This is a genomic window from Candidatus Berkelbacteria bacterium (assembly GCA_016432625.1).
Taxonomy (GTDB): Bacteria; Patescibacteriota; UBA1384; order 2-12-FULL-50-11; family 2-12-FULL-50-11.
Genome location: CP066697.1, coordinates 502422 through 733107 on the forward strand (window position 1 = coordinate 502422; position 230686 = coordinate 733107).

Annotated in this window: 207 protein-coding genes, 5 tRNA genes, 3 rRNA genes and 1 other RNA gene (2 of these 216 only partly in view); 70 read left to right on the forward strand and 146 right to left on the reverse strand. The window is 51.6% G+C overall.

The window, feature by feature from the left end:
• The 9 genes from HY845_02915 to mraZ form a co-directional block, all read right to left on the reverse strand.
• Nucleotides 1-404 carry the 5' portion of a UDP-N-acetylglucosamine--N-acetylmuramyl-(pentapeptide) pyrophosphoryl-undecaprenol N-acetylglucosamine transferase gene (locus HY845_02915; protein QQG51488.1) on the reverse strand. The gene continues 712 nt to the left of window position 1, outside the view, so 404 of the gene's 1116 nt are visible here — the first part of the coding sequence; the start codon lies at nt 402-404; the stop codon falls past the left edge of the window.
• 47 nt (nt 405-451) lie between these two features.
• Nucleotides 452-1567: a putative lipid II flippase FtsW gene (gene ftsW, locus HY845_02920; GenBank protein QQG51489.1), complete on the reverse strand. Its 1116-nt coding sequence runs from the start codon at nt 1565-1567 to the stop codon at nt 452-454.
• A gap of 115 nt (nt 1568-1682) precedes the next feature.
• Nucleotides 1683-3056 (reverse strand): UDP-N-acetylmuramoyl-L-alanine--D-glutamate ligase, encoded by a 1374-nt coding sequence (murD, locus tag HY845_02925; protein ID QQG51490.1) that lies wholly within the window; start codon nt 3054-3056, stop codon nt 1683-1685.
• 42 nt (nt 3057-3098) lie between these two features.
• Nucleotides 3099-4121 carry a phospho-N-acetylmuramoyl-pentapeptide-transferase gene (gene mraY, locus HY845_02930; GenBank protein ID QQG51491.1) on the reverse strand — a complete coding sequence of 341 codons (1023 nt, stop codon included), beginning with the start codon at nt 4119-4121 and terminating at the stop codon, nt 3099-3101.
• 3 nt (nt 4122-4124) lie between these two features.
• On the reverse strand, nt 4125-5174 hold the full coding sequence (locus HY845_02935; GenBank protein QQG51492.1) for a hypothetical protein: 1050 nt from the start codon (nt 5172-5174) through the stop codon (nt 4125-4127).
• A 50-nt stretch (nt 5175-5224) separates the two neighbouring features.
• Entirely contained in the window at nt 5225-6934 is a 1710-nt protein-coding gene (locus tag HY845_02940; protein QQG51493.1) for a penicillin-binding protein 2, read from the reverse strand.
• Between the two features lie 2 nt (nt 6935-6936).
• Nucleotides 6937-7263, reverse strand: a complete 327-nt coding sequence (locus tag HY845_02945; protein ID QQG51494.1) for a hypothetical protein — start codon at nt 7261-7263, stop codon at nt 6937-6939.
• A 16-nt stretch (nt 7264-7279) separates the two neighbouring features.
• On the reverse strand, nt 7280-8131 hold the full coding sequence (gene rsmH / locus HY845_02950) for a 16S rRNA (cytosine(1402)-N(4))-methyltransferase RsmH (GenBank protein QQG51495.1): 852 nt from the start codon (nt 8129-8131) through the stop codon (nt 7280-7282).
• 266 nt (nt 8132-8397) lie between these two features.
• A complete protein-coding gene (gene mraZ, locus HY845_02955) occupies nt 8398-8829 on the reverse strand; it encodes a division/cell wall cluster transcriptional repressor MraZ (GenBank protein QQG51496.1) in 432 nt (143 codons plus the stop codon).
• A 261-nt stretch (nt 8830-9090) separates the two neighbouring features.
• On the opposite strand from mraZ, the gene HY845_02960 reads away from it, so the two are divergent.
• Nucleotides 9091-9438 carry a 4a-hydroxytetrahydrobiopterin dehydratase gene (locus HY845_02960; GenBank protein QQG51497.1) on the forward strand — a complete coding sequence of 116 codons (348 nt, stop codon included), beginning with the start codon at nt 9091-9093 and terminating at the stop codon, nt 9436-9438.
• Between the two features lie 64 nt (nt 9439-9502).
• Here HY845_02960 and HY845_02965 read toward each other — a convergent pair whose 3' ends face one another.
• From HY845_02965 to HY845_03005, 9 genes are all read right to left on the reverse strand, one after another.
• Entirely contained in the window at nt 9503-10288 is a 786-nt protein-coding gene (locus tag HY845_02965) for a hypothetical protein (protein ID QQG51498.1), read from the reverse strand.
• A gap of 83 nt (nt 10289-10371) precedes the next feature.
• The gene (locus HY845_02970; protein ID QQG52156.1) at nt 10372-11643 is read right to left on the reverse strand and encodes a glycine--tRNA ligase; all 1272 of its coding nucleotides are present in this window, start codon (nt 11641-11643) and stop codon (nt 10372-10374) included.
• 42 nt (nt 11644-11685) lie between these two features.
• A complete protein-coding gene (locus tag HY845_02975; protein QQG51499.1) occupies nt 11686-12729 on the reverse strand; it encodes a hypothetical protein in 1044 nt (347 codons plus the stop codon).
• A gap of 20 nt (nt 12730-12749) precedes the next feature.
• Nucleotides 12750-13847: an alanine racemase gene (alr, locus tag HY845_02980; GenBank protein QQG51500.1), complete on the reverse strand. Its 1098-nt coding sequence runs from the start codon at nt 13845-13847 to the stop codon at nt 12750-12752.
• On the reverse strand, nt 13831-14556 hold the full coding sequence (gene recO, locus HY845_02985) for a DNA repair protein RecO (GenBank protein ID QQG51501.1): 726 nt from the start codon (nt 14554-14556) through the stop codon (nt 13831-13833). Before recO ends, alr begins: the two co-directional genes overlap by 17 nt.
• A gap of 15 nt (nt 14557-14571) precedes the next feature.
• A complete protein-coding gene (locus tag HY845_02990; protein ID QQG51502.1) occupies nt 14572-14772 on the reverse strand; it encodes a hypothetical protein in 201 nt (66 codons plus the stop codon).
• A 91-nt stretch (nt 14773-14863) separates the two neighbouring features.
• Nucleotides 14864-14981 (reverse strand): 5S ribosomal RNA (gene rrf / locus HY845_02995).
• Nucleotides 14982-15201: 220 nt separating this feature from the next.
• A 23S ribosomal RNA gene (locus tag HY845_03000) occupies nt 15202-18572 on the reverse strand.
• Nucleotides 18573-18858: 286 nt separating this feature from the next.
• Nucleotides 18859-19296, reverse strand: coding sequence for a dUTP diphosphatase (locus HY845_03005; GenBank protein QQG51503.1), 438 nt, complete (start codon nt 19294-19296; stop codon nt 18859-18861).
• Between the two features lie 167 nt (nt 19297-19463).
• Between HY845_03005 and HY845_03010 the strand changes: the two genes are divergently transcribed.
• The 3 genes from HY845_03010 to mutM all read left to right on the forward strand — a co-directional run bounded on the left by HY845_03010 (nt 19464) and on the right by mutM (nt 21403).
• Nucleotides 19464-19943 carry a hypothetical protein gene (locus HY845_03010; protein QQG51504.1) on the forward strand — a complete coding sequence of 160 codons (480 nt, stop codon included), beginning with the start codon at nt 19464-19466 and terminating at the stop codon, nt 19941-19943.
• A gap of 133 nt (nt 19944-20076) precedes the next feature.
• A complete protein-coding gene (locus tag HY845_03015) occupies nt 20077-20469 on the forward strand; it encodes a hypothetical protein (GenBank protein QQG51505.1) in 393 nt (130 codons plus the stop codon).
• 82 nt (nt 20470-20551) lie between these two features.
• The gene (mutM, locus tag HY845_03020; GenBank protein QQG51506.1) at nt 20552-21403 is read left to right on the forward strand and encodes a bifunctional DNA-formamidopyrimidine glycosylase/DNA-(apurinic or apyrimidinic site) lyase; all 852 of its coding nucleotides are present in this window, start codon (nt 20552-20554) and stop codon (nt 21401-21403) included.
• Nucleotides 21404-21539: 136 nt separating this feature from the next.
• Here the strand turns inward: mutM and HY845_03025 are convergent, their stop codons facing one another.
• Nucleotides 21540-21902 carry an NUDIX domain-containing protein gene (locus HY845_03025; protein QQG51507.1) on the reverse strand — a complete coding sequence of 121 codons (363 nt, stop codon included), beginning with the start codon at nt 21900-21902 and terminating at the stop codon, nt 21540-21542.
• Between the two features lie 522 nt (nt 21903-22424).
• On the opposite strand from HY845_03025, the gene HY845_03030 reads away from it, so the two are divergent.
• Nucleotides 22425-22817 (forward strand): hypothetical protein, encoded by a 393-nt coding sequence (locus HY845_03030; GenBank protein ID QQG51508.1) that lies wholly within the window; start codon nt 22425-22427, stop codon nt 22815-22817.
• A 129-nt stretch (nt 22818-22946) separates the two neighbouring features.
• Here the strand turns inward: HY845_03030 and purL are convergent, their stop codons facing one another.
• The 8 genes from purL to HY845_03070 form a co-directional block, all read right to left on the reverse strand.
• Nucleotides 22947-26888, reverse strand: a complete 3942-nt coding sequence (purL, locus tag HY845_03035; protein ID QQG51509.1) for a phosphoribosylformylglycinamidine synthase — start codon at nt 26886-26888, stop codon at nt 22947-22949.
• A 251-nt stretch (nt 26889-27139) separates the two neighbouring features.
• Nucleotides 27140-27212, reverse strand: a tRNA-Ala gene (locus HY845_03040).
• Between the two features lie 45 nt (nt 27213-27257).
• Nucleotides 27258-27500: a hypothetical protein gene (locus HY845_03045; protein QQG51510.1), complete on the reverse strand. Its 243-nt coding sequence runs from the start codon at nt 27498-27500 to the stop codon at nt 27258-27260.
• Nucleotides 27501-27589: 89 nt separating this feature from the next.
• On the reverse strand, nt 27590-27790 hold the full coding sequence (locus HY845_03050; protein QQG51511.1) for a hypothetical protein: 201 nt from the start codon (nt 27788-27790) through the stop codon (nt 27590-27592).
• A 1-nt stretch (nt 27791) separates the two neighbouring features.
• On the reverse strand, nt 27792-28307 hold the full coding sequence (locus HY845_03055) for a hypothetical protein (GenBank protein ID QQG51512.1): 516 nt from the start codon (nt 28305-28307) through the stop codon (nt 27792-27794).
• Between the two features lie 61 nt (nt 28308-28368).
• On the reverse strand, nt 28369-28791 hold the full coding sequence (locus tag HY845_03060) for a L,D-transpeptidase (protein QQG51513.1): 423 nt from the start codon (nt 28789-28791) through the stop codon (nt 28369-28371).
• 82 nt (nt 28792-28873) lie between these two features.
• On the reverse strand, nt 28874-29812 hold the full coding sequence (murB, locus tag HY845_03065; protein QQG51514.1) for a UDP-N-acetylmuramate dehydrogenase: 939 nt from the start codon (nt 29810-29812) through the stop codon (nt 28874-28876).
• Between the two features lie 9 nt (nt 29813-29821).
• Nucleotides 29822-30412, reverse strand: a complete 591-nt coding sequence (locus tag HY845_03070; protein ID QQG51515.1) for a VTT domain-containing protein — start codon at nt 30410-30412, stop codon at nt 29822-29824.
• Nucleotides 30413-30497: 85 nt separating this feature from the next.
• On the opposite strand from HY845_03070, the gene HY845_03075 reads away from it, so the two are divergent.
• The gene (locus tag HY845_03075) at nt 30498-31895 is read left to right on the forward strand and encodes a phosphodiester glycosidase family protein (GenBank protein QQG51516.1); all 1398 of its coding nucleotides are present in this window, start codon (nt 30498-30500) and stop codon (nt 31893-31895) included.
• A gap of 377 nt (nt 31896-32272) precedes the next feature.
• Here the strand turns inward: HY845_03075 and HY845_03080 are convergent.
• The 4 genes from HY845_03080 to clpP all read right to left on the reverse strand — a co-directional run bounded on the left by HY845_03080 (nt 32273) and on the right by clpP (nt 37715).
• Nucleotides 32273-32346: transfer RNA gene (locus HY845_03080), tRNA-Ile, on the reverse strand.
• Between the two features lie 273 nt (nt 32347-32619).
• A 16S ribosomal RNA gene (locus HY845_03085) occupies nt 32620-34075 on the reverse strand.
• Between the two features lie 438 nt (nt 34076-34513).
• Nucleotides 34514-37036, reverse strand: coding sequence for a right-handed parallel beta-helix repeat-containing protein (locus HY845_03090; GenBank protein QQG51517.1), 2523 nt, complete (start codon nt 37034-37036; stop codon nt 34514-34516).
• Between the two features lie 85 nt (nt 37037-37121).
• Nucleotides 37122-37715, reverse strand: coding sequence for an ATP-dependent Clp endopeptidase proteolytic subunit ClpP (gene clpP, locus HY845_03095; protein QQG51518.1), 594 nt, complete (start codon nt 37713-37715; stop codon nt 37122-37124).
• Between the two features lie 110 nt (nt 37716-37825).
• Between clpP and HY845_03100 the strand changes: the two genes are divergently transcribed.
• Nucleotides 37826-38587 carry a nucleotidyltransferase family protein gene (locus HY845_03100; GenBank protein ID QQG51519.1) on the forward strand — a complete coding sequence of 254 codons (762 nt, stop codon included), beginning with the start codon at nt 37826-37828 and terminating at the stop codon, nt 38585-38587.
• A gap of 70 nt (nt 38588-38657) precedes the next feature.
• On the opposite strand, the gene HY845_03105 is transcribed toward HY845_03100, so the two are convergent.
• Together HY845_03105 and tig are read right to left on the reverse strand one after the other, a co-directional pair.
• Nucleotides 38658-39032, reverse strand: a complete 375-nt coding sequence (locus tag HY845_03105; GenBank protein QQG51520.1) for a YggT family protein — start codon at nt 39030-39032, stop codon at nt 38658-38660.
• 121 nt (nt 39033-39153) lie between these two features.
• Nucleotides 39154-40326: a trigger factor gene (tig, locus tag HY845_03110; GenBank protein ID QQG51521.1), complete on the reverse strand. Its 1173-nt coding sequence runs from the start codon at nt 40324-40326 to the stop codon at nt 39154-39156.
• A 127-nt stretch (nt 40327-40453) separates the two neighbouring features.
• Between tig and HY845_03115 the strand changes: the two genes are divergently transcribed.
• The 15 genes from HY845_03115 (at nt 40454) to HY845_03185 (ending at nt 72462) form a co-directional block, all read left to right on the forward strand.
• Nucleotides 40454-50296: a hypothetical protein gene (locus HY845_03115; GenBank protein QQG51522.1), complete on the forward strand. Its 9843-nt coding sequence runs from the start codon at nt 40454-40456 to the stop codon at nt 50294-50296.
• Nucleotide 50297: 1 nt separating this feature from the next.
• Nucleotides 50298-51410 carry a hypothetical protein gene (locus HY845_03120; protein ID QQG51523.1) on the forward strand — a complete coding sequence of 371 codons (1113 nt, stop codon included), beginning with the start codon at nt 50298-50300 and terminating at the stop codon, nt 51408-51410.
• Between the two features lie 40 nt (nt 51411-51450).
• On the forward strand, nt 51451-52554 hold the full coding sequence (locus tag HY845_03125; protein ID QQG51524.1) for a hypothetical protein: 1104 nt from the start codon (nt 51451-51453) through the stop codon (nt 52552-52554).
• 38 nt (nt 52555-52592) lie between these two features.
• A complete protein-coding gene (locus HY845_03130) occupies nt 52593-53720 on the forward strand; it encodes a hypothetical protein (protein QQG51525.1) in 1128 nt (375 codons plus the stop codon).
• A 3-nt stretch (nt 53721-53723) separates the two neighbouring features.
• Entirely contained in the window at nt 53724-54713 is a 990-nt protein-coding gene (locus HY845_03135) for a hypothetical protein (protein ID QQG51526.1), read from the forward strand.
• A gap of 28 nt (nt 54714-54741) precedes the next feature.
• Nucleotides 54742-55722 carry an Ig-like domain-containing protein gene (locus HY845_03140; protein ID QQG51527.1) on the forward strand — a complete coding sequence of 327 codons (981 nt, stop codon included), beginning with the start codon at nt 54742-54744 and terminating at the stop codon, nt 55720-55722.
• 22 nt (nt 55723-55744) lie between these two features.
• Nucleotides 55745-56716 (forward strand): serine hydrolase, encoded by a 972-nt coding sequence (locus tag HY845_03145; GenBank protein QQG51528.1) that lies wholly within the window; start codon nt 55745-55747, stop codon nt 56714-56716.
• 14 nt (nt 56717-56730) lie between these two features.
• Nucleotides 56731-57678, forward strand: coding sequence for a serine hydrolase (locus HY845_03150; GenBank protein QQG51529.1), 948 nt, complete (start codon nt 56731-56733; stop codon nt 57676-57678).
• 71 nt (nt 57679-57749) lie between these two features.
• Complete coding sequence (locus tag HY845_03155) at nt 57750-65795, forward strand: hypothetical protein (GenBank protein ID QQG51530.1); 8046 nt, start codon at nt 57750-57752, stop codon at nt 65793-65795.
• Nucleotides 65795-66757 carry a hypothetical protein gene (locus tag HY845_03160; GenBank protein QQG51531.1) on the forward strand — a complete coding sequence of 321 codons (963 nt, stop codon included), beginning with the start codon at nt 65795-65797 and terminating at the stop codon, nt 66755-66757. Before HY845_03155 ends, HY845_03160 begins: the two co-directional genes overlap by 1 nt.
• A gap of 60 nt (nt 66758-66817) precedes the next feature.
• Nucleotides 66818-67948: a hypothetical protein gene (locus HY845_03165; GenBank protein QQG51532.1), complete on the forward strand. Its 1131-nt coding sequence runs from the start codon at nt 66818-66820 to the stop codon at nt 67946-67948.
• 37 nt (nt 67949-67985) lie between these two features.
• Entirely contained in the window at nt 67986-68999 is a 1014-nt protein-coding gene (locus HY845_03170) for a DUF916 domain-containing protein (GenBank protein ID QQG51533.1), read from the forward strand.
• 77 nt (nt 69000-69076) lie between these two features.
• A complete protein-coding gene (locus tag HY845_03175; protein QQG51534.1) occupies nt 69077-70231 on the forward strand; it encodes a hypothetical protein in 1155 nt (384 codons plus the stop codon).
• Between the two features lie 64 nt (nt 70232-70295).
• Nucleotides 70296-70787 (forward strand): hypothetical protein, encoded by a 492-nt coding sequence (locus HY845_03180; protein QQG51535.1) that lies wholly within the window; start codon nt 70296-70298, stop codon nt 70785-70787.
• 1 nt (nt 70788) lies between these two features.
• The gene (locus HY845_03185; protein QQG51536.1) at nt 70789-72462 is read left to right on the forward strand and encodes a hypothetical protein; all 1674 of its coding nucleotides are present in this window, start codon (nt 70789-70791) and stop codon (nt 72460-72462) included.
• Here HY845_03185 and HY845_03190 read toward each other — a convergent pair.
• Nucleotides 72459-73580, reverse strand: a complete 1122-nt coding sequence (locus HY845_03190; GenBank protein QQG51537.1) for a phosphoglycerate kinase — start codon at nt 73578-73580, stop codon at nt 72459-72461. The two genes, HY845_03185 and HY845_03190, sit on opposite strands and share 4 nt — an antisense overlap.
• Nucleotides 73581-73649: 69 nt before the next feature.
• Between HY845_03190 and HY845_03195 the strand changes: the two genes are divergently transcribed.
• Nucleotides 73650-74612 (forward strand): hypothetical protein, encoded by a 963-nt coding sequence (locus HY845_03195; GenBank protein QQG51538.1) that lies wholly within the window; start codon nt 73650-73652, stop codon nt 74610-74612.
• Here HY845_03195 and HY845_03200 read toward each other — a convergent pair.
• From HY845_03200 to rpmE, 10 genes are all read right to left on the reverse strand, one after another.
• On the reverse strand, nt 74592-75536 hold the full coding sequence (locus HY845_03200; protein ID QQG51539.1) for a hypothetical protein: 945 nt from the start codon (nt 75534-75536) through the stop codon (nt 74592-74594). The genes HY845_03195 and HY845_03200 overlap by 21 nt on opposite strands.
• Complete coding sequence (locus HY845_03205; protein ID QQG51540.1) at nt 75533-76513, reverse strand: carbohydrate kinase family protein; 981 nt, start codon at nt 76511-76513, stop codon at nt 75533-75535. Before HY845_03205 ends, HY845_03200 begins: the two co-directional genes overlap by 4 nt.
• Complete coding sequence (gene tpiA / locus HY845_03210; protein ID QQG51541.1) at nt 76510-77298, reverse strand: triose-phosphate isomerase; 789 nt, start codon at nt 77296-77298, stop codon at nt 76510-76512. Before tpiA ends, HY845_03205 begins: the two co-directional genes overlap by 4 nt.
• An 87-nt stretch (nt 77299-77385) precedes the next feature.
• Nucleotides 77386-77562: a hypothetical protein gene (locus HY845_03215; protein ID QQG51542.1), complete on the reverse strand. Its 177-nt coding sequence runs from the start codon at nt 77560-77562 to the stop codon at nt 77386-77388.
• A 161-nt stretch (nt 77563-77723) separates the two neighbouring features.
• Nucleotides 77724-78953, reverse strand: a complete 1230-nt coding sequence (locus HY845_03220) for a prolyl-tRNA synthetase (protein ID QQG51543.1) — start codon at nt 78951-78953, stop codon at nt 77724-77726.
• Nucleotides 78953-80044: a site-2 protease family protein gene (locus HY845_03225; protein QQG51544.1), complete on the reverse strand. Its 1092-nt coding sequence runs from the start codon at nt 80042-80044 to the stop codon at nt 78953-78955. The genes HY845_03220 and HY845_03225 overlap by 1 nt, the downstream gene beginning before the upstream one ends.
• Nucleotides 80045-80596 (reverse strand): ribosome recycling factor, encoded by a 552-nt coding sequence (gene frr, locus HY845_03230; protein QQG51545.1) that lies wholly within the window; start codon nt 80594-80596, stop codon nt 80045-80047.
• Between the two features lie 46 nt (nt 80597-80642).
• A complete protein-coding gene (gene tsf / locus HY845_03235; GenBank protein QQG51546.1) occupies nt 80643-81101 on the reverse strand; it encodes a translation elongation factor Ts in 459 nt (152 codons plus the stop codon).
• A gap of 70 nt (nt 81102-81171) precedes the next feature.
• The gene (rpsB, locus tag HY845_03240; protein QQG51547.1) at nt 81172-81963 is read right to left on the reverse strand and encodes a 30S ribosomal protein S2; all 792 of its coding nucleotides are present in this window, start codon (nt 81961-81963) and stop codon (nt 81172-81174) included.
• Nucleotides 81963-82193 (reverse strand): 50S ribosomal protein L31, encoded by a 231-nt coding sequence (gene rpmE / locus HY845_03245; protein ID QQG51548.1) that lies wholly within the window; start codon nt 82191-82193, stop codon nt 81963-81965. The genes rpsB and rpmE overlap by 1 nt, the downstream gene beginning before the upstream one ends.
• Before the next feature lie 94 nt (nt 82194-82287).
• On the opposite strand from rpmE, the gene prfA reads away from it, so the two are divergent.
• Both prfA and prmC read left to right on the forward strand, forming a co-directional pair.
• Nucleotides 82288-83172 carry a peptide chain release factor 1 gene (gene prfA, locus HY845_03250; GenBank protein QQG51549.1) on the forward strand — a complete coding sequence of 295 codons (885 nt, stop codon included), beginning with the start codon at nt 82288-82290 and terminating at the stop codon, nt 83170-83172.
• Nucleotides 83159-84007, forward strand: a complete 849-nt coding sequence (gene prmC / locus HY845_03255; GenBank protein ID QQG51550.1) for a peptide chain release factor N(5)-glutamine methyltransferase — start codon at nt 83159-83161, stop codon at nt 84005-84007. The genes prfA and prmC overlap by 14 nt, the downstream gene beginning before the upstream one ends.
• On the opposite strand, the gene HY845_03260 is transcribed toward prmC, so the two are convergent.
• The 26 genes from HY845_03260 to dnaX all read right to left on the reverse strand — a co-directional run bounded on the left by HY845_03260 (nt 84004) and on the right by dnaX (nt 109468).
• Nucleotides 84004-85161, reverse strand: coding sequence for a trypsin-like peptidase domain-containing protein (locus HY845_03260; GenBank protein QQG51551.1), 1158 nt, complete (start codon nt 85159-85161; stop codon nt 84004-84006). The two genes, prmC and HY845_03260, sit on opposite strands and share 4 nt — an antisense overlap.
• 2 nt (nt 85162-85163) lie before the next feature.
• Nucleotides 85164-85424, reverse strand: a complete 261-nt coding sequence (locus HY845_03265) for a hypothetical protein (GenBank protein ID QQG51552.1) — start codon at nt 85422-85424, stop codon at nt 85164-85166.
• Between the two features lie 9 nt (nt 85425-85433).
• The gene (locus HY845_03270) at nt 85434-85955 is read right to left on the reverse strand and encodes a mechanosensitive ion channel (GenBank protein QQG51553.1); all 522 of its coding nucleotides are present in this window, start codon (nt 85953-85955) and stop codon (nt 85434-85436) included.
• Nucleotides 85956-85973: 18 nt separating this feature from the next.
• The gene (gene gatB, locus HY845_03275) at nt 85974-87362 is read right to left on the reverse strand and encodes an Asp-tRNA(Asn)/Glu-tRNA(Gln) amidotransferase subunit GatB (protein ID QQG51554.1); all 1389 of its coding nucleotides are present in this window, start codon (nt 87360-87362) and stop codon (nt 85974-85976) included.
• Nucleotides 87359-87742 carry a hypothetical protein gene (locus HY845_03280; GenBank protein QQG51555.1) on the reverse strand — a complete coding sequence of 128 codons (384 nt, stop codon included), beginning with the start codon at nt 87740-87742 and terminating at the stop codon, nt 87359-87361. The genes gatB and HY845_03280 overlap by 4 nt, the downstream gene beginning before the upstream one ends.
• Before the next feature lie 2 nt (nt 87743-87744).
• Nucleotides 87745-87966: a hypothetical protein gene (locus HY845_03285; protein ID QQG51556.1), complete on the reverse strand. Its 222-nt coding sequence runs from the start codon at nt 87964-87966 to the stop codon at nt 87745-87747.
• Between the two features lie 3 nt (nt 87967-87969).
• The gene (gatA, locus tag HY845_03290; protein ID QQG51557.1) at nt 87970-89319 is read right to left on the reverse strand and encodes an Asp-tRNA(Asn)/Glu-tRNA(Gln) amidotransferase subunit GatA; all 1350 of its coding nucleotides are present in this window, start codon (nt 89317-89319) and stop codon (nt 87970-87972) included.
• Entirely contained in the window at nt 89312-89614 is a 303-nt protein-coding gene (gatC, locus tag HY845_03295) for an Asp-tRNA(Asn)/Glu-tRNA(Gln) amidotransferase subunit GatC (protein QQG51558.1), read from the reverse strand. The genes gatA and gatC overlap by 8 nt, the downstream gene beginning before the upstream one ends.
• A gap of 28 nt (nt 89615-89642) precedes the next feature.
• On the reverse strand, nt 89643-91628 hold the full coding sequence (ligA, locus tag HY845_03300; protein QQG51559.1) for an NAD-dependent DNA ligase LigA: 1986 nt from the start codon (nt 91626-91628) through the stop codon (nt 89643-89645).
• On the reverse strand, nt 91628-92515 hold the full coding sequence (locus HY845_03305) for a M48 family metalloprotease (protein ID QQG51560.1): 888 nt from the start codon (nt 92513-92515) through the stop codon (nt 91628-91630). The genes ligA and HY845_03305 overlap by 1 nt, the downstream gene beginning before the upstream one ends.
• 45 nt (nt 92516-92560) lie before the next feature.
• Entirely contained in the window at nt 92561-94285 is a 1725-nt protein-coding gene (locus tag HY845_03310) for a DUF2207 domain-containing protein (GenBank protein QQG51561.1), read from the reverse strand.
• A gap of 32 nt (nt 94286-94317) precedes the next feature.
• Nucleotides 94318-94872, reverse strand: a complete 555-nt coding sequence (locus HY845_03315) for a LemA family protein (protein ID QQG51562.1) — start codon at nt 94870-94872, stop codon at nt 94318-94320.
• Nucleotides 94873-94886: 14 nt separating this feature from the next.
• Nucleotides 94887-95123 carry a hypothetical protein gene (locus HY845_03320; protein ID QQG51563.1) on the reverse strand — a complete coding sequence of 79 codons (237 nt, stop codon included), beginning with the start codon at nt 95121-95123 and terminating at the stop codon, nt 94887-94889.
• A gap of 67 nt (nt 95124-95190) precedes the next feature.
• The gene (locus tag HY845_03325; protein QQG51564.1) at nt 95191-96342 is read right to left on the reverse strand and encodes a S41 family peptidase; all 1152 of its coding nucleotides are present in this window, start codon (nt 96340-96342) and stop codon (nt 95191-95193) included.
• Complete coding sequence (gene mnmA, locus HY845_03330) at nt 96302-97429, reverse strand: tRNA 2-thiouridine(34) synthase MnmA (GenBank protein QQG51565.1); 1128 nt, start codon at nt 97427-97429, stop codon at nt 96302-96304. The genes HY845_03325 and mnmA overlap by 41 nt, the downstream gene beginning before the upstream one ends.
• Before the next feature lie 92 nt (nt 97430-97521).
• Nucleotides 97522-98496, reverse strand: coding sequence for a CvpA family protein (locus HY845_03335; GenBank protein QQG51566.1), 975 nt, complete (start codon nt 98494-98496; stop codon nt 97522-97524).
• Nucleotides 98493-99269 carry a TatD family hydrolase gene (locus HY845_03340; protein ID QQG51567.1) on the reverse strand — a complete coding sequence of 259 codons (777 nt, stop codon included), beginning with the start codon at nt 99267-99269 and terminating at the stop codon, nt 98493-98495. Before HY845_03340 ends, HY845_03335 begins: the two co-directional genes overlap by 4 nt.
• The gene (locus HY845_03345) at nt 99270-100115 is read right to left on the reverse strand and encodes a DMT family transporter (protein ID QQG51568.1); all 846 of its coding nucleotides are present in this window, start codon (nt 100113-100115) and stop codon (nt 99270-99272) included.
• A gap of 37 nt (nt 100116-100152) precedes the next feature.
• Nucleotides 100153-101526, reverse strand: coding sequence for a methionine--tRNA ligase (locus tag HY845_03350; GenBank protein QQG51569.1), 1374 nt, complete (start codon nt 101524-101526; stop codon nt 100153-100155).
• Nucleotides 101527-101678: 152 nt separating this feature from the next.
• Nucleotides 101679-102326 (reverse strand): 16S rRNA (cytidine(1402)-2'-O)-methyltransferase, encoded by a 648-nt coding sequence (gene rsmI / locus HY845_03355; GenBank protein QQG51570.1) that lies wholly within the window; start codon nt 102324-102326, stop codon nt 101679-101681.
• A gap of 1 nt (nt 102327) precedes the next feature.
• Nucleotides 102328-103128 carry a ribosomal RNA small subunit methyltransferase A gene (gene rsmA / locus HY845_03360; GenBank protein ID QQG51571.1) on the reverse strand — a complete coding sequence of 267 codons (801 nt, stop codon included), beginning with the start codon at nt 103126-103128 and terminating at the stop codon, nt 102328-102330.
• A gap of 41 nt (nt 103129-103169) precedes the next feature.
• Nucleotides 103170-104129: a G5 domain-containing protein gene (locus HY845_03365; protein ID QQG51572.1), complete on the reverse strand. Its 960-nt coding sequence runs from the start codon at nt 104127-104129 to the stop codon at nt 103170-103172.
• A gap of 46 nt (nt 104130-104175) precedes the next feature.
• Nucleotides 104176-104655: a hypothetical protein gene (locus HY845_03370; protein QQG51573.1), complete on the reverse strand. Its 480-nt coding sequence runs from the start codon at nt 104653-104655 to the stop codon at nt 104176-104178.
• Between the two features lie 96 nt (nt 104656-104751).
• Nucleotides 104752-106629 (reverse strand): UvrD-helicase domain-containing protein, encoded by a 1878-nt coding sequence (locus tag HY845_03375; GenBank protein ID QQG51574.1) that lies wholly within the window; start codon nt 106627-106629, stop codon nt 104752-104754.
• Nucleotides 106629-107993 (reverse strand): replicative DNA helicase, encoded by a 1365-nt coding sequence (gene dnaB / locus HY845_03380; protein QQG51575.1) that lies wholly within the window; start codon nt 107991-107993, stop codon nt 106629-106631. The genes HY845_03375 and dnaB overlap by 1 nt, the downstream gene beginning before the upstream one ends.
• A 2-nt stretch (nt 107994-107995) precedes the next feature.
• On the reverse strand, nt 107996-109468 hold the full coding sequence (gene dnaX, locus HY845_03385; GenBank protein ID QQG51576.1) for a DNA polymerase III subunit gamma/tau: 1473 nt from the start codon (nt 109466-109468) through the stop codon (nt 107996-107998).
• A gap of 117 nt (nt 109469-109585) precedes the next feature.
• Here dnaX and tadA point away from each other — a divergent pair, with 117 nt between their 5' ends.
• The 8 genes from tadA (at nt 109586) to HY845_03425 (ending at nt 118546) form a co-directional block, all read left to right on the forward strand.
• Nucleotides 109586-111475: a Flp pilus assembly complex ATPase component TadA gene (tadA, locus tag HY845_03390; GenBank protein QQG51577.1), complete on the forward strand. Its 1890-nt coding sequence runs from the start codon at nt 109586-109588 to the stop codon at nt 111473-111475.
• Nucleotide 111476: 1 nt separating this feature from the next.
• Nucleotides 111477-112682, forward strand: coding sequence for a type II secretion system F family protein (locus tag HY845_03395; GenBank protein ID QQG51578.1), 1206 nt, complete (start codon nt 111477-111479; stop codon nt 112680-112682).
• 62 nt (nt 112683-112744) lie between these two features.
• Nucleotides 112745-113782 carry a pilus assembly protein PilM gene (gene pilM, locus HY845_03400; GenBank protein ID QQG51579.1) on the forward strand — a complete coding sequence of 346 codons (1038 nt, stop codon included), beginning with the start codon at nt 112745-112747 and terminating at the stop codon, nt 113780-113782.
• Nucleotides 113775-114329 (forward strand): PilN domain-containing protein, encoded by a 555-nt coding sequence (locus HY845_03405; protein ID QQG51580.1) that lies wholly within the window; start codon nt 113775-113777, stop codon nt 114327-114329. The genes pilM and HY845_03405 overlap by 8 nt, the downstream gene beginning before the upstream one ends.
• The gene (locus tag HY845_03410) at nt 114330-115076 is read left to right on the forward strand and encodes a hypothetical protein (protein QQG51581.1); all 747 of its coding nucleotides are present in this window, start codon (nt 114330-114332) and stop codon (nt 115074-115076) included.
• Nucleotides 115077-115163: 87 nt separating this feature from the next.
• Nucleotides 115164-116546, forward strand: a complete 1383-nt coding sequence (locus HY845_03415; GenBank protein QQG51582.1) for a hypothetical protein — start codon at nt 115164-115166, stop codon at nt 116544-116546.
• Entirely contained in the window at nt 116543-117130 is a 588-nt protein-coding gene (locus HY845_03420) for a type II secretion system protein (protein ID QQG51583.1), read from the forward strand. The genes HY845_03415 and HY845_03420 overlap by 4 nt, the downstream gene beginning before the upstream one ends.
• Nucleotides 117131-118546 (forward strand): hypothetical protein, encoded by a 1416-nt coding sequence (locus HY845_03425; GenBank protein QQG51584.1) that lies wholly within the window; start codon nt 117131-117133, stop codon nt 118544-118546.
• 3 nt (nt 118547-118549) lie between these two features.
• Here the strand turns inward: HY845_03425 and murA are convergent, their stop codons facing one another.
• The 5 genes from murA to HY845_03450 all read right to left on the reverse strand — a co-directional run bounded on the left by murA (nt 118550) and on the right by HY845_03450 (nt 124068).
• Entirely contained in the window at nt 118550-119872 is a 1323-nt protein-coding gene (murA, locus tag HY845_03430; GenBank protein ID QQG51585.1) for a UDP-N-acetylglucosamine 1-carboxyvinyltransferase, read from the reverse strand.
• Nucleotides 119873-119952: 80 nt separating this feature from the next.
• On the reverse strand, nt 119953-120384 hold the full coding sequence (locus tag HY845_03435) for a response regulator (GenBank protein ID QQG51586.1): 432 nt from the start codon (nt 120382-120384) through the stop codon (nt 119953-119955).
• Nucleotides 120385-120435: 51 nt separating this feature from the next.
• The gene (locus HY845_03440) at nt 120436-122724 is read right to left on the reverse strand and encodes a GAF domain-containing protein (GenBank protein ID QQG51587.1); all 2289 of its coding nucleotides are present in this window, start codon (nt 122722-122724) and stop codon (nt 120436-120438) included.
• On the reverse strand, nt 122724-123506 hold the full coding sequence (locus HY845_03445; protein ID QQG51588.1) for a ThiF family adenylyltransferase: 783 nt from the start codon (nt 123504-123506) through the stop codon (nt 122724-122726). The genes HY845_03440 and HY845_03445 overlap by 1 nt, the downstream gene beginning before the upstream one ends.
• A gap of 16 nt (nt 123507-123522) precedes the next feature.
• Nucleotides 123523-124068 (reverse strand): GNAT family N-acetyltransferase, encoded by a 546-nt coding sequence (locus HY845_03450; protein ID QQG51589.1) that lies wholly within the window; start codon nt 124066-124068, stop codon nt 123523-123525.
• A 300-nt stretch (nt 124069-124368) separates the two neighbouring features.
• On the opposite strand from HY845_03450, the gene trpS (HY845_03455) reads away from it, so the two are divergent.
• The 5 genes from trpS (HY845_03455) to HY845_03475 all read left to right on the forward strand — a co-directional run bounded on the left by trpS (HY845_03455) (nt 124369) and on the right by HY845_03475 (nt 129364).
• The gene (gene trpS / locus HY845_03455) at nt 124369-125385 is read left to right on the forward strand and encodes a tryptophan--tRNA ligase (protein QQG51590.1); all 1017 of its coding nucleotides are present in this window, start codon (nt 124369-124371) and stop codon (nt 125383-125385) included.
• Nucleotides 125386-125396: 11 nt separating this feature from the next.
• Nucleotides 125397-126479, forward strand: coding sequence for a phosphotransferase (locus HY845_03460; GenBank protein QQG51591.1), 1083 nt, complete (start codon nt 125397-125399; stop codon nt 126477-126479).
• A gap of 11 nt (nt 126480-126490) precedes the next feature.
• A complete protein-coding gene (locus tag HY845_03465) occupies nt 126491-127336 on the forward strand; it encodes a nucleotidyltransferase domain-containing protein (protein ID QQG51592.1) in 846 nt (281 codons plus the stop codon).
• Nucleotides 127326-128360, forward strand: a complete 1035-nt coding sequence (locus HY845_03470; GenBank protein QQG51593.1) for a hypothetical protein — start codon at nt 127326-127328, stop codon at nt 128358-128360. The genes HY845_03465 and HY845_03470 overlap by 11 nt, the downstream gene beginning before the upstream one ends.
• Nucleotides 128361-128608: 248 nt before the next feature.
• On the forward strand, nt 128609-129364 hold the full coding sequence (locus HY845_03475; GenBank protein ID QQG51594.1) for a hypothetical protein: 756 nt from the start codon (nt 128609-128611) through the stop codon (nt 129362-129364).
• Between the two features lie 26 nt (nt 129365-129390).
• Here the strand turns inward: HY845_03475 and HY845_03480 are convergent, their stop codons facing one another.
• Entirely contained in the window at nt 129391-130212 is an 822-nt protein-coding gene (locus HY845_03480) for a succinylglutamate desuccinylase/aspartoacylase family protein (protein ID QQG51595.1), read from the reverse strand.
• Between the two features lie 145 nt (nt 130213-130357).
• Between HY845_03480 and HY845_03485 the strand changes: the two genes are divergently transcribed.
• From HY845_03485 to HY845_03495, 3 genes are all read left to right on the forward strand, one after another.
• Nucleotides 130358-130429 (forward strand) — tRNA-Trp (locus HY845_03485).
• A gap of 254 nt (nt 130430-130683) precedes the next feature.
• Nucleotides 130684-131964, forward strand: a complete 1281-nt coding sequence (locus tag HY845_03490; GenBank protein QQG51596.1) for a hypothetical protein — start codon at nt 130684-130686, stop codon at nt 131962-131964.
• 47 nt (nt 131965-132011) lie between these two features.
• Nucleotides 132012-132215 carry a hypothetical protein gene (locus HY845_03495; GenBank protein QQG51597.1) on the forward strand — a complete coding sequence of 68 codons (204 nt, stop codon included), beginning with the start codon at nt 132012-132014 and terminating at the stop codon, nt 132213-132215.
• A 66-nt stretch (nt 132216-132281) separates the two neighbouring features.
• Here the strand turns inward: HY845_03495 and HY845_03500 are convergent, their stop codons facing one another.
• From HY845_03500 to HY845_03525, 6 genes are all read right to left on the reverse strand, one after another.
• Nucleotides 132282-132932, reverse strand: coding sequence for a 1-acyl-sn-glycerol-3-phosphate acyltransferase (locus tag HY845_03500; GenBank protein QQG51598.1), 651 nt, complete (start codon nt 132930-132932; stop codon nt 132282-132284).
• 374 nt (nt 132933-133306) lie between these two features.
• The gene (locus HY845_03505; protein ID QQG51599.1) at nt 133307-136180 is read right to left on the reverse strand and encodes an isoleucine--tRNA ligase; all 2874 of its coding nucleotides are present in this window, start codon (nt 136178-136180) and stop codon (nt 133307-133309) included.
• Entirely contained in the window at nt 136170-137405 is a 1236-nt protein-coding gene (gene hisS, locus HY845_03510; protein ID QQG51600.1) for a histidine--tRNA ligase, read from the reverse strand. The genes HY845_03505 and hisS overlap by 11 nt, the downstream gene beginning before the upstream one ends.
• 43 nt (nt 137406-137448) lie before the next feature.
• Nucleotides 137449-138396 (reverse strand): hypothetical protein, encoded by a 948-nt coding sequence (locus HY845_03515; GenBank protein ID QQG51601.1) that lies wholly within the window; start codon nt 138394-138396, stop codon nt 137449-137451.
• Between the two features lie 16 nt (nt 138397-138412).
• Entirely contained in the window at nt 138413-139558 is a 1146-nt protein-coding gene (locus HY845_03520; protein ID QQG51602.1) for a PQQ-dependent sugar dehydrogenase, read from the reverse strand.
• A gap of 97 nt (nt 139559-139655) precedes the next feature.
• Nucleotides 139656-140753: a shikimate dehydrogenase gene (locus HY845_03525; GenBank protein QQG51603.1), complete on the reverse strand. Its 1098-nt coding sequence runs from the start codon at nt 140751-140753 to the stop codon at nt 139656-139658.
• Nucleotides 140754-140941: 188 nt separating this feature from the next.
• On the opposite strand from HY845_03525, the gene HY845_03530 reads away from it, so the two are divergent.
• Both HY845_03530 and HY845_03535 read left to right on the forward strand, forming a co-directional pair.
• Nucleotides 140942-141015, forward strand: a tRNA-Glu gene (locus HY845_03530).
• A gap of 166 nt (nt 141016-141181) precedes the next feature.
• The gene (locus HY845_03535; GenBank protein ID QQG51604.1) at nt 141182-141721 is read left to right on the forward strand and encodes a hypothetical protein; all 540 of its coding nucleotides are present in this window, start codon (nt 141182-141184) and stop codon (nt 141719-141721) included.
• 214 nt (nt 141722-141935) lie between these two features.
• On the opposite strand, the gene HY845_03540 is transcribed toward HY845_03535, so the two are convergent.
• The 4 genes from HY845_03540 to HY845_03555 all read right to left on the reverse strand — a co-directional run bounded on the left by HY845_03540 (nt 141936) and on the right by HY845_03555 (nt 146048).
• On the reverse strand, nt 141936-142127 hold the full coding sequence (locus HY845_03540) for a hypothetical protein (protein ID QQG51605.1): 192 nt from the start codon (nt 142125-142127) through the stop codon (nt 141936-141938).
• A 171-nt stretch (nt 142128-142298) separates the two neighbouring features.
• Nucleotides 142299-142931, reverse strand: coding sequence for a thymidine kinase (locus tag HY845_03545; protein QQG51606.1), 633 nt, complete (start codon nt 142929-142931; stop codon nt 142299-142301).
• Between the two features lie 38 nt (nt 142932-142969).
• Nucleotides 142970-143344 (reverse strand): response regulator, encoded by a 375-nt coding sequence (locus HY845_03550; GenBank protein QQG51607.1) that lies wholly within the window; start codon nt 143342-143344, stop codon nt 142970-142972.
• Between the two features lie 16 nt (nt 143345-143360).
• Complete coding sequence (locus HY845_03555; GenBank protein QQG51608.1) at nt 143361-146048, reverse strand: HAD-IC family P-type ATPase; 2688 nt, start codon at nt 146046-146048, stop codon at nt 143361-143363.
• A 121-nt stretch (nt 146049-146169) separates the two neighbouring features.
• On the opposite strand from HY845_03555, the gene HY845_03560 reads away from it, so the two are divergent.
• Together HY845_03560 and HY845_03565 are read left to right on the forward strand one after the other, a co-directional pair.
• Nucleotides 146170-147177, forward strand: a complete 1008-nt coding sequence (locus HY845_03560) for a CHAP domain-containing protein (protein QQG51609.1) — start codon at nt 146170-146172, stop codon at nt 147175-147177.
• Between the two features lie 186 nt (nt 147178-147363).
• Entirely contained in the window at nt 147364-147555 is a 192-nt protein-coding gene (locus HY845_03565; protein ID QQG51610.1) for a stress-induced protein, read from the forward strand.
• A gap of 57 nt (nt 147556-147612) precedes the next feature.
• Here HY845_03565 and HY845_03570 read toward each other — a convergent pair whose 3' ends face one another.
• The 3 genes from HY845_03570 to HY845_03580 form a co-directional block, all read right to left on the reverse strand.
• Nucleotides 147613-147918 (reverse strand): RNA-binding protein, encoded by a 306-nt coding sequence (locus HY845_03570; protein ID QQG51611.1) that lies wholly within the window; start codon nt 147916-147918, stop codon nt 147613-147615.
• A gap of 134 nt (nt 147919-148052) precedes the next feature.
• Entirely contained in the window at nt 148053-148424 is a 372-nt protein-coding gene (locus HY845_03575) for a ribonuclease G (protein ID QQG52157.1), read from the reverse strand.
• 88 nt (nt 148425-148512) lie between these two features.
• Nucleotides 148513-149514: a hypothetical protein gene (locus tag HY845_03580; protein ID QQG51612.1), complete on the reverse strand. Its 1002-nt coding sequence runs from the start codon at nt 149512-149514 to the stop codon at nt 148513-148515.
• A 17-nt stretch (nt 149515-149531) separates the two neighbouring features.
• On the opposite strand from HY845_03580, the gene HY845_03585 reads away from it, so the two are divergent.
• Entirely contained in the window at nt 149532-151229 is a 1698-nt protein-coding gene (locus HY845_03585) for a hypothetical protein (GenBank protein QQG51613.1), read from the forward strand.
• A gap of 5 nt (nt 151230-151234) precedes the next feature.
• Here HY845_03585 and HY845_03590 read toward each other — a convergent pair.
• The 5 genes from HY845_03590 to rpmA form a co-directional block, all read right to left on the reverse strand.
• Nucleotides 151235-151306, reverse strand: a tRNA-Gln gene (locus HY845_03590).
• 29 nt (nt 151307-151335) lie between these two features.
• On the reverse strand, nt 151336-152817 hold the full coding sequence (locus HY845_03595) for a glutamate--tRNA ligase (protein QQG51614.1): 1482 nt from the start codon (nt 152815-152817) through the stop codon (nt 151336-151338).
• Between the two features lie 59 nt (nt 152818-152876).
• Entirely contained in the window at nt 152877-153239 is a 363-nt protein-coding gene (locus HY845_03600) for a YraN family protein (GenBank protein ID QQG51615.1), read from the reverse strand.
• Nucleotides 153136-153729 carry a 50S ribosomal protein L19 gene (rplS, locus tag HY845_03605; GenBank protein ID QQG51616.1) on the reverse strand — a complete coding sequence of 198 codons (594 nt, stop codon included), beginning with the start codon at nt 153727-153729 and terminating at the stop codon, nt 153136-153138. Before rplS ends, HY845_03600 begins: the two co-directional genes overlap by 104 nt.
• A 4-nt stretch (nt 153730-153733) precedes the next feature.
• Complete coding sequence (gene rpmA, locus HY845_03610) at nt 153734-154006, reverse strand: 50S ribosomal protein L27 (protein QQG51617.1); 273 nt, start codon at nt 154004-154006, stop codon at nt 153734-153736.
• 93 nt (nt 154007-154099) lie between these two features.
• On the opposite strand from rpmA, the gene HY845_03615 reads away from it, so the two are divergent.
• Nucleotides 154100-157615, forward strand: a complete 3516-nt coding sequence (locus HY845_03615; GenBank protein QQG51618.1) for a DNA polymerase III subunit alpha — start codon at nt 154100-154102, stop codon at nt 157613-157615.
• A 14-nt stretch (nt 157616-157629) separates the two neighbouring features.
• On the opposite strand, the gene HY845_03620 is transcribed toward HY845_03615, so the two are convergent.
• The 8 genes from HY845_03620 to HY845_03655 form a co-directional block, all read right to left on the reverse strand.
• On the reverse strand, nt 157630-158151 hold the full coding sequence (locus HY845_03620) for a PH domain-containing protein (GenBank protein ID QQG51619.1): 522 nt from the start codon (nt 158149-158151) through the stop codon (nt 157630-157632).
• Nucleotides 158132-159202, reverse strand: a complete 1071-nt coding sequence (locus tag HY845_03625; GenBank protein QQG51620.1) for an undecaprenyl/decaprenyl-phosphate alpha-N-acetylglucosaminyl 1-phosphate transferase — start codon at nt 159200-159202, stop codon at nt 158132-158134. The genes HY845_03620 and HY845_03625 overlap by 20 nt, the downstream gene beginning before the upstream one ends.
• Before the next feature lie 2 nt (nt 159203-159204).
• Entirely contained in the window at nt 159205-159723 is a 519-nt protein-coding gene (locus tag HY845_03630; protein ID QQG51621.1) for a nucleoside-diphosphate kinase, read from the reverse strand.
• A gap of 12 nt (nt 159724-159735) precedes the next feature.
• On the reverse strand, nt 159736-161019 hold the full coding sequence (locus HY845_03635; protein QQG51622.1) for an insulinase family protein: 1284 nt from the start codon (nt 161017-161019) through the stop codon (nt 159736-159738).
• A 247-nt stretch (nt 161020-161266) separates the two neighbouring features.
• The gene (locus HY845_03640; protein ID QQG51623.1) at nt 161267-161575 is read right to left on the reverse strand and encodes a hypothetical protein; all 309 of its coding nucleotides are present in this window, start codon (nt 161573-161575) and stop codon (nt 161267-161269) included.
• Between the two features lie 3 nt (nt 161576-161578).
• On the reverse strand, nt 161579-161941 hold the full coding sequence (locus HY845_03645) for a hypothetical protein (protein QQG51624.1): 363 nt from the start codon (nt 161939-161941) through the stop codon (nt 161579-161581).
• A gap of 186 nt (nt 161942-162127) precedes the next feature.
• Nucleotides 162128-162751 (reverse strand): phosphatase PAP2 family protein, encoded by a 624-nt coding sequence (locus HY845_03650; protein ID QQG51625.1) that lies wholly within the window; start codon nt 162749-162751, stop codon nt 162128-162130.
• Nucleotides 162732-163307: a phosphatase PAP2 family protein gene (locus tag HY845_03655; protein QQG51626.1), complete on the reverse strand. Its 576-nt coding sequence runs from the start codon at nt 163305-163307 to the stop codon at nt 162732-162734. The genes HY845_03650 and HY845_03655 overlap by 20 nt, the downstream gene beginning before the upstream one ends.
• A gap of 83 nt (nt 163308-163390) precedes the next feature.
• Here HY845_03655 and HY845_03660 point away from each other — a divergent pair, with 83 nt between their 5' ends.
• Genes HY845_03660 through efp form a run of 5 tightly spaced genes read left to right on the forward strand, consistent with a single transcriptional unit; the run spans nt 163391 to nt 165964 of the window.
• On the forward strand, nt 163391-164314 hold the full coding sequence (locus tag HY845_03660) for a tyrosine-type recombinase/integrase (protein QQG51627.1): 924 nt from the start codon (nt 163391-163393) through the stop codon (nt 164312-164314).
• A gap of 48 nt (nt 164315-164362) precedes the next feature.
• Nucleotides 164363-164728 carry a 30S ribosomal protein S6 gene (locus HY845_03665; protein ID QQG51628.1) on the forward strand — a complete coding sequence of 122 codons (366 nt, stop codon included), beginning with the start codon at nt 164363-164365 and terminating at the stop codon, nt 164726-164728.
• The gene (locus HY845_03670; protein ID QQG51629.1) at nt 164721-165188 is read left to right on the forward strand and encodes a single-stranded DNA-binding protein; all 468 of its coding nucleotides are present in this window, start codon (nt 164721-164723) and stop codon (nt 165186-165188) included. The genes HY845_03665 and HY845_03670 overlap by 8 nt, the downstream gene beginning before the upstream one ends.
• A gap of 6 nt (nt 165189-165194) precedes the next feature.
• The gene (locus HY845_03675) at nt 165195-165404 is read left to right on the forward strand and encodes a 30S ribosomal protein S18 (GenBank protein ID QQG51630.1); all 210 of its coding nucleotides are present in this window, start codon (nt 165195-165197) and stop codon (nt 165402-165404) included.
• 8 nt (nt 165405-165412) lie between these two features.
• Complete coding sequence (gene efp / locus HY845_03680) at nt 165413-165964, forward strand: elongation factor P (protein QQG51631.1); 552 nt, start codon at nt 165413-165415, stop codon at nt 165962-165964.
• A gap of 50 nt (nt 165965-166014) precedes the next feature.
• Here efp and HY845_03685 read toward each other — a convergent pair whose 3' ends face one another.
• Nucleotides 166015-166602: a hypothetical protein gene (locus HY845_03685; GenBank protein ID QQG51632.1), complete on the reverse strand. Its 588-nt coding sequence runs from the start codon at nt 166600-166602 to the stop codon at nt 166015-166017.
• An 80-nt stretch (nt 166603-166682) separates the two neighbouring features.
• On the opposite strand from HY845_03685, the gene HY845_03690 reads away from it, so the two are divergent.
• Entirely contained in the window at nt 166683-167123 is a 441-nt protein-coding gene (locus tag HY845_03690) for a hypothetical protein (GenBank protein QQG51633.1), read from the forward strand.
• A 94-nt stretch (nt 167124-167217) separates the two neighbouring features.
• On the opposite strand, the gene HY845_03695 is transcribed toward HY845_03690, so the two are convergent.
• The 10 genes from HY845_03695 to HY845_03740 form a co-directional block, all read right to left on the reverse strand.
• Entirely contained in the window at nt 167218-167595 is a 378-nt protein-coding gene (locus tag HY845_03695; GenBank protein ID QQG51634.1) for a hypothetical protein, read from the reverse strand.
• Nucleotides 167596-167683: 88 nt separating this feature from the next.
• On the reverse strand, nt 167684-168001 hold the full coding sequence (locus HY845_03700) for a hypothetical protein (GenBank protein ID QQG51635.1): 318 nt from the start codon (nt 167999-168001) through the stop codon (nt 167684-167686).
• Between the two features lie 655 nt (nt 168002-168656).
• Nucleotides 168657-168795: a transfer-messenger RNA gene (gene ssrA, locus HY845_03705) on the reverse strand.
• Between the two features lie 1006 nt (nt 168796-169801).
• On the reverse strand, nt 169802-170581 hold the full coding sequence (locus HY845_03710) for a hypothetical protein (GenBank protein ID QQG51636.1): 780 nt from the start codon (nt 170579-170581) through the stop codon (nt 169802-169804).
• A gap of 55 nt (nt 170582-170636) precedes the next feature.
• Nucleotides 170637-175730 carry a hypothetical protein gene (locus HY845_03715; GenBank protein QQG51637.1) on the reverse strand — a complete coding sequence of 1698 codons (5094 nt, stop codon included), beginning with the start codon at nt 175728-175730 and terminating at the stop codon, nt 170637-170639.
• Nucleotides 175731-175733: 3 nt separating this feature from the next.
• A complete protein-coding gene (locus HY845_03720; protein ID QQG51638.1) occupies nt 175734-176774 on the reverse strand; it encodes a hypothetical protein in 1041 nt (346 codons plus the stop codon).
• A gap of 3 nt (nt 176775-176777) precedes the next feature.
• Nucleotides 176778-177242 (reverse strand): hypothetical protein, encoded by a 465-nt coding sequence (locus HY845_03725; GenBank protein QQG51639.1) that lies wholly within the window; start codon nt 177240-177242, stop codon nt 176778-176780.
• Entirely contained in the window at nt 177227-178612 is a 1386-nt protein-coding gene (locus HY845_03730) for a type II secretion system protein (protein ID QQG51640.1), read from the reverse strand. Before HY845_03730 ends, HY845_03725 begins: the two co-directional genes overlap by 16 nt.
• Nucleotides 178575-179561 (reverse strand): type II secretion system protein, encoded by a 987-nt coding sequence (locus HY845_03735; protein QQG51641.1) that lies wholly within the window; start codon nt 179559-179561, stop codon nt 178575-178577. Before HY845_03735 ends, HY845_03730 begins: the two co-directional genes overlap by 38 nt.
• Before the next feature lie 7 nt (nt 179562-179568).
• Nucleotides 179569-180702: a type II secretion system F family protein gene (locus tag HY845_03740; protein QQG51642.1), complete on the reverse strand. Its 1134-nt coding sequence runs from the start codon at nt 180700-180702 to the stop codon at nt 179569-179571.
• A gap of 179 nt (nt 180703-180881) precedes the next feature.
• Here HY845_03740 and HY845_03745 point away from each other — a divergent pair, with 179 nt between their 5' ends.
• From HY845_03745 to HY845_03755, 3 genes are all read left to right on the forward strand, one after another.
• Complete coding sequence (locus HY845_03745) at nt 180882-181391, forward strand: hypothetical protein (GenBank protein QQG51643.1); 510 nt, start codon at nt 180882-180884, stop codon at nt 181389-181391.
• Nucleotides 181391-181717, forward strand: a complete 327-nt coding sequence (locus tag HY845_03750; protein ID QQG51644.1) for a hypothetical protein — start codon at nt 181391-181393, stop codon at nt 181715-181717. The genes HY845_03745 and HY845_03750 overlap by 1 nt, the downstream gene beginning before the upstream one ends.
• A gap of 80 nt (nt 181718-181797) precedes the next feature.
• The gene (locus HY845_03755) at nt 181798-182049 is read left to right on the forward strand and encodes a hypothetical protein (protein ID QQG51645.1); all 252 of its coding nucleotides are present in this window, start codon (nt 181798-181800) and stop codon (nt 182047-182049) included.
• 325 nt (nt 182050-182374) lie between these two features.
• On the opposite strand, the gene HY845_03760 is transcribed toward HY845_03755, so the two are convergent.
• The 4 genes from HY845_03760 to HY845_03775 all read right to left on the reverse strand — a co-directional run bounded on the left by HY845_03760 (nt 182375) and on the right by HY845_03775 (nt 184551).
• A complete protein-coding gene (locus HY845_03760) occupies nt 182375-182602 on the reverse strand; it encodes a hypothetical protein (protein ID QQG51646.1) in 228 nt (75 codons plus the stop codon).
• Between the two features lie 192 nt (nt 182603-182794).
• Nucleotides 182795-183148, reverse strand: coding sequence for a hypothetical protein (locus HY845_03765; protein QQG51647.1), 354 nt, complete (start codon nt 183146-183148; stop codon nt 182795-182797).
• A 91-nt stretch (nt 183149-183239) separates the two neighbouring features.
• Entirely contained in the window at nt 183240-184061 is an 822-nt protein-coding gene (locus HY845_03770; protein ID QQG51648.1) for a hypothetical protein, read from the reverse strand.
• Nucleotides 184062-184161: 100 nt separating this feature from the next.
• Nucleotides 184162-184551: an ASCH domain-containing protein gene (locus tag HY845_03775; GenBank protein QQG51649.1), complete on the reverse strand. Its 390-nt coding sequence runs from the start codon at nt 184549-184551 to the stop codon at nt 184162-184164.
• Between the two features lie 85 nt (nt 184552-184636).
• On the opposite strand from HY845_03775, the gene HY845_03780 reads away from it, so the two are divergent.
• A complete protein-coding gene (locus tag HY845_03780) occupies nt 184637-185134 on the forward strand; it encodes a hypothetical protein (GenBank protein QQG51650.1) in 498 nt (165 codons plus the stop codon).
• A 242-nt stretch (nt 185135-185376) separates the two neighbouring features.
• On the opposite strand, the gene groL is transcribed toward HY845_03780, so the two are convergent.
• From groL to HY845_03805, 5 genes are all read right to left on the reverse strand, one after another.
• On the reverse strand, nt 185377-187008 hold the full coding sequence (gene groL, locus HY845_03785) for a chaperonin GroEL (protein QQG51651.1): 1632 nt from the start codon (nt 187006-187008) through the stop codon (nt 185377-185379).
• 2 nt (nt 187009-187010) lie between these two features.
• Nucleotides 187011-187304: a co-chaperone GroES gene (locus HY845_03790; protein QQG51652.1), complete on the reverse strand. Its 294-nt coding sequence runs from the start codon at nt 187302-187304 to the stop codon at nt 187011-187013.
• Nucleotides 187305-187432: 128 nt separating this feature from the next.
• Complete coding sequence (locus tag HY845_03795) at nt 187433-187657, reverse strand: hypothetical protein (protein QQG51653.1); 225 nt, start codon at nt 187655-187657, stop codon at nt 187433-187435.
• 83 nt (nt 187658-187740) lie between these two features.
• Nucleotides 187741-188385 carry a hypothetical protein gene (locus HY845_03800; protein ID QQG51654.1) on the reverse strand — a complete coding sequence of 215 codons (645 nt, stop codon included), beginning with the start codon at nt 188383-188385 and terminating at the stop codon, nt 187741-187743.
• 83 nt (nt 188386-188468) lie between these two features.
• Nucleotides 188469-189029 carry a hypothetical protein gene (locus tag HY845_03805; GenBank protein QQG51655.1) on the reverse strand — a complete coding sequence of 187 codons (561 nt, stop codon included), beginning with the start codon at nt 189027-189029 and terminating at the stop codon, nt 188469-188471.
• Between the two features lie 182 nt (nt 189030-189211).
• Between HY845_03805 and trpS (HY845_03810) the strand changes: the two genes are divergently transcribed.
• Together trpS (HY845_03810) and HY845_03815 are read left to right on the forward strand one after the other, a co-directional pair.
• Nucleotides 189212-190192: a tryptophan--tRNA ligase gene (gene trpS, locus HY845_03810; GenBank protein QQG51656.1), complete on the forward strand. Its 981-nt coding sequence runs from the start codon at nt 189212-189214 to the stop codon at nt 190190-190192.
• A 26-nt stretch (nt 190193-190218) separates the two neighbouring features.
• Nucleotides 190219-190596 carry a hypothetical protein gene (locus HY845_03815; GenBank protein ID QQG51657.1) on the forward strand — a complete coding sequence of 126 codons (378 nt, stop codon included), beginning with the start codon at nt 190219-190221 and terminating at the stop codon, nt 190594-190596.
• Between the two features lie 59 nt (nt 190597-190655).
• Here the strand turns inward: HY845_03815 and HY845_03820 are convergent, their stop codons facing one another.
• Nucleotides 190656-192026 carry a phosphomannomutase/phosphoglucomutase gene (locus HY845_03820; protein QQG51658.1) on the reverse strand — a complete coding sequence of 457 codons (1371 nt, stop codon included), beginning with the start codon at nt 192024-192026 and terminating at the stop codon, nt 190656-190658.
• Nucleotides 192027-192116: 90 nt separating this feature from the next.
• Nucleotides 192117-192728, reverse strand: a complete 612-nt coding sequence (locus HY845_03825; protein ID QQG51659.1) for a hypothetical protein — start codon at nt 192726-192728, stop codon at nt 192117-192119.
• 143 nt (nt 192729-192871) lie between these two features.
• Between HY845_03825 and HY845_03830 the strand changes: the two genes are divergently transcribed.
• The gene (locus HY845_03830) at nt 192872-194563 is read left to right on the forward strand and encodes a CTP synthase (GenBank protein QQG51660.1); all 1692 of its coding nucleotides are present in this window, start codon (nt 192872-192874) and stop codon (nt 194561-194563) included.
• Here the strand turns inward: HY845_03830 and HY845_03835 are convergent.
• The 5 genes from HY845_03835 to HY845_03855 all read right to left on the reverse strand — a co-directional run bounded on the left by HY845_03835 (nt 194554) and on the right by HY845_03855 (nt 199707).
• The gene (locus tag HY845_03835) at nt 194554-196413 is read right to left on the reverse strand and encodes a VanW family protein (GenBank protein QQG51661.1); all 1860 of its coding nucleotides are present in this window, start codon (nt 196411-196413) and stop codon (nt 194554-194556) included. The genes HY845_03830 and HY845_03835 overlap by 10 nt on opposite strands.
• Nucleotides 196414-196428: 15 nt before the next feature.
• A complete protein-coding gene (locus HY845_03840) occupies nt 196429-196653 on the reverse strand; it encodes a DUF3006 domain-containing protein (protein ID QQG51662.1) in 225 nt (74 codons plus the stop codon).
• Between the two features lie 105 nt (nt 196654-196758).
• Nucleotides 196759-198759, reverse strand: a complete 2001-nt coding sequence (locus tag HY845_03845) for a sodium-translocating pyrophosphatase (GenBank protein QQG51663.1) — start codon at nt 198757-198759, stop codon at nt 196759-196761.
• 184 nt (nt 198760-198943) lie between these two features.
• Complete coding sequence (locus tag HY845_03850) at nt 198944-199216, reverse strand: hypothetical protein (protein QQG51664.1); 273 nt, start codon at nt 199214-199216, stop codon at nt 198944-198946.
• Nucleotides 199213-199707, reverse strand: a complete 495-nt coding sequence (locus HY845_03855) for a hypothetical protein (protein ID QQG51665.1) — start codon at nt 199705-199707, stop codon at nt 199213-199215. The genes HY845_03850 and HY845_03855 overlap by 4 nt, the downstream gene beginning before the upstream one ends.
• Before the next feature lie 133 nt (nt 199708-199840).
• Between HY845_03855 and HY845_03860 the strand changes: the two genes are divergently transcribed.
• Nucleotides 199841-200395 (forward strand): hypothetical protein, encoded by a 555-nt coding sequence (locus HY845_03860; GenBank protein ID QQG51666.1) that lies wholly within the window; start codon nt 199841-199843, stop codon nt 200393-200395.
• Between the two features lie 52 nt (nt 200396-200447).
• Here the strand turns inward: HY845_03860 and HY845_03865 are convergent, their stop codons facing one another.
• Genes HY845_03865 through HY845_03885 form a run of 5 tightly spaced genes read right to left on the reverse strand, consistent with a single transcriptional unit; the run spans nt 200448 to nt 205590 of the window.
• Nucleotides 200448-201566: a glycosyltransferase family 4 protein gene (locus HY845_03865; GenBank protein QQG51667.1), complete on the reverse strand. Its 1119-nt coding sequence runs from the start codon at nt 201564-201566 to the stop codon at nt 200448-200450.
• Between the two features lie 3 nt (nt 201567-201569).
• The gene (locus HY845_03870) at nt 201570-202760 is read right to left on the reverse strand and encodes a hypothetical protein (GenBank protein ID QQG51668.1); all 1191 of its coding nucleotides are present in this window, start codon (nt 202758-202760) and stop codon (nt 201570-201572) included.
• Nucleotides 202761-202769: 9 nt separating this feature from the next.
• Entirely contained in the window at nt 202770-203327 is a 558-nt protein-coding gene (locus tag HY845_03875) for an NUDIX hydrolase (GenBank protein QQG51669.1), read from the reverse strand.
• Nucleotides 203327-204505: a glycosyltransferase family 4 protein gene (locus HY845_03880; GenBank protein ID QQG51670.1), complete on the reverse strand. Its 1179-nt coding sequence runs from the start codon at nt 204503-204505 to the stop codon at nt 203327-203329. Before HY845_03880 ends, HY845_03875 begins: the two co-directional genes overlap by 1 nt.
• Entirely contained in the window at nt 204502-205590 is a 1089-nt protein-coding gene (locus HY845_03885; GenBank protein ID QQG51671.1) for a glycosyltransferase family 2 protein, read from the reverse strand. The genes HY845_03880 and HY845_03885 overlap by 4 nt, the downstream gene beginning before the upstream one ends.
• A 135-nt stretch (nt 205591-205725) precedes the next feature.
• Here HY845_03885 and HY845_03890 point away from each other — a divergent pair, with 135 nt between their 5' ends.
• Complete coding sequence (locus HY845_03890; GenBank protein ID QQG51672.1) at nt 205726-206298, forward strand: hypothetical protein; 573 nt, start codon at nt 205726-205728, stop codon at nt 206296-206298.
• Nucleotides 206295-208346, forward strand: a complete 2052-nt coding sequence (locus HY845_03895; GenBank protein QQG51673.1) for a hypothetical protein — start codon at nt 206295-206297, stop codon at nt 208344-208346. Before HY845_03890 ends, HY845_03895 begins: the two co-directional genes overlap by 4 nt.
• Here HY845_03895 and asnB (HY845_03900) read toward each other — a convergent pair.
• The 5 genes from asnB (HY845_03900) to HY845_03920 are packed head-to-tail and all read right to left on the reverse strand — an operon-like array spanning nt 208326 to nt 214834.
• Nucleotides 208326-210191: an asparagine synthase (glutamine-hydrolyzing) gene (gene asnB, locus HY845_03900; GenBank protein ID QQG51674.1), complete on the reverse strand. Its 1866-nt coding sequence runs from the start codon at nt 210189-210191 to the stop codon at nt 208326-208328. The two genes, HY845_03895 and asnB (HY845_03900), sit on opposite strands and share 21 nt — an antisense overlap.
• Nucleotides 210192-211217, reverse strand: coding sequence for a glycosyltransferase (locus tag HY845_03905; protein QQG51675.1), 1026 nt, complete (start codon nt 211215-211217; stop codon nt 210192-210194).
• On the reverse strand, nt 211217-212704 hold the full coding sequence (locus tag HY845_03910) for a flippase (GenBank protein ID QQG51676.1): 1488 nt from the start codon (nt 212702-212704) through the stop codon (nt 211217-211219). The genes HY845_03905 and HY845_03910 overlap by 1 nt, the downstream gene beginning before the upstream one ends.
• The gene (locus tag HY845_03915; GenBank protein QQG51677.1) at nt 212685-213605 is read right to left on the reverse strand and encodes a methyltransferase domain-containing protein; all 921 of its coding nucleotides are present in this window, start codon (nt 213603-213605) and stop codon (nt 212685-212687) included. Before HY845_03915 ends, HY845_03910 begins: the two co-directional genes overlap by 20 nt.
• Nucleotides 213606-213616: 11 nt before the next feature.
• Entirely contained in the window at nt 213617-214834 is a 1218-nt protein-coding gene (locus tag HY845_03920; protein QQG51678.1) for a glycosyltransferase family 4 protein, read from the reverse strand.
• Nucleotides 214835-214975: 141 nt separating this feature from the next.
• Here HY845_03920 and HY845_03925 point away from each other — a divergent pair, with 141 nt between their 5' ends.
• A complete protein-coding gene (locus tag HY845_03925) occupies nt 214976-216007 on the forward strand; it encodes an SDR family NAD(P)-dependent oxidoreductase (protein QQG51679.1) in 1032 nt (343 codons plus the stop codon).
• Nucleotides 216008-216016: 9 nt separating this feature from the next.
• Nucleotides 216017-217858 carry an asparagine synthase (glutamine-hydrolyzing) gene (gene asnB, locus HY845_03930; GenBank protein ID QQG51680.1) on the forward strand — a complete coding sequence of 614 codons (1842 nt, stop codon included), beginning with the start codon at nt 216017-216019 and terminating at the stop codon, nt 217856-217858.
• Nucleotides 217859-217879: 21 nt separating this feature from the next.
• Here asnB (HY845_03930) and HY845_03935 read toward each other — a convergent pair whose 3' ends face one another.
• The 6 genes from HY845_03935 to HY845_03960 form a co-directional block, all read right to left on the reverse strand.
• A complete protein-coding gene (locus HY845_03935; GenBank protein QQG51681.1) occupies nt 217880-218980 on the reverse strand; it encodes a DegT/DnrJ/EryC1/StrS family aminotransferase in 1101 nt (366 codons plus the stop codon).
• A 57-nt stretch (nt 218981-219037) separates the two neighbouring features.
• Complete coding sequence (locus HY845_03940) at nt 219038-219706, reverse strand: N-acetyltransferase (GenBank protein QQG51682.1); 669 nt, start codon at nt 219704-219706, stop codon at nt 219038-219040.
• On the reverse strand, nt 219703-220641 hold the full coding sequence (locus HY845_03945; protein QQG51683.1) for a Gfo/Idh/MocA family oxidoreductase: 939 nt from the start codon (nt 220639-220641) through the stop codon (nt 219703-219705). Before HY845_03945 ends, HY845_03940 begins: the two co-directional genes overlap by 4 nt.
• Nucleotides 220642-220826: 185 nt before the next feature.
• Nucleotides 220827-222161 (reverse strand): nucleotide sugar dehydrogenase, encoded by a 1335-nt coding sequence (locus HY845_03950; GenBank protein QQG51684.1) that lies wholly within the window; start codon nt 222159-222161, stop codon nt 220827-220829.
• Between the two features lie 35 nt (nt 222162-222196).
• Nucleotides 222197-222553: a DUF2304 family protein gene (locus HY845_03955; protein ID QQG51685.1), complete on the reverse strand. Its 357-nt coding sequence runs from the start codon at nt 222551-222553 to the stop codon at nt 222197-222199.
• Nucleotides 222550-223251 carry a glycosyltransferase family 2 protein gene (locus HY845_03960; GenBank protein QQG51686.1) on the reverse strand — a complete coding sequence of 234 codons (702 nt, stop codon included), beginning with the start codon at nt 223249-223251 and terminating at the stop codon, nt 222550-222552. The genes HY845_03955 and HY845_03960 overlap by 4 nt, the downstream gene beginning before the upstream one ends.
• A 90-nt stretch (nt 223252-223341) precedes the next feature.
• On the opposite strand from HY845_03960, the gene HY845_03965 reads away from it, so the two are divergent.
• The 5 genes from HY845_03965 to HY845_03985 are packed head-to-tail and all read left to right on the forward strand — an operon-like array spanning nt 223342 to nt 229629.
• Complete coding sequence (locus HY845_03965) at nt 223342-224832, forward strand: hypothetical protein (GenBank protein ID QQG51687.1); 1491 nt, start codon at nt 223342-223344, stop codon at nt 224830-224832.
• Nucleotides 224833-224875: 43 nt separating this feature from the next.
• The gene (locus tag HY845_03970) at nt 224876-225916 is read left to right on the forward strand and encodes a hypothetical protein (GenBank protein QQG51688.1); all 1041 of its coding nucleotides are present in this window, start codon (nt 224876-224878) and stop codon (nt 225914-225916) included.
• Nucleotides 225917-225962: 46 nt separating this feature from the next.
• Entirely contained in the window at nt 225963-227447 is a 1485-nt protein-coding gene (locus tag HY845_03975; protein QQG51689.1) for a flippase, read from the forward strand.
• A complete protein-coding gene (locus HY845_03980; protein ID QQG51690.1) occupies nt 227447-228523 on the forward strand; it encodes a glycosyltransferase family 4 protein in 1077 nt (358 codons plus the stop codon). Before HY845_03975 ends, HY845_03980 begins: the two co-directional genes overlap by 1 nt.
• Nucleotides 228520-229629: a glycosyltransferase family 4 protein gene (locus tag HY845_03985; GenBank protein QQG51691.1), complete on the forward strand. Its 1110-nt coding sequence runs from the start codon at nt 228520-228522 to the stop codon at nt 229627-229629. Before HY845_03980 ends, HY845_03985 begins: the two co-directional genes overlap by 4 nt.
• Here the strand turns inward: HY845_03985 and HY845_03990 are convergent.
• Nucleotides 229589-230686: the 3' portion of an O-antigen ligase family protein gene (locus HY845_03990; protein ID QQG51692.1), read on the reverse strand. 93 nt of this gene lie beyond the right edge of the window; 1098 of the gene's 1191 nt are visible here — the last part of the coding sequence; its start codon lies off the right edge, out of view; its stop codon occupies nt 229589-229591. The two genes, HY845_03985 and HY845_03990, sit on opposite strands and share 41 nt — an antisense overlap.

The following is a 230686-nucleotide window of genomic DNA, read 5'->3' on the forward strand; positions in this document are numbered from 1 at the left end:
ACCGAGTCTGATTCGTGGATAAATACTGGTTTTCGCAGTACCCAGGCTGCGTAAACCATCGGCAAAGCAACGTAGCCGCCCTTACTCATGACCGCTGTTGCCCCAGTTTTAATCAATAAACGTAAGGCCTGAAAAAAGCCCTCAATTGTTCGAAAAGCGCTAATCAAATTGGCTAGCGTGGTCCCAAGCGTCAGTTGTCGCCGCATTTTACCAGCAGCTATTGGCTGAAATTGCCAACCCAGTTCTTTAACGATAGCCTCTTCCCGCCCGCCTTTCTCACCAACGAAGACAAATGGCTTCGACTGAGCCGCCAGCTCCTCGCCAATCGCAACAAGCGGAAAAATATGACCGCCAGTGCCACCTCCCACAAGAATTATTGGTTTTGGTTGCTTTGATAAATTCACGTCGCTTCAAGAGCGAATATACCTTTAACCTTACGGATTGGCAAACCTTAACCTTCGAGTCTTTCGCGAGAAACGTTTGTCAGTAATCCAAGAGCGGCTAGCGAAATTATTAATGACGAACCGCCGTAGCTGATGAACGGCAATGGTACCCCTGTCAGGGGCAGCACGCTCAAAATCCCAGCGATATTTACTAGAGCCTGAGCAATAAAAGCAGTTGAGATCCCAGCCGCCAGGAGTTGGGCAAACTTACTATTGGCGTGCAACGCCACCAGAAAACCGCGCCACGCTAGATATAAATATGCCAGTAGTACTAGGCTTGTTCGCACGAAACCCAGCTCTTCGGCAATCACGGCGAATATTGAGTCGGTGTGTGCTTGAGGCAAGTAGGCGTACTTACTCGTTCCTTGCCCGAAACCTACGCCCCACAACCCCCCGCTGCCAACAGCAATTAAGGCTTGATGGGTATGATAGGCTTCGCCGAGGGTATCGGCCGTGTTATTGATCTTGTTCAAATATGAAGTAAGTCGCTGCATGCGGTACGGCGCGGCAAAGATTAAACCCATTAACAGAACAGCGCCGGCGACGCAGAGGGCAAGAAACTGCAGCAGCTGAGCCTTGGCGGCAAAAAAGATCGTCATTGCGGTGATCAATATAACGAACGTCGTACCAAGATCTGGCTCCGCCATCACAAGCAGGGTAATCACTCCCGCTACGACGATAAACGGCACCAGGACTTTGGTCGGCTCCCCCATCTTATTAGCTTTGGCAGCAAAAAATCCCGCAAAGAAAATAATCATCAGTAGCTTGGCAAGTTCAGCCGGTTGAAATTGAAAAAATCCCAGATCGATCCATCTATGCACTCCGGCAATTCTGGGACCGATAATCGGTACAAAGACAAGTAGTAATGTGACGACAGTTATCCAGAGAAGCCTTGTCCGGTTCTCGTAAAGCGTATCAAGCGGAATTTTTAGGAAATATAAGAACCCGCCAACTCCTATCAACCACGCAACCAGCTGCCTGATGAAGAAATAATAGGAATTATCGTAACGGTCGGCGGCAAGAATTTGTGAGGAGGATAAGATCATCACTAGGCCAAATAGTGAAAGGGCGAAACCCACAATCGGGATAGTCGTATCGGCCTTACGGCGAAGCTTGAAGTTCATCGTTCAGAATTCTCGCAATTAACAAAATTGCTCGAAAGCATCACTAGGCCAAATAGTGAAAGGGCGAAACCCACAATCGGGATAGTCGTATCGGCCTTACGGCGTAACTTGAAATTCATGAACGGACCAAACTCTTGAAAATATCTCCGCGCTCCGCGGCGTTTTTGAACATATCTTTGCTGGCACAGCCAGGTGAGAGTAGTATAACGTCCCCCTCACTTGACAGCTGTCGCGCCTTTTCAACTGCTTCGTCCAGGCTCTTCCCACCATCTAGTATTTTGGTTTGCGCCGCGTGGATCTTGAGAGCAGCGGCAATCTTCGGCGCTTCTTGACCGATTAACACCACTCCTTTTACCGCTGAAGACGCTACTGCTTTGGCGAACTCATCAAAACTTGCCCCTTTCGTCGAGCCACCTGCAATCAACACCACTGGCTCTGTAAAAGCGGTTAGCGCAGCGATCGTTGCTTCAGGGGCAGTGGCGTAAGAGTCGTCCACATAACGACGGCCTTGCGCTACTCCAACATCTTCTAGGCGATGTGGGAGTGGTTTGAAGTGACGTAGGCCCTTTTCAATTGCCGAGATCTTAACGCCGAAGGTTTCACAAACAGCAATCGCCATAGTCGCGTTCAAAAAAACATGTTGTCCACGCAGATTTAGTTTTGCTAAAGCAGTAAATTTTTCACCGTTACGGTACACCACGCCTTGCGGATCAACGTTCCAGTGTGTTTGATACGCCGCCTGTGAAACAGCGATTTTTTTGGCCTTAGAGACGCTAGCAATGGCTGTCGACTCGGCGTTGTCGGCAGCAAAGACCAGCCAATCATCCTGACTTTGGTGGAGGGTGATATGAGCCTTGGCAGCGACGTAGTCATTCATGGTTTGGTGATAGTTAGGACTCGCTACGCTCAAGGGCTTAAGATGGTCCTCTGTGATCGGCAGAACAACGGCGACGTGTGGGCTATTCTTAAGGTCCTCCAGTTGGAAGCTCGACAGCTCCAGGACAACGATCGACGACTGTGTCAGCTCATCGAAAACAGAAAAAATTGGCTTGCCGATATTGCCCGCGACAACAACCGACTTGCCGGCGGCTTGCAGTATCTCCCCAATCATCGTCGAAGTAGTGCCTTTGCCCTTCGTGCCCGTAACCCCAACCACAACCGATTTCGTCATCGCCAGGAATAAGTCAGTGGCGCTGGTTATAACCGGCCGATCTTTAACCTTTCTCAATGACGCCTCGACGCGTTCAATAGGTAAGCCGGGCGAGCGGAAGACGTAGTCATACCGGCCCAGATCTTCTAAATGCTTATCTCCGGTAACGATTTTAACGTCTGGGAAATGGTAACTAAAATCCTTGGGCAGGGCGTCGGGATTTTGCTCGCAAAGAAATACGGTCGCTTTAACTTTAACCAGGTGTGGAACGAGACTTAGGTTCTCCAATCCAGCGCCCAATAACCCAACCTGTTTGTAGCGAAAATCTTCCCACCCCATCACCTGGTAGTATCTCAAAGAATACCTGTTGTGAGAACCCGCTTAGCGGCTAACTACTTCGACAAAAAGTCCGATCATTGCCATGACAGCGGAGATAATCCAAAAACGCATCGTGACACGCGGCTCCGGCCAACCGATTGCCTGGAAATGGTGGTGTATCGGCGCCGAGAGAAATATTTTCTTTCCTTGCCGAAGCTTCTTCGACAAAATCTGAATAATCGCCGAGAGTCCTTCCGCCCAGAGTACAAAAGCGATAATTGGCAGAATAAACACCGTGTCGGTCAAAAACGCTATTACCCCTAAAGTCATCCCTAACGCCATAGCGCCAGTATCCCCCATGAAGAACCTTGCCGGATAAACGTTGAACCAGAGGAAGGCGAGCAAGGCGCCTAGTATTGTGCCGCAGAACGCCGCTAGCTCTGTTTTGTCTTGCAGCAAGGCAATAATGCCGTAGGCAGCAAAACAGCTCGCCATCACTCCGCCCGCCAACCCATCTAAGCCGTCGGTTTCGTTGGCAGAGAAGGTGGTGAAAACTAAAACAGCGATGAAAATAGGGATGTACCAGATACCGATTTCAATTTGTCCCAGCCAAGGAACGGAAATAATACTGAATTCGAGCTTGAAGAAGAACCACCAGGCGCCAACTAAGGCAATTAGCGTGTAAAGCAAAAGTTTCCAGCGAAATCGTAGGCCGCCACGATTCGGTCCGACTCCAAAGATATTCATCAGATCATCGGCAGCACCGACAAAGCCGGTACTCACGAGAGTGAATAACGGCAGCCAAGTCTGGCCCCGGTTAAGATTCATTAATAAGGTAATAACAGCGGCCGTAATCCAAATCAGCAAGCCGCCCATCGTGGGCGTATTTTCCTTGTGCTTATGTAACGAGTAAAAAATTGGCGCGTTTTTTTCGTCAAAACCTGTTTGGCGAATCCGTTTGCCTAGTCGATTTTTGTAAAGGAAGTCAGTAAAAAGCGGCGTCCATAGTATCGCCACGAGAAAGGAGAGGGTCGCGAGCCAGAATGTCTTGGCAAGTGCGAAGTTGCCACCGTCTAAGAAGTCCATTGTTTAATGTAACGCCTCCACAATATGGTCTGTTCTAATCCCGTGGGATCCTTTGACTAGTATGCTAGCAGCTTCTGGTAACTCCGCAACTACCTTATCGGCAGCTTCAGCGCTAGTTGGGTACCACTTGTCTGGTTTATAGTGCTTCGCTAGTTCGCCAACACCGATGACTTTATCTGCCAGTTGATGTGCCATTATGCCAACTTCCTCATGGAACTTAACTTCCTGCGAACCAAGTTCAAGCATTGAGCCCAGGATAGCAACGCGGGGCTTAGGCATTTTTGAGAGTTCTTCCAAGGCGGCTCGCATCGATACGGGCGAGGCGTTATAGGAGTCATCAATCACCTTGTACCGACCGGAGATGTGTTGCAATCGCCCAGCCGGACGCCAATCGCCTAGTAGCGCCTCACCGATAGTTTTAGGGTCGATTTTCAAGTGCTTGCCGACAAGCTCAGCAACGCGGTGAGCGATCTCGGCGGTAGGGCACTCAAACTCAACTACCTGGGCGCGTGATCGTTTTAAGTGCGTTTTGAAAAATGGGTCGTTCCGGTTAAGCAGTACCAGCCCGCTAGGTTTAGTAGCTTGGGCTAAATTGCCTTTTTCCTCGCCCAGCTGTTCGGAAGACTCGTAATTCATGAGGTGAGCCTCGCCGACCAAAGTAATGATGCCGATATCGGGTGTTATATGCTCGAGGAGCTCCGCCAAGTCACCGGGCTTATCGGCTCCCATTTCAATGACTAGATATTTTGGCAGCTTATTGGTGAACGAGCGCCATATCGCTGCGAGCAGAATGAACGGCCACTGCCAGCTAATTTTTTGTTTATAGAAATCCACCTTAAAGCCTAGGATTGCCATGGGTAGTCCTAAGTAAGTGTTGAGGTTCCCGTAGCCAACCCTAACTTGGCTCTCTCCATACGCCCGCTTTAAGACCGCACCGACTGCTTCTTTAGTGCTAGTTTTGGCAATCGACCCGGTAATAGCAATAATAAACGGCTTATCGTTTGCGAGTCGGCTGTTGGCAGACAACCATAGTAAGAACGCCCTTAAATCCATAAACAAATCTTAACGACTAGGAGCCCTTGGGGCAATCGTCTAGTGCGGGACTAACTGCGTAGCTGCAAATAGTTGACGATCCAATTGGCAATCTCACCGAACGTCGGGGCAGCTGAGGATTCGGCAAACTCAACAGTTTTTGGGTTGTCTAAACGGACCACCATTACTACCTTAGGATTCTCAGCTGGGAAAAATCCGGCGAATGTACCGATGTGTCGATCCGTGTAATAGCCCCCGTGCGGATCCGGAACTTCGGCCGTACCAGTTTTACCGCCGACGCTAACGCCCTCTACTTTAGCTCGTTTACCGTGCCCATTTTCAACGACGCTAACCATCATCTGGCGAATTTTAGCTGAAGTTTCGGCGCTGATTACTTGCCCGCGAGTTTCATGCTTCAAGTTTTCCGCCTTCTCGTTTAAAACACTTTTCTCAACTAAATGGGGCGTTACCAGATTACCTTTGTTGACTAGGGCGCTATAGGCAGCAGCAAGCTGTACCGTTGTTACCGAAACGCCTTGACCAAACGCCGCCGTTGAACGCAGAACGTCATTCCATTCCTTTTTTTCCGGTAAACGTCCGGACTGTTCACCGACCAGGTCAACACCACTTTTGGTACCGAAGCCAAACTTCTCAAAGTACTCCCTCTCCTTATCTGCGCCTAAGAGACTAGAGATCCAGACCATAGCTACGTTATCGGAGTTTTCCAGTACTTGAGTCATTGTTTCCTTACCGTAAACTTTGTTTTCGGCGTTAAATATTTCACGATCTTTTACGACAACTGACTTCCCGAAAGTGTTGGTTGTCTCTGGCTCAACTAACTTTGCGTCTATCGCCGAGGCCATCGTCAGCGGTTTAAAAACCGAGCCCGGCTCGTATATATTGCTGGCTGCTGGCGTTAAGAATTTATATTGCTCGTCGCCTTTGAGAGTCGAGAAAGCGTTAGGATCGTAACTCGGAGAGCCGGCGATAGCCATAATCCCCCCGTCAACTGGGTTCATAACGATAACCGATCCGCCGTCAGCTTTATATTTATCGAGCGCCTCGCGCAGTTTCGTTTCGACGATAAATTGCAAATTGTAGTCAATTGTAAGTACAAGGTCGCGACCTGCCTCAGATTTCTCAGTGCTAAGAATATCTATAAGGCGCCCGAGTGAGTCGCGCTTGGCCTTAGTGCTACCGCCACGACCGCGTAGCAAGTCGTCGTGAACTGCCTCAATGCCATACTTGCCGCTACCGTCGGCGCCAACAAAACCTAAAGCCTGCGGCGCGATTTTGTCCCCTTCAGGATAGACTCGCGCTAACACTGGCTTAACAAAAACACCTTTATAATTCTGCTTGGTAATCGATTGTGCCTTGATCTCATCTAATCCCTTAATCAACGCTGGAACATAGAGCTTGTCGTTATTAATCTTTGAGAATATATCCTCTTCTTTGAGCTCGGGCAGATCCTTAGCCAAGAGCGCGGCCAGTGTTTGCTTGTCTTTAACCTGGCGGGGCGAAACTTCCAACAGATATTGCCACTGGCTGATTGCTAACGGGTAAAGCTGTCCGTCTTTGTCCTTCGCGTATATCTTCCCCCGCGGAGCTGTTATCGCCGTTGTCGCTGTCGATTGGGTCTCGGCAGCCTTAACAAAATCATCATGCTCTATAACCTGTTTTTCAAACAACCGAAAGATAATGCTTCCCGTTAAGAAGAAAATCAGTCCGAAGATGACTATCAATCGGCCGTTGGAACCCGAGGAGGCGTTTAGCGACGCCATCGTTACGGAGTAACGTTCAAGGTTTCTGGATTACCACCAGCCGGTACAAGCCCTTGCTTGTTGGCGGCGTCGGTCAGGTTTTGTAGCGAACGGGTGCGACGCTCCTGAATAACTAGAGTATCGAACACTCGGTCCGCTTCTGTGACTTGCTTTTGGGCGTCTCGCAGCTGAATGGCCGTATCGGAACCCTGTGCAGACTGAACCAAGTAGAGTAGCGAGAGAACCGCCAAGATAACCAAGATCAGATATCGCGATGCGGTTGGGCCGACGCTGAAAACATTGCCCGTCTTGTAAACTCGGCGTCGCTGGATTCTTGAGATTTGGTTCATTTGGATTTTTGGCTTTCTAGTTTGTTGATTTAATTGCAGACCGTAACTTGGCGCTCCGACTTCTTGGGTTAGAGCGTTGCTCTTCTAACGATGGGATAACTGGCTTCTTTGTTACGACGGTCATATTTTCGCGCATGAATTCCTTAACAATTCGATCTTCTAATGAATGGAAGCTAATGACGACCAGCCTACCCCCGTCTTTTAAAGCCGCTGCGGCTTTCTCTAAACCAATTTTCAGGGTGTGTAACTCGTCATTAACTTCAATTCGGAGCGCTTGAAACAAGGGCGCTAGAACACTGGGTTGTGTGGTGCCGACAATCCGCATGAAGTCATTGGTGGTACGAATCGGTTCGCGGCGCCTAGCATCGACAATCTTTCTTACCAGTGAGCGGTATTGCCGGTCTTCGGCCAAATCACGAAAGATGCGTTCCAGTCGCTCGGCTCCCGTCTGCATTAGCAGCTGCGAGGCATTTTGACCGCTTCGCTCATCAAACCGCATATCGAGCGGCTCATTGCGGCTAAAGCTGAACCCACGTCCCGAGGCTTCCAATTGGTCAGAAGATATCCCGAGATCAAACAGAATGCCGTCAAATTTCGCGTCTAGCTCATCTAGTCGATCATAAGCTAAGTTGAAAAGTTTCAGCCGATCAGGAAACTCGCGAGACAGCTCTTCGGCAAATGGCGCAACTGTACCGTCCCGGTCTAGAGCGTACACATGTCCGTCGGGTTCGATACGACGCAGAATCTCTCTTGAATGCCCCCCTCCGCCAAACGTGCAGTCAAGATAAGTTCCTCCATTTCCCAACTGAAGATAGCCGAGCGTCTCCTGTACTAGGACAGGGATGTGTTTTGAAGTTTTATCCATCATTTGTTAGGTGCTTTTCTCTTACACTTACATTGTCTCGTTGTAACCACGGCCAGTTGCAGGGGTCAGAAGACGGTCATAGCCACCGGGGATAGGTTCCTCCCTAATAGTAAGGGCAGGAAAAGACCCGATAGCGAGTCTCTTTCCTTACGGAGAGAGCCTCTTCGTCAAATGATTATATGAAATACAAACCTGACGTTGAGGAACCGACTTACTAGTTCCCCCGCCACTGGTCATCAAAAAGTTGGTGTGGGTCAACAACATGGTCATCAGAGTTCCCATTCGGTCAGCTTTTCAGCATTGCTTTCGTTATCAACGGCAGCCTGTTTGCTGTATGCGTCCCATGTTTGCTTGTCCCAAATTTCAGCACGGTTAAACACCCCCGTAACCATTACTGGTCCCTTGATACCAGCGTAATCACGCAAGTACCCAGGTAGTAGCGCCCTCCCCTGCTTATCAATTTCCACTTCCATCGCTCCTGAGAGCATCATCCGAGCAAACGCCCGGGCGTTGGAACTGGAGATTGGCAAGTTGGCGAGTCTAGTTGCCATCGTTTCCCATTCCGCTTTCGGATACAAAAACAAACACTTGTCGAGTCCTCGGGTGACGATCGCCGATGACCCTAACTCGGACCGGAACTTGGCCGGCACTGAGAGGCGCCCCTTGGCGTCCAGATTGTGTGTGAATTCTCCTATTAACATCAACTTCGTTGCTGTTACTCCTCGCACTTTTCAAGCGCTCGTAGTTAACATTTACCTTTCTCTTTAAATTCATATGGTCTTGCTTGTGGAAAAGTTTGGATGAAGCCTCCTCCTGATGGGTAATGGACTTTTCCACTTTTCCCCACTCCATCCCACTTTTTTCCACGTGCTGCGATTTACAGTATGGCTTTGCGAAATGGTTGTCAAGTGTTTGTCAGAAATAACACTGTTGAGCTTCGTCAGATAGGATAAAATGCAGCTATGAACGAATTAGCCAAGCAAAAATGCGTCCCGTGTGAAGGCGGGGTTCCGCCACTCAAGGGCAAGGCCTTAGAGAAATTGAAAAGTCAGCTCGACAGTGAAGCGCCGGGCTGGAATTTGCGCGATGCCAAACACCTTGAAAAAACCTATAAATTTCCGGATTTCCAAAGTGCCTTGGAGTTTGTTAATGGGGTCGGCGAAATCGCCGAGTCTGAGGGCCACCATCCGAACATCGAATTCGGCTGGGGTTTTGTGCGAATTATTATTTGGACCCACAAAATCGACGGATTATCGGAAAGTGACTTCGTTCTCTCAGCGAAGATCGAGGACTTGAACGCGCGTTCTTAAAACAGAAGCGTTGGGTAAAGAAACGGGCCGGCATACGCCGGCCCTAAAGGACCCAGTACTGAAGCTACCCGGAGTCACGGATTACGTACTCGCGCCCCTTGCCGTCTTTCGCGGACCAAGGCAGGTTAACCGCGCCGTTCCATACCTTCGTGTAACTTTTCAAGAGCGCCCCACTGCGAAGATCCAACTCATAAAAAGTATGCTTGCTATCAGCTTGGAACGGGTACGTCAGTACCAGTCTGCCACCCTTGACAGCGAAGAAGGCGTAAAAGTTCTCGTCCGCGTCCGCGGATGCTGCCTCGTCGTCAGAGATCTTCGGTGCCTTCAGCTCCTTATGCCATTGGGCAACGCCTTTGGCGTCGAGATGAGTGACAAAAAGCTCACCGGATTTGGTGTGGCCGGAGACGAAGCAGTTGCCGCCACCGTCGTCGGTGACGTATTCAGCATCACGAAACCTTTCCAGTTTGGCTTTCCAAACAATCCGTCCGCTTTTGCCAAGCTGAAATGCTACCGGAAACTTGTCCTTGCCCCGGTAGTTCCTTGTGCAGGCAACGTAAACACCACCTAATGATGCCTTGAGAGCGGTGATTTCGTCCTCAGCCGTCCCGACCACTGTTTTCCAGATCATTTTGCCTTGGCCATCACACTTGATGACCGTACCGCCACCCCCAGCAAAGAACGCTCCGCCACTTTCGACTGCTAGAGCGCTAGCCCTACGCGAAGTGTACGCGGAGAAGCTTGCGAGCTTGGTTGGACGCCCGTTGACCATCACGGCGATTGTCGACTCGTCAGCCCTTACCACTGATGTGGCCCAGACCGATACAACGAAAAGCGACAATAATTGACGCATTGATTCATACCTCCAAAGAACTCAGCCAAGTTGCCCTGACCTGTCGGCGCAATAATAGCAGTTAGCTGGGTCGAATTGTAGAGTTAGGGCGTGGTTCGTTCTTGTTTCATCGTGTCGCGGTCGCGAGCGGTAACCGTGCCCTTGGTCTTACCTTCAACTGACTCAAAATCGACAGTGTAACAAACCGGGGTGCCGATCTCGTCTTGGCGACGATAGCGCCGGCCGATCGAGCCGGATTCGTCGTAAAAAACATTCTTTCCCTCAGCGCGTAATTTAGTCACGAGTTCGGCCGCAAATTTTAACAACGGTTCCTTTTTAACAAGTGGCAAAACAGCCGCATCGTACGCAGCAAGGTTTTGGTTAATTGATAATACTGTCTCCAACTCGCCAGCATCGTTACGGCCTTTTTCAAAGTTCTGCCAAGCGTCAAGCAAAACCACAAGCAATGCCCGATCCAACCCGGCGGCTGGTTCGATCACCCAGGGGATGAATTTTTCTTTTGTCTCTTCATCGAAAACCGACATGTCTTTACCGGAATGTTTCTGGTGCGCAGTTAAATCGTAGTCGCCGCGATTGGCGATTCCTTCTAGCTCGCCCCAACCCCAGGGGTACTTATACTCAATGTCTGTTGTGGCTTTTGAATAGTGCGATAACGCCGATTTTGGGTGTTTATATAGTCGCAAGTTTTCCTTGCTGACACCGAGCTCAACATACCACTGCAGCCGCGCATAAACCCATTTATCAAACCATTCCTCGGCCTCGTCTTCACGGACAAAAAACTCCATCTCCATCTGCTCGAACTCCCGAGTGCGGTACGTAAAATTACCCGGTGTAATTTCGTTACGGAAGCTTTTGCCGATTTGCGCGATCCCAAAGGGTATTTTTTTTCGAGAGGCTTCTAGAACTTGTTTGAAATTGATAAAAATGCCCTGGCAAGTTTCAGGCCGTAAGTAGGCGACGGATGCTTCCTCCTCTACCGGGCCGATTGAGGTTTTAAACATTAAATTAAACTGGCGTGGCTCACTAACTGGATTACCCTCCGGGCTTTTGGACGGATCTTCTAGGTGGTCGGCTCGATATCGTTTATGGGTTACTAGATCTTCGACGAGCGGGTCAGTAAAGTTCTCCGTATGCCCAGCCGCTTCCCAGACTTGGGGGTTAAGGATTATCGGTGAATCAATACCGACAATATCATCGCGTTCGGCAACCATTGTGCGCCACCAAAAATTACGCAGCTTATTTTTCATCTCAACACCGACTGGGCCGTAGTCATAGGAATTCGACAGGCCGCCGTATATTTCGCTCGAAGGCCAAATGACGCCCCGGCGTTTAGCCCAGGCCACAAATTCCTGCATTTGTTCAGGTTTAACCATCGCCCTAATTCTAACTGAAGTTTTCTACTTGTAGAAGGAAGCAATCGGGTCAAGGAAGCTGGCGAGCGGCCCAAGCATGGAAGTGTAGTCGAAGACTGAGAGTAGCATCACCGCCGAAATAAGCAGCATCACGAAGGCAAATATTTTGAACATTGCCCGCCCTTTGTTGAACAGGAAGAGAATGAAACCTAGGCCAAGACTGATTGTCGCTGTTGGCCAGCCGATTGATTTAATCGCGTCCCAGTTACTACCCAGTGTGGATTTCAGAAATGGCGAGGCGAGGAGGCCGAGTAAGGCGATGAGGCCAAATACTATTAAGACCTCACCGATCGTACCGATGCCGCTAGTTCCTTCTTCTATTGTCGCTTCGTCGTTTAAGTCCTTGTGATCGGCCGGCGGGGTCTGACCCTGCGGACCGCTAAGGATTTTGGTGTAGATATCATTTACTGGCTTAGCAGACTGGCTGGTGTTGCTCTTCGGTATCGCAGCAGCAGTGGGCGCAGCGGCCGGCGGCGGCGTAACTGGAATTGGCTCCTGTACTTTTGCCTCTTCTGGCTTTGGTTGCTCAGGCGCGGGTTGCTCCACGGGTGGTGGCGGCACTTCAGCAGGCTTAACTTCCTCGCTTTTTGGAGCCTCAGTCGGGGGCGTAGAGAGCACGGTTTCACCGTCTTTCTTCGTGACTGGTGGTTCGGCAGCACTTTCGCCAACGCCGCTAGTTAATTTTTCAATCTTGGACTCGAGAGCTTGTACCTCTCCGGTTAGAACCTCGATTTGTTCCCCGAGTGATTCGTGCGGATCGTTCTCTTTTTGTGCCGCAGCGATATCAGCCTCACTAACAATTACTGGCGTTTCTGGGGCTGGGGTGGCCTGGGATGGTGCGGGCACAGTCGCTTCTTCTGTTTTAGCGGCTTCTGGAGCAGCGGTAGATGGACCCGTATCTGGTTGCTTAGGAGTCTCTGGCGCCTGATTTATCGCCAAAGAGCCATCATTTGCAGTAGTAGTCTCAGCACCGTTGATAGCGGTGTTTTTTGGTTCTTCGGTTTTAGCTTGTTGCTTATCTTCAGCCATATCCCCTCCCAATATTAACGCTACTCGCCCAAATACTTCCGTGGGACGGCGGTGCCGATTCGAGTAACAATTTCATGATGACGAAGGCCTGAGGACTTGGCAAGTTCTGTCACGTTGATTGTTTCAGTCTGACCCGTTGCGTTCTTCTGAGAGCCAATTAAAACCACCTCATCACTTCGTTTAATTGGCAACCCTGTAACATCGGCTACGCAGAGGTTCATAGCGATCTTACCGATAATCGGCACGCGATAGCCGTTGATTAGTGCCTCTGCCTTGCCGGTCAGAGCCTGAGTGAAGCCTTCGGCGTACCCCGCGGACAAGACGGCAATATCTGAGTCACGTTTCGCTACCCAAAGGTGGTTGTAACTGACGCCCTCGCCCTCATCAATCGATTTAACTTGCGCCACCACCGTCTTGTAAGTAAGGCAAGGCTCGAGACCATCTATCACACCGTCTGTGCCATAAAACGCTAGCCCAACTCGTACGGCATCGAGATATCCCTCCTGAAAATTATCGAGGGCATAACTTGAGACGAGGTGAAACGGTAAAATCTCAATTTTATCCTGGGTCCGCAAAATCACGTCCTGAAGACGCCGCAGCTGCTCGAGGTTTAGCTGATAGTCGGTCGCGTCAGCTAGATGCGAGAAAACTGCCTCGACACTAATGTGTGGGAAGTGTCGTTGGCTTATTAAAAAATCGACGGCGTCTTCAATCGCTACCCCTAGTCGATTGAGTCCGGTTTCAACCTTCAGGTGAACCTTGGCTTGACGTCCGAGCCGTTGCGCTGCTCGTTCAATTTGCGGGATCATCTCTTTGTCGTAAAGCGTCAAAGCAAAGCCGTGCTCGATAGCCTCGGACGTTTCTTGGCTGTTGAGGTAATTCAGAATCAGAACCGGTTTGCGACTATTCCGCTTAACCTTCAAGGCTTCCTCGAGTGAAATTACCGCAAACATATCGACGCCCGACGCGTTTAAGGTTTTAGTGATCGTCTCAATTCCGTGGCCGTATGCGTCAGCTTTAACGACGGCGATTACGCCGACGTTCGAACCAATTTTCTTCTTAAGAATCGCGGTGTTTCGACGCACAACGTCGAGGTCAATCTCAAGCCAAGCCCGCATATGTGCTCCAAGGTTTGTTAAACCACTGGGTAATTTCCCGTAGTAATAGTTCTTCGATTTGCTTGGCGACTGAGTCTGGAATTTTGATTGTGTGAATTGACATAAAACTGCTCTTTCTTAAAAGCACCAGCAATTTTACTGAGTTTTTCTCTAGTTGAATACTATCGGCGATTTCCGGCGTACATGTCTCGCAGACCAGACGTCGCTCATCGTACAGCCAGGTCGCTGCTTCAGATAATTTTTTACCGCATTTTTGGCAAGCAAAGTCATTCGGGCCCAAGCCGAGTTCGTTAACGAGTTCGTTCAAAAAATAAAGCCATATCGGCGGCCATTGCCAACCCTGACTAAGTCGGGCAAACGCGTCTAAAGTAAGCTGAAATATCGCCCGCTGGCTTACATCCTCAAGAGTTACCCTTTCGACAATTTTGGAGATATGAAATGCTTTTTGCGTTAGCTCCAGCGAGTCTCGGATTGGTTCAAATGGCTCCGCGAGGACGGCGCTAGTTACACGGGGCAATTCGTCGTGATCGGTCAGCATTAATTGCGAGAGCATGAAGGTATCGAGGTGTCCCGCAAGTTTACTTGTTGGCCGACGGACGGCTTTCACGACAACTCGCTTCTTGCCTAAATCAGGCGAGAAGATCGTCAAAATGCGATCGGTCTCGCCGATATTCTGCTTTTTCAATACTAAGCCCAGGGTTTTACGCATACTGCCTAACGAAGGTTACTCTGCCGAGGCTGAGATGAACAGCAAAGCGCTAACACCGAGCGCGCCAGCGCCACCCCAAACGAGGTATTTAGTTAGGTCAAAGCTAGATTCGGCAATTCCAGCAGCGTTGAGTGATGGGTTAAATCCGCCGGCTAATATCGCCACCCCAACAACAGCTAGCGCGGTGGCACTTATAACTCGAGTTCTCTTGTTCATATACGACGATTGTAAGGCTTTTATGGCCAAAAGAAAAACCGCAATAATCTTGCGGTTCTTCTTTTGGATAATGTAGAGCTTGTGTGCTCTGTGTTGGCGCTGGTCTACTTTCCCGACGGCTGTTAGCCGCAAGTATCATCGATGCTGAGACGCTTAACTACTCTGTTCGGAATGGGAAGAGGTGTACCCATCTCGCTTTAAGCACCAACACACAACACACAAATTCTTGTCCGAAACTCCCCACTCTTAAGTGAGGAACTTATGTGAGGACCGTCGCGCAGGCGCAGCGGGCATGGTCTGACGAAGTCAGCCGCAAGCCGAGCGGGAGCGCTGCGAATCGCTGGATTCGCAGATAGCGTGTCCGAACATAATGTTCCGAACGTTTTCCAAACCAAAGTTGAAGATATTTCTCACCTCAAAACCAGGTTGAGTGTAAATTCAATTCACCTATTAGTACGCCTTGGCTCAATGCGTTACCGCACTTACACCTAGCGCCTATCAACCGGGTAGTCTACCCGGGGTGTCAACGAAGATTAATCTTGAGGCCTGCTTCCCGCTTAGATGCTTTCAGCGGTTATCAGTTCCGAACGTAGCTACTCGACATTGCCCTTGGCAGGACAGCCGATACACCAGAGGTTCGTCCGCTCCGGTCTTCTCATACTAGGAGCCGCTCCTCTCAATCTTCCACGCCTACAGCAGATTAGGACCGAACTGTCTCGCGACGTTCTGAACCCAGCTCGCGTACCCTTTTAATTGGCGAACAGCCAAACCCTTGGGACCTTCTTCAGCCCCAGGATAGGATGAGCCGACATCGTGTAATACTCCATGATTACGCATGGTACTGACTATATCTTTTTCCTATGCCTGCAGAGGAAAAAGATACGAGCTACCAAAGGTAGCGACATATCTTGTTCTTGCATTTAGAACTTAGGCAGAATCTGCCATATTCATTTGTTTAACATAGGACGTGGCGTATTATTATGGTTCGTTTAAAAACCACAATCTCGTCTTTCGACTCAGTCGATACAGGGTCAATCCGCCATCCTGGCGGACGACTTCCCACGGTATTACCCTTCACTGCATTCATTTACCACTCGCAATGAGTCGGGCTTCACCGTTATACAATGCCGTGTAACGGCATTGTAAGCCTCATCCCCACTCTACAAAAGTAGAGTCGCAATGAGACTTTTAGCCACATTTTTGTTGGTACAAGATTACTCTTGTAGCACCCCAATGTTTCAAGGTGCCAAACTGCGCCGTCTCTGTGGACGATTGGGCGCAATCAGCCTGTTATCCCCGGGGTAGCTTTTATCCGTTGAGCGCCGGCCGTCTCGTTCTGAAACCGGCTGGATCACTAACGCCTGCTTTCGCACCTGCTCGGCTTGTAGGCCTTGCAGTTAAGCTCGCTTATGGGTTTGCCCTATCGGTACGATTTCCATCCGTACCTAGCGAACCTTTGCACGCCTCCGTTACTCTTTAGGAGGCGACCGCCCCAGTCAAACTACCCACCTGACACTGTCTTAGATTTTTCATCCAGTAAGACTCAAAACAAGCAAAGGGTGGTGTTTCATTGTCGATCCGAAGATCTCCCACCTACGCTACACAACACAAGTTCTGAATCAATGCCAAGCTGTAGTAAAGCTCCACGGGGTCTTTCCGTCTTGCTGCAGGTAACCGGCATCTTCACCGGTAGTGTAATTTCACCGAGTCCCTCTTTGAGACAGTTTTCAAGTCGTTATGCCATTCGTGCGGGTCGGAACTTACCCGACAAGGAATTTCGCTACCATAGAACGGTTATAGTTACCGCTGCCGTTCACTCGGGCTTAGATTCAAGCCTCATCAATGGATAAATCCACCGGATCAACTCTCCTCGTAACCTACGAGCACTGGGCAGGCATCAGCCCCTATACATCCCCATGAGGGTTAGCAGAGACCTAAGTTTTTGTTAAACAGTCGCTTGAAAGTCATTTGTTGCAGCCACCATTGCTGATGGCGAGGCATATCCCTAAGTTACGCCTGCTTTTTTGCCGAGTTCCTTAAAGAGGGTTCACTCGACCACCTGAGTCTACTCGACTCACCCACCTGTGTCGGTTTGCGGTACGGATACCTTACATAGTGATCTTGACGCTTTTCTTGCCAGACGTTCAGCCTACGGAGCATAACCAACAGCTCTTTCAACCTACAGTCCGTGTCGCGCCAAGGTAGTTATAAGGTAGTCACGGAATATTAACCGTGTGTCCATCGAGGTCTTACCCCTTAGGACCGACTAACCCACAGACGATCGTCGTTGCTGTGGAAACCTCGGGTTTGCGGCGGGGAAGGTTCTCACTTCCCTTTCGTTACTCATGCCAGCATTCTCACTTCGTAGCCGTCCACGGTTGCTCACGCTCCCGCTTCACCCAACTACGAACGCTCCTCTACCATTGTGCCTTGCGGCACAATCCTAAACTTCGGTACCGAGCTTAGCCCCGTTGAATTTTCCGCGCAAAAAGGCCTAGAGGTTCCCGACGCCGCCGGTCCGTTAGGACCAACATTGCCTGGAACGTAGAATCGACCAGTGAGCTATTACGCTTTCTTTAAATGATGGCTGCTTCTAAGCCAACATCCTGGTTGTCTACGCCTTTCCACTTCGTTTTCCACTGAGCTCGGATTTAGGGACCTTAGTTGTAGGTCTGGGCTCTTTCCCTTTTGACCATGCAGCTTAGCCCGCACAGTCTGACTCTGATACCCGAACGGTGCGTATTCGGAGTTTGATAGGTGGTGAGAACTTGCGTCCCCAAACACCTTTCAGTGCTCTACCCCACACCATGTAGTATCAGGCTATACCTAAATATATTTCGAGGAGAACCAGCTATCTCCGGGTTCGATTGGAATTTTACCGCTAACCACAAGTCATCCCCCATATTTGCCACTATGGTGGGTTCGGGCCTCCCCACTCGATTTCTCGAGGGTTCACCCTGCTCATGGCTAGATCACCCGGTTTCGGGTCTACTCCCTGCCCCTAAATCGCCCTATTAAGACTCGCTTTCGCTTCGCGTCCGGACCAAAGGCCCTTACACTTGGGACAAAGATGTAACTCGCTGGCTCATTCTTCAAAAGGCACGCCGTCACATCTTGCGATGCTCCGACTCCTTGTAAGCACATAGTTTCAGGAACTATTTCACTCCCATACTCTGGGTACTTTTCACCTTTCCCTCACGGTACTTGTTCGCTATCGATGAGATTTAGTATTTAGCCTTCGGGCACGATCACCCGACCTTCCGACTGGATTGCTCGTGTCCAGTCGTACTCAGGAAAAATAACGCGGTACTTGAAGAAATTTTAAAATACGGGACTATCACCCTCTGTGGTGGTCTTTTCCAAGATCCTTCTTATAATCTCTTCACGCACCTCACTATTAAAAGTGAGTTATTTCCCTATAACCCTCGCTCACTGAATCCCGGACGCAAGCAGAAACAAATTTTCTAAGGCTCAACCCACATATTTTAAGGGGCCGCCTGTTTCCTACTTACGCCCAAGATTCAGCGAACGAGTTTAGGCTGTTCCCTTTTCGCTCGCCGCTACTGGGGGAATCGCTACTGCTTTCTTTTCCTCCGGGTACTTAGATGTTTCAGTTCCCCGGGTGCCTTCCACTGTACTTAAGTACAGGGTGCGTGAGGTTTACTCACGCGGGTTTCCCCATTCGGAAATCGTCGGTTCATAGCTTGTTGCCAGCTCCCCGACGCTTATCGCAGGCTACCACGTCCTTCATCAGCTAAATCTCTCAAGGCATCCTCTATGTGCTCTTTCGTGAATTTACACTTTTTGGTTCTACGAATAGAACCGCGTTGCCTATCTGCACTTAGGTGCTTCCTGGCAACGTTACCTGTTTCAAAGTTGAAGAAATACCTTCAACTTTGGCTTGGAACCAATTTGTTAAATGTAAAACGCAGGGTCGAAAAAAACCGCTTATGGCGGCTCGGGCGCAGTCGGAAAAAATATCCGCTTATCTAGCCTTGGCCTCCTTGTAGTTTTTTCACCATGTACTTTTCGGTTTTACCACAGCTTAATATGGAGTGTCAACACCTTAATCACCAACCCAAGCCGTTACTTCTTTCCGGTCGAGCCGAAACCGCCCCGCGATTTTTGGCCGAGCGCGTCGCGCGAGATTTCCTTCCATTCAATCTTCGGTAACGGCGCAATATAGCCTTGAGCCATTCTTTGATGCTTTTCAATCGAAATTGGCGTGTCGGTAAAGTTCCTGACCTGAAGAAATAGCTCATCATCCGGACCCGAGTAGTCAGAGTCAACAATGCCCACGCCGTGCGGCATATGATAGCCATGACGCGGTGAGCTGGAGCGTGGCTGTAAGATCAGAACGTAGCCCGACGGAACGCGCATAACCAGACCAGTCCTTAGATTGGCAATCTCTCCTGGGGCTAAAGTTTTCTCCTCGATTGTTTCGAGGTCAAAACAAGCAGCGCCGGCGGTTTTATACTCGGGTAGGTGTGCCTCTGGATCAATCCGACAAATTTCAACTTCCATTCCCTCATTTATACTGTCTTTTGCCGAAATCCCAAATAGCCTTGGGAGCTAATAATTACCCTTTAGGGCCAAGAAATTATCTAGGCTAGTAGTGTTGACTTCGAACCATATAAATGGTAAGCTTCCTCGACACGTCAGGATCATTCCGAAACGTGGGGAAATCGAACATGAAATCAACGAAGCTTACACTCGTCATGGCCTTTTTGGCCCTCGTCCTTATGCTCGCTGGTTGTGCCGGCGAAGGCGTCGCGGCGACCTCTAACCAGTTCTCCGGCCGCTTCAGCGGCGACATCGTCTTTGAAGCCGGTGGTCGCGGTGGCGGTCCGTCGCTGCAGCTTTACCCTTTCACCATCAGCGACGACGGCACGCTTGCAGGAACGGCGACGTTCCAAGACGAGCAGGGCTCTCACCAAGGACCGATCACCGGGACTCTCACGCCTAGCGGCAAATTCGACCTTTCCACCAAGATGGAGGGCCTCGAGTTCACCGCCAGCGGCCAAGGCCTGCGCTGGGTCGTCGAATCGCAGACGCGCGGTGGTGGACCGTCGCAATACGTGCTCGGCACCGTCACGGTGACGCAACGCAAAAACGACAGCCCCTACGGCCAGGTCTGGGCCAACTCCAGAGTCATGTTCTGGCAGGAGTAGCTACCCCGTCCGCACCCGAGCAGGGCGGCCCAAATTGGGCCGCCCGCTTTTTATATAGAAAATACCCCTCAAAACCATTGACTCCAAACCATATAAATGGTAGAATTCGCCTACCCAATTTGGGGTGCACACCATGAAAAAAATCTGGACGCTTGTTGTTCTCTCGGCCCTGCTCCTTACCGGATGCGGTGGCAACACCACCAAAGCCCAGCGGAGTTCGTGGGAAGGGAGCTGGTCAAACGGCGACGCCGACACCGGAACCATTTCCTTCAACATCCGCGACAACCAGCGGGTCGAAGGCTCTGCCTACTGCGACTTCCTGAGCCAGTACGGTCAGGTTGTCGGAACGACCAACGCACAGGGCGACCTTGATCTCCGGATTACGTTCCCATCGCTCTCGGTCCACGTCTTCGGGCGTGTCGAGAGGTACAACGGAACGGCCAGGGGCACGGTCAACGCAAACTGGAGCAATCAGCAGAACACCATCTGGCTGCTCGAGCTCACCATGGTCGACTACGACTACTGAAAAGGGACCCGTTCAAGGGGGCGGCACGCACACTGCGTGACCGCCCCTTTTTCTTTCCCCCCGTTTTTGCCACAATCTGCTCATGCCGGAACTACCAGAAGTCGAAACAGTTAAACGCAGTCTAGACAAGGCGATTAAAGGCCAAACTATCAAAGATATCGAAGTTCGTGACTACAAGATTTTTCGCGGCAAACGTCACGATGTAATCGGTGCGAAAATCAACGAGATCGAGCGGCGGGCTAAGACGCTTATTTGGCGCCTTTCTAACGGTAAATTCCTACTTTTTCATCTAAAAATGACGGGCCAGATGCTTTACGATTCTGATGATCACAAACAAATTGCCGGCGGGGGCCACCCAGATGCAGAATATTTACAGAAACCGCCGCATAAACACACCTATATTATCTTCACGCTCGATAAGGGTCACCTCTACTTTAACGACCTGCGGAAATTCGGCTGGATCAAGGTATTAGACGACGACACCTTAAAACAAGAGGTCGCAAAATATGGCCCGGAAGTTGATTGGCCCGAATTTAGCTTTCAATTTTTCACAGAAAAATTGAAGTTGAGGCCGAGAATGAAGATAAAAACCATGCTCATGGACCAGTCGTTTATTTCCGGCATCGGCAATATCTATTCTGACGAGATACTTTTTAAAGCGAAAATCCTCCCGACCCGACCGGTAAAAGACCTGTCCGAGCCAGAGTTACGAGCTATTTACGATCATATTAAACCAGTGCTCGAGTTAGCGATTGAGCACGGCGGCACCACGCTAAAAGATTACCGAAAGCTCGACGGGTCTATCGGCGACTTTTTGCAGCACGCTAACGTCTACCACCGGCACGGGCAGCCTTGCAAAGTTTGTAGCACAAAAATCGAACGCATAGTTGTCAACGGCCGTTCCGCGCATTTCTGCCCAAATTGCCAGAAATAGTTACGGCCAGGTTTTCTTGTTTTCCCAAAGGGCTTTTTCGCCCATTCTGCGACGTTCAACTTGGACTAATTCCTGAAAAATACCGTCAATCAAATCATACTTCTTCGCCTCTTCGATCGTTACCCAGGCGAACTCGTCAGACTCTTCTTTTTTGTAACTCGATTTCTCCGGAAACGTAAGTAGCCACGCAGCTTAGGACGATTGACGGCGAACCGTCCTCATGAACGCGCGCTAAACTAGTCAGGTACTCTACTTCACTGATTTCGATACCAACCTCCTCTTTGACCTCGCGGGCTAACGTGCGCTCCAAGACGTTGTACCAATAAGCCTCCGTATCTCTGGGTAGTGCGAGGTAATCTTTAGCTTCGAGCCGTCCACCGGGCACCGTCCACATTCCTGGAAAACGTTTCTTATTTTTTGAGCGTCGGAGGATCAGATATCTATCATCACGAATAATAATGGCTGTTATGGCGACTTCGTGCAGAAATTTATTCTCCATGAGGCCATTAAACTCGGGTGTACAATGAATGCAAAGAAATGGAATTGAATTCAACAATAATCATCGGCGCGCTGGTACTGCTCTTAGTAGTGGCGATCCTAAAGAAGCTACTGAAATTCGCTTTGTTTTTAGTGATTGTCGGCGCGATCTACTGGTTTTTCTTTAGGTAGTTGAACGGCTCCGACCTAAAGAGGTGGGAGCCGATCGGTCGGGCCGCTATTGATGGCGGCGGTTGCGTCGTCTGCCCAGTTTCTTGGGCTTTCCCCCGTTGCGCTCGTCTCGCTTCTGCTTCTTAGCGCGAATGCTTGCTTGACAACTTCGTGACACTATCTTTTCATTCCTCCGTCAGTGTCCCAAAAGGGCCCCATAAGCATACACATCAACTCAACAATTCGGAACTTGTTCGCTCGTTGACTACGGAGTGCCAAAAAATTACAATACAAATCTCTGCCAAAGAGGTGGCTGGGCTTGGCCTAGTCGGGAGGAAACAATGCACTTCTCAGTTCAACACAGGGGGGATGAATGAACGTCAGAGTTTTGAGCGGCGTCGTCAAAGACGACTTGGGTCTTGGGCGATTTCCGGTGACGTTTCTCTGCGTCAGCGACATCGATTCGTCGATGAGCGTCGAAGAATGCCGTCATGCATTCGAGGTCACGAAAGCTTTCTGTAGCCTCTACGGTGACCAGACTATCTTCATCCAGGCTACGACCGATCAGCCGATCGACAACGCGCCACGCCAGCACTGCCTAGCAATCGCAAACGCCTTGGCCGATCGGGCGGAAGGACAGCGAACAATCGGCCTCTATAGAAGCCCCACCGAAAACAACCCCGCCGATTTTGAGCTCGTCAAGCCTGGAACGGCTTTCGCGGGACGACACACCATCCCCTTTTCGTCATTCTCCTTCGTCTACTAGGCGAGGGAGACCAGTGGCGCGACCTTCCGAGGTCGCGCCACTCTGCTATATTAGCGAGCAATATGCAAGAAAGATTGAGCAACGCACGTAAACAGAACGCCCTGGTCCAGAGAGGACCAGGGCGCATATTCAGTTGTTGTCGCACCAGTTACGGGCGTTTTGGAATAACTCAAGCCAAGGGCCTTCCCTAGACACGAGGTCGGAAGGCAACCAGGGCCAATTCCACCATTCCAACGTCCGCTCAGGGTGCGGCATGATCGCCAAGTGGCGACCATTTGGTGAGCATAGCGCGGCGATACCGGCAGGGCTTCCATTCGGGTTGAATGGGTAACTTTCCACCGAACCATCCGCGATGCCCCCTTGAGGGTAGGAGAACCTGACGGGTGCCAGATTCTCATCGAGGATTCGCTGGAGCGTTTCCTCTTGAGGAACGTGTAATCGTCCCTCTCCATGGGCAACCCAGATTCCTAGCCTGGAACCCTCCATGTCTTTCAACATAATGGCCGGACTGGGCAGGATCTTCACCGTCGAGAACCGACTCTCGAACTGCCTACTCGCACCCGCCGAAGCGTTGTGGATGAACCTCGGCTGTGCGTCTTCGGTGAGACCGAAGCTTGGACCAGGGACCCAGCCCAAAAGTGCCATCAACTGGCAGCCGTTACATACTCCTAGCGAGAAAGTGTCTGGCTGCTCATAGAACCTCTGAAACTCCTCGGCAAGCCGGGAGTTAAAGCGAATCACTCCAGCCCATCCCTTTCCGGCGTCAAGAACGTCGCCGAAGGAGAATCCCCCGACGAACGCCACACCCCGGAAATCTCGAAGCGAAATGCGACCTGCAAGCAGATCGTTCATCGTCACGTCGAAGGGGGTGAAACCGCCTTTGAAGAAGGCCGCGGCCATTTCACGATCGCTGTTACTTCCCTGCTCGCGTAGAATAGCCACTCGCGGTTCGGTGCCAGTCCTTGCCTTAATCCGGAATTGCTTCCAAGGATCAAAGGTTAGGTGGTAAGCCGGTATAGCCACTTGAGTGGCCAGAACCCTATGCTCAGCTTCCGCGTGAGCCGGGTCAGCTTGTAGCTTCTCCAGCTCAGTGCTCGTTCGTTCCCACTGCCCCCTAAGGGTCAGCATCTCGCTAGTTAGCACCGTGTCGTTGTTGACCTGAATCTGAACAGAAAGGTCAGACGTCGCCTTGCCAATTTCTCGGAAAGGCACGTCCTCAGTCCACAACCGCCTCCTTACGCTCACTACTTTTTCCTTGGAGCAGCCGAGGATGAGGCCTGGCTCCTCACTAAAGAGTAGCGACAGGGGGTCTGCGTCACTCCGCAGCGAAATGTCCAGGCCGGTACAACCGGCGAAGGCCATCTCGAGCAAAGTTACGATCAGTCCGCCATCACTCCGGTCGTGTACCGAGTTCACCGCTCCTTTTCGAACGAGTGTCTGAACCACGGTGAACGTCTTCTTGAGTAACTCCAGGTCATCTACGTCCGGCGATTCGTCACCCACCTGACCATAGACTTGAGCGAGGGCCGAACCGCCGAGGCGATTCTTTCCTTTACCAAGGTCAATGTAGATGAGCTCTGAACCTTCAGGAACCGCGGCGTTTACTTTGCGCGTGACGTCAGACGTCGGCGCGTAGTTTGCTACTACGAGTTCGCCTGGCGCCTTAACCACGTGCTCGGAGCCATCCTGGGCTTTCATCTTGGCGGCCATAGACAGACTGTCCTTGCCGCCATCGATAGCCATTCCGCATTCGACAAGGATGTCGCGAAGGGCTTGCGCTGCTTCGAGAAGCCACGCGCCTTCACCTATGAGCTTGGGAGCCCACATCCAGTTCGCCGAACAGCGAATGTCCTGCATTTTCGTGATCGGCACGCCGACCATGTTTAGCAAGGCTTCCGCTACCGTTAGGCGCGCCATGGCCGCCGGAGAGATTAGCCCTTTCATGGGCTGTTCCCCGAGGCTCAGAACGACACCGCTGGTTTCGAAATGACTTTGCGCCATCACGGCGCAGTCGGCGAGCGTGACATGCATTGGCCCGATGCATTGCTGCTGAGCCACTAAACCCGTCACGCACCGATCTACTTTAGTCGTGAGGAACCGCTTCGAGGCCACTGCTGGGAGCAGTAGCACTCGCACCAGCGCCTCTTCCACAGTCAGGTTGTCCGGGAGCCGAAGTGGCTCACGAACGGCTTTGACTCGTGTGAGGTTGAAGGTTTTCTGGGGGAGCTTCTCCAGGACGAGGTCCAAAGGCAGAGCTACCGGCGTGGTGCCGTCGCTCTCATCGTGCAGGATCAACAAACCGTCGCCGGTCACTTGCCCCACAATCGCCATAGGAACGCCTTCGCGTTCACAGATTACTTGGAGGGCCGTCAGACCATCTTCTGTAGCCAGTAACGCTTCACGCTCTTGGCTCTCGTTCGCCCAGATCTCTGCCACCGAAAGGCTTGTGTCGCCTATTGGAAGGTGCCGCAGCTCAATCCGTGCACCCGCCGGAACTACCAGCTCCGGGAGAGCATTGCAGTCACCGCCAGCACCTAGGTCGTGAATTGACACGATCGGATTCTTTTCGCCAAGCTCGCTACAGGTCTGTACGACCCGCCACATTCGCTGCTCCATTTCGGGGTTACCGCGCTGAACAGCGTTAAAATCGAGCTCCGCACGATTCTCGCCTTGGATCATGGAGCTTGCTGCTCCACCACCAAGACCGATCCGATACGCCGGGCCACCGAGCTGCACAAGGAACATTCCCTTTTGGGGGATTCCCTTTTCGACGTGACGCTCGTCAATCTGACCAGCACCAACGGTGTACATCACCGGCTTTGTCCAGCTCCGCCACTCTCCGCCAACTTCCAACCCCGCCGTTCGTGTAAACCCGTAGATCACGGGTTCGCCGAAACAGTTTCCGTAGTCGGATGCACCGTCGCTTGCCCGAATGAGGATGTCGAGCGGTGAAGCCCACTCATCCGGATGCGCCCAGCTCCCCATTTCCCACGGCTGTTCAAAGCCAGGGATTTGGAGATTGCCTACGCAGTATGCAGCACCAGCTACGCCCATTATTCCGGCCCTGCCAACGGATAGGTTGTCACGAATGCGACCACCTGTTCCGGTAGCTGCCCCGGGGTACGGAGCTTTGCCAGACGGCATATTGTGCGTTTCAGCGGTAAGCGTTGGATGCAGGTTGCGGTGAGTGGTGTCGAAAGCCACCGGCTCCCCCGGACGAGTGGACACAAGGGTCCATACTCCCGAGGAAACCTTGATAGCCGAACTGTCATCGTGAAAGGCGATGAGCGAATTGCCCGGAGAGCGTATCCATGGAGTTCTAACGATCTCCATCAGACTCTCTGGCTGCTCCACATCATCTACCACTAACCGACCCTTGAAGAACCAGTGACGGCAGTGCTCAGAGTTCGCTTGCGCGATCTGCATAAGCTCCACGTTTGTTGGATCGCGCTCTAGCACCTCTACGAAAAGGTTCAAACAGAGCGCCAAATCTTGGTCGTCGTCCATCCCAAGCCCAAGCTGCTTGTTCTCGTACCGCAGTACATCTATTCCACCCTGTAGAAGGGGGATGACGCGCATTGGTTCAGGAAGCATATCGTGCTCCAGGCTGTCGAGCGGCACCTCATAGCGCTGCTCCGTCATGCGATCGTGGAGGGATCCAGCGAGAGTCTCCCATTGCTGAGAGGTTAGCCGATATCCGGTGGCTATGAGCGGTTGATAGCGGCGCGAGCGTTCAAGCCGCACCACCTGATTCAATCCGCACTTGTGACAAATCTCCACGGCCGACGACGAAAAAGGCGTTTCGAAGTTCAGCCGAGGCCCAACTTCGATAATCCCATCACGCTCATCGAGAAACGTTTTCTGCCCAAACTGATCGGGCTCGAACGTCTCACCGAGAAGCCAGACAAGGCGTGCCTCTTGTTGAGGCGAGAGCGGCGCGCTCAGCTTGACGTAATAGCAGTACTCCGTGTGAATGCTGTTGATGTTGAGTCCAAGCTGTCTGCGCGCACGGTCGACGAGGGTTTCAGTTCCTTGCGCTGTCAGCGCAGGAGTTCGGTAGAATCTTTTCATTTTTCCGTACTTCCGTTCTGTTAAGGATACAGAGGCACATAGCAAAGCAGTGCCTTGCGGCACCCCTCTATCCCATGGACTCCGCGGCTATTCTATCAGTTACCCGTGAATAATAAAGTGTGGACCGTTGGGGACCGCGAGTCCGTACGCGGACTCGTCTTCTCACTAACGTTCAAAGTCGGACCCTGGGTTCGAGTCCGAGTAATCGAACATCGAAAAAGCCGAGGCAAAATGCCTCGACCTTTTCGATGTGGACCGTTGGGGATTCGAACCCCATGCCTCCGCCATGCAAAGGCGGCGCTCTACCAAGTGAGCTAACGGCCCGATTGAGCTTGCTCAGTAGCGCTGAGACTACCGAGCAAGCCGTGTTCATTCGACAAAAACCGGGAGCGGTTCTTGCTTGATGACTGAGATGAGCTCGACGCCGAGGTGACCAGTTTGGTACTTGTTGGCGAGTGCCATGATCTTGCGCTCGATTGCATCGCGATCCTTGTCGAGTAACGACTGGCTCTCGCCAGCGTTGATCCGACGGACGAGCATGGCGTCTTCTCGAAACAGCTCTTCAGCGTATGCGGCATCAGTCTGTCTGTCTTCATCCGAAATCGTAACCAAGGCTTGCCTCCAAGGTGCGGTACTCGACCCCCAATTGGTGGGAGTCGGCTGAGGCCAATATTACTCTTTTCGGCTTAAGATGTCAGCAGTTAGAAGACGTAAATTACGGTTATGATTATTAGCACCACGCCGAGTAGCTTCCACATCGTATAGGTGCCACCTTCGCCCAAGTATTTTTCAGCAAGGTAGCTATGGCCAACGAGTTGAGTCAGCTGATAATTGTACTTCACTAATACCGTTCCTAAGACGAAGCCGCCAATCAGAATCAAGATCTTCAGAAGAATAGCCATCTCAAGTCAATAATACATAAAGTCCGACGATAATAACTAGGAGCTGCGAAGCGAAGCCCCACCAAGTCGGAACCTGACGTCGCGCTTCCTCGCTAATGTGATTACGTTCATGAAACCCGCGCTCAATCAAAACACCCGGAACATATTTTGTAACCTTATTTACAAGCGGGATATTGTCTATTAAGTCTGGGAAGAACCCGCCGAGCGCGCCCCAAAAAACGGGACTCGTCCAGATCGGGAGCTCTCCTCTCGTTTGAACGACAAGGAAAACTATTACTGCTGCGGCGGTAACATCAACAATGCCTGAGGCAATTCCTATTGGCGGGACGTCTTTTAGCTCAACGCCGCTCGGGTAGCCGTGGATGTCTTTACCAAAGATATTTTCCCAATGCGGTATTTTATCGAGGACATAATGAGAAGCCCAGCCAGCAGCGAACGCAATTGCGGGCGCAGCTGGCAATTCGACGACAAATGACCCGAGCGCTGCGCCAACTACCGCGTGTGGAATTGTAAGCATGTTTCCATTCTACAACGATCCCCTGGCGTATTCGCCAGGGGATGTCGGGTTTGGAGAGGGCCTAGAGCAGGCAGTCCAGTACGTCCTTCTCGATCTGGACGCGGGTGCCCGGGTCAGTCCATGTATACAGCTTCTTCGCGTCCGCGATGTGCATTCGGATGCAGCCGTTTGAGGCTGGGTATGCCGGAACGCTGTGGTAGCCGTGTATCAGGATGTGACCGACGAGCCGTTGTGGGTAGTAGAGCGTTCCACCGCCGTACTTGGGCAAGGCTTTGCCCCGGGTTCGCTTGTCGTGGATAAAGAAGGTGCCTGTTGGCGTCTTCTTCCCAGGACGAGCAGTCGAGACCGAGAACTGCATCACTGCTTCGAGTCCTTCGAAACAGGTCATAGTCTGGTCTTTCAGGTCGACGACGATGAATTTGTCCTGCGCATCAGTAGCCGAGAGGCCGCCAATAGCAAGAACAGCGAGTAAAGTTGCAAACACTTTTTTCGATCCTCCGTGAACGCCTTGTGAGACGTGGAAACTACACTAACAGATTATGAGGAAAAATCCAGGGCTTTAAGAGTTATTCTTTACTAGAAACTACCTCCGGCTCAACGTCCAGTTCAATCTGAAACTTATCACGCACCACCTGTTTAACGTGATCAATCAGTCCTAAGATATCTTTTGACGTTGCCCCACCAAGGTTGACGATATAGTTAGCATGCTTCTCGGAGACTTGCGCCTGGCCGATCTTAAAACCCTTCAGTTCTGCGTCATCGATAATTTTGCCGGTGGGAATAATTGGAAAAGGGTCGTTTTTGATAAAATCATGAAAATGCGCCATCCAGTTTTCGGGGACTCGCCCGATTGGCGTGTTTTTAAAAATGGAACCGACATTTGGAAACTCCAACGGATGCCGGTCTTGCCGAAACGCGATCCACTTGTCAGCTGTAGCGCGCAGTTCAGCCTGATCGCCCTGCCTCAGTTCAACGGCAGCGGAAACGATTACCTCTGAGTGACGTTTATAGATACTGTCGCGGTAGCCAAACATCGCCCCGTCATTTTTGCGCTCGATTTCTCGTCCCGTGGTAGTCTCAATACTTCTAACGCTCGCGATAACGTCTTTCATCTCCCCGCGAAATGCCCCGGCATTGCCACGGATGGCGCCGCCGAAAGTACCGGGCAAACCGCCCGCCCATTCTAGGCCAGCTAAGCCATTGCTTATCGACGCGTCAACCAATTCGTTCATCATATTTGCGGCGCCGGCTCTTAGCGACTGACCTTCGATTTTGAGTTCTTTTATGCCGATTAAAATTACTAACCCCGGCCAACCCTCGTCTGGAAAAATAACGTTACTGCCGTGGGCAAGAATAAACAGGGGCCAGTGTTCTTTAGCGACAAGTTGCAGCGCTTCTCGCAAATCAGCTTCAGTTTCGACTTTAACGAAATGCTTGGCTTGGCCGCCAACCTTGAAAGTACAGTAGTTCTTTAGGAGGACATCTTCTTCGAGTCTTAGCGCCATAACTCAACCTTAGGCGTGGATGACGAAGAATACAAAAAGGACGCGGTAGAACAGCGCCAAGGCTAGCGTCCCCAGGACCCAACGAAAACGCAGGTGCGAGATGCCTCCTGCGTAGGCCATTAACTCCGTGTTAATGATTGGGATCATGGTGATTATGAAGAAATGTTGCCAACGCAGGTTGTCGCTTAGCTCTTCTATGAAATTGAAATTCCTCGGTGAGAACCAGCGTTTCAATAACGGTCGGCCAAAGTTTCGTGCGACGTAAAAGTTGATGCTTGAGCCAGCTAAGCCCCCGGCGAGTCGTACGACGATAACGCTCACGGGATCCATTATGTTTAGTAAAACAACGTCAACGGGCAGGGTCGGTATCGGCACGAAAACCGAAGCAACCATCGTATAGGCGAAATACGACAATAAAGCCGTGCTCTCGTGTTTTAGTAACTGTTGGACAACTGGGTGCTCGGCGGGGTTAACATATTTCTGAATTAACGCCGAAACAACAGCAATAAAAATGCCAAATAAAAAAATAAAGCCGACGATTTGCATAACATGTTTCGGGGGGAGTTTGAGGGAGTTTTTCTTGACTATCTGATGAATCATTCGTGAGCCTTAGTATGCCTGATTCGCTTCGGCTGTTAAACGGTTTCACGAACCTGCGGAGAGAGCAGTAAGCTACAATACTTTTATGCGTCTATGGAGCCGACAAATTGTCAGTAGGAATTTTAGTAACCAAGCGCGTTGGGTCAGTTTGGCGCTTATCTCAACGCTCTTTATCGCCTCCGTTTATTCGGCGGAGGTTTTACACACGCAAAGAAATTTACGAGCCGAAACTGACACCATTGCCCAAAATAATGAAAAGTTGCGAAATTTGGCCATCACTTCCTACAAGAATGTCGCCGTAAAAATAACCGAGGCCGAGAGTCTTGGTGCCGACGTTTCAGCGCAGAAAACCGAGCTTGCAACGAACTACGCCCTTATCCTCACTGAGCATGAATATCTCCAGGCAGCTACTGAACTTACAACGCAGCTTGCTTCGGTCATGGCTCTAATCACGAGCCAGACCGCAGCGATTGAAGCCGAGAAACAAAAAGGTACGCTGTCGGGCGTAGTTAAAGAAGGTGACAATCCGTTGTCGGGTGTAAAAGTGGCCCTGAAAGAAGGCAGCAGCGAGCTCGGTTCCGTGCTCACTGGAACAGATGGTCGCTACTTATTGACCGTTAAGGCTGGCAGCTGGACGCTTGTCGGCAGCAAAAGTGGTTACACCTCGCACACTAAGTCCGGCGTTACAATTAGTGCCGGGCAAACAGCCACCTACGACTTTTCGCTTTCTAAGGCACCCGCCGCCCCTCCTCCGACTAGTGCCCCACCGCCGAGCTCAGTACTAACCAACGGCGACAGTTCGTACGAAGTCGTGACCGTTAAAGGCTACACGGTACATTTATCGAAATTTAATCTCGCGAGCGGCGAGTTCCGCGTTATTACCGATACGGCCAACGACAACGACTGCGTCGACAACTGTCCGACCAAGTCGCTTTCCAGTTACGTCAGTGACCACGGCGCCTTTGCCGGCATGAACGGTACCTACTTCTGTCCCGCAGACTATTCATCCTGCGCTGGCAAGACCGGCTCCTTCTACTGGAAAGTTTGGAACAGCCGCCTTAGTAAAATGATCAACGGCAGCAATGGCTCCTTTGAATATGAGCCGTTCCTGACAGTGAACGGCAATACGGCCAAATATTATGGTTCCTGGTCTAGCTTTAGCGGCACTATTACCGCCGGTATCAGTTCGTCCCCAGCGTTGGTTTCTGGTGGCAGTAACGTGCTCAACCAAAGTAACCTCGATAGCAAACAAAAAACGGTCAAGTCTAACCGCGGCGCGATGGGCCTGAAAGGACAGGTGCTCTACTTGGCGATTGCCAAGAGCGCGACCGTCATAGATCTAGCCGATATTATGGACGAGCTCGATGTTGATTACGCGATGAACGTCGACGGCGGCGGGTCGAGCGCGATGATTTATAACAATAGCTACAAAGTTGGCCCCGGCCGAAGCCTACCTAACGCACTCGTTGTTGCCCGACGATAGAACTACTTCAACTGGGGACGGCAATAAAGTATCCGAAAAAGATTAAGATTGCTCCCATAGCAACGAGTACGAGCCACCTCCATGAATACGTCTTAAAGAAGTACCAGCTAAAGCCGAGATACGTTATGAAAGATAGCCCCAAACTAACCAGTGAAATTACGTCTCTCCATTTGGAGTGAGTAAGGTCGGCAAAATAGTTAATGCCGCTCGACCCGATATAAAGTTCGGGTAAAAAAGTATTCAAAAATAAAAGCCAAACAGCCACAGCGGCAACTAATGCTTTGGCTCTAATAGTCATTGTGCGAGTACCTGGATTTGAACCAGGGACCTCGTCATTATCCGCCGCGGCTCTGCCGCAGAGGAATTTAAAATCTTTGTGGGCGTATCTGGATTTGAACCAGAGACCTCGTCATTATCAGTGACGCGCTCTAACCAACTGAGCTATACGCCCAGGTTCCCACACAAGATTTTAAATATCAGTGACGCGCTCTAACCAACTGAGCTATACTCGCATGAATCAAATTGTAATGTATGCGTGACGCGCTTAACTCCATCAAGTTTAAATCAGTTAACAGATAAAATCCACCCCTAAATGTAAAGCTCTACCGAAGTAGAGCTTTACATTTAGCCATTCAACGCGCGTTGAACACTTGGCGGCTGCAAGAAACAATCTTTCTCGTCTGAAGTAACACTTCAGCCTCGACCTAGAAGAAAATTCCTCTAGAAAGGAGGTGATCCATCCGCAGATTCCCCTACGGATACCTTGTTACGACTTAGCGCTCCTTACTGATCCCACCTTAGTGCCTCATTAATTTAAGACGCTTCGGGTGTTACCAGCTCGGCTCACTTGACGGGCGGTGTGTGCAAGGCTCGAGAACGTATTCACCGCGACTTAGCTGATTCGCGATTACTAGTGATTCCAGCTTCACGGAGTCGAGTTGCAGACTCCGATCCGAACTGACCGAACTTTTGATGGGATTAGCTCCGCCTCGCGGCTTGGCGACCCATTGTAGAACGGATTGTAGCACGTGTGTAGCCCAGGGTATAAAGACCACGCGGATCTGACGTCATCCCCACCTTCCTCCCTGTTACCAGGGCGGTCTCCTCTGAAATCCAACAGAGGACGAGGGTTGCGTTCGTTCAAGGACTTAACCTCACATCTCACGACACGAACTGACGACGACCGTGCAGTACCTGTCACGGGGCTCCCGAAGGCACGGTCCTATTTCTAGGACTTTCCCCGGATGTCAAACCCTGGATAAGGTTCCTCGGTTATTGTCGAATTAAACCACATGCTCCACCACTTGTGCGAGCCCCCGCCAATTCCTTTGAGTTTTAGTCTTGCGACCGTACTCCCCAGGCGGCCAACTTGACGCGTTAGCTTCGCAACCGAGAGGGTCGACTCTCCCAATTGCTAGTTGGCATCGTTTACGGCGTGGACTACCGGGGTATCTAATCCCGTTTGCTCCCCACGCTTTCGTGCCTCAGTGTCAGTGTTTGCCTAGCAAGCTGCCTTCGCCATTGGTATTCCTCTTGGTATCAACGGATTTCACCCCTACTCCAAGAATTCTGCTTGCCCCTGCAACACTCAATTCTATTAGTATCGCTCGCAGCCCCACTGTTAAGCAGTGGGATTTAACGACCGACTTAATAGAACACCTACGCACTCTTTACGCCCAGTAATTCCGGATAATGCTTGGGCCCTACGTATTACCGCTGCTGCTGGCACGTAGTTAGCAGGCCCTTATTCATGAGGTACCGTCATAATCTTCCCTCATAAAAGAAGTTTACAACCCGAAGGCCTTCTTCCTTCACGCGGCGTCGCGCGGTCAGGCTTTCGCCCATTGCCGACAATTCCCTACTGCTGCCTCCCGTAGGAGTGTGGACCGTGTCTCAGTTCCACTGTGGCCGATCATCCTCTCAGACCGGCTACCCGTCATCGCCTTGGTGAGCCATTACCTCACCAACAAGCTGATAGGACGCAGGCGCCTTCCGAAGCGTAAACTTTACCCTTGCGGGACTATCGAGTGTTAGCCAACCTTTCGGCTGGTTATCCCCGACTTCGGAGCAGCTACCCACGCGTTACTCACCCGTTCGCCACGGGTCTAAACCCGTTCGACTTGCATGTATTAGGCACGCCGCCAGCATTCATCCTGAGCCAGGATCAAACTCTCATTGTAACTTCGGTGGAGTTCTTATGAGAGTCCACTTCTTGCTCTTTCCTGGCGGAAAGTGCATGTAGTCTAACTCTCAACTCTAACCGAAGCGCTCAGAAACTCCTTTGTGTGCTGCTTGATTTGCTGTCGTGTCTTACGACGCGTCGTCAGTTGACGACTGCGACAACAGGCTGGCACGCTAAGGGTTCTTAAATGCGGGCACCATTTCGTTTGACCGAAATGGGTACATATATTAACTCATATGTAAGAAGTTTGTAGTGTGTTTCTTGCAACCGCCAAATACTCATGCCTTAAGGCATCAATTTCGCTAACAAGTCAGCGAAACATCACCTGACGGTTGTGGTCAGTTGTTAAATTTCTAGTTGTGACCTCGATGTCTCGAGAAACAGAACTTACGGCAATTTTATGATTAAGCCGCAGCAAAGTCAAGGGCAAAGAGTCCTAGGAATGGAGGTTACGAAAACTGCGCTGCAAACGACGTAAATGCTCGATTTTCAGTTTATGGACAAACATCACCGCCAAACTGCAGAGCATTAGCAAGATCACTAAAACGCTTACCACTACTACAGAGCCCTGCTTTATGCCAAGGATTTTAAACTGGTCTTTGAGACTTATGTCTTCGCCCTCTGTAATATCGGGCAGGTTTATTGCCTGTTCGGTCTTGCTAACCTGGGTGCCCGGTGAAGTATCAGCACTGTTATTCTTCTTACTTTTCGAATTAGTCGAGCCGGAGGTCCCTGCGTTAGGGGTCGAAGAAGTACTTGCTGCATCATTATTGGTACTAGTGTTGTTGTATCTATCGGCACTGCCGGGATCTATCGGCGGGGGTGTTGTCGGCCCAACGTCGCTGGTGATGAACGGCACAAAACCAACCTGTAAGGCTGGTGAACCCGACTTCAACTCGTAGTTATCATGCCCCGGATCTTTGAAGAGCGGGTCGGCAATTACCGAATGGGTATCGTACCCAAATGCCTTCCATTGATCCCAGCTCAACTGTGAACCAGCCGATTCCGGGTGCGTTACTGACAAAGCGACGCCACCGTTCCAAATTACATTGTAGTCAACGACGTTGCCGGTATTGCCGATAAAATATCTAACCCAGTATAGGCGGACGCTAGGGTGGCTTGGGAAGTAGAAAATATTCTTGGTTATTTTATTGCCTGCGTATGCGGTAGCGTTGGTCATTGTCTCGGTTATAGTGCTTAGCTCTGGGTATTTCGCAAAATACTTGTCGTGATCAAACCCATTTGCGCTCATTGCTGAAAGCTCATTCCACATTGTGGAATAGAGGCTAACTGATACGTCCCTACCTTGCAGATACGTATTAGATTCAGTTAGCGACTCAGAAAATATATTGTTAGTTACTGTGTTGTCGCGACCGCCATGAACTTGGACGCCGCCTTTCGGTGATCGGGCGACGACATTGTTGTAAACCCAGGTGCCGCTGGAGAAGTCGTCCAGATATATGCCCCAGGAGAAATAATTGAAGATCCATACGCTACCAGATCGTCCGTAACCACCCGTATCGTGCACGAAGTTATTATTAATGACATTGCCTCGGTACAGCCAAGATCGGGCGATAGTATAGATTCCTCCAGAATCTTGAGTTTCTCGGTTGGTGTTATGAACATGGTTCGATTCAACGACGGTATCGTTGCCAACGAGAAAGATACCGACACGGGGGGTATCATAAACCTCGTTATTCGCGATCTTTAGACCTACCGTACTGCTAGCCTTGATGCCGCTACCCCACTTTATAATTTGTCCGACCAAGTATACTCGATTATTTGTAATGCTATGCCCAGATGATGACAAGTTCTTACGGTAAGAGTAATCGGTCTGGTCAATCATAATCCCGTCGTCGCCAGTATCATGGATGATGTTATTGTTAATGCTCACACGTTCCGACGAGCCTTGGACAAAAATGCCTCGCTCAGTTGTGTTTCGTATCACAGAGTTGTCGATAGTAATGTCTTTGGAACTAATTAGATATAAGGCGTGTCTCTGTGATTCTTCGAGAACAAGATGGGAAAATTTGATGTTATTGGCGCCGTTCGGATTGAAAATATAGTTTGAGATTGGGACGGAAATGCGATCGGAGTTAATGTTAATCCCCGCTGGCGGAATCAGTAAAACTTTTTTGGCACTAGCATCGAAGAACCATTCACCGGGTGCGTCTAGCTCCTCGCGAATATTTTCAACGAAAAAGCGATTACCAGGCAATAGGTTATAGGTTACGTCGCTACCGAAATTGATGGTTCGGCCTGCTTTGTTTAAGGCCGATATCGGAACAATTGAATTCCAGTAGTTTGGGCCAGAATAAATGTTAACCGAACCTGTTGTCGGATTGCTCCAACTCTCAGGCCGCGTGAAAGTATCGCTGTAAACAACCTTATTCTTCACCTCCGGTGTATTACTGGCCGCAAAAACGAAATTGCCTTCCCATGGATCAGTCTTAGAGAAATTTGGGGCAATATAATTCGGGTAACGAGCTGGTATTTGGCGGACACCATTAACGAAAAGGTCTTTAACTGTTTGAGTCCCCAAGCCGTTGGCAGTTAGGTCTACCTCATAAATCCCGCCACCAATTGCCGTAAACCCGGCCAGCGCCTTACTGCCACGCACTACTACCACCTCATTCTGATATGACTGATACGTGACAACTCCGCCGCCCTTGCCGGAGTCGGCTGAAGTTAAGTTTATTGGATTGGATAGTTCGTAAACGCCGCCGCGTAGATTTATATTGACGTTACCAGCCGTGGAGCGAGCAGACAGTTTGGCTTTTTCAATGGTTTTGAACGGTGCGTCAATCGTGCCTGAATTGCTATCGCTACCCGTCGATGAGACGTAAAACTCAGCGCTGGCACTGCTCGCCTCGTACTGCTCAGCGCTAAAAAACCTCGAGGCCAGACCAATCGTCAGGACGAGCAAGACGTACAACATGATTCTGACCCGTGCTTCCATTTAAGCTAGCATAAGTCTATGTACCAAAATTTGCACGTCAGGGGTTTGCTGTGACCGACGCGGGGTTCGCGAAGCGCAACGAAAACTAAACCAGGACCTTGTCAACGAGACCGTATTCGACCGCCTCGCTGCCACTCATCCAAAAGTTACGGTCAGTGTCGTGTTCGATTTTCTCTAGTTTTTTGCCCGTATTCTCAGCCAGGATATGATTAAGACGCTGTTTGATGTAAAGAATTTCTTTGGCTTGTATCTCAACGTCACTAGCCTGGCCCTCAGCGCCACCCATTACCTGGTGAATCATGACCCGAGAATTAGGTAACGCGAAACGCTTGCCTTTGGCCCCGCCAGCTAAAAGAAACGCCCCCATTGATGCGGCCATGCCGATGCAGATCGTTGAGACGTCCGGCTTGATGTGCTTCATCGTGTCGTAAATTGCGAGACCCGCCGAGACCGAGCCGCCCGGGCTGTTGATATATATCTGAATGTCTTTAGTGGCGTTCTCCGACTCGAGGAATAATAGCTGCGCCATAATGACGTTAGCGAGATGATCCTCAACCGGTCCGCCGACAAAAATAATTCGGTCGCGAAGTAAGCGCGAATAAATATCGTAGGCTCGTTCGCCAAACGCCGTTTTTTCGATAACCATCGGAACGAGTATCTGGTTCTTTGGTTCTTCCATGGGTTGAGTGTAAAGCTTGCTTTACATTTCGTCAACGTTATTCCTTGAAATGAACGATCTACGTCGATACAATGCCCATGTTTCGAAATTTCCATTCACGGAGGAGCCCATTGAAGAATGCTCACGCAATTATCCTGGCAGGCGGTAAACGCTTACCGGACCTTGAGTCGTACTGCGGCGTTTCGCACGTCGCCAACATACCTGTAAACGGTGTTCGCATGGTAGAGCGAGTTGCGTCAGCGTTCCGAGATGCCGGCGTGCAAAAGATCACCGTTGTCGGCGCGAAAGTTGCCGACTGCCAAGAAGCTGCGGCGGGCTTAAGCCTGCTGGGTAGCTTGAAGAATGGACTGGATCTGGCCGACTACAGCGACCGGGTGATTCTGTCGACGTGCGATATGCCTTTCCTGGAAGCCAAGGAGGTCTCGGAGTTCCTGTCGCGCCAAAACGGTAGCACCTTGTACTGCGCTGTCGTGCCTGTCGCGGCTTGCCGCGACAAGTACCCAGAGCTAAGTCGTACATCGCTCACAACCGCTGAGGGCGAGTTCACGCTTGGCAACATCTTCTCTGGTGAGAAGTGGGTGTGGGATACGGTTCTGCCATTCGTCGAGCGCGCCTACAAGGCCAGGAAAAACAAGCTCCGGCTTGCTTGGATGCTCGGGCCGTTCATAGCGGTCCGATATCTCCGAGCGCGAACTAAACCCGAGGTGCTGAGAATTAGCGACCTCGAGCACAGAGCGCGCAAGCTTGCCAAGTGTCCTGTCAGCGCCGTGATCGGTGACTGGCCCGGTATCGGCACAGACATCGACTCCACAGCTCACTTCCAAGCTGCCGAGCCTTACTTCCCTCAACTCGTTTCCGTCCGGACGTTGTGACGCCAAGACGGAAACACGTCTTTTACCCCTCCCCACGGAGGGGTAAAAAATACCCCAAACAAGTTATCTGCTAGCTGTGGTAAGCGCTTTCCGTGCTATCGGACATAATGAAGAAGAGCCGGGCAATGATGTAAGCGACGAGCGCGTAAACAACCATCGCTAGTAACGTCGACGACTCAAAGACCGTTCCCTCCTCTACTGGCGAAGCAAAGATACCTCGGAACGGGGCGACAAAAGGCCCGGTCAGATCGTAGACAAAGTCGACGAGACCATTAGCGGCGTTTGCAGCAAATAGCTTGAAAGCGAACCTGATAACTAGCAGCCCTTCCAGGACACTCAAGACGTAGTAAACAACCTGAGTGGCCTTAAAGGCAGTGGCTTCCCCGGTTTCGTCGACCACGTCCGGTCGCCAAGTTACCCGCTCTCGACGTAATTCTCGTGTCATAGCCATTCCAACCTCCTTCCTTTTCCTAGAGGACAACAAACCTAACGCCTCAACCAGATTACGCAAAAATTACTGCAATCTCTTTACCTATAGTTGCAAAGTTAGGACCGATAATCGCAGACTATTTTGGAGCTTTTACTAGCTCTTCCAGGAATTCCTGATAGTCTTGGTCGTTCTTGAGTTCTTTTCCTTGCTCTTTAGCAACTTCCGCTAGCCCTAAACCGATACGAACTGACGATTCGGCGGCACGCGACCAATCCTCTTCGAGTTTCTCAAGAGTAGTATTGCGGCGCGCTAACCAGTCCTCGGGCTTGATACTACGTTCAGCCAAAAAGGCGGACCAAGCTTGTCGCGATCGATCTACTTCTGCCTTCAATAAACTACGCGGAATTGTGGTCTCAACCTTCTTGTCAAACTCCGAGAGCCATTTTGCCTTGCGCTGAGTTTGAGCCTCTTCTTCTTTATGACGCGCTAAATCCTCTTTGACTGCCTGACGCAGTTCGTCAAAAGTTTTGTGGCCGAATTTTTCGGCGAAGCTATTGTCCTGTGGCGGTAGAACTAGTCGAAAAACCTCATCTACCGTAGTTTCAAAATCAATCTTCTGACCGGCAAATTCTTTGTCAAAATGGTCTTTTGGGAACGTAACGGTAAATTTTTTACTATCACCACGACGGACCCCGATAAGATTATCTTCGAAACCTGGCACAACCCCGCCTTGTCCAAGAACTAAGCCAAATTTAGAGGCAGCTAGCTTGTCTTTTCGAACACCGTTAATTGAACCAGTGAAGGTCACTTCCAACTTGTCGCCCTTTTCCGCGGGTTCGAGTTTGACTAGCGTTTGAGCATGCGCCCGGCCTAACGAATTAAGAACATCCGCCACTTCTACATCGGTAACTTCAGTCACAGGGAAGCTCTCAACTTTTATTTTGCGCCAGTCTTTGACTTTAACTTCTGGGCGAACGTCAAACAAGAAGATTAGCCGGCTCGCAGCGCCTTCCTCGAACTTCTCTACCTCAACGCTTGGATCCTCGATCGGCAAGACTTGGCTCTTCTCGGCAATTTCACTCCAGGCTTGTCTGGCCGCAAGAGCGTAGGCCTCTTCGCGCAAGTCCTCGGGTTTTAATTGGCTACGAATTACTTCTGCAGGCGCCTTTCCCGGTCGAAATCCAGCGACATTAGTCTTCGCTGCTAAGTTTTTTGACGCTTCAGTAAAGAACTCGACCGTTTCCGTCTCGTCAATCTCGACAACGTATTTAATGCGGCTGTAGGGTAATTTCTCGTGGCTAATTTTCATGAATTTTACTCTACCTTAAATCAGGTTTAGTTGGAACGGTCATAGCGCCAAAAACTTTTCCTCAACAGGTTTGGCAATCTGGAGGTTATCCTGTTATGGTTAAAGCAATATTAATGTAAGAGGAGGGATGCGGCGCTTAGACGGAGTTTATTCCTTGGGGGTGGTACTAAGTAGCAAACCGGTGCGCCGAGTTGGTTTGTTGTTGACGTTGCTCGCTGTTGTCATCGGCATCACTGGCAGTGGTTTCCTACCGACCCTTACCCAAAGCCAAACTGGCTCTGCCTCAGGTGCCCGTCTTTGGTCAAGCGGCGCGGAGCTTAACTCGCTGACCGCAGATATGGAGATCACCAGTTCCTCTGGTACTACACCAACGATCGACTCAACCACGAAACGCTCTGGCGGCTACGCCTACCGAGCCAACACCTCGAGTAACACGGCGACGATCTATAAGACCTGGGCCAACTCGGCACAACAAAATAAATTTTGGTTCCGAGCTTATATACGTATTGCCACCGCACCAGGAACGGAGATCGGAATTTTCCGGGCTGGAACAAGTACTAACAATAAAATTGGTGTCCGGATGAATTCGGATCGGTCGATCGAGCTTTGGAATGAAGAAGATAACGCCATAATTGGTTCGGCAAGTTCGGTATTAGCCACCAATACTTGGTACCGCATTGAGCTTTACATCGACACAACTACCCTCAGCAGCGCTGTCGCCGATATGGAATTACGTTTGGATGGTGTTCAAGTCGCCTCATCAACCGACCGAACTCTAGATGCCGGTGTTGATCGCCTCACTTGGGGAGTGCTAACTTCAACAACTGCCGACCTCTATTTTGACGACATTGCCGTCAACGACTCAACCGGACGAACTGACAACTGGCCCGGCGAGGGCAAGATTGTTCACATGCAGCCAGATGCCACCGGCGATAATGAGCAATGGGACAACACTACTGAGGCCGGGTCACCTACTGAGTGTGACGCCGCTGGCGACCCTAACTGGCAGTGTGTCGATGAAATACCACCCGACAACTCGACCACCTATTCGGCAACAACGACTAACAATGAAATTGACGACTATAATATCGAGTCCTCCACTAGCGCTGGCTTGACTGCGAACGACTACGTCAGGCTTGTCTCGGTTGGCGTACGGTTCCGGGCTTGCGGCACTACCACAGAGGGTTTCGGTTGCGCAGCAGGTGAATCTAACCAAGACCTTGTCGTCAGGCTGAAAGCAGCTGCCAGCGGCACCACAGACGAAGCAACAACCACGGTTCTTGACAGCGATACTACCTGGCGAACCAATGATGACGATTCTGCGCAGCTCAACAAGATTACTGATTATGACCTACCTGGTACGAGTACCTCGCCTTGGACGACAACAGATTTAGATAGTAGTCAAATCGGTGTCAAAACGAACACTAATAACGGAGTTGGTATCAGAGCATCGGCAATTTGGCTCCAAGTCGAATACGTTCCTAATTTTGGTGGGCGACTTTTTTCCAGTGGTTTTGAGCTTAACTCGACCGTTGCCGACGAGGAATGGACAGCGACAACTAGCAGCCCTGCTATCAATTCCTCGACATTTCGCTCTGGTGCTTACGCTCTTGAAACCGAGAACGCTGGCGGTGCCGAATGGATTCGCTACAACTTCGCAACGAGCAACACGACCGGCGATTACTTCGTTAGGGCCTATCTACGAATCGCTACCGGGTTCGATTCAAGTGATGTCACTGTGTTGTCGATTCTCAACACTACTAACTCACGAAAGGCTTACATCAAGTTGACTGCATCTGAGACTTTGACACTCCACGATGAAGACGGCGCCATAGGTTCGGCATCTTCGACGCTTTCAACGGGCGTCTGGTACCGGGTTGAGTTGAAACTTGTTTGTGGCACTGCTTGCGATGACGGTAACGACGAAGTTGACGGTCGACTTGACGGCGTGTCATTTGCTTCCTCAACCACACGTGACATAACTGCTGGGGGTGCGGCTCGGCTAGGTTTGGGCCTACACGCCAGTGACGACGCCGAGTCAACAACCAATACCGTTGGTGATTTAATTTGGGACGATGTAGCGTTAAACAAAAATCAAGGCTCATACCAAAACACCTGGCCTGGCGCGGGGAAGATTATCCACCTTAGACCGAATGCAACTGGTGACAACTCTGAAACTTGGGCTTCGGCTGGTTCGGAGACGACTACTTGTGACGACGCCGCGGACGCCAACTGGCAGTGTCTTGATGAAATCACACCTGACGAAGCGACGAGTTATGTCGAAGAAACTACAACCGGGGATTACGAGGACTTTAACCTTGATGCTTCGCCAATCGGTGCCTCGGACACAGTGAACGTCGTTCATGTTGGCGCGCGTTTCCGAACTAGTTCGGCAACCCAGGAAGATTTCAAAGTCCGGATTAAAGATAATACTAGCGCCGTACCGATCGAATCAGATACGCTCTCGCCTGCTTCAACGACCTGGGTCAGTAACCGCACAGCCGCGCCCTATCAATACCCGCTAACGGCTTATACCAGGCCCGAGCAAGAAACAGCCTGGACCGATACACAGCTTGATACGGCCCAAATAGGCGTTCGCGACATTGCCGGCTCAGGCACTGTCCAGGTTTCGACGCTTTGGCTATTAGTTGACTACACCCCTCCAGAAATAACAATCTCCGGCTCCTGCGATCAGTACGATCAAACAACCGACTGCACCGATGACGGTTCTAACGAAATCGCCGTCGCCGTAAACGGCACGATTCAAACCGGCAAGGTGGATGCGACTGTCGACGGCGCTTGGGCAATTTCCGGCGTAACTCAGCCGGTAATAAATGATATTGTCACTGTTTTCATCAACGGCGAGGCAACCGATGATGAAGAGGCCGTAGCAGTTACAAAATACGACGGCACTGGCGACATCACCGGCATTCAACTTTTTTGGCGACACCTATCCATTGGCTCCGTCGACAACCAGACGCTCAGTAACACTGATCTTAGTCAGTACGATAACTCGGTCTCTGCCGATGAAGATATCTTTTTCGACGTTTCAGCCGGCGATGACCTGACGGTCGATTCGCTCGGATCATATACCGATGAGGAGCTTTATATCGCTGCCGGTGATACTTTCCGTCCTGCCTCCGGTGGCGGCGCTGATGTTACCACAATGCACGTCGAGAACGACGGTACCTGGACTGCCGATGGAAATGTCGTAACGGTGAACGGCAACTGGCAGAACGACTCTGTCTTTTCTTCCGGCACTAGTACGGTGACCTTCAACACCAGCGTAACCGGCAGAACTCTGAGTGGCACCCTAAGTGGTGTGAATGGCAAGTTTTATAATATCGACTTTACGACTGCCGAAGGGACTGCCACCGACGATTGGGAGATCCAAGCGGCGGTTGAAGCGGCAAATGATTTCACGCTATCCGCCGGCAACATCGACACAAACAACAATGCCGTTACCGTAACGCGAGACCTCACTCTCACTAACGCGCTTAATACCGACTTCGCCGCCGGTTCTTCAACGATTACTGTTTCGCGTCACTTCAATGACACGGGCGACAAGTACACCCATAGTACTGATACGTTAGTGATGGCTGGGACTGGGACGTTCACGGTCGCCAACAACAGTCAGTTCTATAACGTCCACCTTGGACCGTCTGGCTTTACTACGACGCTGTCGCTCAACGATTGGGATGTAAATAATGTTCTAACGTTTAACGGCGGCACTGTCGCTGGTGGCGGTGGCAGTTGGATCGACCTTCATTGTTCGGGAACGTGCACACCGGTAGTTTTCGCGTCGGCCACTACCCTGAATAGCAGCCGCGACCTTATCTTCCGAACCAACTCAGCTAGCAGCGTCCTCACTATTACGGGGGCAAACTACGGTAGTTGGGGAATTGTCAATTATGCCGCGACTGGTAACGGCTCAACGTTTCAGCTAGGCGGCAACATCACCACAACGTCTTTTGGCCCGAGGCTAGAGGCAACCAACGGCATAACGGGCAGCATTTTTACTACTACGGCTAGTAATTACTCGATCACCTCGTCATCAATGCGCATCGCGCCGTGTACTCCCGCAAGAACTGGCTCGTGGACAGCAAGCCTTAATGATTCTGTCATAGCGCTATCGAGCACGAGCGATGCGCTCTATGTTGGAACGGACTGCGGTTCTCATACCCTCAATCTCAATACTTCGGACGTGACAGTTTCTGGTAACGTCAAATTCGTGAACGGTACCGGTACGATTACTGTTGATCCTGGCACATCCGATTTCCGCTTTACTCCACCGACCGCTGCGGTCAAAACCTACTCACCGAACGGACAGGCGCTCTATAACGTCTATATCAACGGCGCCACAAGTACCGCTGATGTGCAACCCGATGCAGCGGCGCAAATTAATAACGACCTCACCATGACCAATGGCCGACTTGTAGGCACACAAAACATCACCGTCAACGGCCACGTCCAAGGAACCGCAGGTGAGATCAATTTAACCAGTGGAACTTTCACCCAACGCGTTTCGGCTAATAAAAATTTTGGTACGACTAGCGGCTCAACAGCTTGGACGTTTTCTTCCTTGACGTTCTCTAACTCGCACGCCTCAGCTGGAATTACCGTCACAACCCAGACTGGTGGTACAGGAGGAATCACCGTTACCACCCTGCTTAAAATTGGGTCAAGTGGAGATGCGGCAGGCGCCACAACGACTCTAGATGCCGGTAACCGTACTTGGACTCTTTCTGGCAATGCCACCACCGGCATTCCGTTCGAAATCCTCGCTTCTCCGGCTGGCGTGCTAACGGCTAACGTGTCGACATTTACCTACACAGGTAACATAGGCCTGGGTAATATGACAGTCCAAGCCGCGACCTACTACAACTTAGACATAAACCGTAACGGCGAAATTTTTGTCCTCGAGGGGACGACGAACGCCGGCAACGACTTAACCATCACCAACGGTACGCTCGACACGACAGCGTCAAACCATGGTATGAGTATTACCCGCGACGTCCTAATAGCTAATACGGCGGGTGCTACTTTCCGGGCTAGAGGTTCGACTATCACCGTCTCCCGCGACTGGTCAAAAGGACTGAACGGAACTTTCACTCGCGACAGTTCGACCGTTCAGCTTAACGGTGACGGTCAAATCCTGACTGTCGGCGGCGGCCAAACCCAATTCGAAAACTTAACAGTGGCGTATAACACCAAAACGACGACGATGGCGACTGCCAGAACCGACGTGTTTGGAGTTCTAACTATAGGCGATGCAAGCGGCGGCACGATGACTTGCTCGGTAACATGTGAATTCGAGCTCTTTAGGACTGCTGGGGCTGATCTAGTCATCGGCACCGGAGCAACACTTTCTGGTTCAAATGCGACTTTTCAGCTACGCAAACAGAGCGCCGCGACAGTGACTGTGACCGGCGCGACAAACTACGGCACCTGGAATATTCTGATGCGCGCCAACGTCTCTGCTGGAGGGTTGGTAACGTATAACGTTGGTGGCAACATTACGACCAATGGCTATATTCAAGTCAAGGCAGATACGCTTAGTACCGCAACGTTTAACACCCAAAACTTCACAATCAATGCCGACAAGTGGATTCAGGGTGACTCTACTGACAACAGCGCCACAACTTCTAACTGGGGCTCGAGCACAGCTACCTTCGATCTTGCCAGTGCCGCCGACACCTTTTACGTAAGTTCAAACGGAGGGGCACAGGTGGCCAACTTCCAAACTGCTTCCATTTCAGCAACCGGACACGTTAAGTTCGTCAACGGTACCGGCACCTTAGCCGTTGATGACGGTACTTCCACTTTTACATTTGCTCCGACGACTGGCACATCAACATACTCACCAAACGGCCAGACACTTTACAACGTTATCGTTAACGGTGCTGCAACCGTGCAGCCCGACGCCGCAGTCGTCGTCGCAAACGATTTAACAATGACGGCCGGGACACTTAACGGAACCCAAAATATCACCGTCAACGGCAATGTCGCTGGAACGGCCGGAATCATCAGCTTAACGGGTGGGACGTTCGAGCAGCGTCTATTGGCTAATGTTGGGAAAAACTTTGGAACTACTTCGGGGTCAACTGCCTGGACTTTCAATGACCTTACTTTCTCTAGCGCAGCAGTGTTCGACACTTGGCAAACAATTACCACCCAAACCGGCGGCAGTGGCGGGATCACTGTAAGCGCCGTTATGAGAGTCAACCGAGCCGCCGGTGCCAACGACAACGACGGTATTATCTTGACAGGCGGCAATCGAACTTGGACGCTCTCGGGAGCGAGCGGAATTCCTCTCCGAATGGAGACAACTGATTTCGGTGGCTTTATTGGTCAGATTAACCCGGGCACTTCGACTTTTACGTTCACCGGTGACTACCCACTTGGGAACACAACGGTCGAGCAAAACCCTAACGGTAGCTCCACTGGGTACTACAACCTCGATATCAATAACTCCTCCGAAACGTACGTGCTTGAGGGCAATACAACTGTTGGCAACGACTTGACGGTGACCAACGGGGCGCTATCAACCACTGGCTCAAATCATTCTCTTACGGTCACTCGCGACTTAACACTTGCCAATACTGCTGGAGTTGGACTCACAGGTAACGGCTCGACAATTACCGTCTCGCGCAACTGGACGGATTTGGGCGGTAAATTCACTCCGGGTACATCAACAGTCACGCTAAATGGCACAGGAGCAATCGACCTTTCTACGGGATTTGAGTTCTATAACTTGAATCTCGCTTACTCGACGTTCACGACTACTCTACCAGCTTCAAAGACAATTAATGTCGAGAGTGTCGTAACGCTAAATGGTGGCACCCTCTCCGGTAGCTCATCAGTACTAACCCCCAGACCACGAGTTTCTAGTAAGCCTCTTGTCGTTAACTCCACAACAGCTTTCACTGGTAGTGGATTCAATATAATCTCGTGGACCGGATACAACGCCAGTCTGACACTGACGGTTGACGGCGATAACTACAGTCATAGTAGCTGGAACCTCTTTTTCGCTGGCACAACCAATGACACCACATTCCAACTTGACGCAGGATTAACCACTTCAACAGAGGTGCGTGTGTACGCTGGGGGCGTAATAACTGGCACTGCCTTCAACACCGCCAATAACGCAATGACGTTATCTGGCTTTCGGCTTGGATCAGGCGGCGCTACTCAAACGGTTTCGGCTAACTTTGGCTCTTCAACTATATCGTTTACGGGTACCGGTAACACTCTCTACCCGGAAAGTACGGGCGGGACATACAACCTCGATCTAGGCACTTCTTCAATCACAACGACTGGTGACGTTCGATTTATTAATACCAGCGGCACGATCACAGTCACCGAAGGCACTTCAACCGTTACCTTCACGCCGGCCGCTTCGGCCACCAGAACTTATGCCCCGAATGCCCAATCGCTGTACCACGTCATTATAAATGGCGGCAATGATGCCGCCGAAGTTGACCTAACTGGAAACGCTGACTTTAACGGCAATCTGACTGTCAGCGGCGGCCGGTTAGATACGATCACAGGTTCCGAGTACTCAATTGACGCCTTTGACGTTACTCAGTCGGGTACTGCGGCGATTAAAGCCAACGCCGCGACAATTACTGTGCGGGGCAACTGGGTTAGTAACGCCACATGGAACTCAAATATCGGTACTTCAACTGTGGTATTTACTGGGGTCTCTAAATCTATCGACACATCGGGTAGCGGTGGATCGACGCGTCACTTTTATAAACTGACAATCAACTCAGGCGCCTCGATCAATCTTGCTGGTACAGAACTTGTTAATACCGACAGCGATGTCAACGTCCAAGGAACATTCAATATCACTTCTGCCTGCGGTAACGGCGTCTTTTACTACGGTGGAACAGGAACGACCCTAACGGTTGGTGCCTCGGGAGTCCTTGGTGGCAGCGGCGGTTGCTTTACCCTTATGACTGCTACGCCAACCTACTCATTTGCCGGATCAATTACGACCTCAAATTTTCGATTCCAGATTACAACTTCAACAACGATTCCCGCTTATACATACGGCGGCAACCTCTATTTTCGGCCAACCAGTGGTAGCCCAACCTACACGATAGGAGCCGGAACGATGACCTTAACGAGCTCCTGGACTAACGAGAATACTGGCGCTGGCACACTGACGGTCGACAATACTGTCAATAATACGAACTTCACTGCGGGTAATGCGTTTAACGCCCTATCGAGTTCTGGTTCGTATTCCTTCCTGATGGGCTCCGCTACTTACGATATTAACGGCGCCTGGAACGATGCGGACTCGGCCAGCTTCACTAATGGCACGTCGACAGTTCTGCTAAGTGGCACGGGCACACAAACTGTCAGTCGGGCTAGTGGCGCTAACACATTCTATAACCTACAAATCACTAACAGCTCTGGCGCTTCAGCATCGGACTGTGAGCGAACCGGTTTCACTGCCTCTGTCGATTTTGCTAACGACGTGACAGTAACCAATAATTTGACCTTCACAACTGCCAACACCAGGGTTGAGTTCGATGATGCCAATACCTACACATTTAACAACATTAACTGGAATGGGCAGGCCGGTGGCACTCGCGTCTACTTCCGCAACAGCGCCGTTAGTGGCTCGTGGAACTTAAACGTCTCGGGCACACAGACAGCCGTAAGCTACGTTAATGTTTCAAGGTCAAACGCTTCAAGCGGTAACACCATTGGTGCGTCTAACGGCACGAATATAGACTGTGGTAATAACGTTAACTGGAGTTTTGCAAACCCGAGCTCACCGACTAATCTGGCGCAAAAGAAAACTGACGACACGGTCATCACTACCGGCGGTTGGACCAACGAGCTCTCGGTTAAATTTACCGCTGATATTTCTGACGGGGACAACCCGGCGACAATTCAGCTCTGTGTCGAGCGCGACATTTTAGGAGTCTTGTTCAGTAATACTGAAGATTCTTGTGGCGCAACGGTTGCCTATTCCGGAACGCCGGTAGCAGCAAGCGTTACAATCAGTGTCACCGATACAAACGAATACCACTGGCAAGCCAGGGTTAAAGACTCTGGGGGCGCCTACTCAGGCTGGGTTAGTTACGGCGGTAACGGCGAAGGCGAGCGAGACTTTGGTGTCGACACGACTGCCTGTACGTACGGTGGACTAGTATACGATGGCACAGTCGAAGACGTAGATGCCGATTTCAATGACGGATCAGTAAGCGCCCTGTCATCGAACTGGGATGCCTTTACTTGCACCGTCTCCGGGCTAAATAAATATCAGTACTCCATCGGCACAACCGTCGGCGGTACTGATATTAAGGGCTGGACAGACAATAGTACGACCGAATCTGTAACAGCAAGTTCTCTGAACCTGCATACCAATCAGCGCTACTACTTCAATGTCAGGGCGGTTGATAACGCCAACAATACTTCCAGCCCTACTTCCTCAAACGGCCAAGACGTTCTGCCAACCCTCACTTTCACACTTGGCTCGACCACTTTAACTTTTAATAACCTGAACGACAGCAATAACCGTCAAGACGGCGAGACCTTAACTATTACCACCAGTACCAACGCCTACGGCGGTTATGTTGTGCGCCAGTATGCTACCGGGCTGCTGACTAACGGTACATTCACTATCCCGATGTTCCAGGGAGGCACTTACGCCTCGCCGGGCGCTTGGCCGGCCGGATTCTGTACCGGCGGCTCAACTTGTGGCTACGGCTACACCTCTAATGACTCGACAATTCAGGGCGCCGATAAGTTTAATGGCGGCTTACTGTACGCCGCGCTCTCGATGACGGCATTCGGCGATATTATCGCTGACCATACTGACGCCGTAACGGGTGGCACTGGGGCAGTCGTAAATGAGCAGTACACTATTACTCATCGCGTTGCCGTTGACGCCCTGCAGGAGGCCAAAACTTATCAAACCGAAGTTCTCTATATCGTAACGGGAACATTCTAAGATGCCGCGGCCGTGGCAACGCAGGCATAAAGCCCTTTTGTTCGTGCTTAGCTTACTCATTTCGGTCTTCCCTGTTGCAAGAACGAGAGCCGCATTGGTCACTTCGTTTTCTGACACACTGGCGACGATCAAAGAGTCAGTACCCACAAATCACACCCTTCGCTTTACAATTAATGATTCATGGGATGAGAACGATACAATCACGATCGATTTCCCCAATACCTTTAATACGTCTGGTTTTGCTGATAGCGAGCCTGAGGACTACGACGTCACTGACGACGGCGTCGATCAAAACCTGGTAGCAACTGGCGGTTGTACCGGCGCTGCGAACGAGGTCCAGATTGCCGCCGTCAACACAACGACCGACACTTTTACCTTCACCCGATGCGCCGGTGATGGAGCGATCGCGAACGGCTCTATTATCACTATAGAAATCGGCACGAATGCAACTTTCGGTGCTGCGGGTAATGATCAGATTACTAATCAAACTGCGGCTGAAAACGATACCGACCCGACCGTGACTCTTGGCGGAACATTTGGCGGCAGTGGCACCTTGGCGCTTGAGATTGTCATTGACAACGACTCGCTAGTTAGTGTTACGGTGCTCCCTCGAATTAGCTGCGTATTCGGCGGCATGACTGTTACATTTCCTGACGCAACCGGCACTGTAATTACCGCGGCTACTAATACCACAATTACCGCCGGCACTAACGCTCAAAATGGTTTTTCAGTCACCGTTTACGACCAGGGCAACGGCACTAACCCCGGGTTATATAAAGGTAGTGCGCCCACCTATCTTATCGGTTCGGCAAATAGTGCTTTTGGAGATACGGCGACTTTGGCAACGAACGTTGACGGTTTCGGTATTCAGGGCACAGCCACACAAGGAGACATTGGTTCGGCAACGCTGACGATCGCTGCACGCTACAACCAGGCAGGAAATAATGTCGGTGGGCTGGAAATTAACCCGGCAGGTGCCCAGACTCTCGCTAGTACCACTGGGCCCGCCAACAACACAATTACTACTGTCACTCATAAAATGGCCGCTTCAATGTTAGCACCGAGTGGCACTTACACCGACACGCTCACATATGTTTGTACGGGGATTTTTTGAAACTTTACAGGATGCAAAACCGGTCATATACTGGCAACAGATGAGGGGGAAGTTGTTTAAGCAGTTTATTATCGGCTGTGCCATAGTACTTCTAGGCGGCTTGTTCCCCGTCCTACCCGCTCATGCCGCAGCAGTCACTTCATTCTCCGATACGCTTTCAACCATAAAAGAAAGTGTCGTCGCCAACCACACCTTCACCTTTACAATCGTGGACGATTGGCAGGCTGGTGAAACGCTGTCTCTTGCTTTCCCAGCTGGTTTTTCTGCCGCTGGATTCGCTAACACTGAGCCAGAAGACTTTGACGTGACTGATGACGGAGCCGATCAAACCCTGGTCGCTAGCGGTGGCTGTAGCGGCGCAGCGATTGAAGTTGAGATTACGACAACTGACATTGTCGATCCTATAGGATTTACCTTCACCCGTTGTGCGGGTGATGCGACAATTGCTGCTGGTTCAATAGTTACTATCGAAATCGGTACTCATGCTACTAGCGGTGCTGCTGGGAACGACCAAATAACGAACCAAACCGCGGCTCAAAACGGCACTAACGCTATAATTACTTTGGCTGGTGGCGGAGGGTACACCGACACTGGATCGCTGGCAGTGGAGATAGTCGCTGACAACGACGTGACTGTTAACGCAACTGTCGACCCGAGAATAACTTGCGCATTCGCCGGCCTGACAACGACGTTCGCTTCACTAGCCGGTCCTATTACGACTTCAGACACCACAACAACGGTGACAATTAGTACTAACGCGCCGAATGGGTTTACGTTGAGCGTTAGAGATGAAGGCAACGGTACAAACCCGGGTCTTTACAAAAGCGTGGCGCCAACCTACTTAATCGGTTCTGCCGACAGTGCTTTCGCCGATACGGCGCTACTAGCTAACGATGTTGACGGCTTCGGGGTTCAAGGCTCTGTCGCGGGCGGTTCCGGAGCAGCCGTAACAGTTGCCGCTCGCTACGACCAATCAGGCAATAACGTCGGCGGCTTAGAACGCGTTGCGACAACTCTTGCCTCAGCCACTGGAGCAGTAGCAAGTCGGGTAGTTAGCGTTGTCCATAAAGCCGCGGTATCGGGTTTAGCTAACGCCGGCGCCTACACTGATACTTTAACTTACGTTTGTACGGGAATATTCTGATGCTTGACATGGTTCGGCCTAAAGTAGAGATTGGAAGTATGAGGGGGAAAACTAAGACCTACCGCTTCGGTATGGGTTTGATTGTCGCCGTTCTGGTAGTCGGTATCTCGGGGCTGGGGTTGTCGCCGGCTTTGGCAGCTAACGTCGCCAGTTTTTCCGACGTCTTGTCGACGATCAAAGAAAGCGTGGTCGCCAACCACACTTTGACGTTCACAATTCAGGACGCCTGGAACGCTTCCGAAACACTAACGCTTGATTTTCCGGCGGGTTTCTCCAATGCAGGTTTCGCCAATACTGAAGCTGAGGACTACGACATCACCGACGACGGCGCCGAGAAAGCGATAGTTGCCAGCGGAAGCTGCGCGGCTAACAGTATCGAAATAACGACTGTCGACACAGTCGACCCTGTCGGTTTCACCTTTACTTACTGCGCCGGCTCTACCGCCATCGCCGCCAGCTCAATTATTGTCATCGAGATTGGCACTAACGCCACAAACGGTGCGGCGGGCAACGACCAAATAACGAACCAAACTGCTGCCCAAAACAACACTAACGGTAAAATCACCCTGACCGGCGGCGGTGGTTTCACCGACACCGGTTCGTTAGCCCTCGAAATTGTTGCCGACAACGACGTGACTGTTAACGCTACCGTTGACCCTTCAATAACCTGCGCATTTACCGGGCTTACAACTACTTTCAGTTCGTTAACTACTGGTGCCGTTTCGACTTCTGACACTCAAACGACAGTTACTGTCAGCAGCAATGCTGGAAATGGTGTCAATATAATCGTCTATGACGCCGGCAACGCCACCAACCCTGGTCTCTATAAAAGTGCGGCGACAACGTATCTGATCGGCTCGGCGGACGGTGCGTTTGGCAACATCGCTACACTGGCTGCAGGAACTGACGGTTTCGGTATTTCTGGTGCTAGCTCTGCGGGGTCGGGTGCAGCCCTGACTGTTGATGGTCGCTTCGATGCCTCAGGCGGCGCTAACGAAATGGGTGGTTTGGAAGTTGGCGCCGGTGCGGCAGTTTCAATCGCTGCTTCCACTGGTGCTTTAGCGAGTCGAGTCCTGACCGTTACTCATAAAGCCGCCGTTTCTGGTTTAGCGCCCGCCGGTTCTTACACTGACACGATTACCTACGTCTGCACTGGGATCTACTAAACTATGCCGACCCTTTGGATGCGTCGACTCGGGCTCGGAATGTTTCTGGTCGCAATTTTGCTTGGGCTAGAAGCCACTGGAACAAGGGCGCAGAACCCGGCCGGCATCACTGTCACTCCAGTTACTGACGCGTTCGACATTAAGCCTGGCGAGTCAATCTCAAGGTTAATAAGAGTCATTAACCCCGTTTCGCATGAGGTGACGCTCTATCCACGCGTGATGGATTACCACACCGACAACGAAGAGGGTCAGCCGCAGTTCTTTACTGTGAAGGAGCGAAGTTCGCCCTACGCAATGTCAACGTGGGTCAAATTTTCAAAACCACTTCTAAAAATTTTGCCTAATGAAGAAGAAAAATTTGAAGTTACTATTGCCGCGCCGCAAAATGCTGACGCCGGCGGCCATTATGCGGCAGTACTTTTTTCAACTGAGGAGCCGAAACTGGATGAGGATCAGAGCCAAATAGGCGTTATCGGCTTAGTTGGCACTCTGCTTTTGGCCAAAGTCCCAGGTGAAGTAGACGAACGGATGATCTTGCAAGAATTCACGGCACCGCGACTCCTTATCAATCCGCCAGCTGATTTCTCCATCCTTTTCTCTAATTTAGGTAACGTCCATCTACGGCCAAAGGGCGAGATAAAAATTCGCAACTGGTCGGGCGATGTTAGGCAAACCTTAACAGTTAACGAAGGTGACGGAAACGTCTTACCCGAAAGTAAACGTCGCTTTAAAAATAGCTGGGGCTTTGATTGGAAGGCCTTCGGCAAATATACGGCGAGCGCGGTGATTTATTACGGCAAGCCGGAACAACAACTGACCGCAACGAGAGCGCTTTATATCGTTCCGCTATGGTTCATTATCGCGGTAGCGGTGCTTATCTTAGTAATCATCTACCTCATTTGGCGTCGCCGTCGACACAGACAACCGCCGATAATGCCGAACGTACTTCCCCCACAACAAAAACAGCCACCTTCTAGGCTGGTCATGCGTTAACCGATTACCTTTTTGTTAAGATGAGTTAATGGTATTAACACTGAGGGTCCTGCTTACTTATTCCTTGGCGCTTATTTTTGTGCCGACCGCCCTAGCCCAAACAAATTCAGTCGTTAACGCCAACGTCGTCTCGTCGGTCTCGGCGACAAACTCATCTTTCGTGGCGGATTTGGCCGAATTACCGGCCGACGGTACGTCAATGGTAACGCTAACCGCAACAATTGTTGACGCCAACAACCTGCCACTGCCGCAAAAGGAAGTTATCGTGACTTCAAACCGCGGCGATATCGACACGATCCGTTGTTACGCCGGCTCAACGCTGACAGAGGAGAATAAGGCTACCACTGACACAAACGGCGTTGCCCGTTGTGGCGCGCGTTCCTTAGTCCCAGGAGAAGCGACCTTCACCGCAACGGCAGATACTGTCATCCTCGAGGATAAGCCTGTTGTTAAATTCACTCCGTTGCCAATCCTTACCCAGCTAAAAATAACCGTGAAAACGCCCGGGGGCGGCCAAGTCACTTTAGTCCAGCCGCCCGCACCATCTGCAACGCCTAGCAGCCCGACCGGTGAAGGGCTTGATCACTCACCGTCAAGCGACAAACTTGTCGATACTGGGATTAACCTGCAGATCCCGTTCTGGGTTTTTATAATCACCGCCTTATTTTTCCTATTGATACCGGTCTTACTCCTAATAATCATCGTGCTAATCCGTAAGATTCGCCTGATGATCGGCGCCGCGCGTAAACACGCTGAAGCCGAGGAGGCGTTACTCGCTAAAATCTACACTCTCGAGCAACAGGTCGCCCAAGAACAGCATGCCGTCACGGCTCAAGCTCAGCAGGTAACGGTCGCTAATGAAAAGTTGACCGATAAAATAGATCAAGTAAGCGACCAGCTTAGTTCGAATATTAACGGAATGTCGCAAACAACAAGCGAGGCAGTGACGCCAACAATTTTGGAGACACCAAGCGCTCCGGAAGTGCCGCCAAGTGAGCCTCAGGCTTAGTTTTCTTGCCAAGGACGACTAGATGGTTCATAAAAACGAAACCATGCCTCGCAAAGGAGTAGCGCTTTGGCTGTTTGGCGCCCTAATAATAAGTATCGCCCTCAACATATTCTTGTCACTTGATTGGCTGAGTGATCGCGCCGATAAATATCCCTATCTCTCAAAAAGGCTTTTCGCCGAGAACGTTAACAATATCGTCATCAATTTCGTGCCACTGCGCGCGAAACTGCGCGATTACGTCGCCCATGCCCCAAAGCGAACGGGTGTTTACTTTGAGTATTTACCAACCGGTGTCAGCATCGGCGTCAACGAAAAGGATGTTTTCTTTTCTGCGAGCCTTGTTAAATTGCCGACGGTTATGAGGTTTTATAAACTCATCGACGAAGGGAAAATCAAATCAAGCAAACCGATTACCTTAAAAGATGAGTATATTGACAAAGGTTTTGGCGAGTTGTGGCGACGCGGCAGCGGCGCCCAAGTCTCAACGCAGGAGCTGATAGACGCTGTCACTAAGACCTCAGATAATACTGCTTTCCGAGCTATCCAAGACCTGATTAAGCCGTTCAATACCTACCAAGACGACAAGCACTCACTTAGAGACGTCTATAACTACCTTGACATCACAGAGGATGAGGCGGGCGGTAACGCGGGTATCACGCCAAAGAACTTCTCTTCAATCCTACGTAGCCTTTACCTCTCAGCCTACCTGCCTTATAGCTTATCTAACGAGATCTTGAAGGATCTTAGCGAGTCAGAATTCAACGATTGGCTACCAGAGCCGCTGCCTCAAGAAATTAAGATTGCCCATAAATTTGGTTTATACAACGCCGAGCCGCATGAGTTTGCTGTCCACTCCGATTGCGGCATCGTTTATTACCCGCAGCGACCTTACGTGCTTTGCGTCATGGTTAATACTTACGACGGCGCCGTAGCGCAAAAAGAGATACGAGATCTTTCGAAATCCGTCTATGATTACATCAAAGACATAAAATGAGCTTAAATTGAACGATGAAGCAACACCACATCACTCTTTCAATCGCCGTAATTGCCGTCGTCAGTATAATTCTCAATATCTCGACCTGGTCAAAGCCAAGCAACGAGCAGAAATATCCGCTCCTCGCCAAACGCCTCTTTGTTTCCAGCCCTAATGATCTGCTGATAAATTTTACCAGCTTAAGAGAGGACCTAAGAAAGTACATCGACAAGTCCGACCATAAAATAGGCGTCTACTTCGAGTATCTGCCGACCGGTATCAGTATTAATATCAACGGTAACGACGATTATTACCGCGCCAGTTTAGTGAAACTGCCAGGGGTGATGCGTACTTATAAACTTATTGAGGACGGCAAACTCCAAGAGCAGGAGCAGTTAGAAGTTAAGCCCTATCACCTAAACAATTTCGGAGAAAACAAAGACCTGAAAGTCGGCATGAAGAAGACCGTCGGTGAGCTCTCGGCCCTGGCGTTGCGTGACTCCAATAATACGGCCTACGAAATTATTTATGAAAAAGTGAACGGCGACATCCTTAAAAAGGAAAAGGGAGACGAGGAGACTATCAACAATGTATATAACTACCTCGACATTCCCACTCCGGGCCCTGATCAAACCTTATTTATCTCGCCGAAAAATTACTCGTCCGCCCTAAAAAGCCTCTACTTTTCTTCTTATCTAAACTACGCTGACTCCTCAAAGCTTCTTGATCACCTGACGCACTCTTCCTTCAATGATTGGCTACCTAAAAACCTGCCGAAAGACCTCCTGATTGCTCACAAATTTGGCATATTCGACCTTAATGAGCCGGCTAATTACAAAGTCCATTCCGATTGCGGCATTGTCTATTTGCCAAAACGACCATACCTCTTATGCGTCATGGGCCAACAAGCCAATAACGACAACTTAGGGGCTGATATCGCAGATATTTCGAAGATTGTTTACGACTTCCTAACAAAAAACTAGCCCGCTTCGATCCAACACAGTCAAGGTTCGTAACAGATTGATTTTTGCTGCTAAAACAGTAGAGTCGAAGTATGGAGGGGAAACTAAGGGGGCGCATAGACGGCGTGTATCGTTCGGGCGTAACCTTGCTCGCTAATACCTGGAAAAACCATCCGTACCGTTTCCCCGTGCTGTTGATAGTTTTCCTCTTATCACTCACTGTCTCTAACTCACTGGTCTTTTTCCCGAAAAACGAAGACGGCACGCGAGCCGAAACCGCCAAAGCCTCCACTTACCAATTCGTTCCGACAGGCGGTAACTTAGTGACCGGTACAGATTTGAACGCCAACTCCTTGCTTGCTGCGGCAGCCGAGGGTGTCAACACCGGCTCATGGAAAGGCACATTGGCCGACGACAACTTTCACTGGGTAGTTGACATGCTGGCTTCCGGCACGCCCAACGTCAATATGCAACTTGATCTAGGGACAGCTAAACTGACAAATGCCAATAAGTTACTGATCCAAACCGAGATTGACATGGATAACGCCAGCCACTTGCTCACGGTGCAGATCTGTGACTGGGTCTCTTCTACCTCTGTTGACGCGGCAGCTGATAGTCAGTGCACAACTGGTGGATGGCGCTCCCTAAACAGCCAGAATGCTTCAAACGCTGATGTAACAATTGGACTGACAACAAGTACCGGTTTTCAGTGGCATATTTTTGACGGCTACTTTACAACAGGTACGACCGGTGGTTCGGCGATCTCAACGCCGCTAACGAATTTCACTAGCAGCGACACACAACCCATCCGTATCCGCTACTGGTCAGATTCTGACGTCACTTGTAGCTCCGACTGCAATTTGGGAATAGATTTTCTGCGCGCCACGGCTTTCGTTGATTCGATTTATCATCCAGCAGGTGTGGTAAATCAAAATGGCAGCGGTGGGGCATTAGCCGGAACGTATGCAAACGCTCACGTCGTTGGTAACTCGTCCACGGCTCAACAATCTGTCACCGCCGGTAACGCCGTTTATCTGACTGGAGCAGGAACGGCAGGGTCAGTGGCAGACTATTATCTTGTCTTCAAGAATGTCAAAACATATACCGGCGCAAATACTTTCTACTTCAAGGCTGACTACTCTTGCTCGGCTGCGACAGCTGGATTGGATCATAAATTTTCTATTTATAACTTTGCTACTACCACCTGGGTTGATTTAAACTCGGCGGTGATTGCGTGTTCGGTGACAGATGCCACCAATGCGTGGGCTGAGAATAATATTACGCCGTCTGATTTTATCGACGAATCGGCAAGTGACGAGGTTCGAGTTCGCTTTCTAGGAGACTTAAACAGCACTACGACCTTGAGGATCGATTTCGCCTACTTAGTTCTTGGATCGACTAACGCTGATTCCGCCCAATGTGAGGTTACATGGGGCACTGGAACAGCAACTAACTGTGCTAACACGCGGGATCTAGTTGGCCCGGCAACAGCAACTGTTTTTTCTGACCCGGCCGAAACCCGTTCTAACACTGCTGACAACGACTATTACGCCCTTGACTGCGATTTCAATACAACCGCCAATGAGTGCTCCGCCGCTAATATTGATTTCCCGGTAACCGTTCCCGTCGATGCCCAAGTGGTCGTCAATCACTTCGCGGGCCGATTCGCTGGAGACTTGGTTGGCACAACCAACCCAGATTTGACGGCTCAGATGGGGATCCGAGATTACTCGGGAACCCCCACGAGTACGTCTGGCCCTGGTGGTTGGACACTAGTTGGAGCCAGTTCTGCAACTTTGACACAAATATATACCGATTCAATCACGGCACTGTTGATCGGTACGTATGGAATGCAAATCAACCCAGACGATCACGTTGACACTAATAACAATGAAATGAATCTACGCTTGCGTACCACGCTCTCTGGTTTGGACTCCCAGGATTCTCGCTGGGAGTGGGACTTCGCCATGGTAAGTATTGGCTGGGTGGTTGACTCGTCACATCCAACCCGCGATTACCAATTCGCTCCGACTGGCGATACTTTGGCAGCGGGGACAGAAACCGCTCGCCTTGCTCTAACAGCCGCCGCCAACACTGGTGTTAACACCGGTGGTTGGCAAGGAACTCTTGGCGATGACAACCTCCACTGGACGGTCAATGGAGCTAACGTTGTCGGCACAAACTTTGATGTTCAACTAAACTTTACAACCGCCAAACAAAATGGCGCCAATATGATGTTAATCCAGACTGAGTTTGATACCGACCTAAATATCGGCGCGAAAATCCAAATTTGCGATTGGGTCTCAAGTACGAGCGTCGACGCGGCAGCGGACGGAAACTGTACGACGGGCGGTTGGCGTTCAATCAACAGTCAGGACGCTTCCAATAACGACGTTACCTATACTGGTACCACTGCTGTGGTACTGCAATGGCATATTTTTGACGGCTATTTCACAACTGGTACCACTGGTGGTTCAGCAATCTCAACGCCGCTCGGTAACTTCTTCCATTCCAGTAACGGCGTCAAGATCCGTTACTTCTCGACAACACAAACCGCCACTGCCATTGACATTGATTTCCTCCGTATTCAACCCATCATCGACACCATCTATCACCCGGCATCCGTGACAAATCTTAACGGAAGCGGCGGCGCTTTGGCTGGTACATACGCTAACGCTCACGTCGTTGGTAACACTGTCAGCGCCCAGCAATCGGTTACCGCTGGTAACGCCGTTTATTTAACTGGAGCAGGTACGGCAGGATCAATCGCCGATTATTACCTTTCGTTCAAAAATATCAAAACCTACGCGGGCATGAATACTTTCTACTTCAAGGCTGACTACTCCTGCTCTGCGGCAACCGCTAACTTAGATACCGAGTTCGCGATTTATAACTTCACTAGCGCTGCTTGGGAGGATTTAACGACTGCGGCCATCGCCTGCTCAACCACTGATGCCACGCATGCTTGGGCTAAAAACAATGTCACGATGGCAGATTATATTAACGGTGGTGAGACGCGGATAAGGTATTACGGTGACTTAAACAGTGCTACCACTTTGCGCTTAGACTTTGCCTATCTTGTAGTTGGTTCAACCAACAGCGATACAGCTGATTGCGCCATCACGTTTGGTTCGGGAACGGCAACGAACTGCTCCAATACACGAGATTTAGTTGGGCCGGGGACGGCCAATCGATTTGATAACGCCGCCGAAGATGAATCGGCAACGATGGGAACAGGTGACGCCAATGCGTACTACGCATTCGATAATGAAACAACTCCGGACACCACTGCTGAAGAATCGACTTCGGCCAACATCTCGTTTCCGGTTACGCAACCAACCAACAGCTCGATCGTTGGCGAGCATTACGCTTCCCGCTTCTCCGGCTGCGGTAACACCGGCAATGCCTGTGGAGCTGCGGCGCTGACAGTTCAGGCTGCGTTCAAGGATTACTCCGGCTTCAACGCGGCGCTTGGAGGCTATAGCACACTGGTAGGCGGCACTTCAGGCTCATCGACGTTAGCATATACCGACAGTATTACGGCCATGTCGATTGCTATCTACGGCCAACAAGCCAACCCTGAAGATTATATTGATACGGCGGGCAACAAGATCAACATGCGCTTGCGTCCAACTACTCCCGGCACGGCGGCCAGCAACGTCACCACCGTCTGGGATTTTGCGATGGTTAGTATCCAGTGGATCGAAATCGGCAGCATCATCGATATCCAAGGCAATTCTAGTGTTGCTAGCCAAACAATCGCCGTCGCTATTGATGGCTTACTCCAGGTTGGTAAAACCGCGACGGGTGCTGGCGGCGGCTGTCCGTGTGCTTGGACAATTTCTTCAGTCTTTGTCGGTAAGGGTCGAGCAGTCTTAGTTTGGCACGACGGAGCCAGCGACGCGAACGAATCAAGTGGGATAACCAATTACGACGGGAGCGGCAACATCACTGGCATGGAGCTGACCGCTCACACTCTCTCGGTTGGGTCAACCGACGATCAGTCTAAAACTTACTCTGAGCTAGTTCTTTTCGACAACGATGCGGACGAAGACGTGATGTATAAGGCCGTCTCCAATGCGATAACCGTTGACGCAACGAGTACTTATTCAGACGACACGTTGAATATCTTAAGCGGCGACACCTTGATCGTCGGTGGCAGCGAGACGTTAGCAGCTTACAACATCACAATTGATGGTACCTTAACCTCAGGTGGTGCCACTGCCTATACTATTCAAGGTGACTGGGTCAATAATGGCACCTTCAACGAGTCAACGAGTAACGTGACGATGAACGGCACAACGAGCGAGGATCTAGATTCTGGGTGTAGCGATACTGATACTTGTACAGCCGAGAATTTTTATAATTTAACAATTAATAAAACTGACGGCGACGACGCCAACGACAACGCGACACTGACCAATTTTGGTGTTCGCGTTACCAACATCCTAACAATTACCGACGGTGAGCTGATCCAGGGCACGTTCAACGTTAGGGCCGAAGGCAGCAGCGCTGTCTCCGTGGCCGCGGCCGGTAAATGGACGAATATATCTACCGGGGATGTGAAACTCGGCGGCACCGTCGTCAACGACGGAGCAATAATCCTTAACTCTAACAACGGCACTCAATGCGTTGACGCAGCTAACGATATTGCGATCACCTCGACGAGCGGCGGCTCAGTCCGAACCTGGTCGGGCAGCGGGACAGAGACGATCTATAATGTGGCAGCAACCGATATGGCTGACAGCACAGTTACTGCCTATACCTCAACTCTGACTAATACAACTTGGTCGGTGGGCGCTTGTGGTATCACGATTTCTGGTGGTTGCTTCACCGATGAAGGCGAGGGAACGGGCTGTACTGACGATCCAGCTAGCGAAATTAAGGTGGCTGTGAATGGCACGCCTAGCGGCGCGGTTGACGTTGGTGTTGATAGTAGCTGGTCACTTACCGGCGTCACTCAACCATCAGCCAACGATATTCTGGTCATATATATCAACGCCGAATCGACTGAAACTGAGGAAGCGACTACGGTCATAAAGTACGACGGTGCCGGCGACGTCACCAACGTCCGTCTCTATCTTTCGCAGCTAGTGATAGGCGCTGATTCCGGTTCGACCAACAGCGATCAGACAATCACTGTCGCCGATATGGACACAACCACCAACGGTTACGAGAACAGCGACGATGAGGACGTCCTCTACGACGTCACGGCCGGCGCCGATCTAACCGTTGACGCTGAGGCCAACAAATCCGAGCAGCTCTATATTATTAACGGCGATACTTATCGGCCGGCATCAGGTGGTGGCTCCGACACGTCAACGCTCAACTTAGAGATTGATACGTCGGCTGTGGTTACCGCCGACTCTAACGCCTTTGCTATTGCTGGCGACTGGAATAACAACGGAACGTTTACCGCTAATACCTCAACCGTCACGTTTTCTGGAACATCCAAAACTCTGTCCGGAACAATGACCGGCTCGACCGGCAAGTTTAATGATCTGGTTTTCAACGGTTTGGGCGGAAGTTGGGGTTTTAACGCTGCCGTTGAGGCCGGCAACGATTTCACGGTGACAAACGGAGCAGTGACAGCTAATAACAACAACCTCACTGTTGGGCGCGACTTCACGCTGGCTAACACCGCTGGCGTTTCTTATACTGCCGGCTCCTCAACACTTAATATCACTCGGCACTTCAACGACACTGGCGGCACCAAATTCGTTGAAGACACCTCGACGGTCAATCAAACTGGCACCGGAACGATCACGGTCGGAAACGGCGGCGACTTTAATAACCTATCAATCGGTTATACGGGTTTTACAACGACGCTCTCAAATAACAACTGGGATGTTTTTGGGATAATTACACTTAACGGCGGCTCTGTTACAGGTGGCGGTTCGTACATCAACCTCTTCAGGGGCACGACAGGATCATCCGTTACATTTGCCAGCGCGACAACGCTTTCGGGAACCCAAACAATCTACCACCGTGCCTCGGCCGGAAGTATCACCTACACCATCACCGGCGGTAACTACGGCAGTTGGGGCGTAGTTCCAATCTCTCCGACTGGTATCAACAGCGTCATCTACACGTTAGGCGGCAACTTCACCTCAACTGGGTTTATCCGCTTGGAGGCTGATGATGGAGTGACGGGTAGCACTTTCAATACCAGTGGCTCGAACTATTCCATTACAACGCCCAGTATCACCGTTGCTCCATGCGCACCAACGCGGACAGGTGCCTGGGCAATCGACTTTAATGACTCATCGATCGCCTTAACTAGCACAGTAACGTCATTTGCTCTGGGTTCAAACTGCGGTTCCCATACATTAGATCTGGATACGTCGGATGTGACGGTCAACGGTGGTGTTCAGTTTGTGAACGGCACTACCTCCCTAACCGTTACCCCCGGTTCATCAGATTTCACCTTCGCCCCGACCGCCTCGCAGACCGAAACCTACGCACCAAATGCTCAGTCGCTCTGGAATATGATCATTAACGGCGCTAACGGCGCTGCAACAATCCAGCCGTCCAGCGCCGTCGACGTCAATAACAACTTCACAATTACTGCCGGAACGTACGACACAGTAACCGCTCAGAATTACGCCTTAACTGTTGGTGGTAACTTTTCAAATAGCGGCACCTTCACCGCGCAAAATGCTAACGTGACCCTTGACGGTAGTTCAACGCAAACTGTTAGCGGAACACTAACCGGGGCATCGGCTTTCTATAACCTAATTGTCACAAATGTATCCGGTGCCTCAGCTTCAGACTGCGAGCGAACCGGCTTTACACCATCAGTTGATTTTAATGTTGATGTAACCGCCACTAATAACCTTACCTTCACTACGGCAAACACTCGCATTGAGTACGATGATGGCAATACCTACACCTTCAATAATATTAACTGGAACGGACAAGCCAGTGGCACGCGGATTTTCTTCCGAAATTCAGCAGCCAGCGGCACTTGGCTATTAAAGGTAACTGGTACTCAAACTGCTGTGTCGTTCATTAATGTCTCTCGAAGTGATGCTTCGGTGGTCGGCGGCAGTACCATCGCCGCGACAGATGGAAGTAATGTCAATTGCAACAACAACACCAACTGGGACTTTGGCGCTTCGACCTATGAACAGGCGGATTTCAGATTCGGTAATGAGCCAGAAGACACTTCGACAGACAGCGATTACACCGGCGTACCGGCTGAAAACACTGCTTACCCGACGAACGGAACGGGGGATGTTTTTCGGTTGAGACAATTGATCCACGTGAGCGGTAGCAATCTCAGCATTAGCGGCGAGAATTTCAAGTTACGTTTTGGAGAAAAGACCACCTCGGATTGTACTAGCGGTGTCACTTGGGGCGACGTCGCCTCTGGTTCAGGCGTGATTAGATATTCCAATGGTTCGCCGGCTGACGGCGATAACATAACTAGTAATGCCGGCGACCCAGACCACGCTGGGCACACAAAGCAGTATCAAGATTATGAGGAAGCCAACAACTTTACTAACTCCGTATCAGCAATTAACGTCGGCGAGGACGGAGTCTGGTCATTTTCCCTGGAGAATAACTCTGCCGTTGGCGGAAAAAGATATTGCTTTAAAGTCACTAAATCCGACAATACCGACCTTGATACTTACACCTTCTACCCGGAGGTGATTGTAGAGGAAGAGCTGATTGCCAGTTTGGATGCGACGAGCAAAGATTTTGGCGTGGTTCAACCAGGCGGCAACCCGACTGATGTCAGCTCAACGCTTACTACAAGTACCAACTCTAGTACCGGTTACGTCGTCTACACCTGGTCCACGCAAGCAATGACTCGCGGTAGTTTCACAATCGCCGACTGGACAGGAACTAACGCCTCGCCGACAATTTTCGGTAACGGCAGTTTCGGTTTTGGCTATACGACGAACGATATTACTTTAACGGGAGGCACTGCTGACCGTTTTAACCCAGGAGGCGCTGGTGCTAAGTACGCCGGCTATACTCATGTCGGACCAGGAGACCCAGTTGCCGACCGGACAAGCGGCCCAACGACCGGGCAAACAGATACCGTGACATATCGTCTTGCCGCCGGTGGAAGTCAGGCCGCGGGGAAATACCAGACAGTGATAGTGTATGTTTGGAGCGTCACGTTCTGATGAAAAAACTTATCCTCACAACATTATTACTTTTGCTTCTCCCCGTCGTACCAACTGCTTTGGCTCAAGGCGGGGCAATCTCGCCGACTATCGGTGTTACCCCAGCGAAATTGTTTGAGACCGTTACCCCAGAGAAAAAGCAACAATTTACCATTAAATTACGTAATTTAGGCATCGACCCTCTGCCGCTGACTGCTTCAACGACCGACGTTGACGGTATTACTGACGAAGGGATTCCGGTGTTTAGCGAGGCCGTAGCACCGAGATCGGCTAGCTCGTGGATCGCTTTAAGTAGTACGGACGTCATTGTTTCACCTGGGGAGACCAAAGAGCTCGCCCTTAGCGTTACGCCACCAAAAGATGCCGCACCAGGCGGTTACACGGCAGCGATTATCTTCCAAGCTCAGCTGCCCTCGTACTATTTCGACCTCGATGCGTCAGCTCGTATCCTACCGGCAATCTCGGTCTTGGCCTTCTTCACGATCCCCGGTAGCGGCGAAATACAGGTGGACAAAGTGTCGTTAGAGAGCCTGAAGGTTCCACGAATTGTAGTCAGCACGCCGCTATCGGTAGTGGCGGACGTTAAAAATGATAGTAATTTCTTCGTACAGGCCGACGCCCAGGCCACTATTACTAACGTCATCAGCAAGAAGGCCAAAACCTCAAAGATCGGTTCGATAATCCTGCTCCCTGAAAAAAGTCGAAAATTCATTACAGCATTCGAAGAAGCCATCTGGCCCGGTGTTTACACCGCAACAATTAACTTTACCCAAGGAGATAAGGTTTTAGTTGGCAGCGCTAAATTCGTCGCCTTGCCTTGGGCGTTCATCATCTTACTGGCCTTACTCGCCTTCTTGGCTCTTGGATTTGCCGGACGAAGACGGGTGAGACACGCCTGGTTAGTCTTGCGCGGTAAGGAACATGAGCTCGCCGCTACTAAAAAGCGTCCGACTCTACGTTAAGACTTGACAAAGAAGCGTCGAGGTCTGATATTGGAGTTAATGAGTAGAGGGAGGGCAGTCATGAATCAGTTGCGGGGTTTATTTTACTTGGTCTTACTGTCCGGCTTAGTCGTTGTCAACTTTTGGGTTCAACCAGTTTCTGCTGTTGCACCTGAAGATTTGACCGTCCTCTTATCGGATTCGCGCCCCTCAACGGTTGCTAACTGGACTATTACTCACGATCAAGAAGCAACCGCTCAACTTCAAGCCGCCGATACTTTAGTCTTAACCATACCAACCGGATTCGCTATTGGTAGCGTTGATCAGACCGACATCGACTTTAAGGTCGCCTCAACAGACGAGGTTCTGCAAACTGGTGCTTGTGGCGCCACTGACACGGTTCGCTACACTATTGCCGGTCAGGTAATGACGTTCGACCCGTGCGACAGTTACACCGCCGAAGCCGCTGGCTCGATTATCGAAATTGAGATTGGTTTACACGCCTTATTTACCGACACCGCTAACGCCCAGATCACCAACCACGCAACCCCCGCAACTTACACCGTGACGAGCGATACTTCAGATGAGGATGCTAAAGATGCACTAATTGCGGTTGTCAGTGGGGTAACTGTATCTGCCACTGTCGATGAATCGCTAACCGTTGCCGTTAATGCTGTTTCAGCGGGAGCGGCCTGTGATGATAACGGCGGCACACCAACTGAAATCACCACAACAGCAACAACGGTGCCGTTTGCTACTGTGGCCACGGAAGCATTCTATAACGGGTGCCAGAGAATTGACGTTGATACTAACGCGGCGGGTGGCTACACTGTCACCATTGCTCAGACTCAACTTTTAACTTCGGGCGCAACTACGATTGCCGAGGGAACGTGCGATGGTGCATGTAACGACACCACACTTGGGGGCTGGGAAACAGCGACCAACAACGGTTTCGGTTACTGCGCCGACGATCGAGCTGGTAACGCTGGTGCGGATGCTGGAATTGCCGCGGCGGATCAGTGCGACGATACAACACCTCTCTACTACACCTTCTTCACCGATCCAACGGAACCGACTGTCGACTTCATGTTTTCCTCGGGACCAATATCCGGTGATCAAACTAACGTCTCCTTCCATCTATCAGTGCCAGGAGACCAGTCAGCAGGCACATATCAAAACGTTGTTTACTACGTCGCGACGCCTACTTTCTAAACCTTAACTTCTGTCCTACAATGAGGTGGAATATTTGATGAAGTTAAAGTTCATTTTATTACTCTTAATCGCCTTTTTACTGGGAAGCCTGTTTGCGGTTCCTGGTTTAACGAGCGCTCAAAGCACAACAGCAATTGCTGTATCACCTGTCAGTTTCGATTTTGGCGTTAACCCAGGCGCCACGGAAACGAACGTCCTCAAAGTCACTAACACTTCGGCGGCTGAGCTTCAGCTAGAGGCCCGAATCGAGAATATTGTTGGTGCCGATGACCGTGGACAAGTCACCCTCACGGAGGAAGAAACCGAGTTTTCCCTTACCAAATGGGTAACGGCATCACCGTCGCGATTCACTCTCAAGGCGAAGGAAACTCGAACGATATCATTTACGATCAAAGTCCCCGCCAATGCGGAGCCAGGCGGCCATTATGGCTCCATTCTGATCGGTACTGTGGCAAGCAGCGACCCTGGGGCTAGCACCGGCTCCTCAATTGTTCAACGCGTTGGCTCATTACTACTTGTTAGAGTCGCTGGTACCGCCAAAGAATCGGCGCTGGCGACAAAATTTTACCCCAAGAACCTAGCAGGTAATTGGGAAGCAATCACCAGCGACGATAAAACCACCACGTACTATATCGCTAAAGAAGAAGACTTCAGCAAGGAAGCCGAGAAGCATTATTTCAACGCTGGGCCTGTTGCTTTCAACCTTACCTTCAAGAACAGCGGCAACGTTCACTTTCGCCCCTCTGGGTTCGTGACTATCTACAATATCTTCGGTAAAAAAGTCCAAGAGCTCTCGATCGAGCCTCGCAACGTTTTCCCTGGGGTTGAACGTGACTTAACCGTTATTTGGCCTCAAAGCAAACTCTGGGGCGGGTACTACAGGGCACAGCTGCTTGCGGTATACGGACAGTCAAATCAAACAATAAGTGCTACTACAACATTCTGGGCGTTTCCGTGGGTGGCAGCGGTCATTATTGGCACCTTGCTGGTCTTCATAATCGTGGCCCGTAAACGACTGTTTAAGGTGGTTAAAGTTCTTATCAGGGGTTGATTATGCCCAGGGGGCGGTTATGGGCCATTATTCTTCTCACCTTCCTGTCTGTATTCCAAGTTCCCTCAGCACTGGCAGTGCGTCCCGATTCAGTGAAAGACACCTTGAGCGACTCTCGCAAGGCAACAAATAGCCGACATACCATCACTGTTGATATGTCAGCGACGACAGTTTTCTCCGCAGGCGAGAGCTTCGGACTAACTTTTGGTAGCAACTTTACCCTTCCTGCCCTTTCGGCCAGTGACATCTCATTCGACGACGGTACCAGCCGGACAGTCTTAGCCACTTGCGTTGCCGGCGCCAATAACATCGGCCTTGCTGTTGCCGGGCAGGTTGTGACTCTAAGCGCGTGCGCTGGTTTTACCTCAAGTGCTGCAGGAGCAAGTGTCACTATTGTTGTCGGCACAGGATCAACGCTCGTCTCTAACCCCGCCACATCTGGCATCGCCAGCCTGACAGTCGCCGGTAGCTACGGCGATGATTCACGAACAATAGCAGTCGCTATTATCGAAGGCGTGACTGTCTCCTTAACAATTCCGTTGCCTAACGGCGATGTTCGCTTTACGGGCGATGTCTTCCCCGGAGCGATCGTCAGTATCTTAGACGGTGGTATGGTCGCCGGAACAACGGTCGCCAACGCTGCTAGCTTCTTTGATAAGACGATCCAGGGCTTGCTACCAGGGCTGCACACGTTTGGTGTTTTCGGACAATCTCTCGACGGCCGTCGAACTTTAACCTTAAGCTTCACTATCAACGTTGTCGCTGGCTCCACGGTGACGGTCAGTGGGATTCTACTGCCGCCAGTAATCTCCGTGCCCGCTAGCGAAAAACGGCCAGTTGCGTTAATTGAGTCTGGGTTAGCACGACACAACAGCACCGTAACAACATTCACTAATAGCCATAATCAGATTTCACAACAGGTTTCGACAAATTCAAATGGTGAATGGAGCGTCTCGATTGGCGACGTGCTTCATCTCGGGGGCCACACGGCCTCAGCGCTAGTCAATGACGGCAACGGTAACCAATCTGTCTTAACTGACGCAAAGTCATTTGAAGTAATGCTCTCGGCCGACCTTAACATCGATAACCTTGTTAGCCTAACGGACTTTTCGATGCTAATGTTCAACTACGGCACCTCTAACCCTGCTAATAAGGCTGCCGACATTAACGACAACGGCCCTGTGGACCTAGTAGATTTCTCTGTAATGATGTTTTACTGGACAGGTGGCTAATGAATATTAGACACTGGCCGGTAGAAGCTCGAAGCGTTAGCAAGATGTTTTACTGGACGGGCGGATGATGAGACGTGTTGTAATACTTATCGCCCTTATTGCTGCCGTGCTCGTTCTGTATTGGCTTCTGAGGTTACCAGGAAGCGCAAAAATCGATCTTCAAGCACCCAAAACCATCTCAGCCGGTCAGAATTTTGAAGTCCCTCTGCGGCTCAGCGTTCCGACTGCTATTAATGCCGCCGAGTTTTACTTCAGCTTCCCTAACGACAAGCTCGAGGTGATCGAAATCAAAAAGGAGGGTAGCTTCTTCGCTCTCTGGATCACTGGTTTCCCCAAATTCACTAACGAGTCAGGTAGCCTAGAGTTGGCGGGTGGCCTGCCCAAACCTGGTTTCAGTGGCAAAAATGGCTTGGTTGCAACCGTCGTCTTTAAGGCAAAAGCCAGCGGCGAAGCAATTATTAGTTTGGACTCGAAAAAAAGCCGATTACTCGCTAACGACGGTCTTGGCAGCCAAGTTGTCTCTACCTTTCAACCTGTCACAATAAATATTAAGTAAGATGCAATTACAGAGGGGATTATTAATTTGGCTAGTGGTTTTGGGGTTATTTGCTCTTTTGCTGCCCCAACCCGTTTCGGCATCAGGACGTTTAACAGTAACGGCCGGTTCGATAAAAACCGATATAAATAAAACATTCACCGTAAATGTGAACCTAAGCAGCGACGAAGCCGTTAACTCGGCCAGCGGCCAGGTTATCTTTCCAGGGTCGTTGCTACAAGCTACAGCAGTGAGTCAGAGCGGTTCGATATTTAGCCTTTGGCCAGAACCGCCCAGCATTAACGGCGAGAGCATCAATTTTGCTGGCGGAATGCCAAGCCCTGGCTATACTGGCACTGGCAAGCTATTCAGCATCACTTTTAAGGCCAAAGCGGCCGGCACGGCCAATATTAGCATCGCTAACGGTAAAACGCTGGCCAACAACGCTAGCGCCACAAACGTCTACGCCGGCAGTAGCGGTTCGGTGGTCACCATCAGCAAACCCGTAACCCCGCTCACCATTTCTTCCTCAACCCATCCCGACCAGGGTAAGTGGTATAAGGATAAATCGGTTAGCTTATCCTGGAATAAGCCCTCAGGGGCGACGAGTTTTAGCTATAGCTTTGGCACTAAGTCAGGCACGACTAAAGAGAGTTCAATCAGCTTCCCTGATACACCTGAAGGAAAATGGACGTTCGATCTCTCAACTCACGCAACGGACGGCGACCTGCAGGCCAGTTACGCGGTCCAGATCGACTTAACGCCACCTGTCGAATTCCCAGTTAAAGTGGTCCAGAGCGGCGGCAACACTGATCCTTTCCCCGTACTGTCATACGAGGCGACTGACGCTCTCTCCGGAATCGACCACTACGAGATCATTATTGACGCGAGCGAACCACTTAGCATAGCTGAGTCTTCAACGAAGCTAGCGCGGCAACAACCAGGCACCCATCACTTCAAGGTACGTGCCTTCGATAAGGCAGGTAACGTCACTGAAGTGTTAGGACAATTTGAGGTTCAAGGGTTTCCAGGGCCAGTTATAACTGAATACCCACACTTCGTATCTGTCTTGCAGCCTATAGTGTTCAAAGGCACGGCATTGTTAGGATCGAAGGTGAAACTCTACGTCGAAGGCAAGGAGATCGCCGAGTTTGTAGTTCGGGAGAGCCTAACGGATAGCCAACGTCAGCTAATTAACCTCCAAGAGGCGCCAGACGACCAAGTGGTTGAGTGGACGTATACGTACAAGGGAGTGCTGTTCCCCGGTAAGCACTTATTTTATGCCATCCAAGTAAAGGCGGACACCTCTGAGAGTAACCGCTCGAACGAGGCAGCCGTGACGGTTCTGTCAGGCTCGGTAGTGCTAGGTTCAATTACCCTTCCCATGGCGCTCATAGCGATCTTGTTATTGATCATACTGTTAGGAGCCACTCCTTTCTTTTTCTTCATCTGGAAACGAGCCAAACGTCGTTTCGCTAGCGTGGCTGAGCGTATGCGGCAAACTCGCCATCAGATCGACAAAGAGTTTGCAGATCTTGAGCGCGACATCGACAAAGACCTTCATAAAGCGGAGATCGGCGGTGCGGTCTTCCGTCAGGTTGAGGCGGATATTGAAGACAGTAAGAAGGCCGTCGACCAGAAGTTAGATAGTATCACTAAGAATAGTTCGATCCCTCCAGAAAAAAGTGGCGACTAACGGCTTAACGCGATAAGGCCCGGTAAGTTGGTACCGCTCAAGTACTCTAGGGTAGCTGATCCGCCAGTTGAGATAAACGAGAAGAGTCTGCCGAGATTAGCGTCGTTAACGAAGCTGACAGTGTCTCCGCCACCAACAACGGTCGTGGCGCCGTCGTGAGTGACAGCGTGAGCGATCTCTAGCGAGCCCTGGCGATATTTCGCATCTTCAACCTTACCAAGCGGGCCGCTCCAAAAGATAGTCCGCGCGGGGTTAAGATGTTTCTTGAAAAGCTGACGCGTCTCCGGGCCGATATCGACGATCGATTTACCTTGCCAGACATAATCAATCGGCAAGATCAACTTACCTTTGCCTAGTTTCAGAATCTCCTTGGCAGTTTCGAGACCTTCAAGATCGATGACAGAGTCCTTGACGTTAATCCCTGAGGCCTTGAGAAGTGTGTTAGCCACGCCGCCGCCGACCAGGATCCAATCAGCCTTATGAATGAACTGTTTAATTGTTGGCATTTTGTCGCTAATTTTGACCCCGCCGACAATCGTGACATAAGGCCGAGCTGGGTTCTTCATCAGGCTGTAGAGGACCTGAACCTCACGCTCGAGTAATAAGCCGCCGTAGCACGGCAGGAGCCCCGCAAGCGCCACGATCGAGGCGCTCTCCCGATGCGAAACGCCAAAAGCGTCGTTGACGTAAAGGTCGCCGTATCGGGCAAGTTTGGACGCAAAGGTTCGTGAGTTTTTTATCTCACCTGGGTCGAAGCGCAGGTTCTCTAGCGCCATAATTTCGCCGGGCTTAAGCGCTTCAACCATACGCTGGGTATCAGCGCCGAAGAGTGACGGTGCGAATTTAATCGGCCGCCTAAGTAGATCCGACAAGTGAGCATAAATGGGCTCTAAGCTATTCTTTTTTTCTACCACGCCACTCTCGTCCTGGTGGCCTAGGTGGGACAATAAAACCACGGATGCGCCGTAATCTAACAGGTAGTGGATTGTGGGCATAACCTGGCGCAAGCGAAAGTCGTCCTGGACAATTGGGCGTTTCTTCAAATCATACGGCACGTCAGCGACTATACGAAGCAAAACGCGACGGCCTGAGAGCGGGGCGTCTTCAAGAAAATGCATAGTTCCAATATACCCGAGTCTAACCAATTGCTGCCAGCTTAAGCTCGGGCGGTGTTACAATGGTTTAAGATGTTTAAGACCCTTTTTGGCTTGTTGCTGGTAGCTCTTATCTTCACTTCCAGCCTCGGCTTTACCGTTAATAAAGTCAAAAATCCGGAATTTATCAATCACCAGGTTCGAGAGGTCAATCTTTACGGTCGTCTTAGCGCTAACCTACCAAATATTCTACCTGACGAGCTATTTAGCAGCTCTCCATTTGCCCGCGAAGATTTTGCCGATATTCTGACAAGCGCCGTCGATAGCCAGACTTTTTACGCCTTTACCGATAAGGCGTCAGTTGCCTACCTTAACTGGCTTACGGGGGAGACCACCAACTTAGACTTCAGTTACGACTTAGCGTCATTCAAGGTTAAGGCTAGAGAGAAGGCTGTCGACCGGCTATTGAGCAAATATGACAATCTCCCGACGTGCAATGACAAGCAAATAAAGGCTTGGGGTACGACCGAGGGATTGCCGTCTTGTAAATTGCCCTCCGACAACGTTCGTTCAAACGACATCGCGGGTTTACTCGGTAATCAGGTCGATACTGTCCTCGCCACATTACCAAACGAGCTGTCGGCCAAGGAGAGCCCAGCACTTGTTGATGTACGTCAAAATGTCATTAACGTCTTACGGTTCGTAAAATTGGTCTGGGGCATCACAATTGCCATATTGTTGCTTTATCTGGTTGTTTGGCGACGGCGAGCATTTTTGAGCTTAGCGTTTATCTTCTTGCTGACTGGTTTAATCGAAGCGGCGTTTAGTCTTATTGCCTGGGACTGGGTTGGGCGAATCGTTATCGATCTATTGCCGAGTAATAGCAGTCCATTTTTGCCACTCATCGTGGACGTAACTACGGCTGTTCTTGAGGTTCTAAAGCGCAGCCTATCCAGCCTTAGTATTGTCCTACTCGTGATAGGCGCTGCATTTTTACTACTCTGGATTTTTTACAGACCTCGAGCCGATCACTCTTCAGTGGTAACGACGAAGTAAGTTACGCCAAAAGGCTAGATCAAGGCCGATAATCGTCTTGGCTCTCAGACCTGTATTTTGCGAGCTACCAACAATGGTCAATGCTCCGTTATTTCCCGATAAGCCTAAGGCTGCCCCTTCAAGCTCTAAGGGCCTCAATGCTTCATTCTCAACCAGGCGGGCAATTTGGGAAGAAAAAAGCTTGGCCCGTGTTTGCTCAGCACGCCAGAGATTAGTCGAGGCATCCCCGCTTCGGACTAGAACATCGCGATAACCCTTAGCAAGAGCCTTGGCGTCACTGACGACGCAGTCGAGCCGATCAATATGGGCTCCTTTTAGTTTATTCGGTGAGACTACTGGGCTGCAGGGAGCGACCGTAATCCCTGGATCCTTAGACCTACCAAGCATCAGGCCATTACCTTTCAGGAAATCATTCAGTGCCTTATTTTGGGTAGGCGGAATCGTGAGGGCCACATCCTGAATGTGTTGTTTGCCAAGCCAACCCTTTATCAATAGAGCTAACTGCCAGGTGGAGGCGTCCTCGCCCTGAAAATTGATTGCGGCGCGACTCTTTGGCTTACTCTTAACGGCTAGAATTAGTTTATGAATCGATGCTTCAATCCGGCTAAGTTCCTCCGATGTAAAGTGCGGTGCTTGGTCGACGACAAGAATGTCGTAAGGCAAGATCTCTTTCGTAGTCGTAAGGCGCTTCTCACGCAGCGACACCGATTTAACAGCCTCCGCGCGGAGTGCGACGTGACGCAATGCCGAACGTTTATTGATCGTTTTCCAAGCGGTGCCACTTCGATGATCAAGTAAGTTCGCTAACCTGTCTTCCCTAGTGAGCAACTTAATGTCGACATGAGCGTGCCGTGCCACGTCTTGGTCAAGCTCCCGGGCAAGAAGAAAGGCAAACGGCGAATCGCCAATAATGGCAATATTCATCCGAGCGATCTCACTTTAACCCTCTCGGCATCATGCATAATCGCTTCATAGTCTAATAGACCCCGGGTAGCTCCGACTTCGCCTATAGCGGCAGCTGAGGAGGCAATCCCACAGCCCAGTGAGCGACGCAGTAGGGCCCCCTGGCTGGCAAGTTCCATTGGCGATAAGTAGCTCGCCAGAAATCCGGTAGTGAAGGCGTCGCCAGCGCCGGTAGCATCGATCCTTTCGTGCTGTGTCACCAGCGCCGGAGCGCTCAGTATTACCTCATCATCGGCAACGTATGCTCCGCGCTCTCCGTCAGTGATACAAATAGTTTTCGGACCCATCCGTCTCAAGGACGAGAGCAGCTCTTCAACTGGTGTACGCTGAGGCAGTCGCGTCAGGACTATAGCTTCATGAAGATTGACAAATAAGATCGTCACCGTCTTGAGTAGCGACAACAGACCACGAGAGCGTTCCTCAAGGCTTTCAATACTTGGGTTGAAACTTATGCCTTGGCCGCTCTTTACCTGATGAGGCTGAACGATTGAACTAAGCTTGTCTAAATCGCCGTGGAACGGACCAAGGTGGAGCCAGTCCTCCTCTGGCAGCACCTTTGGACAACTGCTCGGAAAATTGCGAGCTGTAACAATAGTCCTTTCTCCACCAGCGCGTAGGATCACAGAGATTGGAGTTTGGGTCATGCTTTCACCTTCATCAACACTGATATCGTTGGACCCTAGGAATGTTCGCAGGAAGTCACCAAAGACATCCGTCGCTAGCCCAGTATGAAACCAAACCTTGTAACCGGCCCGATGCATACCTACAGCGACGTTATTTCCCGAGCCGCCAGCGTCAAGAGCGTAACCTTCCGTTGAGAGTTTTTCACCAAACGGTAGCTCAAGTTTCTGCTGTTGTTGGTAACGATGGATAAACTGACGCGGCAGGGCAAAACTAAGATCGATTAAGCTATCGCCAACGACGTTGATTCTGTTCATGCTCGGCGGGCGGCCAACTCACAAATAGCAATAAAATCAGCTGCCTTAACAGACACCGCGCCAGCTAGTATTCCATCAATGCCCTCTTGTCGAAGATAATCCGCTGCGTCGTCTTTGCTAACACTGCCGCCGTAAAGAATTGGCACCTCTGCGGCCCGACTAACGCCGTACTTCTCCCCAAGCCGAGCTCTGAGCCGTCGAATTACCTCCGCAGCGTATTCAGGACGAGCTGGGTTATGGCTAGTAGCGCTGCTAATCGCCCAGAGCGGCTCGTAAGCAATCAGGATTCGGCCAAGATCGTCGTCTTTAACGCCGTGTAGTGACTCCATCATCTCGTTTTCGACTTTTTGCCACTGATAAGTATCAACCCGTCCCGTCGAATCAATAATCCGCTTCGCTTCTCCGACACAGACAATCGGCCTAAGTCGCCAACGTAAACAGGCTTGAACCTTTTCTCGAACCAAATCGTCGTCCTCGTGGGCATGCAGTCGGCGCTCCGAGTGACCAATAAGCGCATATTTAACTAAATCCTTAGCCATATAGGCCGACATTTCTCCGGTGTAAGCCCCCTGATCCTCCGGCCAGATATTTTGGGCGGCGAAATGGACATGGCTTAAAGGGTGGCGCCACGCCTCAACAACTGGCACTAACCACGCATTCGGCGGCGCCAAGACAACCTCAACACCTTTGAGGGACTCAAGACGACGTTTCAAGGTTGCAGCTAGTACTAAGCTATCGCTCAACGTCGGATACAGTTTCCAGTTACCCACAATATATGGTCTCATGCCCTCCTTAGCTCTAGGTTACCGAGAAATAGAGCAAGAAAAAAGCCCTGATGACTCAGGGCTCTTCTCTCACTATCGATGTCTTACTTAAGCTTCAGTAGCTGGCGCTGCTTCTTCGTCAGTTGCAGTAGCGTCGTCTTCCTCTGGCTTGGCGGGCTCTTCCGTCATAGGATCGGCACCTTCAGGTGTTACTTCAGCCGGAGTTTCTCCCGTTTCTTCTTCTTCACCTGCTACTGGCGTGGTCATATCTCCTTCTTCAGACATAACTAACCTCCTTGCTCCTAACCCCGCACACTGGTTATTCACACTCCCGCTGTCTAAAACTGACGGCGAGGACGTACGGGGCTGCCTCTTGGGCGCTATTCTTACCCCAAGCCTAACAGTAGAATAACTGGTTGGTCAATATCTATTTCACAGGCACCGCGCTAGCGCGAAAGTTCCGCTTTGAGTTTTTCGACTAACTCATCCTTAGCAACCAGCTGAATCTTGCCGCTAAGACGGTTTTTAAGCTCTACTTTGCCCTCCTGAGCAGTTTTTTGACTATGGAGAACTCGGAATGGAACGCCGATTAAATCGCTCTCCACGAGCTTAATTCCGGGCGCCTCGTCGCGGTCGTCGTATAACACGTCAACGCCCGAGGCACCTAATTCTTTATAGAGCTGTTCGCCTACCTTGCCTTCGCTGGCTAGATCTACCAGAACCACCTGAAACGGGGCAACCTGCAGGGGTAGTTTCAATCCGTGCTCGTCGTTGTTCAGCTCGGCGAGAATGCCCAGTAGGCGGGTGATGCCGATCCCGTAGCTACCCATGTATATAGAGCGTCGTTTCCCGGACGAATCAAGAAACTTGAAATCGAAGGCGTCCGGATATTTGGTGCCGAGATGAAAGATGTTGCCGACTTCAACCGCCTTGACGCGCTCTAAGCCCTTGAGCTGATGCTTAGGAACGCTGCCTTCCACTTCTTTGTTGAAACCAGTCTTGGTTTTGTGATCAAGTAGTACTTCGTCCTCTCCTGTTGGGCAGATAACCTGAAACTCGTCCGAAAACTCACTACTGAAAACTCCGCCGCTTGCTTTAACGCGATAGGCTTCGAGCCCGAGGCGTTCAAAAACCTTTAGGTAGGAAGCGGCAGACTGCTCATAGAACTTGTCGTGAGCCTTTTCGTCTTCATGGAAACTGTAGAGATCTTTCATGCGGAACTCTCGTCCGCGCAATAATCCTGACTTTGGTCGTAATTCTTTGCGGAATTTGGTCTGGAACTGGTACAGCACCACCGGGAGATCGCGGTAAGATTGAACTTTCTCTTTGACGACGAGCGCCATCGGCTCCTCGTGTGTCGCCCCAAAGGTCATACCAGCCTCTTCGTCCTGATAAACGATCTGCCTGAAGTTAGGGTCGTCCCAGCGGCCAGACTTTTCCCAGGTTTCTTTAGGTTGCAAAGCAGTAAAAATAACCTCTGAACCACCGAGAGCATCCATCTCTTCGCGGATGATCTGCTCGATCTTATGGATCGACCGCACGGCAAGTGGTAGTAGCGCGTAGGCCCCGGCGGTAATTTGTGAGATATACCCTGCTCTAGTTAATAAATAGGCGTTAATGCTTTCTTGTTTGGCGACGTCACGCCGCGTGGGGATGTAAAATTGGCTGCGGCGCATTAGAAAAAGCGCCCCAATATATCGAACCTGACAATATCTTTATAGGTCACCACCACGAATAGTAATAAGACTAACGCGAGACCAACTGTCGCTAACGCTCCAAGCTGACGATCGCTCATCGGCCGGCCGGCTAGTTTCTCATAACCTAGGGCCGCAATATGACCGCCGTCAAGCGGCAGTAACGGCACAAGATTAATTACCCCGAGACCTATAGAAACTACCGCGACGAGCTGGACGAGGTAATCGAAGCCTAAGCGCCGCGTTACACCAGTTAAAGCACCGATACCAATAATACCGGTAACGTCCTCTGAGACCTTGCCACGGATAAAAAGGTTTTTCGCAAAATTGCCGATACCTTGAGCTGAGACGCCGATAATCCTGCCAGTCTCGTAAAAACCTGCTACGGGCGCCATAAGCACCGAGGAGCGCACTTGGCCAGTTGATCTAATCGCTACGCCCAGCATACCTTGGCCAGGCGGCGGATTTTCTCGAGGAGTCAAGGTAACGAGCTGCTGCTCGCCGTTTCGGTCCAAAGTCAGTACCAATTCCTTACCGCGCTTATTGTTAACTAAAGCAACAAATTCCTGGTCGCTAGCAACTGCTTGACCGTCAACTTTTGTAATTGTGTCGCCGGCAAGTATCCCGGCTGATGATGCTGGCGTTCCTTCCACCACCCTAACCACCCCCACCTGTTGGGTGGCAGTGACAAACGGGTTATTACCGACCCCAGGCATTAATGGGTCAAAACCAGTCATGAAAAGACCGGTCAGAATCAGCCAGGCAAGTACCAAATTCATCAAAGCGCCCGCGACTAATACTTGAAAGCGCTGGAAGATGCTTTTGGATCGAAACGACTGCGGGCCTTTCTCCCCGTCACCTTCACCATACAATTTGACGTAGCCCCCGAGAGGAATAAGGTTTACTGCGTACTCTGTTTCACCAATTTTTTTGAAGAATAAGCGGGGGCGAAAACCAAAAGCAAATTCCAGCACTTTAACGCCATTTAGTTTAGCGAGTAGAAAATGGCCAAATTCGTGAACATAAACTAAGACGCTTAAGATTACGAGAAAAACTATCAACGTCGTTGCCATTTAGACTGTCATCAACTCTCGCTCTTTGGTCTCAACTAGTGTCTTGACCTGTTGATTGAAATCGTCGATTAATTCGTTCAAATCCTTAGTAAAGCGATTAAGCTCGTCTTCTCTCATTGTTCCAGCCGTCTTCTCCCGATTTGCCGTCTGCATCGCATCACCACGAAGTTGCCTCAATTGGATCCGTGCGGCCTCACCTTTCTGGGCAACCAGTTTAACGAACTCTGCACGTCGCTCTTGGCTCAGCGGCGGAACGCTTAAACGTAGCTGCGCCCCTTCGTTAATAACCGAGAAGCCCAGCTGACTGTCGCGAATGGCGTTTTCGATTGCCGCGACGACTGATTTATCCCAAGGCTGAACAATAAGCTGCCCTTGGTCATTAGCGGAGATGGACGCAACTTGGTTAAGCGGCATCGTGCCCCCGTAGGCAGCAACTGGTAGAGTGCCGACTAAATCACCTGACGCTCGGCCTGGACGGAGCGTACGTAAATCCTCGCCTAAGACGTCGAGGGTTTTTTGCATTGCTGTCTTGAGTGAACTAATTGACTGCATAAGCGTAATCTACCAGCAAAGGTGGCCTTAAAACAGGCACTAAAAGCTACTCGCCTAGTTCAAACCGCGCCACGCGGTTAATCTTCATGTTCTCGCCGATCTTGGCGATAGTGTCGTTGAGTAACTGCTCGATCGTTAGTGACGGATCACGGAAGTATTCCTGCTTTAGAAGCTCATCAACATTTTCCGGTTTCATCGAGGCAACTTGAAGCGCAATTTCGCGGACAAACTTTTTGAAATCCTCGTTGCGAGCCACAAAATCTGTCTCACAGTTGACCTCAACCATTGCTCCGATCCGACCGCCGCCGTGGACGTAAGTTTCGATCAAACCCTGGCCAGTTGCCCGGTCTGCCTTCTTAGCAACCGTTGAGAGTCCCCAATCTTTAAGTAGGGCCATCGCCTTAGCTTCGTCACTGCCGGCTTCTTCCAGCGCTCGCTTAACGTCGTGAATACCTAAGCCAGTCTTGGCGCGCAGAGATTTAATCTGTTCAACAGTTATATTCATAATATTTACTCGATTGTATCCGTTGAATAGATTGGAGCAAAGCGGAAAATCTGTTCAACAGTTACGCTCATCACTTAGACTTTTTCGCTACGGGCTTTTTCGGTTTAGCTGTAGCCTTAACAGCTTTCTTGACGGCCTTTTTTGGTTTTTCCTTAGTTGGTTCACCTTCAACTTTGGATTTTGCCTCAACCTTTTTTACGGGCGTCTCAACGAGGGCCTTGAGGACCATCTCTATGGCTCGCGGAGCGTCGTCGTTAGCAGGAATTGGGTAATCAACCGAGTCTGGATTAACATCAGTGTCGGTAATGGCAATGACAGGGATATTCAAACGTCGCGCTTCGCCGAGAGCGATACGGTCTTCGGTGGCGCTACCGATAATTAGAAGCTCAGGCATCGCTTTAAGACTAGCCGCGCCACCCAGGAAACGCTGATAGTGATCGAGTTTGGCCTGGTGTTTGGCGCGCTGCTTCTTGTCTAACTTCTGGCCCTTCTCACTCGCGATGAATTCTTCGAGTTCTCGCATTTTCTTAAACTGAGCGGAAAAGTTACCGAAATTTGTTAGGAAACCACCGTACCAGCGTTCGACCATATAAGGCGCTTGGATCGATTCAGCCGCCTCTTTAACGATTGAGCGGATCGAGCGCTTCGTTCCGACAAAGAGAATCGGGCGGTCTTCTGCTCTGTATTCAGTTAAGAGTTTCTGAGCAATCTCGAGACGGTTGAGTGTTTCCTCAAGGTTAATCAACGAGACGTTGTTCTTGGTCATATAAATAAAGTTCTTCGCTTTCGGAAAAGTGAGCGATCGGTGGTGGCCGTAATGAGCACCGGCTTGAGCGAGTTCAAGAATCGTTGGCATCGCCATTATTTCTTCGCACCTTCTTTTTTGGCGGCAGTTTTCTGAAGACGAGCCTGGAATCGGTCAACTCGTCCAGCGGTGTCGACAAGCTTTTTCTTACCAGTGTAAAGCGGGTGGCAGTTCGAACAGATATCGACGCGGAATTCAGGTACGGTGGCGCCAACAACGAACTCGTTGCCACAGGAGCAAGTCACTTTAGCTTGCTGGAAGTATTCCGGATGGATCTCTTTTTGCATAACGGAGAAATTGTAACAAACCTGGGACCTCTCTTCAAGGATAGGTGGGCATATCCCTCGAAATTTCACCTGTTTCCAGGTAAAATTAAGCTAAATGCGGTCAGATATTGAAACCCAACTAGCCGAAGCCGAGCAACTCGCAAACGACGAGACGGCTGATCGTGCCATTCGCGATCTTGCCCGAGAGGAAATAAAGCGCCTTCGTACCGAGCTCTACGTCGAGGACCCGATCAACCAACGAAACGCTATTATCGAGATCCGCTCAGGAACTGGCGGTGATGAGGCCGAGTTGTTTGCCGGTGAACTGCTACGAATGTACTCACGTTACGCCGAGCGACAGGGTTGGAAAATGGAAATGATCGAGCTGGCCCGTTCCGAACTTGGCGGGATTAAGTCGGCCGTAGCTCTGGTTAAAGGTCATCAAGTTTACTCTCGTTTGCGTTTTGAGGGCGGGGTGCACAGGGTACAGCGAGTACCCAAGACGGAGAAATCAGGCCGTATCCACACTTCGGCTGCCTCGGTAGTAGTGCTGCCTGAAGCACGTGATGTCGACGTTCAAATCCGCCCCGATCAGATTCGGGTTGATGTATACCGAGCCGGCGGCCATGGCGGCCAGGGCGTGAACACCACCGACTCGGCTGTCCGCATCACCCACTTGCCAAGTGGCATCGTTGTCACCTGTCAGGACGAACGCTCTCAATTGAAAAATAAAGAGAAAGCCCTAAACGTCCTGCGTAGTCGTCTTTGGGAGGCCGAACAGCAACGACAACAGAGCGAGACCGGTGATTTACGCCGTTCTATGATTAAGACCGGTGATCGCTCCGACAAGGTTCGGACCTATAACTATCCCCAAAGTCGTATAACCGATCACCGAATAAATAAAAGCTGGCATAACCTAGAGTCGGTTTTAGATGGCAACCTTGAAGCGGTGACAGAAGCGCTGATTCAGGCTGATCTTGGAATTGATGTCGACGATTAACGCACTTCTTGGCGCTGCGGCGCAGAGATTGCAGGAAGCCGGTTACACTCACGGCCAACGCGAAGCGGAAACTATCCTTGGCTACTTAACAGATTCTGATACAACCAGGCTCTTTACGCATGGCAGCGAGGAGTTGCCAGAGAGTGTGGCTTCGAGGTTCACTCAGGCTATTAACGATCGTCTTCAGGGAAAACCACTTGCTTATATCGTCGGTTCCCAACAATTCCTCGGTTGGCAGCTAAAGGTTGACGAACGGGCGCTTATTCCTCGTCCCGAAACTGAGCAGCTTGTAGAGTTCTTAGTAAAAATGATTCGTGAGCGTAAGTTTCAGGGGGCAAAAGTCTTGGAGGTCGGTACCGGTTCTGGAGCCGTGGCAATCGCCCTCAAGAAGTACTTCCCTTCCTCCATAGTCACCGCCACCGATATTTCGCCAGAAGCTTTGGAGCTAGCGGAGGATAACGCACGACGTCTAGGTGCAGAGATTGAATTATGCGAGAGCGATTTGCTCGAAAAAGTGCCCAAGAACAAATACGACGTCGTCGTCGCCAACCTTCCGTATGTCCCCACAGAACGCCTGGCCTTTGTGAGCGAGGAAATTCTTGACTGGGAACCGATGGTGGCGATTGACGCCGGGGACGACGGATTTAAATACATCAGTAGATTACTTGGGACCATCCAGCCATATCTTGCCAAAGATGCCATCATCGCCTTAGAGATGTGGCACACTCACGCGGACCAGATAGCTGAAAGCGTCGATCGTAACCTACCTGGCGGCAGCGTAAGAATTGAGCCTGACCTTGCTGGCTACGACCGTTTCGCCTTTATCACAACCTAATCAAGTTGCCCCAAAGTAACTTCGAGTGCTTGAGTTTTACCGTCGCGTAGAATCGTCAGCGTCACCTTATCGCCTGGGTTATATTTACGAATTAGGCGCGTCAGCGGATTTGATTCAGTGATCTCGTCATTACCGACCTTAGTTATTATGTCCCCGGATTTAATGCCAGCTTTCTCAGCCGGGCCGCCAGAAGCAACCGCCGCAGCCCCCTGACTCCCGCTAATTAGTGCCCCCTTCTCGACAGCGAGCCCTAACGATTTAGCGACCGCCTTAGTGATAGTCTGGAAACGAACGCCGATATAAGGCTGAATAATTTTGCTGTTTTTCTTATAGCTCTCAAGGTCTTTTTTGAGCTCATTAACGGGTATCGCGAAACCAATACCTTCAGCGTCACCAGCAATTAATGAGTTAATACCGACAACTTGCCCGCCGAGCGTTAGGAGCGGCCCACCGGAGTTTCCAGGATTGATTGCGGCGTCAGTCTGGAGCAGCCCGTAAAATGCGTCACTGCTACCGCTAGCGTTAGCGGAGCGTTCCTTTGCGGAAACGACGCCGACGGTAACGCTGTTTTGCAGCTCTCCAAGTGCGTTCCCAATAGCAATCACCCACTGCCCAACTTGAACCTTGTCAGAATCTCCTAAGTCAGCCACCGGCAATCCGGTCTCCTCGATTTTAAGAAAAGCGATGTCATTCGACGGATCTTTCGCGACGACTTTGCCGTCATAGGTTTTATTGTTCGAAGTCGTCACGGTAAACTTCTCACCACTTGATACAACGTGCTTATTCGTCGCGATCAAGCCGTCAGAAGTAATGACGAAGCCCGTCCCGGAAGTTTGTGGTGCTTCAATGGTTCCCAAACCAAAAACATCGCGCATTGCGCTACCGATGCTAGTGACGCTAACGACAGCCGGGTCGACTTTTTTACTCGCATCAATGATCGCTGAGGACTCTTCGACAATGATTTTTTCCGAGCGAGTCGTGTTGATGTCGAAAACCTTCAGGTCGTTAAGCCCAAGAGCAGTCCTCCAGCGTTCGCCAGTAGGTGTGACGGAAAGAAAGTAGAGCGTGCCAATAACGACCAAGAATGTGACAATAACAGTTGTAGCGACGACGAGACCAAAGAACGGTTTTTGTTTCGGATCTATTTTTATCATTTCTACTTTTTCTTAGCAGAACCATTATCAGTGCGCTCGTGCACGGCCCGCAAGACAGACTCTAGTGCCGTAGCAATCGTTCCCATGTTAACAATTGCCGGCACAATGTCACTGACAAAACTGCGAAAGGTTTTAGAGAGGTTTTCGATCCTGCCCAACATACGGTTTGCACGATGCAAGAGAACGATCAGATAACCGAGCGCGACCACAAAACCAGCAAGGACTAAGATGGCCATGTAGTTTATGAAATCAAGCGTTGTCAAAATTCCCTCCTATCTCTTTTTTACTACGATCCACGATGCTTTGTCGAATGTTGAATTCGGTAGGACGTGTAATTTACCGCTCTTATCGCGCAGACGGACCTTGCGGGCGTCCATTTTTTCGACGACGCCGTCAATGTCATTTAAGCGCAGCTCGTCACCAACGTTGAAGTCCGGGTCCTGGGCTAAGAAAATACCCGAGATGAGGTCCTGAACGAGTGAAGAGGCGCCGGCAGTGATGGCCAGGCCGGCAACAGCTACGAAGCCTGATAAAGCAAAGGCTAGCTGGGTCAAACCCATCTGTTGCAGCAGCGCAGCTACCAGCAAAAGCCAAAGTGCAACGTTAATAACCGACATCAGGATGTCTTTTAACGCCTGTTTGGCACGTGAGACACGGATGAGACTGCTGATGATAAACGCAACAATTTTCAGGAAGACGTAGCCAACAACAAACGTCAAAAGTAACTGCGGCAATCTATCAAGCGCCTTATCGCTGAGCGCGGCTATCTGGTCCCAGAATGTTCCCAATCCCATGAATCAACTTTAGCACAACTACCCAAGCAAGCGTCTTATAGTGTCTTGAGCAACCGTAACGTTGATCTGCCCTTTGGTTCTAGTCATAACTTGGCCGACTAGAAAGTTTAAGGCCACGACTTTTCCTGCCTTGTAATCGGCGAGCGCCTTGGGGTTAGCTTTTATCACTTCTTGTGCGACTGCCTCGGGGTCAATATCGCCCGACGTCCCTTTGCGCGCGGCGACAAGTTTTTCAGCCGTCTCGCCATCAAGGACCTGAGCAACTAAACTCTCAAACATCGACTTGCTCCAGCCTTGATCATTCTTGGCCTCGAGTAACAGCAGTCGGTCACTAGCATTAAGCTCGGAAAATTTGGGCAATCCGGCCCGCATCTTGCCATCTTCGAGGGTGTAAAACTTAACCTTGTCATCATCTTTGAATTTCTTAGATGAAGCCGCATAGGTTTCCATAATTGAATCGAACTCCTGCCTGTCAACAATAATCTTGGCGATCGCTTCGCTCATGCCGAGCTTCGCTAATCTAGTGCGTTGCTCATCCGGCAAAACGAGCGAGCCCGTGGCCTTGCCGAGCGAGATAGAGACCATTGGCAGGTCTGGCTCCGGGAAATAGCGGTAATCAGCGCTAGTTTCCTTGCCACGCATGACGGCGGTTTCCCCCTTTTTCTCATCCCAAAGCCGCGTTTCTTGAGCGACGGTTTTACCTTCGTCTAATAGTTTAGTCTGGCGAGCAAACTCGTAGTTAATCGCCCGTTCAACCGAACGGAAGGAGTTAAGGTTCTTCACCTCAACTTTAGTACCAAGCTCGGCACCGGCAGCAGCGATAGAGATATTGGCCTCGCAACGCATCTGACCTTTTTCCATATCGGCGCGGCTGATCTTGAGGTGCCTAACCAAGCGCTGAAGTTCCTGGCAAAAATGTTTAGCCGCCTCGGCGGTATGAAAATCGGGTTCGGTCACCATTTCAAGTAGCGGTACGCCAGCACGATTGTAGTCGACGAGCGAACGTTTACCTTGCGTGTCATGCGTCAATTTACCGGCATCCTCTTCAAGATGGATTCTAGTTATGCGGTGCGTCTGTCCTTCGATAACTATACTGGCGCGCTCTACTAGCGGAGCGGTTGATTGAGATATCTGGTAGCCCTTCGGCAAATCCGGATAAAAGTAGTTTTTCCGCGCCCAGAAAGTCTTCGGGGCGATCTTTCCGTTTAAAGCCTGTCCCAAGCCAACGGTCATCTCGATAGCTTTTTTATTGAGTAGCGGTAGCGCCCCCGGCAAGCCGTAGCAGACCGGGCAGACGTGAGTATTTGGCTCGGCGTTAAAAGGATCGTTCTTGCAGCCACAGAACATTTTGGTCGTCGTCTCCAGCTCCACATGAACCTCAAGACCAACCGTCAGTTCTCGCGTCATCTGGCGCTCTCTCCACGCAAAAATGAGACCGATTCGCTGTAGGTACGGAGGAAAGTGCTCTTCTCCCACTCGGCGACAAAACTGCCAGATTCGTGTACCAATTCGTTACGTTTCAGATGAGCTTTCCACAGCTGGCTATAGAGCTGTTTCGGGAAGCGATTGCGCAGGGCTTTGAGTCGGTCGGCGAACGTATCGGCCTTAACAAACTCCCTCATTAAAGAGTCGATTAACTTATCGTAATCAATTATCGCCTGCTTGAAAGCTAGTTGGTTGTTCTGGGCGGCTAGCGCATCAATCTGGCGCATCCGTGATTCAATTTCCAACCAGTCGATAACCGGCCGCTTAGGTTTAGAGCCAAAAAGTGTCTGCCAAAAGCCCATTTTTAGCCGCGCCCCACAATGTTAGAGACGATGCTGCCGATATGCTCTTCCACGAATACTCCAAGCCAAAGAAGGAAGATGGTTACAGCTACCGTTGCTGTTATTCGGCGTAAATAAGAGTAGAAACTGCGCATCTGCTCGCGTTTTCGTTCGGCAATAAGAGTCCGCTCCAAGGCCTCGGTCTCGATTTTGGCTAGTTTCTTCTCTCTGGCCCTTCGTCCCATTGTTTAAGAATACTTCCTTGGCGCCTTAGTGTGATAGTCGGTCTCGGCTTGAAAAGTCTTCGCTAGGGAAATTAGCTTGTTGTCTTCAAAGTGCGGCGCGACAATTTGTGCCCCGATTGGCATGCCAGAAGCGCTGAAACCACACGGCAGAGCAATCGCTGGGATGCCGGCTAAATTTACTCCGACCGTCAACAAATCGGATTGATACATGGCGATCGGATCCTTAACGCGACTGCCGATATCAAATGGCAGTGTCGGCGTCGTGGGTGAAATCAGCACATCAACTGATTTGAAAACTCGCTCATAATCTTGCCGGATCATATCCTTGACCCGAACGGCCGTTTGGTAATAGGCGTCGTAATGACCGACCGAGAGAACGTAAGTCCCAAGCAATATCCGCCGTTTCACTTCTTGCCCGAAGTGCGCCCGGGTATCGCGATAAATGTCTTTTAACTCGTCGCGCCGTTCGCTCTTCTGGAAACGAATACCGTCATAGCGTGCTAAGTTCGCAGACACCTCTGCAGGCGTAATTACGTAATATGCTGGCAAACCGTAAGGCAGATACGGCAGTGAAACTTTGCTCACAATTGCGCCCCGAGATTCAAAAAAACCGACAAATTCCTTTACGGCGCGGGCAATCTCCTGATCAATATCTAGCTCCCAGAGCTCCTTGGGCAAGCCGACGCGTAAGCCTTTCAGATTGACATCCTCAGGTTTGTAGGTGTAATCGGTCGTTGTCTGGTCGAACTTATCCTGACCGCTGATAGCCGCGAAGACTCGCTCGACAGTGTTAGCGTCGCGGGCAAGTGGCCCGATTACATCAATTGAGCTTGTTAAGGCGATGAGTCCGTAGCGCGAGACGGAACCGTAAGTAGGTTTAAGGCCAGTCACGCCGCAGAACGCTGCCGGTTGTCGAATCGAACCAGCCGTGTCGGAACCAAGGGCAGCGTCGCAAAGCCCGGCAGCAACTGCTACGGCCGACCCCCCAGAAGAACCACCTGGCACCTTACTGGTATCCCAGGGATTTTTCGTTACACCGTAAGCCGAATTCTCCGTCGAGGAGCCCATGGCGAATTCGTCAAGATTCGTTTTACCCAATAGTGCCGCTCCTTTGGCTCTAAGCCGTCGGACAACCGTTGCGTCATATGGGGAAACGTACCCCTCCAAGATTTTCGAGGCAGCAGTTGTTGGCCAGTCTTTGACGACGATGTTGTCCTTTATGGCCAGAGCCATATCAGCTAACTCACCTTCTACTACCGCTGTAGTGCGGTCGTTTTCGGCCTGAAAAAGAAAAGCGTTCAGCTCTTGGTTAGTTGTTTTAATGCGCTCCGAGTAACTGGCAGCTTTATTCATCAACTGAGCTACCTAGGACCGGTGGGACGATGATTTGGTTACGGTCAAACTCTGGCGCTAGACGCTTAATTTGTTCTAATGAAAGCTCATCACTGGACGGCGTGTCTTGGCGCAGCTTCTCCAGGGGCAGTGACAAGCCACTTGAAACGTCCTCGACGTTTGCTTGGCTTAGTTGGTCGACAAAATCGACAATTTTTGGCAGTTGAGCGGCAAATTCCTTGGCCTCTTGCTCGTTCAAGTAGACTCGGGCCAAAGACGAAAGATGGTCAATTTCCACGCGATTTAGTTCGCTCATATCTGGAGTGAGTGTACCAGGGGAGAACTTATGACTCAACCAGCTCGCGAAACTCGTACTCGCTCAGGGTTTTGACACCGAATTGTCGCGCTTTGTCAGCTTTAGAACCAGGGTTAGCGCCGACTACCACCAGATCGGTACTCCTCGAGACTGAGTCATTGACGTCAGCGCCGTTGGCGCGAGCCAATTCCTGAGCCTCGCCCCTTGTTAGCGTCTCCAAAGTACCGGTGAAAACAATCGACTGGCCAGAGAGTCTTCCGGCTACCTTCTCCTGCTGCACCACCGTGACAAATTTCTGCAATCGATCCAATAGGTTTTGGTGGGCAGGGTTCTGGAAATATTCGGCGACGCTCGACGCAACAACTGGGCCAACATCAGCTACTTTTTGCAGCTCGTCAAGTTTTGCCTGACGCAGTTTCTGAAGCGAGCCGAAATGGCCAGCAAGAGCTTGGGCCGTTTCTACCCCTACGTGACGGATACCTAAGGCGTAGATAAAACGGGGCAAAGTAACTTTTTGCCGCTCCTTGATCGCGCGGATAATATTGCTGGCCGATAATTCGCCGAACCTTTCGAGGCCAACTACATTCTCTTCTTTGAGGCTAAAAATGTCGGCCGTATCACGAATTAAACCAGCGTCGTAGAAGGCATCAATAACTTTCGGACCGAGTCCCACAATGTCCATTGCCGCCCGGCTTGTAAAATGTCGGAGTTGTAAAAGCGTTGAGCCGTAGCACTGCTTGTTGGTGCAGCGGTACGCTGCCTCACCCGCCTGGCGGGATATCGGAGAGTTGCAAATCGGGCAGAGGCGCGGAAAATGAAACGCCCGCTCGGCGCCGCTCCTAAGTTCCTTAACCGGTCCTACAACTTCGGGGATTATGTCACCTGCCTTGCGTACAATGACTGTGTCGCCGATTTTAATATCTTTGCGTTTTATTTCGTCTTCGTTGTGCAAAGTTGCCCGTTTGACAGTAGTACCGGCTAGATGAACCGGCTCTAACTCGGCAACCGGCGTCAGCGTCCCAGTGCGTCCTACCTGAACCGTAATGTCGTGTAGTTTTGTTGTCGACTCCTCTGCAGCCCATTTGAAGGCAACGGCGCCGCGCGGATTATTACCGATTGTCCCAAGCTTTTCGTATTTATTTCGATCGTTTATCGTGACCACAACTCCGTCAACCTGAAAAGCAAGGTTTTGTCGCACCGTTAAGAGCCCTTCCCAGTATTTGACCACTGCTTCGGGGTTCTGGAAAGATTTTGCCCGCCGATCGGTGACGAAGCCAAGCTTGTCTAATAGCGCATGCTCTTGCTGGTGAGTGGAAGTTTTGACGCCGCGCAGGCCATATGCCATGAAAGCCAATGGCCGCTGGGCTGTTAGCCGCGGGTCAAGTTGACGGACAGCGCCCGCGGAAGCATTTCGGGGGTTGGCAAAAAGCGGCAAACCTTCTTTCGCGCGCTCTTCGTTCATCTTCTGGAACTCACTTATAGGCATATAAACTTCCCCCCTGACTTCAAACTCGTCCGGCAAAACCTTAATCTTGTTCAGCTGTAACGGCACCGACTGAATTGTTAAGAGGTTTCGCGTCACGTCCTCACCAACTGTGCCATTGCCGCGTGTGGCACCCCGAACCAAGATGCCGCTTCTGTACAGAAGCGTGATTGCCAGGCCGTCTACCTTCAGTTCCGCGTATAGTTCCCCTAGCGAATCCTTGAGCAACTTGGCAGTGCGTTCTTCCCAAGCGTTAAACTCTGCCGGTGTTTTGACATCGTCCAGAGAAAGCATCGGCTCTTTATGCTCGACTTTTTTGAATTTTTCGAGCGGCGCTCCCCCAACCTGTTTGCCTAGCAAATCTTGATCGACGCTCTTGGGGTACTGGGCAGCTAGTCGTCTTAGCTCTGAACGCAATGAGTCGTAAACCGCATCGCTAACCGAGGGATTGTCGTTCTCATAATATTCGGCGTTAAAACGCCGGATTAACTCTTCCAATTTCTTGATTCTTTCTTGGGGCGCCGTATTCATTACAGCATCGATCTTAACTTTTTCACTCGATCAGGAATCGGTGGGTGGGTTGAAAATACTGTCGAGAGCCAAGAGGACTTCTGTTCTTCAACTCCGAAGGGCTCATTAATAAATAGGTGCGCCGTTGCTCGGTTAGCGCTTTTCATCGGTCGTTCGTAGCGCTCTATCTTCTCCAAAGCTTGGGCTAGCCCTTCTGGAAAACGCGTCATCAAAGCACCTGTCGCGTCAGCGAGATATTCGCGCTTACGTGATACCGCCAACTGAATCAGCTGAGCAAAAAGCGGCGCTAAGATTGCTAGCGCGATAGCCACAAGCGCCCCAATACCTCCCGCACGACTATCATTGTCGTCGCGGCTACGCCAGAACCAGGAGCGAGTCATTATGTCGGAAACTAAAACGATCGTGCCTACCAGGGTTACGGCGACTGTCATGACGAGAATATCCCTATTGCCGATGTGTGACATCTCGTGAGCAATCACCCCCTCAAGCTCCCGTTTTTCGAGTAGCTGCAAGATCCCCGTAGTAACAGCAACCGCGGCATGTTCCGGGCTCCTGCCAGTCGCGAACGCGTTGGGAGAGGGATCATCGATAACGTAGAGCCGCGGCTTAGGCAGGCCGGCCGTAATGGATAAGTTTTCAACTAAACGATGAAGCTCTGGAAACTGTTCACGTGAAGCAACCTTAGCCCCAGTTACAGATAGCGCGATCGAATCGGCGAAGAAGTAGCTTAACCAGCCCTGGAAAAGCGCGATTGCGAGTGCAAAATAGAGAATTGCCTGATTTTCGTAGATGTAGCTTAAGGCCCAGCCGATACCAATGATCAGCATCAGGAAAACAAAGAACATATAGAACGTTCGCCGTCTGTTGGCAGCAATCTCGTTGTACATCGTGGCTCTAATATATCAGTTAACTAGCCGCCTGCCAGGTGTGACTTACCAGGAACCACCGCCTCCGCCTCCGCCGCCACCACCAGAGAAACCGCCGCCTGAGCCACCAGGAGTGCTGCCGAGTGTCTGCCCGATTTGTGATGAAAGCGAGGAGATAGAGTCGTTGAATGAATCGAAACTAGCAGCGTGGGCAGAACCAACGTACCAACCGAGCATTGGGGCGGTTGTAGTTTGATCAGCGTAGATTTTTTTAAACGCCGCTAGCCACTTGTCAGTTAGGGCAAAGGCGATGGCGTAAGGCAGGTACTTCTCGAAGATGTTTTCTTTTTCGTAGAACTCCATGCGATACTTTTCAGCTTTTGACAGATACAATTTGAACCCCTTCAGCTCGTGGAGCAAGATCGCTCCCCGGTCGGTTCGGCGAGGCATAATGACGCCAAAGACGAGCGTGATAACACCGCTTAGGCCGACAGCGATCATGAATCCGGGCGAAAACGTGGCAATACTCCAGAAGGCAATAAAGATTAAAACTATGCCGACCGTGATTAACGCTCCTCGCCAAATAAGACTCGCTGGGTCCAAAAGCTGGGCTCCCTCCAACACTTTATTGCCTTGATCTTTAAGCTCGCCGAGGTGGGTGTGAAAAGTATTTTTGTTATCGCTGAGCTTCGTTGTGCTGCCTTCAGCCATGGCGCCGAACAGTTTCTCTAGCAAGAATTTCTGGTAGGATTTCAGACCGCTCGTATCAGCCTTCAACAACACCAACTGATAGTCTTTCTTGCCAAAGAGGCCTTTTTTAGCAATTTCTTCGATTCTTAAGTGGCCTCTGACGGCCAGATCGATCATCGTCGCCGTGACGTAATCCGGCTTAATTTCACCGTAACTCTCGAGTAGGCCTAGTTCTAGGGGCGATAACTTTGCCGGTGGGCCGTACTGGACTAGCTCGGGACGCTTCAAATTCGGGTCATCACCCTTACGACGCCATAGGCTAAAGAGCACGAATGTCACTGCGAGTGGCAAAATAAACCATAGCCAAGTGCCATATTGCTCAAGAAATGTTGGCGAATAAGTGTTTATTGTCCCTGACGGGAACTTAGCTACTAACGTGACGCCGTTCTCCGGCAGCAGGGCGTCGGTTGTAAAGATGTGCAGCACGTCCTTACCCTGACTATTCGTGTCCCAACTTGCCTGGCTGATTTTTGCTTCTGTCGAGCCTCGCAAACCGTCATAGATAGTGTACTCAACCTTATCTTTATCGATCGGCAGCTCAACGAGGGCCGAAAAACTATCGATCGGCAGCTGCCAGAAATTACCTGAGAGGTTCCAGTTGAATACTTGTCTGGATTCGTCAGCATAGACTGCGTTATCGACGCGATAAGTAAGCCGATACTGTTGGACCCCCATTATGGTCTTGTCTGGGTCACCGATCTTCCAGGTGATGGTGCTATCAATCCGGCTTGCAGATTCCTCGTACGTAAGAGGCTGATCTTCAAAATTCGTGATCGAGCCGAGCGTCACAGGAGTCTCGGCGTAAATACCTTCCGGATACGGCGCCCGTGTGGGCAGAATGCGAAAGATGCCGTGCTTTCCAGGCAGTGAGCCGCAATCGACCGTCAAATCTTCTTGAACTCTCAGGCTAGCGTCGGTGTTGATAGTGATAGCGCTGTCAAATTTCTGAACGACACAGTCGGTGGACGGTTCAGTTGCTCCTGAGCCTAGCGGCAAAAGTAAGGTGCCAATCAGCGCAACCAACGCCACAAAAAACTTCATAGCATAATACTAGCCTATATTGTCGACTCTGTTCAGAACTGGACTTTGACTGGTTCTTTTTCACCGGCGGCGGCTTCGAAAAACTCGCGCTTCTGGGCACCGACCATACCGGCGATCATGTTGGTCGGGAAAGTTTCAATCTTAGTGTTTAGGTCACGGACGTTAGCGTTATAGAAACGGCGTGATGCCTGAATTTTATCCTCAGTGTCCGTAAGTTCAGTCTGAAGAGATAGAAAGTTCTGCGAAGACTTTAGGTCGGGGTAGGCTTCTGAAACCGCAAAGAGACTTTTCAGGGTTTCGCTAAGCATATTTTCAGCCTGGGCCTTGTCGTGTGGCGACTTAGCGCTCATGGCAGTAGTTCGCGCTTCGGTTACCTGTGTCAAAACATCTTTTTCTTGTTTGACGTAGCCCTTGACTGCCTCGATAAGGTTCGGGATCAGGTCGTAGCGACGTTTCAATTGAACGTCGATGTCACTCCAAGCCTCTTGGACTCTATTTTTCAGGGTAATCAGCGAGTTGTAGGTGGCGATAAACCAAATAACAACTAGCGCGGCGATGGCGATGATTATCCATAGGAGTGTACTCATGGCATCACTCTACTTCAACGTGTAGGGTCCTGCAAGGTCTGTACGGCCTGTTTATCTAGAAATGGTAGAGCGGCTTCTAGTCCCGTCCGCGACCCACGAAGTGACAGCAAGAGCATGACGAGCAGGCTAACAACAATTATTATTGCGACGACAAGACCAATTAATAACGGGGTACGTAAGGCCCCGAACGGGCCAGTCCGGATTTTAATTACCTCTTCCGCTTCTTGGGCGGTAATTAATGCCTCACTCAAAGTAGTTCCCTTCCCTGCTAAACATCACCCTCCCATTATGCCGAAAGTTAGTACTTGTCGTAAGACGTCAGCGAGCAAGCTCAAGCGCCTTGTCGAGAGCCGGATCTGATGTCGCCGTAACTTCACCTTCAACCAAGACGTCTGGCTTGATGCCCTCTTTATTGACGGATCGACCCTTCGGCGTCAGCCATTCCGCGACAGTGAGACGTAGGGAGTTTCCTTTGCCAAGCGGGATAATATCTTGGACTGAGCCTTTGCCGAAGGTTTTCTGACCAATTATTTGCGCTCGGCCGTAGTCTTGCAGGGCACCGGCCAGGATCTCAGCTGCTGAAGCTGAGCCCTCGTTAACTAAGACCAAAAGTTTAGTGTTAGGGAAGGTTGGCACTTGTGTCGAGCGAACATCCTCGGACTTTTTGAATTTAAATTTTTGAGTCGTGATTACTGAAGGCGGCAAGAACGCTCCAGCAATTGGTGCGACGTCGTCAAGATAACCGCCCGGGTTATTACGCAAGTCCATAATGAAGGCCGTTGGATTCTTGGCGTTCAGCTCCGCGAAGCCCTTTTGTGCTAGTTCGATAGTGTCGTCGCCAAATTGGGCTATCTCCATATACGCAACCGTGCCCATCATTTTCCAGGTAACGCTGGGGATACTTATCGCTTCGCGGTTCACCTTCAACTCCAGTGGAACATCTTTGCCCTGGCGAAAAATGGAAAGCGTTACCTCGGTGCCAGCTTTACCACGAATCTTACTAACTGCTTGATCAAGCGTCATCTTCTCCGTTGATTCGCCGTCAATCGTCAAGATGATGTCATTCGGCTTCATGCCAGCTTTCTCGGCTGGCGATCCGGAGAGCGGAGCGACGACTGTAATCGCGTCGTTTTTCGTTTCTAATCTAGCTCCTATACCTTCAAACTCACCGCTTAGTTCTTCTGATAAAGTATTCCTTTCCTCCGAGCTTAAGAAGCTACTGAAGGGATCGCCGAGGCTGTCGATAAACCCACGAGTCACTCCGTCAACCGCTTTTTTCTTATCAATCTGACCGACAAACTCCTTATCAACTACCGAGTAAACCTGCCAGAATTCGCTGAGGTTAAGCTGTTGGCGGTTTAGTTCATAAGCGCCACCTGCCAAAAAGCCAGCAAAGAACACCAGCGCAACACCGAATAATAAGAAAACCTTAGAGAGTACCCGACGCGGCGGGACGATCGTCTTCCCCATATAGTTGTTCTACCAGCAAATCGTTCGCGGGAACAGCCTCAACAATAGCGCCGCCAAGTAATTTATCCTTATCGTAAAAGACGATGGACTGGCCAGGAGTCAGTGCTCGGACTGGTTCCTTGAATTTGACGCGGAGCTGCTCGCCTTTTTCTGCACTGACGGTAACCTCGACCGCTTCCTGGCGATATCTGACTCTAGCCTGACAACGTTTCGGCAGATCACTGGGCACGAGTAAATTCAGCCCTGCCGCGACGAGCTCATCGGAGTACGTTCGCTGATCTGGTCCAACGACAAGACGGTTTGAGACCTTATCTTTTGCGACAACAAAAAGTGGTGGGACATCCCCGGTCCATTTAACAGAACCGCTGCCAAGACGCTGACCGATCGTATATAATCTCACTCCCTGATGTTCACCAATAACTCGGCCGTCCGCTAGAACCGCTACGCCTGGACTGGCTTTAATTCGGCTCTTCAAGAATTCACGGACCTTAAGCGGCCCAATAAAACAAATTCCCTGGCTATCTTTTTTCGCCGCCGTGGGCAACTTGAGACTTTTAGCGAGCTCGCGAACCTCTGCCTTAGTCTTGTCGCCTAGCGGAAAGAGTAATGACGGCAAAATTGAACGTTCAATACCCCAGAGAAAGTAAGTCTGATCCTTGGCCTTATCCTTGGGAATGCCAATTAACTCAGCTGAAACTTTCTTAGCGTAGTGCCCAGTGGCGAGATAATCTGGCTCTAGTTGCCTTACGGCGCGCCACAAGGCCTTGAACTTTATTTCACGATTACATAGGACGTCCGGATTCGGTGTTACCCCTTGTTGGTAACCAGCGAAAAACCGCTCAATAACTTCGTGTTCGTACTCTTTAGTGAGATTAATCGTTAGAAAGTTGATATCCAGTTGCTTGGCAACGGCCTTGGCGTCGGCCTCTTCTTCTTGCCAAGTGCATGGGTACTCTGGCGTTCCAGTCCAACCCAAAATATAGACACCGACCACGTCGAACCCCTGCTCCTTGAGCAGTGCGGCGGCGACGGAAGAATCAACGCCGCCGGACATTAGCACTACGACACGCTGCGCTTTCGCCTTCATCTCAAAAGAATTGCCTGCATAAACATATCGGCAAGGATCTCAGATTGCATAACGCCCATATTTTACGCTACCAAGACCCGAAAGTCGATTCGCTAGTCAGTGAAGTTCTGGGTGAACATTTTGCCGTAAATGCCGGCATCAATTATGCCGATGCCGATGGTGCCAAAATCTACTTCGAGGATGTTCGCACGATGACCCGGTGAACGCATCAACCCGTTATGTGCCAGATCAACTGTCGCCGCGTAGGCCAAGTTCTCGCCGGCTGTCTTGAAGACAATGCTATCCCGTTCCATGCGGTCAAATGGCGACATTCCTTCAAGGTTTTCGTGAGAGAAGTACCCCTTCTCTAACATGTCGCTGGCGTGTTTACGAGCGGTCTCGGCCACCTTTTCACTCCACACTAGCTGCTTCAGGCCGACTTTAGCTCTCTCCTTATTAACCAGCACGAACATCTCCTGTTCGGCTTGTTTATCAACTGTGCCCTCTGAGTAGGTGAATTTTAATGTCACCCGTTCATCCGGCTGGATGATCTCCTCGGTTTGTGGCGGTACTGTCAGGAATGTCAGAGTATTTTTAATATCGCGACCGGTTATTTTGCTCAGATATTGCTGGATATTGCCGGATTGCGAGACAAAACGACTGCCAATCGCCGAGGTGTCAATGGCGGATTTTAATTTCGCCGGCACCGGCAAGGCGACGACAAGCGTTAGTAAGACCGAGATGAAAATAAACGCTTTGAATAGCGCTGGGACGGTACCGGCCAGGCGATTCGGAGCTGTGGCGCGGTATTTCTCTGGAATAAGCGGGTAAAGAACCTGCAGAATGAATGAGTAGACAACCTGATATATGACCCAGAGTAGTAGGAAGGCGATCGGCTGGGCACCAAACCCTTCGATACCAGTGTTATTCGTTAGCCAGACAGCAAACGGCTTATAGCTTATAAACGCAAAGAAGATGGTGATAAAAAAGCCGAGTAGCTCTAGCGTCTGTTCGATGAAGCCGCGCCGTAACCCTTCGACTGTGTAGAAGACAAAAACACCAAGAATAACTAAGTCTACCCAGTTCATCCTATATTAAATAATTGTTGCGCGTTCTTCGTTGTCTGTTCAAGAACGCTTTCCAGACTGACTGAACGGACTGCGGAGAGCGTTTCCGCGACAGTAACCACGTTCCTCGGATCATTCCGTTTGCCACGGCTCTCCTGCGGGCTAAGAAATGGCGCGTCAGTCTCGAGCATTAATTTTTCTAGCGGAATTTTTGACACCGTTTGTCGTAATTCATCGTTACCTGGGTAAGTGATAATCGCCGTCAGTGACAGTGACAGGCCCTGATCCAGAAACGCCTGCGCTTGCTCGAGCGTCCCGCTGAAACAGTGGATCACCGCGGTTAACCCTGGGTAGTCGTCAATAATTGTCTTCAGATCGCCATAAGCGTCGCGGCAGTGAAAGATTACTGGCAGCTTTTGCTCCAGCGCGAAAGTCAGCATGGTTCGTAGCGCTGTTTTCTGAGTCGAAGCACTCTTGGCGCCGTGATAGTAATCAAGCCCTATCTCCCCAACAGCAACCAGCTTATCGTTAAGGTTAAATAGCTCTCGCCACCCATCAATAAGTCCAGGCAGCTGCGGGAGTAGCTCTTCAGTAATTTCAGTAGGGTGCAGCCCTAGCGCTCCCCAGACCATAGGGTTATCGCGGCTCAGTTTATCGATTTTTGCGATCGAATCTCTGTCGGTTGCCGGGTTGATCACCGCAATCTCTTGAGCGGCAAGCTCTTCGATGAGGCCATCCCGGTCCGGATCAAAATCCGGAAAATCGAGATGGGCGTGAGTGTCAATTACTCTCATTTAGTTAAACGCTAGAACCGTTGCCCAACTTACGGCGCCAAGAATAACAAGCGAGGCAATCACCACCCTAACACGAATCCGTTCATGGAGAATCTCCCAAGAGCCGAAGAAAACTACCAACGGTGAAATAATGGCGATCAGGGTTGCGTGGATGACCCCAATAGTACTGAAAGCGTAAAGCCGGGTGAGCATCGATACTGCACCGAATAAAGCGCTGGATGCGATAAACCACCAGTGTTTATTAGTAACCTGTTTATAGCGAGGGGCGTAATAGAGCCAGAAGAAAACGGCTAGGATTAAGGTTCTGACAGCGTAGAGCGCCACAGGGGAGTAAGAGTAAAGAAGCTCGCGAAAGATAATACTTTCGGCAGACATAAGTATCACTCCGAGAAATAAATTATAGCCTTGCTGATCTAATAAAAAGTGAGCTTTCTCGCTACGAGCAAAAAACAACGCCACGCTTGCCACCAAGGCGAGCATAAAGATTCGCATGTCCCGTTCCTCAGGGAAGAATACGGCCGCTAAGATAATGGTCACCAGCGGCGCTAGCATCGTAATCATCTCGTGCTCGTAAATTCGTTCTTTTTGCACGCTCTGGTAGAAGAGAACGTTCCAGGAGATGCCCAAGACGATCATCATAAATAAAAGAAAGAGCGAGTTCGGTAGCAGGGCGATTGCCCACTCAACGCGGCCAAGTGTCGGAACGAGTAAAAGCGTGAACGCAAAAAGGAACACGAAAACTAGCGGCAGATAGACCCGAAGCGCCATTCGCTCACGGGAAAGTGTGATCTTGTCAATAATTAGGGATACAGACGCAGCAAGCGCCGAAACTAGTGCTGCAAACATACTTACATAGTGCGGTCTGCTAAGGGCTTTTGCAACGTCAATTCAGGCGCGGGAAAAGTGGTTTCACTTCAAGTTCTTGAAGCTGTATCCTTATCTTGTCACAAGTAGCCGGAACGAATGGCTCAAGAGTGCGGGTAATAATTAATAAATTATGGATCGCCACTTCAAGTAGATGTCGCTTGCCTTTCAGATCGACCCAAAGCTTATTATCCGTGATAAGCCGATCAGTTTCTTTAATAAGACCGTTAACTCGCTCGAGTTCCTCTCTGAAATCTAAGTCACCAGTCTGATCAAGACGCGTGGCTTGCGAATCTGTTTTTAAGCCAAAATTGCGCGCTAAGCCGACAACTCGCGCTACCAAGTTGCCCAACCCATTAGCAAGCTCGCCGTTGTAGATCGCGTCGAACTCGCTCCAGACAAAATTGGAATCGTCATAGAAGTTTAGTTGACGCAGTAGTAAATACCGCGTTCCGTCCACCCCGTAACGCTCAAGTAGCTGTGAAGGTAAAACGACGTTTCCAAGTGATTTGGACATCTTTTTGCCGTCGACATTAATAAACCCATGGACTAACAACTTTTTTGGGAGCTCATAGCCCGTCACAATTAGCAGGGCCGGCCAGATGATGGCATGAAACTTCAGAATATCTTTGCCGACAAGCTGGAAGTCCGCCGGCCAAAGCTTGTCTTTACCATTGATATGCAGCGCCGAAATATAGTTAAAGAGGGCGTCAACCCAGACGTACATAACCTGTTCAGGTTCGCCTGGAACTTCAATTCCCCAAGGATTTTTTGCTTTCGGCCTTGAGACACTAACGGCGTCGTAGGCGCCGGAACTTAGTACGTTGAGCACTTCGCTTCGTCTCGTCCCGGGGAAAACACTGGCCTCAATCCAGTTTTTGATTCGTTGCTTTATTTCATCGCTAAGAATTAAGAACCAGTTCTCCTCTTCCACCTCTTCAAGTGCTGTCTCGTGAATGGCGCACTTACCATTATTGACGTCTGCGGCTGTCTTGAAAGCCTCGCAACCAGTGCAATAGAGCCCTTTGTAGGTTCGTTTTTCCAGTACTCCGGCTTTTTGCAATTGCAGCCATTTCTCGGTCACAAATGCTTGGTGTTTTGGATTTGTGGTACGAACGAAGTAGTCAAAATCTAGGTTGAATTGCCTTTTAAGTTTGGCGAATTCTTCTGAAACATCGTCAGCGTATTGCTGCGGCTCTTGTTTCTTATCGCGAGCGGCGGCGGCGACCTTATTGCCATGCTCGTCAGTCCCAGTAACGAAAAAAACTTCCTCGCCTTTGAGTTTAGCGTAACGAGCAATCACGTCAGCGCTTAAGAGCTCGAACAGGAAACCGATATGCGGCGACGCATTTATGTAAGCGATTGAGGTTGTTATATAGGTTGGCTTTTTCACGACTGTATTATACCTGAAGGGTAGGGCGTTAAGAGGCCGCCCTGAAGAGCAGTTAGGGCGGCCCCGGACCGTTTTGGCCCCGTAGCGCAGGGCCAGACAAAAGATGTTGTTAGCTTAAAGCTACGCCTAGGCAATGCGCAGAGTCAACTAACTCACAGTTTAACGATGACAAACTCGCCTTTAGGGGTAGCGAAATGGGTTGATAGTTCTTCCGGTGTCCCGCTGGCTATCTCTTCGAATTGCTTGGTCAGTTCCCTACCGACTAAAAACCACTGCGAACCGCCACCCAATTCCTTAACCTGAGTAAAAAACTTCTGCAAACGCGGCGCCGTCTCGAAAAAGACCACTGGGAGCTTGGCAACAAGCAACTCTTTAATGAAAGTCTCGCGGCCCTTCTTGGTAGGAACATAGCCCCAAAACTGATAGGCGTTCGCGTAGATACCCGCCACTGACAAGATGGCTGTCACTGATGAGGCGCCTGGGATAGGTACTACCTCGACGGCGGCTTGGCGGGCGGCCGCAACTAATTTACCCGCCGGGTCTGCTATCCCTGGTGTTCCGGCGTCGCTTAGATAAGCAAGATTCTTGCCCGCCTTAAGCTCTTTTACTATCGAGGGAATTTTGTAATCGGAGTGGTGGTGGTAACTTTCAAGGGGTTTGACGATGTGATAATGCTCCAAGAGGATTTTTGTTCGCCTGGTGTCTTCGCAGTAGATTTTCTCGACAGTTTGAAGCGTTTCTACGGCTCGGAAAGTAATGTCCTTCAAGTTCCCAATTGGTGAAGAAACGATATATAGCATTTTATTTACCAATCTTTTTAGTTAAGGCCTGCCAGTGCTCAAAGGACAACTCTTGCGCCCTAGCGAGCGGCGATAAGCCCTGACCTTCAAGGAAACTAGCAACCTTTAGTTTTGGAGTTTTGAGGTCTTTATTCAGGGCGTTGGCCAGGGTTTGGCGCTTATGACGAAAACCAGCCTCCACTGCCGGCCAGAAAATTAGATCCATTTTGCTTTCCTCATAGGGCTCAAGCTTAATAACTGACGAAGTTACCCTTGGGCGTGGGTAGAAACTACCAGCCGGAACCTTTCTGACGATCGTCGCCTTGGCAGATGCTTCGGTTAAAATCGTCAAAAATCCACGGTCGGACTTTCCCTCCTGGGCAGTAATACGCTCCGCCAGCTCTTTTTGCACCAATAAGACCACGAGTTCGGGCTTTTTCTCGAGAAGAAAGATTTTTCGCAGCAACGGCGAAGTAATTGAATACGGAATGTTGGCGACGATTTTATACGCGCCTTCCAGGTCGATTGTCCAGTCAATTTTTAGCGCGTCGCCAGCTACCACCGTCAGTTTACGAGCCTTTTTGAGTCGCAGGTAATGAGCGAACTCATGGTCAGCCTCAATCGCAATTACTCGTTTAACTACCTGGGTGAGCGGCCAGGTTAGGCTGCCCAACCCTGGGCCAATTTCGACCACAACGTCGTCGCCGCCAAGCTCCGCGGCGTCGAGAATGTCGACAATAGCCGCGTTATCAACCAAGAAGTTCTGTCCTAGAAGTTTGTTCGGAAACTTTTTTAGCTCACGTAAGATATTAGCTGGGCTCATTTGCCGCTAATTTTACTCCAATATTGGTTGAAAGTTTAGTCTTATGGCCAGCGACCACGGTAACCGTGCGCCCAGGCCCAGGCCGTGACGTACACTTGGTTTTTAGCGTCCCAGATACTTGCGCCCCCGTAACCTGCCTTGGCCGAGACGGAATTCCAGAAGTTCGGGTCGTATTGATACAGCCCTAAATATTTGCCGCCAGCGCCGACTGAGCTAGGATTGCCGTTACTCTCCGCCATCATCCGGTTACAGAGCTCGTTAGCGTCAACCTTGTTTTTGATTGCGGCGTCTAGAACCAGGTCGTTATATTTACAGCGAACTGTAATAACTGGTTTCGTACCGACGAGCTGTAGCTCATCCTCTGGCTGCTTAACGATTTCAGTGGAAGTGAGAACCCTGGAAACCTCAACCCCATCCTCGCGCCGCACCTGATAGTGAAGCGCTTTCTGACCCTTCACTCCGGCTCGAGAAACTTTGGTTGTGCCTTTATTTAGCGTTGCGTCGTCCTTCTTAAAAATCTTGAACGCAATCGCATCTTTCTCGGTGACGTTAGTGATAGCAACGCGGGTAATAGTGATTTTAGTATTTGGACTTAACTTAGTTTCAAGATTCGGGGCGATTAGATCGTCAGAACCTAGCTCGATATTTTTTTCTTTCAGCAAGGCGCCGACTGTATCTTGCCAAGTTCGCAATAAATCTTGTCGTTTGCCGTCCTGCAACGATACTGGCATCGCTCGGTTGACGGTTATTACCGTCCCTAGCCCAAGCTCGGGGTCGGGAAAGGCAACAACCTTATCCTCGGGATAGTAAGCCACTCCGGCCTGGGCGAATGCCTGAGCGAGATTTCGTGCCGAGCTGTTGGCAGAGAATATTTCTTCCGGATGATTATTGTCGTCAGCCGCTTCTACTTTCTGAGCTTTCGGTGGGTGTTCACCGAAGAAAAGTCCGCCAAGGGCAAGCAAAATAACCGTCGCGATTAGTGGGAAGCCCACTTTTTTCATGTGGTTCCTACACTAGCTCTCGGCCCCGAAAAGTCAAGCTAGTTACCTAGAACAGTTTATAACGGAAGTTGAAGATAGTGAGCGCCAAAAATACTGTGTCCACCCAAGCCATCACTTGCTGCGTTGGCTCTAGGGTTGCGCCGATACACCACAAGACAAGCGGCAGCGCTTGAGGTAAAAGCAGCGGTAAGGTTTTAAGGAAACTCGTCAGCTGTACCCGTTTTTTCCACTTAGCATAGTACCCTTCCCACCCACCGGCAGGCTCTTTTGAGGCCAAGTATGACGCAACGGCCTCCATAGTCATCTGGTTGGCCTGGTAATTAAAAGTTAGGCTTGCAAAGATTATGGGCAGCATAAGCAGGAACCAAATAAGCGTTGAGCTTGAGCTGAATTCGTAGAGGAAAAATCCGGCGATAACAAACGCTGCCGCAAGACAGGTCGCGGAGTTGATGAGCGAGTGTAGCCCTTTGACGCGTTCTGAGATTTCTTGTCTTAAGTTGGTAAATTCGGCCGTTTCCTTGTCCATACCGGGCTAATAATAGCACTTTGAACCCGTAGAGTCTCCTGCTTCGGCGAGTTGCCTAATGTAGCCCTCCCTCGGACAACCCCAAGAAATTCGGGACTAGATCATGTCTAAGAGATTCTGATCAATTTCCCGGATGAACCGGCTGGGGATAGTATTTGTCAGGCCGCCGTGAATAACCCTCTGGCGAGCAAGGGTTAAATAGAGGCGCTTACGAGCTCGTGTCATCGCTACGTAGCAAAGCCGCCGCTCCTCATCCATCTCCGCCTCCTCCTCTAGGGCGCGCATGTGTGGGAAAAGACCTTCCTCGCAACCTGCCAAGAAAACTACTGTGAATTCTAATCCCTTAGAGGCGTGCATACTCATCAGCGTCACGGCATCGGCTCGAGCATCATAATTATCCACGTCGCTTATCAACGTGACGTGCTCCATAAATTCGTCTAGACTCTCAAACTCACTGGCAAGGTTCACTAGTTCCTCGACGTTCTCGACCCTGCCCTCGCCTTCAGGCGTACCGTCATCGACAAAAGATTTGTAACGGCTAAAGGCCAAAACTTTTTCAAGAATCTCTACTGGCGTCAAGCTCGCTGCCTGAGTACGGATCTGCTCCATATCGTCTTTGAACTTATCAACTTTCTCCCCACCTTTCTCCAGGGTTTTTGGGCCGATACCACGCGGCGGGGTGTTTATCGCTCTCTCAAACGAGTGTGTATCGCCGGGATTGGCAAGATACCTTAAGTACGAGAGCAGATCCTTCACTTCTTTACGTTCATAGAAGCGCAACGCGCCCACTAGTCGATACGGTACGCCCTGGCTTAAAAATATTTCTTCTAGGATACGAGACTGAGCGTTAGTGCGATAAAGTACAGCAAAGTCGTTCCAGTTATGGCCGTAGCCTTTTAGGCCCCGTATCTCTGTCGCCACAAACTCCGCTTCGGCATAGGCGTTACTCGCTTCATAAACCGAGATCGGTGGGCCTTCTTCATTGTCAGTCCAAAGCTTCTTTTCGCTCCGCCTTTTGATCCGCTCTACGACCTGCGCGGCGCCAAGGATGATATTTTTGGTCGAACGATAGTTCTGCTCAAGTTTATAGACCTTGGAAGCTGGGAAATCCCGGTTGAAGTTAAGGATGTTTTGGAAATTAGCCCCCCGCCAGCCGTAAATAGACTGGTAGTCATCACCAACAACGCAAAGGTTCTGCGATTTTGGGTTGGTTAGCAGGGCGGTCAGCCGGTACTGGGCGTGGTTTGTGTCTTGATACTCATCGACCATGACGTATTTGAATTGTTGGTGATATTTAGCCCTTACTTCAGGGAACTGCTCGAGTAGTTTGACAGTTGCCATAATAAGGTCGTCGAAATCGAGCGCCGAGAGCTCAACTAGTCGACGCTGGTACTTTCGATAAACCTCAAGCGCAACTTGTTGAAAATATCCTTGAACGTATTTCGAGTAGTCCTCAGGACTAAGCAGCTCGTTCTTAGCTCCAGAGATTACCGACCGCACCGCGTTAGGGCTAATTTGCTTCGGATCGTAGCCAAGATTGCGGATGATACCTCGCGTTAGCGTCAATGAATCATCGGAGTCGAAAATCGTAAACGATTTTGGTAAGCCCAGCTGCTCGTGCTCTGCTCGTAAAATGCGGACACAAATTGAGTGAAAGGTGCCAACCCACGGTAAATAACGACGAGTGAATAAGTTGGGGTTGCGCTGGAAATCTTGTAACGACAATCCTAAAATATTGACAATCCTGCCCGCGAGCTCCTGCGCCGCCTTATTCGTAAACGTGATAGCTAAAATCTCATTAGTCTCGGCTTTGCCTTCGGCAACGATGTATGCCAGCCGGTGCGTCAGGCACTTGGTCTTTCCCGAACCTGCGCCGGCAAGAATTAATACCGGACCGTCAGTCGCAAGGACCGCCTCTTTTTGAGCCAGGTTTAGACCTCCAAGAACAGCCTCAGAAACTGGGGAGCCGGGCATTAATCGGGTCGACTCGCTGGGGTATTGGTTTTAGCGCGGCGCTCAACGTCGTAGAATCTGGCTTGCTCGGCCTTGAAATGCAGCTCAACTTCACCGATCGGACCGTTTCGGTGTTTACGGATCAGCAGATCGGTAACGCCTTTGCGCTCAGTTTCTCTGTCGTAATAATCCTCGCGGTAAAGGAACATCACCACATCAGCATCTTGCTCGATCGAACCGGACTCGCGTAGATCTGAGAGCTGCGGGACTTTCTTTTCCCGACCCTCGACGGCGCGCGAGAGCTGAGAAAGCGCTATCACCGGCACGTCGAGCTCCCTGGCTAAGGCCTTTAGTGAGCGCGAGATCTCCGATACTTCCTGAACACGATTAGAATCGCGATTTTCCCGACGGGATGATTCCAGCAGCTGTAAATAGTCGATGACAATTAGGCCCAACTGCTGCTCGGCGCGCAAGCGGCGAGCTTTGGTGCGAATTTCAATCGCCGTCAGAGTTGGTGAGTCGTCAATATAAATCGGCGCCTCAGCCAGCGTTCCCATTGCCATACCGATGGCCGGAAAGTCGTCTTCGCTCAGATTGCCAGTCCGTAATTTCCAGTTGTCCACCATGGCTTGTGCGCAAATCAGACGATCAACAATCTGCTCCTTACTTTGTTCCAAGGAGAAAAAACCAACCGGGACTTGAGCTTTGACGGCAGCGTTCAGGGCGATATTTAAAGCAAAAGTTGTTTTACCCATACTTGGACGGGCAGCAAGAATAATAAGATCGGACGGCTGCAAACCTGAGAGTTTATTATCGAGATCTTTAAACCCAGTTGGCACACCGCGTAGCAAACCTTTTTCGCGGTGCAGCCGGTCAATGCGGTCAAAACTACCCGCCAATATATCGCTAATAACCTGGAAATTGTCCTTCAAGAGCTGCCTAGAAACGCCGAATAGCGCTGATTCTGCTTCGTCGAGAATTACCTGCACTTCGGCTTCCTCATCGTAACCAAGCTCAGCGATCTTCTGGCCAGCATTGAGAATACGGCGGAGCGTGGCCTTATGCCTAACAATCTCAGCGTAATGTAGGACGTGCACGGCGGTCGGCACTGTATTAACTAACTCTGCTATATAGGCAGCGCCGCCGACTGTATCCAATTCCTTCAAGGCTTCAAGCTCGTTAGTTAACGTTACTAGGTCGATTGGCGAACGCTTTTCGAACAGTCGCAGGATGGCTCGAAAGATTTTTTGATGGTCTTGTCGATAGAAATCTTCGGCAATTAAAACGTCGGCCACTTTGTCCATGGCATCTTTGTTAACCAAAATTGCGCCCAAGACGGCGGCCTCAGCCTCAATATTCTGTGGCGGTAATTTACCGATAGCCATAGCTACTTCGTCTCCTCTAGCTCAAAAACGTCTACCACTGTCCGTACCAGATCATCATTGTTACTGACGCCGACGTCAAGGTCGGCGCGGATAACACACTCGAGCTTCATCGGCCGACCGGCCACTTCGTTGGCGACCGCCTCGATAATTTTCCTATTTCGCGCCTCGTTCATCCGGTCAACATAAAAACGGAACTTGACGGCTACGACGACACTAGTTTCGCTGAGTCCCTCGAGTCTCGCGGCTCTCACAACCATGTACAAAGCATGATTATGGCCTTTGATTCCTTCGAGGAACTTATTCCAGAAAGTTGCGTCTGCGTCAGTTGTGCCAGTTGCCTGAACGCTTGCCGCGACAGTGTCGACAGGGGCTGGGGCATCTACGGTGAGGGGCTTTTCGACCTTCTGTACGTCGCGCATTGCCGGAGGTGCGTTGGTAACTTTGAGGTTGGCAGCAGGGCGAAGTGTCAGGGCAAGATTAATAAATTCGGCCAAAATTAAAGCTGTTGGGTCAACTGAGGAGCGCGACCGAGCCAGCACAAGCAGCAGCTGCTCTAGCACGCGCGCCACGGCTGGTTCAACTGAGAGCGAAGCGTTATCGAGGATCATATTCTTGCACTCATCGGCCACGGCTTTAGCAAGTACGGTGATGTCCCCGCCCGAAGCGAGAAAGTTTTTCAAAACGCTGGCTAATTTGTCAGCGTCGCCCTCTTGTAATAGTTGGAGCGTTTCTAGGACGATTTGGTGCGGCGGCAAGCCCAGCAGCTCTCTGACTTTAGCCACGTTCAACTCCCCCTCTTGACTAGCAATGTTACCAAGCAGCGTCAGAGCGTCCCGGTACGAGCCGTCGGCACGAGCCGCGATCGCCTGGACAGCTTCGCCGTCTAGCTTTAGTTTTTCCTTCCTCCCTACCGTCTCGAGCAGACTGACCAAAGCTTCGGTTGAAGCTCTACGAAATTGATAACGCTGGCAACGAGAGATGATCGTCTCTGGTACTTTGTGCAGTTCGGTTGTCGCTAGGATAAAAATCACGTGAGACGGCGGTTCCTCGAGGGTTTTCAACAAGGCATTAAAGGCTTCCTTCGTCAGCATGTGTACTTCATCGATGATGTAAACCTTGTACTTGGCTCGGGCTGGAGCGAAGTTAACCCGCTCTCTTAACTCGCGAATTTCGTCGATTCCGCGATTAGAAGCGGCGTCGATCTCAAACACATCAACTGACCTGCCTTCGCCAATCTCAAGACAAAGTTCGCAGCTGTTGCATGGGTTTTGATTTGGGGGTCGTTTCTGGCAGTTTAGTGACCGAGCAAATAGCCTGGCTAGTGTTGTCTTGCCAGTACCGCGGGAGCCAGAGAATAAATAGGCGTGGCCGACACGGTTATTTTTGAGTGAAGTAACAAGAGACGAACAGATATGCTCCTGCCCTAAAACATCATCAAAAATCTTGGGCCGATAAGCGCGATAGAGGCTCGACATGTCGAAGTCATACTGCCACGACTGGGCCTAAAAGTCATTACCAGCCTACCATCGAGGATGGGTTTTGCTCCCTGGCCGTCTAGGCAAATTCTGGTAGCATAATTTAAGGAGGGGAAATTGGCTGTTACCAACGACATTATCAAAAAAATCAGTCAAAAAACTAACCAGCCTGTCTTTAAAGTGCGGGCGTATTTACGAGGCCTAACCGACATCATCGCTTCCGGTCTTAGTGAAGGCAGTAAAGTTGAAACCGACGGTCTGGGGACGTTCAAATTAACTCGCTTGCCGGAGCGCAAGGTTGTGACAAATTTCGGCGGTAAAAAGCAAACAATCACACTTGAGGCAGCTGTCACGCCAGATTTCGACGTTGACCCGGTGCTTCAGAATAAAATAACAACTACTCCCAAGCCTACCGCCGCTGACGGCCCAATCACCGAGCAGTTCCGCATCAGCAACCTTCATACCAGAGAATCAGCCGTTCAATTCATTGAGCTAGTAGACAAGACGATTCCTAAAAATGTCTTGAACCTAGTCCCGGAGCCGATCGCTCGCAAGTATCAAGCTGTCCCATTCTCCCTTAAAGATAAGACCGTTTATATCGGTATGACCGACCCTGAGAATGAAGAAGCCTTTAACGCCATCCGAAAGTCTTCTGGTAAGATCGTCAAAGCATTTATCACTACTCAAGACGATGTTAACCATGTGCTCGATCAATATTCTGGCTTGCAGTCTGACCTCAGCGAGCTAGTTGAGATTTCCGAGGAAGAAGATAAGAACCAGTCTACGAAGGAGAAAGTTAGCGAAGAGGACTTTGCTGAGACTTCGCCAGCTGCCAAAATCGTCGCTTCTCTGCTCAAACGTGCCGTACGCGAAAAAGCCTCAGATATTCACGTTGAGCCGTCGGAAGAAGACGTTGTTGTCCGTTTCCGTATCGATGGCGTGCTGCGCAAGGTGCTGAACTTGCCGAAAGAAGTTCAGCCCGCCGTGATTTCTCGGGTTAAGATCCTTTCCAGCCTGAAGATCGATGAGACTCGTTTACCGCAAGACGGTAGGATTCAGATTCTCCTTGACGGCAATAAGATCGACTTTCGTATCTCAACCCTGCCGACAGTTAACGGCGAAAAGGTCGTCGCCCGCGTCCTCGACCACTCACATGGCGTCCTTACATTGGCCGACCTAGGCGTCCGCGGTAGCTCCTTCAAAGTGCTGGAGGAAAATCTAACCAAGGCACATGGCATGACGCTAATTACTGGGCCAACCGGGAGCGGTAAGTCCACGACGCTTTACGCGATGATCGCCCGTATCAAAAACGAGGCCATTAACATTATTACTATGGAAGACCCGGTGGAGTACCGGATGCCTGGCGTCAACCAAAGCCAGGTAAACGCCAAGATTAATTTCAACTTCGCTAGTGGGCTCCGGTCAATCCTGCGCCAGGATCCAGACGTTGTGATGGTCGGCGAGATTCGCGACAAAGAGACAGCTGATATCGCTATTAACGCTGCCTTGACTGGGCACGTTGTTTTAAGCTCGCTCCACACTAATGACTCAGCCGGAGCCTTACCGCGCTTACTCGATATGGGCATCGAGCCGTTTCTCATTACTTCAAGCACCAACGCAATTGTGGCGCAGCGACTTTGCCGGAAAATTTGCGATAAGTGTAAACAGGAAGCGCCTCCGAAACCCGAGTACCAAGTGGTAATTAGCCAAGAAATTGAGAATCTTCCCGAAAAAGAAAAGGCCGAGGCTAAGAGCAAGAAAAGCCTTTTTGTCGGCGCTGGCTGTAACGCTTGTGGCAATTCAGGATATAAGGGCCGGATTGGTATTTTTGAAGTTATGGCGATCACTGAACCGATCAGAATGCTGACGATCAAGCGCGCCTCTTCGACAGAGATTATGCAACAAGCCAAAAAAGACGGGACGATCAGTATGAAACAGGACGGCATCCTCAAAGCTTTGGACGGCCTCACGACGATCGAAGAAGTTTGGCGCGTCACCAAAGACTAGCATGTCGCAATATAGCTACGTCGCCAGAGAAATTAGCAACTCCGTAAAACATACCGGGCAGCTCGAAGCGGCAAATGTTGCCGAGGCAACAAAGCAGTTAAGAGGGCAGGGCTTGTTGCCGATAAAGATTACGGAGGGCAAGGGCGGATTGCGCTTAACGATCAATCGTAAAAATGTACCGTTAAAAGAGAAGATAATTTTCACGAGACAGCTGGCGGTTATGGTGAAAGCCGGTTTGCCGCTGGTTAAAGCCCTTGAAGCACTCGCCAGACAGACCGAGAACAAATTCTTCCGTGAGGTAATCACTGAGATAATTAAACAAGTTGAAGGCGGAGCACAGCTTTCCGCCGTCATGAACCGCTACCCAAAGGTTTTCAGCGAGGTTTATATTGCCGTGATCAAAGCTGGCGAGCAGACCGGGCAACTGAGCGAAGTGCTTTTCAATCTGGCGGATCAACAGGAAAAACAGGCCGACTTAATCTCTAAAGTTCGCGGCGCCCTAATGTACCCAGCGGTTATTTTTGTCGCATTAATTGGGGTTATTTTCTTAATAGTATTCTTCGTTCTACCAAGCCTCCAAACAGTTTTCCGTGACTTCGGCGCTGAGTTACCGCTGACAACAAGAATACTTTTCGGCATAAGTACAGTCGCTCGAAAATATTTCTACATCGTTTTCCCCGCCCTGATAGCACTATTTTATCTACTGCGGCTGTGGGTGCTGCGCCCTGGCGGTCGTTTAGTCTATGACAAAGTCAAAATTAATTTGCCAATTTTCGGCTCGCTAACCAAAAAAGTCTACATGGCGAGTTTTTCGCGAACGATGGGAATGCTGGTTCGATCCAGTTTACCGATCCTCCTCTCGATAAAAATTGTTCAAAAAACGATCAATAATAAGCACTACGAAGCGGCATTTGACCGAATTGCGGCGCTTGTTGAATCTGGAAAGCCGCTCTCAGCTGCGATCGCTAAAGAGGAGCTGTTCCCACCCATGGTCTCTCAACTCACCACTCTAGGCGAAGAGTCTGGTAACTTGGAGTCAGTCCTCCAAGAAATCACTCGATTTTACGACTCCGAAATCGACAATATGACCAAAAACATGGCCTCGCTAATCGAGCCGATAATGTTGGTCATAATGGGTATTGGCGTCGCGTTCGTCGTCGCCTCGGTATTAGGACCAATTTATAAACTAGTGTCCGACTTTCATTAAATAATGACTGACTGTATTCTAATAATTAAGCTGTTAATTGGTTCGCAAAAAGCGGAGGGGTTTTGAATACAACGATCGGTATCGACATTGGCTACGAGACGGTGAAAGTCATCGGCCTCGAGAATCACGGCAAGCGCTGGAAACTGCGCGGTATGAATATTGCCCCAATTCCTGCCAATTCCTGGCAAACTGATGCCATTCTCAACCAGGACGCTATCGCTCAAACGGTTATTGAAACCCTAAAGAACGCTAAACCTGACGCCATCAACGGCAAGAGGGCGATGTTCGCTTTGCCAGAGTCGGTGATATTCTCCGGAACTTTTGCCATGCCGTTACTTGATAAGGAAGAACTTGCGCAGGCGATACCATTCGAACTCGCCGATAAGCTGTCGATCAATCTGGAAGAATTCTATTTCGACTATGAGGTCGTGACTACTAAGTGCAAGCCGCTAAGCCCAGCAGAGCTCGAGAAACTATCTAAGGCATCGGCCAAAACAAAGGACAGTAAAAAACCGGAGCCAACGCCGATCGAACAAGACGCGATGACCGTGTTTGCCGTGGCTGCGAAAAAGACGCTTATTGAGTCTGTAGTCTCCTTAGCAAAGAAGGCCGGCTTAGACCCTGCGGGTATCGACATCAAGCCTGGGGCAATCGCTAGGGCGGTAATCAGGCAGGGCGACGAGAAGGCTCGCGCCATCATCGACCTAGGGGCCGGAAGTACAGGCGCCTCAATCGTTGAAGGACAGAGCATAAGAGTTACCTCTACTGTTCCCTGGGGTGTTAAAGCCCTATTAGACAAAGGCCTTGGCGTCGAACAGCTGCGCAAGGAGTTCGCCGCTGTCTTCGATGAACTGGTTCATGTAACTAAGTTCTTCGAAAACCGTGTTTGTCCCGGAACGACGATCGAGGAGATCATCCTTTCTGGCTCAGGTACTAATATTCCACAGATAATCGATGTCTTTCAGCAAGAGACCGGTCTGCCATCAAAAATCGGCGAGCCGTTCGGCAATGTCGACACTGACCACTACCCGATCAAGGTTCAGTACTCGCACACCTTTTCCGATGCCGTTGGCCTAGCGATGAGGGACAACGATGCTTAACCTCCTGCCACCAGAAACCAGAAAGCGCCAACACGCCAAATCCTCGCTCTACAGTCTTAGCGTTGTTTATATCATCATCGTCGCCGTACTTTTTCTTGGCGCTGGCGCGCTTGGAACGTGGCAGTTCGTGCTGCAAAACGATATCAACATGCGTAATGAAGAGATAAGCCGGCTCAGGGCTAAAAAAGAGGCTCAGAGTGAAGTTGTGCTGAAAGCTGCCTTCATTGAAGATCGAATGAGTACCGCTGGCAGTTTCCAGGAGGATCAGAAATGGGAAGAGGTACTAGGCGATGTCGCTCAGGCAACACCGACCGATGTGCAATTGAGCTCGATCAAAGTGACAACTAAACCAACCCAGGTGTTAACCGTCGGCGGCAGCACCACCAATGCTCGAGCGATTGTCCTTTTCCGCGACAAGCTAGGCGCCACTAGCCGCTTTAAGGCTGCCGCAATTAGCTCCATCTCAGAGAATAAAACCGATACCAGCCGGGTCTTCACCTTCACAATCGAGATTAGTATCGGCACCTCAACCAAGGAGGGTAACTAAATGCTAGTTAAAAGCACATCGTTTTGGATCGCGACGGGAATATTTCTGGTCGCTTGCCTAGGTATCGTTTGGCTTGTTTTCCCTAAACTCATTTCCAAATTTCGCTTAGCGCAGCAAACACTCAAAACCGCCAATGAGGAAGTCGCTAAAACTCAGCAGTTTCTAAACACCGTCGAGACGTTAAATAAGAACCTCGACGACCTCGGAAAATACAACGAAGCAGCCCGGCTGGCTTTGCCAACGACGACTGAGCCAGAGCAGTTACTGCTGCAACTGAACGGCCTTATTGCCGACCTAAAACTCGACGCCACGGTCACCGTACCGATTAGCAAGACAACAGGGACGAGTACTACGTCGGGCGCCAGCTCAGGAGTAAAAGCCGGTTCGATCGGCGGTGGCACAGTCGTTAGTAATGAGAATGCCAACACCGACACTGGCGTCACCTTTACGATCAACGGGAAGTTCGGTTTTGGGGAACTGCAGACACTTATAGGACGCCTACGAACCTTCAGTCGCTGGAATAAAATCCAATCCATCGACATAACCCGTTCGGATTCCGCGTCGACAGTCTCAATTACGGGCCAGGTTTTCTCGAAACCTCTTAGCGGTAAAGAGTTCTCCGCCGCCGATCCACAATTCCTGAAAAAGGCCGGCGATTTATTCGGGGGCCTGCGTAGCTATGCGACAATCCCCGATATAACCCAAGAGGGCTCTTACGGACGCAAGGATCCGTTCGCCGGCCTATAGTCGGCGAAATGCCGACTTTCCCTAGGGATTTTCCCGGCGGGTATAGGCCTTGGGATTGCAGCACTGCCCGTAAGATCTACAATTGTTGTGGAGGGAAGTATTAAACGCCGTCGAGGATTCACCTTAATCGAGATATTAATCGATGCGCTTGTCATCACGATAGTTTTTGGGGCGCTTGCAGGGAGTCTGATCTTTGTTATCAAGAGCGTTAACAGTGGCAAACTTCGTACTGCAGCCGCCACTCTTGCCAACGAGCAGGTTGAATATTTGCGTAACCTCCCTTACGACTCACTCTCGACCCAGAACGGCACCATCCTGCCACAGGGCAATATTCCCGATCAACAAACTCTAACCAGAAGTGGCAACTCGTTTGATTTGAAAACAACTATCATCTTTATCGACGATGTTTTTGATGGCTGCGCTATCCCCTTTGACGTTAATCTTTACCAGTGTACCGACGGCGGTACGTCTGCAACTTTTGACGTTGTGCCAGTAGACTATAAGCGGCTTACTGTCGAAGCGATGAAGGTTGGGGATCCGACAACCAAGACAACTCTTTCTAGTAATATCGCCGCGAAAGCGGCTGAAACACCCAGCAACACCGGCATGTTGCTTGTAAAAGTGATCAATGCCCTTGGTCAGCCGGTTGAAGGGGCGACGGTTACAGTAACAAACGACGTTACCTTGGTGGATTTGCAGGGTCTTACTAACGCCCAAGGATACGTGTTCGTCGCCAACTTACCTCCCGACAACCAGAACGGCTATCACATCGTCGCGACTAAGGACGGTTTCTCCACCGACTTCACCACCGATCGAACGGCGCAAAACCCCAACCAGCTTCAGCCAGACGTCGATATTAATGTCCAGCAGGTTACCGTTCAAACGCTAGCAATCGATCTGCTAGCAACGGCAACTCTTAACGTAGTGAACGAGCTCGGAGCGCCGCTCTCGGGAGTTGAGGTCACCGCAACCAGTAATAAACTGCTATATACCAACCCGGACACGCCAAAGAACGTCTATGTCCAATCGAGTAACGGAACTGGCGTGGCGGTGTTCGCTAACATCGAGTGGGACAGCTACAGCTTCACCGTCGCAAGCAGTTACCATGTCATCAGCACTAGTCCATACCAAAAGGTCGCGATCAATCCTGGTATCAATACCAATGTCACATTAGCCCTTACTACCGACCCGAACTGGCCGCGCATTGATAGCGTCAGTCCCACTTCTGGAGTAGCCGGCGATACAGTGGTGGTTGCTATTGAAGGTGATAACTATGGCGGCAACGCTACGGTGATCCTGCGTCAAGCCGGGCAAGCCGACATTGTCCCAACAGTAATTGACGTCAACCCCAACCAAAAATCTCTCAATGCTACTTTCAACTTAACGGGCGCGGCGAGCGGCGCCTGGGACATTGTTCTTACCTCCAACAACCAAATCGTGACACAGCAGGGAGGTTTTACGATCTCATGAGACTACGCAAGCAAAAGGCATTTTCGCTCGTCGAGATGATCATCGCGATAAGTATTATCGCGCTTTTCGGTGGGCTTGTAGCGACAAATATTATCCAAACCTACCGCAACCATCAGATTGCCGAAGCGCAGTCGATTACCCAGCGCGACTTAAACCTTATGATCGACCGAGTTAGTCGGGTTTTGCGTAGCACGACACTGATTCTTGAGACAACAGAAACCGGTCTGAAAGTACGGGGTTATCCTAAAGTTAACGATCCGGCGCCAAGTGAGATCTACTTCTATATCGAGAATAGCGCCCTCAAATACTCCGTCATCCCCCCTACTGGCACAGCCCCCAATTATACCTACGACCCGAACGACGCCCAGTATTTCACGTTACTGCCCAAGGTCACTAACTCTGTCGCTAATCCGCTATGGCGTTATTACGACGAAAATAGTGATCTCCTTGCTTTCCCGGTCAATAAAGCCGATGTCCGAATCGTTGAGACGCTACCCTTTGCGCTCGACTCGGGTAACGCTCTGAGCGCGCCAATTGGGATTTCAACTAAAATAGCTCTGAGGAACTTTAAAACAAATCTTTAAATGACTATAAGACGTGGCTACAAGAAAGGTTTTGTCTTACCACTGGTGCTGGGCTTTGCTGCAGTGGTTCTAATTATCACTAGCGCCCTGCTCTCGCTGACGGCCAACAATTATAATGTCGTCAAAAAGCAGTCCAACTCCAATTCCGCCCTTAGCGTTGCCGAAGCCGGCATTAATTACTATCTCTGGCACTTATCCCATAACAACCAAGACTATTGTGACGGTAACTCTTGCGCTGGAAACGGGCCGTTCGGGCCTTATACCCACCAGTACTTCGACACTGCCGGCCAATCGGCCGGTAGTTACGACATCACGATTACTCCGCCGAGTGGCAACAGCACCTCGGTCACCGTAAGATCCGAAGGGACGTCAGTCAGCGGCGAGAAGCGAACGGTTTTGGCAACTTTGGGCGTTCCGTCTTTCGCACAGTATTCTTTCGTTACAAACTCTGAGGCCTGGTTCGGCGATACTGAATCGACGAATGGTTTAGTACACTCCAATCGTGGCATTCACTACGACGGCACGGCCAACGGCGTAGTTGCCTCAGCGGTCGAAACGTACCAGCCGAGCTCGTGCTTTGGTGGTGACGGAAGTACCCATGATGGCGTTTGGGGAACTGGTGGGCCGCAAGGATACTGGAATTTCCCCGTACCGCTAGTTGATTTCAACCAGTTAACAAGCGACTTGGGTGATCTTCAGATCGCCGCGCAGGCTAACGGTATCCACTTACCAACACTGCTCGACGGACAAGGACGTAAGACGCACAGCGGTTATGCCATTCGTCTTAACGCCGACAGCACTATAACTGTCGGTAAAGTTACGGCTCAGCGCGATAACGGCGGAACCGGGGGTACCTGCGTCAATCACCCGCGTTATAATTCTTTGATGCAAAATATCGCCTGGGAGAGCACCAACCGAAATTTACCGCCAAACGGCATAATTTTTGTGGCTGACAACGCTTGGGTTTGGGGCACGGTGACAAGTAGATTGACGATCGCTTCTGGGCGGTTGCCCGATAACAATTCGACAAACACTAATATCTTCCTGCAAAACGATATCAGCTACACCGTTAAGGACGGCTCCGTCGCCTTGGGCCTAATTAGTCAGGCAGATCTGGTGCTTAACTCAAGTTCGGAGGACGACTTGGTGATTGACGCTTATTTATTGAGTCAAAAAGGCAAAGTTTTCCGTCCGTATTATCCAGGTAACACCAAGACAATAATCAGCGTCTACGGCGGTATCGCTTCCAACTCGTGGTGGACCTGGAGTTGGGTAAACGGCAGTAACCAAGTGATCTCAGGCTACGGAACGACGGTACAGACTTACGATACATATCTGGCCCTTAACCCCCCGCCTCAGTTTCCGACTACAGGCTCGTTTGCGATCCTAAGTTGGAAGGAAGAGCCGATTCTGTGATGGCTAAACGTTCTTAACTTCGACGATGTCGGCCCCAAGCGACTGGAGCTTGGCAACGAGATGCTCGTAGCCACGCTGTAGAACTGCGAAATTATGAATAGTGGTCTCTCCCTCAGCGATTAGCGCCGCAACAATGTAAGAGAAACCGGCTCGTAGATCGGGAACTGTTATTTCCGCGCCGTGTAGGGCAGTTGGCCCCTTTACGCGCGCACTTTGTCGGTAGTTACGCTTACCAAATTTAGAATGTATTGATTCAACCGGCTCCTCGATAACCTCAATATCAGCGCCCATGCTGTTGAGAGCGTCAATATAGCCAAAACGGCTTTGGTAAACAGTTTCCCTGACTATAGAAATGCCCTTAGCCTGAGTGAGAACAATTACCAGCGGCTGTTGCCAGTCAGTCATGAAGCCTGGGTGAACATCTGTTTCGACGGTAATGGGCGTCAGCTCGTGATTGCTACGATAAAAAGTAATGCCGTCTCGGCTGACGTCAAACCCGCCACCAATCTGGTGGTATTTGTTGAGGAACGTCATCATATCGAGCTGGTTGGCGTTCCGGACAAAGATCTTGCCGTTTGTGCCAAGGGCCGCGCACGCCCATGAGGCTGCCTCGATTCGGTCGGGCATACCGCTATGAGTCGTGCCGTGCAAAAGTTTAACCCCTTCGATTGTAATCGTTCGATCGGTGTCCACGGAGATAACCGCACCCATTTTCTGCAAGAAGGCGATGAGATCCAAAATTTCCGGTTCAACAGCAGCATTATGAATAGTCGTCGTCCCCTCTGCTAAAACGCTCGCGAGCAGAACTTGTTCCGTGGCTCCAACACTTGGGTACTCAAGCTCAATCTCCGCACCGCGTAATTTACTAGTTTTAAACCAAGCCCGGCCGTTCTTTTCTTCGTAGATCGCCCCCAACTCTTTTAAAGCATTTATGTGAAAATCAACCGGTCGTGGGCCGATATCGCAACCACCGACTTTAGCGACAATCGCATGACGAAAACGCGTGAGCAATGGGCCACACATCAGAATTGGGATTCGACTACGCCCGGTGATATCTTCGATATCTTGCTCTTTGAGCGCCCGCATGCCTTGAGCAGTGATCTGCAACGTCCCAGGCCGAACTTCTTCCACTTTAACGCCAAGCCGACGAAACAGCGTAGTCATAATTTCGACGTCTTCAATCGAGGGAACGTCGCGAATAATACACGGCTCATCCGTCAAAAGCGCCGCCACCATGTTCTTAGGCACAGCGTTTTTCGCGCCACGTAAGGCTATCTCGCCAACGAGCGGTTTACCGCCGCGAAGGCGAATATAACTATCGGCCATGAATAGTCGCGAGGGAAGGTGTTCGATGAGTTAGTCGCATCTTGGCCCTATCGTAGCATGTCCTGTCAATCAGGAGGAACCTAAGCGGGTGGGTTGGTCGCTGCTTGCTCTTTCGGCTTGTCAGTTTTTGAGCCGGTCACAAGTAGGTTTTTGACTTTCTCGATTACCTCGCCAGGCATCATCTCGGACTTAACGATGTAGTCGTCAGCACCACGAGTGATACTCTCCATCTTTTCTCGGTCTTGGATGAGAGCGGTTAAAACAATAACGGGGATACTTCTTGTCTCGTCCTGTTCTTTGAGTTTTTTCAAGACATCGAGCCCGTTAATTTTCGGCATCATGATGTCCAGCAGAATGATATTTGGCTTCAACTCTGTGGCCATCGATAACGCTTCTTCGCCGTCCTTAGCCATCTCTACCGAAAAGCCTTCAGCCTTGAGGCGCTCCGAGTACATCTCGCGCAAGGTTAGGTCGTCGTCAACCAAAAGTATACTTTTGAATGAATCAGCCATTACTTTTTCAGCTTAGCACTCTGTTAAATAGGTGGCAACAACTCAAAACTCTTAGTGCCCCTTCTCGGTTGATGCCGTGACCAATGCGGGCGGTTTCTTATCTTGCAGCTCCACTCGGGGCGCTGAGAGCGGTCCCTCCAGGATAGCGCCGTCGATTTTCTCCGGCGGCTCAGTCAACACCGGCAGTTCGAAGATAAAGTCGCTCCCCTTACCCTCCTCCGACTCCACCCAGATGCGGCCCTTGTGCAATTCGACAAAATTCTTACTGATGTACAGACCTAGGCCAGTACCTTTCTGCTCATCAATTTCGCGTTTGACTTGGGAGAACTTCTGGAACAGTTTCTTCTGGCCGTCTGCGGATATGCCGCGGCCGGTATCGATAACGTCAAAGCGAAGCTTGCCGGCATCGGCACCGATTTTCATGACAATGCCACCTTTTTCGGTGTATTTAATCGAGTTGCCGACTAAGTTGACGATAACCTCGCGGATTCGGTCGGGATCGCACCAAGTTTCTGGGACAGCCTTTTTGTCGGCTTCGAGTTTTATCGTCAGTTTCTTGGCGTCAACCTTTACCTGCAGCTCGTGTAGGACAGACTCGGCCAGGTCGTAAAGATTGGTCTTGGCAAATTTCATCTTGACGCGACCCTGTTCAATACGGGAGACGTTCAGGAGGTCAAGAATCAGTTCGGCGAGACGTTTTGAGGAGTCGTAGGCGCGGTGCAAGTAGACGCTAGCCTTCTTATCAACCTTACCCATGTGCTCATCCAGAATCATCGAGAGGTAGCCTTCAACGGCGGCGAGTGGGGTATTGAGCTCGTGAGAAGCCATGGAGATGAACTCGTCCTTGAGCTTATCGAGGTCAGCCAGGTATTCATTGGCGCTCTTTAACTGCTCAAAGGCGTAAGCCCGTTGGATCGCCAGCGAGGTCTCGTCGGCGATTGCCGTTGCCATATCGACGTCGCGCTCTTCAAGCTGCTCCTTGGGCACGCGATAGGCAAACAGCATCACGCCTAGCGGTTCCTTGCCGGCAAACAGCGGCACTGCCAAGACGTATTTTAGGCCCGTTAAGGTCTGAATCGTCGCCGCAACAGGTTTGCCAATTGGCGGAGAGATGAAGTCACTGAGACGAGTGGATTCCTTGAGCTGGTGTTCAATCAGGGCGTTATGCAGCATGTTGAAGTCTTTCTTAATCGGATAGCTATACCGGTCAAGGTCGCTACCGACAAGGCTGTATATCTTCTTTGTGAATTCGTTAGAGGAGATGGCGTAGGCGGCTAAATGACCTCCTTTTACCAGGTTTAGGAGCGCACCGTTGCAGTTGTCGAATTGTTTGGGAATCTCATCGAGGATTGCCTGCAGCATTGGCCTCATTTCATTCTGGTTAAGCACCATCTTTGAGACCTTCTGCAACGCCGCTAGGTTTTTATTCCGCTGCTCCAGTTCCTTTAGAGTCTCAGTTTTCTCCGCCGCCAGCTGTTCGATCTCCTTCCTTCTGGCAATTTCCCGTGAAACGTTACGAACTAGGGAGTAGCTCCCTATGGCTACTAACACAGTGACTAAGGACTTTAGGAGTAGCTCCCCTGCTGACCTAGAGAGGAAGATTTGAGTCAGGAGCACAATATTTAGCCCTAATGCCACCACAGCCGTCACGACTGCCCTGATATCGAAAAGTCGATGCGCTACTATCGAATATGCAGTCCCCAACACGAATAGAATGGAAGAATAATTTCCGACCTTATAATAACGGTCTGAACCAACAATAGGACGTACGACGTAATAAACTATGAGATTTACTGCGACTACTGCCGTGATACCCAGGAAAAAGATCTGCAACTGACTCTTTTCTTGGCCTTGAGCTTCTTTGTATTTAATCAGGAAATGATAAATCGAGGCAACGAAGACAACGAACAGGAAGGTTAGAAGAAGGTAGTATCCCTGCCCAGTAATTAGCTCGCTCCCGAACTCTTTGAAAGTGACTCCACTAACAACGAGATTGGAAAACAATGATATTGCTGCAAGGAGGGCGCCCAGGAAATATGCGAGTTTTGTCGTTAACCCATTGTGTTTATGGGAGTGCGGAAAAATAAAAGAGAAGTGAAGTAGTATCGGCCCAAGAAACGCCAGGGAAACAAAAACAAGACGGTTGAAGAGTAGTGATAGAGATTCTTGGCGAAAATAGTCAGATAAAAATGCAAAAGTTATCCAGCCGAGAATGGTTGTTACTAGGGTGGCAAAGACCAGATTTGAATTCTTTTTCCTGTCTTGTGCGATGACCGCAATAGTGATTGTGATACCCACAAGATCGATGAGCGGAACGATAAAGTTATCGAGGTATTGCATTACTCCCCGGCCAGATGAAGAATGTGCGGATCGAAGCTTATAAAGTCCGGCGCCTTTTTCACTGGCAAGCCAAGAACGAGACGCTTTATTGCAATTACCGACAATGCGGCAGTAGAGTAAGCAGCACTAGCTGGCTGTGGGATATTATCTAGCCTGCCCTCTATTACATCGTTTAGAACTGGGCTCAGGTACTCGGGGATTATTCCAGTGTAATAGGCCATGAACTTGTCTCTAAGTCCCGAGTCATTTCCCCGCTCGCTCTCTGTAATCTCAAGCATCTCTTCCAGAGACTTACTATCCTTTGTAAAGATAAAAATGCCTCCGCCCCAGCCAATATCAACTGGATATACCACGGGGAGTCCCATCTTTTTGCATTGTCGGTGCAGCTCTACGACAGCCATAGGAGACTCTAGAGGGTCTATAGCATCTACGACCACATCGATACCTTCAAGGGCGGCTGAAATATTAGAGCTGTCTAAAAAACTACCTATTTCTTTAACGTGAATGCGCCTATTGAGCTTCTTGAGTCTTCTAGCTAAAGCCTCGACTTTTGGCTGCCCGAGATCATCGGAACTGTACTCCTGGCGATTAAGATTGCTCTCCTCCACTACGTCACCATCAGCTAGTACGATGTGGTGGAAACCGGTTCTGGCTACCCCCACCGCGATGACCGATCCGATTCCACATCCAGCAATGAGTACGGTCTTCCCTGCTAGTTCATGGTACTGTTTCTCTGAAAGAAGACCCAGGTTCCTACTTAGAAATGCCTTATTAACCTCCATTGAATACAGTATACATTCACAGCTTTAGACGGACAGGATAGTTCATAGTATTCATGTATTCGTTCGAAGGAGAGCCAATCTCCACGAAGTCATATCCCCTCTTCTTCAGGCTTTTAAGTAACCAGTCCTCTACAACAGCGTAAATATTCTTGACGTCATTCTCTTTGACAATCTTTAATATTTCTTCAGCCAGTAAACGAAAAATTTCTCGTCGTGTCTCTTGCTTGCGACGGTACGCTTTAGCGATCATAAAACGCGAGACTTCACAAGAATGGCCCATATCTTTTTCTTCGGGCAGTTCGAAATGCTCGAAAATCGGCAACGCTTTTTCCGCGGGCAGTATAACCCTAGCGTAGCCAGCTAGGCGTCGCCCAATCAGTACAACTACGTGAATGGACTGCCCATCGTACTCATCGGACTCTCGACGGTGCTGGTATTTATCGCTTTCAAGAAAGCCCTTCTCTTCCACGTAAACCCGGTAACGAAGTTCCGCAATCTTCGGAAACAAATCATCGTTGACAAGTATTCTCTCTACGTGTGGCCGAGCCCTGAGTAATAACATTCAGCAAAGAGTATACCGCCTAAACGTGCTTATTAAATGGCCGAGCATGCGTTCATTCTAGCTCATATCAGTTTTTTGCTAAACTACCCCGGGCTCGTCGACTTATAGGTCGATCAGTTCCTAGCGACTTCTCAATACCCGACGAAAATAGTCGCGGGAGTTTCATAATCGGAGGTAATTGAGTTGCTTTTCCTCGAAGCCAGCCTTATAATGCGCTCAACAACGAGACATCTCGCTGTTGATGAGGTTCTTTAACAAAAAGGATATCATTGCAGTAGAAGTCTCGTGGAGAAGTAACCTATGGAAAAAGACAGTCACATCATCCTTACCGGCGACCGACCCACTGGCCCTTTGCATTTGGGTCACTACGTCGGCTCGCTACGTGAGCGAGTGAAGCTTCAAACGGAGCACAAACAGCTCATCATCATCGCCGACGCGCAGGCACTCACAGATAACGCCACCAACCCAGAGAAGGTTCGCAAGAACATCCTCGAAGTGGCCCTGGATTACCTTGCCGTAGGCATCGACCCCAAGCAAACGACGATCTTCATCCAATCGCTCGTACCGGAGATCGCCGAACTGACGATGTATTATCTCAACCTAGTGACGGTTGCACGCCTTCAACGCAACCCAACCGTCAAAGAAGAGATCAAGCAGCGAGGGTTCGGCTCAAGTATCCCGGCCGGCTTCCTGGCATACCCAGTGAGCCAAGCAGCGGACATCACCGCTTTCAAAGCGGACTTGGTGCCCGTAGGCGAAGATCAGCTGCCGATGATCGAGCAAACTAACGAGATCGTGCGCAGCTTCAATCGTATCTACCGACACAAGGTGCTTGTCGAGGCTAAGGGACTTCTTTCGAAGGTCTCTCGTCTCCCCGGCACAGACGGGAAGGGCAAGATGTCCAAGTCATTGGGCAACGTCATTTCGCTTTCAGACAGCGCCGATGAGGTAAGTCAGAAAGTGAAAACGATGTACACCGACCCGAAACACCTCCGTGTGGAGGATCCTGGAACGGTTGAAGGCAACCCGGTATTCGCGTACCTGGAAGCCTTTGATCCCGACGAGAAAGGTCTCGAAGCAATGAAAGACCACTACCGCAAAGGGGGGCTTGGGGATACTGTCGTAAAGCGCAGACTCCAAGAAGTCCTTTTGGCGGAACTGGATCCGATTCGCGCTCGGCGCGAAGAATTCGCCAAAGACCCTGACGCAGTGATGCGCATTCTCCAAGATGGAACCGCAGCAGCTCGCGAAATTGCTGCAAAAACCTTGGAAGATGTTCGCAGAGCAATGCGCATCGACTATTTCTCCAACGACTAAAGGAGGTCGTCATGTCTGAAATCGTTCGCGTCGCAACAAAAGCGATGAGGATGATGCTCGGCGAGCAAGACGACCCTGAACTCATCCTTCTCTCCTTCCCCGGAAGTTCTGGTGCGAGAGTGTCGCTTTTTAGACACGCTCGCACCAATTCTCTCTATGCAGTGAAGTGCGTGGCGCAGTCACGGGTTTCACTAATGGACGAGATCGGAAGAAGAAACGCACTAACGCCTTACCTGCCGGATCACCTCCCGCAGGTATTATGGTGCCAAGTGTTGGACGGCTTCGAGGTCATGATCTCCGAGTGTAAGGGGATACATTCCCTCCATCACCTCATTATCAACTCCAACGTGCCTCACAGTCGTTTACTAGGAGTCTGGAAGGACTTTATAGAGGCGCTACTGCGAATGTGGCAAGGTTCCGAGCACCAGTTCAATGAAGCTCTGTGCCCGCGCTTCTTTCCCGCCCGGCTGGGTAGGATTGAGCAGGGTATTCGTAATGCGACCGTTGGCAAGACCAAGCTCTCCGAGTGTTGGGATATGCCAGTGGTCGTCAACGGTAGCGAATACCAGTCTATCGCAAAATCGTTCGAGGCGATTGCCCAGGTGGGCAAGCCAAAAATGGGCGTAGTGTGCCACGGCGATCCTCAGCCCAGCAATATCGTTGTCGGGACGAGGTACTCATGGTACTGCGTAGACTGGGAGTGGGCAGGCCCTCATCAGGATTGGAGAATGATGTTGGCCAATCTCTACGGGTGGTGGTCTACCCGTTGCAGCGTCTTGTCTACCGATGCCGTCTTGCGAGTGTCTCGAAATCGTCTTGAAATCGAACACAGCTCGTACGTGCCGACCCACTTACAACCGTACCAAGACATCGCGCGCTCCGTTGCTTCGACGATGTCAGCTGGATTTCCGAGTGAGGAGACGACAAATGACGTTAACCGGTTTCTCGCCGCGCTCTACTTTGGGGAGATTAGATTTCTTCACATGTGGGGACGCGAGGCTTTCGCTGAAACAATGCTGGCTCAGGCCATCACTACGATTAGCGGATCATATCGGGGCGCTAACGCACAGTCGTTCAGATTCCCTCAACAATAAGGAGTAGGCATATGTATCGAACGTTCATGACTCAACAAAACTTCGACTTTGTCCAGCAGGCCATAAGGCGCCTAGCTGGGGAGGTCGAGGCAAAAGACGGGGACGGAAGCTTCTGGGTGAACTACGGCAGCTTCGTGCTGAACCAACAAACGCCCGAGAGCGATCTTGACCTGCTCTTCATCCACAGTCAGCCAACCGCCGTACGAAGAATCCAGTCATCTTTCAGTGGCCACGACGTTACGATCTACTCGCTCAACAGAAGAGATTTTGTTAGCGACGGTCAACGCAGGGTGTTTGGAGGATACTTCGGCGGTAAGGTTCTTAACCCCCTGGTTACGTTCAATGCCTCGGAGAAGGATCAAAGCATGCTACTGGAGGTCGGTGGGTTATTCATCGGCCAATTCGCTTCTGCGATAGCAGATAAGCATGTTCGGAGAACCTCCACGAAGGCAAACCTTGCGGCAGATTCGGTCCTAGCAAGACTCCATCTTTGCCCTTGGTATCGAAGCTACTTTCTGCGGTACTTCACCTCACCGACTTTCCCACAGCTGTGGGACAAGATGTCGGAGGTGACTACCCTGTCTTTCCTGAAAGCAGGGATAGTGACGCAGGACGACGACAACTTTCGCTACCTAAATACGCTCTCACTCGCGGATTTACACGAGACTGCCCTTGAGGCAGTTGCCCGATTCTGGGCGTTAGGTAGCTGTCTACACGGTGCTTTACCCGACTTTCCGGCATTTTACATGCAGAAGGCCGAGCAGTACGTGCGGGACAACCGACTAGAAAATCGCCTGGAGGAGATGATGAGTTTTCTCCAAGCCCAGTCCAACACAGGAGGAACCCATGTTAACTGAGTCCTGGCTTCAAGACAGGATGCGATTGGCCGCAGCTGAGGCGACTGTTACCGTCAAGCAGTTTGCGCTTGAGACGATCGCAGATTCGCCAGACGACGCGTTCACCGAGATACGTAACGGGTTCGCACGAGTCGGCGTCTTCGCGTTCCAGAACCCGGTACCGGTTTTCGAAGCCATGCTCGACCGGAAACAGTTCTCTGTTCTCGTCGGTATGCGCCCGAACGCGGTATTTCATCTCGGACATCTTACGCTTATGCGAGAATTGCATTGGCTCATCCAGCAAGGCGGCCAACCGATCTTCGTGTTTGCGGGATATGAAGCTGATCGACATATCACGACAAGTGAGGCAGAGCAGGAGACGATGCGCTTTGATCAAGCGTACCGGAAGTTCACCGGGACTCCATTGCCGGCAACCGCAGTGAGCTTCTCCGATCAAGACAGTCAAGAGCTGAAAGTCCTAGAGTTAGGCGCTGCGAAGTGCTTATCTACAAGGAAGGTTCTTCAGTTGTATGGCTGGGACGCGAGCATCCCACTCGCTTCGTTACGCGTACCTGCCATTACGGCAGCAGCGTTTCTTCTGCCTACGACCCTCTACCCGAAACGGCCGGCACTGGTACTTTCGGACATCCATCAAGTCACACATGCAGAAGCCGCCAAGATCGTGGCCTGCAAACTACAACTCCCTTCGCCCAGCTACTCGTATCGCCTGCTTCTTCCGAGTCTGAGGGGCCCGACAAAGAGAATGAGCGCTAAGGACGCCAAGTCGCTCATCACGCTCATTGAACCAACGGAGCAGGTGGAACGTAAGCTACGTCAATGCTTTTCCGGAGGTCGTCAAAGCCCCGAGGAACAGCGAAGCGCGGGCGGCGACCCACAGCACTGTTCCTTCTTCCGGATTGCCGAGCTGCTACAGCCTTACGAGACTACAGCGCAGATGCATGAGGACTGTGTTTCAGGAGCATCGCTGTGTGGTGAGTGCAAAAAGAAGCACTTGAGCAATATCGCAAGGAGGATCCATGGATAGGAAAAATCCAGACCGAAAAGGCCGGCCGTGCGATGCACTTACCGGCCTTTTTTTGACTCCCAAGGCGCGAGTTAGCGTCACTTGACACCCAGGTTAACTCAACCTACTATTACCAAGATGGTTAAACAGCTGTCGACTACAACTTGGTGGGGAGGCTTGACACTGATTTAGGTGACTAGGCCACTTTGCCATAACTAAAACCACGAGGCCCGGTCACCCGGGATTTTTTGTACCTCACAAGGAGCCCTATGATTACCCTTTCGACATACGCTTCGCAGTTCGCTTTTGCGCCCGAACACACCCTGCATATAGGGGTGGAGCGCGAAAGCTTCCTCGTCCAACACAGCGAGATCGTACCAGCAGCGTTCGAGGTGCTGAAAATGCTACCTCAACCGCGATTCGGTTACGAACTTTCAGCGTGCCAACTGGAAGACCGCGTCGGTCCGTGTCAGTTAGCTCAACTACCAGACGAGCTGAAACGAAACGATGAGTTAGCCGAGGAGGCACTGAGTCTTCTCGGTCTGCGGCGACTGTTCCTAGAAGTCGCTCCTGACTCCATGCCGCTCGACCACTACCCCTCGAAACGTTACGACGAGATCGTCGCCAAGATCACCAAAGAGCGTCTTCTCGCTGCTTGCCAGGTGACGGGCACCCACGTTCATGTCGGTATGCCCGATGCGGATACGGCCATGAGGGTACATAGCGCCGTCATCCCTTACACCGACGAGCTCTGTCAAATGGGTGACCACTCTGGTGGTCGTCGCTTGCAGATCTATCGGATTATGGCTGCCGACTATCAGCCAATCGCCTGGCGGGGCTGGGATCACTTCGAGGCCTACGCCATCGAGCATGACTTCGTCAACGACCCACGCTCGTGCTGGCACCTGATTCGCTTGTCGGTTCACGGCACGATCGAGTTTCGAATGTTTGGCAGCCCGCGTTCCAACGACGACGTCGTCAACTGGGCAGAACGTTGCTACTCACTGTGTCGTGACGCCCTCTGATGAATGGGGGGCCACTCCCCCATTCATCAAACCTTTTCAATTTTACTCAGTAAAATAAACGACTCCTCGCCAACCTTTTGCTTTGGCCTGGGAAATAAGATGTAGGTATTATCTGCCGCAATGAATTTTCGCTGGCTATCCCGGGCGAACTGTTGAGCTGGCTCAAGTTTTTGGAAGTTAACGTAGGTTTGGTCAAATTCAAAATCAGCGGTTTCCCGCTTCACTACCTCGGCCACGCGGTACAATGCAGGCCGTGATTGGATTGCCTTTGGGGCATCGACCAGCCCGTACTGGCCAAGAAAGGTTAGGACTGATTGCTCTGCTACAGGGACGTATTTCTCAGGCTCAAAGTTTGAACCGCACTCCAAACAGATACCAATCTTGCCCTGCGAGGTCATATAACAATCGGTTCCACCGGTTGCGACTTCGCTAATACCGGTCAAAATCGCGCTGATCGGTAGGTGACCAGCAAGTTCTACGCCAGCCGAATCAGTGATAGCAAAGACATCCGTCTCTTGACCATTGTAACCGTGCAGATCGAGTAAAGCGTCACACTTGTTCAGTAACGCCATTAGCTCACGAGCCCGCTCATCCTCCCAGGTCTTGCCGTCGTTCCCGGTGAAGAAACAGCGGTTAAGATTCTTTAAAATTGACCGTTGTCTTCGTGCTATAGCAGGTGGATTGGCTAAAACAAAGTAGGCAGTTCCTGCTTTAATCTGGAGCGTTGGCAAAAGATTTTGGAGAGCCTGCACACCTGCCAGCTCGTTACCATGGACCCCGGCAAAAACAGCGACTGTCTTGCCAGGCTTTGGTCCCCGTTTAATTGTCACAGTTTCATTGATTGTCATTCGTAGCCGCATCTTACCATCACGATTCTGATTAATCACCGCTCAGTGACCTCTGAGAGACTTGACCGCTCAGCTGACAAACACTACAATTCGCCTAACTCGTTGCCTTAACATAAAGGTAACGGAGACCATCCCAATTGTTTGCGCCCTCGTAGCCTAGTGGTTAAGGCAACGGTCTCCAAAACCGTCGACGCAGGTTCGAATCCTGTCGAGGGTGCAAACAAAATCCCGAATCGTGAGGAAAATACTATGCCACTTTCACCGACCCAGTCGGTCTCATTCTGGTGCGAAGAGTGCCAATGGAAGACTGGTGGTGTCATCATCGACGGGAAACCCGTCTGTCCGAAGTGCCGAGGCAAGCTCCTTGGCATTAACTTTTGTCCTAAGTGCAAAATAGGCACGGCGCTTGAAGCCTGCCCGCTCTGCCACGACCCTATCAAGTCGGACAGCGATCCCGGATAGGAGGGGATCATGAAAGACCCATACAGTTGGCCTGGACAGGCCACGGAACTAGTCATGCGTGATGCCGAGAGCGCCCTTGGCGAATGTAGTTGTTTGCCCTGGGAGTGGGCCACATTTGGCTACCCCGGCAGAGCACCACTGCCAGTCGCGCTCGAAGCACTCACCCTCGCTCAAAAGATCAATCCCAACAATATCGGTGACCACTCGCTTCCCTTCCGACAGGCGGGGCATAAGCAAACCGAGCACGGGTTTGACGGTACCCAACGATTGGAGCGTGAAGCAATTGCCAGCCTCGTCCAGCTTGCCGGTGGCGACCCAGCCACAACTGGCGGTTACCTCTGCGAGGGTGGCACCTCTGCCAACCTTGCCGGTCTCTGGATGGGACGCAATTACTTGCGAGCTCAACCTGGGGCAAAGCGAACGGTGATTATCACGACTCGTCTTGCCCACTACAGCATCCTGAAGGCAGCCGATATCCTCGGCTTCAACCCGAACGACATCATCTACGCGCCGTGTAACCGCTCCGGCGGTATATCGGTTTGCGACATCACTGAACTGGCGTATCGACTCCAGTCGGAAAGGATCACCGGCGTACTGTTCGTCTGTACGGCTGGGAGCACGATGATGGGCAGCGTCGACGATGTCAGCCAAGTTAACGAACTTCGCGCTGGCTTGAGGCTAGCCGGTATCTCGACGTACATCCATGTCGATGCGGCCTTCGGCGGGTTCGTGCTGCCGTTTCTGGCCAAGCCGGTACGCTTCGGCTTCGACCAGGGAGCTGACTCTGTCGTCATTGACCCCCACAAAATGGGGGGCGTACCGTTCGGTTGCGGAGCAATCCTCTACCGCGAGCAGTACGCCGGACCAGTGGCGGTTAAGGCACCGTACTTGAACAGCGAACAGGACTGGACAATCAACGGCAGCCGCAGCGGCGCTAACGCTGTTGCTCTTTGGGCAGTGCTTGAAGAGCAGGGCTTTGATCAACTTGCCAAGTGCGTGCAGCAATGCATCGCTTTGCGCGACTACGCCAGAGAGCTATTGGACCAGGTCGACCACTTCCAAGTGCACGTCGGCCAAACCAACCAGCTTTGCCTGGAGATCACCGACCTTTCGGTGGTGGAGAGACTTGCTAGTCGAGTCTGTAACCACCCTTACTACATGCATGTCGCCCCGTTCCCCAGACGGTTCGACGACCCCAACTGCCAGGAAGGGCGCGCGCTCAAGATGATCTTGATGCCGCACCACACCAAGCAGATGGTGGACGAGTTCGTTAGACAGGTGAAACTATGACAGCGGAACAGAGCGCAGCTCTACCTCAGCTGACATGGACCCCGGAAATGATAGAGACACTTCGATCTGAAGCTTGGGAGGCCGTGAGCAATCGCGAGCACTCAGCCATGAAGATCGAGCTGCTTCTCGCCCAAATCGAGGAGGTCCTCGAGCGCAAGCTCGTCAGCGGTAATGAGGTGTTGGTTTGGCACGAACGCCGAATCGAACTCCAAGAGCTGCACCAAATCGCCACTAGCCGCTGGGAAAACTAACCCAGTCGCCCCGACCCTCACCGCACCGCGGTGGCCAGGCGGAAAGCTTCAAAACTTTCCGCCTTTTTAGTACTGATGCTGAAAATAGAGTTCGGCAATTTTTTCCATAATTGCCTTGGTCGCTTTCTTTGTGTTTCCGTCACTTAAATCTGGGTAATCAATGTTATTGAGGTAAAAAGGCTCACCGATTCGAATGATTATTCGCGGTCGGCCGAGGGCAAAAGGGATGAATGGCGGCAAGTCATGCGGTGCGTTTATGGATAGCGGCAGAATGGCTGAACCAGTCATCAAGGCCAACATTGCCGCGCCGCGCTTACCTTCACCAAGCTTGGCTCTTTCTGGAATGACCTTACCCTCCGGAAACATCATCACCGAGCCGTTGTGCTTGAGGATATGTAACGGCGTTCTAAGCGAACGCTCAATGCCTTTACGCCTATGGGCCATAAATGCACCGAGCATCCAAATTAAAAGATTGAGCCCGGGAATGTAAAAAATCTTGTTTTTGGCCATAAAGCGCAAGGGAAACAACGAAGGCCGACTAAGAAGCGCTACCCCAACCAACTGTGGATCGATGTGACTTTCATGGTTGGAAACGACAATTAATGGCCGCGAGGCTTCCCGCAAATTTTCCCGACCGATAACCTCAAGGCGCGAAAACGTCTTCAGTAGTCCCCAGCTAAGGCCTGCGGCGATATATTGGAATAAAGCGATGATCATTCAAGGGTATTGTACCTGTTAGGAAAGGCGGCGAGTAGTTCTGCGAAAGCGAAGGCTGCGTTTGATATCAAACGCAGCCAGATCCTATTTTCGGCGTTGCCAAGGCAGGGTGAGCCTACAAGTTGCGTGGAGTCATGCTCCGTGCTGGGCCGATAACAACCGGCCCGTTAGTTTCTGCTTTCCGCAGGGCGTGTTTCCCGACCAGTGTGGGTCAAGACGGTCCTCCGTGAGAAACGGTCGGTACGGCGTTCGGATCACCGTACAAGTGACGAGTGACGCGCGTGGGCGTCGTAAGCTATCGATGTACTTTTGACGGTCCTCCCCGCAACCTCACTGCTGGTTGCACTTAAAGTCTATGCCTCACTTTGTAACTGTCAAGACTTATCGAATTTGACAAAGAGAGCTTCGTCGCCTGACGACTCTAGTCCAACCTTGCTCTCGGCAACGTTCAGTCCTGCTAAACCACTTGCTGTAGCGACGTCTTTAGCGCGGGTTTGGAAAATATTTAGGTAGGCTTCGTCTGACGTAAAGTAAGTGAGTGCGGCTTTCTCACCAACAACAAGACCGGCTTTTTTACGTGCATCTTGCAGCAGACGGATAAGCTCGCGGTACCGTCCTTCCGCCTCAAGTTCTGGCGTCAACTTTGTTTCAAGCCGGATCATGCCGCCTTCAACGTTGACGCGGAACCAACCCTCATCGGCCTTGTCTTGAAAGTCGACTTGCTGGACGTTGACTTCATCGCGGAGGATTTCGCTAAATTCTGGTCTGTTCTCGAGGTCGGTAAACCCTTTGACGCTCAAGCTAGATAGTGGCTGACGCAGCGAGATGCCTTCCTGAGAACGTAACATGTGAGTGGTGGAGGCGATCGAACGAACCTGATCCATCAGGCGCAACAAATCGCTCTGCTCATTGATCGAGACCTCATCAGCCGTCGGATAGTTAGCTAGGTGCACCGATTCCTTTTCGGTCAAAGTCTGATAGATGTGCTCGGCGGTAAATGGCAGAACTGGCGCGACGGCTTCGGCAAAGCGCACTAGCACGTTGTAGAGGGTCTGTAAGGCCGCTGCATCGCCAGCCACGAAACGATCACGGCTACGACGTATATACCAGGTCGAGAGGTCTTCGATGAAGGGGCGGATAACCCTAGCGGCGCCTGGAAGATCGAAATTACCTAGACTCGCCTGGCTTGTCGCGATAAGCTCCTCAAGACGAAGACTGATCCAGCGGTCGAGCACATCTGTGCTTTGAGCTTCGGCTGGCTGCCAGGAGTGAGCTTTAGCGTAAGTGAGTAAATACCGAAACGAGTTATGTAGGACGTTTAGAGCACGGGCAGAATCGCGAATGTCAGTTTCGCTGATAGCCATATCCTCCCCCTGCATCACCCGGCTCGACATAAAGTAAAGACGTAGCGCTTCGGCGCTATGTTTCTCTATTGTCGCCTTTGGGTCTGGGTAGTTGCCGTAGGATTTTGACATCTTGCGCCCATCGGTCCCAAAAAGGACGCCCGTAGTAACAACGTTACGAAAGGCGGCCGATTGCTTCAGAGCGTTGCCAAGAACGTGCAAATAATAAAACCATCCCCGAAGTTGCCCGGTGTATTCAATTATAAAATCTGCCGGGAAGTGGGCCTCAAAAACTTCTTTATTCTCAAAGGGGTAATGATCTTGGGCGTACGGCATCGAGCCCGACTCGAACCAGCAATCGAGCACTTCTTTTACCCGACGGGCTTTCTTGCCACTAGGCAGCGTCAGTTCAACTTGGTCGATAAACGGTCGGTGCAAGTCAGTTATCTTTTGGCCACTTAGCTTTTCTAATTCCTCGATCGAGCCTGGGACAAAGATTTCGCCGTCTTCTGTCTCCCAAACTGGAATTGGCGAGCCCCAGTAACGCGTTCGCGACAGCGACCAGTCCGGTGCAGTTTCAAGATTGTGGCGGAAGCGACCAGAGCCAAAATGCTCCGGCACCCATTTGATCTGTTCGTTAGTTTTTAGTAGCTCATCGCGTAGCGGATCAATCCGCAGATACCAGGAAACCTGGGCCTTATAGATAAGCGGCGTCTCGCAGCGGTAGCAATGCGGGTATGAGTGCGCGATAGATTCTTGTTTGAATAACAAACCGCGTTTCTCAAGATCAGCCGTCACGATCGGATCGGCTTTTTTGTAGTAAAGCCCCGCCAATGGCTCGCCGAGTTCTGGTTTGAAATGGCCTTGGTCGTCAAGCGTTTCGAGCACTGTTAAACCGACTTGTTCGCCGAGCGTTGAGTCGTCTTCGCCAAATCCCGGTGCGATGTGAACAATTCCGGTACCCTCCTCCATGCTAACGAACGTCGCAGGATAAACCTTATAGTCAGTCTCACTGTTGGCAGCGTTGTGAGGAAAAAGTGGCTCGTACTGTTGGCCAAGTAGCTTTTCGCCTTTAAAGCGCTCAACAATTTCTAGATCAAGGTCCCCGTAACGCTCCAGCGCTTGATGGGCAAGGATGTAACGCTTCTCTCCGTCCGTAACCTTGACGTACTCAGCCTCGGGGTCAACGGCCAGGCCGAAATTAGCCGGCAAGGTCCAAGGCGTTGTCGTCCACGCGAGTAACGAGACGTCGTCGCCCTCAGCCCGGAAGGCAACCGTAACACCAGGATCGGTGACATCGCGGTAGCTACCTTCATCCATCGTGACCTCAAACTTACTTAGGGGCGTGGCGCAGCGTGGGCAATACAGCGAAGTGCGACGGCCACGGTAAATCAAATCTTTGTCATACAACTGTTTAAACGCCCACATCACCGACTCCATGTACGCCAAATTGTCGGTACGATAGGCGTTTTCCATATCAACCCAGCGGCCGATATGATCGATATACCAGCGCCAAGCAAGGGACGTTTCGGCTACATACTTGCGACACTCTGAAATGAATTTCTCCACTCCCAGCGCCTCGATATCTTTTTTAGTTTTTAAGCCCAACTTCTTCTCTACCTGATTCTCCGCCGGTAAGCCGTGTACGTCCCAGCCCCAGATGCGGCGGACGTACTTGCCCTTCATTGTTTGGTAGCGCGGAATTACATCTTTGGCGATTGTCGGTAGGAGCGTCCCCCAGTGCGGCATGCCAGTAATAAACGGTGGCCCGTCGTAAAACGAGAAAACTTCGCCCCCAGAATTTTTCGCTAAGGATTTGGCATAAATATCGTTCTTAGACCAATAGCTAAGGACGGACTCTTCGAGCTCAAATAACGACTTGAACGGTTCGGCCTCAAACTTCATACTCGGTCCGTCTGTAAGAGCGCTGAGCGCCGCTTGAAAGGTCCTTGACGACAATCTGACCCTGTCGCCATTCCTCGCCTGTCGGCAGGTATATTTCGGCGTAGCCTTTTTTGTCAGCGTATTTAATCTGTTTGCCGAGCGGGATGGCGCTGTCTGGAAAAACCTCAACGATCTTGCCTAAGCCGCGAAGTTTGCGGGCCCAGGCGCGCGTCTCGTTTTCCGTCTCCGGTAGCAAGACAATAAATATCTCGCCTTCTCGGATGAATTCGGTCGTTACATCAACTAAACGATCGACGCCAAATGAGATGCCGACGGCGGGAATTTTCTCACCAGTTAAGTCTTCGACCAACGAGTCGTAGCGGCCGCCGCCGATAACCGAGCCAACCTCAACTTCGGCGTCTTTAACGGAAGCCTCGATGATCGTCCCGGTGTAGTAGTCCAGACCCCGAACCATACTCGGCGCGTAATTGACGTCTAGCCCAAGAGTTTTAGCGTACGAGAGCAGACTAGCCAAGTCGCTCACTACCTCTTCGCCGACTAATTTTGCCGTGGCATCGAGCGTAGGCTTATCGGAGAGAAATATCCCCTGCATTTGACGTAATTGATTCGCGGTGAGGCCGGTTACGAGCAACTCTTTGCTGAGAGCTTCTTCGGAGATCTTCGCTTTCTTGTCGAGCGTGCGCAATACTTTGCCTCTTATCGCCATCTCAACCTTGAGTTCATCAAAAATTCTAGCGACTAAACGACGATCATTGAGCTCGACAGTAAATTCAGCGATTACCGCTTCGGCGGCGGCGATGATCTCCAATAGCTCGCGTTCTGCCCCGAGCGAGGCCACGCCGACGATATCGACATCGGCCTGAGTAAACTGGCGAAGCCGACCGGCCTGAGCCTTCTCGGCTCGCCAACTTGAGCCAATCTCGTACCTTTTGAATGGCAAGTTCAGCGATTGGCGGTTCGCGGCGACGTACCTCGCAAGAGGCACCGTCAGGTCGAAACGCAAGCCAACCGATCGTTTGCCATTATCTTCAAAGAGGTAGAGTTGTTTTTGGCCTTCTTCGCCGTACTTATTGAGCAGGATGTCTTGTCGCTCCAGCGCTGGAGTGTCCATGGAGATAAAGCCGAAGGACTCGAAAATCTCGCGTAAACGACTAGCTATCTCGTACTTGGGCGAGCCGACAAGGTCACGAAAACCGCTCAAAGGCTGAAGTTGTTGGCTATCCATGATAAGGACATTCTAACCTAAAAAGTCACACCCGCGCACTAGGTTAGAGGAAGCTAGTTGTGGGGACTGGCAGCTGGCGGTCCTCGGTGTTGCCGCTTAGAACACGGCAATTCTTACCGAATTGGAAGTAACGCACTGCGCTGTAGCGCTCACGCAGGTTGGCCGAACCTATTGACCGTGCCTGATCCCAATACTCTTCCTTCTCCTTAGGGTTATCCTCCCGCGAAGGGGTCGCTCCGTCGTAAGTCTCGGTGCGCCAAAGTTGCCGGCGCAAGAACGACAGCAGCGCTTCTGGCAAGATGCTTAACATCTTCAAGTCGGCTTGGCGATAGCCCCGCAAGCGTTTGATTAAATTGGGCGCTAAAACCGGCTCAAGTAGGATCAAACCAGCCCAGCTATGGCCGGTTGGTTCGATAACGGCGCGAGCATGAACGAAACGATAACAGCAGGCCACTGGCAAGTAGCCGTGACTGCCAGAGCGCTGGGATAGCGCTTTAAGCTCTTGGCGCATCTTATCAGACATCACTTCCTTGCCGGCACCGTTGTATTTGACCTTGGACAGGATCTCGCCGATGTCGCCCATCATCACTGAAAGAATTTTGCCGTCTTTAGTTTCGAAAATTCTTTGTTCGCCCCATAAACTTAGACCGTGACAGTGAAGCAGTGTTGCCGCGGAGCGCTGCTCTATACCTAGGGTTGAAATGATAATCATTTCTAACGGCGTACCACTATTACAGGTTTGATAACGGAACATGCTGAGATATTCTTCGAGCTGTTTTCTGGCGGTACTTGTAGGAGCGGTGGAATTTTTCTCAGTACTTGAGACCCCGGCCGGGATAAAACGGGCCGTTTGCCAAGCTGTGATTAGGGTGCCTAGTGGTTCGACGATTAGTAACGGCGGCTTATTTGTGTCGCGGCCGTGGCGCAGAAGCACCAAGATAAACACGATTAGCAGCACAACCGGTACTAGCCAGAAGATTATCCCCTCCATTTATTTCAATAATAGCTTAGTTCTTCTCGACTGGGGTAACAATCAAAAGCCGATCATCATCAGCTTGAGGGTTAGTTCGGCCGTCGCGGTTGCTGGTTGTGACGTAAACGGAGCCATCGCCCTTGGCTAGAACGGCCCGTAAGCGACCGTACGTTTTATCAATTAGAACTTCTTGACTCGCGATCTTGCCGTCGATAATTTCGATTTTCTGTAGCTTCTGACTGCGCAAGCCGGCGAATATCGCGGTGTAGCGTAACTCCCAAATTTTTAGGCCCACAAAGTCGATGCCGGATGGCGCCCAAGTTTCATCGCCAGAGCCAAGTAACGGGGCAACGAAACCAGTGTGGTCAAGCGCGCCGCGCTTGGCGGTTGGCCAACCGTAGTTTTGACCTGGCTGGATGGCGTTCAGCTCGTCGTTTGCGGTTTCGCCGTGCTCGGTGGCGTACATCTCTTCAGTTAGACTGTGCCAAGTTAATCCTTGGGGATTACGGTGGCCGAGCGTATAGACAAGCGAGCCTTTCGTTGGATTATCATCCGGCACACTGCCGTCGTCTTTTAGGCGCAAAATCTTCCCCTCAAGTCTCTTTGGATCCTGAGCTAGAGCCGGGCGAGCGGCGTCGCCTGTCAAGACATAGAGCAAGTCGTCTGGGCCGAAGCGCAACCGACCACCGTTATGAATCTGCCCGCCAGCCAGACCGTCAAGAATCGTCTTATTTTCGGTTAACTTGTTATTTTCAAAGACGTAACGGACCACTTTATTTTTCAGCTCGCCGCCGGTGCGGTAGGTGTAGTAAAGATAAAGCCAGTGATTCTCGGGGAATTTGGGGTGTAGAGCGATTCCGGTCAGCCCTGATTCAGAAACGGTGGCGACCGGCAACTCAGCGACAGTTTGAACGGTTTTCGTGTCCCAAAGTTTGAGCTTACCAGTGCGCTCGGTGATCAAGAGCCCTCCGTCAGGCAGCTGGGCCAAATCCCAGGGAATATCTAGACCAGTCAATAATACTTTTGTTTCCCAGGTAAATTGCTTCTCCTTGTAGAGGGGGCCTGATTTATTTGACGTTGCCTCTTGCTTAGTTGGTTGGATTGATGGCGTCAGTTGGCTACCAAGCAGTAGCAGCAGTAGAACCGCAAAATTCCACCACCAGATACTAACGTCTTTCATCGGTGATCCAAGTCTAGCACTAATAAGGCCTAAAGAAATGGGCGGCCCAAGAGGCCGCCCGATTCAATTCATAGAGGAGCAACGTGAGGCGTTTCGGCTAGTAGGCGATCAAGTCGGACAGTAGCCCGACGCGCTTGGCAGCCAGGGAAGCGATCCGCTCGACATCCTCATCCTCAACTCGCCGCTCGAAGCTGCGATAGCCAGACAAGCCGAAGCCTTGGCGCGTCGCCAGGCGGCTGATCTCCTCTACCTGCTCTGGCGAAACGTCCTTGCCGCAAGTGAACGCCTCGCAGCGTCCCTCCAGCGCCAGAACCATAGTCTCGCTCATGCAAGCGTAAGCGTCATAAGGCGGGAAGCCGAAGTTCAAGCCAAAACTTGGCTTGCCCGGCACTCGCACTACGCCGCCCTCGATGACCAAAACGTCTTGGCGCTCTTTCTGTACCCGGAAGCTGACGTCGCGTGGCCGAGCCACATCGACGACAACCGTCCCAGGCGAGAGGTGCTCCGACTTAATGACGTCAGTATCGGAACTAGTGACCGAGATCACCAGGTGCGCTTTGCGAATGATGCCGACGTCGGTGGTGGCTGTACTCAGTGGCAGGCCGATCGATTCGGCTGCTGCTTGCGTTCGATCCAGGTCGCGACCGATCAAGTAGGTTACGGCGAATCGATCCTTGAGCATCTGAGCACAAGTTTTGCCGATCGCGCCTGTAGCGCCAACCACCGCCAGTACCCCTTCGAACCTTAGGTCCAAATTGGGGTACAGGCGTCCAACGGCATCCATGCCAGCCTCGATCGCTGTGGCAACCGTGTAGCTGTTGCCGCTAGTGACTGGAACCCGGCTGCGGGCGTTAAGGGTAATTCCCCCATCGCCGATGCACGCCGTGTGCGCGCCCAGGCCAACGACTTCGGCGCCTTCTTGGGCGGCGATTTCGATCGCCTTGAGAATCCTCTTGTAGGAGAACTCTAGAGGCAGTTTTTGTAGCATCCGTGTGGACATCGGCACGCCGACGAAAACACCCTGCGTCACTGCCCCTGTTGGGCTGGTGATGACGCTAGTGCGTCCAACAACAGACGGACCCTTCATCAGCATAAAGAGCTCGATCAACGGATCGGGCCAACGCTGAAGGAAGGGATAACGACGAGCGGCGTCCTTCGCAGTAACTGCGTGGACGATGAAGCCAAATTTCTTCACGTTTTTCCTCCGAAAGTAAAAAGGTCACAGACCGTCGCTAAATTCTACTCGAATACTTGGTAAAAGTCAGTAACTTAGGCGCCGTAAATGTCTTGACCAAAATAAGAGCTCCGCCATTTTGGATATTGAAATTACCCGGAGTATCGCTCGACCTAACAGGTGCAAACGGGTAGAATGTTCAGGATATTGGTCCCGTCGTCTAGTGGCCTAGGATATCTGGTTCTCATCCAGAAGATCACGGGTTCGAATCCCGTCGGGACCGCATTGTTCGGTGAAATGCACGCAATTTGACAGCTTCCTTAGAGAAGCAACAAAGCGCCTACGCCTACGCGGGGGCGTTTTGTGAGATAACCCGAAATCCCAAACCTGAAGCGGTTCGACTCCCACTGGGAGTCGACACGTAGCTCCATTGTGCTACTGTCCATTTGATGGAATCGGCTGGTTTGGAGCGCATTGCTGACGCGATTGAAAATATCTCCCGAAACAACTGGAGTTGGGTGGTGGGTGTAATTAGTTCAATCACGGCGGTCGTATCTGTTTGGGTTGCATTTCGTGCCGCAAAAACCTCACAAGAAACACAAATGGATTTACTGCGACCCGTGATTGCGCCGATCTCAGAAGGATGGGTACACAACGGCAATCACATCAAATTCAAAATCAAGAATATCGGACAGGGCCCACTGACAAATCTCGCTTGTCCACAACGTAGCCTCGGAGCAGCGCCTAATTCCTCAAGTTTAGCCCCAAGTCAGGACACCGAAGTATGGATGGCGGGGAGCGCCGAAGACGCACTGGCAAAAGCGGGTAGCATCCTCTTTCGCTATCAAGACACCTACGGACGCACTTGCGAGACAACAATAAAGCTGGCTGTAAGCAGGCAGGGCCCAGATCACACAACCAGCTACGATTTTGGATTACCTGAGAGATGGCCAAGCAAGTCGATCGTAGTAAAAAACACGTTGAACTAACAAGGGAAAGAGCTCGTGAATTAGCTCATCTCATTTTGTTCTGTATTAAACAAACGCCCGATAAGCCCTGTGAAACTCCCTGTGAGCTGCAAAAGAGCAAGAAATGGGAGAATATTCGGGTTGTCTTTAACGACCCAGAATAGACAGAGTCTCTTGGTTAAAGCGAGAGCCCTCTGATGGAACATCAAGAGGGCTCGGAAGCGGCGAGGGTGGCCTATGCGGTCATTTTGGCCGTTCTGACGGCAGCGATGCCATCGGGGCCACCCGGTTGGGCGACGGCGGGGCCGGCGTGCGAACGACGTTCGCGTTTCTTCAAGATACGATACTCCTCCTCAGAGACGGGAGGGAACGGGTCAAGAATGAGTCGTCGTAGATCCTCGGGATCTTTCACATTGTATTGGTTCACGGCTAAGCCTCCGAGCATAGCCTATAACTTGCACTATCGTGAGTCAATGTGCGCTAGGCTTCGTTCAAGATAAACTCCGAATAGAGTTCTAGAAAAAACCTCAGTAGTGTTCTGGTTTGGATCTTTTCACTTCTCGGTTTACGGTGCGGACTTGTGTGCATGGGTCCGCAATCAAGCGTTAGCTAGCGCGACACGGCTTTGTTCCGCCAACCAGTCTTCAAGGTCACTCGGTGGTTCGAAATGATCCTGACAGCGAGTTTCATAGGTTCGGTTCTTAACAGACCCTTCCGGCGTCACGGTATCAACAAAAGCCGAGGCCGGCTGACCATCCTCCAGCATCTGGGTGTATTCAGCTAGCTCCCTCTTGCAGACGTCGCAGTAGGCCTTGAGCTTGTGGACTTCGTTCGCGATTGCTAGCAGGTGCCCCATCGGCCCAAAGGGTAAGCCACGGAAGTCTTTATCTAAGCCGGTGATAAACACGTCAGCCTGGTCTCTGATCTTCATGACAACATAGAGGAGCTCGGGGTCAAAGAAATTGGCTTCGTCGATTAGCACTAAATCCACTTCAGGTTTGAGGTGGCGCAAAATTTCCTTACTCTGACCGATAACCTTGGCAGGAATACAGACCTGGGGGTTTAAGCGGGTGCGGATACAATTGTCGTCGTAACGAGTATCGGCTCGGGGTTTGAAAGCGGTGACTTTGGCGCGTTTTTGGTTGGCACAATAGGCCTGGTAGGCATGTAACAACCGCAGTGTCTTGGCTGTTTTCATCGGGCCTGTAAAAACCACCACGCGGTTTGCCATTGAGCTCAAAATATTGAGTTTTCGTTCCGGAAGCAAGCCTACTTACCCTCGAGCAGATCCCTAACCTTGCCGACGAGTTCTTGAGGACCAATGGCAGTTTTGAGGTAATATCCCTGTACCATCTCGGCGGCTTCGCGCTGATAATCCGGGTTGGGCATGGCGGTAAGAATAATAACCGGGGTGTGCTTGCATTCGGGCAAGCTACGGTAGATTTTGAGGGCGCGCAGGCCACCTTGGCGCGGTAACATCAGATCTAGAATAATTACGTCCGGCTTACTATTTAACGCCTCATCAATTGCTTGCTCTCCGTCCACCGCTTCAAAAACCTCGAAATTATTGTGACGGAATATATCTTTATAAAGCCGGCGTAGTTCGTCGTTATCTTCAACTAGAAGCACTTTATGGCGGGCCATCTGCAAGAATAATACGCTAATCGGCAAAACCCTGCTGCAAGCGTGCCCAGTTCAAGCTGACGCGCCGGACCGCCTTACGGAGCTCATCGGCGAGGATAATCGAGGCGGTAATCGCAACTATCGAAACGACAGTAAGCGTATCTATCGCCGCCAAGCCCAGCAAATCCCTCATTGCGGGCATTGCTAAAACTAGGGCTTGTAAGATTGTCGCTACGGCGAATGAGATTAGTAGTAACGGGTTGATTGGAAGTTTGAGCGAGAACACCGATTTCGTATGGCTGCGGGCGTTAAAAACATTCAAGAGCTGGAAGAAAACCATCGCCGTAAGCGTTGCCGTCCGAGCGTAATCGACGCCGTGCTTCAGGGTGAATAGGTAAACTCCTAACGAGCCAGCCGCCATCACTAACGATAGAACTACCATCCGCCAGAACATGCCGGAGTCGACTAATGAAGCTCCGTGTGGCCGAGGCTGCTGACGCATCAGGTCAGTCTCCGCCGGCTCAACGGTTAACGCCATCGACATCACGCCGTCCGTCACGAGGTTCATCCACAAAATCTGAACCGCGAGCAGCGGCAATGGAATGCCAACAAAAAGCGCGTAAACAATAATGAACAACTCGGCGAAAGTTGTTGAAGTAAGATAGAAAACGACCTTACGAAGGTTCTCCCAAATCAGGCGACCCTCGGCAATGGCGTTAACAATCGCTTCAAAATTATCTTGTAGAAGAACCATCTCGGAAGCCTCAATCGCGACGTCGGTGCCACTTCGACCCATGGCGATGCCGATGTCGGCTCTTTTCAACGCTGGGGCGTCATTAACACCGTCGCCAGTCATGGCAACAATTTCCCCACGACGTTGCAGCTTCTCGACTATTTTCAGTTTGTCTGCCGGTGTGGCCCTGGCAACAACGCTCACGTCCTCAAGATCGTGGTGGCCTAGATCATTAGCGTGGATTGCCTTGCCGTGAATATCCAGGCCGATTTTCTGGGCGATTGTCTCAGCCGTCAGAAGGTGGTCCCCAGTAAGCATAATAACCCGGACGCCGGCCTCTTTAGCTGTACTGATTGCCTTTCTTACTTCTGCGCGGATCGGGTCGGCAATACAAAAGTAGCCGACGAAAGTCAGATCTTTGAGATGTCGCTCGTTGGGCGTTTCCGAGCCTGGTCGGTCGCTGTAGGCAAGCGCCACCAAGCGATACCCCTGCTTAGCGTAGGCAGAGGCCCGTTCTTCCAAATTTGCCCGTGAGCGCGCTAATAATCGATTTCTTGTACCTCCAGGCGAGATAACGTGACTGGAGAGCTGTAAGACTTTTTCAGGCGAACCTTTGGTTATGTAGCGATTATGACGCCCGAAGCGATGGACTGAAGTTGAGTAGCGCAGCTCTTGATCAAACGGGATCTCTAGTACTTCCGGGTAGCGACGCTCTTCTTTGAAGGCGTAGTAACCAGCTTTTGCCGCAACCACAGAGAGTGCCGTCTCGGTCGGGTCGGTCAGTATCTGAGCTTGATCCGTTTTTAAGTCCTCCCGTGAGATCGTTGAGGTAGTTGCCATGCTGACAAGCTCGAGGATCAGTTTCAGCCCAGGAAGATGCTCTGGCGCTACTGGTTTGCTCTCGACTGTAAAGCGTCCGGATAACGAGTAGCCGTGCCCGGTCACTGCAACGTCGTCACCCCCCAGCAGAATCCGCTCCACCATCATTTTCCCTTCGGTCAAAGTGCCGGTCTTATCGACGCAAATGACCGTAGCGCTACCCAGCGTCTCCGCTCCGGCAAGTTTTCGGATTAAGGCAGCACGTCGGTACATTCGTAATAGTCCTACCGATAACACTACAGTGAGCGCTACCGGCAACCCCTCAGGAACAATTGCCACAAGAATTGAGAGGGCAACCGCAAACATGTCCGCTAGAGGTATGCGCTGACTTAGACCAAAGAAGAAGATCAGTATCGTCAGGATAAATGAAGCGAGCAGTATGTAACGCCCGAACTGGGTGATTTTTCGTTGTAAAAATGTCGGCGTTGGACGGACCCTCGTTACTTCAGCGGAGATGGCGCCAATTTCTGTATTCATCCCGGTGCCAGTGACGACTGCCACCGCCCGACCGTCAACGAGAAACGTCGACATAAACAGCATATTGGAGCGCTCGGCTAAAACAGTGTCTTCGCGTACAGCGCCAAGCCTTTTGTGAGCAGGGACTGTTTCGCCGGTCAGGGCCGCCTCGTTGACTCTTAGCTGACCCCCCTCTATCAAACGGGCGTCGGCAGGAACTCGATCGCCAGCTTCCAAAACAATAATATCGCCGACAACAATATTCTTGGCCGGTATTTTCTGCTCGATGCCATCACGGATGACGCGAGCCGTTACTGCGAGAGCGTGGCGAAGCTTCTCAATGGTTCGCTCAGCGCGGTACTCCTGGAAAAAACCGATCGATACGTTCAAAACGACCACCGCCAGCACGACAACTGTATCGGTCATATCCTTCTGCAGGTAAGAAATCAGTGCTGCCACGATCAGTATTAAAGTTAGCGGACTCTGAAACTGCCGCAATAAAACAATGAGCGCCGAGGCTTTAGGCTTCTCCCGCAACAAATTATAGCCGTGCCGGCTTAATCTCCGGCTCGCTTCTGCCTCAGAAAGTCCCTTTGCGGCAACAGCGCCAAGCTCGGCTGAAACTTCGCGCTCATTTTTTGACCAAACCCCACCCATTGCTTCTCAGCATAACTGATAAGACAGCTAGCTTGAAGTAAATGTGACGTTTACCGTCGACCACCCTAAAACTAGGGTATATAGTATGGCCATATTCGTCCCTTAAGGGACCGGGGGAACAATGATAATCACTGCCCTGGTGGTCTCGGCGCTCGGTAGCGTCGCCACTGTCCGGTCAACGCCGGAGGAGCTCGCCATGAAGTTGCTCGCCGATTACAAACGCGAGCACGCCTACTCACTTAGCGGCCAAACGCCGCCACGACGTCCCAGCTCGCTAGAAGTTCGTCAAGTTTACGAGCCTAGCGACAAAACCTGGCGGAAGAAACTAGGTGATCAAGCTGGCATCGTCGTTGAAGACTCTGCCAGCCGATTCGCCGTTGGCCAGTGCACCTGGCTTGCCTACCTGGCACGTTCCGACTTTCCGTTCGACTCGCGCGGTGGCGGTCGCAACGACGCCAAGAACTGGCTGGATCAAGCCTCCAAGGCCGGCTGGCCAGTCGGAAGGTTTGTCATCGGGGAACCGATACCGCTGCCGCAACGAGGAGCAATTCTCGTCCATAAGGCATGGCCGGGCAACCCGTCTGGCCACGTCTCGATCGTCAGCGAGATCATCTCGGAACGATGTTTGGTCGTTTGGGACTGCAACTTCTCGAGCGACCTTGATGGCAAGGTTCGTGAGCGGGTTATAGAGTTGGACGACTACGTCGCCGGCTACATCTACCGTGACGACGCGACCTGGAGGAATATGTCTAGCAAATGGCTACTGTCTCCTGTCGGAGAGAAAGGCTTCGGTACGCTGGAGTCTTCCGACGCGAGCGACGGGCCATACTGGTCGAGCGTTGTTCGCCTTAGTCCCGACGTGAGTGACTACGGTCAGATCTTCCTTGAGATCTACCCTGATCTTGAGCGGAAGCTAGACCTTGACGTTTACGTCTGGCCCGAACGGTTCACCATCAGGCTGCCGAAATCTGCTGCGAATGTGGCGGTTGCGGAGGTCGGACCAGTGCCCGTCTCTAAGCTCCCTGATCGGTACGTCGTGGTGCTGGTGCGACCAAATCGCATCACGAGCAGCGATAAGCCGATCAAGCGGTTGCTGGCCTACGTCAAGTACAGTACCTTGCAACGGTAAGCCCGGGCCCACCCTTTCGGGGGTGGGCCTGACCACGTTTAACTCATAAAAACTCTTGTTAAGAAACGATATCGATATTTATTCCAAACTGTTTACTGGTCTGGCGACTGGTTTTTGGGAACTTTGTTAATGATTTAAAAGCTCCGCGGCAATATCCTGCATAAGCGAAAGGGGAAGTTAATGGTAATGGCTCGACTAAAAAGCAAACGGGGCTTTGCCTCGATGGATGCGAGTACGCAACGACGCATCGCTAGCGCTGGGGGTAGAGCGGCCCACGCGAGTGGTAATGCCCACCAATGGACCCCGAAAGAGGCTAGCAAGGCGGGTAAGAAAGGTGGCCGGGCTCGCAAGGCGCAACGACGCGCCTACCGACCGTAGAATTACTACGATGAAGACACAGAAAGCCCTTCCACGAGGGAAGGGCTTTCATGTCGCTTACGCTGCTTCTTCGTTCGATTGACGTGGGCCGCGATCTGATCGATCTGAGCGTTCTGTCATCGGACGAGCTTCGTTGACCGTTACCGGTCGGCCGTCGATTTCTTTGCCATTAAGGGTTTCAATCGCCTTAGTAGCTTCTTCGTCGGAGGCCATTTCAACAAAGCCGAAACCTTTGGAGCGACCTGACATCTTATCCGTTATAACTGTGGCGGATTCGACTGTTCCAAGTGCAGCAAAGGCTGTGCGCAAACTTTCGTCGGTTGTATCCCAAGAGAGATTACCGACAAATAAACGTTTTGCCATTTATTGCCTTTCAAAACTAATTCCTTAGGTGCGACCTCTGACTTTGCGTAACGAGCGCACTTACCTAACGGTCGCAACCCACTACAAAACCAGATACCTATTGCGTAGATTATAACACGGATCCGGCAGCTAGCCTAGTAATCTAAGCTCGCGCCGCTACCAAACAGCATGCCAGCAACGATGCTCCAGGTAGATACCATGATGACAATTCCGATTACGAAGATGACGAGGCCCCAAATCGCCCAAGCCTTCTGTACCTTCTTGAATTGTTCAACAGATTCGAACTTGCGGCTCTTCCAGGCCCACTCACTACCTTTTAGACCAAGAACGATCGCCATTACTAATACTCCGATACCACCAACGACTGGAATAAAAGGCAGCACCAGCGCTAGTAGGCCGATCCAAACCTTGTTAAAAATACTCCATATCCAGTTCAAGAAGAACGCTCCCCAGTTCCAGCCTTTGATCTCCTCTGGGACATCTCCCGAACCACCCGTACTCTCCACTCCCGTCGGTACCGGCGCGGCCGCGGGGGCCGGGGTACTTGGGGTAGTCGATTCAATTTTATCTTCTTCTGCCATTCCCCTCCTTCAATTAATTGGACGTTAACTTTTCTTTATTCCCTACCATATAGCTTAAAGCTCGGTAGACAAGTGTCCAATACGTAATTTGGAAAGCGGCAAACCAGCCGGAAAGCATGAAGATGCCGACAAGGAGGGCCAGCATGAGTAGTATAGCGATTACCGCCAGAGCGGTTTGGGGTAACAGGGCGCTAAGCAATAACAGGACAAGGGCGCCCAAGCCAACCGCGACGACTACGACAGCAAAGACCGCGATAACAAAGAGGATGCCTAAGCCAAACTCAATCAGTAATGCCAGTAAGGAGTTGACGAACCGCGTAGTTAAAATCTTGTGCCCATAGCTAAGGCTCTCCCATACTCTAGCACGCTTGAGGACTATGTGCCGTTCGGCCATTTTCATTAAAAAGCTCATGTAAATAACAAAGATGAACAGCGCTGGCAAAAGGAGTACTAAGCCAACTACTAGCAATGTCGTTGATAACTGATGTGCAATAAATAACTTTGCTGCGACAAGACCAACTGCGATAATGACCGACAGGGCGACTAACCAGTAAAGGCCGAGCAGACGCCACGCAAACGGAGCCCCCTTTTTGAAGGACTCAGCGAAGTTGCCAGCTGGTTTATTGTCCTCCAGATCTTCGGCAGTAATGATGAGTCCGGCTTTGGCGCGAAGCGAGACGTACCACAACAAGACCCCGAGCACGATCATGACGACGGAGATTACGGCTACAAGAGCTAGGTGGCTGGTAAACCATTGTTCAAGACGGCCAAGAGCCTGCTGCAACTGAAGATCTGCTTGTTGCTTGTTGCTACCAGGGAAATCTGGCGACGGGAGAGTCTGGGCAATACCGTTCACCATCCCCTCGGTGAAGACCGCTAACAGACCGAGCTTCCAAAGCACGTTTGAATTCCTGACGAGATGATAAGCGCGATTGATGATCGCCCCAAAATCCATATCAATATAATACCTAATTGCCGTAGTTACGACGAGCGCTGTTTGAGTAAGAGGTCCCATACTGTTTAATGTATGAGATGCGTCGTTTTGGTTTACTCTCTTATGTAGGGCCACTGTTGGGACTAGTTTTAATCGCCGCCGGGCTTTTCTTGAACTTTCGTTTCACCGGCGAAGGAGCTGATGACGGACAGACGTTTACCGAACAGGCCAAGATGGCTGACAGATTCGTTGACTCAGTCGGCCTCTCAACTCACTTGGGGAGTAACCTCTGGAATGGCACCTTCGACACAATCTATATGCCAAGGGTCAAGGAGCTAGGTCTCCGCCATATTCGTGAGGACTTTGGCAATCACGGGCAATATTTAGATGCCCTGAAGAAAATCAGCGACGCCGGCATCAAGCTCGATATGATTATTGCGCGTGATGCCGAGAGTCAGACGCATCTGCCAACGATTAATGAGGCTTTGGTCGAAATTAATACTTACCTAGGCATGGGAATTAAGCTTGGGTCAGTTGAGGGGCCAAATGAGTACAATCACCCCCGTCTTTACTGGGACAATCAGCCGCCACCAGCCGAATGGCCGCGCTGGCTGTTTGAATTTACGCGCGATTTTGCCAACAGCTTTCGCAGCGATAGTCGCTATCAAGGCATCGAAATTTTCTCCCCGACGTATATCAATTACGGTGCTGGCGATCTTCTTAAACAGCAGGGGCCATTTGCCGATTACGTTGATTACGGCAATTACCACTGGTATTGCAACGATTACTGGTCAGATAACAACCCTGCAGATTTAAGTAATTTCTGTAATTACGATCAGCACTATCAGGCTTTTGCAGCACCGCTCTACAGCGGCAAAACAATTATTATCACCGAGAACGGTATCCCCTCCACCGATAATGTTGCGGGGGCGCCAGTCGAAGTTCAGCGTATTTTACTTAGCGAGGACGTAGCGGCCAAGTATACTAGCCGACGTCTCCTGGAGCTCTTCAATCGGGGCATTAAGCGCACTTACCTCTACCAGCTATACGTCGCCCCAGATATTCCCAACAACACTCTCACTTACTACATGACCCTGCTGAAAACCGATGGCGCTGCGAAACAGCCTTTTACTGCCTTGAAGAACCTTATCGCTTTAGCGAACGATCCTGGTCCACAGTTCACACCAGCAACACTAACGTACCGACTTGCCGCACCCACCACTTTGAAGCGCGTCTTAATGCAGAAACGTGACGGGCAGTTCTTGCTTTTCCTCTGGCAAGAAGTCGACAGCACGAAAAGCGTGACGCCCGTTAGCGCGACCATATCTTTTGACAATGAGCTGATGGACGTTCGCTCTTACAACACCGTGGCTTCCACCGAGCCAACCTACAGCGGTAGCGGCATTGGCGAACTGGCCGTTGGCGTTGGCGACAGCCCGGTAATGCTTGCTTTCAGCCCCACGCCATCCTCGCCTGGTAACGACGGCTCAGGAGCCGGATCTGGCTCTTCGGGCACAAACTCTAACTCTAGCGGTAACTCCGCAACCAACCAAGGAAGCAATAAATCATCCGGCACCAGCTCTAAACAAGGCAACGCCGCTCAGCCTGAACCCGCTACTGTCAGCGACGCCACCAATGACCCAGTAGTCCTGCCTAAGAACGATCCCACCTCATCTCCGAGCAATCTCGAGAAAGTAAAAGGTATTGGCATCTCTCTAGTAATCGTCGGGGTGCTGGTATTGGTAAGCTACGCCGGCAGCTTTATGCGCGCCTCGCTTTGGCACGGGCCAGTATAATTTTGCTGCCGGGGAAGGATTCGAACCTTCGATCTTCTGCTCCAGAGGCAGACGTCCTACCGCTAGACGACCCGGCAATTAAGTGAAATTCTACCAGAATAGGAGATTAATTGTCAGCCTTAACGGCGCCAAGTTTCTTAATCGCTAAAGCGATGCGTTTCAACGACCCGTCCTTGCCAAAGACTTCTAAGAGCTCGAATACTCCCGGTGAGGCGTCGCGGCCACAGAGCGCCACACGGACCGTCCACAATAACTCACCATCCTGTAGGCCGTTTTCACGGGCCGCCTTTCGCAGAGCAATCTCCGTCGGCTCTAAAGTCAGCTCATCCAAACCCTTTATAGCGGCCTGGGCGAGGTCGAGGGCTAAGCGTGCGTTTTCTAGTTTAGACTTCTTGGCAATCAAAAGGTTCGTGTCGTATGCCGGGTCGTTATAGAAGAATTCAATCAGCCCCTCGACTTCGTCTAGCGTTTTCAAACGGTCCTGCACCAGAGCCAAAATCTGCAGATGCCGCTCCGGATTCTCCAGGATAGCCTGCTTGATTTTATGATCGCGGATAAATCGTTCGGCACGGCTAGCGAGATCGCCAATTGACAGGTGGCGGATATAATAGCCGTTCATCCAGAGTAGCTTCTCCTTGTCGAAGACTGACGGGCTTTTGCCAACTCTCTCAATTTCGAACTCATGCGTTAGTTCGTGCATGGTGTAAATTTCTCTATCAGTTCCTGATGACCAACCAAGAAGGGCGATGAAATTATTCAGCGCCTCCGGTAAGTAGCCCTGGAGTTGGTAATCGTCGGTAATCGAGACCGGGTTTTTTCGTTTGCTCATTTTGGTTCTATCCGGATTCAAAATCAGCGGGAAATGCCCGAATAGTGGATTCAAAAAGTTGAGCGCCTTGGCTAGAAGAATCTGTTTCCCGGTGTTTGAGAGGTGGTCTTCGCCGCGCAGAACGTGGGTAATTTCCATCAAGTGATCATCGATAACATTAGAGAGCACAAACAGTGGCATGCCGTCCGACTTAACGATGACAAAATCACCGAACAACGAGCCCTCAAATTCAACGTGCCCCTTGATGAGATCGTCAAACTCGACCTTGCCATCAGGTACCGCGAAACGAACAACGAAGGACTGATTAGCAGCGTCGTTGGCGCTAATTTGTTCCTCGGTAAGCTTACGGCACTTACCAGAGTACTTCGGCGCCGAGCCTCCTTCCTGCTGTTTCTTGCGCTCTACTTCTAACTCTTCGGGCGAGCAGTAGCACTTATAGGCTTTTTTCTCTTGCAGCAACTGGTTAATGAAAACCTGGTAGAGACCTAGGCGCTCTTGTTGGCGGTAAGGGCCAAATGCACCACCGACTTCTGGGCCCTCATCCCAGGGCATGCCGAGCCACAAAAAACCGTCGAGAATGTCACGCTCAAAATCGGCCGTTGAGCGAGCCGTGTCGGTGTCCTCCATGCGGACGATAAATTTCCCCTCGTACTTCTTGGCAAAAAGATAATTAAAGAGAGCCGTACGGGCAGTGCCGATATGTAATTTCCCGGTAGGCGACGGGGCGATTCTAACTCTGACGGCGTTATTATCAACCATGGTATTCAACTATGAACATAGCCTGAAATGTGAGCAGTGAGTACCCGGCAAACTTATGCCTAGCCATGGTACTCAATCACGCCCTTATGATGGGTCAGCCTAGGTTCGCTGCCAGCGTTATCGACGGCAACGACATCGATGCGGACATTGTTCGTTTTATACTGAGCCTGCAGATGGTGCGTTAGCAAGACTAATTTACGTTGCTTAACAGGGGTGATCATTTCGATAGCGGCACCAAAGAAATCGCTAGTTTTAGTTTTGACCTCCGTCACGACGATCGTTCTGCCTTCTTTTGAGAGAATATCGATTTCGCCGAGCTTACTTCTCAGATTCAGGGCTAGGATCTGATGGCCCTTCTTCTGCAACAACTTCGCTGCCAGCGTCTCCCCCACCCGTCCCAGACTCTTGCGAACTTTCGTCATCAGAAGCATTGTCGGTTGTTTCAGGCTCTAAGGCAACTTCCTCCGGAGCAACTTCGGTCGACTCAATATTCTCTTCTTCTTGGGCAATGGCTTCCTGTTCCTTGGCAACTTCCTCCCAAATCGTGCCGGCTACGCCTCGGTCTTTTAGACGAAAACGTTTAGGCGAGGCGGCGTGGCGTCGGACGAAGTAGAGTTTGGCGCGTCGAACCTTGCCGGATTTTAGACGCTCGATCTTGGCAATGTGCGGCGAGTGGATCGGAAAAGAACGCTCGACGCCAACGCCACTTACAACCTTACGAACCGTAAAGCTTCCCTGTAAATTACCGCCTTTGCTGGTGGATATCACTAGACCCTCGAAAATCTGTATGCGTTCTTTATTGCCTTCACGAATCTTGTAGTGAACACGTACGGTTTCACCAGATCGGACATCGGGAATACTCTTTTTGAGAGAGGCAGATTCAACTTTTTTGATGATTCCCTGAGTGTCCATGGTCTTAAGCGACGTTAACAAAAGTCTTGGTACCAATGCGGCCAGTGTGACTGCCGACTTTACGCGAGCTGAAACGCACCACGCCGTCCTGGAGAGCAAAGATCGTATCGTCGTTAGAGATCTTGACACCGGTTCCAGCGTAAAAACGCGACCCGCGCTGGCGGACGATAATTTGACCCTTCTTCACAACTGAGCCCCCGTAAATCTTGACTCCGAGGCGTTTCGACTGTGAATCGCGGCCGTTTTTTGACGATCCTTTGGCTTTTGTTGATGCCATAGTTGTGACTAGCTTACTTCAGTTCAAGCCAAGAAGCAACCCCCGGGTGGTAGCCATTGATGGTACGCCGCCGATTGATTACAAAGGATAAGCATGGCTAAACCGAATTTCGTCCATCTCCACGTCCACTCTCACTACTCCCTCTTGGATGGATTGGGCAAAATCGACCAACTTGTCGGCAAAGCTAAAGCCCTGGGTATGCCGGCGCTTGCGCTGACTGACCACGGCGTAATGCACGGCACCATAGAGTTTTACCTCGAGTGTAAAAAGGCTGGGATCAAGCCGATAATCGGTCAGGAGGCGTACGTCGCTCCACGCAAGCGCACCGACAAGTCGACCGGTCAAGACAATCGGCCCTACCATCTAGTGCTCCTAGCTAAGAACCTGACCGGCTACAAGAACCTCATTAAACTTACGTCGCTTGGGCACTTAGAAGGGTACTACTACCGACCTAGGCTTGACCGAGAGATCCTCAGTAGGTACTCCGAGGGGCTAATTGCTACCTCCGCGTGCTTGGCAAGCGAGACTTCCCGCATCATTCTTGGCCGCGATCAAGGAGACGTTGAGGAAACCATCCGAACGTATCAAGAAATATTCGGTAAAGAGAACTATTATCTCGAGTTGCAGGATCACCCCGGCATCGCTGAGCAGCAAGTGGTGAATCAGCGCATCAAAGAACTCGCCAAGAAAACCGGCCTCGGGCTAATCGCCACGAACGACACCCACTACGTTAACCCCGAGGATCATAATACTCACGATATCTTGGTCTGTATTCAAACCGGCCGTTTGGTCAGCGACAGGGACAGAATGCTTTATACCGGCGACTTCTCGCTAAAAACCGCCGAGGAAATCTCCGAGGCCTTTCCTGACGTTCCCGAAGCCCTGGAGAACACTCTCAAGATCGCCGACATGGTCAATTTGGATATTCCACTCGATCAAAACCTACTCCCGCAGTTTCCTTTGCCCCCGGGGGAAACCGAGGCCAGCTTGCTTAAAAAATGGTGCGAAGAAGGCTTACGCAAACGTTACTCCGAGATAACTTTAGAAATTCGTGAGCGGCTTAATTACGAGCTAGAGACCGTTAATAAGATGGGTTTCCCAGGGTATTTCTTGATTGTTGCCGACTTTATGCGCATGGCCCGTTCCAAAGGGATCTTGGTCGGGCCGGGTCGCGGCTCAGCTGCCGGGTCGCTGATCGCCTACGCTACCGGTATCACCAACGTCGACCCGCTTTACTACGGCCTGCTCTTTGAACGGTTCCTCGACCCTTCGAGAGTGTCGATGCCAGATATCGACATGGACTTTGAGGATAAACGTCGAGGCGAGGTCATTGATTACGTCAGAGACAAGTACGGCGACGATCGAGTCGCTGGCATTATCACTTTCGGGACAATTATGGCCCGGGCGGCAGTGCGGGATGTCGGAAGGGTGCTGGGCGTCCCGTATAACCAGGTTGATGCGATCGCTAAGGTCGTCCCAGCGCCGATCCAGGGCCGGCATATTCCTCTGGCCAAATCTGTTAAAGACTCGCCCGAGCTCAAAGAAGTCTACGACAAAGACCCTGAAGCCAAGCAGCTGTTAGACCAGGCGATGAAACTTGAAGGAACGATTAGGCACGCCTCGCAACACGCTTGTGCTATCGTGATTTCCAAAGAACCGCTCGACCAATATGTCGCTGTCCAGGCCGCGCAAGGGGGCGACATTCACCAAGTTACGCAGTATTCGATGGGGCCAATTGAGAAGATCGGCCTGCTGAAAATGGACTTTCTGGGACTTGCCAACCTGTCGATCATGAAACAGGCGATTGAGATTATTGAAGCGGTGCATGCAACAAAAGTCGACATAGATAACTTGCCGCTCGATGACACCAAAACTTTTGCCCTGCTTGGACGCGGCGAGACGACGGGCGTCTTTCAACTTGAGTCAGCCGGCATGAAGCGTTATATCAAAGAACTTAAGCCGAACCTCTTCAATGACATTGTGGCTATGGTCGCCCTTTATCGTCCCGGGCCAATCCAGTGGATCCAGACTTTTATTAATCGCAAACACGCCATCGAAAATATTGAGTACATGCACCCGCTGACCGAAAACGCTTTGAAAGAAACCTACGGTATCCCGGTCTATCAAGAGCAGGTTATGCGTATGAGTCGCGACATGTGCGGTTTCACGGGCAGCGAAGCGGATACGTTGCGTAAAGCGATCGGTAAAAAGATTCCAAAACTCATGAAGGAGATGAAAGAAAAATTCATCTCGGGCGCGGTTAATAATGGCGTTGGCAAGTCAAAAGCCGAGGAGATATGGGATCAGCTTGAAGACTTTGCCGCCTACGCTTTCCCAAAGGCCCACGCTGTTTGTTACGCGATGATCGCTTTTCAAACTGCCTACTTGAAAGCCCACTACCCAGACTGCTTCATGGCGGCACTGATGACGAGTGACTTGGGCGACATTGACCGAATATCGATCGAGATAGCTGAGTGCGAACGGATGGGTATTACGGTGTTGCCGCCGGACGTTAACGAGTCATTCGCCGATTTTGGTGTCGTGAAACACTCGAAGGTCGACGGAGATAAAAAGTCAATTCGCTTCGGCTTGGGCGCTATTAAAAATCTTGGTGTCGCCGTCGCTAAACAAATTGTCACTGAGCGCAAAACCAACGGCGCGTTCGAAACGTTAGAAGACTTTTTATCGCGCTGCTGCGCTTTCTTGAACAAAAAAGTCCTGGAGAGTCTTGTGAAGTCCGGCGCACTCGATCGTTTCGGCAGCCGAGCCTCACTCTTTGCCGGCGTTGAGTTTATGGTCAAAGCCGCCGCTGGCTCGGCTAAAAACAACGGCAACGGTCAAGCGCTGCTGTTTGAAGCTACGGACCCGGACGCCCTCAAGCTCCCCAAAATCGACCTGCCAAACGTCCCGGACGATAAGCGGCAGAATTTAACCTGGGAGAAAGAGCTCCTAGGACTGTATCTCTCTGACCACCCGCTAAAAGAATTCAGCGAGCTACTCGCCCAGGCGGCAACGCCGTGCGCCGAGATCGTGTTGGGTCAAGCCGGCACCGTTGTGCGGATCGGCGGCGTCATTCACGAGGTGAAAAAAATCACCACCAAGTCAAACCAAATGATGGGGTTTGCTAGAATTGAAGACCTGACAGGGACGCTTGAGGCAGTGGTTTTCCCAACGATTTTTGCCGAGCAAAAAGAGATGTGGCAGAACGACCAGATGGTGCTTGTTGAAGGCAAGCTAAGCGACAAGGACGGGGAGGCTAAGGTACTGGTCGATAAAGTTTGGGCTCTCGACAAAGTTAACGCCGAGGACTTGGAACCGATAGTCCAGCGCTCGAGCAATTCCTCGCCGTACTTGCGCAACCGCACCCCCCAAGAGCGCCCCACTTCAGATACCGGGGCACACGCCTTTGTTGTCGATCTGCCAAAGGAGGCCACCAAGGAAACGATGGAGAAGCTAAAAAACATTCTGCTCGCCCACCCGGGAGAAACTGCCGTAGAGCTGCGCGTCATCAATCACGGCGAGCTCAGAAATATGCGCGCCAAACTCACCGTCAAAGACTCTCCGGCCCTGCGCCAAGCCGTCAGTGAGCTAATTACGCCCGTCCGCTGAGCCTCCCGCGAGCGCTACACGCCTTCGCTCTGAGTCGGGACCTGCCGCTGAATGCGGACAATTTCCTGCTGCATGCTGTACGGATCCGGCACGTCTTCCAGATCCATCCGTCCTGCGTTTGAGGCAGTTTGGATACGCACGGTACCGAAGTTAAGCAGTGTATGGATCGGACCGGCAATCTCAGTCGAGATTTCTTGAATCCGGCCTATTTCAGCTTCCGAAATCAGGCGGCTAAACATGCTAATCTGGTCAATCTTAATGACACGCTGATTGGTAAGAATATAGTTGCTGAAGTTCCAAATGTACCACTGATAGACCGAGTAAAGCACGCCAAAGATTACGACTGCCGCAATCACAATCGAAGTAATTTTCGAGGCGCCGAAGTACCATAACGACAGAGCGCCGACGGTCAAAAGCACAAGCCACGTAATCGCAATCGGCAGTAGCACCCAGGTATGTTGGTTAACAAGGACTAAAACCTCTTCCCCAGAACGCTGTCCTTTGAATGTGAACGTTTCAGTTTCTTGGCTTTTCATCTTTCTTAATTGTACTTAACTTGTCGGAAATTGAGTAAATCATAACGAGCGCCCCCATTACCAGGAGGGCTAACAACCCTAAGTAGAACTTGCCGACAGCCTGGCTGTTCAAGGCAAAGAGGCCAAACAGTAAGCTTATCAGGTAGAAGAGGCCGACTATTTGCCATGGCTTAAAGCCCAGGGCGAGCAGGCGGTGGTGTAGATGCCGTTTATCAGCAGCGAAGGGTGACTGATGATGGATGAGTCGGGTTATTATCACCACGATGCCATCTAGAAAAGGGATAGCGAGCGCTAGGAACGCTGTGGCGATTTTACCACCTGAGACTATAGCTATTACCCCGATCAGAAAGCCCAAGAAGACTGATCCTGTGTCGCCTAAGAAAACTTTCGCTCGTACAATATTGAATGGTAAAAAGCCCATGACTGCTCCGAACCCGATCGCCGCAATCAATGCATTCTCTGACTGAGCGACTTCGGGAGAAACCGAGAGAAAGAAGAGAGTCGCCAACGCGATAGCAGAGACGCCGCCGGCTAGGCCGTTAATACCATCAAGCCAGTTGATGATGTTCGATAGTCCAACAAGCCAAATCACTACGAACAACCAGTCAAGTGAGCCAAGGAAGAACGGAGTGCCAAAAGGGTTGGTGAACCACTGAATTTTAATGCCGAACGCGGCAACCAGTAGGGCTGCTGCAATTTGAAACGCCAACTTGACGCCCCACGGCAGGTCTTTAAAGTCATCGGCCAGGTTAACTACGCCAAGGATCACCACGCCCAGTAACAATCCGAGCAAGTTACGGTCAATACCGATGATTTTTTCATTACTGAGACTTAACAGCTCTGGCCAGAGCAGCTGCACCGCCGCCACAACAAGTAAAAAGCTAGCTACGATCGCGGCGCCACCAATGCGCGGTATCGGTCTAGTGTGAACGTCTCTTTCTCGAATCGGAGCGATAAAAATTCGGCGGCGGGTCGCCCAGCGCGAGAAGACCGCCGTCAGCACCAAACTCAGCCCGAACGCAGAGAGCGAGGCCAAGTAATAAGTGGTCATGTCTAAACTATCGTATGCTTATGATGGACGGTTTTGTAATCCCAAATCTCTTCTGGCTTGAACCAATTGCCCAGTTCAACCTTGGCTTCTTCCAGGGATCCGGAGGCGTGAACTAAGTTCTTAACTGTTATACCGATGTTGTTAGCGTAGGCTTGTGAGACGTGGGCGAAGTCGCCGCGGATTGTTCCAGCTGGTGCTTCGTCAGGATAAGTCGCCCCAACAATCTTGCGAACTACTTTGACTGCCTCCACTCCCTCAATAGCCATGGCAATAATCGGCCCGGAAGTTAGAAATCCGGTCATCTCTTTAATAATACTTTCCGACTTTTCTTTGCCGAGTTTAGGCGTATAGCGCTCCACAAAATCTCCGTAGTGTGCCCGTGCTAATTCAGGCGTCGCAATCAAAAGTTTTAATCCAGCGACGCGAAGACCGCGATCTTCAAAACGACTAATAATACGGCCGATTAAACCGCGTTCGATGGTGTCTGGCTTTAGCAGTACCAGTGTTTGCTCGATATGCATTACGGGTTCATTCTACCTGTTATTGAGGATTCCTGCAAAGGTCTCTGTCTTCTCGTGCGGTCCGATTACCACCAACGTGAGGCAGGAGGGTTTGAAAATCCTGCGGGCTAAGCTTTGTATCTCGTCACTAGTCACTGCCAGCAAACCCCGGCGAACCTCTTCGTGCGTCTCCCAACGTCCGAGCAACCAGTCCGTGCCGTACCAAACGGCCAAATTTAGACCGTGATCAGCTTGAATCTCCTGCGTGCCAATAAGATGGCGCCTGGCTCGTTCCAGTTCGGCGGCCGGAACGAGTTTGGAGCTAAGATTTTCAAGCTCTTCCATTAAAGCTTGTAGCGCCAGCTCAACTTTGGCTGTGTTAACGCCACCGTAGACCGTCAATGCCCCCGCATCTTCCAGCGAACTAAAATGAGAGTGTATGGCGTAAGCAAGCCCCTTTTTCTCGCGAATATTCATAAATAATCGCGAACTCATGCCTTGTCCGAGGATCGTATTAAGTAACATCACTGCATAGCGCTCACGAGCAGACTGAAGCCCTAGCTTATCGTCAGCTAGGCCAAGCACGAAGTGGGTTTGATCGGTTGCTTTATTCAAAACGCGAATCGCGGCTTTGCTTTGACCTTGCCATGGTTCGGGAACAGTCAGCTCACGTGGTTCGAGTGATTTAAATTGTTGCCGCAAGTGAGCCTCTACCGAAGCTTCGTCTAAGTCACCGACGACGACAAAAACTGCTTGCGATGGGGCGTAGTACCGAGAACGGTAATCTTTAAACTGCGGCAAGCTCATGTCTTGAACGGTCTTTTCGCTGCCGATTATTTGCTGGGCGAGCGGGTGGCCACTGAACATCTGCTCCGTCGACAAGTCGTGAACGTAACGCGCTGGATCGTCCTGGAGCATACGAATTTCTTCGATAATTACGCCCCGTTCTCGTTCCAGATCCTCTTGTCTGAGCAAGGCCTTAAACGCCAGCTCAACGTTCAAATCAACGCCAACTTGCCACTCTTCTTGGGGCACGACGTTCCAATAGGCCGTGTGGTCAAAGTCCGTCCACGCGTTCAGCGTCCCGCCAACGCCCTCGATGGCGCTTGCGACCGCCTCGTTGTCGGTGTACTTTTCGGTCCCTTTAAAAACTAGGTGCTCCAAAAAATGAGCGATGCCGTTGTTCTGCGCGGTTTCGTAGCGCGATCCAGAGCGGATCGCCAAGAAATTAGTCACGGAGCGCCGGCCCGGTTGGTGATGAATTACGACCTTGAGGCCATTTTCGAGCGTGCAACGTTTTGGCACGATTTCTGTCATGTGTGGCTAGTATATAGGGAGGGTTTAGAACGAACAACTCCTTGGAGTATCGGTTGACACTAGGGAGGGGCTGTTTTACGCTGAATGAAGACATGGGAGGGATCAACGTTCCGATTGACAGAATAGTGCCACTCACGGACACCCGTGATAATTTTAGCCGTATCGTTACCGATATAGAGAACTCTGAAGATGGTTTGTATGTTCTTACCAAAGGCGGTAAACCGGCGATTGCCCTTATAAGTATCCATTATTTAGAGCAATTAATGAACGGCGCTGTCAGCCACGAAGCGTTGTCTAGCGAAGCCGATAAGCCACAACCGCCAAAACAAGAGCCACAGCGCCAGCCGATTGCGGAGTCTTCTCGACTACCGAGCGAAAAGTTAGCGCCCGAACTGCCAAAACCCCCCGTTAAGCCGCCCTTTACGCCGTCCTCGCCGCCAGCACCAAAGCCAACTACCAACTTTACGCCGCCAATTGCCGAACCCACGCCACCAACACAGACTGTGGTCAGCAAACCTATTATTGACCCTTCCTGGACCGGGGAAAAGCCAGCCATCAATCAACCGTCGCCAATGAACCTCGCTCGGCCAGAAGAACCAAAACGCCAAACATCTCCGTGGCCAATCCTGCCACCTCGACCGTCAAGCACACCTCCTGCGGCTCCTAGTCCAACAAGTTTGCCACCAAAAGCAGTCGCTAATTCGCCCGTCCCATCCTCTGTGCCAGCCGCAACACCGCCAGCAATTCCACCGAAAGCAGTTACTACGCCCCCGATGGCTCCCCCCGTTAACCCACCTACCGTAGCGCCTAGCGTTCCTCCGATGACCCCACCAAGCCAACCTGCTCCGACGCCACCTACCCCAAGCACGCCGCTTGCCGCTTCAGCTCCGCCAACGAATTCTGGAACACCACCTTTTAACACCACCGTCCCTGCAGCAGTGCCGCCGACCGTTGCGCCGGTATCAGCCCCTCCGAGCGTCAGTATCCCGTTTGATGAGCCGCCAAAAACAGATGCTGACTCGGTAGATGGTCCCCCCTTGCCTACACCTCAAGCTGCCGCTCCGGCAGTACCTGCCACGCCGCCAACTCCGGTTCAAGATTTAGAAATTTAGTTTCGTAACAGCGCCGAGGCAAAGTACGTCACTGCCACGCCGAGCATCGCCCCGCCGATTAGTTGGGCAATTGTGTGCTGTTTCAACTCTAATCGTGCCCAGGCTAGCGGTATCAAGAGCAGGTAAAGCGGCAGAAGATCTCGGCCGCGAAAGATCACAAGCAATGTCACTAACGCCGCCATGGTTGAAGCGTGAATGCTGATCTTCCAAACCAGGGAAATCACAGTCAGAACCATGAGCATCGCCACTAGCGTTTGGCTCATCAGTAGCAAGTTAGGGCTGTCGAGGCGATTACTGACAATGACGCCACCGACCAAGGCACCGAGGGACGCCAGCATTAACGGTAGCGGCCGATCGGCTCGGTTGGTAATGTCCATGTCGATTTTCTTATCGTACTGCCGGCTAACCAACAGATATATTAACGCTGGCGCGATGACGATTAGGGTCAGGCCGGTGATCGACCAGCCAATCACTTCTTGTAATTCGTCAACGTAGCGATTGGTGATATATATCAGGCTTACCGCCACTAATAAGACTGGGTTTGAGGCGTTGGAGATCCAGACGGCTAGCGTCCGCTTAAAGTCAGTGCTTGGCTCTGTCTTAGCTTGGGTTGGTGCCATGGAAAATCTTCTCCAAGATACGGTCAAGCGGACGATCAAGCAAGCGAATAATGCCATAGGCAATGCCGCCAATAGCAATTCCGCCGATGATATCGCCGACATAATGGAAGCCGACGGCGACTCGACCAAAGCTGGTCACGATTCCACCGACTAGAAAAAGCCACCCTAGTTTTGGGTAGCGGTAAGCAAAGAATGCCAACGTTACCGCTGTTAGCACGCCGGCGTGATCAGATGGAAAGGCCTTCTGCGGCCGCTCGAAAAATAATTCTTGGTAGCCGTCGAGCGCAAACGGTCGGTCGCGAAAACCATAAGCGCCGTACAGCCAACCACCCACCGCGTTGGTCAAGACCTGCCAGCTAAGAATCGCTGCCAAGAAAACTTTAATACTGTTAAGGCGGTCTGTTTTGGTACGGAAAAACAGCCACAGGAGGGCTAGCGGCAGCACGTAAACGAAAGCGCTAGCTGTGGTTAGAAAAACTTGTTGGAGGGCAGGATGCGCTGAGACCCAGTGGAAAAGGCGCGTCGTTAGTTCGGTATCAACTTGCAGCAATCCCATCGTTTACTCCTTATATAACTGTCCAGACCGAACAGCTCAATTCTACCCGGCGTTTCGCCACTTAACGTGTTAAAGTGTAGCCGATGAAACTGGAGAGGGCAATCAAGGAGTACCTACGCTACTGTAGCGCCACTAGGGGCTTCTCGCCGCATACAATACGTAACTATTCGCACTATCTTGGCGTACTCGGTTCTTGGTGCGACGAAAACAAGGTTGCACGTGTTGAGGACTTAACGAGTGATGACATTCTTGATTTCCAAGTGTTTCTAAACGATAAAAGCAACCTCACTCACCGAACGATCAACTATTACCTCATCGCCATACGAGCCCTGCTGAAGTACTTAATTAATCGTGACGTTAAGGTCATTGCACCGGATAGAATTGAGCTGGCTAAGGTTGCCGAACGTCAGATTCATTTCCTTGAGCCAGAAGAGATCGAGCGTTTGTTAGAGATAGGTGAAGCCGAGCCGACCCTAACAACATTGCGCGATCAGGCCATGATTAATTTACTCTATTCCAGTGGCCTCAGGGTCAGCGAGCTTACTTCGCTTAAAAGAAGCCAAGTGAATTTGAAACGAGGCGAGTTCAGTGTCCGCGGTAAAGGCGGCAAGGTCCGACCGGTTTTTTTGAGCGACGAGGCCCAGTCTTCCCTGCAGCGCTATCTGAAGACCCGCCAAGACACCAACCCATACTTATTAATTAGGCACTATAAAAACGCTGCGGCCGACAGTAAGGCTACAGGCGGTTTAAGCGTCCGCAGTATTCAACGGATTTTGAACCAAAGGGCTCGTCTTAGCGGTATTACTAAACCAGTTTCCCCGCACAAGCTCCGCCATAGTTTTGCTACCCTTCTGCTGCAAAACGGCGCCGATTTACGATCGGTCCAAGCGCTGCTCGGGCATTCGTCAGTCACCACCACCCAAATCTACACCCACGTCACCGACAAAAACCTACGCGAAACCCACCAGCGATTCCACAAAACTAGTACCAACAAGACGTCGGACTGACGTCGCGACACTTGATGGGTTACTTCTGTTGCGATATAATTAGTTGCAATGATGACCGAAACACCAACCGAGACCGCGACAGAGCGTTATTTGCTGACTATGCTTGTCGAGCAGGTCGAAACACTCTCCACAATCTCTAAAGAGCTGACCGAAACCGGGGCTAAAGTCGTTAAAACAGAGGAACTAGGCGAACGTCACCTGGCTTTTCCTATCCTAAAAAATCACAACCTACAACTTGTATCGGTTTTCTTTGAAGCCGCTCCGGAAATGATTAAAAGTACCGAGCAAAGTTTGCGCGGTAACACCAACATCAAGCGTTATTTACTAACTAGGTGGGCCGCCGACCCGAACGAGGTTTCCTCGCGCCGAGGTCGAGGGCGAACCGAAACAGAGGGAGAAGAGACAAATGTTTAGCTTAAATCGGGCCGAAGTATTAGGTAACTTAACTAGAGACCCCGAGGTCCGCACGCTACCGAGCGGCCAGACCGTCACTAACTTTGCCGTGGCGACAAATCGACGCTGGAAGGACAAGGACGGCAACATGAAAGAAGACACTCAGTACCACGAAATTTCCGTCTGGGGCCGTTTAGGCGAGCTAGCTAGCCAAATGCTCTCCAAAGGCAAAAAAGTTTACGTTGAGGGGCGTCTTTCGACCACCAGCTGGGAAGGCCAAGATGGCGTTAAACGGCAGAAGACGGAGATAGTTGCCGATAACTTTATTCCGCTCGCTCCAAAAGGCGACGGCACCGGTTTCAATATCGCCGAGGCAACCGACGAGGATCGTGAGAAACCAGCCCCGAAAGCCAAGAAAGAAGATAAAAAAGAGGAGAAAGAAAGTGCTGACGAGATCAACCTCGACGACATACCGTTCTAAACACTGATGAAACGCAAAGTTGACTGTTACTTTTCAAAAAACCAAATAAAAGAGATCGACTACCGTAACACCGAACTTCTGAGCCGCTTTCTGAGCGGTTGGGGGAAAATCAAACCAGCTCGTGAAACTGGTGTTTGCGCCAAGCATCAGCGGGCTTTGGCCGTTGCTGTTAAACGGGCTCGCTACTTAGGCATCCTGCCTTTCGTTAAGCGTTAACTTTTATCATGTTAGCTTTAGGCCAAGTGAGTATTGGGTCTAAAATTTTGTTTCGTGGGGCTCCCCACGACGTTTTGCAGGCCAATCACTTAAAGATGGGGCGTGGCGGCGCCAAGCTTCAGACCAAACTACGTAACTTGCTTGACGGTGCCGTGATCGACTATACCTTTGCTGGCGACGAGCGCCTGGAGGAGGTTGAGATTAGCTATCGCAACGCCCAGTTCTTATACGCCGAGGGTAAAGCGGGCCACTTTATGTTCTCCGACACTTACGAACAGGTTGAAGCGCCGATGGCTGAATCTTCTTCGCGTTTCTTGAAAGACGGCGCCAGCGTTGACCTGCAAAGTTGGCAAAATCGCGTGATTGGCGTCAAGCTACCAAAAAAAGTTGAGTTGATCGTCACCGAAGCTGAGCCAGCCGTTCGAGGTAACACCGCTAACACCGCGACCAAAAACGCGACGCTCGAGACCGGCGCCGTCGTCCAGGTGCCGCTCTTTGTTAAAACCGGCGATAAACTGATTATCAATACGGAAACCGGCCAGTACGACTCTCGGGCGTAAAGGAAAGCCCGCCTATATTTCAAGGCGGGCTAAAGATTCCTGGTAGTGCGCTAAAACCGGGTAGTGAGCCCGACTCGGAAGCGGGTTTCTCCGCTGTCGGAGAGGTAAAACGGCTGGCAGCTGAGCTCCAGTGTCTCTTTGCCCTTCGATAGGCGTAGAGTCAGTCCCAATTTTATGGTTGGCTTGAGCTCATTCACCTTCGAGTAAGACACGATTGGCCCCATGCTGATTCCCGTGCGAACTTCCCACAAGAGCGAGCTCTCATCGGAGAAGGTAATCGTCGGGCCGCCGTTAAGCGGGACGTAGTGACCGAGCTTCAAGACGAGCTTGCCGCCAAGGACCGAGTCCTTGTAAATCACAAACGGCAGAGCAAAGAGCTTGCTTGAAGAGGGCCAGACAACGCCGTAGCCGCCGATGAGCCAGTTCTTACCCACAGGGTAGAGCTGCCCGAACTCGAGATCGAGCGTTTTAGAGTTGTTAGCCCCGAACGCCCAGAGCTCCCAGCCCTCGTTCGAAATGAAGGCTGTAGTCAGAGAGGGTTGTCCTCCCTTCGTGATGTCGAACCAGCTAATGCTAGTCTGGGCGACAGATATCGCGGCAATCGCCGCAACGATAACGAGAGAGAGGAGGTTCTTCATATTGTAAACTTGCGTGAATTCGAGAGAGCTTCAGCCCTCAGTCTCTTGCCGCAGTTGCTACTCGCGGCAGGATGGGAGAGTTGAAACGAAATAACGGAGCGTTTCATTTCCGGGGAAAACGTTTCATCACGTTTTATATCGCTTCCCAGCGCTACTTGATTTGGCATCGCGCGGCTCTTCGTAGCTCCGCGCCAGCTGTTTCAAGCCTTCGCCTCAACGAGATCTTGGAGAGGATTGCCGCCGACTTTCGCCGCCAGCATCTCACCGATCGTCGTCTTGGCAGTTTCCTGCTTTCGCTCGAGGTGTTTGCCCCAATTGAAAACAACGAAACCGGCCTGTCGCAGCAGTCGAGCTTGCTCCTCACAGACAAACTTTCCCGCCAATTTCTCGGCGTTCTGGATGCCTTCTGGGATTCGCCCGCTGTGAACGCGGTACACGTCCATGGGATTGTTCAAGACAACCCCAGACATGTAGCACGTCCAACCTCCGCTGTTTCGCATCAGTTTTTCCTCCTGTTTTGATGCTCGCCCGGGCTTTTGAGACCCGTTCGACAGAGCGCTTATTTGACCTTAACAAGCAAAGGGAGAGTTTTTGCCGCGGTTACGCTCAAACCGTCTACTTTTTGTCGCTCTCGAGCTTACCGTGTGAGACCGCGAAGGCCTCGGCAAACTCGATCGCGTCGTCGCTCATGTTGAGTGAGCCGTAAGCGGGCCAGATGCTGTTGAGCACTGATCCACGGGCGTCACGGACAACAAGCACCATCCGTGAAACCCGCGAGTTACTCAGCGCCTCGTAGCTGACCACCAGCTGCGCTTCGCTCGGCTTGGTAGCCGGAGTGGCGCCGCAGGCGAGTAGGCCGCGGACAAAGCTTCCCGTGTAGGGGCTGTTGTCCTGGCCGAACACCCGAACGCCGCTGAGGCTGGGCTTGCTGGAAGGCGTGCTGTCACAGCCGACGAGCGCGATGGCGATGAGGATTGCGATGGCGAATTTCATGTTGGTTTTCTCCTGGTTGTAAACTGTGCAAGAGCGTTCTTAGCTCTCAGTCTCTTGCTCGAGCAGATGCTCAAGCAGGATGTGAAGGCTAAATGCCTACGGGGGCGACTTCCAGCTTCAAGATCGAACCTAAATACTGGGCGATCGCTCCGGGCGTGCTTTCCACCTCGGCAGGTTTGGGCAAGAGAACGGCGAAATAATCACCGATTGGACCGCGGCGGTGCTTAACGCCTCCGTCATCCAAGGTTTTTGCGACGTACTCCATTCGGTCGCAGCAGGCGTCGCACATGCAAAAGAGCGAGGCGACTTGAAACGCGATTTCGGTGTCGGTAAAGACAACGTTGCGCGGATTCTGCCAGGAACCGAACCTGGCATCGAAGTCTTGCGGTTCCGTGAGGATTGCCATTGTGTTATGTGTGCTCTGTTTCGCTGGGATTTCGCCAGCTCTTCAGGGGATTTAATTCCCGACAGACGGAAGTTACTGCCCTCTTCCAAGTCCCACCAGTAAAGCCTGTGGCGCTCGTTGCTTTTGCCGCGGAGCAACAACCGTTTTCCCGAGCCGACTAATGCGGGCAGCAAGTTGGCCGTCTGCCCTTTTTAGGGAGCAACCGGACAATCCCGCGACCGCCTCGTCGGTCCGAGTGCTGCCGGTAGACAGCGATGATCGCCGCTCGCTCTTTTGAAGGGAGCAACCGGACGATCTCTCGGATCTCGGACGGGATATACAGAAGTGCGTTAGTCATATTCCTCCCATTCCAGGCTCGAGACGCGTTCGTCGCGCTCGAGCCAAGTAGGGTGGTGGGAGCATGAGGTTTGCGTGTCACCTCTTCGCCGCTTTTTGCGGTCCAGCCAAGCTTGGCTCCCTATAGTCGTCGGATCGCCTTGGCTAAAGTCACGATCCTAGGCAGCTACCGGCGCAACCCGGCTTTGCTGCTACCCAATTTCGGAGGGGTACCCGTGCCACCGTCGGCCGCCTAAAAGCGCCCGACGATAACAGAAACTGGTGGAGGCGGCGAGAATACTCACGATATTCGTTTCTCGCCAACCTCGACGGAGTAAATTGGTGGAGGCGGCGAGAATTGAACTCGCTTCCAAAAGACTGCTGCAACAGCATCCGGTGTTTCGCTAAGGCCATTTGTCCGGAATTGACTACCACGTCCAGCTGTCGCACTTGATCCTCTGTCGAACCCGTTCGCCCCCAGCGGTGTTGACCGCGCAGACATACAAGGCGCTTCCTTGCATATCAGCACGGTCAAACGTGCTGAGGCCTTCTCTAGGCGCAGTTACCTGCACGAAGAAAAGGTGATCGGTTCAACATATCAGTTACCTCCACCGACCCGAGTCTTAAGGGCAGCCTACATCCTCCGAATGTCGTCGCGTGCGCTCGGAAAACTCCTTCGCTTCGCTCCGTCGTTATCGCTCTCATCCCTTGCGGGTAGGAGCGCCTCGGCCGTGTTTCCCTTTTGGCTAAAGTCAGTATCAATTGACAACCAATTTGTTAAGCTTCACGGGAATAGTATCATTGTTTCATCACTTTGTCAATAGTCTATGACATGTTTTTACACTATTATATATGTATGTGTTGTTAACTATTGACGAAATATACACATGTCCTGCGTCAAACATTGTGACATTTATTTTATGTCAGTAAGTATTGACATCAATATAATAGTAGGCTACGATTATCACGCTTAACGCTCGTATGAGCGTCTGGGCGATCTTTTCGAAGGAGGTTTGAGCTATCGAGTACCCAGGGAACGGTACTGGCGGCTTGCCGTCGGTACATCCGTACTCCCGGGGCTCGCCTCCGGGAACTCGTCGTCTGTAGTGGCGCAAGCCGCAACGATTACGGGTCTGAACCCGGAGGAGGTGACGTTATGGGCGACTAGCCCAGACGGCGAAGGAGAGCGGTGGCTCAGCTACCGCTCTCTGGAACCGACTAGTAGCTAGCTGCTAATAGCGTGACACTCATTCAGGAAGACCATGGGAAGCTGAACGTACATGAAACATTGGCCAGATCATCAACTGCCGTAGTCGGCGGAATGCCCGCGACACGGTTGCAGAAGGTCCACTTCATTTGGCACAAGCCAGCATCAGCCTAAAATGGTGTAGCTGGCACATTGCTTGCGGCGAAGCCGCACGCCGTCTCGAAAGACGGCCACGACCATTCCCCAAGGGGCTCGTCTACTCAGACGGGCCCCTTCGCTTATACTTTCTGATTACTCTGGCGTTTTTGCGCCGCTTCCCAAGCAAGCTCAAAGACGAGCTTCATGTTGTTGGCTATTTCCGGGCTTTGAACTAGGACACCGAGGTAACTACCTTTTTTAAAACTATAAAACTTCACTCCCCAGTCTGGATGAATCTGCATTGAGACAGTTATAGGGAACTGATGCCGCGGCAGGAAGACAGCTTCGCGAAGCTCCTTTTCGTTGACTGAATCAGGCATCGGACCGTTCTTGTGAGTGTAGATAACTCGCGTCTTGACACCCATCTTAACGCGATACTCTACGGCGGTTTTTCGCCGGCTAGGAAACTCTTCTTCGATGATATCGATCGGAATGATCGCAAGCTGCTCTGTTCGATCCTTCAAACTTTCTTGCCCCAGCTTATCCAGAGTTTCCAGACCTTCAGGCCCCTCAAAGTAGCGCACGATCGGTTTACCTTTCTTGGTGTTATAGACGGCCATGAGTTGACTCATCAGGTCATCAAGCTGTGCTCGGCGACCGTCAATCTCCCGTTTCTGCTCCTCGAGGATATTGCCTAGTTCAGTGGGGCTCTCGGCGATAAATTTAGTCTTTTTGTCATGCTCAATTGAGCTGACCAGCCCCAAACCCATAAGATGCTCTAAGATGACGTAGGTGGTTGCCCGGTTCACGCCCGATTTCTTGGCGATGTTTTGGACGGTATCCTCACCGAGCTCGAGCGTTGCGAGGTAGACCTTGGCCTCTTTCTCGCTAAGGCCGAGTTTGATTAACGCCTGTTCCATTACGAGCAGTTTACTGCGAAACGCCCGACTAAAAAAGAGTGCTCATCGAGCTTCGTTACGGCACAATCTCGTAGACCACCGGGTCGCGGCCGAATTGCTTAACGACTTGATAGCCACGCTTAGCGCCGCCGTGATAACCAACTACCTTGTATGTGTCGGTGGAGGAAAGTGTCAAAGTCGAGTTGAACATGAAAACCAAATCTTCAGGGTCAGGAAGCCAGCTAAGATAGCGAGTAGCGTTTGACTTGCACTCGAAATCGTCATTACCTTCGCCTGTGTCGTTATAGTAATACTCGGAGCAATAGCTGTACCAGCGTCCACTAGCATCGTTTGAACCTCCTCGTCCTGCAGCAATAGCTGTGCCGATACCTGCTCCCGTCACAAGGATCGCCCCACCCTGGTTCGCGCCGGAGAAGGTGGTGAAGCCGGCAATCATCATAGTTTTATCTGAAGTGTAGTTCGTGGTTGTTTTCCCGTAAGGCGCGCCGGCACAACCGTTGCCGGTGTCGCATAAGTACGGATAGTAACCGTCCTGGTCCGAGCGGCCGTTAGTGGTTGAAGCGGAGTAAGACGAAGCGCCCATAATCATTCGAGCGTCAGCATTCTGATTACGAAATGCGCTACCCGGGTTAAGGACAGCTTTCGTAGAGCCCCAAGAATAACCACCATAAGTACCGTTAGTGTCGGAGATTCTTCCTAGCAGTCCGATGTGGCGCAGCAGCGGCGAGCTGTCATTGTCACCGGGCTGACAGTCCTGACCGACATAGGAACACACCTTAGTGTTGCCGCTAGTGATACCCCCGGGAATCAGTTTGAAGGAGTTCTTAGTGTCGCCGACATCGCCAGTTTGGGTGAAATTATTGAATACTGTGTTAACCATCCCCGCGGCATCTACCGTTGAGTTGTCGGGCAGATAATACGCGTTATCCGGCTTGGAGAACGTCTCCCACTGGGGCTCGCCGAGTAATCTGGGGCCGATATACTTACCGTAATCGCTAGTGGAGCCATCGAACTTCAGTTTGCCACCGAAATGCACTGCTTTGACAAGGTTATCCTTTTCGTACAGAACTAAACTGCCGCCAAACATATTCGGCAGATCCTTGCTACCGTCGGGTGAGGCCTTGCCGATAATCCAGCGTATGTCTTCGCTGCCGTTCATCTTGCCAGCGTGATCCATCTTCCAAAGGTCGGCGTAGCGGCCGTAGGTGCCTCCGACGGCGAAGATCTGACTCTTGGTACTGCCCTTGTTGTAGGTGCTACCGAAACCTCCTGCTTGGCGCGGGCTTGGCCGGTCGTTAACTTCCTGAGCGCCGTTATCGGTGTCAGAAATGCGGATCTGCCATAGAGGGTTATTATCTTTGGCGTTGGCATACCATTCAGGAGCCCCTTGGCCATAACTTGAGAGCTGATACTCAGCCAGGAAAAGGGCGAACGCGTCGTTACCGTTATGTGATACAACAGCGTTACTACCGTAAGCAATTGGTGCCGGACTGGCGTACGGCTGATCGTCGGGATAGAGGCGAAATTCGTTGACACCCGCTTCGTAAGTTTTATTCTTAACCGTCATTGTATACGCCTCGATGCGATCGTTGTTACCAATAGTGCGCCAAAACATTACCGCCATTCCTGACGAGGGCAACTTGTTCACCTCATCGCTCGACAGGTTGCGGAGCTTTAGGTAACCACCAGATGACCAGCGTATCTTGTCAGTACCCCCGTAGATCGCGTAGTCAGTCCGGTAGTAGCTGAATATCGACAGTTTGGCGTTTTTGCTATGCGTCTTGAGCCCGGAATCATTTGGATTACCTGGGTTATGCCTCAGGCGGATAATGGTGTTGTCGTAGCTGCCGGTAAAGGTGCTGACGATAATGCCATGAAATGTTTCGCGGACGTTTGGGTTAGGTCCGTCCGGACCGTTTTCACGCTCAATCGTCACATAGGCGCCAGTAACCAGGCGGCTCGGCGCGATGCTCTCACCACCGCTAGTCGCGATCGTTAGGTCCCAACACGATTGGTTCATGATACATGGCTGTGTATTGTTCCAACTCAAAGTTTGCGCTCCGGTCTTGGGATCGGTTGAGGCAACTTTGGCTATTTCGGGAGCGCTGGCGCCGTTCTGGGGCGTAAAGATTTGGGCTTCGAAACTGGGCTTAATAACCTTGAAGTTGTAGTCGTCGTTAGTTGAAGGCGCCGGGTTAGACATCGCTTTAGGCTTGGTTCCCCAAGCAACGCTAGCTTCGCCGCTCGCAACGCCGTTATTAAACTCCGCCTCCCACATCTCGTTGAAACGAATATTGGTGGCAATATTTTTGGAGTATCCCTGGAAGAGATAGTTAACTTGTTTGTTAGCCTGAGGGTCGCCAGGCTTAATGTTGATCGCAGCGCCGTAACGACCGACCGGAAAAGCCATCGCCGAATCGCCGGCAAACTTTGACGCCGCATCCGTATTGTCGCGAAAGTCTTTCAGTTCGGCTCGGCGTTCATCAAAAGCAAAGTATAGCGTGCCATCTGTCTTTATATGGCTAATGTAGCCGCTTAACACCTGGTCAATCTTACCTGCCTGGTACTTCTCTAGAACCACTTGATCCCCAACCGCGTAACCGGTGCCATCTCCACTAAGATCACAGGTGTAATAACCACCTGCCGTGCTGCCAGTACAAGTATCAGCGGCGGCTTGTCGAGTTACAACTTGCATAAACAATTCTTGAAGAACGATCGATGCTGCCCCACGGATATTACCGTGCGCCACAATAGTCACGGTGTCGTTGGGGTAATTGACGGCCGTCACCCTGGCCCAAGCGTTAAAGTAGGGTGCGCGGCTGAAAATGTATAGCTCGTCGCCAACCGCAAGCCCAGCAGCGCTGGGTGACATTTTGATAGTTGTAGCATCGGTGCCATTAACGTTTAGGTTGATTGGCACGGTCGCGTCCGCCCGCGGCTGCCATCTCCAGCGCTCCAGGCCGGAACGGTCCGCTAAAGTTGAAACAACGCGCACTTTATAACTATCGTTATTTTGGATTTTCTTTGTTGCGTCGAAGTTGTAGTTAATCTTCTCCCAGGAATTGCCAGTTAGAGAATAGGCGTAGATGTCGTTTGTGACCCGTTTAGCAACACGCAAGCCAGCTTGGTTAGTGCCCAAACAATACGCCTGCGAGACCTCGCAATTAATCTGCCCGGGCGGATCGGTAACGGCAACACCTTCGTGATAATAACCGCCAAATAGGACCAGTCGCTTGTTCTGTTCGTCATAAACTAACGACGAGCCAGCTTTCCGACCCGGTGGGGTTACCGTGCTTTGACTCGGGTAAATCCATTGGTCAGCCTCCGGATTATAGAGCCAGAGCTCGTCTGACTCAGAGTTGTAGCCGCCGTCGTAATCATTCATCGAAATTTCGCCGCCGTAATAAGCGATCATCGGCGTGACGCCGCCGTCAGTAGAGTAAGCTACCGCTGCTTGGTGGCGAACAGGTTTCGGATAGATTCGAGCCCGGTCAATTGTGAAGCCGTTGATGCTGGTGCCGGCGAAGTTAACACTTTTAACTTGACCCCAGAAAGGCGTGGCCCCAGTTTTATTTAAGCTGACAACGTCGCCGACCGCCGGGCAAGCCGACAGCGTCGCGCTAATCGTGCAACTAGAGCTACCGTTCAGGGATAGGTCAATGCCGTCGTTACCGTTATCGTTTATAGTCAAGCCACTCATAGAAATTTTCGTCGAAAACTGGGCGTTATTTCCGGTTAGTACGATCGAGTCTAGATCCCCCCACGTGATGGCGGAACCGCCGATCTTATTGGGCGTATGATACGAATTCGGGCCGAGCTTGATCTTAACTGTTGTTGTATTGCCGGCAACGCTAACTTCTGTCACCGATGCTTCGTAAAGTTTGCCTTGGTCGCTGGAGCGCTGTTCCAGCAGTAACGGCGTCTTCTGGCCACGTTGCAAGACGGTAAGTGATAGTTTTTTATTGAGACGAATGCCTTCCATCGAGCCGTAGAGAAGGCCTGTTATTGTCGCGCCTGGAGTGAGCTGAACGCCGTTCTGGCTATTGGCCAGCTTAACGAACGAGAACGGCCGGCTGCCTCGGACAATATCCACGTCCCAGTTATTACTGCCGCTTGAGCCAGTTAGGACCGGTCGATTCTTTTTTACCCAAGGCTTATTTGGCGTGTCGTTGATGTCGTCCGTCTTGTAGGCGCCCCCTAGGTCCTCTTCCGGCAAATCGTTCCATAACGACGGCTGAAGCCAGCTTACTCGGTACTCATTGCTATCGGTGAATAGATCGCCCAAACCGTATTCTTGTAAAACGTTGTCCTTGACTGAGGCGTCTAGCCAAACCTTGAAGTTATTATTTCTGATCGTTGACTCAAACTGGGTTTTAATATCGTTGGCGCTGATCCGATCTACTCCAGTTGTGGAGCCGCCGCTTGTCACTAACGCCGTATCAACCCAGCGCGGCAGGTAGGGAATGTACAGGAAATCTAGCCCCTCGTAGTAAGAGCCAGAGCTGTCAGTATTTTTACGCGTCAGAAACTCATCTTCTGGGCCACCCATTTTAATTGTCCAGTACCCCCTGTAGCTCTGCTGCTCTGTGGCCGGCGCGTACGGGTTATAGAAATGCCCCATCTTGGTTAGCTCGCTTATCGGCAAAAGCTTGTCACTTTCGGCACTGATTGAGCCGTTTTCAGGAATGGAGCCGAGCGGCGTATCGTTAATGATATTAGCGTAATAGAAAATCATCGCCGGGTTAGACGGGTCGTCATCTTGGAACAAATACTTACCGCCGTTAGTCCACGGCGAGAGTACGGCTACCGATAAGCAGCGTGGTAGGGCGGTTGAGGCCTTCTCGTAGCTACTAACGATACTGCGCGGACTTGGTTTGTATTTCGTTAGATCAACCCCGGTACTTTCTTGGTTTTTGTCGAGATCGTAAATCGTCGGGTCAACCGCCGTCCCTAACTCAAGCTTCTCTTTGAGTTTGGCTAGTCCCGAGTCGGCGGCAAGTTTGGCAACGGCGGAGTTATTAATCTTGTCTGTCGAGCTTAATTGGTCGAAACGAATTGCCACAGCGCCAAGGGTGGTGGTTGTCAGGACAGCGATAACCATCACGGTTAAAAGCAAAATTGAGCCAGGTTTTAAGGTCGAGTTATTCATGGCTTAAGTTGGCCCAGGTGGCCCTGGCGGTGGCGCTTCCTCTCCGCCCTCTTCGCCGCCACCCTCTTCGCCTCCACCACCGCCGCCACCTCCACCGCCGCCAGCGGCGATCTCAAACGTTAAGTCTTGAACGTCAACCAACTGGGGATTGGTGCTATCGCGCAGAGTGACGGTGATACTTACGGTTCCTGCGACAGTAGGCGTACCCTGCAATACGTACTTATTGCCCTGCTGTGTAAGAGTGAGGTTGGGGAAAGATCCCAGGTTGCCAGTGTGACTCCAAGAGTAAGGCAGCTTACCACCCTCGCCGATAATTTCTTTACTATACGGCTCATCGACAGTGCCGTTTGGCATCGCTGTGGTGGCGATATTAACCGGAATAATCCCCGTACCGATAAGGCCGATAGGCAGAGCGCTCGTGACTGTCGTCGACGAAGTTTTTGTCTCCTGAGCTCGTCCGCTTTGCTGCAAGGTTAATTCTAAGGTGAAGGAGTAGCGCAGCTGTTGCTTTGTGGCGCAGTTAGCTGACGGATCGCAATCATATGAGTTAAGTTGAGCTTGAAAATTAGTCACCTTCACCTGCTTACTCGAAAGGCGATTTTGGTAAATCGGCATTGTTGCTAGGTCTGGGCATTGCAAGGCTGAATCGACCTTATAAACCCAGTAAGCGATAGTGTCGCCAGTAGTGTCAATGGTGTATAGCTCTTGGTTACTAGCGTCAACCGCTGCTTTAGCGCGGCCAACGACTTCACAGGTATTGCGGTTCTGGGCCGTTGAAAAGGCCTCAATACGAACACCAGCAAAAGCATCGGGATTTGTGTAATAGCCTTGCAAATCGACGGCGCCTACAGGTGCATTTGAGGCAATCCGCCGCATGGTGTCCGTGACTGAACGAGCTGATTCAGTAATTGAAGAGCGGGCATCGGTCCGAGAGACGAGGCTGTTTGTGCCGACTGTGGCAACTAGCGCCACAGTGACGGCGACCATAAAAAGCCCGATGCTGACAACGATCTCGATTAACGTAAAACTTGGCTTAATTTTCATGGCTTACTCCAATAATTGGCTAGAGACAACGCTCCTGTTAGCGCCTTTACCCCAAGTCGTTTTAGCAACCACAAGATAGTTATTACCGGTATTAATCACATTAATTTCCGGCACAAATTGTAACCGACTACGACCTAGCTGCACGGGTTTAGGATCGGCGTTCAAGGTGCAGTTTTGGGCTAAGTTATCTTGTGAACAGGCCACGTAGCAAGTCTCCCCAAGCACGCAGGAGCTTTCATACGTTTGCTTGAAGGTGTCGCCCAGGCTCTCGCGGAGAATTGTTACATACGATAGGCTCTGCTCGTTCAAGGCATACGCCGCGCCTTTAGTTTCGGCGGTAGTTACTAGACGGGAAGCGGCTGAGTTTAGCGACGACATCGCCACTCCAACCATAATCAAAAAGCTGACCGCGAAGACAACTTCAATCAGGCTGAAAGCCTTTTTACGCCTAGCTAGATCGTGGTGCATTCTTGCCCCTCAGTAGGTATCGCTAAGCGCCACCGTTGATAAATATTTCTAATTCCCCTCAGGTCAGCAACTCGACCAAAACGATTTCGGTTATAAGCCTGCTGTTGCGCACAGTTGTAGAGGATCACCCCTGGATCGGTCGGATCATCAAGATCAACGACATCGTCTTCGTCCTTGACGCTTCCTTGGCCACAGTCAATTGTGAAAGTCTTCTGTCGCTGACGTTCGACATCAAACGCTGCTTGATACGGGTCCTGAAGATTGCCGGCTTCATCCGAGGCGGCCACATTGACTACCACCTGGAACTGCTGATGCGACACCGATATCAAAGTCGTCTCGAAGGTGTACTGAACCCTTTCAAAGCCAGGACGGATATCGTAAAAGTAGCGGATCGCCAGCGGCCTAAACAGCGGCTGGCCGTTAGCCATCTCGCCGTTAACTTGCCAGCTTATGTCGTAGTAGACTGCTAGGTTCGGATCCGGGTCATTTGGGTCAGTGACCCGATCCTCAGCCCGGGGGTAGCTTAGCGTGACGACGCTGGGGCCGCCGTTACCGCAACGCAAGTTCAATATGAAGTCAGCTTGATCGATGCCTACGTCACTCCACTTCGGCTTCAGACTGTCGGAAAACGCGGTAAAGAAGTCCTGAGGATTAACTTTGGCGACAGTTATCTCGCTGGTTTGCCGATCGATAACGACGTAGCGTTTTTCGGTTAACTTTTGGGCACTAACAGTTATTACTAGGTAACGTGCTCGTGCCTCGCCAGCAGATTTGGACAATTTGCCTATCCAGGAGGCGTTATTGAAGTCGGTCGAGTCGATATTGGGGTTTGAGGCGTTACCGCAGTTGAAGCCGATCTTGCCAACCGTGAAACGCACCACCGCCTTGACGTCACCTGCTGCGTAGTTGGCAGGGAAAAACGAGGAGATGTAAATATTACGCGGCAGTTTGAGTTCGCGAAGACGGGCGAAGCCGCTTTGAGTATCGCTAGGATCGCAGCGCGCCGCCCCACGCTCTAGGTAAAGCTGATTGGTGCTTGCTGACCCAGTGAAGGTGTAGTTAGCGGCTTGACCGGATTTAAAGTCCCCGATTGAAACTTGGTAAACTTGCCCGAGAGCCCCTGTATCCTTGCCCGTAGGCGCTAAGGATCTTGTCTTGGCATCGATTAAGAGCTGCCGGACTCGATTGGCGCTAGTGTCCAGACTCAGCCTGTCGTTACGGCCGAAGATATTCGGCAAGCTTGCCAGGCTAATCAGGGTGATTACGGCCAGTACAACTAAAAGCTCGATAAGGCTGTAGCCTTTTTGCGGGGCTGGGGAGCGGCTGATGGGTTTACCAACTCTGGATATCATCGAGCTTGGCATCGACATTATCGCAAGTCGTAGTATTCGCCCGCCAGGCATTACTGCTGTAAGTAATCGGCTCGTTGGCACTTAGTGATCGGTCGTCTCGCTTAATATCGCCGGCGACAGTCTTGCCGTTGCATTGATAGAGGTACTTGCCGTTCAGGATCTGCCGCAAGCCGCCAAAAGTTGTGAAGAAGAACTCATTTGCGGTTCCCCCAAAAACTGAGTCGGAGTCGGAGTCGTCATCAAGGTGGCGCACCGTACCGCCGCTACCTAAGTAATAGCGTTTCTCCGCTTGAGCAGAAGAGTTGAATAAGTACTTCGGCTCGGTGTCGTTGGTATTCTCAAGCTTTGCGCCAACCAGTACGTCAACATAGTCGTAAGATACTCGGTATTGGTAACCGTTGAGGCTAGTTGAGCCATATGTTGGGTCGCTAACTAGCCGATCGACGTACTTTAAGCAGGTCAGGAAGTGGTTCACGGCCGTAAAGCCTGGCTTCAAGATGGCGTTGTCGTAATCGCTTGAAGCGGTGGTAAAATCCGTCGCGACAGAGAAGTTCGTTGGATTGCCGGCGCCGCTCAAGCCTTCACAGCCGGCGATATCTGTACCTAGATCTAGGCTGGAGGTTGCGGCACCGGTGTCAGTAGTATTCTTGCCCAAGTAAAAAGTATGGTTCGGATAAAGCTTAAAGTCGGTTTTAAATAGATCGAGTCCGGCTAAGTACAGATTGAGATCGCTCTTACGTCTAGCGTCACGAGACTTTAGCTGAATCGGGCGTATGGTTACGGTAACCAGGGTAATTAAGATGCCGATAATCGAGATGACAAGTAAAAGCTCGATAAGGGTGAACCCGTTACGCGGTAAACTCGAAATCCGAAATCCGAAATTTGAGACAATACCTAATTTCGAAATTTGAAATTTAAAACGTTTAGAGTTTGTTTCGGCTTTCGTGCTTCGTGCTTCGTGCTTCATAATTTAATTAAAACTGCCCCGTTAGATTGTAGATTGGTTGCAGTACAGAGATCACAATGAAGCCCACAGCCCCTCCTAATAAGACAATAATAAACGGTTCGACGAGCGAAGAAAACGTCCTAAGCTTGGCGTCTACCTCGGTTTCAAAATACTCCGCCAAAGTGCTGGCTGAGCCGCCGAGGTCGCCGGACTGCTGCCCAACCAGTAAAAGCTGCGTCATGAGCTTTGGGAAGTAACGGCTTTTTTGCAAAGTCGACGAGATCGCCGCGCCTTGTTCAAGCGAGGTGCGTAGCTGTTTAAGCGAGCGTGTGAAGATCGTGTTCGTTGTTGAGTCGGCAATAATATCCACCGATTCAATAATCGGCACGCCGGCGCCGATCAGTAAAGCCAGCGTTCTGTTAAAGCGCGCTAAGTAAACTTCTCGGGTTAACCCGCCGAAAATCGGGAAGTTTAGCGCCAAATAGCTCACTGTATCCTTGCCAGCACGTGTCAGCGTAAAAAGTTTAACTGCTACGACCAACCCGACGATAATGGCAATAAGGTAGTACCACTGGTTAATAAGAAAATCTGTAAACGCCAGCAACATTTGGGTCGAGATCGGCAAATCGGACCCGGTGGATTCGAAGATGTCTTTGATCGGCGGAATGACTCTGGTTAGGATGACGAACCCTACGATAACCATAACCACCAAGATGAACGCTGGGTAAATCATGGCGCCGCGGACCCGGCTAATAAACTCGGCGGTTCGGGCCGTGGTCACCGAAAGTTCGTCGAGCACTTTGCTCAAATTACCGGTCGCCTCACCAGCACGGATAACGCCGATCTCCACCTCGGGGAAAGTTTTGGGGTGCCCGGACATTGCCACGGATAGCGGGAAACCATTCTCCAAGCTTTTATAGACTTCGCGCATCACGGCTTTCAGCTTGCGGTTTGGTGTTTCGGCAGCGATATCAACCGCTTGGGTAATGCCGACGCCGGCTTTAAGCATCGTCGAAACTTCTCGGTACATAATCGACCGATCTTTAGCGTTTACCTTACCTATACTGAGGTGGGCCAAACCCTTTTTTTGTTCGACAACAGAAATGATCGTGTAACCGCGTTCTTCTAAAAGTTTGCGTACGGAAACAGCTTCGTACGCCAAAGCTTGGCCAGATTTAATCTTACCGTGGCCATCTTTGACCTTATAGCGAAAATGTAGTTTATGCGGTTTCTTTGCCGTGTCGCCCTCCCTTCACAATAGTAGTGGAACACAACGCCGTTGGCTAGAAGAACATTTTGCCTAAAAAGCCTTACCGCGTTTTCTGTTACACTTTATGCAAGATGGTAATCGAGGCGAGTAGTATTATGGGCGCGCCGGTCGTGGACGTAACCGGCCGTAAAGTTGGATCGGTTGATACGTGCGTTTACCGTTCCGACGAGGCGCGGCTTTTTGCCCTGCAAGTGGCGCGCGGCGCCGTAGTTTCTAAATTTGGTGGGCTACTAATTGACAGTGTCTTATCTGTAGGAGCGAAGGGCGTCGTGATTGATTCGGCTGAAGAGATAACCAATGACCTTAAAAACCTCGACAAGATAGCTAAAGAATCTGGCCCTGTCGTCGGCGTCAACGCTGTGACCGAGTCTGGCAAACAGCTCGGCAAAGTTTTCGATCTCCTACTCGACGCCGACACCGGTTTTATTGTCCGTTTCTACTTACGGCGCCATATCTTAAACGAGCGAATCATCCCTCGCCAATTCCTAGTAAGCATCACGCCAAGACAGGTAGTTTTTCGCGATGTCGTCGATACTCCGGTCTTTGACCAGCTCGCCCAAACAGAGGCCACCCCGGCTTAATGGTTACGATCGAGGACTGGCAGAAACTAGACGTTCGTATCGGCACGATTATTAGCGCCGAACTTGTGCCAGAGACCGATAAGCTGGTGAAATTCGAGATCGACCTGGGATCGGAGAAGCGGCAAATAGTTGGTGGTTTTGCCCCGAGTTACCCAGATCCAAAGGCGTTAATTGGCAAACAAGTGCCAGTGCTCTGCAACCTCGAGCCGAGGACTCTTCGCGGTCTTGAATCTAACGGCATGGTTCTCGCCGCTTCCACAACCGAAGGCGGCCCGGCGGCGCTTCACCCAGACCAGTTCGTAGCCAACGGTACCGTGGTTCGATAGCGGCGATTTGTTGGGGTAATCTACTTGACCTGTCGGGGGTATTTCTCTAAACTATAGCTCTAGTCTCTCGGAGCAACCCTATGAAAACAACGTACCTCAAAGGGGGTCAACCGAAAGCTAACGGAGCTGCAGTGACAACTCATCTCAGCAACGATCGGGAACTCAGACCGAATCGCGGTGGCTGGTACCGCACTATCTGTGGCCTAGCGGCCCGCGACGTCAGAGAAATCCCGCTCGAGGAAGCAAAAAGGAAGCTTTGCCAAGAGTGCCAAGAAGGATACCTGAGGTCTTCGGATCTCAAGGCACATATCCATCCGTTTGTGATCGCCTGATCCCGACCATTCTCGCTTCTCGCAAGGGAAGCCACGACCAACTTTCCGACACCTCCTGAAGCCCCGCCCTCACCGGCGGGGTCTTCTCTATAAAGAGGCCCCCGCAGCCAGGTGCCGCGGGGGTTGAGGAGGAGGAAATGAGGGTCGGTTCGAGATGACCCGTCTGGTTACTTTCGCTTGGTGCTCGCCCGTCAACGTCTGGATCGACGTCGCAGGATCGACTTGTTACAGTCTACGCCTACTGTCAAGTTAGGTAAAATACGGCATTGATATGACTAGCCCGCCGGTGCATTGCAGCGGCGGGTAGCGGTTCGGCCAGGGCTTTTCAGCGCGTCTGGCATTTGATGATTCGGGTGTTGGCGAGCTCTTTAAGCAGCTTCTGCTTGTTAGCGCAGCCGCTCAAGCGTACTGCTTTGGCCTGGTTCTCCCTGGACCAGCCAGGGTTTCGGCGCAAAGTGTCGTAGAGCGCGGGGCACATCTGTTCCAGCGTCATACTGGAGCCGTTGGTGAATCGAAGTAGAACGTTCGTTGGTGCAGGGCTTTTAGAACCCATATCCTCTCCCTCCGTGTCGGACTATCCCTTGCCCTGATGGGCCAAGAAACGTGTTAATAGTTTATTAGTAGACCTGTTAATGGTCAAGCGAATAATCGAAGTGAAGTGAGTAGGGTGCTAGTGGGTTGTCTAACACAGCAAAGCCCGCCCACGATCCGAAGATCGGGGGCGGGTGATAGTCGTGTCCGCTCACTACAGCGCGGCTAGCGCGCACTGGGTCGCGACGCACTCGGCCCGACTTGTCCGCCGGCCGGCGGGGTGAGCCTTGCGGTACTCAGCGCAGAAGCGCCTAGCGTTCTTTGCGTGGACCTTGTTGCCACTTTCGATCACGCCCATCAGGCCGTAATCGCCATGCGCTCGAGCGGTGAAATCCTCGCCGATCTGCCGTATCAACTCATACGGCGGCAACTGCTTGCCGGCCGGTTTGTCGGCGTCGAACCACCAGCCATCCAGGTCTCGCCGGATATGCACCCCAGGTGGTTTCTTACTGGTCAGCTCGGGTCCCTTGGGCCCGAGAACGATGAAGCTTAAGGAGCTAATTAGCATCTCGCACCTCTACTGCCACGACTATACCCCGAAAGCAGCGGCAAACAAACGCCCGCCTTGGATTTCTCCTTGGCGGGCATTCGGTAACCGGTCAGACCGGGTCGATGCTGAAGAGCAGTGGCTCAATCGGGAAGAGCGCCTGATCGCCCTCCGTCAGATCGCGGTAAATCGCGGGGTTGACGGCCAGTAGATCGAGATCCATGACGTCATACTGCCGATCTTTGCCGATATTGCTGACGATGCCACCGGCTTCGTGCACGAGCAGCGAGCCGGACGCGAAGTCCAGGTGCGTCCCCCAAGGCTGGTAGCAGATTCGCCCGTCGAGCTTGCCGGACGCCACCAGACCAAACTCGTAACCACAGTTCAGGGTGTGGTAGATCATCGTTCGGTCGTGGATTCGGTAGTAGAACTCGCGGTTAGCGGCGTAATCGCGATCGCGACGTATCTCAACCGAGACGCACGAGCCATGAAGCGGCTGATCGCTAACATGGATACGCTCACCATTTCGGTAAGCGCCCCCGCCCCGCAGAGCCGTAAAGAGCTCGTGCGTGACGAAGTTGTAGATAACGCCGAGCGTTACCACTCCGTTTTCGAGCAGCGCCAACATCGTGGTGGCGTGCGGAATGCCCTTCACGAAGTGGAAGGTGCCGTCGATTGGATCGGCCAGCCAGCGGCTGTCGCCGCTTCCGGCACGAGCTAAGCCAAACTCCTCACCCTCGAAACCAATCTCGGGATAAAGGCGCTCCAGCTCGGTATTGAGGAACTCTTCCGTTGAACGGTCGAGGTCGGTGACTAGGTCGTGGGGATTGCTCTTGCAACGGCTGTCACAACAGCCGAAGTTTTCTTTAAGCTTAATCCCAGCATGCGTTATGAGGCGGCAAGCCTCGTTCATCATTTCTCTATTTGCTTGCATATCGATCTCCCATGATGTTTGTCCTTTCAGACAGGTGCGTTGGTGTATTTTACCTGAGTCACCAGGAGAATCAACAGATCAAGCCGTTTTCTTTTGGCAACTATTCCGCTAGCTCGAACTCGAGAACCATAAACCTGGAGTCGTCTTCAATCGGCTTGCCGGTGTAGGCGTAGTAACCCTCGAAAATCCGGCGCTGATGTTCCTTGTCTTGGTAAGCCTCATGGCCAGGGGTATTTAACGGTAAGTCCTGAAAAGTAGTAAATGACTTGCCGGTCACGGTCGCTTTGCCGACAACTTCCTTAGTAACTGCGTTAGTAATAGTAACGACGTCTTCGAGTTGAAGATAGTCGTATTTGTAACCGAGGCGATATGTCGTCGCCTTATGGCCGTCTTTAATAAACTGCACCAGTTCTGGTGCAAACGGCAGCGTGTATTTGTCTGCAATCGGTTCGTTGGCAATAATTGTTCCTTCGCTTGGCGCTTGAATCATTTCTGAAATTATACCCCTAATTGATTGATTTTTCAGGTTCGGTAGGATATAATCCACCGCAGAGTTTAGGAGGCTCATTACAGTTATGTTTTTCGTCCCGCTTCTGACGATTCTCGGTGGACGAGAGTTGATCTGCTATGTCGACTGCGACGTGAAGAAGCTCCGCGATAATCTTTCGGCAGATGTTGCCGTTGAGATGGTCGCCGAGTTCGCCGAGGGTTGGAGCTTCCACTCCACCGCAGGAGAGCAAGAGTTCGTCCCGGATGACACCGACTTTATGATTGGGTTCCTATGGACGGACGAAGTCGACTTCTACGTCGACCTCTGGATACAACGACAGCTCGCAACCTATGGAGAATGCGGTCCAATGACGACTCTTCAGACTTTCCGCTTCAACGGCGAGATGGTCGACCCCTGGGAAAAGGGCAACGCTTGCGCCTGGACACGTATAGTATCTGGTCTCGAAGCACTGCACTTTCACCAGGTCGTTCGAGTTCACGGAGGGGACGTTAAGCACTACATCAACGGACCCCGGCCCGAGCTGCCAGAGAGCTTCATCGTCCCCTGGCCCGACCCGAGCTAAAGACTGCTCAAAACCGAATTGCTCCGCCCTAACCAGGCGGAGCTCTTCTTTACTCCGAAAACTGGCGAGCCATGCATCTGTTGCAACAGAACCAGCGAGCCAGTTTTCTCCACCCGCCTGGGGCAAGCGTGCTTGGGTGGGGAGTGCAGAGGGGTAGGGCAGCGCTTCGCAAGTAGCACCCCTACCCCTCTGCAAAACAAAAAAGCGCCTTGCGGCGCTTCTCTGCATCTCTTGAAGAGATATTACATTCCCATCCCACCCATACCGCCCATGTCAGGCATCGGGGGCATTGGTTCTTTTTTCTCAGGTAAATCAGTGACGGCGGCTTCGGTTGTCAAGACCATCGCGGCAACGGATGCGGCGTTCTGCAACGCTGCACGCGTGACTTTGAGCGGGTCGATGATGCCAGCGGCGATCATATCAACCATCTTATTTTCTTGGGCGTCGTAACCTGAGCCTTTTTTGCCTTCAAGGATGCGGGCAACGATCACTGAGCCCTCAGCGCCAGCGTTACTGGCAATCTGCCAGGCCGGGACGACAAGCGAACGAGAGACAATCTCGCGACCGATCTCTTCGTCGCCATCAAACTTACCCTTGTTTAGAGCCTGGTGGGCTTCAAGCAAGGCGACGCCACCACCGCTAACCACACCCTCTTCGATCGCGGCACGGGTCGCTTCTTTGGCGTCCTCAACACGGTGCTGTTTTTCTTTTTGTTCAACTTCCGACGCGGCGCCAACTTTGATAACAGCAACACCTCCTGAGAGTTTGCCGAGACGTTCTTTGAGTTTGTCTTTGTCATAATCGCTAGTTGCCTTGTCGATCTGGGCCTTGATTTGACTAACACGAGCCTGAATATCTTTTTGCGCGCCTTTACCGTCAACGATGGTGGTTTTCTCTTTGTCAGCCACAACGCGACGAGCCTGGCCGAGCATCTCTAAAGTTGCTTCGTCAAGCTTCATGCCTTTTTCTTCACTAATGACTTCGCCGCCAGTAAGCGTCGCGATGTCCTGCAACATCTCTTTGCGTCGGTCGCCAAACCCTGGAGCCTTAACGGCCAGAATATTCAAAATGCCGCGCAACTTGTTAACAACAATTGTCGCTAAAGCCTCGCCCTCGAGGTCTTCGGATATAATGACCAGCTCTTTCTTGCCCAGTTGGGCAAGTTTTTCGAGTAGCGGCAGGATTTCTTGAATACTTGAGATTTTCTTGTCGGTAATTAGCAGATAAGGTTTCTCGATAACAGCCTCCATGCGGCTTGTATCGGTGACCATGTAGGCGGAGAGATAGCCTTGGTCAAACTGCATACCCTCGGTCAGCTCGTACTCGGTACCGATCGATTGTGACTGCTCGACGGTAATGACGCCGGAGTTGCCGACTTTATCAAAAACCTCGGCGATCAGTTCACCAATCTCTGGATCGTTGGCGGAGATTGAGGCGACCTGAGCGATCTCTTCCTTGGTCGAAATCTTCTTGGCGTTCTTCTTGAGATGATCAACAACCGCTTCGGTGGCGCGCTCGATACCGCGGCGAATCGCCATAGCGTTAGAACCAGCGGCGACGTTCTTCAAACCGTCGTTGATCATCGCCTGGGCAAGCAGCGTGGCAGTAGTGGTGCCGTCCCCAACGTTGTCGTTAGTCTTGGAAGCAACTTCTTTGACGAGCTGAGCACCCATGTTCTCGAATTTATCTTCCAGATCAATTTCTTTGGCGATCGTGACGCCGTCGTTAGTGATTGTTGGGCCGCCAAAACCTTTGTCGAGCAGCACATTACGACCCTTGGGACCTAGCGTTACCTTAACCGTATCAGCAAGCACGTTGACGCCGTGTTTAATTTTGTCGCGGGCGTCCTGAGAAAACTTAATTTGTTTTGCCATGATTATTTAGTCTCCAAAATTCCGAGGATCTCGTCTTCGCGCAGGATCTTAACTTCCTCGTCGTTTAACTTGAATTCGTCGCCGCCGTAACGGGTAAACATTACCCGGTCGCCGACTTTCACCTCTAACGGTACGCGCTTGCCGTCTTTATCCAGACGTCCCGCGCCTACAGCAATTACCTCGCCCTGCTGCGGCTTTTCTTTGGCGGTATCAGGTATAACGATGCCGGACTTTGAGGTAGTCTCGGCGCTTAGTGGCTTCACAACTAGACGGTCACCTAATGGTCGAATCTTCATTCAATCAAACCTCCTACTTAGTTTGTTTCTTGAAGCATTGTAAAGTTTACTTTACATAGCGTCAAGAGGCCGTAACGTAGAAGCCCCGCCGTTTGACGGGCGGGGCACTGAGCGAGCAGTCAATCCGCTCACTTAGGTTGTTTCGGACGTGAGGGTATCCAGGTGAGGACATAGCGACCAAGGCGTGTTGAGCGAAAAAGTAATACGCCAACCGTAAGGACAACGACGCACATGCCCGCGTCCAGCCATCGATGATCAGCCAGCATCAGCGGCAAACCGTCGATAATGAATACCCCGTAGGAGATGAGAATCAGCCAAGCCAGGCCAACGGCGAGAAAATGCGGACGTTTCATGATATTTGCTCCGCCTAAGCGGTCCAACGAAGTATAGGTATCAAAACCTGACAAATCAATGCGCGAAGATCGTTTGGCTCCGTTTAAGCGGGGAGTTCAACTGGGTTGGCACACGGACAGTCACGGTCCCAATTTGGCTTCACGGAGAATTGCCAAGGAATTGCATCCTTGCAGATCAAAATCCACTGGTCGGCCTTGTTTTTTACGCCAGACTCATATTGGCCGCTTAGACGCCACGGGAAGGTCTCGCTCTCTACTTCACAGTCTTCGTTGACTCGGTAGATTGTCATATCACCTTCATACTTCCAGGTAACCCTCGTGTTTCCACTAACGGTTCCCTTCTCAACGGTGATGTCGAACATGCCCGTGAAGATAACTTGAAAGATACTGCAGTTACCGTTATTGAATATGTCGTCAAAGCGCTCCTGGATTTTTTTCCTGATCTCTTCGAGCACCCCCGAAGAACAGCCCTGAGACAACGTCACTTTAGTCGGACCAGTCTTCTTGAACGCTTCCACTCCGTTTTCCTGTATGGAGACTTGAATTATCGAGTTGACAGCGGTCCCTAGCTCAGTTGAGGGAGCAAATTCTTCAGGCGGCGCAACTAGGGGGAGGGTGGCGCTGTCAGCAGCCTCGTAATTGAACCAGTTTTTTACAGGGAAATACGAGCCAACTAGTAAGCCTACTATTAACCCAATGACTAGGAAAATAACCTGGGCCCTTTTCATGAGTCAATGGTAGCGCTTTGCACTTTTACTGGCAACGATTAAGACTGTGTCCCGCCATTAATGACGGGACACTTATCTATGGGTCAGTTGCTGGCCAGCTGAAGCCTGGCCGAGTTGACCGGCAAATCCTGGGACTTGGGCTTGTGGTAGACCGTAGCATACGACGGGCTGAACTTGGCCACTAGCGAAGATCCGCCGTCGAAGTGGATTATCGTGCCGAAACCCCACTGCTTAGCCACCCTCAGACACCGTGAGGCTGTTCCGACCATCTCGAAATGGAAGTAGAAACCATTCTTTACGGCCCAGAACTGGCGAGCTAATCGTTCGCTTGGCTTTGGCGGGTTTTTCATACCCGCTTCGGCAGACATGACGTTAGTCAGGTCTTTGATTGCCTTGATGTTCGCGACGATTTCGACCTTCCCATCCCAGTGCGAAACCAGGATCGGACGGTTAAAGCGCGAAGGGATACGAACTTTGCCATCAAGAATCCAGAGATCAACACCGTGGAAAAGCTTGCGGCCGTTAACAGTCTTGCGGCCGAAGAAGCCGGCAACGGATACTCGCTTGGCCTTGGTATTGTTTCTAACCCAGGCCTCACTTTTACCGCCGACAAAGTGACGAAAGATGAGGATATCTACCCCCATCCGGTACTTCTGGACCCGAAGCGCGTGCGCGCAGACCGGGAGAAGAAATAGGCACAGGAACAGCGACGCGTAGCGCATAACAACCTCCGTGTTCGCCCAAATTGTGAAGAGCGTGTAAGGAAAACCGTACGCCGGTGCGTAGGTGACTGCAAGCGGGTTATTTCAGGTACAATCTTCCTGTAATGGCAAAGCGTTTAGTCAGCGGCATCCAACCGACTGGCGTTCTACACATCGGCAACTATCTGGGCGCTATCAAGCAGTGGGTCGAGTTGCAGGACGACTATGACGCCTATTTTTTCATCGTCGATTATCACGCCTTAACCCAGCGCCCGAAAGCCGCCGAGCTACGTCAAAATGTCCTCTCGACGGCGGCGATGCTGGTGGCACTCGGGATCGACCCGAAATCGGCTAGCTTATTCGTCCAATCCCAAGTGCCGGAGCACGCCGAGCTTTGCTGGCTCCTGATGAGCCTGACTTCTGTCGGGGCGCTCTCAAGAATGACGCAGTACAAAGAAAAGTCCGATCGTCACGGCCAGAACGCGGGGCTGTTTGCTTATCCGGTGTTAATGGCCGCCGATATATTGATCTATCGACCAGAGATCGTGCCAGTCGGCGAGGATCAAGCTCAGCACGTCGAATTAACGAGAGACATCGTCGAAACCCTTAATAACCTTTACGGCCAAACGTTAGCGCAACCAAAAGTTCAATTAAATAAAGCTGGCCGAGTCATGGCCTTAAACAACCCGACAAAGAAAATGTCCAAATCCGTCCCGGGTAGCGCCATAACGCTGCTCGACGAGCCGAGTGTCGTTGAGCAGACGCTCAAGCGAGCCGTAACCGACTCTGACCCCAACTACAGCCAAATGAGTCCTGGGGTAGCCAATCTTTTCCTACTGCTTGAAAACTTCAGCGAGCCTGAAACGTATCTGCACTTCGAAGAGCAGCAGAAGAAAGGCACCTTGCGTTACACCGAGCTGAAGGAACAATTAACCGAGGACATCAACGCCTTTTTGGCGCCGGTGCAGAAAACCTATCACGCCCTCATGGACGATCCCGCAAAAATCCGACGGCTGCTGGAAGAGGGCGCCGGCAAAGCCCGTCCCGTAGCCCAAGAGACGCTCCTGGTCGTCAAAAAAGCGCTTGGCCTCAACCTCAACGATTGACCTAATAGGTTAAAGAAACTACAATAGTGGCGTCTTTATCCGAAAGACAATTCACGGAGGAAGCCTTGTCGTACAACTCACATGACGAGAACAAAGCTGCTCGCTACCGGCGAGACACAACCAGCCTGGCGGCGCTCAACGAGCGACCCAGAAAACCCAGCCAGCTGCCCTTTGACGATCTGGATATGAAGCACCGATGCTTCTTCTGCCCTGAGGGGGAGGAGACGGTCGTCAATGGGGCCTTTCTGGAAGAAGAACGGTTCGTTTACGTCGCCGAAGGAGCGGTCGGCAACAGCGAACCTTTCCTGAACGCGGTCTGCCGGCCTTGCGCCGATACATCGCCGTTCTGTGAGGTCTTCAGGCTGCCGCTCGGCAGAACCAAACGACCAAAGTCGGGAAAATAACGGCTAGTTCTCACATTCGTCACTCTGACCCCTCGCCACACCGCGAGGGGTCCCGTCTTTTAACTGGCAAATGTCTCGATCAGTTGTCGTAATTCAGCAGACTTTTCCGAACAGAGCTGCTCATTATCTTTGGCTTCAACATTCAGGCGCAGGAGCGGTTCGGTGTTACTGGAGCGTAAGTTGAAGCGCCAAGTGCCAAAACTTACAGAGAGGCCGTCGGTTCGATCGATTACGCCGTCTTGGTACTTCTTCTCAATTTCCGCTAACGCAGTTGGTACGTCTGTGACTTTAAAGTTAATTTCGCCTGAGACAAAGTACTTGTCTCTTAACGTACGCGCAATCTCGGAAACTTTTTTTCCGGGGTTAGCGGCAATGATATTCAGCATCAGCAGGAACGGGATAATGCCGTTGTCGGCAAAAAAGAAGTCGCGGAAGTAAAAGTGGCCGCTCATCTCGCCGGCAAACAGGGCGTCTTCGCTTTTCATGCGGTTTTTGATAAATCCGTGACCCGTTTTATTTAAAACAGGTACGCCACCGTTCGCCTTGATCGTTTCCTCGGCGGCCCAAATATTGCGCGGCTCGTAAATTATTTTTTCGCCCGGATGCTTCTGGAGTAAGTGCCCAGCAAGAAGTGCGGTGAGGTGGCAACCCTCGATAAAAAGGCCGTTCTCATCAGCAATGTAGCAGCGGTCACCATCAGCATCCCAGGCCACCGCCATATCAGCACCAGAATTGATAACTAGCTGGCTGGTCTCGGCGCGGTTTTCTGGGATCAGAGGATCGGGCCGGCCTTTAGGGAAACTACCGTCTGGCTCAAAATTAAGTTTAATAAGTTCGATCGCTTCCGACATCCCAAGTCGATCAATTAACTTTTCAACAAACGCGCCAGTAGCGCCAAAGTTGTTATTCGCCACCAACTTGAGCGTAGTGAGCGTCTCAAAATCGGTAAACGTAGCCAGGAAATCTAAATAATCCTCACTTATATCCCGCGAGTGTACTTCGCCCTCATTCTCGCCAGAAAGATCTTGATTGCCCGTGGCGAGTGCTTGAATTTCCTTCAGACCGGTATCGCCAGAAATAGCGGCCGCGCCAGCAGCGATAATCTTCAGGCCGTTATATTCGGCCGGGTTGTGTGAAGCGGAAACCTGAATACCGCCGTCGTAATGGTAGTAGCCAACGGCGAAATACAAGCTGTCGGTGGAGCCCACGCCGATATCGACAACGTTAACGCCAGCTTCGATTAGGCCGTCGATGACGGCTTTTTGTAGGACCGGGCCACTTGTGCGGACGTCCCGGCCAACCGCCACCACTTTCGGCTTCAAAAAGGCCGCGTACGCCTGGGCGATGCGCTTAACGGCGGCTTCGTTGATTTGCCCTGGGTAGATACCGCGAACGTCGTAGGCTTTAAAGATTGTCCGGTCGAATTCCATTGAGGAAATTTTAACCCGTTTTCAGGGGTAAAAGAAGAGCCCCCGCACGATTGTACGGGGGACTCAAGGACGGACAAAGAGGGCGCGACTCTAGGTGAACAGTACCAGCTGTTGGGGCTTACGAGCTCGAAGCTTCTTGTCTCCTACAGCCGTGACGATTTTGGTCGCCGTTTTCTTCGCTATGCCGGGAATTTGTTCCAACCCCCTGCTACCAGCGATCTGGATCTGGCGATCGGACCGGATTCCGGCCTTACGCATCTTCTTTACCTCGCTGAGCTTGCGCGCCAGCAAGGCGTTGGAATTGCGGACGCCGTCCCGTTTGTCCTCCTCGACCCAACCCATACGGGTTCGGACCTCGGTCGGTCCGGCCTGGTAGTAGCTAAGCAAGGTGGCGTAGATCTGCTTGTCGAGCTTCTCCAACACCTGCCTCTCGGTCGCCGACGGCCCTAAGGCTTCGGCGATCTTTTCTCGCTGCTTTAACCAGTACTCGCGCTCCCGCTGGGCGGGGACCATATTGCGAAGAAGCAGACCCCAGTCGTTGGTCGGGGCGTCACGGCGGTCGCCGTTACCGAATAGATAGTAGGCGGTGACAACCGCTTGTTTGACGTGGGGCCAACCCTTAAAGAGCTGGCGTCGGTTGACGAGAAAGAAGCTCTGCTCCTGGCGGAACTTCTCGATTGCGGATAGCTCAGTTGCAGCCACATAGCACCTCTTTGTCCTGATTGTCGTGCTCTCGGTTGAGAGCGGGTACAAAACGTTAAAAAACCATAGCACAAACAGGTTCAAAAGTCAAGATTCAGGCCCTCTGTTTGACGAAAATGGCTCGGTAACGTAGGGTAGCTTAGATGTCGGCGAAGTTCGTCTTCGTTACCGGCGGAGTCCTCTCTGGGGTGGGTAAAGGAATTGTCGCCGCCTCTCTTGCTAACACTCTGAAAAATCGCGGCTACGAAGTTTTCCTGCAAAAATTTGACCCGTATTTAAACGTTGACGCCGGCACTCTGAACCCCGCTGAGCACGGCGAGTGTTTCGTGACCGCTGATGGCGCCGAAACAGATCTAGATTTGGGCCACTACGAGCGTTTTCTTGATGTGGAGCTAACGCGCGACTCCTCTGTGATGAGCGGCGCAATTTACCGCAGTGTTATCGAGAAGGAACGCCAGGGCAAGTACCTGGGCAAAACTATCCAGGTCATCCCGCACGTCACTAACGAGATCAAAGAGCGGCTTTACAGAGCGGCCGAGCAATCCGAGGCCGATATCCTGGTCATAGAAATCGGTGGCACTGTCGGTGACATTGAAGGCAGCCACTTCATTGAAGTAGCGCGTCAAGTCGCGTGGGAGAGAGGACGCAATAATGTCTTGTTCGTCCATGTCGGCTACTTACCATATCTAGACTCTTCGCAGGAGACAAAAACCAAGCCGATTCAAAACTCGATTATAGATTTAAGAGCGCGCGGTATTCAGCCAGATATCGTTTTCTGTCGTGCTGATCACCCAATCGACAGGCAACAGTTAAAAAAGATCGCACTTTTTGGCGGACTGCCCGAGGAGGCGGTTGTCGGCCTCGAGACGATTGATACTGTTTACGCCGTGCCGCTAGTGATCGCTGCGCAAAAAGTTGACCGTTTAGTCCTGAATTATTTGAAGCTAAAGATCCCTCGACAGCGCAGCAACGACTGGGAGGCGCTTGTACGTCGCATTCGTCGGCGGCGCAAAACAACGCTTAAAATCGGCCTGGTCGGCAAGTATATGTCGATGAGCGATACCTACTTCTCGGTAATTGAGGCACTGAAGGCGGCCGGCTGGCAGTCGACCCACGGACTTTCTGTTGTGTTGATAGATAGCGAGCGAGTCGAGCAAGTCGGAACAACGCTTTTGGCGGACCTAGACGGAATCTGCGTCCCTGGTGGCTTTGGCAAGCGAGGGATCAAGGGGATGCTACTCGCGATCCAATACGCTCGGGAAAACCAGATTCCTTTCTTGGGTCTGTGTTTGGGAATGCAACTCGCAACAATTGAATACGCTCGCAACGTCCTAGGGCTCGAGGAAGCTAATTCGACCGAATTTGATGGCAACGCTCGCGAGCCAGTAATCACGACGATGTCAGATCAAGTTAAAAAACTGGCTCACCTTGAGTATGGCGGCTCGATGAGGCTCGGCAATTACCCCTGTCGCTTGGCTCAGGGGACCAAGGCTCGGGAGCTGTACGGTAAGGCCTCAATTCAGGAACGACACCGTCACCGCTACGAGTTTAACAACGCCTACCGACCAGTTCTTGAGGAGGGGGGAGAGTTTATTGTAGCAGGTGTGAATAATGCGCTGGATCTTGTCGAGCTCATAGAGCTGAAAGACCATCCTTATTTCCTGGCCTGTCAGTTTCACCCAGAATTCCGGAGCCGCCCGTTGCGCCCACACCCGCTTTTTGTCGGTTTTGTTGAGGCTGCGGGAAGGTTCCACAAAGATAACGAACCCACCCAAAGATTGCCGTTACACTATCGGCAAGTACCCGGTCGCACGCGAAAACGAAGTCAGGGCTGAGGGGGTGGCGGTTCAACAGGTGGCGGACTCTCAGGTTGTTTTGTACCAACCAGGAATTTCGCCGCCCAGGGTTTGTAAACCGACTTGAATGTTTGTTTATTAATCACCTGGCCGTTACGGGTCACAGTGTAAGCCACCACGGCTGTTGCCCCCTCATGAGCCTTTTCGGTCTGCTTCACTTCGCCGACCATCAGAGTATCCGTCTCGGTGCGGACTTCCGGTGGTGGTGGCAAGACGTTAGTAACGATCGGCGTCGTAAGGCTTGAAACACGTCCATCCTTGGTTCCCCAGAGTTCAAAGATAACTTTGCTGCCAATAACTTGGCCTTGAACTAAAAGATAGTTGCCGGTGTCGTTAAGGAATTTGAAATCGGGCTTTGGCAGGTAAATTGTCGCATCCAGTCCAACCGGCGGCTCGTAATAAGACACTCGATATGAGTGGTTTTGGCGCTCCGTAACTTTTAGGCCAGCGTTCAGAACGGCTCGAAACAGAGTTGTTGAGACTTGGCAGAGGCCTCCACCGAATTCTGGGGTAGTCTTGTTCTCTTTGATCACCAGTTCCGGCAAGAAGCCGGTCGTACCGTCAACCGCCCCGAGCGTCTTGACCGTCGAGAACTCGTCGCCTGGTTTGACTAGCGTACTCTGCAATAGCCGCACGCCGTTGGCGATATTGGCTCGGCGGTTAGCTGGTGAGCCGGCAAAGCTAGTCTCGCCAAGTCCGACGATCTCCTTAATCCCTAGCGAATCGAGGTTATTCTCAGTAATTAGTGGCTTTTGAGCTTTGAAGGTCAAACTAGCCTCGGTCGCGGTCGGATCGTTTAGCACTGCCAGAACAGTTTTGGCACTTACGTCGATATCCACTACTCGTCCCTCCGAGGCGCCCTCAAGAATTACCAATTTACCTTCTTTTATGCCGAGTTTTGGATCCTTGGCTGGTTGGTCGATCGATTCAGCCGACAGCTCCTGAAGATAGGACCGCGTTTTATTGTCGGTGAAACTGGCGCGCAAGACCTTCTTGCCAGAAAGTGAGCCTGGCTGTTGAACGCCGGTAAAGTCAACGAGTCGGTTAACGTCTCCTTTGTTTAAATCCTTGCGGCCGCCTTCCCAAACTAAGGTTATTTTCTTTGTTGCCAAACTCTCAGCAGCGGTTTTGAGCGCAACTTCGTCGTCAATAACGATACTAGGCTCAGCCTTTTGGCGAACCAGCTCGATTGGCTCAGTGCTGCCACTCGACCAACGATCGAGAATTTGGCCAAGGAGAGTTTCTTGGTTAATCGTCTCGCCTGATTTGGCGTGAGTGATGACTAACTTATCCCCCTCGAACTCAGCGCTGGCGTTCACGGCTGGTTCGTCGATCGACTCAGCGATGCCGGAAAGGGTGGTCTTTAGGTAAGTCTCGTCGTACTCGGCCTGAACATAATGGTGGCGGCTGTAGAACGGCGCCGTAACCTGCTCGAGTAGACTTTGAGTCCAATCGGCCTGTCGTCCGACCTTGAAAATTGTCTCGGCGGTGCCTTTAGTGTCGGCCGACCAGTTCGCCTCTTTAGCTGAAACCGAATAGGTTTTGCCGGCGTAATTAAGATTTAGGGGTTGCGAGAGGGAAGATGAGACGACGGTATTTAAACGCTCCTCAACTGCTGACAGTTTCAGGCCGCTGTACTGTTGCGTCCCGACGAATACGTTAGGGTAAACCCGTCCCAAGAATATTAGACTGTAAGCCAGATACAGCAACGCCAACAGCGCTACGACTACTAGGCTTGCTACCGCGCTTCGCTTGGCTTTAGACCCTGAACGAAGCAGCTTGTCGAGCCACCTCAAGGAGAAGGGAACGGTAGTTGTTGTCGTGCTCATGATACGTTATTGACTCTACTCGGCGCCCAAGATCTCTTCAAGCAGCGCCCGAGCAACATTCTCGCGACGCTTGCGCTCATTTTTTAGTAAGAAAAACTCGGCCGTTAGGACGTCACCCTCTTTGCAGCTGGCGGGCATCATCGTCCGCGGGACGATCGCCTCGCCTTTTGGGCTTGTTAGTACCGCGTGGCCGTTCTCGAAGCGGTCGACAACCCAGTGGAACGGTTGTCGTTCAACCATAGCCTCAACGTATTACCAAGGCGATAATTAAAATCGCCACGATATTCGCAATCTTGATCAGCGGCTGCGCCTCAGAAAGCTCTCGATTTGATAAATCGCTCGCTATCATCGGATTACTAGTGTGATGATCAAAATTGCCACAATGTTGGCAATTTTTATCATGGGATTTATAGCTGGGCCAGCAGTGTCTTTGTACGGATCGCCGACGGTGTCTCCAGTGACCGAGGCTTTATGGGCTTCAGAACCCTTGCCACCGTGATTACCTTCTTCGATGTACTTCTTGGCGTTATCCCAAGCCGCGCCTCCGGTAGTCATCGACAGAGCCACAAACAGCCCTGTGACGATCGAGCCAATCAACAGACCACCTAGCGCCGCTGGACCTAAGAGCCAGCCGACAAGAATCGGCACGACTACTGGCAGGAGCGCCGGGACAATCATCTCTCGTAAGGCAGCACCAGTAACTATTGAGACGGCGCGGGCGTAGTCGGGCTTAATCTTGCCTTCGAGAATACCGCGACGCTCCTTGAACTGACGGCGTACTTCGCTCACGACGGCGCTAGCAGCGCGGCCGACGGCTTCCATCGACATCGCGGCAAAGAGATACGGCATCAGACCGCCGATAAAGAGTCCAGCGATGACGTACGGGTCGGATAGGCTGTAAGCGATATCGACACCCTTAGCGGCAATTTCTTGCGTGTAAGAGGCGAAGAGTACCAGGGCCGCCAAGCCGGCCGAAGCGATCGCGTAACCTTTCGTAACGGCTTTAGTAGTGTTGCCAACAGCGTCAAGCGCATCAGTGACAGTGCGGACTTCGCTCGGTAGTTCTGCCATTTCGGCAATCCCGCCAGCGTTATCAGTAATCGGGCCGAAGGCGTCAATGGCGACAATCAAACCCGTCAGGGAAAGCATCGAGAAAGCCGCTACGGCAACGCCGTAGAGACCAGCCAGCTCAAAAGCACCCAGCGCGCCTGCCGCAATAACCAGCACTGGCCACATTGTCGAGCGCATTGAGAGCGCTAACCCGGAAATAATGTTGGTGGCGTGACCGGTTTCCGAGGCTTTGGCAATTGACCGAACGGGTCGGTACTTAGTTGAGGTATAGTACTCGGTTATAAGCATCATCGCGGCCGTAACGCCGATACCGATAGCGGCGGCGCCGAAGAGCTTGGCAACGTTAAATTCATCGCTCATCAGCCAGCTCGTCAGTGGCCAGATGCCAGCGAGCGCTAAAACGATGGCGGCGATCAAGCCTTTGTACATCGCGCCCATGATGTTGCCACTCCTTGATAAGCGAACAAACCAGCTACCAATAATCGAAGCGACTATCGATAGGGCGCCTAAGGCTAGGGGGTAGAGGATAACGTTGTCATTACCTTCGAAGAGGATGCTGCCCAGCAACATCGCGCTCACCGCTGTAACGACGTAAGTTTCAAATAAATCAGCAGCCATGCCGGCGCAGTCTCCGACGTTATCACCGACGTTATCGGCAATTACCGCTGGGTTACGGGGGTCATCCTCCGGAATGCCGGCTTCAACTTTACCGACTAAATCCGCTCCGACATCGGCGGCTTTGGTATAAATGCCGCCACCGAGCCTGGCGAAGATCGAGATTAATGAGCCACCGAAAGCCAAGCCAACGAGCGCCGAGACGTCTCGAGTCAGCCAATAGAAAACCGTTGTGCCAAGTAGCCCTAAGCCAACTACCATCAGCCCGGTAACTGCGCCACCGCGGAAAGCTAGATTCAGGGCAGGGACAAGGCCGGTTTTAGCTGCTTCAGCGGTCCGGATGTTGGCACGAACAGAGACGTTCATGCCGATATACCCCGACATCGCAGACAGCACGGCGCCGAGAACAAAGCCTCCGGCAATCGTCCAGTTGAGTAAGAAGCCAAGCAGTAAGAAGGCGAGCAAAGCCACGACGGCAACCGTTCGGTACTGGCGGTTCAGATATGCTTTGGCGCCCTGCTGGATGGCCGAGGCGATCTCTTGCATTCGCGCATCGCCGTTAGCCCGGCTATTGATCCAACGCCCTAATAGTAACGCGTAGATTACAGCCAACGCCCCCGCTCCAGTCGCCCCGTAAAGAATGTATTGCTCAGTAGTCATGAACCTCTCCTTAATTAAAATATAGTAAGACTATTTTAACTGGTTCGAGCGACCAAGACAAGGGAGGATCAGCGCTGACGAGGCCTCTTGGGCACGCGTCAAAACTTCCTAGTTTTGCGCTCCCGCTCGCCTGCACGGCTGCGCGAAGCCCAAGAAGCCTCGCCAGCCGGAAAAGGGAAAGGGGTTAGTGGGCGGCTGCGGCAGTCTTTTTGATTTTACCGACCACGCCCTTCAGTGCCTTCAGGGTCTCGACGTCTTGTTCGATCGCTTTCAGGGTCTGCTTAAGATGGTTCAGCTCGTGGGCTTCTTCATCATTGACTTCCTTCAATTCCTTGCAGATTGTCTCAACGACTTCGGGAGTGACGCCCTTGTGATGGACCAGCGTAACCAGTCGCACTTCACGAAATGGCCCTACATCAGCAGCCTTAATCGCCTCGATCAAGTCTTCGTTGCTCATGAATTAGACCCGTCACTTTTTGCCATCAGATGGTCAAGCCGGCGCTCGTATAACTGATCAATTATGCCCTGACGCCTCTCGATACGTGCCGAATAGGTAGTAATATCCCCTCGAAAAGTCTCGGGAGCGGCCAAGCCGCGCTCGATCTCCTCTTCCATGGTCTGCAGCCAAATCGTTTCGTCCTCAAGCTTAAGTTGCTGACCGGAGAGGCGCTGGTCGATTAGCTTTAAGCGATGATCCTGCTCTCGGCCCATAAGACCATTAAGGTGCGCCAGGGCCTTAGGCGCCAACTCGTAAACCTTTTGCGACAGGGCGTTTAAACCGTCATAGAAATCGGGGGTGGGCTTGTACTCGCCTTGGTCGGTAGCTAGCTCATCAGATTCAGTAGCTACACTAGCGCTTGGCTCGCGAGTCACCGGCACAATGACCGGTTCTTTGTAATCTTGCGCCCCCTCAAGAGCCGCCCCACCATATAGTTCCCCTACTGCCATCACCTTCTAAATATACTGTTTTAGGCCCGTTTAGCTAGTAATAAAAGAACCGAACTAAACCCTGGACTTTTAGGAGGAAATAGGCTAAAATGGCCGCCAGTTAGTACGACCGCGTACAACAAAGGAGTCCGATGTGCCCAACCCGATATCCCTCGTCATTGTGCCCACTGCGGGCCTCGAGAAAATCCTCGGCCAGGTAATTCCCGACGACAACGGCCACCGACGTATCAAAGTCGGCGCCGAGTTGCTGCGGAACAAAAAGGCCGGCGGGATCATTTTCTTCGGTGGCAAGACCGCCGGTAAAGGTTGGGCTGAAGTTTACGCGGAGCGTTTCCGCTTGCTTTACCCCGACCTCGTTAACGAGATCGTCATGACCAATGCCAGTGGCACCAACAGCGCCGCTGACGTCAAGTTCCTCGCCAACTACCTGGACAAGTCAGGCATCGGCAAGGACGCGACATTGTTCACGCCGACCTACTCCTGGCATTTCTGGCGAATACGGTCATCAATGTGGTGGAAGGGGTACCGCCAAGTCGTCCACTGCCCTAGTAACGAAGAGCGATGCTACCCAGTAGCGCTCGAATTGCTACTTGCGGCAGTTACTCTCGTCGACCCATATTGGCAGTGGCTGGGCCTGCCCCTGGCCTGGCTCTCGGCCAAGCGCCTCGCCGCACACACGCCTTCATGAGACCTCCGTTCTCCGAGACCGACGCCCCGGCCAACAAAGCCGGGGCGTTTCTCTACCCTAAAACTTTTTTATAAATCTCTAAGGTCTCGGCGGCCATTTTGGCCCAGGAGAATTCCTTGGCGCGCGCTAAACCTTTCTGCCGCAGATCGGCAGCAAATTTTGGATCACTAAGAATCCTCCGAACCGCCGCCGCGATTTCGGCCGGTTTTTTCGGATCGACCAATAGACCAGCGTCGCCGACTACTTCGGGCAAACTCGAAGTATTGCTGGTTACTACCGGCGCGCCAGCGCTAAAGGCCTCTAGAATCATCAAGCCAAAACCCTCGTACCAACTGGGGTGAACGTACGCCACAGCGCCCGAGTACAAAGCCGGCAGGTCGTCATCGGGCACAAAACCGGGCGCGACTATTCTCTGACCCATCGACTGCTTCGTTTTGACCAGGGCAGCAATCTCTGGATTCTGCTTGTCTGGTTTGCCCGTTATCACTAGGCCTACATCACTGGATTCCTGAGTAATTGTTTCGAAAGCTTCTAGAAGGGCTGGCAAGCCTTTGTAGCGCTCCCAGCGACTAACGAAAAGAATGTAGCGTTCTGGTAAATTTAGCTTAGCCTTGACCGCCGCGATCGCTGAGGGAGTTGCCACCTTGAACTTCTCCTCGCTGCCTTCAGGTGTAACAACGATTTTTGCGGCTGGGAAATTCAACATATTAACGAGGTCTTTTTTTGTTGAAAGGCTTGGAACAATTATCGTCTCGGCTCGCTTGCAGTCGTTCATTACTTTTCTGTAGGCGGCTCGGCGCAGCCAAGAGTCTTTTTGGGCGCCGGTAGGAAACACGTGCATAATCAGGTCGTGAATCGTTACTACAAACTTGCCGCCGTAAAAAATTGGGTGGTTAAAGTTTGCAAAATGGACTAAGTCGAAATGCTGCTCGTTGAGGATTTTTGGCAAACGGCGCTGCTCGCTTAACGAGTAGTGGGCAATAGGCACAACTAGCTTCGTTAGGTTGGGTGCCGTAAGGCTAAACTCAGCTTCATCCGCCGGGGTGATGATGGCGGTGTAGTTATTTTTCGTGTCAAGTTTCAAGAGCTCGCCGAGCAGATTACGGCTGTAGCGGCCCAAGCCGCCGGTCTCGCCGCGCCAGAAGCGCAAGTCTAGTCCAATTTTACTCATCAATTAATTACTACCTTCTTCATCGCTGCTCGCAAGCCCGGCTAACATTAGCGTCATCCAGATCGCGGCTTGGCCGGTGTAATGGTTCAGGAAGATCCCGGCGACAACCAAGCCGATACTGGCAACGAATGCGCCATCGGCGAGCGCGGTGCGGCGATTTGCCAGATGAACAAGCAACAAGACCCAGAACAACGGGTAAAGCAGGCCGCCAAATACTCCCAAACCTTCGTACATATCTAAGTAAGTGTTTTCGGTAAACCGGTTCTCTCCGCCGTCTAGGCGATCCTGGGAAACGGGGCCAGTTGAGCCAGGGCCGCGTCCAAGCCAGCCGATTTCGTCAGTATGGTCGAAAAGCCGTTCGTACTGCTGCGAGCGGATAATTGTCGAGTCCTCCCGGATTAAGGACGCTGGTACCAGCCAAAAAGCAGCGGCGGCGGCAAACACGCTAATCGCTAGGCCAATCAGAGCCCCTCGAGCAAGCCTCGGCGCACGCGAACGATATAGCGCTGTTGCCGCGATTAGCCCTGCGACAAGCCCCAGCGCGGCGCTTCGGGCCACCGTCAAGACAAAGGCTACCGCCAGGATGATAAGTAGCGGCATGCCGTAGCGTTTAGCGATACTTCGCCAGGCGCCCCAACTTAAGATACCGACCATCAGATAGAGGCCGAGCGCGTTCGGACCAGCCAAGAGCGACTGCATTCGCGGCAAGCCGGCTGCCTTGTGATAGTCGCCCAGATACCCTCGGCCAAGTTCGTTTAACGTAATACGGAAGGCTGCGGGAAAGATATACTCGAGGAACCCGAGAATCGCCACTCCGCCCAAAGTAAAAGCAAACGTTTTTAGCGCCATGGCCTTAAACTCGGGGCTCCACTGCGCCCGCGCAATTACGAGATAGAGTAGTAGCGGCTCGCCGAGATAGCGCACGGCGCGCAACCATTGGTTCAGCTCTTCGCCACGCCAGAAGTAGCTCAAGACAAGGTTTATTAGAAGTAGCAAGGCAACCCATGCGGCAGGTCTAAAGCGCAAAGTTAGCGGTAGGGTAATTATTAAGCCGAGTAACAATATGTCCCGGCCGAACGACAGGCCAGATGTGCCGAAAAAACTAACCAACCAAGCACTGAGGGGGAGGAAAACAATCAGGGCAATCAGGAGTTGCCCTGCGAGGGGCCGGCGAGTGCTGGCTTCTTGAATCATGGCTCCAGTTTATTCTTTTTGAGTAAGCAGTCCCAAATGTTTCGCTGCCAACATTAACGCCGCCATACTCTGGCCACAAGAAAGCTCACCAAGATCAATCATCCGAAGGATTTCTGGCAACGAGAATGCCTGCATTTCCTGGATTCCCTCTTCCTCCTGCTGATGCTTGCCTGTTTGAGATAGCCCAGTAGCGATGAAAACATGCGACCAATCTTGAGAGATGCCGTTAACTACTTGAAGGCGGCCAATCTTTCGCCAGTTTTTTGCTTCAAGGCCAGTCTCCTCCTTTAGCTCGCGTTTCGCTTCGGCGAGCAGATCGTCGCCGTCGGCGGCTCCAGCCGGTAGCTCCCAGGAGAAAGTTGATGTCGGGTAGCGAAATTGGCCAACCAAATATATTTTATCGTCGTCGGTGATGGCGACGATATAAACCCCTGTACCGACTTGAACATAGCTATACTGCCCCGGTGAGCCATCTGGTCGCGTCACCTTGTCCTCATAAACCTCCATCCACGGCGTCTTATATACCAGCCGGTGACTGAGCCGCTTCCAGGGATTACGACGTTCCATTATTTAGCAACTTTCTTCTGTAAGTCTCGGTAGAACTTCACTAAGCGCTCCTCGTTTGTCGCCCAGTTGTATTCGCGTTCGCCAAGTTGTTGCGCCCCATTGGCAAGCTTGTGATAAAGCTCATGATCTGTGCTGAGCTCATCGAGCGCTTTTTCGAAAGCTGCCTGGTCGTTGAAAGGTATGACTAAGCCAGCTCGGTGCTTCTTAACTAGGTCAGCAATGAACAACCCCTCCGTTGTAATCATCGGCCTGCCAGCCGCAACCGCTTCAAAGAACTTATTTGGCATCGAGATAACAAAATTTGGGTCGCTGGGGTTATGGATGACATCGACTGCTGAAGCGACGGCCAAGTACGGCCAGAACTGGGTCACTGGGACGCCGGGAAGAATCTTGATGTTTGGCGAGGCGCCGGCCTTTGCTTTAAGTTCTTTAATCGTTAAGTCGCGTTCGAAGCCAACTGTGACCAGGTTTAACGAGCGAAATTTTGGCTTCTTGAAGGCAGCAATCTGTAGATCTAGCGCTCTTCGCTGATCGTAGAGACCGGCGTACAGATAAACAAAGTCGCCCGCCTTGAGACCGAGCTTGGTACGCAGGGCCTTAACTTCGGGGGCGTCCTGGGAAGGCTGCTTTAAGTCTTTAGCGTTATAGATCGTTATCGTTCGCCGCGCTCCAAGGCTCTCGTAGCGCTCAAGCAGCCACGGCACGACAGTGATAACCGCATCAACGTGACGGACTAAGAAAGCTTCAACCCCGTCGACCAACCGGCTCAACCTCGTGATGAACCCGCTCTGACTGATGCCGCGTACCATGCCGCCGTAATATTCATGGGCGTCATAGACGACTTTCCGACCGCTAAGACGGCCGGCGAAGTAGCCGGGCAGTAGGGTATCGAAATCGTGGCAATGGATGATCTCGCTGGGGTGGCGAAAGATCCGCCAAAAGAGTTTGAGGTTAAAGACCACAAGTTTGCCCATTGCGGCGGTGCCGTAGGGGGAGCGGTAGCGCAAGCGCTCTACTCTAAAATGGGGGAAGACCTCATCTTGAGGAAAACGACCTTCACGATCCCAGGCTAAGATTGTCACCTCGCAGCCAGCCTTCCCCAGGGCCGTTGCCTCGCGCATCACCCGCTCGTCGGGGTTGAACGGATTACTCAGGAGCATCAAAACCCGCGCATTCATGATAAAAGTCCAAGCACCAGAGCTCTGTATAGTCTCCCTAAAACATTAATCGCTTTGAGCGGAATGGATTCGGCCTGGCCAGGGAAGACGAGGCGATAGGTCATTAGCTGGATTATATCTTTGTCGCTCACGCGACGTTGACGCTGGATGACTCGGCGCTCCTTCCAGGTGGTATCAAATAGTTTCAGGGCACCCCAGTAGCTTGCGAGCTTGGCGCCAAGCCAGCCCCTGGGGATTGAGGCTAGTATTAGGCAGAGCTCAAAGACAAGCCCGAATGGTAGCAGGAGTAGTAGCGTTAGAAGCCGGTAGTTTTTTAGTAACGTCAGGAGGCGGTTGCGCTCGGCGTAATAGAACTTAATCGGGTTACGACTGAAGGAGTATTTGTGCCAGACCACTGAGCGGCCAGCCCGCCATATCTCATAGCCAAGCAAGCGCGCTCTCCAGGAGAGATCGAGATCTTCGTGATACATAAAGTATTCCAGGGAGAAGCCACCGAGTTTTTTTGCTAGGTCGGCTTTAATAAAAAGCGCCGCGCCACTCGCGTAAGTAATTTGCTGATCCTTCGAGAACTCCGGCGAGTCAGGTTTTAGGTAGTCGCCGACGTAACCAAAGCCCAGGAAGTGAAGCTTATTACCCGCTGAGTTGATGAGCTTGGTGCGTTTGTTACTAGCTACGTCATAGAGCAGTAATTTCGATTGCACCAACCCCACCTCGGCTCGATTCAGTACTTTCAGGCCTTCCTCAAGAAAAGAAGCGTCAACCTCGGTGTCGTGATTCAGTAAGACGATATTTTTCGCTCCGTGCTTGATCGCCCAGCTCATACCGATATTATTGGCTTTGGCAAAACCCCAGTTACTTCGTTCTCTCACGATGACAGCTCGAGGGAAGCGGCGAGCCGCCTCATCTAAGAAACCTGTTTCCCGAGAATTGTTGTCGATCACTAGCGCCGTGAAGTTGGTGGTGTTTTGGCGGTAGAGAGAATCAAGGCAGTCAAGGAGATATTGTGGCTGGTTGTAGCTGACAATAATAACGACGGTCGGGTCTTTTTTGGTGGTAGTTCTCAGTTCAGGGGTGGAGCGGCTCATTGTACCCGTAAATTGTAGAGACCTACTCCTTATCTGTCTAGGTTAAGGGTGGTGTCTTGGCGCCCCCGAGCACCGGAAGCAGCACCTAATCAACTGGTGCTACAATGAATTTCAGACAAACATGAAACGACACCGATGAATTTCTGGCAGTCATTTTTCTCCTTCCATACTGTGAAGCTGTTACTATTCATCACAATTCTGTACCTAGTTATCTACGACTCTTTCAGCCTGACACCGATCATGCCTGATATCTCAGCGCGCGCGGATTTTAAACATTACCGGGTCGTTAAGGAGCGTACCGAGCGAGACGCTAAACGACTCGCCGATTTGCAACGTATCCAACTTGCCCTGGAGCGCTACATCAAAGATCACGGCGAGCCACCGACGCCAAAATCTTACCAAGAGCAAGATTGGCTCAACTATGACACCTCCACTGACGGCGAATTCTTAAGGTTTTTGAAGCCGGATTATTTACTCGAGGTACCGCGCGACCCAATAAACGAAGATACCGGCAAGAAAACCAAGGAAGAGGGGGCGGAAGTTAAGTACGGCTACTTTTACGCATATTTCCAGGGGGATAGTAAATGGGGCGAGAAAGAACGAGATAAGCATTTTTACGTCCTCGGCACCTTTCTGGAGAGCGGGCAGAGCCAAGCTTTCCTTAATCATGAGGTCGGCTATTTTGTTGGCCGAGTCTTAGAGCCATGAATCGCTTCTTGAACGCACTAGCCGTGTTTGGCGCCGTCGGGCTGATCGCCCTTAACACTTGGTATCTGAACAACCCAGTTCTCGGGATTTTTGGCCTCTTCGCTTATTGTTTTATTCTCAGCCGGCATTTTGGCGCCCGACTGGGCTTGGGGAGCAACCTCGGGCAGAACTTAGTCGGTCTACTTTTCTTGCTTGCCTCTCTCGCCCTGTTCGGTGCGGTACTGATCGCGGGTGCGGCGCTAACTAAGTCACTAACGATCGCCGCACTAGCGGCGCTCGGTCTTTTCAGCCTGGCCCCACCAATAAAGACAGTCGCCGTGGCTACTGAAGCGACGCCTACCGAGGACGACGACCAGCTCCTGCCACCACTGTTCAGTCGGATTTCTTTTGCAGTTTTTGTTGGTTCGGTCTTAGGAATGGTAATTATCCTGCTCTTTTTGCGTAACGGCGATTACTACTATCGCTATTGGGATATCCTGCCGATTAAGTATTGGGTAACGGCCGCCGTGGCGTTGGTGAGTTTTGCCTGTGTTTTAGTCGGTAAGTTGCCCCCGAAATTGAAACTACTTAGCATCGTCGCGTTTGGCTTAGTAATCCACGGGACGATCCTGATGCTTGCCCGAACTGAGTACGACGGCGACGGTTACCGACACCTATCGATCGAACGATACCTAACAACAGAGCTGCCACTGTACCAGCTGACCGCTCTAACTCTAACCGACATCATTTACCTAGGTTCCTGGGCACTAAACGTTATGGTTTCTTGGCTTACCCAAGTCCCAATAGACATTGTTCACAACTACCTGCCCTGGCTCTCTGTGTCGGTCTTCCCTCCGGTGTTGCTGTACCTTGCCGGCCAGGAAGTCTGGAAACGTCGACTGCCGGCGCTATTGATGGCAGTCGCGCCGCTGTTCTTCTACGAAGTAACTGTCCATGGGATGATCTCGAACCCAAAGTCGCTCGGCTACATACTCCTAATCTTCAACATCCTCCTGGCCCTAAGAACGATTAACTCACCTAGGCTTATTTGGCTGCCCGGCGCGATCGTCGCTTTTAGTAGCCTGATGACTTACCCCCTAACCGGGCTATTCAGCCTGATGGTATTCCTACTGAGTCTGTTTTCCCGATGGCGTTTCAGTCTCGGGCGAAATCTGTTTTTTATCATTATCTGCCTGGCAGGAGCCGCGGCCTTTCCTTATTTAGACTGGCAAACTGGTTCTAATTTTCCGTTCACAGATTGGGTAGATATGAGCGTCCAGCTTCTAGCCAAGTGGGCCTCGGTGATTCTACTGACAGGCCGGCAGATCTCGTTCCCGCTGTTGCTCTACTTCTTAGTCGGGCTTGGCCTGTTTCGGCTTTACGCCCAACCAAGTACGCGGCGTTATGTGCCTTTACTTCTCCTGCCGCTTATCGCGACACATTTGGCTTACGCCTGGCGTCTAAGCTTGCCGATTCAGCCAGCTTTTACAGCCCGAATTTACATCTCGCTCGCGGTATTCTTGATGCCGTTTATCGCCGGCGGCATTGCTTCCTTAAGCGATAGCGCCGGCGTGCTTCTCGGTAAAGCGCGAGGCAGCCTGATAGTTCTTGCGCTAGTGCCTTTATTCGTCGCCGCTACTCATGCCATCAGCCCAACCACCTGGAGTATTTCGACCCGAGAGATTGAGGCGATTAAAGCCATTGACGAAGAAAATCCTGATCGAAGCTACGTGGTTCTAACCGAAGAGATTACTTCCGCCGCGGCCAACGCCGTGCTTGGCTACACCGTAGCGCCGTACTACCGCTACCCGACCGGCGACCTCTTCCAGTTCTCAAGCGAAATCAGTTTACGACCGAGCATAGATACCTTGGAGCGAGCACGACGTCATTTCAACGTGAGAAAAGTTTACGTCATCACCAATCCGCTGCCGCCGTTTAACGATCAAGTAGCGCGTAAACGCTTCGAACAAATTCTGCCGGTTCACCTAAACTACGACAACCGGGTCTTTGTTTTCCGTTACCCAGGGCCAGTAGTAGAGCCGCGTGAGTCAGACAAAGAAACGCCGTAGCCAAATTTCCGCGTTATACCAGCGCCATATCGTCCGACTATGGTCTTTCTTGCCTGCTTGGTGCTCATCGAGCAGCGCTCGTAAGGCGGTTGGCTCGGCGTACTCCCAGATCATGAGCTGTTTTTGCTTGAAGAACTGTCTCATAGATCTAGCGAGTTCCTCGCGGAACCAGACCGATTCAGGTGTGACAAAACCCATTTTGTCTTGACGGGTACGTATCGCCTCCGGCACAGCCCCTTTAATCGCTTTTCTAAGGATTGCCTTAGTCGTACCGCGCTCAATCTTGTAATGGTCGGGCAAGCTGAAGGCGTACTCCACCAGGCGGTAATCCAGAAACGGTACCCGCGACTCGATAGAAAAAGCCATTGAGTTACGATCCTCGTAGTGCAGCAAGGCCGGTAAGCTTAGTTCACGAAAGAGATGGGCTAGATAATTGGTGAAAGCGTTCTCGTAACGACGCGGCACCTCTAGGCCGTGGAACTGATCCTTGAAAAATTCCCGCCGGAAGACTGGGGAGTTGTTGACTGAGGGGAGTGACGCGACTGAGCGTACGACCGGACGTGGCAACAAGAGAACGGCAAATGAGCGCAGGGCGTCAACAAGCGAGGACGGATGAAGGTGCTTGAAAGCGGCCAATTCACGGCCTAGCTCTAGCCAGTGCAGCTCCCTGAATAACTGGAAGAAGTACGAGCCAAAATAGCCGTGGTAGCCAGCTAGGAGCTCGTCGGCGCCCTGTCCGTCGAGCATCACTTTCATCTTGGCTTTTTTAGCCAGCTCAAACACTTTCCACTGGGCGAAAATGCTAGTTGAGCCAAACGGCTCGTCTTGATGCCAGGTCACCTTTTCTGCAAGGTCCAGCACCTCTTGTGGCTGTAAAAAAGTCTGATGAGCTTCAACGCCAGTTGCGGCAACTACCTGATCGATAAATTGACGCTCATCAAACCTCTTAACGTCGAAGCAAGAGGAGAAGACCTGTTGGGCCTGCCCGATGCTTTTGCCATCTTCTTGACGTAAAAACTTATTAGCCAGCCCGACAATAGCCGACGAGTCGAGTCCGCCTGACAAGCATGAGCCAACGGGGACATCGCTACGCAGCCTAAGACGTACAGAGTCGGTCAGTAATGCTTCAAACTGCTCCACAGGATCAGTGCTGGGTACGGCCGCGGGGCGCGGCAACTCCCAATACGACTTGATTTTATATTTACCGCCTTCGGCGACGAGATACTCGCCGCCTTTGAGCTGGTTAATCCCTTCGAACATCGTCTCAGTGGTGTGGTCCAAAAAACCGTAGAACAGGTAGTCGAATAAACGCGCCTTGTTCGGCCGAGACCCTTTGCCAAGAACCGGCAGGATCGCCTTGATCTCCGAGGCAAAGAGCAGCCGGCCGTTATCACTCGCCCAATACAATGGCTTGACTCCCATGCGGTCGCGGGAGAGAACTAGCCGCCTCTTCTTCTTGTCCCAAATCGAGAGCGCCCACATTCCGTTAAAGTGTTTGAAGCACTCCAAGCCATATTCTTGATAGGCCTTCAAGATCACTTCCGTGTCGGACTCTGAGGCAAACGTATGCCCCTTACTCTTTAGCTCGCTCATTAGCTCGCGGTAGTTATAGATCTCGCCGTTGAAACTGACGACCACTGATCCGTCGGTAGTTTTCATTGGTTGGTGACCGGCGCTCGTCAGGTCGATAATCGACAACCGGCGGTGGGCGAAGGCAACCTCTTCGTCGAGGTAAGTGCCGTGATCATCCGGACCACGGTGAACGATCGTCTCGATCATCTCGCCGATCTCGGCGGCAAGAACCTTTTTCCCTCTTAGATCCAGTACACCAGCAATGCCACACATTTAGAGCTCCCTTAGCAAAAGCCTAGCAACTGCTTGATGATCGTGGTAGCGCCGGGCGAAGGCGGCCGATCTGACGCCGAGCTTGGCTAGTTGGCTAGGGTCACTCGCCACCTGCTCGATCTGCTCTGCTAGTGTTTCGGCTGTGACGTTGATGATCGGGCAGTCTTTGAGGCCGCTCTTCTTGATTAAAATCGGCTCTAAAAAGCACATCACTGGCTTGCCAAGTGAAAGAGCTTCAACGGCCAGACTGCCGTACCAACCGATTTTTACTTGGTCGATAATAAGGTCTGCGCGGGAGATCTCGTGCAGGACTGTTTCGTGTGGCTTGCCTTCGATAAGTTTGAGTTTGATTAGATGGCCCTGACGTTGTAGCTGGCTAACCGCCGCGATGATGAAACTCGTGCCCTTAACTGAACGCTCCGTTGGGGCGTGAAGGAGGGTCAGCACTTTGCCGGGCTTCTTAGTTACGGTTGCTTTGGGCAAGATATGAGCGTACGGCAAAAACTTCGCGGCCTTAGCGACAAAGAGTAGATCTGGGTTAACACAGTACGTCTGATGGGCGAAAAGCTCCAAGTACCTCAAGCGCCACAGCTTTTTCCAGTCCGGGATCTTGGCACAGACCGGACAAGTTGCGGCGTGATCAACGACGATCGTTTTCTTTCCTTTGGTTGGATAGCTCATTTTTTGCAGTCGTATATCACAACCCTGGAAGATAAAAATTACTTTCTTACCGAACAGGCGCAGTAGCGGTAGATCGAGACTGTACGGCAGAAGACTCTGAGCAAAGTAAAAGTAAAAAACATCACAGCGCCTGAGGGCTCTTAGGAAAAAATGCCAGCGCCTTACAATTCGCTGAAAATTACCCAGGTCCTTCAGCTCAAGATCGATATCGGCGCCGTAATTGAAATAATTACGCTCCAAAACCATCGTCCTCGAGTTCTGCCCGAGCTCTTTCATACCTTTAGAAATTGCCCAAGCTTGCCCGCCAACATCGGTCGGAGCGTGCAAAATTGCCCGCTGTCCCATTAGTCGACAGCTCCCCTCGGGACACTACGCGTGCGCTTCCAAAATTTAAGGTCCACGGCGATAATCTGGCGCAGAATTTTCAGTTCTTCTCGGTCAACTGCGCCGCTCAACAGAACTAGGCCGGCAAAGGCTCCGAAGTAGGCGATTTTCCAGGCAGCCGTGACCAACCCCACGCCGTCAGGCAGCACGAACGTTAAACCAAAACCCAGAGCAACTACTGGCGCTAATCGTCCGATCCTACCCCAAGGCCAAGGGCAACGTAGGTAGCGCGACGAGACGGCGCCGTAGGTTATCGTTAAAACTAGATATGCCGCTAGCGTCGCCCAAGCGGCCCCCAACATGCCGAAATTTGGCACTAGCAAAAGATTGCCGCCGATATTCACTAGGGCGGCTAGTAGCGCTCCGATAGCGATGACCGAAGTGCGCCGAGCGATACTCATTCCTAGGGTTGTCAGCTGCGTGGTGGCAAAGACGACGTAGCCAAGCGCTAGAATCGGCACGACTTTAACCGCATCAAAGAAGGCCGCGGTGGTTAGAAGCTGTAGGATCTCTTGTGAGAACAGGGTGATTAATAAGGCAAGTGCCGAGAAGAATACCAGGACGTAGAGCAAGAACCGAGCAAAAAGGAACGGTGATTCTTTCGGCATTTCGGCGTGTTTCGAGAGGGCAAACGGCGCCCATGCCTGGGCAAAAGCGCCGATAAATAAGGTCATCATGCTAGCCACGCTGACGCCGACGGAATAGATGCCGACCTCTGATAAATCGCGTAAACGAGCCAGCAAAAAGCGATCCGAAAGGTCAACGACAAACAAGGCCGCCGCCGCTGGCACTAACGGCAACCCATAGCGCAGCATTTTTGTTAAACGCTCTCGATCGTAAGTAAAAGCGAGGAATCGCCGACCGAGAATGAGGGTGATGAAAAAGCCAAAGGCTGTACCAATCAAAAGACCGCCAAAATAGCCCATTACGCCCTGGCCTTGGAAAACTAGCCAGGCGGCGACGCCAAGCGATAAGATTCCGGTCAGAACCGTTGAGACCATAAATGGCCACGGTGTGAAAGTTAGCCGGAAGAAACTTCGTACTAGCTGAACAATGACGCCCAGGCCACTCGATAAGAAGGCGAGAATAATTAGCTCGTCGAGCTCACTATTGCCGAGTAGCCAGCCCGCTAATGGTTTGGCGAGTAAGATCCCGAGGGCCGTTAGAATAATCCCTAGGCTTAAAGAAAACCAGACGGCGGTAGCCGTGGCTTGTCGCTTGCCACTATCGCCCTTCTCGTCAAAATATTGCCGCTGTGCCGCCGAAACCATGCCGGCGTCGTTGATCAGGCCGACAACGGCCGTTAAAGCTACGAGAACGCTAAGAACCCCGTAATCGGTTGGGCTCAGAATCCTCGTAAAAATCGGCACCGTCACCACACCAAGGGCTCGGATAATCGCGTCGCCGAGGCCGTAAATGACGACGTTCTTAACGAGTGCGGAGCTCATGAGAGGCTTTTGATCGTTTTGTTTTTTTCGAATTCGACTTATTGGCCGGGCCTAGCTCGAGGAAGAAGTGCTTACTCCCCTGGTTCAAGTGGTCCTCTAAAAGAAAATAGTTTGTGGGGCGAAAATCGGCTGGCCTGAAGGAATCAAGTAGACTTTGCCGGGTAAATCTATGGAAGTGGAATTGGTCAGTTGGCCGATAATCGACACCGGCAGCAAGATACGGATTGAGAAATCGCCGCCCGGCATCGCCTAAGCGCCCCCGTGAAATCAAATAAACCACGTCCTTCAGGTAACTGGCGAGCGTAATGTTACGGCCAGGGCTGTATTCGAAAACAGTAATCCAAATAGAAACCCGGCTGTGAGGCTTAAGAACTCGTCGAATTTCTTTCATGACTGGACCTAGCTCGATGATGTGATCGAGACTGGTGGCTAAGACAACCTGATCAAAGACGTCGTCCTTGAAAGGCAGTTTCTCGGCAATTGCCTGGACAAAGTGGTACGGCCGCTCAATTTTACCCCGGAGCGGATCTAAGCCAATGAATGTTAGCTTGCGGTACCACTCTGGCTTGACGTAAAAAAGTGTCGGTTCAATACCGCAGCCAATATCAAGAACGACAGTATCGTCCTTGAAGTTACAGAACTCACCAAACTGCCCCGCAACCCGGTTGGAGAGAGCGATATACGTCGGATCCGGGTTCTCATAGTCTTCGAGTCCATGCTCCTGTTTCTCCTCCCATTCCTGCCACTTCGATCCTGACATTGCGCTGTGCGGCAGTAACACCGGCGAGTCGTGGTCGACTTGGAAACGATGCTGGCGCTTACAGACTAGCTCATCTCCAACCAGCGATAGTGGCCTGGAGCAGTCTGGGCAGATTAATAATTTAGCAACGGTGTCGTTCATTGCCGTCAAGCCTAATCCTTTCCCCTCACCGAGGCAACGTCGCCACCCCAGACCTCACGATATATTTTAGCCAAACGCTTGCCACCAGCTTTAAGTGAGTAAAACTTTTCCGCGAACTCCCGACCCTGCCGGCCAAGTTTTTCCCTCAAGGCGCCGTCGGTGATAAGGTTCTTCAGGGTTTCGTAGAGCGTGTCTGGATTGGTGTTGACGATCGGGCAATTGATGCCCTTTGGTAAGTAGGATTTCTTGCGGATATAGCAAAGTACTGGTTTGCCGAGCGCCATCGCTTCAATAGCGGTGAAGCCGTGCCAACCGATCAGAAATTGCTCGGCAAAGATATCTGCCTTGGCGTAGTGCTGCTTGGCAACTTCATTCGGCATTTTTTCGACGAGATCAAGCTCGACTGGATAACCTTCTTTTTTCAGACGCTTAACGATATCGATTAGGTAGTCTGAACCTTTGACGATTCGGTTATTAGGCGCGTGAACTATCGTTACAGCCTTCTTCTTGGGGTCGGGGTATTGCGGCGTCCAAGCGTCAGTATCAATTGGCCAGTAAAAAACGTCGTTACGCGACCCTGGCGTGTACTCAATCATGTCGCCCATCGAGACCATAAGATTAGCCCAAAGCGCGGCTGCCTTGATATCGGCGCGGACGATCCAGGCTGGGCGTTCGCTGTAGCCTTTCGGGTGAAAACTGTAACAGTGGTACTTGCCCAAAGCTCGGGTGATATCTTCCAAACGCACGTCGGCCCCATACGGGTAGACGATAATTTTCTTGCCTGCTAGCCGTAGAAGCGGGTACTCAAAGAATTTGATCAGCGGGTTAGGGTAGAGGAAGCCGCCGATGTAAAAGAAGTTAAACAAGTCATACCGCCAGCTTGCCCAGAGGAACGTGCCAAGCGGCACAAGGAAGCTCGTCAGATGGTTTTGGTACCACTTCGTCAGGTTATAGGTGAAGAGGTCCTTGTGGACAATATGGTAGGTCTGGTAAACGACGCTGTCGCTCTCGTATCCCGAGACGCGATCAGCTCGAACGTTGTAGTGGATATTGATAATTGGCACCGGCGCCCAGACAACCCGCGGTTTCTTGGGGCGAAAAAGTAGGTATTTCAGCCAACTTAGTGGCGCGATCACCACCAGGAAGATCGGTAAAACAACGGCTACAAAAAGCAACGCCTGAAACAAGGCGTAAATCCACATCACGATAGAAAAGATAATTCGCTTCATTCTTGAAGATTGATGGCGTAACCGACTTCAAAATTTTACTCTTATTCTCCCGATTATTAAAGGAGTGGCCAAGGTAGACCGGGGAGGGCGGCTATGTTATATTGCCTTGCGAATATAGCAACAAAATTAGAAAGGCTCTTCATGGCAAGCAATTCCAAGATCCTGAAAGAACACCCTGAAGTTGGCAAGCTCAAAGGCAAGAAGGTGGTCGTGACCGGCGGGGCCGGTTTTATTGGTTCGCACCTCTGCGAAGAGCTAGTTAATTTAGGCGCCGACGTCACTAGTATTGACGATTACTCAGCCGGCAAAGAGCGCAATCTTGAGTTTCTCAAGGAAGCCAAGAATTTTAGAGCGCTCAAAAAAGACGTCACCGACCAAAAAGACTGGGAAGACATCTTCGGCGACGCTGACGTCGTCTTTCACAACGCCGCTTCCAAGAAAAACATCTGCCTGATCAACCCTCATCGCGATCTGGAGGTTAACGCCGGCGGTGCTTTGAACCTGATGCAGCAAGCGATGAAGTATAAGGTCAAGAAGTTCGTCCACGCTTCAACGGGTTCAGTTTACGGCGAGCCAAAAGTTTTCCCCTCCAACGAAGAGCACCCGCTCGTGCCGGTATCGTATTACGGCGTCAGTAAATTGGCTGGCGAAAAGTACGTTTACGCCTTCCACCACCTATATGGCCTGAATACTACGGTGCTCCGCTACTACCACGTTTATGGCACTCGCCAGGAATCGAACGAATTCGGCGGCGTCGTCTCGATCTTCCTACGCAATATTATCGAGGGTAAGCCGCTAACAATCTTTGGCGACGGCACCCAGCAGCGAAGCTTCACTTGGGTCAAAGACATCGTCAAAGCCAACCTACTTGCCGCCGTCACCGAGCGCTCAAACGGTGAGGCCTATAACTGCGCGTCCGGCATTAAGGTCAGTATCAAAGAGTTGGCTGAAAACTTAGTCAAGATGATGAAGGCGCCAGGTGTCAAGATCGAGTACGGCGACTGGCTGGTTGGCGATGTAAAGTACTTTGACGTCGATAACTCCAAAATTCGCGATCATCTAGGGCTAAGTTTCGAAAAAGACTTTTGGGGCAACATGCAGAAAACCATCGACGAGTTCCTAGTCTATCTTGAGCGCGAAAAAAAGCTCGCCGCTAAGACCTCAAAAAAGTAAACTCATTTTATGTGTGGCATCACCGGGCTCATTACTTCGTCGACAGGTCTCGAGAAGCGCTTGAAGAAGATGGCCGACGTCATCAGCCATCGCGGTCCGGACGACGAGGGTTTCTGGATCGACGATAAGGGCGAGGTTGGCTTGGGTCACCGTCGCTTATCTATCATCGATTTATCGAGCGCCGGTCACCAACCGATGGCCAACGAGGATGGGACGGTCTGGATTGTTTTTAACGGCGAGGTTTATAACTTCGGTGACATCAAGCCTGAGCTTGAAGCCAAAGGGCATGTTTTTCGCTCCCAGACCGACAGCGAGGTACTGATTCATGCTTACGAGGAGTACGGCGAGAAGATGGTAGGCAGACTCAACGGCATGTGGGCGTTCATTATTTACGACACAAAAAACCAACGCCTGTTCGCCTCCCGCGACCGCATGGGCGTCAAACCGCTTTATTACTACCGCTCCGGCCAGGACTTAGTGTTAGGCTCTGAAATCAAAGCGATTCTTGCCTCAGATCTAGTGAAGCCGGCTGTTGATTTGGAGGGCTTGAACGAGTACTTCACTTTTCAGAATATCCTCAGCGAGCGGACGTTATTTGCCGACGTCAAGATGCTACCAGCCGGATATAATCTGACTTACGACCTCGCCAAGAAACGGCTCAGTCTCAGCCAATACTGGGACCTAAAATACGCGCCGGAGAATAAGAGTGAGGATGAGTTCGCCGAGATGATTACGGAGACTTTCCGCGAGTCGATGGATCGCCATCTCATTAGTGATGTGCCTGTTGGGGCAACAATCAGCGGCGGCATGGACTCCTCAGCAATTGTCGCTACTACGACCAAACATTTCCGTAATCTCGACACTTTCACCGGCGGCTTTGACACCAAGAACTTGGCTGAAGGTGATCGCTCGTTCGACGAGCGCGGCGACGCCCGACTAATCGCTAAGACTTTTGGCACTAATCACCACGAACGCCTAATTAGTCCGAGTGACGCCTTAGACTACCTGCCTTCAATCGCTTACCACTTCGAAGACCCGAAAGTCGCGATGTGCTACACCTTCTACCTGATCGCCGAGATCGTCAGCAAGGAGGTGAAGGTCGTTCTATCTGGTTCTGGTGGTGACGAGGCTTTTGCCGGCTACCCGTGGCGCTACCAACTTATTGAAGGCAAAACCAACCGCCACGACTTCGACCAAGCGCTATACGGCTGGTGGAGCCGGTTAGTTAAAGACCAAGACAAAAAGCGCTTCTTTACTCCAAGGGTCTTGGGCCAGATTGATTTAAAAACGCCGTTTAAAGAGTACGGCAAAATTATCGACGCCGCTGGCGACGTTTCGCCGGTCAACAAAACACTCTACTTCGAGAATAAAACCTTCCTGCACGGTATGTTGATGGTTGAGGACAAGATGGATATGGCCTTCTCCGTTGAGGGTCGGGTGCCATTTCTGGATAACGAGATGGTCGATATCGCCAGGCGGATTCCTGACGAGCTTAAATACCGCGGCGGTAACGGTAAGTATTTGTTGCGCAAGGCCTTCAAACAGCTCTTGCCGGAGGAAATTACCGAAAAGCGGAAGCAAGGCTTTACGCCGCCCGATCAGACCTGGTACCGCCGCGAGCTAAAAGATGACATTGAGGATCTGCTGATGGGCCAAAAAACCCTTAGCCATCAATACATTAACCCAACCTATATTCGCCAAGTTCTTGACGAGCATAACGCCGGCGCCGATAACCGCTTAATTATGTGGAGCCTAATGTTCTTTGAGTGGTGGTGCCGGATTTATCTTGACGGCCAAAAGGTACCAACTTTGGGTAACGAAAAAGTGCCCACCCGCGTTCAAGCCGGGTAGGCACTTTTGGAAGTGACGATCTTAGGAGAGTGACTCCTTGATCGCCTGGATGACGTAGTCCTGCTCTTCGCGAGTCAGGTCCGGTCCGATGGGCAAGCTGAGCACTTCAGCCGCCGCTCGCTCCGCTTCCGGCAATTCGTAGCCGAAATCGGCGAACGGTTCGAGCTTGTGAATCGCGACAGGGTAGTAGATCTCCGTGGAGACCCCTTTCACCTTCAACGATTCCTGGAGCTCATCGCGCCGACCACCGTTCACCCGCAGGGTGTACTGGTGGAAGACGTGGGTACCGTAGTCGCGAGTCGCTGGCACAGAGAGCCCTTCGACCTCGGCCAATGCCTCGCTGTAGTACGTGGCCGCTTCGAGCCGCCGCGCGTTGCACCAGTCGAGGTGCGGCAGTTTGGTCCGCAAGATCGCCGCCTGCAACGTGTCGAGCCGGGAGTTGTAGCCGGCCACTTCGTTGTGGTATTTCTTGCGCGCTCCGTGGTTACGGAGCATCCGTAGCTTTTCGGCCATCTCATCGTCGTCCGTCAGCATCATACCGCCGTCGCCGTAGGCGCCGAGGTTTTTGCTGGGGAAGAACGACAGGCAACCGATGTCGCCGATCGTACCAAGCTTGTTGCCTTGGTAATCAGCGCCGAAAGCCTGGGCGACGTCTTCGACGATCGCCAGGTCGTGCTCGGCGGCCAACGTCACCAGCGGATCCATATCGACCGCTTGGCCGAATAGGTGTACCGGGATGATCGCTTTGGTACGAGAATTGATCCTCGGCGCAACCTCGTCGACGTTCATGTTGAACGTCTCGGGATCGATATCGACGAAGACCGCCTTCACACCAAGGTGCAGGAGCGGTTCGACGGTGGCAAAGAAGGTGAACGGGGTCGTAATGACTTCGTCGCCTTCCTTCAAGTCGAGCGCTCGGGCAGCGATCATTAGAGCATCGGTGCCGGAGTTACAGCCAATGGCGTGTTTGGCGCCAGTGTAGGCGGCGATCTCGGTTTCGAATTCCTTGACCGGCGCGCCCATGATGAATTGAGTGCTTGCGAGCACTCCCTCGATCGCTTCGGTGAGCTGCGGCCGGAGCCGTTCCACCTCGAGACCGAGATTGAGCATTCTGACTTCCATAGTTCTTTCGATGTTCCTTACCCTGTCTGGTCGAAACCAGACAGGGATTTGTGGTTGCTACTCGGTTACCGGCTCGAGACGGCCGTCGCTTTCGCGATACGCTCGGCCACAGTCTGTGCAGACGAGCCGTCCTTGATCGTGCTCCCTGAGGGGGTTGCCGCACTCACAGGTCCAACCGACCTGCTTGGCCGGCACGCCCATGACGAGAGCGTAGGGCAGGATGTCGCGGGTGACGCAGGCGTGAGCTGCCACAAAGCAGCGCTCTCCCAGAGTCGTACCGCAGACAACCGTTACTCCCGCCCCGATGGTGGCGCCGCGTTTGACCAACGTTTTGACGTAGTCGTCGCTGGTCTCCCGAGGGAAACCGCAACGCGGGATCAGAACGTTAGTGAAGCGCATGTTCGGGCCACAGAAGACCAGATCCTCCAGGGTTACCCCTTCGAAGATGCTGATGTGGTTTTGGATCTTGCAGCCGCGGCCGATCTCGACGTTACGCTCGATTGAGACGTACTTGCCGATCCGACAGTCGTTGCCGATCTTGGCGCCGCCCATGATGTTTGAGTAGTGCCAGACCTGGACGTTGTCGCCGAGGCGAGCGCCCTTGTTGATGATGACACCAATGCCAATCTTGCAGTTTTGACCGATGACAACATCGTCCTCGATCACTGCGTTATACATGACAGTTGTGCCTTCACCGATCTGGGCCTTGTCGCTGATCTGACTCATGACTGAGCCTCCTTGGCCGCTTCGAGCACTTTGACCACGGTGAGACCTTGCTCACCGTTCGATCGCGGCACTGTGCGGTCGCGAACGCACGCGATGAAATGCTCCATCTCGTTGCGTAGCGGCTCCTCGCCCTCAGGCTTGGTGTAGACCACTTCGGGATCCACATTGATCGCCTTGAGGTCTTCGCCGATACGGCTGCGGTGAAGCGTCACCGTTTCGTCGTACTCGTTGTAAACGAGCGAGCCGGCCGAGCCGACGACAGTCAGGCCGCGCTGCTTGACTGGCCAGAGCCAGGAGCAGTGCAGATGAGCCCGGACGTTGTCCGGAAACTCGAAGCTAACGTAGTAGTCGTCCTCGACTCCTGCCTGAAGCGCCGCTTGGCCGTGTCCCGTCACCTTGACAGGGTCTTGGCCAACCAAATGCAACAGCGAGGCAACGTCGTGAACGCCTAGGCTCCACAAGCAATTCTCGTGAGAGCGTACGATCCCGAGACCGAGACGCTCCAGATGGATGCTATAGAGAGTACCGATCTCACCACGCCGAATCGCTTCGGCGATGTAGTTGATCGCCCCTTTGTAGAGCAAGAGGTGGCCGACCATCAGTACCCTGTCGAGACCTTGAGCGGTTTCGACAAGACATTGCGCTTCGCCGAGGCAAAGCGTGATCGGTTTTTCGACGAAAACGTCCTTGCCCAACCGTAGAAGGTCAGAGGCAAGTTCGTAATGGGATTGGGCTGGTGTCGCGATCGCCACAGCGGTTATTTCCGGCGCCACCGCAAGGTGGCTCTCATACACCGGAATACCCGGGTACTCAGTAGCGAGGGTCACTCGCCGTTCCGGATCCGTTTCGACGACTGCGCCCAGGTTCCCCATGTTGTGGAGCGTGCGGACAATATTAATGCCCCACTTTCCGCTACCAATAACGGCAATCTTCATTCAGTCCTCCAATGGAAAGGGTCGCGCCCTGTGCCTAATTCAAGCCCAGGGTTGCGTTGAGATTATAAATAAACAGCCTGGGATTGTCCAGGCTCGATAAAGAAATGTTCGGGTGAAAATCAAAAGGGAGCAGACGCTTGTAAGGCGCACTGCTCCCTTTGGCTGGGGGCGTGTGGTAAAGGCTCCTAGAGCAGGACGACGTTGTCGAAACTGCCCAAGGTGCGAGTGTGGCCGCGGGTGTCCAGAACCAGTCTGGCTTGCCCGATAAGACCCTGGTAGTCCACCGTCGAATGGTTGGTCGTGATGACCACCAGATCCATGCTTTGGAACAACTCATCGGTAAGCTCGACGCTCTCGAAGAGCGTGTCGCCGATCATGGTCTTCGGGATGAACGGGTCGTGGTACTGAAGCACCGCACTCCGTTCGTGGAAGAGCCTAAAGACCTCGAGCGCCGGGCTCTCGCGATCGTCATCGATGTCGCCCTTGTAGGCAACGCCGAGGATGAGAACCTTGGCACCGTTGACGGCCTTCGCCGCTCGGTCGCTTAGGAGTCGCGCCGCTTTGTCGACGACAAAGTGCGGCATGTTCCGGTTGACCTTGCCAGCGAGCGCGATGAACTCCGTGGTGATCCCGAGCTCCTTGGCTTTGTGCTCCAAGTAGTGCGGGTCGAGCGGAATGCAGTGCCCGCCAACGCCCGGGCCTGGGTAGAAGGGCATGATGCCGAACGGCTTTGAATTGGCCGCATCGACCACTTCCCAAACGTTCAGTCTGAGCTGGTCGCAGATCATCGCCAGCTCGTTGACAGCAGCGATGTTGTAAGCCCGGAAGGTGTTCTCCCAGACCTTGACGAGCTCCGCTGCCGATGCGCTCGACACGACCACGATGTGGTCGAGCGTCGTCTCGTAGAAGGCTTTGGCCACCTCCAGCGAGCGAGGGCCAACCGGACCAAGCACCTTGTGGGTGTTCTTGGTGGTGTACTTGATGTTGCCTGGGTCGACACGCTCCGGCGAATGGACGAGGTAGAAATCCTCCTCGACCTTCAAGCCGCTGCGTTCGAGAATTGGCAGCATCTCACCCTCGGTCGTGCCGGGGTACGTCGTTGACTCCAGCGAAACCAGTTGCCCGGCTCGCAGGTGTCGCGACAGTTCGTCGGTGACGCCAAGGACATATGTGAGGTCCGGCGTCAGATTCTTGGTCAGGGGAGTCGGCACGGCGATGACGATGACGTCCATCTCCGGGACTCGCGAGAAATCGTGCGTGGCGACAAGCTTGCCGCCCTCGACGAGTTCTTTCAGCTCAGTGTCGTCGACGTCACGGATGTAATTCCGCGCGCCGTTGACCTGATCGCAACGATCTTGGTTTTGGTCGACGCCAATCACCGGGAAACCCGCTTTGGCCGCTTCGACAGCGAAGGGGAGGCCCACATAGCCCAGCCCAATCACGCCGACGACAGCCTCTTTAGTGCGGATTTTATCCAGCAGAGACGCCTCTTGATGTAGGGTACTCACAGCACCCAGCATAATATAAAGCTTTGCCTAACCTGTCAAACCTAAGCTCAGCGTTTAGTCGTTCGGTTGAGGTGGTGCAAGTGGACCGAGCTCTCCTGAACTACCTCGTTGATACGACGATCCAAGTGATCGAGAACGGCGTAAATCCTATAGAGCAGATAGAAGATAATGACGATACTTAAGGTGAAGACTGCATCCTTGCCATCGCTAACGCCAAGGACTGAGGCTAGGAAATCAGCCTTGTTTGGCAAGAAGATAAAATAGGTCGCTAAGCCCCAGACAAGCGTCCAGAATAAGAAGGCGCGCCAAGAAATAGCTCGCTCGCGATAGCGCAGCAATGCCCGCGACCAAGCGAAAACGAAAAACAAAGTAATGACAATATTGAAAGCGGTGAATCTAATCATGACAACAGTCGCCTCATCATTAAGCGCCAGGTGATATTAAGACCGTTGAGGACGCGCTGGCCTTTGCGCAGGGAATATTCAGTGTAGATCGCCTCGATAGGAATCTCGCGGATTTTCAGCGAGTGGCGGCCGACTTCGCGGAAGATCTCCGTCGATACTTCCATCCTTGAAGGGATGAGGCGAAGTTTCTCGACGGCTCTGGGGCCAAAGGCGCGCAAGCCCGACTGGGAGTCGGAGGTGCGGACGCCGGTGAAGACGAGTGTCAGGATATTCATGACGTACTTATTGCCGAAGCGACGTAAGAACGGCGCGTCGCCGTCATCTTTTAACCAACGGGAACCGACGATGAAATCAGCCTTCTTCTTGGCGACCTCTTTCGCCATCGCTTCTAAATCTTTTGGTGAATGCTGGCCGTCAGAGTCAATAGTGATAGCGGCGTCAAACCCTTCACGACGGGCGATAAGCAAACCGGTGCTAATCGCGCCGCCCAAGCCTAGGTTGACGATGTGGCTGACAACGCGCGTGCCTTTCGAGCGAGCTATCTCGGCTGTTTTGTCTGAGGAGCCATCATCGATTACTAGTAACTCGCACTGGAAACCGCTTCGACGCAGTTTCTTGGTCGTATCCAAAAAGCGGTCGAGAACTTCGCCGATGACTTTCGCTTCGTTGTAAGCCGGAATTATTACCGCCAGACGCATTTGGGGTGATGATAACAAACCACAACAGGTTTAGCTAGAGTCTGGGAGATACAGTTAGCGGCGGCAAACTAGCTGGTACAATCAGAGAAGATGAGAACCCTTATTAACGCAAAGAGTTTTGAGCGTTATTTTGTTGGCGCCGTCGTCATTCTTTACGCAGCGTTTTGGATATATGTGACGCTTAATCACGGCGCAGCCGTCCCCCCAGGGGACGACTCAAACTTTCACCTCAAGACGATTCGCGCCATCCTTGACGGTAAAGCCGCTAGCTCGCCCAACTACCCCGTCGGCTTTCATTATCTCGCGGCTGGCCTGTCTTGGATTCTTAACGTTAATCCAGTCAAGTTATCGATCGGCATCTTCGCATTACTTTTGCCGCTCAGCTCCTTGGCGCTTTACTTTTCTTGTCGCGCTTTACTAGGAAGAACTGTCGCCCTAATCACCTTCGCCCTCTACACACTCATCTCTTTTCAACCGATGCAGACGCTCTACGACGGCGGTCTGCCCAACGTTTTGGCAGCCGGAATTTTACTGCCGCTGTTTTTCGTTTGTTACTTAAAATTCTTAGAGCTAGCGGGGAAGGAGCGCTGGCGTTACGCTGCTTTTAGCCTGCTGTTGGCACTATTTATTTTCCTGACCCACCATTTAAGTGCCCTCTATCTAACCGGAGTGGTTGTAGTCGCTACGCCGCTGCTGACATTTTTTGCCAAACCAGGCGAGCGGCGCACTCAGCTTGGCTGGTTCGGCGTTGTTACAGTCGTCGGCATTGGGGCGTTGATTATGAGCGGCGCGATTACTCCCACTGTTAATTTGGTACGCCAGGTTGTTTCGTTTGCCCCCACCTTCCCCTTTATTAGCCTGATCGGCGAGGTGCAGGATCCGGGCTGGATCTACCGAAGTTACCGCGATTACAAAGAGGGGATCGGTCCGACATTGGTGATACTCGGCAGTCTTTATCCGCTAGCGTTCCTCGTGCTGATGTGGAAACGACAGCTGAAGCGAGCTCACGTACTAATCCTAATCTGGCTACTATTACTGCTTATCGCCTCCCGCTTAAGCGGCCTAGGCGTTCCCGCGCGGGCCGCCAAAGACATGGCTCTGCCGCTCTCGATGGCCGGCGGCGTCTTGGTCGCTATGGTCTGGCAAGAGCGCTCTCATCTGTGGCGTCTCGTCGCTGTCGCCGCAACCGTTTGGGTTCTGATTGTGGGAGGGATCGACATGACTAATAAGTTCGTCCGCATTGATGATCTGACTAGGATGTTTAGAGTAACAAAGGCTGACGAGCAGCTACTGCGAGACGTCCCGGCCGGTTCTCACGTTGCCGTTTACGGCATTAGCCAGCTTTTGAGCCACCTTCGACCGGAAGTAAAATTCACCAACCTTCATTCTCAGCAGGAGACCCCACTGAACGTTTGGCTCGGGGAGTTTGATTACGTGATTGTTGAGATGGGTGAATGGCCACATGTTCCCCCCGACGAGGAGCTGCTTCGGCAAATGATCGAAAGCCCGGAGCTCAAGATAGTCAGGTCCGCGAGCGACCGCTGGAAGACGCTCTATCTGTTCGAGGTTCGGAAGAACTGAGACTTTTTTTGCCTCCCGCTTTGGTCTAACGTGGGGAGTAGTGATGAAGAAGATCTTCTACGTTTTTATTGCTCTAGTGATTATTGCGCTTATTGGGGCAGGAGCATATTTGGTCAGCAGAAATAAACAGGGCGTCGAAGAGAAGCCCTTTGACCCTAATAGTCTTGGGCCGTGGCACTGGGGAGCACTCGTAAAACCGTTTGGTATCGGTGCCCCGAACGCGCCGTATGATAAATCCACATTGGTCTACCAACTTGATCTCCTTAAGGAGCTGGGCGCAACTGATTCGCGCGCTAATGTTGAGTTCGTTCCGGAGGTAGACGACGACTTCGTTAACCTGTCGCTTGAACGTCACTTGCGCCCCACGTTGATTATCGAGCCGACGTTAGAAGATTTTTGGGGACAAGCCACTTACGCTATCGCAGTCGAGGTCGGCAAAGGTGTTGCCGGCCGTTACAAAGGCAGGGTGCCCTACTATCAACTAGCCAACGAAGCCTCTGGCGTCGCGATTAAGAAGGGACTTTCAGGACAGGCTAAAACTGACTACGACGAGAAGAAATACGGGATCTTCAAAGAGTGGCTCCGCGGCCTGAGCGACGGGGTGGCCCAAGGCGATCCGGCGGCAAAGCGCATTATTAGCGCCAACTGGCTCGGCACGGGTGTCATCGACCGCCTCATTGAAGATAAGGTTAACTTTGAGATTATAGGCTGGAACTGGTACTCAGATATGGGCGAAGATCTAGTGGTGAAGCAGGGAGGCACAACTTTCAACATTCCGGAGTACTTGAGTCGCTATAACAAAGAGTTTTGGGTTGTTGAACTTAACCGCCGCGAGGGCGCGCTAGACGGCAATACGGCCGCCCAGGCCAGTTACATTCAGGCAGTCGGTACTAATCTCAAGGCTCAACCCAAAGTTAGCGGGCTGTTCATCTTCACCCTTGTCGACCAGTGCGACTCGCTAGATAAGGACTACGGCCGTATGGGCCTCGTCTCCCTAAAGCGAAATCCCGACAAGACTTGTACGGTTGACGCCAAGCGGCCGTCGTTTGACGTATTTGCTAAGCTCATCGCTAATAAACCATAGGGACCCCTACAGAAAAGGGAGATTTTGGGTAAGATAGGCTTACCTGATGAATGAAAACGGTCCAATCGCCCGTCGCGTAGCGTACAACACTACCGTCCAGTTCGCTGGCCGAATTGCCGTAGCGATACTAGCGATTATTACCACCCGCCTTATCGCCGAGCGTTTGGGCGTTCACGACTACGGCCGCTATACCACTATCTTTGCCTACATCACTTTCTTCGGCGCCATGGCCGACTTTGGCTTCTTTTGGTACCTGGTGCGTGAAGTTTCTAAAGACAAAGATCAGACCGAAAAAATAACCGCCAACGTCTTAACTATCCGGACACTTTTTGCGCTCGGCGTCGTCGCCATCGGCTCGATCTTGGCGTTCACAATCCCTAACTACGACCCTGTCGTGCGTTACGGTATTGTCCTAGTTGCTCTTTCTAGCCTTTGGGTCAGCATCTCTAACACCCTAATCGGCGTCTTTCAGGCCAATCAGCGCATGGACTACCCGGTTATTAACGAGGTCGTCGGGCGCATTGGCTCGCTTATTGTTGTTTTCTTAGTAATCCGCTCCGGCATGGACTTACTGCCGATCGTTATCGGCTCACTCTCAGGAGGGCTAATTGTTTTTCTTCTCAACGGGCTGTTTGTCCGCCGCTACACGCGGTTGCGCTTTGGCTTTGATCGCGGCCTCTGGAAAGAAATTATGCGGGAGAATACCACGCTCGGCCTTAGCATTCTTCTTAGTATCATCTACTTTAAAATCGACTCGGTTATCCTTTCAATCTTGAAGCCGGCAACGGACGTCGGCATTTACGGTGCTCCTTATCGAGTCATCGAGATCCTGCTAGCCTTCCCGGCGATGTTTATGGGCGCTGTTTTCCCCGACTTGTCGCGGCTAATTCATGAAGCGAACATGGATAAAGTAAAAGTAGTGCTGCAGAAGGCGTTCGACCTTCTTGTCGTTGCTGGCTGGGGTGTCACCGTCAGTACGATCGTTTTGGCCGGACCGATTATTCACTTCACGACTAAGGGGGAGGAGAGCTTCCTGACTACCTCCACCATTACCTTATTCAATCAGCCGATGACCGCTGCCATCACCCTGCAGATTCTAGCTGTGGCGGTTGGTATCGCTTTCTTAGGTAACTTTTTCTTTTCGGCAATCGTTGCCCAAGGCGCCCAGAAGCAGCTTATAGCCAGCAACCTAGCCAATAGCGTCGTTAACATTGGCCTCAACTTGATTTTCATCCCGATCCTAACCTACGTCGGCGCCGCAACCGTCACGATCATCTCTGAACTAATCGTCGTCGGTTTCGGTACGGCGATTCTAAGGCGACGCCTTGGTTTCGTCCCGCGTCTACGTTCGCTTTGGCTCGCTGGCATACTTTCAGCCTTCTTGGGCGTCTTCCTCTACCTGATCCGCGACCAAGTCCATGTCGTCATCGCCGGGCTTCTCGGCTTAGCATTTTATACGCTGCTCGCTATGGCTTGCGGGTTGGTTGGCGGCATTGGACCGCGCCGGCCTAACAGGGTAGAAAGTAATTGATGCGTATTGCCGTCGATACCCAGACAACCGTTGGCAAGAAAACCGGGTTTGGTTCGTACGTCTCAAGCCTAGTCAACCAACTGAGCCTAACCGACCACGACAATGACTACTGCTTTATCCGCCCGCAAACCGAGGCCGACTTTTCGATGCCGCACCGGTTCTGGTGGGACCAAGTGCTTTTCCCGCGCGAAGCTAAACGGGCTCAAGCCGACGTCCTACATCAGCCGTGCTTTTCTGTGCCGATTCTCTACTCAGGCAAAACCGTCGTAACGATTCATGACCTGATCTCTATAATCTATGGTCACAACATTACCTTCTGGTCACGTCAGTTCTTTGGTAAGTGGATGCCGTACTCCTATCGCTGGGCTGACCATATCATCGCCATCAGTCAGCACACCAAGAAAGATATCATCCGCCTGCTCCGCTTACCGGAGGAAAAAATTACGGTGATCTACGAAGGAGTTGATGAGCGCTACCACCCGAAGAAGTCCGGCAGCGAGCTAACGAAGTTCCGAGAGCGATTCAAGCTAACAGACTGCCAGGTGATTCTCCACGTCGGGACGCTTGAACCGAGGAAAAACCTACAGTTTCTGATCAGAGCATTCGCCGAGTCTCGTTCGCGCCTCAAGAACCCGGCCAAGCTGGTCATTACTGGTAAGCGGGGCTGGTTTTATCAACCGCTTTTCGAACTGGTAGACGAGCTAAAGCTGAACGATGAAGTCGTGTTTACCGACTACGTCCCCGACGAGGAGCTGCCAACGCTCTATAACGCCGCCAACGTCTTTGCTTTCCCTTCGCTTTACGAGGGCTTCGGCCTGCCGCCGCTCGAAGCAATGGCCTGCGGCGTGCCGGTCCTAAGCAGCAACAGCTCCTCGATGCCTGAGATTGTTGGGAGCGGCGGCATCTTGATGCCGCCAACTGACGCCAAGGCGTGGACAGAAACTCTTGTTTCGGTGCTCAACTCGCCTTCCCAGCAGCAAGAGCTTTCTGAACGCGGCATCAACCAGGCGAAGAAATTCACCTGGAAAGAGTGCGCCGAGGCAACACGGGCAGTCTACGAACAAACCGGCCGATGACGAGCTCTGTGCGGATCGCTATCGATGGGCGAGAAGCTGTCTCTCACGGCGCTGGCAAGGGTCGTTACATCCGTGAAATTATTCGCGAGCTAAGCAAACTCGACCACGACAACGATTACGTAATTTACAGTAAGCAGCCCCTGGAGTTAGAGTTAGGCGCGAACTTTGAGAGCGTCATTATCGGCGGCACAGCTGGCCTGAGGCAGCTCTGGCTCGCCCGTGACGCCCAGCGGCGTGGCTGCAAGGTACTATTCTCGCCGACGGGCTATCTGACCACCGTCTTCTCACGAATCCCTGTCGTCCAGGCAGTTCACGACCTGGCGATATTCACTACCCCTGAAGCAAGACCCGCGTTGAAGACGCTCATAAGCGAGCGGTTCCTGCTCGGCTACGCTTGTAACAAAGCTCGGCGGATCACGGCGGTCAGTCAATCGACAAAAAACGACTTAGAACGGTTGTTTGGTGTCCCGGGATCAAAGATTAGCGTTGATTACCTTGGCTACGACCACAAGCCTTACCACTCCCAGCCCGCCGAAGGCGATGAGGCTGTCCTAAAGCAGCACAATTTAGAGAAGGGTCAGTATCTGTTCTACGTTGGGACGATTGAACCGCGAAAAAATTTAGCTAGAGCCATAACCGCCTACCAGGCCTTACCTAGCAAGATGAAGCAACGATTCCCGTTTATCGTTGCCGGCGGCTTGGGCTGGCATTACGAAGCGATTGTCGAAGCAGCAGCCAATGAGCGACAGGTTCGTTTGGTCGGTCGGGTCGCAGACGCTGAGCTGCCAGCGCTCTACCGGAACTGCCGCGCCTTTATTTTCCCCTCGCTCTACGAAGGGTTTGGCCTACCGCCACTCGAAGCGATGGCATGCGGGGCGGCCGTATTAAGTAGTAACGTCTCCAGTCTCCCAGAGGTCATTGGCGACGGCGGTCTACTTGTTGAACCGACCGACATCACCGCCATCTCCTCAGCCATAAGCCGGCTTCTGACTGACGACACGCTCGTATCAAGTCTGGGCAAAAAAGCCGCCGAGCAAGCGGTTAATTTCGACTGGGCCAAGACCGCTAACGGGGTGCGGCAGCTATTGCTTGAGGCGGCTGGTTAGAGTTCTGCCAGACAGGGGATAGGGCTACCGTAAGCCAGAACAGCACAGCCAGATCATTCTTGAAGTAGGTCGTATCAAATAGCCCATGAATAAGGATGGCCATCATCGCGGCACCAAGACTCAGGAAGAGCGGGCGTTGACGCGTAAGGGCGAGAAAGAACTGAACAATGACCACTAACCAGCTAAACAGTCCTAGGATACCCATCGTTAGGATAAATTGCAGATAAACGTTATGAGCGTGCAAGGCATAGCGCAAACCAAACTCCGTGAAATGGCTGTTGTCGCCACTAACCTCGGCAACTTTTTCCTGAAACTTGCCGAGACCAATTCCAGTTAGCCAGTTGCTTTTAATCAGCGCTAGGCTGTAGCTGTAGATCTCACGGCGAAGGTTATCTGGGCCGACAATAATTTGCCAGATGCTAGCTGAGATTGCCCCTAGACCAACCAGGATCGCGGCGCTAGACGGTAGGCGGCGCCACGGAAAGTAAGTCACGCCTAAACCTAGGGCGGCGGCGGCACCGAGCGCTAGTAACCCTCCTCTAGATCCAGCCCAGTAGACGGCAACCCCCGCCACAACCAAGATAGCCGCCCAGAGCTTCAGGTTCTGTCTGTCTCTTAGCACGAAGTAAGCGCCTAAAAACGACGCTGGCACGAGATACATCGCCAGATAATTCGGCGACTCAAACGGCCCAAACAGCCGCCCCGAACTCAGGTACTGATCAAACGAGGGGTCGCCCACCTGGTAAAAAGCTGTCGTAACCAACCCTAATTTTTGGAGAGAAGCCCACAGCAGCACCGCCAGTAGCCCCAACCAGAACGGTTTGCCTAAGAGCGCTAGTCGGCTCGTCGAATGAAGGTTTCTTACCAGCCAGAAGTAAAGTACCGGCACCACAATCCACCCCTTCCAAATCCCTAGCGCCACGGTGTCGAGACCGTTTAGCAGTAGGCTTAGGGTAGCCGCGGCCAGGAAGAACCAAACGGCCCAGGGTAGGCCACTTAAAGGTCGCTGCGATCTTGCCCTTTCGGCGAGCAGGACGACTATCGCTAAAGCCAATGC

What these genes read in the sequence shown, in the direction of transcription:
- HY845_03890 (QQG51672.1), top strand. Translation starts at nt 205,726, where the DNA reads ATGAATTTCTGGCAGTCATTTTTCTCCTTCCATACTGTGAAGCTGTTA.
- HY845_03595 (QQG51614.1), bottom strand. Translation starts at nt 152,817, where the DNA reads ATGGTTGATAATAACGCCGTCAGAGTTAGAATCGCCCCGTCGCCTACC.
- HY845_03685 (QQG51632.1), bottom strand. Translation starts at nt 166,602, where the DNA reads ATGAAGAACCTCCTCTCTCTCGTTATCGTTGCGGCGATTGCCGCGATA.
- HY845_03470 (QQG51593.1), top strand. Translation starts at nt 127,326, where the DNA reads ATGTTAACTGAGTCCTGGCTTCAAGACAGGATGCGATTGGCCGCAGCT.
- HY845_03220 (QQG51543.1), bottom strand. Translation starts at nt 78,953, where the DNA reads ATGCGCCGCAGCCAATTTTACATCCCCACGCGGCGTGACGTCGCCAAA.
- HY845_03715 (QQG51637.1), bottom strand. Translation starts at nt 175,730, where the DNA reads ATGAATAACTCGACCTTAAAACCTGGCTCAATTTTGCTTTTAACCGTG.
- HY845_03855 (QQG51665.1), bottom strand. Translation starts at nt 199,707, where the DNA reads ATGGCAGTAGGGGAACTATATGGTGGGGCGGCTCTTGAGGGGGCGCAA.
- HY845_03215 (QQG51542.1), bottom strand. Translation starts at nt 77,562, where the DNA reads ATGTCTGAAGAAGGAGATATGACCACGCCAGTAGCAGGTGAAGAAGAA.
- efp (QQG51631.1), top strand. Translation starts at nt 165,413, where the DNA reads ATGTTAGCTTTAGGCCAAGTGAGTATTGGGTCTAAAATTTTGTTTCGT.
- HY845_03580 (QQG51612.1), bottom strand. Translation starts at nt 149,514, where the DNA reads ATGGGACCTCTTACTCAAACAGCGCTCGTCGTAACTACGGCAATTAGG.
- HY845_03625 (QQG51620.1), bottom strand. Translation starts at nt 159,202, where the DNA reads ATGACCACTTATTACTTGGCCTCGCTCTCTGCGTTCGGGCTGAGTTTG.
- HY845_03710 (QQG51636.1), bottom strand. Translation starts at nt 170,581, where the DNA reads ATGGAACAGGCGTTAATCAAACTCGGCCTTAGCGAGAAAGAGGCCAAG.
- HY845_03620 (QQG51619.1), bottom strand. Translation starts at nt 158,151, where the DNA reads ATGAAAAGCCAAGAAACTGAAACGTTCACATTCAAAGGACAGCGTTCT.
- HY845_03655 (QQG51626.1), bottom strand. Translation starts at nt 163,307, where the DNA reads ATGGGATTGCTGCAAGTTGATACCGAACTAACGACGCGCCTTTTCCAC.
- HY845_03910 (QQG51676.1), bottom strand. Translation starts at nt 212,704, where the DNA reads ATGAGCTCCGCACTCGTTAAGAACGTCGTCATTTACGGCCTCGGCGAC.
- HY845_03140 (QQG51527.1), top strand. Translation starts at nt 54,742, where the DNA reads ATGGTATTAACACTGAGGGTCCTGCTTACTTATTCCTTGGCGCTTATT.
- HY845_03475 (QQG51594.1), top strand. Translation starts at nt 128,609, where the DNA reads ATGATTACCCTTTCGACATACGCTTCGCAGTTCGCTTTTGCGCCCGAA.
- gatA (QQG51557.1), bottom strand. Translation starts at nt 89,319, where the DNA reads ATGAATAAAGCTGCCAGTTACTCGGAGCGCATTAAAACAACTAACCAA.
- HY845_03925 (QQG51679.1), top strand. Translation starts at nt 214,976, where the DNA reads ATGGCAAGCAATTCCAAGATCCTGAAAGAACACCCTGAAGTTGGCAAG.
- HY845_02960 (QQG51497.1), top strand. Translation starts at nt 9,091, where the DNA reads ATGAACGAATTAGCCAAGCAAAAATGCGTCCCGTGTGAAGGCGGGGTT.
- mraZ (QQG51496.1), bottom strand. Translation starts at nt 8,829, where the DNA reads ATGTTAATAGGAGAATTCACACACAATCTGGACGCCAAGGGGCGCCTC.
- murB (QQG51514.1), bottom strand. Translation starts at nt 29,812, where the DNA reads ATGGCGCTAAGACTCGAAGAAGATGTCCTCCTAAAGAACTACTGTACT.
- HY845_02970 (QQG52156.1), bottom strand. Translation starts at nt 11,643, where the DNA reads ATGCAGGAATTTGTGGCCTGGGCTAAACGCCGGGGCGTCATTTGGCCT.
- HY845_03130 (QQG51525.1), top strand. Translation starts at nt 52,593, where the DNA reads ATGAGGGGGAAAACTAAGACCTACCGCTTCGGTATGGGTTTGATTGTC.
- rpsB (QQG51547.1), bottom strand. Translation starts at nt 81,963, where the DNA reads ATGGCGATGCCAACGATTCTTGAACTCGCTCAAGCCGGTGCTCATTAC.
- HY845_03920 (QQG51678.1), bottom strand. Translation starts at nt 214,834, where the DNA reads ATGAAGCGAATTATCTTTTCTATCGTGATGTGGATTTACGCCTTGTTT.
- HY845_03280 (QQG51555.1), bottom strand. Translation starts at nt 87,742, where the DNA reads ATGGGCTTTTGGCAGACACTTTTTGGCTCTAAACCTAAGCGGCCGGTT.
- HY845_03370 (QQG51573.1), bottom strand. Translation starts at nt 104,655, where the DNA reads ATGGACAAGGAAACGGCCGAATTTACCAACTTAAGACAAGAAATCTCA.
- HY845_03340 (QQG51567.1), bottom strand. Translation starts at nt 99,269, where the DNA reads ATGAGAGTAATTGACACTCACGCCCATCTCGATTTTCCGGATTTTGAT.
- HY845_03335 (QQG51566.1), bottom strand. Translation starts at nt 98,496, where the DNA reads ATGAACTGGGTAGACTTAGTTATTCTTGGTGTTTTTGTCTTCTACACA.
- HY845_03200 (QQG51539.1), bottom strand. Translation starts at nt 75,536, where the DNA reads ATGAATATTGCCATTATTGGCGATTCGCCGTTTGCCTTTCTTCTTGCC.
- HY845_03725 (QQG51639.1), bottom strand. Translation starts at nt 177,242, where the DNA reads ATGCACCACGATCTAGCTAGGCGTAAAAAGGCTTTCAGCCTGATTGAA.
- rpmE (QQG51548.1), bottom strand. Translation starts at nt 82,193, where the DNA reads ATGCAAAAAGAGATCCATCCGGAATACTTCCAGCAAGCTAAAGTGACT.
- HY845_03865 (QQG51667.1), bottom strand. Translation starts at nt 201,566, where the DNA reads ATGAGTAAAATTGGACTAGACTTGCGCTTCTGGCGCGGCGAGACCGGC.
- ligA (QQG51559.1), bottom strand. Translation starts at nt 91,628, where the DNA reads ATGAATACGGCGCCCCAAGAAAGAATCAAGAAATTGGAAGAGTTAATC.
- mutM (QQG51506.1), top strand. Translation starts at nt 20,552, where the DNA reads ATGCCGGAACTACCAGAAGTCGAAACAGTTAAACGCAGTCTAGACAAG.
- HY845_03105 (QQG51520.1), bottom strand. Translation starts at nt 39,032, where the DNA reads ATGACACGAGAATTACGTCGAGAGCGGGTAACTTGGCGACCGGACGTG.
- HY845_03945 (QQG51683.1), bottom strand. Translation starts at nt 220,641, where the DNA reads ATGAAGATTGCCGTTATTGGTAGCGGAAAGTGGGGCATTAATATTGTC.
- HY845_03905 (QQG51675.1), bottom strand. Translation starts at nt 211,217, where the DNA reads ATGGGACAGCGGGCAATTTTGCACGCTCCGACCGATGTTGGCGGGCAA.
- HY845_03665 (QQG51628.1), top strand. Translation starts at nt 164,363, where the DNA reads ATGATGACCGAAACACCAACCGAGACCGCGACAGAGCGTTATTTGCTG.
- HY845_03760 (QQG51646.1), bottom strand. Translation starts at nt 182,602, where the DNA reads ATGGGTTCTAAAAGCCCTGCACCAACGAACGTTCTACTTCGATTCACC.
- murD (QQG51490.1), bottom strand. Translation starts at nt 3,056, where the DNA reads ATGGGGTGGGAAGATTTTCGCTACAAACAGGTTGGGTTATTGGGCGCT.
- HY845_03135 (QQG51526.1), top strand. Translation starts at nt 53,724, where the DNA reads ATGCCGACCCTTTGGATGCGTCGACTCGGGCTCGGAATGTTTCTGGTC.
- HY845_03170 (QQG51533.1), top strand. Translation starts at nt 67,986, where the DNA reads ATGAAGTTAAAGTTCATTTTATTACTCTTAATCGCCTTTTTACTGGGA.
- HY845_03500 (QQG51598.1), bottom strand. Translation starts at nt 132,932, where the DNA reads ATGATCATCGCTTTATTCCAATATATCGCCGCAGGCCTTAGCTGGGGA.
- HY845_03225 (QQG51544.1), bottom strand. Translation starts at nt 80,044, where the DNA reads ATGGCAACGACGTTGATAGTTTTTCTCGTAATCTTAAGCGTCTTAGTT.
- HY845_03120 (QQG51523.1), top strand. Translation starts at nt 50,298, where the DNA reads ATGCCGCGGCCGTGGCAACGCAGGCATAAAGCCCTTTTGTTCGTGCTT.
- HY845_03845 (QQG51663.1), bottom strand. Translation starts at nt 198,759, where the DNA reads ATGACTACTGAGCAATACATTCTTTACGGGGCGACTGGAGCGGGGGCG.
- HY845_03165 (QQG51532.1), top strand. Translation starts at nt 66,818, where the DNA reads ATGAATCAGTTGCGGGGTTTATTTTACTTGGTCTTACTGTCCGGCTTA.
- HY845_03055 (QQG51512.1), bottom strand. Translation starts at nt 28,307, where the DNA reads ATGCTTACAATTCCACACGCGGTAGTTGGCGCAGCGCTCGGGTCATTT.
- HY845_03195 (QQG51538.1), top strand. Translation starts at nt 73,650, where the DNA reads ATGTTTAAGACCCTTTTTGGCTTGTTGCTGGTAGCTCTTATCTTCACT.
- HY845_03315 (QQG51562.1), bottom strand. Translation starts at nt 94,872, where the DNA reads ATGAGTACACTCCTATGGATAATCATCGCCATCGCCGCGCTAGTTGTT.
- dnaB (QQG51575.1), bottom strand. Translation starts at nt 107,993, where the DNA reads ATGGCTATCGGTAAATTACCGCCACAGAATATTGAGGCTGAGGCCGCC.
- HY845_03365 (QQG51572.1), bottom strand. Translation starts at nt 104,129, where the DNA reads ATGAAAAAAGTGGGCTTCCCACTAATCGCGACGGTTATTTTGCTTGCC.
- HY845_03555 (QQG51608.1), bottom strand. Translation starts at nt 146,048, where the DNA reads ATGGGTGGGGTTTGGTCAAAAAATGAGCGCGAAGTTTCAGCCGAGCTT.
- alr (QQG51500.1), bottom strand. Translation starts at nt 13,847, where the DNA reads ATGCGGGCTTGGCTTGAGATTGACCTCGACGTTGTGCGTCGAAACACC.
- tpiA (QQG51541.1), bottom strand. Translation starts at nt 77,298, where the DNA reads ATGAGACCATATATTGTGGGTAACTGGAAACTGTATCCGACGTTGAGC.
- ftsW (QQG51489.1), bottom strand. Translation starts at nt 1,567, where the DNA reads ATGAACTTCAAGCTTCGCCGTAAGGCCGATACGACTATCCCGATTGTG.
- HY845_03515 (QQG51601.1), bottom strand. Translation starts at nt 138,396, where the DNA reads ATGGAGGGGATAATCTTCTGGCTAGTACCGGTTGTGCTGCTAATCGTG.
- HY845_03775 (QQG51649.1), bottom strand. Translation starts at nt 184,551, where the DNA reads ATGATTCAAGCGCCAAGCGAAGGAACAATTATTGCCAACGAACCGATT.
- HY845_03180 (QQG51535.1), top strand. Translation starts at nt 70,296, where the DNA reads ATGATGAGACGTGTTGTAATACTTATCGCCCTTATTGCTGCCGTGCTC.
- tig (QQG51521.1), bottom strand. Translation starts at nt 40,326, where the DNA reads ATGAAAATTAGCCACGAGAAATTACCCTACAGCCGCATTAAATACGTT.
- HY845_03730 (QQG51640.1), bottom strand. Translation starts at nt 178,612, where the DNA reads ATGTCGATGCCAAGCTCGATGATATCCAGAGTTGGTAAACCCATCAGC.
- HY845_03915 (QQG51677.1), bottom strand. Translation starts at nt 213,605, where the DNA reads ATGAACGACACCGTTGCTAAATTATTAATCTGCCCAGACTGCTCCAGG.
- HY845_03640 (QQG51623.1), bottom strand. Translation starts at nt 161,575, where the DNA reads ATGGCTGGCTTTTCCCCGGTCCAGGAAGGGTCAATAATAGGTTTGCTG.
- HY845_03205 (QQG51540.1), bottom strand. Translation starts at nt 76,513, where the DNA reads ATGAACAGAATCAACGTCGTTGGCGATAGCTTAATCGATCTTAGTTTT.
- HY845_03005 (QQG51503.1), bottom strand. Translation starts at nt 19,296, where the DNA reads ATGGAAGTTGAAATTTGTCGGATTGATCCAGAGGCACACCTACCCGAG.
- HY845_03800 (QQG51654.1), bottom strand. Translation starts at nt 188,385, where the DNA reads ATGAAAAGGGCCCAGGTTATTTTCCTAGTCATTGGGTTAATAGTAGGC.
- HY845_03505 (QQG51599.1), bottom strand. Translation starts at nt 136,180, where the DNA reads ATGAAGTTTGAGGCCGAACCGTTCAAGTCGTTATTTGAGCTCGAAGAG.
- HY845_03010 (QQG51504.1), top strand. Translation starts at nt 19,464, where the DNA reads ATGAAATCAACGAAGCTTACACTCGTCATGGCCTTTTTGGCCCTCGTC.
- trpS (QQG51656.1), top strand. Translation starts at nt 189,212, where the DNA reads ATGGCAAAGCGTTTAGTCAGCGGCATCCAACCGACTGGCGTTCTACAC.
- HY845_03310 (QQG51561.1), bottom strand. Translation starts at nt 94,285, where the DNA reads ATGAAGTTTTTTGTGGCGTTGGTTGCGCTGATTGGCACCTTACTTTTG.
- HY845_03185 (QQG51536.1), top strand. Translation starts at nt 70,789, where the DNA reads ATGCAATTACAGAGGGGATTATTAATTTGGCTAGTGGTTTTGGGGTTA.
- HY845_03345 (QQG51568.1), bottom strand. Translation starts at nt 100,115, where the DNA reads ATGTTTGCAGCACTAGTTTCGGCGCTTGCTGCGTCTGTATCCCTAATT.
- HY845_03585 (QQG51613.1), top strand. Translation starts at nt 149,532, where the DNA reads ATGCGTCGTTTTGGTTTACTCTCTTATGTAGGGCCACTGTTGGGACTA.
- HY845_03630 (QQG51621.1), bottom strand. Translation starts at nt 159,723, where the DNA reads ATGCATATCGAGCAAACACTGGTACTGCTAAAGCCAGACACCATCGAA.
- rpmA (QQG51617.1), bottom strand. Translation starts at nt 154,006, where the DNA reads ATGGCATCAACAAAAGCCAAAGGATCGTCAAAAAACGGCCGCGATTCA.
- HY845_03490 (QQG51596.1), top strand. Translation starts at nt 130,684, where the DNA reads ATGAAAGACCCATACAGTTGGCCTGGACAGGCCACGGAACTAGTCATG.
- rsmA (QQG51571.1), bottom strand. Translation starts at nt 103,128, where the DNA reads ATGAGCCCAGCTAATATCTTACGTGAGCTAAAAAAGTTTCCGAACAAA.
- HY845_03965 (QQG51687.1), top strand. Translation starts at nt 223,342, where the DNA reads ATGAGAACCCTTATTAACGCAAAGAGTTTTGAGCGTTATTTTGTTGGC.
- frr (QQG51545.1), bottom strand. Translation starts at nt 80,596, where the DNA reads ATGCAGTCAATTAGTTCACTCAAGACAGCAATGCAAAAAACCCTCGAC.
- HY845_03770 (QQG51648.1), bottom strand. Translation starts at nt 184,061, where the DNA reads ATGCAAGCAAATAGAGAAATGATGAACGAGGCTTGCCGCCTCATAACG.
- HY845_03670 (QQG51629.1), top strand. Translation starts at nt 164,721, where the DNA reads ATGTTTAGCTTAAATCGGGCCGAAGTATTAGGTAACTTAACTAGAGAC.
- asnB (QQG51680.1), top strand. Translation starts at nt 216,017, where the DNA reads ATGTGTGGCATCACCGGGCTCATTACTTCGTCGACAGGTCTCGAGAAG.
- trpS (QQG51590.1), top strand. Translation starts at nt 124,369, where the DNA reads ATGGAAAAAGACAGTCACATCATCCTTACCGGCGACCGACCCACTGGC.
- HY845_03870 (QQG51668.1), bottom strand. Translation starts at nt 202,760, where the DNA reads ATGATTCAAGAAGCCAGCACTCGCCGGCCCCTCGCAGGGCAACTCCTG.
- purL (QQG51509.1), bottom strand. Translation starts at nt 26,888, where the DNA reads ATGAAAAGATTCTACCGAACTCCTGCGCTGACAGCGCAAGGAACTGAA.
- HY845_03830 (QQG51660.1), top strand. Translation starts at nt 192,872, where the DNA reads ATGTCGGCGAAGTTCGTCTTCGTTACCGGCGGAGTCCTCTCTGGGGTG.
- HY845_03260 (QQG51551.1), bottom strand. Translation starts at nt 85,161, where the DNA reads ATGATAAAAATAGATCCGAAACAAAAACCGTTCTTTGGTCTCGTCGTC.
- HY845_03720 (QQG51638.1), bottom strand. Translation starts at nt 176,774, where the DNA reads ATGAAAATTAAGCCAAGTTTTACGTTAATCGAGATCGTTGTCAGCATC.
- HY845_03015 (QQG51505.1), top strand. Translation starts at nt 20,077, where the DNA reads ATGAAAAAAATCTGGACGCTTGTTGTTCTCTCGGCCCTGCTCCTTACC.
- HY845_03790 (QQG51652.1), bottom strand. Translation starts at nt 187,304, where the DNA reads ATGAAGATTCGACCATTAGGTGACCGTCTAGTTGTGAAGCCACTAAGC.
- HY845_03495 (QQG51597.1), top strand. Translation starts at nt 132,012, where the DNA reads ATGATAGAGACACTTCGATCTGAAGCTTGGGAGGCCGTGAGCAATCGC.
- HY845_03745 (QQG51643.1), top strand. Translation starts at nt 180,882, where the DNA reads ATGGTAATCGAGGCGAGTAGTATTATGGGCGCGCCGGTCGTGGACGTA.
- groL (QQG51651.1), bottom strand. Translation starts at nt 187,008, where the DNA reads ATGGCAAAACAAATTAAGTTTTCTCAGGACGCCCGCGACAAAATTAAA.
- HY845_03885 (QQG51671.1), bottom strand. Translation starts at nt 205,590, where the DNA reads ATGAGCCGCTCCACCCCTGAACTGAGAACTACCACCAAAAAAGACCCG.
- HY845_03820 (QQG51658.1), bottom strand. Translation starts at nt 192,026, where the DNA reads ATGGAATTCGACCGGACAATCTTTAAAGCCTACGACGTTCGCGGTATC.
- HY845_03700 (QQG51635.1), bottom strand. Translation starts at nt 168,001, where the DNA reads ATGGCAATCCTCACGGAACCGCAAGACTTCGATGCCAGGTTCGGTTCC.
- HY845_03615 (QQG51618.1), top strand. Translation starts at nt 154,100, where the DNA reads ATGGCTAAACCGAATTTCGTCCATCTCCACGTCCACTCTCACTACTCC.
- HY845_03025 (QQG51507.1), bottom strand. Translation starts at nt 21,902, where the DNA reads ATGGAGAATAAATTTCTGCACGAAGTCGCCATAACAGCCATTATTATT.
- HY845_03635 (QQG51622.1), bottom strand. Translation starts at nt 161,019, where the DNA reads ATGACAGAAATCGTGCCAAAACGTTGCACGCTCGAAAATGGCCTCAAG.
- hisS (QQG51600.1), bottom strand. Translation starts at nt 137,405, where the DNA reads ATGGATAGCCAACAACTTCAGCCTTTGAGCGGTTTTCGTGACCTTGTC.
- HY845_03895 (QQG51673.1), top strand. Translation starts at nt 206,295, where the DNA reads ATGAATCGCTTCTTGAACGCACTAGCCGTGTTTGGCGCCGTCGGGCTG.
- HY845_03115 (QQG51522.1), top strand. Translation starts at nt 40,454, where the DNA reads ATGCGGCGCTTAGACGGAGTTTATTCCTTGGGGGTGGTACTAAGTAGC.
- HY845_03805 (QQG51655.1), bottom strand. Translation starts at nt 189,029, where the DNA reads ATGGGGGTAGATATCCTCATCTTTCGTCACTTTGTCGGCGGTAAAAGT.
- HY845_03875 (QQG51669.1), bottom strand. Translation starts at nt 203,327, where the DNA reads ATGGAACGTCGTAATCCCTGGAAGCGGCTCAGTCACCGGCTGGTATAT.
- HY845_03735 (QQG51641.1), bottom strand. Translation starts at nt 179,561, where the DNA reads ATGAAGCACGAAGCACGAAGCACGAAAGCCGAAACAAACTCTAAACGT.
- HY845_03565 (QQG51610.1), top strand. Translation starts at nt 147,364, where the DNA reads ATGGCTCGACTAAAAAGCAAACGGGGCTTTGCCTCGATGGATGCGAGT.
- HY845_03410 (QQG51581.1), top strand. Translation starts at nt 114,330, where the DNA reads ATGCTAGTTAAAAGCACATCGTTTTGGATCGCGACGGGAATATTTCTG.
- prfA (QQG51549.1), top strand. Translation starts at nt 82,288, where the DNA reads ATGCGGTCAGATATTGAAACCCAACTAGCCGAAGCCGAGCAACTCGCA.
- HY845_03780 (QQG51650.1), top strand. Translation starts at nt 184,637, where the DNA reads ATGTTTTTCGTCCCGCTTCTGACGATTCTCGGTGGACGAGAGTTGATC.
- HY845_03980 (QQG51690.1), top strand. Translation starts at nt 227,447, where the DNA reads ATGCGTATTGCCGTCGATACCCAGACAACCGTTGGCAAGAAAACCGGG.
- HY845_02975 (QQG51499.1), bottom strand. Translation starts at nt 12,729, where the DNA reads ATGGCTGAAGATAAGCAACAAGCTAAAACCGAAGAACCAAAAAACACC.
- HY845_03660 (QQG51627.1), top strand. Translation starts at nt 163,391, where the DNA reads ATGAAACTGGAGAGGGCAATCAAGGAGTACCTACGCTACTGTAGCGCC.
- HY845_03650 (QQG51625.1), bottom strand. Translation starts at nt 162,751, where the DNA reads ATGGCACCAACCCAAGCTAAGACAGAGCCAAGCACTGACTTTAAGCGG.
- prmC (QQG51550.1), top strand. Translation starts at nt 83,159, where the DNA reads ATGTCGACGATTAACGCACTTCTTGGCGCTGCGGCGCAGAGATTGCAG.
- HY845_03755 (QQG51645.1), top strand. Translation starts at nt 181,798, where the DNA reads ATGAAAACAACGTACCTCAAAGGGGGTCAACCGAAAGCTAACGGAGCT.
- clpP (QQG51518.1), bottom strand. Translation starts at nt 37,715, where the DNA reads ATGGAAGAACCAAAGAACCAGATACTCGTTCCGATGGTTATCGAAAAA.
- HY845_03160 (QQG51531.1), top strand. Translation starts at nt 65,795, where the DNA reads ATGAAAAAACTTATCCTCACAACATTATTACTTTTGCTTCTCCCCGTC.
- rplS (QQG51616.1), bottom strand. Translation starts at nt 153,729, where the DNA reads ATGGACACTCAGGGAATCATCAAAAAAGTTGAATCTGCCTCTCTCAAA.
- HY845_03465 (QQG51592.1), top strand. Translation starts at nt 126,491, where the DNA reads ATGTATCGAACGTTCATGACTCAACAAAACTTCGACTTTGTCCAGCAG.
- HY845_02965 (QQG51498.1), bottom strand. Translation starts at nt 10,288, where the DNA reads ATGCGTCAATTATTGTCGCTTTTCGTTGTATCGGTCTGGGCCACATCA.
- HY845_02940 (QQG51493.1), bottom strand. Translation starts at nt 6,934, where the DNA reads ATGGCGTCGCTAAACGCCTCCTCGGGTTCCAACGGCCGATTGATAGTC.
- dnaX (QQG51576.1), bottom strand. Translation starts at nt 109,468, where the DNA reads ATGTCGAGCCTCTATCGCGCTTATCGGCCCAAGATTTTTGATGATGTT.
- HY845_03840 (QQG51662.1), bottom strand. Translation starts at nt 196,653, where the DNA reads ATGGTTGAACGACAACCGTTCCACTGGGTTGTCGACCGCTTCGAGAAC.
- HY845_03675 (QQG51630.1), top strand. Translation starts at nt 165,195, where the DNA reads ATGAAACGCAAAGTTGACTGTTACTTTTCAAAAAACCAAATAAAAGAG.
- HY845_03405 (QQG51580.1), top strand. Translation starts at nt 113,775, where the DNA reads ATGCTTAACCTCCTGCCACCAGAAACCAGAAAGCGCCAACACGCCAAA.
- HY845_03765 (QQG51647.1), bottom strand. Translation starts at nt 183,148, where the DNA reads ATGCTAATTAGCTCCTTAAGCTTCATCGTTCTCGGGCCCAAGGGACCC.
- HY845_03075 (QQG51516.1), top strand. Translation starts at nt 30,498, where the DNA reads ATGCGTCTATGGAGCCGACAAATTGTCAGTAGGAATTTTAGTAACCAA.
- HY845_03435 (QQG51586.1), bottom strand. Translation starts at nt 120,384, where the DNA reads ATGGCTGATTCATTCAAAAGTATACTTTTGGTTGACGACGACCTAACC.
- HY845_03030 (QQG51508.1), top strand. Translation starts at nt 22,425, where the DNA reads ATGAACGTCAGAGTTTTGAGCGGCGTCGTCAAAGACGACTTGGGTCTT.
- HY845_03395 (QQG51578.1), top strand. Translation starts at nt 111,477, where the DNA reads ATGTCGCAATATAGCTACGTCGCCAGAGAAATTAGCAACTCCGTAAAA.
- HY845_03440 (QQG51587.1), bottom strand. Translation starts at nt 122,724, where the DNA reads ATGCAATACCTCGATAACTTTATCGTTCCGCTCATCGATCTTGTGGGT.
- HY845_03480 (QQG51595.1), bottom strand. Translation starts at nt 130,212, where the DNA reads ATGACAATCAATGAAACTGTGACAATTAAACGGGGACCAAAGCCTGGC.
- HY845_03570 (QQG51611.1), bottom strand. Translation starts at nt 147,918, where the DNA reads ATGGCAAAACGTTTATTTGTCGGTAATCTCTCTTGGGATACAACCGAC.
- HY845_02990 (QQG51502.1), bottom strand. Translation starts at nt 14,772, where the DNA reads ATGAACAAGAGAACTCGAGTTATAAGTGCCACCGCGCTAGCTGTTGTT.
- HY845_03960 (QQG51686.1), bottom strand. Translation starts at nt 223,251, where the DNA reads ATGCGTCTGGCGGTAATAATTCCGGCTTACAACGAAGCGAAAGTCATC.
- mnmA (QQG51565.1), bottom strand. Translation starts at nt 97,429, where the DNA reads ATGAAGGCGAAAGCGCAGCGTGTCGTAGTGCTAATGTCCGGCGGCGTT.
- HY845_03460 (QQG51591.1), top strand. Translation starts at nt 125,397, where the DNA reads ATGTCTGAAATCGTTCGCGTCGCAACAAAAGCGATGAGGATGATGCTC.
- HY845_03970 (QQG51688.1), top strand. Translation starts at nt 224,876, where the DNA reads ATGAAGAAGATCTTCTACGTTTTTATTGCTCTAGTGATTATTGCGCTT.
- HY845_03880 (QQG51670.1), bottom strand. Translation starts at nt 204,505, where the DNA reads ATGAATGCGCGGGTTTTGATGCTCCTGAGTAATCCGTTCAACCCCGAC.
- mraY (QQG51491.1), bottom strand. Translation starts at nt 4,121, where the DNA reads ATGGACTTCTTAGACGGTGGCAACTTCGCACTTGCCAAGACATTCTGG.
- HY845_03600 (QQG51615.1), bottom strand. Translation starts at nt 153,239, where the DNA reads ATGACGAAAGTTCGCAAGAGTCTGGGACGGGTGGGGGAGACGCTGGCA.
- HY845_03975 (QQG51689.1), top strand. Translation starts at nt 225,963, where the DNA reads ATGAATGAAAACGGTCCAATCGCCCGTCGCGTAGCGTACAACACTACC.
- rsmH (QQG51495.1), bottom strand. Translation starts at nt 8,131, where the DNA reads ATGATGGATAAAACTTCAAAACACATCCCTGTCCTAGTACAGGAGACG.
- HY845_03285 (QQG51556.1), bottom strand. Translation starts at nt 87,966, where the DNA reads ATGGGACGAAGGGCCAGAGAGAAGAAACTAGCCAAAATCGAGACCGAG.
- asnB (QQG51674.1), bottom strand. Translation starts at nt 210,191, where the DNA reads ATGTGTGGCATTGCTGGTGTACTGGATCTAAGAGGGAAAAAGGTTCTT.
- HY845_03090 (QQG51517.1), bottom strand. Translation starts at nt 37,036, where the DNA reads ATGGAAGCACGGGTCAGAATCATGTTGTACGTCTTGCTCGTCCTGACG.
- HY845_03535 (QQG51604.1), top strand. Translation starts at nt 141,182, where the DNA reads ATGGAATCGGCTGGTTTGGAGCGCATTGCTGACGCGATTGAAAATATC.
- HY845_03450 (QQG51589.1), bottom strand. Translation starts at nt 124,068, where the DNA reads ATGTTATTACTCAGGGCTCGGCCACACGTAGAGAGAATACTTGTCAAC.
- HY845_03190 (QQG51537.1), bottom strand. Translation starts at nt 73,580, where the DNA reads ATGCATTTTCTTGAAGACGCCCCGCTCTCAGGCCGTCGCGTTTTGCTT.
- HY845_03125 (QQG51524.1), top strand. Translation starts at nt 51,451, where the DNA reads ATGAGGGGGAAGTTGTTTAAGCAGTTTATTATCGGCTGTGCCATAGTA.
- HY845_03145 (QQG51528.1), top strand. Translation starts at nt 55,745, where the DNA reads ATGGTTCATAAAAACGAAACCATGCCTCGCAAAGGAGTAGCGCTTTGG.
- murA (QQG51585.1), bottom strand. Translation starts at nt 119,872, where the DNA reads ATGGCCGATAGTTATATTCGCCTTCGCGGCGGTAAACCGCTCGTTGGC.
- HY845_02935 (QQG51492.1), bottom strand. Translation starts at nt 5,174, where the DNA reads ATGGATTTAAGGGCGTTCTTACTATGGTTGTCTGCCAACAGCCGACTC.
- tsf (QQG51546.1), bottom strand. Translation starts at nt 81,101, where the DNA reads ATGAATATAACTGTTGAACAGATTAAATCTCTGCGCGCCAAGACTGGC.
- HY845_02945 (QQG51494.1), bottom strand. Translation starts at nt 7,263, where the DNA reads ATGAACCAAATCTCAAGAATCCAGCGACGCCGAGTTTACAAGACGGGC.
- HY845_03950 (QQG51684.1), bottom strand. Translation starts at nt 222,161, where the DNA reads ATGCTGGGTGCTGTGAGTACCCTACATCAAGAGGCGTCTCTGCTGGAT.
- HY845_03425 (QQG51584.1), top strand. Translation starts at nt 117,131, where the DNA reads ATGACTATAAGACGTGGCTACAAGAAAGGTTTTGTCTTACCACTGGTG.
- HY845_03445 (QQG51588.1), bottom strand. Translation starts at nt 123,506, where the DNA reads ATGGAGGTTAATAAGGCATTTCTAAGTAGGAACCTGGGTCTTCTTTCA.
- HY845_03935 (QQG51681.1), bottom strand. Translation starts at nt 218,980, where the DNA reads ATGGAAGTCAGAATGCTCAATCTCGGTCTCGAGGTGGAACGGCTCCGG.
- HY845_03795 (QQG51653.1), bottom strand. Translation starts at nt 187,657, where the DNA reads ATGAAACGTCCGCATTTTCTCGCCGTTGGCCTGGCTTGGCTGATTCTC.
- HY845_03955 (QQG51685.1), bottom strand. Translation starts at nt 222,553, where the DNA reads ATGATTAGATTCACCGCTTTCAATATTGTCATTACTTTGTTTTTCGTT.
- recO (QQG51501.1), bottom strand. Translation starts at nt 14,556, where the DNA reads ATGCGTAAAACCCTGGGCTTAGTATTGAAAAAGCAGAATATCGGCGAG.
- HY845_03070 (QQG51515.1), bottom strand. Translation starts at nt 30,412, where the DNA reads ATGATTCATCAGATAGTCAAGAAAAACTCCCTCAAACTCCCCCCGAAA.
- HY845_03695 (QQG51634.1), bottom strand. Translation starts at nt 167,595, where the DNA reads ATGAAATTCGCCATCGCAATCCTCATCGCCATCGCGCTCGTCGGCTGT.
- HY845_03985 (QQG51691.1), top strand. Translation starts at nt 228,520, where the DNA reads ATGACGAGCTCTGTGCGGATCGCTATCGATGGGCGAGAAGCTGTCTCT.
- HY845_03750 (QQG51644.1), top strand. Translation starts at nt 181,391, where the DNA reads ATGGTTACGATCGAGGACTGGCAGAAACTAGACGTTCGTATCGGCACG.
- HY845_03420 (QQG51583.1), top strand. Translation starts at nt 116,543, where the DNA reads ATGAGACTACGCAAGCAAAAGGCATTTTCGCTCGTCGAGATGATCATC.
- HY845_03375 (QQG51574.1), bottom strand. Translation starts at nt 106,629, where the DNA reads ATGCCCGGCTCCCCAGTTTCTGAGGCTGTTCTTGGAGGTCTAAACCTG.
- gatB (QQG51554.1), bottom strand. Translation starts at nt 87,362, where the DNA reads ATGACGCGAGAACTGACGGTTGGTCTTGAGGTTCATGTGGAGCTGGAG.
- rsmI (QQG51570.1), bottom strand. Translation starts at nt 102,326, where the DNA reads ATGCTATATATCGTTTCTTCACCAATTGGGAACTTGAAGGACATTACT.
- HY845_03545 (QQG51606.1), bottom strand. Translation starts at nt 142,931, where the DNA reads ATGGCAAACCGCGTGGTGGTTTTTACAGGCCCGATGAAAACAGCCAAG.
- HY845_03150 (QQG51529.1), top strand. Translation starts at nt 56,731, where the DNA reads ATGAAGCAACACCACATCACTCTTTCAATCGCCGTAATTGCCGTCGTC.
- HY845_03850 (QQG51664.1), bottom strand. Translation starts at nt 199,216, where the DNA reads ATGAGCAACGAAGACTTGATCGAGGCGATTAAGGCTGCTGATGTAGGG.
- gatC (QQG51558.1), bottom strand. Translation starts at nt 89,614, where the DNA reads ATGAGCGAACTAAATCGCGTGGAAATTGACCATCTTTCGTCTTTGGCC.
- HY845_03550 (QQG51607.1), bottom strand. Translation starts at nt 143,344, where the DNA reads ATGGCCCGCCATAAAGTGCTTCTAGTTGAAGATAACGACGAACTACGC.
- HY845_03520 (QQG51602.1), bottom strand. Translation starts at nt 139,558, where the DNA reads ATGAAAGACGTTAGTATCTGGTGGTGGAATTTTGCGGTTCTACTGCTG.
- HY845_03835 (QQG51661.1), bottom strand. Translation starts at nt 196,413, where the DNA reads ATGAGCACGACAACAACTACCGTTCCCTTCTCCTTGAGGTGGCTCGAC.
- HY845_03560 (QQG51609.1), top strand. Translation starts at nt 146,170, where the DNA reads ATGATAATCACTGCCCTGGTGGTCTCGGCGCTCGGTAGCGTCGCCACT.
- HY845_03940 (QQG51682.1), bottom strand. Translation starts at nt 219,706, where the DNA reads ATGAGTCAGATCAGCGACAAGGCCCAGATCGGTGAAGGCACAACTGTC.
- HY845_03325 (QQG51564.1), bottom strand. Translation starts at nt 96,342, where the DNA reads ATGGGGAAGACGATCGTCCCGCCGCGTCGGGTACTCTCTAAGGTTTTC.
- HY845_03305 (QQG51560.1), bottom strand. Translation starts at nt 92,515, where the DNA reads ATGTACAACGAGATTGCTGCCAACAGACGGCGAACGTTCTATATGTTC.
- HY845_03270 (QQG51553.1), bottom strand. Translation starts at nt 85,955, where the DNA reads ATGGGATTGGGAACATTCTGGGACCAGATAGCCGCGCTCAGCGATAAG.
- HY845_03155 (QQG51530.1), top strand. Translation starts at nt 57,750, where the DNA reads ATGGAGGGGAAACTAAGGGGGCGCATAGACGGCGTGTATCGTTCGGGC.
- HY845_03050 (QQG51511.1), bottom strand. Translation starts at nt 27,790, where the DNA reads ATGGCTATTCTTCTGAAGATCTTGATTCTGATTGGCGGCTTCGTCTTA.